The organism is Sorangium sp. So ce296 (assembly GCF_051529605.1).
Taxonomy (GTDB): Bacteria; Myxococcota_A; Polyangia; order Polyangiales; family Polyangiaceae; genus Sorangium; species Sorangium cellulosum_D.
On the sequence record NZ_CP150325.1, the window covers coordinates 11,457,230 to 11,687,915 of the forward strand.

Annotated in this window: 169 protein-coding genes (2 of these 169 cut by a window edge); 94 read left to right on the top strand and 75 right to left on the bottom strand. The window is 72.8% G+C overall.

Features of this window, described 5'->3' with window-relative positions:
- Nucleotides 1-92, top strand: partial view of a L,D-transpeptidase gene (locus tag WME98_RS42295; RefSeq protein WP_437947315.1) — the 3' portion only. 1,831 nt of this gene lie to the left of the window's left edge; the window shows 92 of its 1,923 coding nt (coding positions 1,832-1,923); its start codon lies beyond the left edge, outside the window; its stop codon occupies nucleotides 90-92.
- A gap of 22 nt (nucleotides 93-114) precedes the next feature.
- Here WME98_RS42295 and WME98_RS42300 read toward each other — a convergent pair whose 3' ends face one another.
- A complete protein-coding gene (locus WME98_RS42300) occupies nucleotides 115-834 on the bottom strand; it encodes a hypothetical protein (protein ID WP_437947316.1) in 720 nt (239 codons plus the stop codon).
- Here WME98_RS42300 and WME98_RS42305 point away from each other — a divergent pair.
- The 3 genes from WME98_RS42305 (at nucleotide 817) to WME98_RS42315 (ending at nucleotide 6,525) form a co-directional block, all read left to right on the top strand.
- Nucleotides 817-1,677: a hypothetical protein gene (locus WME98_RS42305; protein ID WP_437947317.1), complete on the top strand. Its 861-nt coding sequence runs from the start codon at nucleotides 817-819 to the stop codon at nucleotides 1,675-1,677. The two genes, WME98_RS42300 and WME98_RS42305, sit on opposite strands and share 18 nt — an antisense overlap.
- 234 nt (nucleotides 1,678-1,911) lie before the next feature.
- Nucleotides 1,912-2,763, top strand: coding sequence for a fibro-slime domain-containing protein (locus WME98_RS42310; RefSeq protein WP_437947318.1), 852 nt, complete (start codon nucleotides 1,912-1,914; stop codon nucleotides 2,761-2,763).
- A 198-nt stretch (nucleotides 2,764-2,961) separates the two neighbouring features.
- On the top strand, nucleotides 2,962-6,525 hold the full coding sequence (locus tag WME98_RS42315; RefSeq protein WP_437947319.1) for a protein kinase domain-containing protein: 3,564 nt from the start codon (nucleotides 2,962-2,964) through the stop codon (nucleotides 6,523-6,525).
- A gap of 24 nt (nucleotides 6,526-6,549) precedes the next feature.
- On the opposite strand, the gene WME98_RS42320 is transcribed toward WME98_RS42315, so the two are convergent.
- Nucleotides 6,550-8,553: a PAS domain S-box protein gene (locus tag WME98_RS42320; protein ID WP_437947320.1), complete on the bottom strand. Its 2,004-nt coding sequence runs from the start codon at nucleotides 8,551-8,553 to the stop codon at nucleotides 6,550-6,552.
- A 470-nt stretch (nucleotides 8,554-9,023) separates the two neighbouring features.
- Between WME98_RS42320 and WME98_RS42325 the strand changes: the two genes are divergently transcribed.
- Nucleotides 9,024-9,716 carry a hypothetical protein gene (locus WME98_RS42325; RefSeq protein WP_437562573.1) on the top strand — a complete coding sequence of 231 codons (693 nt, stop codon included), beginning with the start codon at nucleotides 9,024-9,026 and terminating at the stop codon, nucleotides 9,714-9,716.
- Nucleotides 9,717-9,755: 39 nt separating this feature from the next.
- Here the strand turns inward: WME98_RS42325 and WME98_RS42330 are convergent, their stop codons facing one another.
- Nucleotides 9,756-13,298 carry a protein kinase domain-containing protein gene (locus WME98_RS42330; RefSeq protein WP_437947321.1) on the bottom strand — a complete coding sequence of 1,181 codons (3,543 nt, stop codon included), beginning with the start codon at nucleotides 13,296-13,298 and terminating at the stop codon, nucleotides 9,756-9,758.
- Between the two features lie 127 nt (nucleotides 13,299-13,425).
- On the opposite strand from WME98_RS42330, the gene WME98_RS42335 reads away from it, so the two are divergent.
- The 4 genes from WME98_RS42335 (at nucleotide 13,426) to WME98_RS42350 (ending at nucleotide 15,908) form a co-directional block, all read left to right on the top strand.
- On the top strand, nucleotides 13,426-13,677 hold the full coding sequence (locus WME98_RS42335) for a MoaD/ThiS family protein (protein WP_437947322.1): 252 nt from the start codon (nucleotides 13,426-13,428) through the stop codon (nucleotides 13,675-13,677).
- 21 nt (nucleotides 13,678-13,698) lie between these two features.
- Nucleotides 13,699-14,817, top strand: a complete 1,119-nt coding sequence (gene moaA, locus WME98_RS42340; protein WP_437947323.1) for a GTP 3',8-cyclase MoaA — start codon at nucleotides 13,699-13,701, stop codon at nucleotides 14,815-14,817.
- A gap of 75 nt (nucleotides 14,818-14,892) precedes the next feature.
- Complete coding sequence (gene moaC / locus WME98_RS42345; RefSeq protein WP_061629535.1) at nucleotides 14,893-15,408, top strand: cyclic pyranopterin monophosphate synthase MoaC; 516 nt, start codon at nucleotides 14,893-14,895, stop codon at nucleotides 15,406-15,408.
- The gene (locus WME98_RS42350; RefSeq protein WP_437947324.1) at nucleotides 15,405-15,908 is read left to right on the top strand and encodes a molybdenum cofactor biosynthesis protein MoaE; all 504 of its coding nucleotides are present in this window, start codon (nucleotides 15,405-15,407) and stop codon (nucleotides 15,906-15,908) included. The genes moaC and WME98_RS42350 overlap by 4 nt, the downstream gene beginning before the upstream one ends.
- Here the strand turns inward: WME98_RS42350 and phoU are convergent.
- The 7 genes from phoU to WME98_RS42385 form a co-directional block, all read right to left on the bottom strand.
- Nucleotides 15,905-16,630 (bottom strand): phosphate signaling complex protein PhoU, encoded by a 726-nt coding sequence (phoU, locus tag WME98_RS42355; RefSeq protein WP_437947325.1) that lies wholly within the window; start codon nucleotides 16,628-16,630, stop codon nucleotides 15,905-15,907. The two genes, WME98_RS42350 and phoU, sit on opposite strands and share 4 nt — an antisense overlap.
- Nucleotides 16,631-16,646: 16 nt before the next feature.
- Nucleotides 16,647-17,504, bottom strand: a complete 858-nt coding sequence (pstB, locus tag WME98_RS42360) for a phosphate ABC transporter ATP-binding protein PstB (protein ID WP_437947326.1) — start codon at nucleotides 17,502-17,504, stop codon at nucleotides 16,647-16,649.
- 9 nt (nucleotides 17,505-17,513) lie between these two features.
- Nucleotides 17,514-18,428, bottom strand: a complete 915-nt coding sequence (gene pstA / locus WME98_RS42365) for a phosphate ABC transporter permease PstA (protein WP_437947327.1) — start codon at nucleotides 18,426-18,428, stop codon at nucleotides 17,514-17,516.
- Nucleotides 18,425-19,408, bottom strand: a complete 984-nt coding sequence (gene pstC, locus WME98_RS42370; RefSeq protein ID WP_437947328.1) for a phosphate ABC transporter permease subunit PstC — start codon at nucleotides 19,406-19,408, stop codon at nucleotides 18,425-18,427. The genes pstA and pstC overlap by 4 nt, the downstream gene beginning before the upstream one ends.
- Before the next feature lie 68 nt (nucleotides 19,409-19,476).
- Complete coding sequence (gene pstS / locus WME98_RS42375) at nucleotides 19,477-20,595, bottom strand: phosphate ABC transporter substrate-binding protein PstS (protein ID WP_437947329.1); 1,119 nt, start codon at nucleotides 20,593-20,595, stop codon at nucleotides 19,477-19,479.
- A gap of 87 nt (nucleotides 20,596-20,682) precedes the next feature.
- Nucleotides 20,683-22,158 carry an ATP-binding protein gene (locus tag WME98_RS42380; protein WP_437947330.1) on the bottom strand — a complete coding sequence of 492 codons (1,476 nt, stop codon included), beginning with the start codon at nucleotides 22,156-22,158 and terminating at the stop codon, nucleotides 20,683-20,685.
- A gap of 8 nt (nucleotides 22,159-22,166) precedes the next feature.
- The gene (locus WME98_RS42385; RefSeq protein WP_020735531.1) at nucleotides 22,167-22,862 is read right to left on the bottom strand and encodes a response regulator; all 696 of its coding nucleotides are present in this window, start codon (nucleotides 22,860-22,862) and stop codon (nucleotides 22,167-22,169) included.
- A gap of 359 nt (nucleotides 22,863-23,221) precedes the next feature.
- Here WME98_RS42385 and ndk point away from each other — a divergent pair, with 359 nt between their 5' ends.
- From ndk to dapE, 4 genes are read left to right on the top strand one after another with little or no spacing between them, the layout of a single operon-like run.
- On the top strand, nucleotides 23,222-23,656 hold the full coding sequence (gene ndk, locus WME98_RS42390) for a nucleoside-diphosphate kinase (protein WP_061629540.1): 435 nt from the start codon (nucleotides 23,222-23,224) through the stop codon (nucleotides 23,654-23,656).
- Nucleotides 23,656-24,534, top strand: coding sequence for a hypothetical protein (locus WME98_RS42395; protein WP_437947331.1), 879 nt, complete (start codon nucleotides 23,656-23,658; stop codon nucleotides 24,532-24,534). The genes ndk and WME98_RS42395 overlap by 1 nt, the downstream gene beginning before the upstream one ends.
- 42 nt (nucleotides 24,535-24,576) lie before the next feature.
- Complete coding sequence (locus WME98_RS42400) at nucleotides 24,577-25,452, top strand: 2,3,4,5-tetrahydropyridine-2,6-dicarboxylate N-succinyltransferase (protein ID WP_061622132.1); 876 nt, start codon at nucleotides 24,577-24,579, stop codon at nucleotides 25,450-25,452.
- Nucleotides 25,449-26,552: a succinyl-diaminopimelate desuccinylase gene (gene dapE / locus WME98_RS42405; protein WP_437947332.1), complete on the top strand. Its 1,104-nt coding sequence runs from the start codon at nucleotides 25,449-25,451 to the stop codon at nucleotides 26,550-26,552. The genes WME98_RS42400 and dapE overlap by 4 nt, the downstream gene beginning before the upstream one ends.
- 107 nt (nucleotides 26,553-26,659) lie before the next feature.
- Here dapE and WME98_RS42410 read toward each other — a convergent pair whose 3' ends face one another.
- From WME98_RS42410 to WME98_RS42420, 3 genes are all read right to left on the bottom strand, one after another.
- A complete protein-coding gene (locus WME98_RS42410; RefSeq protein ID WP_437947333.1) occupies nucleotides 26,660-27,649 on the bottom strand; it encodes a sensor histidine kinase in 990 nt (329 codons plus the stop codon).
- A 204-nt stretch (nucleotides 27,650-27,853) separates the two neighbouring features.
- Nucleotides 27,854-28,297 (bottom strand): response regulator, encoded by a 444-nt coding sequence (locus WME98_RS42415; protein ID WP_061622134.1) that lies wholly within the window; start codon nucleotides 28,295-28,297, stop codon nucleotides 27,854-27,856.
- Nucleotides 28,298-28,518: 221 nt separating this feature from the next.
- Complete coding sequence (locus tag WME98_RS42420; RefSeq protein ID WP_437947334.1) at nucleotides 28,519-28,983, bottom strand: response regulator; 465 nt, start codon at nucleotides 28,981-28,983, stop codon at nucleotides 28,519-28,521.
- Nucleotides 28,984-29,302: 319 nt separating this feature from the next.
- On the opposite strand from WME98_RS42420, the gene WME98_RS42425 reads away from it, so the two are divergent.
- Together WME98_RS42425 and WME98_RS42430 are read left to right on the top strand one after the other, a co-directional pair.
- A complete protein-coding gene (locus WME98_RS42425) occupies nucleotides 29,303-30,106 on the top strand; it encodes a sensor histidine kinase (protein WP_437947335.1) in 804 nt (267 codons plus the stop codon).
- Between the two features lie 123 nt (nucleotides 30,107-30,229).
- Complete coding sequence (locus tag WME98_RS42430; protein ID WP_437947336.1) at nucleotides 30,230-34,525, top strand: hypothetical protein; 4,296 nt, start codon at nucleotides 30,230-30,232, stop codon at nucleotides 34,523-34,525.
- A gap of 114 nt (nucleotides 34,526-34,639) precedes the next feature.
- Here WME98_RS42430 and WME98_RS42435 read toward each other — a convergent pair whose 3' ends face one another.
- Together WME98_RS42435 and WME98_RS42440 are read right to left on the bottom strand one after the other, a co-directional pair.
- The gene (locus tag WME98_RS42435; RefSeq protein ID WP_437947337.1) at nucleotides 34,640-36,667 is read right to left on the bottom strand and encodes a DsbA family protein; all 2,028 of its coding nucleotides are present in this window, start codon (nucleotides 36,665-36,667) and stop codon (nucleotides 34,640-34,642) included.
- A gap of 411 nt (nucleotides 36,668-37,078) precedes the next feature.
- Entirely contained in the window at nucleotides 37,079-37,573 is a 495-nt protein-coding gene (locus tag WME98_RS42440) for a hypothetical protein (RefSeq protein WP_437947338.1), read from the bottom strand.
- Between the two features lie 279 nt (nucleotides 37,574-37,852).
- On the opposite strand from WME98_RS42440, the gene WME98_RS42445 reads away from it, so the two are divergent.
- Nucleotides 37,853-40,735, top strand: coding sequence for a serine/threonine-protein kinase (locus WME98_RS42445; protein WP_437947339.1), 2,883 nt, complete (start codon nucleotides 37,853-37,855; stop codon nucleotides 40,733-40,735).
- Nucleotides 40,736-40,801: 66 nt separating this feature from the next.
- Nucleotides 40,802-42,292 (top strand): MATE family efflux transporter, encoded by a 1,491-nt coding sequence (locus tag WME98_RS42450; RefSeq protein ID WP_437947341.1) that lies wholly within the window; start codon nucleotides 40,802-40,804, stop codon nucleotides 42,290-42,292.
- Nucleotides 42,293-42,311: 19 nt separating this feature from the next.
- Here WME98_RS42450 and WME98_RS42455 read toward each other — a convergent pair whose 3' ends face one another.
- The 5 genes from WME98_RS42455 to WME98_RS42475 all read right to left on the bottom strand — a co-directional run bounded on the left by WME98_RS42455 (nucleotide 42,312) and on the right by WME98_RS42475 (nucleotide 50,259).
- On the bottom strand, nucleotides 42,312-44,384 hold the full coding sequence (locus WME98_RS42455; RefSeq protein WP_437947342.1) for a bifunctional aldolase/short-chain dehydrogenase: 2,073 nt from the start codon (nucleotides 44,382-44,384) through the stop codon (nucleotides 42,312-42,314).
- 46 nt (nucleotides 44,385-44,430) lie between these two features.
- The gene (ahcY, locus tag WME98_RS42460; RefSeq protein WP_437947343.1) at nucleotides 44,431-45,747 is read right to left on the bottom strand and encodes an adenosylhomocysteinase; all 1,317 of its coding nucleotides are present in this window, start codon (nucleotides 45,745-45,747) and stop codon (nucleotides 44,431-44,433) included.
- Nucleotides 45,744-46,850 (bottom strand): ArsR/SmtB family transcription factor, encoded by a 1,107-nt coding sequence (locus WME98_RS42465; protein ID WP_437947345.1) that lies wholly within the window; start codon nucleotides 46,848-46,850, stop codon nucleotides 45,744-45,746. Before WME98_RS42465 ends, ahcY begins: the two co-directional genes overlap by 4 nt.
- A gap of 314 nt (nucleotides 46,851-47,164) precedes the next feature.
- Nucleotides 47,165-48,460, bottom strand: a complete 1,296-nt coding sequence (locus tag WME98_RS42470; protein ID WP_437947347.1) for a M16 family metallopeptidase — start codon at nucleotides 48,458-48,460, stop codon at nucleotides 47,165-47,167.
- Entirely contained in the window at nucleotides 48,457-50,259 is a 1,803-nt protein-coding gene (locus tag WME98_RS42475; RefSeq protein ID WP_437947349.1) for a peptidylprolyl isomerase, read from the bottom strand. Before WME98_RS42475 ends, WME98_RS42470 begins: the two co-directional genes overlap by 4 nt.
- Nucleotides 50,260-50,389: 130 nt before the next feature.
- On the opposite strand from WME98_RS42475, the gene WME98_RS42480 reads away from it, so the two are divergent.
- The 4 genes from WME98_RS42480 (at nucleotide 50,390) to WME98_RS42495 (ending at nucleotide 54,036) form a co-directional block, all read left to right on the top strand.
- The gene (locus WME98_RS42480) at nucleotides 50,390-50,899 is read left to right on the top strand and encodes a hypothetical protein (protein ID WP_061622969.1); all 510 of its coding nucleotides are present in this window, start codon (nucleotides 50,390-50,392) and stop codon (nucleotides 50,897-50,899) included.
- Between the two features lie 87 nt (nucleotides 50,900-50,986).
- Nucleotides 50,987-51,361, top strand: coding sequence for a PilZ domain-containing protein (locus WME98_RS42485; protein WP_437338223.1), 375 nt, complete (start codon nucleotides 50,987-50,989; stop codon nucleotides 51,359-51,361).
- Nucleotides 51,362-51,488: 127 nt separating this feature from the next.
- Nucleotides 51,489-51,914: a hypothetical protein gene (locus tag WME98_RS42490; RefSeq protein WP_129575431.1), complete on the top strand. Its 426-nt coding sequence runs from the start codon at nucleotides 51,489-51,491 to the stop codon at nucleotides 51,912-51,914.
- Nucleotides 51,915-51,924: 10 nt separating this feature from the next.
- Entirely contained in the window at nucleotides 51,925-54,036 is a 2,112-nt protein-coding gene (locus WME98_RS42495; RefSeq protein WP_437947352.1) for an ATP-dependent DNA helicase, read from the top strand.
- A 67-nt stretch (nucleotides 54,037-54,103) separates the two neighbouring features.
- Here the strand turns inward: WME98_RS42495 and WME98_RS42500 are convergent, their stop codons facing one another.
- The gene (locus WME98_RS42500; protein ID WP_437947354.1) at nucleotides 54,104-55,720 is read right to left on the bottom strand and encodes a hypothetical protein; all 1,617 of its coding nucleotides are present in this window, start codon (nucleotides 55,718-55,720) and stop codon (nucleotides 54,104-54,106) included.
- A gap of 202 nt (nucleotides 55,721-55,922) precedes the next feature.
- On the opposite strand from WME98_RS42500, the gene WME98_RS42505 reads away from it, so the two are divergent.
- The 5 genes from WME98_RS42505 (at nucleotide 55,923) to WME98_RS42525 (ending at nucleotide 65,207) form a co-directional block, all read left to right on the top strand.
- Nucleotides 55,923-56,513, top strand: a complete 591-nt coding sequence (locus tag WME98_RS42505; RefSeq protein WP_437947356.1) for a gluconate 2-dehydrogenase subunit 3 family protein — start codon at nucleotides 55,923-55,925, stop codon at nucleotides 56,511-56,513.
- Entirely contained in the window at nucleotides 56,510-58,156 is a 1,647-nt protein-coding gene (locus WME98_RS42510; protein ID WP_437947358.1) for a GMC family oxidoreductase, read from the top strand. The genes WME98_RS42505 and WME98_RS42510 overlap by 4 nt, the downstream gene beginning before the upstream one ends.
- A 297-nt stretch (nucleotides 58,157-58,453) precedes the next feature.
- Nucleotides 58,454-60,193, top strand: a complete 1,740-nt coding sequence (locus tag WME98_RS42515; RefSeq protein ID WP_437338229.1) for a sigma-54-dependent transcriptional regulator — start codon at nucleotides 58,454-58,456, stop codon at nucleotides 60,191-60,193.
- Between the two features lie 371 nt (nucleotides 60,194-60,564).
- Nucleotides 60,565-61,893: a zinc-ribbon domain-containing protein gene (locus WME98_RS42520; protein ID WP_437947360.1), complete on the top strand. Its 1,329-nt coding sequence runs from the start codon at nucleotides 60,565-60,567 to the stop codon at nucleotides 61,891-61,893.
- Between the two features lie 215 nt (nucleotides 61,894-62,108).
- Complete coding sequence (locus WME98_RS42525) at nucleotides 62,109-65,207, top strand: hypothetical protein (protein ID WP_437947362.1); 3,099 nt, start codon at nucleotides 62,109-62,111, stop codon at nucleotides 65,205-65,207.
- A gap of 3 nt (nucleotides 65,208-65,210) precedes the next feature.
- Here the strand turns inward: WME98_RS42525 and WME98_RS42530 are convergent, their stop codons facing one another.
- Together WME98_RS42530 and WME98_RS42535 are read right to left on the bottom strand one after the other, a co-directional pair.
- On the bottom strand, nucleotides 65,211-66,785 hold the full coding sequence (locus tag WME98_RS42530; RefSeq protein WP_437947364.1) for a hypothetical protein: 1,575 nt from the start codon (nucleotides 66,783-66,785) through the stop codon (nucleotides 65,211-65,213).
- 243 nt (nucleotides 66,786-67,028) lie between these two features.
- Nucleotides 67,029-67,706 (bottom strand): hypothetical protein, encoded by a 678-nt coding sequence (locus tag WME98_RS42535; RefSeq protein ID WP_061622480.1) that lies wholly within the window; start codon nucleotides 67,704-67,706, stop codon nucleotides 67,029-67,031.
- A gap of 677 nt (nucleotides 67,707-68,383) precedes the next feature.
- On the opposite strand from WME98_RS42535, the gene grxD reads away from it, so the two are divergent.
- Nucleotides 68,384-68,698 (top strand): Grx4 family monothiol glutaredoxin, encoded by a 315-nt coding sequence (gene grxD, locus WME98_RS42540; RefSeq protein ID WP_061622479.1) that lies wholly within the window; start codon nucleotides 68,384-68,386, stop codon nucleotides 68,696-68,698.
- A gap of 1 nt (nucleotide 68,699) precedes the next feature.
- Here grxD and WME98_RS42545 read toward each other — a convergent pair whose 3' ends face one another.
- Nucleotides 68,700-69,464, bottom strand: a complete 765-nt coding sequence (locus tag WME98_RS42545; protein WP_437947366.1) for a uracil-DNA glycosylase — start codon at nucleotides 69,462-69,464, stop codon at nucleotides 68,700-68,702.
- Nucleotides 69,461-70,732 carry an esterase/lipase family protein gene (locus WME98_RS42550; protein WP_437947367.1) on the bottom strand — a complete coding sequence of 424 codons (1,272 nt, stop codon included), beginning with the start codon at nucleotides 70,730-70,732 and terminating at the stop codon, nucleotides 69,461-69,463. The genes WME98_RS42545 and WME98_RS42550 overlap by 4 nt, the downstream gene beginning before the upstream one ends.
- Before the next feature lie 142 nt (nucleotides 70,733-70,874).
- Between WME98_RS42550 and WME98_RS42555 the strand changes: the two genes are divergently transcribed.
- On the top strand, nucleotides 70,875-72,089 hold the full coding sequence (locus WME98_RS42555; protein ID WP_437947368.1) for a hypothetical protein: 1,215 nt from the start codon (nucleotides 70,875-70,877) through the stop codon (nucleotides 72,087-72,089).
- A 4-nt stretch (nucleotides 72,090-72,093) separates the two neighbouring features.
- On the opposite strand, the gene WME98_RS42560 is transcribed toward WME98_RS42555, so the two are convergent.
- The 5 genes from WME98_RS42560 to WME98_RS42580 all read right to left on the bottom strand — a co-directional run bounded on the left by WME98_RS42560 (nucleotide 72,094) and on the right by WME98_RS42580 (nucleotide 79,407).
- Nucleotides 72,094-72,696 (bottom strand): adenine phosphoribosyltransferase, encoded by a 603-nt coding sequence (locus tag WME98_RS42560; protein ID WP_437947369.1) that lies wholly within the window; start codon nucleotides 72,694-72,696, stop codon nucleotides 72,094-72,096.
- 37 nt (nucleotides 72,697-72,733) lie between these two features.
- Complete coding sequence (gene surE, locus WME98_RS42565) at nucleotides 72,734-73,510, bottom strand: 5'/3'-nucleotidase SurE (protein WP_437947370.1); 777 nt, start codon at nucleotides 73,508-73,510, stop codon at nucleotides 72,734-72,736.
- 21 nt (nucleotides 73,511-73,531) lie between these two features.
- On the bottom strand, nucleotides 73,532-75,145 hold the full coding sequence (locus WME98_RS42570; RefSeq protein ID WP_437947371.1) for an aldehyde dehydrogenase family protein: 1,614 nt from the start codon (nucleotides 75,143-75,145) through the stop codon (nucleotides 73,532-73,534).
- A 99-nt stretch (nucleotides 75,146-75,244) separates the two neighbouring features.
- Nucleotides 75,245-77,452 carry a hypothetical protein gene (locus WME98_RS42575; RefSeq protein WP_437947372.1) on the bottom strand — a complete coding sequence of 736 codons (2,208 nt, stop codon included), beginning with the start codon at nucleotides 77,450-77,452 and terminating at the stop codon, nucleotides 75,245-75,247.
- Nucleotides 77,453-77,565: 113 nt separating this feature from the next.
- Nucleotides 77,566-79,407, bottom strand: a complete 1,842-nt coding sequence (locus WME98_RS42580) for a cytochrome-c peroxidase (RefSeq protein WP_437947373.1) — start codon at nucleotides 79,405-79,407, stop codon at nucleotides 77,566-77,568.
- Nucleotides 79,408-79,848: 441 nt separating this feature from the next.
- Here WME98_RS42580 and WME98_RS42585 point away from each other — a divergent pair, with 441 nt between their 5' ends.
- The 3 genes from WME98_RS42585 to WME98_RS42595 all read left to right on the top strand — a co-directional run bounded on the left by WME98_RS42585 (nucleotide 79,849) and on the right by WME98_RS42595 (nucleotide 87,169).
- Nucleotides 79,849-81,366: a TolC family protein gene (locus WME98_RS42585; protein ID WP_437947374.1), complete on the top strand. Its 1,518-nt coding sequence runs from the start codon at nucleotides 79,849-79,851 to the stop codon at nucleotides 81,364-81,366.
- A 164-nt stretch (nucleotides 81,367-81,530) separates the two neighbouring features.
- Nucleotides 81,531-83,747, top strand: a complete 2,217-nt coding sequence (locus WME98_RS42590; protein ID WP_437947375.1) for a sodium-translocating pyrophosphatase — start codon at nucleotides 81,531-81,533, stop codon at nucleotides 83,745-83,747.
- A gap of 92 nt (nucleotides 83,748-83,839) precedes the next feature.
- Nucleotides 83,840-87,169 (top strand): SNF2-related protein, encoded by a 3,330-nt coding sequence (locus WME98_RS42595; protein ID WP_437947376.1) that lies wholly within the window; start codon nucleotides 83,840-83,842, stop codon nucleotides 87,167-87,169.
- 111 nt (nucleotides 87,170-87,280) lie between these two features.
- Here WME98_RS42595 and WME98_RS42600 read toward each other — a convergent pair whose 3' ends face one another.
- Genes WME98_RS42600 through WME98_RS42610 form a run of 3 tightly spaced genes read right to left on the bottom strand, consistent with a single transcriptional unit; the run spans nucleotide 87,281 to nucleotide 89,121 of the window.
- A complete protein-coding gene (locus WME98_RS42600; RefSeq protein ID WP_061624314.1) occupies nucleotides 87,281-87,892 on the bottom strand; it encodes an ExbD/TolR family protein in 612 nt (203 codons plus the stop codon).
- Nucleotides 87,889-88,455, bottom strand: coding sequence for an ExbD/TolR family protein (locus WME98_RS42605; RefSeq protein WP_020735579.1), 567 nt, complete (start codon nucleotides 88,453-88,455; stop codon nucleotides 87,889-87,891). Before WME98_RS42605 ends, WME98_RS42600 begins: the two co-directional genes overlap by 4 nt.
- Before the next feature lie 3 nt (nucleotides 88,456-88,458).
- Entirely contained in the window at nucleotides 88,459-89,121 is a 663-nt protein-coding gene (locus WME98_RS42610; RefSeq protein ID WP_236644648.1) for a MotA/TolQ/ExbB proton channel family protein, read from the bottom strand.
- Nucleotides 89,122-90,138: 1,017 nt separating this feature from the next.
- On the opposite strand from WME98_RS42610, the gene WME98_RS42615 reads away from it, so the two are divergent.
- The 4 genes from WME98_RS42615 (at nucleotide 90,139) to WME98_RS42630 (ending at nucleotide 93,341) form a co-directional block, all read left to right on the top strand.
- Nucleotides 90,139-90,759, top strand: a complete 621-nt coding sequence (locus WME98_RS42615) for a MotA/TolQ/ExbB proton channel family protein (RefSeq protein WP_231864858.1) — start codon at nucleotides 90,139-90,141, stop codon at nucleotides 90,757-90,759.
- A gap of 220 nt (nucleotides 90,760-90,979) precedes the next feature.
- Entirely contained in the window at nucleotides 90,980-91,549 is a 570-nt protein-coding gene (locus WME98_RS42620; protein WP_020735581.1) for a biopolymer transporter ExbD, read from the top strand.
- Between the two features lie 15 nt (nucleotides 91,550-91,564).
- A complete protein-coding gene (locus WME98_RS42625) occupies nucleotides 91,565-92,146 on the top strand; it encodes an ExbD/TolR family protein (RefSeq protein WP_020735583.1) in 582 nt (193 codons plus the stop codon).
- Nucleotides 92,147-92,408: 262 nt separating this feature from the next.
- Nucleotides 92,409-93,341 carry a hypothetical protein gene (locus tag WME98_RS42630; protein ID WP_437947377.1) on the top strand — a complete coding sequence of 311 codons (933 nt, stop codon included), beginning with the start codon at nucleotides 92,409-92,411 and terminating at the stop codon, nucleotides 93,339-93,341.
- Between the two features lie 152 nt (nucleotides 93,342-93,493).
- Here the strand turns inward: WME98_RS42630 and WME98_RS42635 are convergent, their stop codons facing one another.
- The 3 genes from WME98_RS42635 to WME98_RS42645 are packed head-to-tail and all read right to left on the bottom strand — an operon-like array spanning nucleotide 93,494 to nucleotide 96,872.
- Nucleotides 93,494-94,774, bottom strand: coding sequence for a DUF4147 domain-containing protein (locus WME98_RS42635; RefSeq protein ID WP_437947378.1), 1,281 nt, complete (start codon nucleotides 94,772-94,774; stop codon nucleotides 93,494-93,496).
- On the bottom strand, nucleotides 94,771-95,541 hold the full coding sequence (locus WME98_RS42640; protein WP_437947379.1) for a hypothetical protein: 771 nt from the start codon (nucleotides 95,539-95,541) through the stop codon (nucleotides 94,771-94,773). The genes WME98_RS42635 and WME98_RS42640 overlap by 4 nt, the downstream gene beginning before the upstream one ends.
- Nucleotides 95,541-96,872, bottom strand: coding sequence for an HD domain-containing protein (locus WME98_RS42645; RefSeq protein ID WP_437947380.1), 1,332 nt, complete (start codon nucleotides 96,870-96,872; stop codon nucleotides 95,541-95,543). The genes WME98_RS42640 and WME98_RS42645 overlap by 1 nt, the downstream gene beginning before the upstream one ends.
- Nucleotides 96,873-97,769: 897 nt before the next feature.
- Here WME98_RS42645 and WME98_RS42650 point away from each other — a divergent pair.
- Both WME98_RS42650 and WME98_RS42655 read left to right on the top strand, forming a co-directional pair.
- Nucleotides 97,770-99,887 (top strand): hypothetical protein, encoded by a 2,118-nt coding sequence (locus WME98_RS42650; RefSeq protein ID WP_061627911.1) that lies wholly within the window; start codon nucleotides 97,770-97,772, stop codon nucleotides 99,885-99,887.
- A 284-nt stretch (nucleotides 99,888-100,171) separates the two neighbouring features.
- Nucleotides 100,172-101,899, top strand: a complete 1,728-nt coding sequence (locus tag WME98_RS42655) for a serine/threonine protein kinase (RefSeq protein ID WP_437947381.1) — start codon at nucleotides 100,172-100,174, stop codon at nucleotides 101,897-101,899.
- A 27-nt stretch (nucleotides 101,900-101,926) separates the two neighbouring features.
- Here the strand turns inward: WME98_RS42655 and mutH are convergent, their stop codons facing one another.
- Together mutH and WME98_RS42665 are read right to left on the bottom strand one after the other, a co-directional pair.
- The gene (gene mutH, locus WME98_RS42660) at nucleotides 101,927-102,610 is read right to left on the bottom strand and encodes a DNA mismatch repair endonuclease MutH (RefSeq protein ID WP_437947382.1); all 684 of its coding nucleotides are present in this window, start codon (nucleotides 102,608-102,610) and stop codon (nucleotides 101,927-101,929) included.
- A 219-nt stretch (nucleotides 102,611-102,829) separates the two neighbouring features.
- On the bottom strand, nucleotides 102,830-106,384 hold the full coding sequence (locus WME98_RS42665) for a protein kinase domain-containing protein (RefSeq protein ID WP_437947383.1): 3,555 nt from the start codon (nucleotides 106,382-106,384) through the stop codon (nucleotides 102,830-102,832).
- Between the two features lie 522 nt (nucleotides 106,385-106,906).
- On the opposite strand from WME98_RS42665, the gene WME98_RS42670 reads away from it, so the two are divergent.
- The gene (locus WME98_RS42670; protein ID WP_437947384.1) at nucleotides 106,907-108,094 is read left to right on the top strand and encodes an aminotransferase class V-fold PLP-dependent enzyme; all 1,188 of its coding nucleotides are present in this window, start codon (nucleotides 106,907-106,909) and stop codon (nucleotides 108,092-108,094) included.
- A 95-nt stretch (nucleotides 108,095-108,189) separates the two neighbouring features.
- On the top strand, nucleotides 108,190-110,181 hold the full coding sequence (locus WME98_RS42675) for an FTR1 family protein (protein WP_437947385.1): 1,992 nt from the start codon (nucleotides 108,190-108,192) through the stop codon (nucleotides 110,179-110,181).
- A gap of 36 nt (nucleotides 110,182-110,217) precedes the next feature.
- On the opposite strand, the gene WME98_RS42680 is transcribed toward WME98_RS42675, so the two are convergent.
- Nucleotides 110,218-111,162, bottom strand: a complete 945-nt coding sequence (locus WME98_RS42680) for a metallophosphoesterase (RefSeq protein ID WP_437947386.1) — start codon at nucleotides 111,160-111,162, stop codon at nucleotides 110,218-110,220.
- 92 nt (nucleotides 111,163-111,254) lie between these two features.
- Between WME98_RS42680 and WME98_RS42685 the strand changes: the two genes are divergently transcribed.
- The 9 genes from WME98_RS42685 to WME98_RS42725 all read left to right on the top strand — a co-directional run bounded on the left by WME98_RS42685 (nucleotide 111,255) and on the right by WME98_RS42725 (nucleotide 122,607).
- The gene (locus WME98_RS42685) at nucleotides 111,255-113,003 is read left to right on the top strand and encodes a phosphoenolpyruvate carboxykinase (GTP) (protein WP_437947387.1); all 1,749 of its coding nucleotides are present in this window, start codon (nucleotides 111,255-111,257) and stop codon (nucleotides 113,001-113,003) included.
- 178 nt (nucleotides 113,004-113,181) lie between these two features.
- Complete coding sequence (locus WME98_RS42690) at nucleotides 113,182-113,739, top strand: GbsR/MarR family transcriptional regulator (RefSeq protein ID WP_020735596.1); 558 nt, start codon at nucleotides 113,182-113,184, stop codon at nucleotides 113,737-113,739.
- A gap of 154 nt (nucleotides 113,740-113,893) precedes the next feature.
- Complete coding sequence (locus WME98_RS42695) at nucleotides 113,894-114,904, top strand: polyprenyl synthetase family protein (RefSeq protein ID WP_437947388.1); 1,011 nt, start codon at nucleotides 113,894-113,896, stop codon at nucleotides 114,902-114,904.
- Nucleotides 114,905-114,984: 80 nt separating this feature from the next.
- Nucleotides 114,985-116,256 carry a hydroxymethylglutaryl-CoA reductase, degradative gene (locus tag WME98_RS42700; protein ID WP_437947389.1) on the top strand — a complete coding sequence of 424 codons (1,272 nt, stop codon included), beginning with the start codon at nucleotides 114,985-114,987 and terminating at the stop codon, nucleotides 116,254-116,256.
- Nucleotides 116,253-116,984 carry a bifunctional demethylmenaquinone methyltransferase/2-methoxy-6-polyprenyl-1,4-benzoquinol methylase UbiE gene (ubiE, locus tag WME98_RS42705; protein WP_437947390.1) on the top strand — a complete coding sequence of 244 codons (732 nt, stop codon included), beginning with the start codon at nucleotides 116,253-116,255 and terminating at the stop codon, nucleotides 116,982-116,984. Before WME98_RS42700 ends, ubiE begins: the two co-directional genes overlap by 4 nt.
- Nucleotides 116,985-117,017: 33 nt before the next feature.
- Nucleotides 117,018-118,862, top strand: a complete 1,845-nt coding sequence (menD, locus tag WME98_RS42710; RefSeq protein ID WP_437947391.1) for a 2-succinyl-5-enolpyruvyl-6-hydroxy-3-cyclohexene-1-carboxylic-acid synthase — start codon at nucleotides 117,018-117,020, stop codon at nucleotides 118,860-118,862.
- A gap of 186 nt (nucleotides 118,863-119,048) precedes the next feature.
- Nucleotides 119,049-119,990: a 1,4-dihydroxy-2-naphthoate polyprenyltransferase gene (locus tag WME98_RS42715; protein WP_437338261.1), complete on the top strand. Its 942-nt coding sequence runs from the start codon at nucleotides 119,049-119,051 to the stop codon at nucleotides 119,988-119,990.
- A 59-nt stretch (nucleotides 119,991-120,049) separates the two neighbouring features.
- Nucleotides 120,050-121,060, top strand: a complete 1,011-nt coding sequence (locus WME98_RS42720; protein ID WP_437947392.1) for a mandelate racemase/muconate lactonizing enzyme family protein — start codon at nucleotides 120,050-120,052, stop codon at nucleotides 121,058-121,060.
- A complete protein-coding gene (locus tag WME98_RS42725; protein WP_437947393.1) occupies nucleotides 121,048-122,607 on the top strand; it encodes an AMP-binding protein in 1,560 nt (519 codons plus the stop codon). The genes WME98_RS42720 and WME98_RS42725 overlap by 13 nt, the downstream gene beginning before the upstream one ends.
- Before the next feature lie 37 nt (nucleotides 122,608-122,644).
- Here the strand turns inward: WME98_RS42725 and WME98_RS42730 are convergent, their stop codons facing one another.
- A complete protein-coding gene (locus WME98_RS42730; RefSeq protein ID WP_437947394.1) occupies nucleotides 122,645-123,082 on the bottom strand; it encodes an acyl-CoA thioesterase in 438 nt (145 codons plus the stop codon).
- Between the two features lie 166 nt (nucleotides 123,083-123,248).
- Between WME98_RS42730 and WME98_RS42735 the strand changes: the two genes are divergently transcribed.
- On the top strand, nucleotides 123,249-124,310 hold the full coding sequence (locus tag WME98_RS42735; protein WP_437947395.1) for a hypothetical protein: 1,062 nt from the start codon (nucleotides 123,249-123,251) through the stop codon (nucleotides 124,308-124,310).
- Nucleotides 124,311-124,524: 214 nt separating this feature from the next.
- Nucleotides 124,525-125,343: a lysophospholipid acyltransferase family protein gene (locus tag WME98_RS42740; protein ID WP_437947396.1), complete on the top strand. Its 819-nt coding sequence runs from the start codon at nucleotides 124,525-124,527 to the stop codon at nucleotides 125,341-125,343.
- 9 nt (nucleotides 125,344-125,352) lie between these two features.
- On the opposite strand, the gene WME98_RS42745 is transcribed toward WME98_RS42740, so the two are convergent.
- Complete coding sequence (locus WME98_RS42745; protein ID WP_437947397.1) at nucleotides 125,353-126,567, bottom strand: lipin/Ned1/Smp2 family protein; 1,215 nt, start codon at nucleotides 126,565-126,567, stop codon at nucleotides 125,353-125,355.
- A 153-nt stretch (nucleotides 126,568-126,720) separates the two neighbouring features.
- Between WME98_RS42745 and WME98_RS42750 the strand changes: the two genes are divergently transcribed.
- The 3 genes from WME98_RS42750 to WME98_RS42760 all read left to right on the top strand — a co-directional run bounded on the left by WME98_RS42750 (nucleotide 126,721) and on the right by WME98_RS42760 (nucleotide 131,153).
- Nucleotides 126,721-127,377, top strand: coding sequence for a hypothetical protein (locus tag WME98_RS42750; RefSeq protein ID WP_061623338.1), 657 nt, complete (start codon nucleotides 126,721-126,723; stop codon nucleotides 127,375-127,377).
- Between the two features lie 44 nt (nucleotides 127,378-127,421).
- Nucleotides 127,422-129,587 (top strand): serine/threonine protein kinase, encoded by a 2,166-nt coding sequence (locus WME98_RS42755; RefSeq protein WP_437947398.1) that lies wholly within the window; start codon nucleotides 127,422-127,424, stop codon nucleotides 129,585-129,587.
- 75 nt (nucleotides 129,588-129,662) lie between these two features.
- Nucleotides 129,663-131,153, top strand: coding sequence for a tetratricopeptide repeat protein (locus WME98_RS42760; RefSeq protein WP_437947399.1), 1,491 nt, complete (start codon nucleotides 129,663-129,665; stop codon nucleotides 131,151-131,153).
- 21 nt (nucleotides 131,154-131,174) lie between these two features.
- Here WME98_RS42760 and WME98_RS42765 read toward each other — a convergent pair whose 3' ends face one another.
- The 3 genes from WME98_RS42765 to WME98_RS42775 form a co-directional block, all read right to left on the bottom strand.
- A complete protein-coding gene (locus WME98_RS42765) occupies nucleotides 131,175-131,888 on the bottom strand; it encodes a hypothetical protein (RefSeq protein WP_437947400.1) in 714 nt (237 codons plus the stop codon).
- Nucleotides 131,889-132,028: 140 nt separating this feature from the next.
- On the bottom strand, nucleotides 132,029-133,363 hold the full coding sequence (locus WME98_RS42770; protein WP_437954082.1) for an NAD(P)/FAD-dependent oxidoreductase: 1,335 nt from the start codon (nucleotides 133,361-133,363) through the stop codon (nucleotides 132,029-132,031).
- A gap of 236 nt (nucleotides 133,364-133,599) precedes the next feature.
- Nucleotides 133,600-134,109 (bottom strand): DUF2505 domain-containing protein, encoded by a 510-nt coding sequence (locus WME98_RS42775; protein WP_061628829.1) that lies wholly within the window; start codon nucleotides 134,107-134,109, stop codon nucleotides 133,600-133,602.
- A 331-nt stretch (nucleotides 134,110-134,440) separates the two neighbouring features.
- On the opposite strand from WME98_RS42775, the gene WME98_RS42780 reads away from it, so the two are divergent.
- The gene (locus WME98_RS42780; protein ID WP_437338271.1) at nucleotides 134,441-134,932 is read left to right on the top strand and encodes a response regulator; all 492 of its coding nucleotides are present in this window, start codon (nucleotides 134,441-134,443) and stop codon (nucleotides 134,930-134,932) included.
- An 83-nt stretch (nucleotides 134,933-135,015) separates the two neighbouring features.
- On the opposite strand, the gene WME98_RS42785 is transcribed toward WME98_RS42780, so the two are convergent.
- From WME98_RS42785 to WME98_RS42795, 3 genes are all read right to left on the bottom strand, one after another.
- Nucleotides 135,016-137,247 carry a protein kinase domain-containing protein gene (locus tag WME98_RS42785; RefSeq protein ID WP_437947401.1) on the bottom strand — a complete coding sequence of 744 codons (2,232 nt, stop codon included), beginning with the start codon at nucleotides 137,245-137,247 and terminating at the stop codon, nucleotides 135,016-135,018.
- A gap of 85 nt (nucleotides 137,248-137,332) precedes the next feature.
- Nucleotides 137,333-138,748: a pyridoxal phosphate-dependent aminotransferase gene (locus tag WME98_RS42790; RefSeq protein ID WP_437338273.1), complete on the bottom strand. Its 1,416-nt coding sequence runs from the start codon at nucleotides 138,746-138,748 to the stop codon at nucleotides 137,333-137,335.
- Nucleotides 138,749-138,828: 80 nt separating this feature from the next.
- On the bottom strand, nucleotides 138,829-140,649 hold the full coding sequence (locus WME98_RS42795) for a hypothetical protein (RefSeq protein WP_437947402.1): 1,821 nt from the start codon (nucleotides 140,647-140,649) through the stop codon (nucleotides 138,829-138,831).
- A 610-nt stretch (nucleotides 140,650-141,259) separates the two neighbouring features.
- Here WME98_RS42795 and WME98_RS42800 point away from each other — a divergent pair.
- The 3 genes from WME98_RS42800 (at nucleotide 141,260) to WME98_RS42810 (ending at nucleotide 144,260) form a co-directional block, all read left to right on the top strand.
- Nucleotides 141,260-141,760: a hypothetical protein gene (locus WME98_RS42800; protein ID WP_061626733.1), complete on the top strand. Its 501-nt coding sequence runs from the start codon at nucleotides 141,260-141,262 to the stop codon at nucleotides 141,758-141,760.
- Between the two features lie 966 nt (nucleotides 141,761-142,726).
- Nucleotides 142,727-143,290, top strand: a complete 564-nt coding sequence (locus WME98_RS42805) for a hypothetical protein (RefSeq protein WP_437947403.1) — start codon at nucleotides 142,727-142,729, stop codon at nucleotides 143,288-143,290.
- Between the two features lie 55 nt (nucleotides 143,291-143,345).
- On the top strand, nucleotides 143,346-144,260 hold the full coding sequence (locus WME98_RS42810) for an isoaspartyl peptidase/L-asparaginase (RefSeq protein ID WP_437954083.1): 915 nt from the start codon (nucleotides 143,346-143,348) through the stop codon (nucleotides 144,258-144,260).
- Between the two features lie 204 nt (nucleotides 144,261-144,464).
- Here the strand turns inward: WME98_RS42810 and WME98_RS42815 are convergent, their stop codons facing one another.
- From WME98_RS42815 to WME98_RS42825, 3 genes are read right to left on the bottom strand one after another with little or no spacing between them, the layout of a single operon-like run.
- Nucleotides 144,465-146,975 (bottom strand): Kelch repeat-containing protein, encoded by a 2,511-nt coding sequence (locus WME98_RS42815; RefSeq protein WP_437947404.1) that lies wholly within the window; start codon nucleotides 146,973-146,975, stop codon nucleotides 144,465-144,467.
- Nucleotides 146,915-147,622 (bottom strand): hypothetical protein, encoded by a 708-nt coding sequence (locus WME98_RS42820; protein ID WP_437947405.1) that lies wholly within the window; start codon nucleotides 147,620-147,622, stop codon nucleotides 146,915-146,917. Before WME98_RS42820 ends, WME98_RS42815 begins: the two co-directional genes overlap by 61 nt.
- A gap of 47 nt (nucleotides 147,623-147,669) precedes the next feature.
- The gene (locus WME98_RS42825) at nucleotides 147,670-149,499 is read right to left on the bottom strand and encodes a PEGA domain-containing protein (RefSeq protein WP_437947406.1); all 1,830 of its coding nucleotides are present in this window, start codon (nucleotides 149,497-149,499) and stop codon (nucleotides 147,670-147,672) included.
- 234 nt (nucleotides 149,500-149,733) lie between these two features.
- Between WME98_RS42825 and aroA the strand changes: the two genes are divergently transcribed.
- Nucleotides 149,734-151,017, top strand: a complete 1,284-nt coding sequence (gene aroA / locus WME98_RS42830) for a 3-phosphoshikimate 1-carboxyvinyltransferase (RefSeq protein WP_437947407.1) — start codon at nucleotides 149,734-149,736, stop codon at nucleotides 151,015-151,017.
- A 59-nt stretch (nucleotides 151,018-151,076) separates the two neighbouring features.
- On the opposite strand, the gene WME98_RS42835 is transcribed toward aroA, so the two are convergent.
- On the bottom strand, nucleotides 151,077-152,489 hold the full coding sequence (locus tag WME98_RS42835) for a hypothetical protein (RefSeq protein WP_437947408.1): 1,413 nt from the start codon (nucleotides 152,487-152,489) through the stop codon (nucleotides 151,077-151,079).
- Complete coding sequence (locus tag WME98_RS42840) at nucleotides 152,483-153,202, bottom strand: hypothetical protein (protein ID WP_437947409.1); 720 nt, start codon at nucleotides 153,200-153,202, stop codon at nucleotides 152,483-152,485. Before WME98_RS42840 ends, WME98_RS42835 begins: the two co-directional genes overlap by 7 nt.
- A gap of 810 nt (nucleotides 153,203-154,012) precedes the next feature.
- On the opposite strand from WME98_RS42840, the gene WME98_RS42845 reads away from it, so the two are divergent.
- Together WME98_RS42845 and WME98_RS42850 are read left to right on the top strand one after the other, a co-directional pair.
- Nucleotides 154,013-154,768 carry a hypothetical protein gene (locus WME98_RS42845; protein WP_437947410.1) on the top strand — a complete coding sequence of 252 codons (756 nt, stop codon included), beginning with the start codon at nucleotides 154,013-154,015 and terminating at the stop codon, nucleotides 154,766-154,768.
- A 1,049-nt stretch (nucleotides 154,769-155,817) separates the two neighbouring features.
- Nucleotides 155,818-156,168, top strand: a complete 351-nt coding sequence (locus WME98_RS42850) for a BP74-related protein (RefSeq protein WP_437947411.1) — start codon at nucleotides 155,818-155,820, stop codon at nucleotides 156,166-156,168.
- Nucleotides 156,169-156,222: 54 nt separating this feature from the next.
- On the opposite strand, the gene WME98_RS42855 is transcribed toward WME98_RS42850, so the two are convergent.
- Nucleotides 156,223-157,224: an LLM class flavin-dependent oxidoreductase gene (locus tag WME98_RS42855; RefSeq protein WP_437947412.1), complete on the bottom strand. Its 1,002-nt coding sequence runs from the start codon at nucleotides 157,222-157,224 to the stop codon at nucleotides 156,223-156,225.
- 143 nt (nucleotides 157,225-157,367) lie between these two features.
- Here WME98_RS42855 and WME98_RS42860 point away from each other — a divergent pair, with 143 nt between their 5' ends.
- Nucleotides 157,368-157,616: a GrpB family protein gene (locus tag WME98_RS42860; RefSeq protein WP_437947413.1), complete on the top strand. Its 249-nt coding sequence runs from the start codon at nucleotides 157,368-157,370 to the stop codon at nucleotides 157,614-157,616.
- Between the two features lie 90 nt (nucleotides 157,617-157,706).
- Here WME98_RS42860 and WME98_RS42865 read toward each other — a convergent pair whose 3' ends face one another.
- Nucleotides 157,707-158,648 (bottom strand): hypothetical protein, encoded by a 942-nt coding sequence (locus WME98_RS42865; protein WP_437947414.1) that lies wholly within the window; start codon nucleotides 158,646-158,648, stop codon nucleotides 157,707-157,709.
- Nucleotides 158,649-158,685: 37 nt separating this feature from the next.
- Nucleotides 158,686-159,345, bottom strand: a complete 660-nt coding sequence (locus WME98_RS42870; RefSeq protein ID WP_437947415.1) for an alpha/beta hydrolase — start codon at nucleotides 159,343-159,345, stop codon at nucleotides 158,686-158,688.
- Nucleotides 159,346-160,036: 691 nt separating this feature from the next.
- On the opposite strand from WME98_RS42870, the gene WME98_RS42875 reads away from it, so the two are divergent.
- From WME98_RS42875 to WME98_RS42885, 3 genes are all read left to right on the top strand, one after another.
- A complete protein-coding gene (locus WME98_RS42875) occupies nucleotides 160,037-161,698 on the top strand; it encodes an FAD-binding protein (protein WP_437947416.1) in 1,662 nt (553 codons plus the stop codon).
- On the top strand, nucleotides 161,695-162,030 hold the full coding sequence (locus WME98_RS42880; RefSeq protein WP_437320568.1) for a 4Fe-4S binding protein: 336 nt from the start codon (nucleotides 161,695-161,697) through the stop codon (nucleotides 162,028-162,030). The genes WME98_RS42875 and WME98_RS42880 overlap by 4 nt, the downstream gene beginning before the upstream one ends.
- 246 nt (nucleotides 162,031-162,276) lie before the next feature.
- Complete coding sequence (locus tag WME98_RS42885; protein ID WP_437947417.1) at nucleotides 162,277-164,316, top strand: rhamnogalacturonan lyase; 2,040 nt, start codon at nucleotides 162,277-162,279, stop codon at nucleotides 164,314-164,316.
- 11 nt (nucleotides 164,317-164,327) lie between these two features.
- On the opposite strand, the gene WME98_RS42890 is transcribed toward WME98_RS42885, so the two are convergent.
- Entirely contained in the window at nucleotides 164,328-165,404 is a 1,077-nt protein-coding gene (locus WME98_RS42890; RefSeq protein WP_437947418.1) for an AraC family transcriptional regulator ligand-binding domain-containing protein, read from the bottom strand.
- Between the two features lie 309 nt (nucleotides 165,405-165,713).
- On the opposite strand from WME98_RS42890, the gene WME98_RS42895 reads away from it, so the two are divergent.
- Nucleotides 165,714-168,680, top strand: coding sequence for a LamG-like jellyroll fold domain-containing protein (locus WME98_RS42895; protein ID WP_437947419.1), 2,967 nt, complete (start codon nucleotides 165,714-165,716; stop codon nucleotides 168,678-168,680).
- A 45-nt stretch (nucleotides 168,681-168,725) separates the two neighbouring features.
- Here the strand turns inward: WME98_RS42895 and WME98_RS42900 are convergent, their stop codons facing one another.
- Entirely contained in the window at nucleotides 168,726-169,889 is a 1,164-nt protein-coding gene (locus WME98_RS42900) for a hypothetical protein (protein ID WP_437947420.1), read from the bottom strand.
- A gap of 531 nt (nucleotides 169,890-170,420) precedes the next feature.
- Between WME98_RS42900 and WME98_RS42905 the strand changes: the two genes are divergently transcribed.
- The 3 genes from WME98_RS42905 (at nucleotide 170,421) to WME98_RS42915 (ending at nucleotide 173,133) form a co-directional block, all read left to right on the top strand.
- Nucleotides 170,421-171,236 (top strand): class I SAM-dependent methyltransferase, encoded by an 816-nt coding sequence (locus tag WME98_RS42905; RefSeq protein ID WP_437947421.1) that lies wholly within the window; start codon nucleotides 170,421-170,423, stop codon nucleotides 171,234-171,236.
- Nucleotides 171,237-171,320: 84 nt separating this feature from the next.
- The gene (locus WME98_RS42910) at nucleotides 171,321-172,298 is read left to right on the top strand and encodes a TauD/TfdA dioxygenase family protein (RefSeq protein ID WP_437947422.1); all 978 of its coding nucleotides are present in this window, start codon (nucleotides 171,321-171,323) and stop codon (nucleotides 172,296-172,298) included.
- A gap of 259 nt (nucleotides 172,299-172,557) precedes the next feature.
- Nucleotides 172,558-173,133, top strand: coding sequence for a c-type cytochrome (locus WME98_RS42915; RefSeq protein ID WP_437947423.1), 576 nt, complete (start codon nucleotides 172,558-172,560; stop codon nucleotides 173,131-173,133).
- A 153-nt stretch (nucleotides 173,134-173,286) separates the two neighbouring features.
- Here the strand turns inward: WME98_RS42915 and WME98_RS42920 are convergent, their stop codons facing one another.
- On the bottom strand, nucleotides 173,287-173,577 hold the full coding sequence (locus WME98_RS42920) for a hypothetical protein (RefSeq protein ID WP_437947424.1): 291 nt from the start codon (nucleotides 173,575-173,577) through the stop codon (nucleotides 173,287-173,289).
- A gap of 298 nt (nucleotides 173,578-173,875) precedes the next feature.
- Here WME98_RS42920 and WME98_RS42925 point away from each other — a divergent pair, with 298 nt between their 5' ends.
- A complete protein-coding gene (locus WME98_RS42925) occupies nucleotides 173,876-174,286 on the top strand; it encodes a VOC family protein (protein ID WP_437947425.1) in 411 nt (136 codons plus the stop codon).
- 514 nt (nucleotides 174,287-174,800) lie between these two features.
- Here WME98_RS42925 and WME98_RS42930 read toward each other — a convergent pair.
- The 3 genes from WME98_RS42930 to WME98_RS42940 all read right to left on the bottom strand — a co-directional run bounded on the left by WME98_RS42930 (nucleotide 174,801) and on the right by WME98_RS42940 (nucleotide 179,289).
- Nucleotides 174,801-175,475 (bottom strand): O-methyltransferase, encoded by a 675-nt coding sequence (locus WME98_RS42930; RefSeq protein WP_437947426.1) that lies wholly within the window; start codon nucleotides 175,473-175,475, stop codon nucleotides 174,801-174,803.
- 199 nt (nucleotides 175,476-175,674) lie between these two features.
- The gene (locus WME98_RS42935) at nucleotides 175,675-177,768 is read right to left on the bottom strand and encodes an alpha-amylase family glycosyl hydrolase (protein ID WP_437947427.1); all 2,094 of its coding nucleotides are present in this window, start codon (nucleotides 177,766-177,768) and stop codon (nucleotides 175,675-175,677) included.
- Between the two features lie 186 nt (nucleotides 177,769-177,954).
- On the bottom strand, nucleotides 177,955-179,289 hold the full coding sequence (locus WME98_RS42940; RefSeq protein WP_437947428.1) for a cytochrome P450: 1,335 nt from the start codon (nucleotides 179,287-179,289) through the stop codon (nucleotides 177,955-177,957).
- A 244-nt stretch (nucleotides 179,290-179,533) separates the two neighbouring features.
- On the opposite strand from WME98_RS42940, the gene WME98_RS42945 reads away from it, so the two are divergent.
- The 3 genes from WME98_RS42945 (at nucleotide 179,534) to WME98_RS42955 (ending at nucleotide 181,703) form a co-directional block, all read left to right on the top strand.
- A complete protein-coding gene (locus WME98_RS42945) occupies nucleotides 179,534-180,016 on the top strand; it encodes a hypothetical protein (protein ID WP_437947429.1) in 483 nt (160 codons plus the stop codon).
- A 33-nt stretch (nucleotides 180,017-180,049) separates the two neighbouring features.
- Nucleotides 180,050-181,075, top strand: a complete 1,026-nt coding sequence (locus WME98_RS42950; RefSeq protein ID WP_437947430.1) for an SMP-30/gluconolactonase/LRE family protein — start codon at nucleotides 180,050-180,052, stop codon at nucleotides 181,073-181,075.
- Nucleotides 181,076-181,148: 73 nt separating this feature from the next.
- Nucleotides 181,149-181,703 (top strand): GNAT family N-acetyltransferase, encoded by a 555-nt coding sequence (locus WME98_RS42955; protein ID WP_437947431.1) that lies wholly within the window; start codon nucleotides 181,149-181,151, stop codon nucleotides 181,701-181,703.
- Between the two features lie 391 nt (nucleotides 181,704-182,094).
- On the opposite strand, the gene WME98_RS42960 is transcribed toward WME98_RS42955, so the two are convergent.
- The 4 genes from WME98_RS42960 to WME98_RS42975 form a co-directional block, all read right to left on the bottom strand.
- Nucleotides 182,095-182,556: a Tsi3 family protein gene (locus WME98_RS42960; RefSeq protein WP_437947432.1), complete on the bottom strand. Its 462-nt coding sequence runs from the start codon at nucleotides 182,554-182,556 to the stop codon at nucleotides 182,095-182,097.
- On the bottom strand, nucleotides 182,556-184,457 hold the full coding sequence (locus tag WME98_RS42965; protein ID WP_437947433.1) for an eCIS core domain-containing protein: 1,902 nt from the start codon (nucleotides 184,455-184,457) through the stop codon (nucleotides 182,556-182,558). The genes WME98_RS42960 and WME98_RS42965 overlap by 1 nt, the downstream gene beginning before the upstream one ends.
- Nucleotides 184,458-184,627: 170 nt before the next feature.
- Nucleotides 184,628-185,647: an AraC family transcriptional regulator gene (locus tag WME98_RS42970; RefSeq protein ID WP_437947434.1), complete on the bottom strand. Its 1,020-nt coding sequence runs from the start codon at nucleotides 185,645-185,647 to the stop codon at nucleotides 184,628-184,630.
- 30 nt (nucleotides 185,648-185,677) lie between these two features.
- A complete protein-coding gene (locus WME98_RS42975; RefSeq protein WP_437947435.1) occupies nucleotides 185,678-186,490 on the bottom strand; it encodes a nitrilase-related carbon-nitrogen hydrolase in 813 nt (270 codons plus the stop codon).
- 102 nt (nucleotides 186,491-186,592) lie between these two features.
- Here WME98_RS42975 and WME98_RS42980 point away from each other — a divergent pair, with 102 nt between their 5' ends.
- The 3 genes from WME98_RS42980 (at nucleotide 186,593) to WME98_RS42990 (ending at nucleotide 189,796) form a co-directional block, all read left to right on the top strand.
- A complete protein-coding gene (locus WME98_RS42980) occupies nucleotides 186,593-187,837 on the top strand; it encodes a hypothetical protein (RefSeq protein ID WP_437947436.1) in 1,245 nt (414 codons plus the stop codon).
- Between the two features lie 181 nt (nucleotides 187,838-188,018).
- Nucleotides 188,019-188,582: a VOC family protein gene (locus tag WME98_RS42985; RefSeq protein WP_437947437.1), complete on the top strand. Its 564-nt coding sequence runs from the start codon at nucleotides 188,019-188,021 to the stop codon at nucleotides 188,580-188,582.
- Nucleotides 188,582-189,796, top strand: coding sequence for an alpha/beta hydrolase (locus WME98_RS42990; protein ID WP_437947438.1), 1,215 nt, complete (start codon nucleotides 188,582-188,584; stop codon nucleotides 189,794-189,796). The genes WME98_RS42985 and WME98_RS42990 overlap by 1 nt, the downstream gene beginning before the upstream one ends.
- 282 nt (nucleotides 189,797-190,078) lie before the next feature.
- Here the strand turns inward: WME98_RS42990 and WME98_RS42995 are convergent, their stop codons facing one another.
- The gene (locus WME98_RS42995) at nucleotides 190,079-190,684 is read right to left on the bottom strand and encodes a polysaccharide biosynthesis/export family protein (protein ID WP_061625393.1); all 606 of its coding nucleotides are present in this window, start codon (nucleotides 190,682-190,684) and stop codon (nucleotides 190,079-190,081) included.
- 247 nt (nucleotides 190,685-190,931) lie between these two features.
- Here WME98_RS42995 and WME98_RS43000 point away from each other — a divergent pair, with 247 nt between their 5' ends.
- From WME98_RS43000 to rpsD, 8 genes are all read left to right on the top strand, one after another.
- Nucleotides 190,932-192,425, top strand: coding sequence for an O-antigen ligase family protein (locus WME98_RS43000; RefSeq protein ID WP_437947439.1), 1,494 nt, complete (start codon nucleotides 190,932-190,934; stop codon nucleotides 192,423-192,425).
- Between the two features lie 29 nt (nucleotides 192,426-192,454).
- On the top strand, nucleotides 192,455-193,384 hold the full coding sequence (locus tag WME98_RS43005; RefSeq protein WP_437947440.1) for a Uma2 family endonuclease: 930 nt from the start codon (nucleotides 192,455-192,457) through the stop codon (nucleotides 193,382-193,384).
- Between the two features lie 342 nt (nucleotides 193,385-193,726).
- Nucleotides 193,727-194,374 carry a glutathione S-transferase family protein gene (locus WME98_RS43010; RefSeq protein ID WP_437947441.1) on the top strand — a complete coding sequence of 216 codons (648 nt, stop codon included), beginning with the start codon at nucleotides 193,727-193,729 and terminating at the stop codon, nucleotides 194,372-194,374.
- Between the two features lie 262 nt (nucleotides 194,375-194,636).
- Nucleotides 194,637-195,770, top strand: a complete 1,134-nt coding sequence (locus WME98_RS43015) for a UTP--glucose-1-phosphate uridylyltransferase (protein ID WP_061625397.1) — start codon at nucleotides 194,637-194,639, stop codon at nucleotides 195,768-195,770.
- 238 nt (nucleotides 195,771-196,008) lie between these two features.
- Nucleotides 196,009-197,142 (top strand): ferritin-like domain-containing protein, encoded by a 1,134-nt coding sequence (locus tag WME98_RS43020; RefSeq protein ID WP_437947442.1) that lies wholly within the window; start codon nucleotides 196,009-196,011, stop codon nucleotides 197,140-197,142.
- A gap of 626 nt (nucleotides 197,143-197,768) precedes the next feature.
- Nucleotides 197,769-198,452 (top strand): hypothetical protein, encoded by a 684-nt coding sequence (locus WME98_RS43025; RefSeq protein WP_437947443.1) that lies wholly within the window; start codon nucleotides 197,769-197,771, stop codon nucleotides 198,450-198,452.
- Nucleotides 198,453-198,599: 147 nt separating this feature from the next.
- Nucleotides 198,600-199,394, top strand: a complete 795-nt coding sequence (locus WME98_RS43030; RefSeq protein ID WP_437947444.1) for a class I SAM-dependent methyltransferase — start codon at nucleotides 198,600-198,602, stop codon at nucleotides 199,392-199,394.
- A gap of 131 nt (nucleotides 199,395-199,525) precedes the next feature.
- Nucleotides 199,526-200,137 carry a 30S ribosomal protein S4 gene (gene rpsD, locus WME98_RS43035; protein ID WP_437338314.1) on the top strand — a complete coding sequence of 204 codons (612 nt, stop codon included), beginning with the start codon at nucleotides 199,526-199,528 and terminating at the stop codon, nucleotides 200,135-200,137.
- Nucleotides 200,138-200,202: 65 nt separating this feature from the next.
- Here rpsD and WME98_RS43040 read toward each other — a convergent pair whose 3' ends face one another.
- The 3 genes from WME98_RS43040 to WME98_RS43050 form a co-directional block, all read right to left on the bottom strand.
- Entirely contained in the window at nucleotides 200,203-203,601 is a 3,399-nt protein-coding gene (locus WME98_RS43040) for an alpha/beta fold hydrolase (protein ID WP_437947445.1), read from the bottom strand.
- 99 nt (nucleotides 203,602-203,700) lie between these two features.
- Nucleotides 203,701-205,767 (bottom strand): alkaline phosphatase family protein, encoded by a 2,067-nt coding sequence (locus tag WME98_RS43045; RefSeq protein WP_437954085.1) that lies wholly within the window; start codon nucleotides 205,765-205,767, stop codon nucleotides 203,701-203,703.
- A gap of 462 nt (nucleotides 205,768-206,229) precedes the next feature.
- The gene (locus WME98_RS43050; protein WP_437947446.1) at nucleotides 206,230-206,862 is read right to left on the bottom strand and encodes a PadR family transcriptional regulator; all 633 of its coding nucleotides are present in this window, start codon (nucleotides 206,860-206,862) and stop codon (nucleotides 206,230-206,232) included.
- 400 nt (nucleotides 206,863-207,262) lie between these two features.
- Here WME98_RS43050 and WME98_RS43055 point away from each other — a divergent pair, with 400 nt between their 5' ends.
- A complete protein-coding gene (locus tag WME98_RS43055) occupies nucleotides 207,263-209,944 on the top strand; it encodes an exopolysaccharide transport family protein (RefSeq protein ID WP_437947447.1) in 2,682 nt (893 codons plus the stop codon).
- A gap of 86 nt (nucleotides 209,945-210,030) precedes the next feature.
- On the opposite strand, the gene WME98_RS43060 is transcribed toward WME98_RS43055, so the two are convergent.
- The 3 genes from WME98_RS43060 to WME98_RS43070 all read right to left on the bottom strand — a co-directional run bounded on the left by WME98_RS43060 (nucleotide 210,031) and on the right by WME98_RS43070 (nucleotide 212,621).
- The gene (locus WME98_RS43060) at nucleotides 210,031-210,501 is read right to left on the bottom strand and encodes a hypothetical protein (protein WP_061628228.1); all 471 of its coding nucleotides are present in this window, start codon (nucleotides 210,499-210,501) and stop codon (nucleotides 210,031-210,033) included.
- Between the two features lie 183 nt (nucleotides 210,502-210,684).
- Nucleotides 210,685-211,113 (bottom strand): VOC family protein, encoded by a 429-nt coding sequence (locus WME98_RS43065; protein ID WP_437947448.1) that lies wholly within the window; start codon nucleotides 211,111-211,113, stop codon nucleotides 210,685-210,687.
- Nucleotides 211,114-211,235: 122 nt separating this feature from the next.
- Nucleotides 211,236-212,621: an aldehyde dehydrogenase family protein gene (locus tag WME98_RS43070; RefSeq protein ID WP_437338318.1), complete on the bottom strand. Its 1,386-nt coding sequence runs from the start codon at nucleotides 212,619-212,621 to the stop codon at nucleotides 211,236-211,238.
- 58 nt (nucleotides 212,622-212,679) lie between these two features.
- On the opposite strand from WME98_RS43070, the gene WME98_RS43075 reads away from it, so the two are divergent.
- Nucleotides 212,680-213,471, top strand: coding sequence for a Stp1/IreP family PP2C-type Ser/Thr phosphatase (locus tag WME98_RS43075; protein ID WP_020735664.1), 792 nt, complete (start codon nucleotides 212,680-212,682; stop codon nucleotides 213,469-213,471).
- 127 nt (nucleotides 213,472-213,598) lie between these two features.
- The gene (locus tag WME98_RS43080; protein WP_437947449.1) at nucleotides 213,599-213,859 is read left to right on the top strand and encodes a hypothetical protein; all 261 of its coding nucleotides are present in this window, start codon (nucleotides 213,599-213,601) and stop codon (nucleotides 213,857-213,859) included.
- A 117-nt stretch (nucleotides 213,860-213,976) separates the two neighbouring features.
- Here WME98_RS43080 and WME98_RS43085 read toward each other — a convergent pair whose 3' ends face one another.
- Nucleotides 213,977-215,053, bottom strand: coding sequence for an MJ1255/VC2487 family glycosyltransferase (locus tag WME98_RS43085; RefSeq protein WP_061628223.1), 1,077 nt, complete (start codon nucleotides 215,051-215,053; stop codon nucleotides 213,977-213,979).
- A 108-nt stretch (nucleotides 215,054-215,161) separates the two neighbouring features.
- On the opposite strand from WME98_RS43085, the gene WME98_RS43090 reads away from it, so the two are divergent.
- From WME98_RS43090 to WME98_RS43125, 8 genes are all read left to right on the top strand, one after another.
- Complete coding sequence (locus WME98_RS43090) at nucleotides 215,162-216,175, top strand: hypothetical protein (protein ID WP_437947450.1); 1,014 nt, start codon at nucleotides 215,162-215,164, stop codon at nucleotides 216,173-216,175.
- 767 nt (nucleotides 216,176-216,942) lie between these two features.
- On the top strand, nucleotides 216,943-219,387 hold the full coding sequence (locus WME98_RS43095; RefSeq protein ID WP_437947451.1) for a right-handed parallel beta-helix repeat-containing protein: 2,445 nt from the start codon (nucleotides 216,943-216,945) through the stop codon (nucleotides 219,385-219,387).
- Between the two features lie 742 nt (nucleotides 219,388-220,129).
- Nucleotides 220,130-220,582, top strand: a complete 453-nt coding sequence (locus WME98_RS43100) for a DUF1566 domain-containing protein (protein WP_437947452.1) — start codon at nucleotides 220,130-220,132, stop codon at nucleotides 220,580-220,582.
- Nucleotides 220,583-220,676: 94 nt separating this feature from the next.
- Nucleotides 220,677-222,134 (top strand): YkgJ family cysteine cluster protein, encoded by a 1,458-nt coding sequence (locus tag WME98_RS43105; protein WP_437947453.1) that lies wholly within the window; start codon nucleotides 220,677-220,679, stop codon nucleotides 222,132-222,134.
- A 51-nt stretch (nucleotides 222,135-222,185) separates the two neighbouring features.
- A complete protein-coding gene (locus WME98_RS43110) occupies nucleotides 222,186-223,217 on the top strand; it encodes a DUF2169 family type VI secretion system accessory protein (RefSeq protein WP_437338324.1) in 1,032 nt (343 codons plus the stop codon).
- Entirely contained in the window at nucleotides 223,214-224,269 is a 1,056-nt protein-coding gene (locus WME98_RS43115; RefSeq protein ID WP_437947454.1) for a beta-ketoacyl synthase N-terminal-like domain-containing protein, read from the top strand. The genes WME98_RS43110 and WME98_RS43115 overlap by 4 nt, the downstream gene beginning before the upstream one ends.
- A gap of 458 nt (nucleotides 224,270-224,727) precedes the next feature.
- The gene (locus tag WME98_RS43120; protein ID WP_437947455.1) at nucleotides 224,728-228,435 is read left to right on the top strand and encodes an RHS repeat-associated core domain-containing protein; all 3,708 of its coding nucleotides are present in this window, start codon (nucleotides 224,728-224,730) and stop codon (nucleotides 228,433-228,435) included.
- Nucleotides 228,436-228,450: 15 nt separating this feature from the next.
- Nucleotides 228,451-229,344 (top strand): hypothetical protein, encoded by an 894-nt coding sequence (locus WME98_RS43125; RefSeq protein ID WP_437947456.1) that lies wholly within the window; start codon nucleotides 228,451-228,453, stop codon nucleotides 229,342-229,344.
- Between the two features lie 71 nt (nucleotides 229,345-229,415).
- Here WME98_RS43125 and WME98_RS43130 read toward each other — a convergent pair whose 3' ends face one another.
- Together WME98_RS43130 and WME98_RS43135 are read right to left on the bottom strand one after the other, a co-directional pair.
- Nucleotides 229,416-229,736, bottom strand: a complete 321-nt coding sequence (locus tag WME98_RS43130) for a hypothetical protein (RefSeq protein ID WP_437947457.1) — start codon at nucleotides 229,734-229,736, stop codon at nucleotides 229,416-229,418.
- 64 nt (nucleotides 229,737-229,800) lie between these two features.
- Nucleotides 229,801-230,686, bottom strand: partial view of a S8 family serine peptidase gene (locus WME98_RS43135; RefSeq protein WP_437947458.1) — the end only. Its footprint extends 1,079 nt past the window's final position; the window shows 886 of its 1,965 coding nt (coding positions 1,080-1,965); its start codon lies off the right edge, out of view; its stop codon occupies nucleotides 229,801-229,803.

The window sequence follows — 230,686 nt, forward strand, 5'->3', positions numbered from 1 at the left end:
TGTGGACCGACCCCCCGGTGCCCCCCGGCTGGCACGCCATCAACACCGGCGAGGAGCTGGGCGAGGGGACGACGATCATCGTGCATGAGTGAGAGAGGAGGGGAGAGGGGGACTTCAGTGGGGGCAGGGGGGAGCCGTGCGGAGGAGGTCGTCGAGCGCGTCGTCGGCAGCGCCGGCGAGGCCGTCGAGCAGCGTGGCGAGGTGGGCGTGCTGCTCCGGCGTGAACGGGGGCATGCCGAAGCGAGAGCGCACGCGCGAGAGCATGAACGCTAGGCCGGCGCCGTCCTGGTAGCCGGCGACCCAGGGGCCGCGGGCGAGCTCGTCGCAGATGCGGCAAAGACGCGCCTCGAAGGCGGGGCGATCGGCGAGGGCAGCGGCGGAGGGGGCGCGCCGCTCGAAATGGTGGATCGAGGCGGCGGCCGCGGTCGGGGGGCCGTCGATGGCGGCGAGGCCGGCGCGCAGGTCGTCGAGGAGAGGGGCGAGGCCGATCCGGCGCACGAGCGCGCCGTCGAGGCACATCTCCCAGAGCACGTGGGCGAACAGCGCGAGCCGCGGCGCGCCGAGCGCGGCGCCGCGCAGCGCCCCGGCGAGGCGGCGCTCCCCCTCCACGAAGACGGGGGCGGCGTGGAACCAGCGGTCGACGGCGACGTGGTGATCGATGCCGGCCAGCACCTCGGCGAGGCGGGGCGGCGGGGCGGCGGGGCGCTCGGGCGCGCGGGCGGGCTTCACGCGCCGGTCGGCCATGCGCCAGAGGTCGGGGAGCATCGCGCCGGCACCGGCGGCGACCGAGCCGAGGTCGCGCGCGGCGAGGTGGCGATGAAGCAGGAAGTTCATGCGTTCAGGATGGCGCCGCGGCCCCCGTCGGTCGACGGTGAACCGATGCCGCGCGCCCTGCCTCGTCTGTCGCTCTTCGAGTGGAACGATTCGTCGTGGTCTCCCGGTCCGCTGCGCGAGCTCATCATCGAGTCGCTGAGCCGGACGATCCGATGGGGCGGCATGCTGCGCGGCCTGATCGCGCCGTTCCGGCGCTTCCTCGCCGCCTCGGGCGCGACCGAGGTCATCGAGCTCGGCGCGGGCGCGGCCGGGCCGTCGGAGGTGCTCATCGACGAGCTCCTCAGCGCGGGCGCGGCGCCGCCGCGCTTCGTGCTCACCGACCTCCTGCCGCAGCCGGAGGCGTGGGCGGCGGCGGCCGCGCGGCACCCGTCGTACGTCGCCTTCGATCCCTCGCCGGTGGACGCGACGCGCATCCCGCGGGCGCTCGCCGAGGGCCGCGCGCGGCTGATGATCAACGCGTTCCACCACTTCTCTCCCGAGCTCGCGCGGGCGATCCTGGCGGACGCGGTGCGCGGGTCGTCCGGCATCTTCCTGTCCGAGGGCTTCGAGCGGAACCCGCTCGGTTTCTTGCCGATGGTCCCGGTCGGCGTCGCCGCGCTCGCCGCGAACCCGCTGCTCGCGCGCCGCTCCCGGGCCGCGAAGGCGTGGCTCACGTGGGCGACACCGATCGCCGCCGCGGCCAGCGTGTGGGACGGCCTGGTGAGCACGCTCCGCGTCTACACCGAGGCCGAGCTGCGCGAGATGGTCGCCCCGCTCGGGGACGCGTTCGCGTGGGAGTACGGCACCTACGACTTCCCGCTGTGGGGCAAGGGGTACTACTTCTTCGGCGTTCCTGCGCGATGAGCAGGCGCCGAGGGCGCTCGGCGATCCAGCGCAGGAGCCTCCGACGAGCAGCTCACCAGGGATCGACGAGGCAGCTGTATTTTTGCGGCCGGGAACGCCGGTCATTTTGTTGAATAAAAATTTGACCCGTTCCACCCACCCCCGCGCACAGGGGCGGAAGCTGGCGACGCGGTGTCTCCGACGTCGTTCCATGCGGATTCGATGGCTTCCGGCGGCTGGGAAAAGGGGCAAGACATGATGGCTTATCGGCGGATGGTGGTGGCAGTATCGGCGTGCGTGGCCCTCGTGGCGGCGACCGCGTGTGGAGGGGGGATCGGCGACGCTGGTGACGCTGCCTCGGGCGGCGACGGGACGGCGAGCGGCGGCGACGGGACGGCGAGCGGCGGCGACATCGGGCAGGACCCCTTCGGCGACATCGGGGGTAGCGCGAGCTCGGGCGGTGACCCGAGCGCGGGCGGCGACGCCTGCGGCAGCGAGCTCATCGCGATCGTGCGCGACTTCAAGGATACGCACCCGGATTTCGAGGCCCGGCCCGGGGAGGACCGGGGCATCGTGGAGGCTCAGCTCGGCGCGGACGGCAAGCCGGTCTATGCGGGCGGCAGCCAGGGCACGTTGACCACGACCGGCAAGGAGGCCTTCGATCAGTGGTTCCGCGACGTGCCCGACGTGAACACCGCCATCCAGATATCCATCTCGCTCGTGGACAACGGGAACGGCACGTCCACGTACGACGATGCCGACTTCTTCCCGATCGACGACATGGGGTTTGGCAACGAGGACCGGCGCCACAACTATCACTTCACGCTCGAGCTCCACACCACGTTCGAATACAAGGGTGGCGAGGTGTTCACCTTCTCGGGCGACGACGATCTCTTCACCTTCATCAACGGCCGTCTCGCGATCGATCTGGGCGGTATTCACAAGCCGGAGAGCGCGACGATCGACCTCGACGCGCGCGCGCAGGACCTCGGCATCACGCCGGGCAACACGTACGCGCTCGACTTCTTCTTCGCCGAGCGCCGCACGACCGAGTCGAACTTCCGCATCGACACGTCCATCGGTTGCTTTACCCCGGTCATCAACTGAGCTCGGTCGTCCACTGACCCGGCGCGACCTCAGCCCACAGCGCCCTTCATTTCCCACCGTCCGCGTTCCTCGGCTCACCGCCCCGCCCGCGCCGTATCCCGCCCAGCGGCTCGCGCCGACCGCCCCCCGGTTCCCCCCTGGAGCGGCCGCTGTTGCCACCTTGCTCGTGGTTCGCCGCAGCAGGTAGCCTAGGCAACGATGCAGGCCAGCGACCCGTTCGGCTGGGTGGGGTCGATCATCGACGGTCAGTTCGCTGTCGAGGCGCTGGCGGGCGAGGGAGCGTTCGGCGTCGTCTACCGGGCCCGGCACCTCGGCTTCGACGCGCCGGTCGCCGTCAAATGCCTCAAGATCCCGACGGGCCTGGGCCCTGATCAGCAGGACGCCTTCCTCGCCAAGTTCCGCGAAGAGGCGCGCCTGCTCCACCAGCTCTCGCGCCGCACCATGGGCATCGTCCAGGCGCTCGACATCGGCGCTGCGGCCGCGCCGAACGGCCCCTGGACGCCGTACATCGTCATGGAGTGGCTGGAGGGCGAGACGCTGGAGCAGGACCTCCGGCGCCGCCGCGCCGAGAACGCGCCGCCGAGGAGCCTCACCGACGCGATCAAGCTCCTCGCGCCGGTCGCCTCCGCGCTCGCCGTCGCCCACGACGAGAATGTGTCCCACCGCGACGTCAAGCCGGCCAACCTGTTCCTGCTCGGCGACCGCATGAAGGTCCTCGACTTCGGCCTCGCCAAGGTCTTCTCCGAGACGCCGACGTTCGCCGAGGCGCTCGTCCAGACGGGGCGGACGTTCCGCGCCTTCACGCCGCAGTACGGCGCGCCGGAGCAGTTCAGCCCGCGGTTCGGCGCCACCGGGCCCTGGACCGACGTCTACGCGATGGCCCTCATCCTCATCGAGGTCGCCAGCGGCCAGCCCGCCCTCTCCGGCGGCGACGTCATCCAGCTCTTCGTCGCCTCGAGCGACGAGTCGATCCGGCCGAGCTTCCGCGCGCGCGGCGTGAGCGCGAGCCCCGACGTCGAGGCGGTCCTCGGCCGCGCGCTCGCGATCCACCCCTCGCAGCGGTTCCGCAACCTCGGCGAGATGTGGTCCGCCCTCGAGGCCGCCCAGCGCTCCAGCGTCGTCGTGGTGGCGCGCGACACCCTGCGCGCGCCCGCGTTCGGCGCCGACGCCGCCGACCCCGTCGACGACGACGGGCTGCTCGACTTCGCCGCCCTCCACCTGCCGCCGCTGCCGCCGCCGCCCGCGCTCTCGGTCCCGCCGCCGTCGCTGCCGCCGCCGTCGCGGCCGCAGCGGCGGCCCCCGGAGAGCAGCGGGGGCCGCGGGAGCGTGGGCCCCGAGCGGAGCGCGCCGAGGGGCCGCGCCGTCGTCCCGTTCGAGGGCGGCGAGCACCGGATCTGCACCGTCCTGTTCGCCGATCTCTCGGAGGCGACCGCGCTCTCGTCCAGGCTCGACCCCGAGGACGTCAAGGACGTCGTCGATCGCTGCTACCAGGCGCTCGCGGAGCACGTCGAGCAGATGCATGGGATCGTCGAGCGGCCCATCGGCGGGCGCGTCATGGCCGTCTTCGGCGTGCCCCGCGCGACCGACTGCGACGCGGAGCGCGCCATCGTCGCGGCGCTCGCCGCGCAGGCCGCGATCCCGCGCCTCTCGCTGCCGCGCGCGGCGCGGACGGTCCGCCTCTCGGTGCGGATCGGGATCTCGACGGGGCGGGTGTTCGTCGGCGCCGGGAGCTCGGCGCGCCAGGATCTCGCCGTGATCGGCGACGCGGTGGACGGCGCCGCGCGCCTGCAGCAGCTCGCGCCGCGCGGCGCGATCGTGATCGGCCGCGACACCCACCGCCTCGTCCTCGGGCGCTTCCGCGTCGAGCCCGTCGAGGCGAGCGCGGCGCGCGCGGCGCCGGCGGAGCCCGCGGCGCGCGGCGCGGCGCTGCCGATCTACCGCGTGCTCGGCGAGGCCCCGCCGAGCCGCGGGCTCGCGCCGGACGATTTCCACGGGCTCGCGACGCGCCTCGTCGGGCGCGGCGCGGAGATGCAGCGCCTGCGCGATCTCGTCGAGACCGCCTTCCACGAGCGGCGGCCGCGCCTCGTCACGCTGGTCGGCGCGCCCGGCGTGGGCCGGACGCGCGTGCTCGCCGAGCTCGCCGCGGGCCTCGGCGGCGGGCCGGCGTCCGGCGCGCCCTCGTCCGGGCGCGGCGCCGCGCCCGCGCCGCCCGACGCGCCGTTCGTCCTCTCGGCGCAGTGCTCGGCGCTCGCGCGCGAGACGAGCTACGGGCTCGCCGGCGCGCTGCTCCGCCGCTGGTTCGGGATCCACGAGGCCGACCCGGCCCAGGTCATCCTGCGCAAGCTGCGCCTCGGCCTGCGCTGGCTCCGCCTGCGCGCCGCGCGCGCCCGCGCCCGCGCCGAGCGGGAGGCCGCCGGCGCGGGGACGAGGGCCGCGCTCGGGGGCGCGTCGCCCATCGTGACGCGCGCGTCGGCGGTCCCCCTGCGCGGGCCGGTCAGCTCGACCGTGAACGCGCGCAGGGCGGCCGGCGCGGTGCGGTACGAGGACGACGACGAGCTCGATCCGTCCCCGTCGCTGGCGACGTCGAGCGGCTCGAGCGACGTCGAGGACATCCTCGCCCGGCTGGCGGCCATCCTTGGCGCGCGGCCGGCGCCCGCGGGGCTGCTCGAGGCCGCGGCGCGCGGCAGCGTGCTGGCGAAGCGCCGGATCGCCGCCGCGCTCGCGCAGCTCGTCACCTTCGCGCTCGAGCGGACGCCGATCCTGATCGTGTGCGACGACCTCCAGTGGGCCGACGACGCCACGCTCGACCTCATCGAGGAGCTCGTGGCGCACGCCGAGGGGCTGCCGCTCAGCGTGGTGTGCGCCGCGCGCCCCGAGCTCTACGAGCGCCGCCCGGACTGGGGCATCGCGAAGGAGGCCTACGTCCGCGTCGACGCGCTCCCGCTCGCGCGGCGGCACGCGGAGGAGATGATCCGGGATCGGCTCCGCGGCGCGCCCGAGCTCGACCCGGAGCTCGTGCGCGCGCTCGCCGAGCGCGCCGAGGGCAACCCGCGCACCGTGGAGGAGATGCTCCAGCTCCTCGTGGACGCCGGCGCGATCGAGGCGCAGGACGGCGCGTGGCGCGTCCACGAGGGCGCGCTCGGCGCGCTGAGCCTGCCGCCCTCGGTGCACGGCGCCGTCCAGGCGCGCCTCGATCGGCTCGACGCCGACGCGCGCGGGGTCCTCGTCCAGGCGGCCGTCGTCGGCCGGACCTTCTGGGAGGGCGCGGTCGAGCGGCTCAGGAACGACGCCCCGCAGGCGCGCTCGCCCATGTCGAGCGAGCGCATCCTGGCCGAGCTCCAGGATCTCGATCCGCCGTTCTCGGTGCGGCACGGCGCCGGCGCGTCCACCGCCGAGCTGCTCGCGCGCCTGTGCGATCGCCAGCTGATCCGGCTCCGCTCCCCCGCGTCGTTCCCCGGCGAGCGCGAGTACGTGTTCACGGAGCAGGCGACGTGCGAGGTCGCGTACGAGATGCTGAGCCTCAAGGTCCGGCGGCGGATCCACCTGCTCGTCGCGGACTGGCTCGAGCACCGCGCGCCGGGCGACGACGGCGCGGCGCTGCTCGCGCACCACTACGATCGGGGCGGCGATCTGCGGGCCGCCGCGGCGGCGTACGACCGCGCCGCGGCGCACGCCGCGGCGATCGGCGAGGGCGCCGCGGCGGCGAGCCACGCGGCGCGGGCCCGCGAGCTCTGCGACGAGCTCGCGGCCGAGGAAGCCTAGGCGCGCCGCCAGCGCCGCGCGGAGCTAGCGCGCCGTGCGCCGCGGCCTCGGCGGGCGCGCGCCGGACACGCGCAGCGCGTGGCGCAGGGCGTCCTCCAGCTCCCCGAACGTCTCGAAGGTCCGCGCGTCGCTGCCGAGCTCGACGATCGCCTGCGCGACGCCGGGGGAGATGCCCGAGACGAGGCAGCGGCTGCCGAGCAGGCTCGCGGCCCGGGCCACCTGGAGCAGGTGGTCGACCGTCGGCCCGTCCACGTCCTCCACGCCGGTCAGGTCGAGCACGGCGAAGTGGGCCTGCGTGCGGACGATCTCCCCGAGCAGCTTCTCCATGATCTGCGTGGCCCGACCGCTGTCGAGCGCGCCGATGATCGGCAGGACGAGGACGCCCTCCCACGCCTGGATGATCGGCGTCGACAGCGCGCGGATCGCCTCCTGCTGCTGGCGCAGGACGCTCGCGGTCCGCTCGCGCTCGGCGTTCTCCTCGGCGAGCATCAGGTTCTTGCCTTCCAGCTCCTCGGCGTACGCCTCGAGGCGCTCGATCGACTGGCGCAGCTGGTCTTCGAGCCGCTTGCGGTCGGTGGTGTCCCGCATCGTCACGGCCACGCCGTCCCGGATCGGCACGATCTGGTGGTGCACCCAGGCGCGCGGGCGCGACGGCTGGGCGGGGGGCGCGGGCAGGAGGATCTCCTCCTCGAGCGGCGCCCCCTTCCGGATGACGCGCAGGCACTTGTCGAGCAGGACGCCGGCCTCGGCCGAGTGCTCGAGCTCCGAGAGGCGCCGGCCGAGGAGCGCTTCGCGCTGCATCGACAGCATCGCCGCGGCGCGCGCGTTGAGGCCCGTGATCACGAAGTCGGCGACCTCCTCGCCCCCGTCGCGGTGGGACGTCATCGTGAGGAACGCGTCCATGCTGGCCTCGACGGCGGCGTGGAACCGCGCCTCGCTCTCGCGGCGCTGCTCCTCGGCGCGCCGGCGCTCGGTGATGTCCTCGGTCACGATGAGCACGTTCGTGACCTCCTGGGCGCCCCGGATCGGGCTGGCGTGGTTCGCGTACCACGCTCGCTCGCCGTTCGCCCCGAGGCCGATCACCTCGTAGTGCGCCTGGCCGCCGGACTTGAGCACGGTGTCGAGCGCCAGCGTCAGGGTCGCGTGGTACTCCGGCGACGTGAAGTCGTAGATGGTCCGGCCGAGGACGCTCTCCGGATCGAGCCCCGGAAGGGTCCGATTGACGGAGACGATCCGCGCGTCCTTGTCGGCGACGATGAGGACGTGCGGGATGCCCTCGTAGAGCGCCCGCAGCTTGTCTTCGGACTCGCGGAGCGCCATCTCGGCGGTCTTGCGCCGCGTGACGTCGCGGACGACGAAGTAGACGAGCCCCTCGTCGAGCGCGAGCATCGCGTTCCACTCGAGCCACCGGTACGAGCCGTCCTTGCAGCGGAAGCGGTTCTCGTAGGTGAGCGTCTGCGCGCCGGTGGAGAACGTGTCGGTCTCCGAGAGGGTGCGCGCCTTGTCTTCGGGGTGGATGAACTCGACGTACGGCCGGGCCATCAGCTCCTGGCGGCTGAACCCGAGCGTCCGCTCCCACGAGGGGCTGAGCTCCTTGAAGCGCCCGTCGAGCGTCGCGACGCCGAGCATGTCGACGGCGAGCGCGTAGAGGCGGCGTTGCTCCTTGTCCTCCTCGCGCACCACCGCGCGCAGGATCGGCCCCGAGCCGTCGGCCAGCGCGAGCTTCGCGAGCTGCGTGTCGGCCTGGATGAAGCCCCCGTTCGGCCGCCGGTAGAGCCATCGAAACCGCTGCGGCTCGCCGCGGCTCGCCGCATCGATGCGCTGCTTCAGGCCCTCCGCGGAGGCCTGTCCGTCGGGCTGCAGGAGCGGCGAGAGCCCGGCGAGCTCGCGGCCGAGCAGGCCCTCCTCGGGCCCGGCGAGCAGGCGCACCGCGCTCGGGTTGGCGTCGATCACGCGCCCGTCCTCGAGGAGGAGGAGCGCGTCCTCGGCCGCCTCGAACGCGGCGCGGTAAAGATCACGATGGCTCATCGTCGGCGCCGCCTGGCGCTGAGAGCGCCCTCGTGCCGGGTTGTCCTCTCGAGCTCGATCGCCAATCAGCACCTCGAGCGGCCGCCTGCGCCCCCCCTCCGTCGCTGCCGCCAACGGCCCATTGTGCAGGAAGCCTCGGTGGAGATCGAGGATCATGAGCCCGCTCGCTCCGCGGGCGAAGCCCCGCGGCCGTGCTGCCCCGAACGTCGCCCGCGCCGCCGGCGCGGCGCGCTTGCCTCGGCGCAGCTCGCCCGGTTCGGCGCGGGGTGACCGTCGCATCTGGCGGCTGCGCGCGGCTGTGCGCGGCTGCGCGCGGCTGCGCTGCCCACACGCTTGTTGTCTACCTGCCACTTGCCGGCGACGACCTCTCGCGTGCCGCGCGCGTCGTGGTAGCGTTGCTCTGTGTCGGGGAGGTTTCCTTCAGCGCGGTCCGCTGGCGGGTGGTTCTCGTGCGGCGCGAGGTGGGCGCGATGATCTCCGAGGCGTGCGGGCTCTGCGCCTGGCCGGCGAGCCTCGTGGTCGACGACGTGCAGCGGCACAAGAGCGCGCTCATGGATGCGGCGCTGGAGAAGCGCGCCGAGGGCAAGGAGCCGCTCGCGCGCGTGGCGTTCCGCGGCGCGCTCTACTGGCAGCGCTGGCTCATGACGAAGGAGCCTGGGCTGCACGAGGAGGCCCGGGTCGTGTCCGGGCTCGAGTTTGCGCGCGAGGCGGGCGACTGGAAGGAGGCCGATCTGCTCCTCGCCCACGCCGACAGGTCGAGCGCGCTCGCGGATCTGCCGTTCGTCGAGCACTGGAAGCGGCTCGTCGCGGAGCACTTGCCGGAGCAGGTGAGCGACGAGCACGAGCTCGAGGAGGCGTTCCAGGAGTTCCGCCGGCATCCCAGCGAGGAGGCGGCGGAGAGCGTGCGTCGCTGCGCGACGGCGATCGCGCCGCTCGGGTCGCCGGTCCCGGTGCACACGATCCTCGCGCGGGTGGCGGTGGATCGCGGCCAGACCGACGAGGCGGAGTTCCACTTCGCGGCGCTCGTCGTCTGCCGGCCGCTCTGGATCCCGTACGTCGTGCAGCTGGCCGAGCACCAGGCAAAGCTCGACCTCCCGCGCGCCCTGCGCACGATCGAGGCCGCGCGCCGCCTCTTCGGCCCCGACTTCTGGCTGCCGCTCTAGTCACACGGCGGGGGCACGCGCCGGGGGCCGCCGCTCGCGTCAGGCGAGCGCCAGCGTCCGCATCCACCCGCTGATCCGCGTCCCCGCCGGCTTGGGCCACCCCATCCGCGCGAACCGCTCCAGGAGCTGCGGCGTGTGGTCCCCGGTCCGGCTGTCCTTGAACGACGCCCGCGCCGCGTCGAGCTCCCGCGCCGCCTCGTGGAACCGCCCCTCGTGGTACGCGAGCCACGCCAGCGTCAGGTGCCGGTGCTGCCGCGGCTCCGCCTCCGCGAGCGCCACCGCCTCGCACGCCATGAGGTGCTCGCGCGCCTGCTCCGCGTCCCCGCGGTGGAGCGCGATCTGCGCGAACAAGAGCCGCGCCTCGACCAGCCCCCACGGATCCGCCAGCGTCTCGTAGATCCTGCCGGCCGCGAGCGCGTGCTCCTCCGCGAGCTCGGGCGCGCCCGCGTCGAGCGCGACCATCGAGAGCAGCCGCTCGCACCCCGCCTCGCCGCGCGGGTTCGCGAGATCGCGGAAGCTCTGCCGCGCCGCGAGCGCGCCCGCGCGCGCCGCCTCGAAGTCGCCGAGGCGGTGATCCACGTGCGAGAGCGTCAGGTCGCACTGCGCGAGCCCGAGCCGGTAGCCGATCGCGTCGAAGTCGGTCCGCGCGGTCGTGAGCAGCGACCGCGCCGCCTCGGAGAGCGCGCCGGCCTGCTCGACCATGCTCTGGAGCAGCAGGCACTGCGCCCTCCCGAGCCGATCGCCGACCTCCAGGAACCGCGCCTCCCCCGACGCGAGCACCGCCCGCGCCCGCGCGTGCTCGCCGAGCTGGTAGTCGATCTCCCCGAGCAGCACCTCGCACTGCGCCTGCCCGTGGCGGTGGCCGATCTCGTCGAAGATCGCGTGCGCGCGCGCCACGAGCCGCCGGCCCTGCGCCTCCGCGCCGACGTCCGACGCGATGTGCCCGAGCAGGCGCAGGCAGTGCGCCTGGTTCTCCCGGTCGCCGGCGTGCTCGAAGATGCGCCGCGCGTCGTCCGCGTCGCGCCGCGCCTCGTCGAGCCGCCCCGCCAGCCGCAGCGCCTCGGCCCGGAAGCGCAGCTGCGTCCCGAGCCGCGTCCCGGTCAGCACGGGCCGCGTCTCCGCGCCCCGGAGCCCCGGGCGCGAGTCGCTCCCCCCGGGCAGCTTGCCGTCGAGCACGGCGAGATCGCGCAGCGTCGCGGCGATGTCGCGCGAGCTCTGCCAGTGCGCCGCCACGTGCGCGTGCATGAGCGCGGCCGCCTCGTCGGTGTCGCCGGCGCGCAGCAGGCTCACCACCCGGTGCCGGAGGATGCGGCGGCTCGACGCGAACGGGTGCGCGCCGAGCGCGTCGGCGGCGGCGCGGAAGACGCGGGCCGCGTCCGGCTCGAGGAACAGCTGCGAGAGGAGGTGCTCCTGGAGCAGCGCGTGCGGCCAGCGGAGCCGATCGCCCACGGCGAGGAGGATCTGGGCGCGCTGCATGGCGGCGATCGCGCGGTCCGCCGCGATGTCGAGCGACGCGAGGAGCGCGCGCAGGATCTCGCGCCGGATGTCGCCGCCGAGCGCGGCGGCGGCGCGCGCGCCGGTCCGGAGCTCCTCGGGCAGGGCCGCGAGCCGCTCCTCCCACAGGTCGGCCGTGGTCGCGGCCTGCACGGCCATCGACGCCTTCGGCACGAAGTACTTGCCCGCGCGGAGCTGGAGGTGGCCGCCGCCCGCCCACGCGTGCAAGAGCTGCAGCGCGAACAGCGGGTTGCCCTTGCTGCGGGCCGTCGCCGCCTCGGCCGCCGCGTCGTCGAGCGGCAGCGTCTCCCGGAGCAGCGCGTGCGTCTGCGCGGGGTTCAGCGGGGCCACGTCGAGCCGCTCGCCGCCGTAGGCCGCGAGCGCCCCCTCCAGCCGCTTCGCCGCGACCGGATCGCACTCGACCGCCTCGCTCCGGACCGTCGCCACGACCAGGAGGCCGAGGTTCGGCGCGTCCCGGTGCAGCGTGAGGAGCCCCTCGAACGTCGTCGAGGACGCGTAGTGCAGGTCGTCGAGCCAGAGCAGCACCGGTCGATCGCGGCCGATCCGCTCCAGGGTCTTGCGGATGATCAGCCAGCGCAGCTCCGGCCGGTCCAGGCGGAAGCGCTTCCCCGTCGGGCCGACCGCCTCGCTCCCGGGGGGCGACGGCTTGATCCACTCGGCGGTCGCCGCGACCCACGTCTTGCCGACCTCGTCCTCGGGCGGCACCTCCCAGAGGTTCATCAGCACCTTCTCGACGATCTCGCGCTCGGCCCGCTCCAGCCGGTAGTGCTGGGTCACGGCGCCGAGGACGCCGTCGAGCGGCGCCGCGATCCGCCGGTAGCGCGCGCGGAGCGGCACCATGAGCGCCCGCTCGTGCACCTCCTCGCAGAGCCACTCGGCCAGCCGGCTCTTGCCGACGCCCGCCTCGCCCGCGAGCAGGACGAACCGGTGCATCGCCTTCGGCGCGTCGACCATCTCGGCGACGACCTCCATGAGGCGCGCCCGCTCGCCGGTCCGGGCCACGAACGGGCTCGGCCGGAGCGCGAGCAGGCCGGTGGTCGTCACCGACGGCGGCGGGTCGTCGTCTGGAGGCTCGATCAGCTCGGGGGTGAGCAGCTCCTTGCGGCTCGGCGGCAGCCGGCCGGTCGTCAGCAACGCCAGCGGCAGCGGCGTGGCGGTCACGTTCACGTCGCTGCGCGGCTCGAACCGCTTCCAGACCCGCCGCGCGTCGCCCGCGAAATCGAAGCGGTGCCACGGCCGCTTCGCGAGCAGCCGCTTCGCGAACTTCGCGACGTCGCTCGGCACCTCCGGGGGCAGCGGCAGGTCCGGGATCGGCGAGCTCCGGTGCTGCTGGAGGAGCTCGTCGTTCGTGCCGTCGTAGACCTCGCCGCCCGCGAGCAGGGCGTAGAGGATGCAGCCGAGGGCGTAGAGGTCCGTCGGGGGCCCCACGTGGGGCGCCGCGAAGCGGATCTGCTCCGGCGCCATCCAGCCCGGGGTGCCCGCGCCCCAGCGCACGGTCGGCTCGCTCTCCCGCGAGCCGTCGAGCCGGTGATCGATCCGGTCCTGGATGAGCCAGGCGAGCCCGAGGTCGAGCACGTGCACGAGCGGCGGCTCCCCGCCGTGCTGGAGGTCGACGAGGACGTTGGAGGGCTTCAGGTCCCCGTGGATCACCCCGCGCGCGTGCGCGTGGGCCAGCGCGCCGAGGACCTGGTCGATGACGCTCCAGATGATCGGCCAGGGCAGCGGGTCCTCGAGCCGGGCGAGGTAGAGCCACTCGTGGAGCGACCTCCCCGGGACCGCGTCCATCACGAGGTACGGCGTCCCGTTGCTGAGCGCCCCGAAGTCGCGGGCCTTCACGAGCGCCGGGTGCGAGAGGCCGGCGAGCGCCCGGGCTTCCTCCTGGAACCACCAGGCGTCCTCGGGGCGCGCGGCCGCGCCCGGCCGGTCGAGCAGCTTCACGGCGACGCGCTCGTCGATCACGAGATCGCGGCACAGATAGACGACCCCCATGCCGCCGCGACCCAGCTCGCGGCGGACCTGGTAGCGACCGGCCAGGATCGTGCCCGGTAAGAACCCTTCTTCCGACATGACGGTGAGCGGTCCGATGATAGCCGTGCCGGCCGGGCCCGGTAGACTCGATCTCGCCCGGCTGGCCCGAGGTCGTTCGCTCCCAGTTCGTCGTGTCGCTTCCGCGGAGCGATGCTAGGTTGCGGCCATGGATGCAGAGGTTCGCGTGCTCGCTTTCGCCGGCGCGAGGGACGTTCTCGGCGCGGGAGAAGTGGCGTTGCCGCTGCCTGGCCCCTGCACCGCGGCGGAGCTCCTGGATCGGGTCTGCGCGCGCTATCCGGGGCTGATCCCCTACAAGGGCTCTATCCGGGTGGCGGTGAACGGCGTCTATGCGACGCCGAGCGATCCTGTAGGTTTCGGAGACGAGGTGGCGCTCATCCCACCGGTGGCGGGCGGCTAGGGGGCCCGCGAGGGACGCGTCATGTCTTCTTCGACCGGCCTCGATTCTGCGCGCATGGGGGGCGACGCGCCGGCCCAGCGGCGGCGGTCGCTGCCGCTCGTCGGCGGCGGGGAGGCTGGCCGCCGCGCCGCCGCGATCCCGTACCGCGACGGCGCCCGCGGCGACCCTTCCGCGCACGCCGGGCCCGCGCCGCGCAGCGTGCGCATCTCGGTCACGGATCGGTGCGACTTCGCGTGCACCTACTGCCGCCCGTCGCGCCACGACGGCTACACCGACGGCCGGCTGATGACGCCCGCCTGGCGCACCATGTTCGAGGCCCTGCGCGACGCCGGCATCCGCCGGGTCCGCCTGACCGGCGGCGAGCCGCTGCTCCACCCCGAGATCGTCTCGATCGTCGCGTCCCTCGCCGCGCTCGGCTTCGAGGATCTGGCGCTCACGACGAACGCCTCGCAGCTCGCGCGGCTCGCCGCGCCGCTGCGCGACGCCGGGCTGCACCGCCTGAACGTCTCGATCGACACCCTCGACCCCTCGCGTTTCCGCGAGATGACCCGCGGCGGCGAGCTCGCCCGGGTGCTGGAGGGCATCGACGCCGCCATCGCGGCGGGCTTCTCGTCGATCAAGCTGAACACGGTGGTCCTCCGCGGCGTGAACGACGACGAGATCGAGCGGCTCGCGCTGTGGGCCTGGGAGCGGCGGATGGTCCCGCGCTTCCTCGAGGTGATGCCGATCGCCGAGGGCGCACGGCTCGTCGGCGAGCACCTCGTCACCGCGGTCGAGATGAGGGCGCGCCTCGCCGAGCACCTCCTCCCGGAGGAGGCGATCTCGGATCCCGGCCTGGGGCCGGCGCGGTACGTCCGCGCGCGCCGCGACCCGTCGCTCCGCGTGGGGTTCATCACGGGCACGAGCGACACGTTCTGCGAGAGCTGCGATCGGCTGCGCGTCTCGTCGACGGGCGTGCTCCGGCCGTGCCTCGCCACGGACGACGGCGTCGACGCCTCGCGCGAGGCGAAGGCCGGCGATCCGGCGGCGATCCGGCGGCGCCTGGACGAGGCGTGGCGCCTCAAGCCCGACGGCAAGGTCTGGAAGGGCTGCACCGAAGAGACGGCCTCCGCGGTGTCGATCCGCGCGATCGGCGGCTGACGCCGCGGCTGGCGCGGGCCCCGGCTCACGGATCGGCTTCCGGTCCTGCGGGCTGCCGTGTCAGATTCCGGAGCGATGTCGCACACTCCTGATCGATCCGGCGAGGGCGCAGCGCTCTCGACCCACCTGTCCCCGAGCGGCGAGGCCCGCATGGTGCCTGTCGAAGGCAAGCCCGTCACGCACCGCCGCGCGGTCGCGTCGGGCGCCGTCCTGATGCGGCCCGAGACGATCGCCCGCGTCGCGCGCGCCGACGCGCCGAAGGGCGACGTGCTCGCCGCGGCGCGGATCGCCGGGATCATGGCGGCGAAGCGCACGCCGGAGCTCATCCCGCTCTGCCACGGGATCGCGCTCACCCACGTCGCGGTCGAGCTCGACGTGGACGAGCCCTCCGCGGCGATCCGGGTGACCGCGGCCGCGGAGGCGCTGGATCGCACCGGGGTCGAGATGGAGGCCATGGTCGCGGTGAGCGCCGCGTGCCTGACGATCTACGACATGCTCAAGGGGATCGATCGCGAGATGGTGATCTCGGACATCAAGCTCCTCGAGAAGAGCGGGGGTCGCTCCGGTCACTTCCAGAGGAGCGCGCCGTGAGCCGGATCCGCACCGAGCCGCTCCGCCTCGACGAGCTCATCGCCGACGTGTCCCACCCTGGCGCGGGCGGCATCGCCACGTTCCTCGGCGTGGTCCGCGACGTCAACGACGGCCGCGCGGTCACGCTGCTGGAGTACGAGGCGTACGGGACGATGGCCGAGGCCGAGCTCGAGCGGATCCTCGCGGAGATCGCCGCGGAGATCCCGGGCGTGCGCGTCGCCGCGACGCACCGGGTGGGCGCGCTCCGGATCGGCGACGTCGCCGTGGCCTGCGCCGCGAGCGCGCCGCACCGGGGCGAGGCGTTCCGCGGGTGCCGCCTGCTCATCGACCGCATCAAGGCGCGCCTGCCGATCTGGAAGCGCGAGCACGGGCCGGACGGCCCGTACTGGGTCGGCTGGGAGGACGCCCGCTGCGGCGGCGAGCACGGGCCCGAGGAGCACCACGGGCACGGCCACGGCCACGGCGGCGCGGCACCGCCAGGCGGCGCCGGCGGCGCCTAGCGCAGGCGCAGCCCGGGCGGCGGCGGGGTGGAGAGCGGGTCGTTCTCCCGCAGGCGGTTGTTGTGCCGGATGTCCGTGCCCTTGACGAGGAACACGACCGACTCGGCGATGTTCATGGCGTGATCGGCGATGCGCTCCAGGTACTTCGCGATCGACTGGATGCGCGTGGCCCTGTACACGGTGCTCGGGTCGCGGCTCATCATGAGGAGCACCTCCTGGAAGATGCGGGCGTAGTGCTCGTCGATCACGTCGTCGCGCGTGAGCAGCCGCTGCGCCCGGTCGCAGTCGCGGGCGACCAGCGCGTCGAGCGCCTCGTGCACCACCTCGATCGCCTCGTCCGAGAGGCCTTGCAGCTCCGCCGCCGGCGCGAGCGGCGGCTCCTCGTTGAGCTCCTGCACCCGCTCGCAGACGTTCACCACGAGGTCGCCGATCCGCTCGAGATCGGTGACGATCTTGAGCGCGGTCGTGACGAAGCGCAGATCCGAGGCGACGGGCTGGCGCGTCGCGAGGATCCTCATGCAAAGCTCGTCGACCTCGCACTCCAGGCGGTTGATCCGGCGATCGAGCCGTATCGTCGCCTTGGCGAGGCCCGTGTCGCGCGTCGCGAGCGCGGTCGAGCCTTTCTGGATCATCTCCTCGACCAGGCTGCCCATCAGCAGCAGCTTTTCGCGCAGCGTGCGCAGCTCGTGCTCGTAGACCTTGCTCGTGTGCGACGTCGGCATGAAATCCCCACTCCCCTCAGCCGAACTTACCGGTGACGTAGTCTTCCGTCTTGCTTTCCTTCGGATTGGTAAAAATGGTCTGGGTCCTGTCGAACTCCACCAAATCCCCCATGTAGAAGAAAGCTGTGTAGTCAGAGCACCGCGCGGCCTGTTGCATGTTGTGCGTGACGAGCACGCAAGTATACCGCTGCTTGAGCTCATCGATGAGCTCCTCGATGCGCGCGGTCGCGATGGGATCGAGCGCCGAGCACGGCTCGTCGAGCAGGATCACCTCGGGCTCGACGGCGAGGACGCGGGCGATGCAGAGCCGCTGCTGCTGGCCGCCGGAGAGCGAGAGCCCGGACTGATCGAGCTTGTCCTTCACCTCGTCCCAGAGCGCGACCTGGCGAAGGCACTTCTCCACGAGGCCGGTCGCGTCCTTGACGGAGACGCCGTTGAGCTTGTGCCCGGCGAGGACGTTCTCCCGGATCGACATCGTGGGAAAGGGGTTGGGCTTCTGGAACACCATGCCGACGCGGCGGCGCAATCGCACCGGGTCGACCGCCTTATCATAGATGTTCACGCCGTCGATCATGACGGAGCCCTTCGCCGTGGCCCCGGGCACTTGCTCGTGCATCCGGTTGAGGCAGCGCAGGAACGTCGACTTGCCACATCCGGACGGGCCGATGACCGCCGTGACCTGGCCGTCAGGGATGTCCAGCGTGATGTCGTGGATGGCGTGGAACTTGTTGAAGTAAGCGTTCAGCCGGGTGACGCTGATCTTGGCCGGCGGCGCCTCGGGCTCGGACTCCACAGAGCGGCGGTCGCCCTCCGCGTCGAGCCCGCCGCGGCGTTGTCCGGTCTGTCCATCGTGCGGTGAGTCAAACGAGCTCATCGGGTGCCTTTAACGCGCCTTGACGCTCCGGGACGTGACGATTCGGGCGAGCAGATTGAGGAAGAAGACGAGGGCGATCAGCACGAGCGCGCCGGTCCAGGCCTCCTGCTGCCACTTCGGGTAGGGGGAGGTCGCATTCCTCCAGATCTGCACCGGCAGCGAGGCGATGGGTCGGTCGACGGCGACGCTCCAGTACTGGAAGCCGAGCGCGGTGAGGAGCACCGGCGCGGTCTCGCCGGCGATGCGGGCCACGGCGAGCATCACGCCGGTGCCGATGCCCGGCGAGGCCGTCCGGAGCACGACGAGGAGGCTGGTGCGCCACTCCGGGACGCCGAGGGCCAGCGACGCCTCGCGGAGGTGCGCGGGCACGAGCTTGAGCAGCTCCTCCGTCGTGCGGGTCACCGTCGGGAGCATCACGATGGCGAGCGCGATGCCGCCGGCGAGCGCCGAGAAGCGCTTCATCGGGACCACGACGAGGGCGTAGACGAACACGCCGATGGTGATCGAGGGCACGCCGCCGAGCACGTCGGCGATGAACCGGATCGCGCTCGCGAGCTTGCCCCGGCCGATCTCGGCGAGGTAGATGCCGGCGAGGATGCCTGTCGGCAGCCCGATGCAGCAGCCGATCGCGACGAGGATGAGCGTGCCGACCACCGCGTTGCCCATGCCGCTCCGCTCGTCGCCGAGCGGCGGCTTCGGCAGCTGGGTGAAGAAGTCGAGGGAGAGCCCGCTCAGGCCCTTGCTGACCACGTAGATGAAGATCAGAAACAGCGGGACCAGGACGACGACGGCGCTCGAGACGCAGAGCCCTTCGAAGAAGTAGCTGCGGGCGCGGCGCAGGCGCTCGCCGGGCGCCGGCTCGAGCAGCGTGCGTCGAGCGGCGGCGGAGGCGCGCGCCGCGGGGGCAGGGGCGTCGTTGCTCATGCGCGTCTCTCCAGCTTGCTCTTGGTCGAGCTCACGAGCCATCGGGCGAAGAGGTTGAGGAGGAGGGCGACCCCGAAGAGGAGCAGCGCGACGTTGGCGAGCGCCGACACGTACATGTCGCTCGTCGCCTCGACGAACTCGTTGGCGATGACGCTCGCCATCGAATACCCGGGGTGGAAGATCGACGCGCTGATCTTCGGGGCGTTGCCGATCATCATGGTGACCGCCATGGTCTCGCCGAGCGCCCGGTTCAGCCCGAGGATGATCGCCCCGATGATGCCCGAGCGCGCGGACGGGAGGACCGCGTAGCGGATGGTGTCCCACGCGGAGGCGCCGAGCCCGACCGCCGCCTCGCGGTGCAGCTGCGGGACCGCCTGCATCACCTCGCGCGAGACCGAGGTGATCGTGGGGACGATCATGATCGCGAGGATGACGCCCGCGGCGAACATGCCGATGCCGAGCGGCGGGCCCTCGAAGAGCGGCAGGAAGCCGAGGTGCTCGATCAGGAACGGCTCGATGGTCTCCTGGAGCCAGGGGCGGAGCACGGCGATGCCCCAGAACCCGTAGACCACGCTCGGGATCGCCGCGAGGAGCTCGACCATGAAGCCGAGCGGCTTGCGGATCCGGTGGGGGGCGAGGTCCGAGAGGAAGATCGCGAGGCCCAGCGAGACGGGGACCGCCAGCGCGATGGCGATCAACGAGCTGACGACCGTGCCGTAGATGAACGGCAGCGCGCCGAACTCCTCGCGCGCGGGGTCCCACACGGTGCCGGTGAGGAACGCCAGGCCGAACTTGTCGATGGCCAGCCGGGACGACCGGACGAGCTCCAGCACCATCAGCGTGGGCACCGCGAGCACCGTCAGGCCGAACACCGTCAGGATGACGCGGAACGCTCGATCCGCGCCGCGCGTGCCGCGCGCCGCGTCGCCCCCGGACGCGGTCGAGGCGGCTTGTTGCATGGGGACTTCTACCGTGCTCATGGACCTATCCTGCGCGCGCGCCGGCGGCGCGCGGCGGAGCGCCGTGCGCACCGCTGACGCGCCGTCCTTCATGGTGTCGGGGTGAGCAGGGGCTTGCCGTCAGGGCCCACCAGCGTGGCGAGCTTCTTGTTGACCTTCTCGACGACCGCCGTCGGCAGCGGCGCATAGTGGAGGTCGTTGGTGAACTTCTGGCCGTCTTGCATCGCCCACTTCACGAAGTTGGCGAGCACCTTACCCTTCGCGAGATCCTTCTGCTCCTGATAGACGAGGAGGTAGGTGAAGCCGGCGATGGGGTACGCGTCCTCGCCCTCGGCGTCGACGATCGACATCCGGAGGTCGTCCGGCATCTTGGCGGCGGCGCCGGCGCCCGCGGCGGTCGTGCTCTCGAGCGACGGGGCGACGAACTTGCCGCTCTTGTTCTTGAGCGAGGCGAAGGTGAGCTTGTTCTGCATCGCGTACGCGAGCTCGATGTAGCCGATCGACGCGGGCGTGCTCGTGATGAGCGCGGAGACGCCGTCGTTGCCCTTGGCGCCGAGGCCGCCCGGCCAGTTGACGCTGGTCCCGGTCCCGGGGCCGCTCTTCCACTCCGGGCTCACCGCGCTCAGGTAGTCGACGAAGATCTTGGTGGTCCCGCTGCCGTCCGAGCGGTGAACCGTCGCGATCTCCTTGTCGGGGAGCTTCACGTCCGGGTTCTCCTGCTGGATGGCCTGGTCGTTCCACTTCTTGATCTTGCCGAGGAAGATCTGCGCGGCCGCGTCCGGCGTCAGCTTCAGCCCCGACGGCACGCCCTCGAGGTTGTAGGTCAGCACGACGGCGCCGAGGCAGGTCGGCAGGTGCAGGATGCCCGCCGCCTTGGCGAGCTGCTCCTCGGTCATCGGCGCGTCGGTGGCGCCGAAGTCGACGGTCCGCTCGGTGATCTGCCGGATCCCGCCGCCGGAGCCGATCGACTGGTAGTTGATCTTGACCTTGGTGTTGGCTTTTTGGAACTCAGAGATCCACTTGCTATAGAGCGGATACGGGAACGTCGCACCCGCGCCCGTCAAGGTGACCTCCCCATCGGCGGCGGCCGGTTGCGGCGCCGCGTTCGGCTTCGAGCCGGGCAGGGAGCCGGTCTCTTGGGGACCGTCGGAGCGACCGCATCCAGCGGCCAGGAGGAACATCGCCAGGGTGAGCAGAATTCGAGCCATGCACCGTCAGGCGTAGTCGAGCTTTGTGACAGCCGTGTGACGGCAGGGTGGAACAGCGAGTACCGGATTTTCCCGACTTCGCTGGGATCACACGGCGCGCGCGAGGCGGACGGTGAACTTGGTGCCGCGGCCGATGGCGCTCTCGACCTCGATCGAGCCGTTCATCAGCTCGACCAGGTGCTTCACGATGGCGAGGCCGAGCCCGGTGCCGCCGAGGTCGCGCGAGCGGCCGGCGTCGACGCGGTAGAACCGCTCGAAGATGCGGCCCAGGTGGTGAGGAGGGATGCCGGGGCCGTCGTCGGCGACGGCGATCGTCACCTGCTGATCGACCGAGCGCGCCTGCACCGTGACGTGAGCGCCCTCGCCCGCGTACTTGATGGCGTTGTCGAGCAGGTTCATGAGCACCTGCTCGATCGCGCGGCGGTCGCACCGCGCGGACGGGAGCGCGGCGGCGTCGACGGTCAGCGTGACCCTGCGGCGGCGCGCCGCCTCGGCGAGCAGCTGCGTCACGTGCTCGATGGCGGGGGCGACGTCGAGATCGGCGAGCGCGAGGCGGAAGTTCTTCGCCTCGATCTTGGAGAGGTCGAGCAGGTCGTCGACGAGGTGGCGGAGCCGCTTCGCGTGCCGATCGATCACGTCGACGAACTCGGCGGCCTCGTGGGGGTCCTGCAGCGCGCCGAGCTGCAGCGTCTCGGCGGCGGTGCTGATCGCGGTGACCGGCGTCCTGAGCTCATGGGACACGTTGGCGACGAAGTCGGTCCGGATCGTCTCCAGCCGGCGGAGATCCGTGACGTCGTGGAACACCGCGATGAGCCCGGGCTCCGTGGGCGCGCCGTCGTGCTCCGCGCGCGCGTCGAGCGCGTCGTGCGCCGGGGCCTTCCGGCGCGACACCCGCACGAGCAGCCTCCGCGGCAGCGTCCGCCCGAGCTCGACCTCGACGTCGACCGGCTCGTCCCGCTGGCCGGCGAGCTGGATCGCCTCGGTGAGGTGCGCGTTGCGGATCGACTCGATGACCGATCGGCCGAGCGCGTCCTCGCCGAGGGAGGCCATCGCGCGCAGCGCCCGGTTGGCGAGGAGGATCCGCCCGTCGCGATCGAGCACGAGCACGCCCTCGCTCATGCCGTCGAGGATGCCAGCGAGCAGATCGCGCTCGGTCCTGACCTCGGCGATGGAGCGGGAGAGCTCGCTCGTCAGGTGATTGAGCGCGCGCGCGAGCTGGCGGAGCTCGCCCGAGCCGCGCAGGGGCGCGCGCGTCGACAGGTCGCCCTCGGACATCGCCAGCGCGAAGCGGGTCAGCCGCCGGATGGGGCGCGTGATGAAGAAGGTGGTGGCGGCGCCGACCGAGACGGCGACGACGATCACGGCGCCCATGCCGAACAGCATGGCCCGCCGCGAGCGCGAGAGGGCCGCGTCGACGGCGGCGCGCGGGCTGTGCTCCGCGAGCAGCGCCGCCTCCATGTCGCGCGCGGCGAGGCGCTCGATCGGCACGCCCGCGACGAGGAGGACGAACACCGTCGCCGCTACGAGCTTCGCGCCGATGCCGAGCCGCCTCAACACGAGCATGAGCGCCCCTAGGCGGCCTCGGGCTCGGCGCGGAACCGGTAGCCGACGCCGCGCACGGTCTCGATGTAGTCGCCGGCGGCCCCGAGCTTCTCGCGGACGCGCTTCACGTGGGTGTCGACGTTGCGCGCGGTGACGTCGACGTGCGAGCCCCACACCTCGTCGAGCAAGAGGTCGCGCGAGAGCACGCGCCCGCGGCGATCGTAGAGCATCATGAGCAGGCGGAACTCGAGCGCCGTCAGCGCGATCTCGTTCTCCTGCACCCACGCCCTGTGCGCGGCCCGGTCGACCCGGAGGATGCCGAAATCGAACTTCTCCGGGGCCGACGTGGGGCTCTCGGAGCGCTTGAGGATCGCCCGCGCGCGCAGGATGAGCTCTCGCACGCTGAACGGCTTGACGACGTAGTCGTCGGCCCCGAGCTCGAAGCCGACGATCCGATCGATCTCTTCCCCCTTGGCCGTGACCATGATGACGGGGACCGCGGAGGTCTGCGGGTTCTGCTTCAGGCGGCGGCAGATCTCCGTGCCCGACATGTCCGGGAGCATGAGGTCGAGCAGGACGAGATCGAACCGCTCCTCCTTGACCGCGCGGAGCGCTGTCTCTCCGCTCCCGGCGGAGACCACATCGAAGCCAGCTTGACGGAAGTTGTACGTAAGGACGCGCTGGAGGTCGCGTTCGTCCTCGACGATGAGCACGTGGCTCGGCATGGACGGTGGGTGTAGCAGCGCATTGTGACAGCTTCATGGCGATCGCGCGTGCCGCGCGTCGTCACCACGAGCACACGAGGCGGAGCGCCTGCGAGCGGGCGGTGGAGCGCGAGGCCGACGGGAGCGCGGCGACGCGCGCGCGACGGCGCTCGGGGGCGCGTCGGGCGGCGGACGGCACGATCGGAGGCGGCCCTGGGCGCCGCCGGGAGACCGGCCGGGAGCGCGAGGCGCAGGCGGGCGGGAACGGCGGGAGCGCGGAGGCGCGGAGCAGGGGACGCGCAGCGAGGCCGGTCGCCGACCTTGAGGACGGAATGCGTGGCGCTTGCAACGCTCGGCGTTTTCGCCTAACTGGGCCGCCCATGGCCCTCGAGCGAACCCTCTCAATCATCAAGCCCGACGCAATGGAAAAGAACAAGGCAGGCGCGATCATCGCTCGCCTGGAGCAGGAGGGCTTCACGATCAAAGCGATGAAGCGCATCCACCTCAGCCGCGCGGAGGCGGAAGGCTTCTACGCCGAGCACCGGGGGCGCGGCTTCTTCGACGAGCTCGTGACGTTCATGTCGCGCAGCCCCATCCTGGTGATGGCCCTCGAGCGCGAGGACGCGGTCGCGAAGTACCGCGAGGTCATCGGCGCGACCGACCCGGCGAAGGCGGCGGAGGGGACGATCCGCAAGCTGCACGGGGCGAGCGTGGGCGAGAACGCGGTCCACGGCTCCGACAAGACGGCGACCGCCGCGCGCGAGATCGCCTACTTCTTCGCAGGCTACGAGGTCGCTCCGAGCGCGACCAACTGATGCTCGGCGAGCGGCTCGCCGCTGCGCTCGGCGCGGCGCGGGACGGCGCTGCAGGCATCGAGAGCTTCGCCCACCTGCTCGGCTCGCGCCGCGTCGGGCCGCGCGGGGTCGCCCTCGCGCTGCCTGAGGTGTGCGAGGGGTGCGCGGCGCTGGTCGCCGCCCTCGACAGCCTCTCCGCGGCGGTCCGCGACGGCTTCGTGGCGACCGACGACCCCGCGGCGGCCGACGCCGCGTGCGCGGTGCTCGAGCACGCGGGCGTCGACGTCGCGCGCCTCACGGACGAGCTGTCGCGCGCCGCCGCGGGCGCCCCGGCGGCGCGCGGCCCCGGGCGCGGCCGCGGGGAGCGCGCCGGCGCCGAGCGCGGCATCGACGCCCGGCAGCGCCTCGCGCTCGAGGCGTCGGTGCGCAGGACGGCCCGGACGCTGAGCGGCGCGCTGCGCCTGTCCGAGCTCGTGATCGCGACCCTCGAGCTGCGCCCCACGCCGCTCGATCTCATCGACGTGCTCCGCAACTGGAGCGCCACCGCGGTCGAGGGGCGGCCCGTGGTCGGCATCTCGGTCGCCTCCTCGGACAGCCGCGCCAACGAGGTGGAGGGCGACGTGCGCGCCGTGAGCGGGCTCATGGAGCTCGCCGTCGGCATGGTCAACGCCGCGGGCGTGGCGAGCCCCCACCTCGCCGTGTCCCGCCTGCCGGACGGGCGCTCGACGGTGCGCATCGCAGAGCGCGGCCCGCGCGAGGGGGCGCCGGCGGTCGCCCTCGACGTGGTGCTGCGCGACGGCGGCGAGCGGGCCGCCGCCGTGGCCCGCGTCGTCGCGCGCCGCGCGGGCGTCGACCTCGTCGAGGGGCCCGGCGGCCGCGTCGTCACCATGACGTTCTGACGCCGCTGCCGGTGCTGTCGCGGCCGTGCTAAAGGCGCCGCCATGGCCACCGACGAATCCCTGAAGTCCCTTGTTGAGGCGGCGTTCCGCGACCGCGAGCTCCTGCGCTCGCCCGCGCACGAGGCCGCGGTCCTCCGCACGATCGAGCAGCTCGATCAAGGCCTGCTCCGCGTCGCGGAGCCCGACAAGACCCCGCAGGCGGGCGGCGAAGGCGCGGCGCCTTCCGGCGAGGGCGCCGCGCACCGGTGGGTGACGCACGCGTGGATCAAGGAGGCGATCCTGCTCTACTTCGCGCTCCGCGGCATGAGCGTGATGGAGGTCGGCCCCTTCGAGTTCCACGACAAGATCCCGCTCAAGCGCGGGCTCGACAAGGCGGGCGTCCGCGTCGTCCCGCCGGGGACGGTGCGCTACGGCGCGTTCCTCGAGCAGGGCGCGATCGTCATGCCTGGCTACGTGAACATCGGCGCGTGGGTCGGCGCGGGGTCGATGGTCGACACGTGGGCGACCGTCGGCAGCTGCGCGCAGATCGGGCGAGGCGTGCACCTCGCAGGGGGCGTCGGCATCGGCGGGGTGCTCGAGCCGCCGGGGGCGCGGCCGGTGATCATCGAGGACGGCGTCTTCGTCGGCTCGCGCGTGATCGTGGTGGAGGGCGTCGTCGTCGAGGAGGAGGCGGTGCTCGGCGCCGGCGTGGTGCTCACCGCGTCGACGGCGATCCTCGACGTCACGGGGCCGGAGGTCGTCGAGCACCGCGGCCGGGTGCCGGCGCGCAGCGTGGTCATCCCGGGCACGCGGCCGAAGCGCTTCCCCGCGGGGGAGTTCTCGATCCCGTGCGCGCTGATCATCGGCAAGCGGAGCGAGGCGACCGACCGCAAGGTGTCGCTCAACGCGGCGCTGCGCGACTTCGCGGTGCCGGTGTGAGCGCGCGGCCCGATCGGGGCGCGGCGCCCGAGGCCGCGCTCGCGGACACGCTGCTCTGGCTGTGCTCGGTCCCGTCGCCCATCGGGGAGGAGCAGGAGCTGTGCTCCGCGGTGGCCGAGCGGCTCGGTCGGGCGCAGCTCGCCGCGCCGGTGCGCCGTCACGGCGACTCGCTGGTCGCGCAGGTGACGCAGGGCACGGGCGGCCCGAAGATCGCGCTGGCCGGGCACCTCGACGTGGTGCGCACCTCGCACGACGGGCCGCCGCGCATCGAGGGGGATCGCCTCTACGGCCCCGGCGCGAGCGACATGAAGTCGGGCCTCGCGCTGATGCTCGACCTCGCCGAGGGCACGCGGGAGGACGTCGCGGGGGTCGATCTGACGCTCGTGTTCTACGCCCGGGAGGAGGGCCCGTACCTCGAGAACGAGCTCGCGCTGGTCATCGAGCGCGAGCCGGGCCTCCGCGCGCTCGATCTCGCGGTGTGCCTCGAGCCGAGCGACAACAAGCTGAGCCTCGGCGCGAGCGGCTCGCTGCACGCGGGGCTGACGTTCCGCGGGCGGACGGCGCACAGCGCGCGGCCGTGGCAGGGGGAGAACGCCATCTACAAGGCGGGCCCGCTCCTGGTCGAGCTCGCCGCCCTCGCGCCGCGCGAGGTCGAGATCGACGGGTTCGTCTACCGGGCCGTGACGACGGCGACGATGGCGCAGGGCGGGCGCGGGCGGAACGTCGTGCCCGACGAGTTCACGATGAACCTGAACCACCGCTTCCCGCCGGGGACCTCGATCCAGGAGGCGCAGCGGACCATCGAGGCGCTCGTGGCCGGCCGCGCCGAGATCGAGTGGCGCGACCTCAGCCCGTCGGCGCTGCCGCACGCGTCGCACCCGCTCGTCGTGGCGCTGCGCGAGGCCGGCGTCGCCGCGGTCGAGCCGAAGCAGGCGTGGACCGACGTGGCCCGCTTCGCAGAGCTCGGCGTGCCCGCGGTGAACTTCGGCCCCGGCGAGAACGCCCAGGCGCACCAGCGCAACGAGTGGGCGTCGCTGCGCAAGCTGTCGGAGGGCCGCGCGATCCTCCGCCGCTGGCTCTCCGGGCTCGGGCCGGCCTGACGGGGGCGCGGCTGCTGCGCGCGCACCGCGGGCATGGCCGCGTGGGCGCGCGCCGCTCTCGAAGGTCGTCGTCAGGCGCGCGCTCTTCCGCGCGCGCGGGCTCTCGGTCAGGGCGCTGCGCGCACCGAGAGCCCGGCGGCCGGGATGGTGAAGAAGAACGTGCTGCCCTGGCCGGGCGAGCTCTCGACCCAGATCGTGCCGCCATGGGCCTCCACGATGCCCTTGGTGACGAACGCCGCGAGCCCCATCCCCTGTCCGAGGGGCCGGCGAGCGGGCGCGTGCCGGGCGAAGAGCAGCGGCTGCTGGTCCGGCGCGATGCCGGGGCCGGTGTCGGAGATCGAGAACCGCGCGTCGTTGCCCGAGGGCTCCGCGCGCACGGTGATGCGTCCGCCCTTGGGCGTGAAGCGCATCGCGTTGCCGAGCAGGTTCGCGATGACCTGGACGATGCGCTCCCGGTCGCACGCGATGGGCGGCACGTCGTGCGGCAGCTCCTTCGCGATCTCGAGCGGCTTCAGCGCGACGGTCGGGGCGACGAGCTCGATCGCCCGGTCGAGGATCGGCTCGACCTCGTGCGCGCCCTTGCCGACCTTCAGCGAGCCGCTCTCGATGCTCATGGCGTCGACAAGGTCCTGCGCGAGCTGGTTGATGTCGTCCGCCGCGCGGGTGATCGCCTCGAGCTGCCGCCGCCCCGGGCCTTCTTGAGGGATCGAGCGCATCAGCATGCGGGCGCTGACCACGATCACGCTCAGCGAGTTCCTGAGATCGTGAGAGATGGTGGACACCGTCTCGCGGAGCATGCGCTCGGCCGTCTCGGCGCGGCGCTCCAGCCGCTGGCACTGCTCCTCGAGCCGCTCGCGCTCGGCCGCGTCGCCCCGCGGGGCGTGCCGGTCCGAGTCCGCCTTCGATCGCCTGGGCGCCCTGGCGCGCAGGGTCGCCGGCCCCGCGGAGCGAGGCCCGGCCGCTGCAACCGACGCCGATCCCCTCTTGGGCGAGCGCAGGGGCACCGCCGTGGCGCGCCCGCGGAGCGGGCGGCCGGACGCTCCATCCGCGCCGTCCGTCGCGTCTTTTCCGGCTTTTTTCCTCGTCACCCCCGCCATCCTCGCTCCCTCTTGCCTCTCAAGCGATCAGTTAGCCAGAAAGACTGTGCTCGGGATAGTCAGGTGGTGCCTCAGTCAAGTCATGGCAGCGCGGGAGCGCATGTGCGCTGTTCCTCTCCCGGATCGCGCGCGCCTCGCGGATCGCGCCGGCGCCGTGCGCCGCGCCGGTTTCGTGGGGTGGCTGGAGAGCAGATTCGCGACGCGTCAGGTCGTTCTTTCCGGCTGCGGCGACGGGCCCCGCGTGTCGCCTTCGACGCGCGACAGGAGGCGGCGAATCTCGAGCACGAGCGTGTCCGGCAGGCACGGCTTCGTGAGGAACGCGTCGCACCCCGCGTCCTTCGCCTCGCGCGAGTGGCCCGCGAGCGTGTGGCCGGTGAGGGCGACGATGGGGATCCGCTTCGTGCGCGGGTCGCTCTTGAGGTGGCGCGTCGCCTCCCACCCGTCGATCTCGGGGAGCGACAGGTCCATCAGGATGAGGTCCGGGATCAGCTCGAAGGCGCGATCGAGCGCCTCCCGACCGGTCGCCGCCTCGGCCACGCGGAACCCGGAGAAAGACAGGTATTCCGCGAACATCTCCCGGTTGTCCTGGAAGTCGTCCACGACCAGGACGAGCGGCGAGAACGCGTTGTCGTCACACTTCACTTCCATCCCAGTGAACCTTTCCATTCGTCGGCGCGCCGCCCGACGGTCGCGAACGAACGCGACAGCGTGCGGCCGGTCTCTCACGCAGGCGATGTAGGGGGGCGATCCGCTCGGGTCACGCGATGTTTGTATACCTTATTGCCGGCCAGATGCCGGGCATTTCCCCTCCCGCGCAGGGGTCGCCCTGCACCTGGCCTGATGGGATCTAAGGTTGTTCCTTACGTGCCCTAGGTAGGCCCGTAGGGCCGGCGGACGCCGATGATCTCGTGGAGCAAACGAGCGGCGCTATCCCAGTCGACTGGCTTGACGAGCACGCCGTCGAAGGCCGAGGCGTTGAGGGCGGCGCGGGCCTCGAGATCGCGGCGGCCGGTGCACGCGAAGATGGCGACGTGCTGGGTCGCCGGGTCGGCGCGCAGCGCCTCGGCGACGACGAACCCGTCGATGCCTGGCATCCTCAGGTCGCACAGGATCACATCCGGCACGTCCTGTGTGGCGAGGAACACGCCGCGCAGCCCACCCGCCGCCCGCTCGACCAGGAAGCCGTGCGCGGCGAGCGCCGCCTCCGCCATGACGAGGAAATCGGGATCATCGTCCACGATGAGGACCCGGCGGCGTCGCTCGACCACGAGGGTATCCTCGTCGCCCTCCTCGCCGTGTTGCTCGGCGGACTCTCTGCGCTCTGCCTCGGACATGCTCCCCCGCTCGCGGCTCGGCTGACGGCGCTCCCCAGGTGCTCGGGCTTCGATGTGGGGCATCCGGGCGACGACCTCCCCGCCGGCGTTCCTGGAAGGTCCCCCTGCGCTGGTGGAGGCGAAGCCTGAGCCCCGGGTACACCTTGTGCCCAGGTCGCTTATCCGCAACCATCAACTGTCCAGCGCAGATGGGGGCTCTGCGCGGTTCGCCCTCAGCGCCTGGCGACGGCTGTTTCGGGGCGGTCCCGACGACAGTTGGCTTGCTCGTCTGATGCTCGGGGTCCGCGCTGCTGCATATTCGGAGCAGGCGTCTATGTGCATGGATGACGAGTTTTTCGCGCGGGTGGGCCACGATCTACGCGGCGAGCTGGCGACCATGCTGGCGGGGGTGCACTACCTGCTGCGTTACCAGAAGGACCTCGGACCGGCGCCGCGCGACATGCTGGAGCGCGTGCGCGGCGCCGGCGAGCGGCTGAAGCGGCTGCTCGACGAGTTCGACAACTCCATCTGGCTCCGCGCGGACGCGAGCCGACCGATGTCGATCGCCCGCTGCAACGCGGCCGAGCTCGTCCGGCGCGCCGCGGTGCAGCTCGAGGCGATGGCCGCCGCGCGCGGCGTGCAGATCTCGTTCGAGGCCGGGCCCGATGGGGCCGCGACCGTGGAGGGCGATCCGGAGCTCCTCCGGGTGGCGCTGGAATACGTGCTCGGCTTCGCCATCCTGCGATCGCGCGATCGGCCGGTGCAGGTCCGCGTCTCGATCGCCGACGGCGCGCCGGTGGTGACCGTCGTCGACGAGGCGGGCCCCGTCCCGCCGGAGCCGCTCGCCCGGCTGCTCGAGCCGTTCGGCGAGCGGGCGGCGATCCCCGCCGACCCGGTCGCGCCGCGCCGCCGCGAGCGGCTCGGCCTCGGCCTCGCGATCGCGCACGGCATCCTCGGCGCGCACGGGGGCGGGCTGACCGTGGAGCCCTCGTCCGAGCGCGCGGACGGCGGCGCGCCGGCATCGGCCGCGGACCTCTCCGCGACCGGGCTGCGCTTCACCTGCTTCCTCGGCGGCGTTGGGCGGGATCCTCCTACCAGGTTGCCGGAGACGGAAGGTCGCTGCGACGCGGCGAGCGGCCGGTGACGGAGGAGACCCTCCGAGGGCTCCAACGCGGATCGTGTCCGATAGAGACTTCGTCTAGGATGAACCGGGCCGCACGTCGCGAGCGTGCTCCAACTTCCACCGCACAACGATGAATGCGCCTCGATGCCGACGCTGAGCTCTCTCCTCGTGCAGCATGGGGTTACCTCGATGCGGGTGGTCGAGGAGGCGATCGCCCGCCAAGTGCTCCACGGCGGCGACCTCGCCACGAACGTGCTGGAGCTGGGCGCGGTGAGCGAGCGCGAGCTCACCGCGTTGCTCGCGGAGAGCCTCGGGCTCCCGCCCGCCGTGGGCCGGCTCCGGCCCGCGTCGCCCGACGTGCTCCGGACCATCCCGGCTGAGCTCGCGGTCCAGCACCGCGTGTTCCCGCTCGACGTGCGCACGGGCGTCGACAGCGCGGCGGCGGGAGCCTCGCAGCCGGAGCCGACGCTGGTCATCGCGACGGCCGAGCCGCTCGCGCCGGCCGTGGCGGAGCAGCTGAGCTTCTCGCTGGGGGTCAACCTGCGGCAGCTCGCCGCGCCGCTGGTGCGCATCCGCCAGGCGCTCGCGGAGCACTACGGCGCCGCCCTCGAGCGGCGCCTGTCGCGGCTCGTGAAGCAGCTCGACGCGCGCGCCGAGCCGAGCCCGGCAGAGCCGGTCGAGCCCGCCCCCGCAGCCGTCGCTGCGCTCCCGCCGGAAGCGGCTCGGCCGCCGGCGCCAGCCGCCGGCGCGGGCGCGGCCCCGCCGGCAGGAGCCGACCCGGTCGCGCCTGCGCCGGTCGACGCGCCTCCGCTCGCGGCGGCAGGGGCGGCTCCGGCCGCAGAGCCCGACGCGGCGTCGCCCGCGGGAGCCGACGCCGTCGCGCCTGCGGACGTCGATGCGGCGGCGCCTGCCGATGTCGACGCCGACGCGACGTTGCCCGAGGGCATCCATCCGCGCGAGGAGACGGCGGAAGCGCGGCAGAAGAAGCGGTCGAGCATCGACGACGCCCCGACGGTCGAGGCGCCGTCCTCGATCGCTCGCGAGGAGGCGGCGGAAGCGCAAAGGCGATCGAGCATCGACGATGCCCCCACGGTCGAGGCGCTGACCTCGATCCATGACGAGGACACCGTCATCGCGGAGGTCTCGCTCAACGAGGCCGTCCCGACGCCGAGGAAGCCGCCGCTCCACGAGCTGGACGACGAGCCGACCGTCGTCGCCGAGTACCCGATCGATCTGCCCTCGTTCCGCTACCTCGAGGCGCACACGCCTGGGGCAGAGGCGCTGGCCTCGCGCCTCTCCAAGGTCGCTCCGCGGCGCGGCCAAGCGGGCCCTGAGGCGCCGGCGAAGCCCGACGCCGGCGCGGCGGATCCGGGCGAGGAGACCGCGCGTCCCGGCCACCTGGCCGCGCCGCAGCGAGAGCCCGCGACGGAGCCGGCAGAGCCGACGCCGCGCTCCGAGCAGCTCGCGCCGCGCCTCGCGGCGTTCGCGGCAGCGGAGGACGTGCCCGCGGCTCCTGCGGTGGAGGCGAGGGCGCCGGCCGTGGAAGCGCCGGCGCCGCCCTCGAAGCCGCCGACGCCGCCCTTGAAGCCGATGGCGCCGCCCGGGAGGCCGGTGGCGCCGCCGGCGCCGTCCGGCGCGCGGTCGCGGGCGCCGGGCACGCACCTGTTGACCGGCTGGTTGAAGCGGGCGTCGGCCGCGCACCGCGCTCAGCAGGATACGGTGCCGCAGGCTGCCGCGTCGCACCCGCGCCTGCCCGGCGGCTCTGCGCCAGCGGCGCCCGTCCCCGCGGCCTCCGCGCCCGTGGGGCCCGCTGCGACGACGCCGGCGGAGGTGACGCCCGTGGCGCCCGCGCTCGCTGCGCTCGCACCGGCGGCGCCTGCTCCTGCGGCCTCCCCGCCCGTGGCGCTCGCGCCTGCGGCGCCCGCGCCCGCGATCTCGGCGGCGAAGGGCTCGATGCGCGAGGCGGGCCGGTCGGCGCCGACGGCGCAGCGGCGCAAGGGCCCGTTCACGCTGGCCATGGCCGAGCAGGAGCTCGCCTCGGTCGACTCGAGCGAGGCGGTGCTCGCGGTCCTCTTCGACTTCGCGCAGCAGTACTTCGAGTACACGGTCCTGTTCACGGTTCACGGCGAGCGCGCGGAAGGCCGCAACGCCGCGGGCCCTGGCGCCGAGCGCGAGCGCGTCACGAAGATCGCCGTGCCGTTCGAGCGTCCCACCGCCCTCGCCAGGGCGCGCGCGCTGCGCGCGCCGCTCGTCGCCGCGCTCGCCGGCAGCGCCCCGGACGCGGAGCTCCAGCGCGAGCTCGGCAGGAAGGTCCACGCGGCCGCGGTGGCGGTCGTCCCGATCGTCGTGCGCGGCCGCGTCGTGGCGCTCGTCTACGGTGACGACGGCGCCGCCTCGGTCGAGCTCTCCAGCATCGGCGATCTCATCGCGCTCGCCGGCGTCGCAACGACGGTGCTGGAGCGGCTCATCCTGCGAAAGAAGATGAACCGGAGCGGCGGCGGAGCCCAGGATACCGCGGCGCCTCCGCAGCGGTCGTCCACGCCGCCGCACGAGGCCGCGGCGTCTCCGCAGCGGTCGTCCGCGCCGCCGCACGAGGCCGCGGCGTCTCCGCAGCGGTCGTCCGCGCCGCCGCACGAGGCCGCCGCGCCTGCGCGGACGCCATCCGCGCCGCCGCACGAGGCCGACGCGCCGCACGACGACGAGCAGGCCAAGGAGGGCCCGCTCTCCATGCGCACCCGCGCTGCGCTGCTGGAGCTGAGCAGCATGGTCCGCGCGGAGGCGCACGGGCCGACCGACGACGCACCCTCGCCGCCCGCCGCGCACGAGCCCCTCGGCGCGGGCGAGCCACAGCGAGCCGACGGCGCGGACGTCGAGCCGAACGGCCCGCGACCCCAGGGCGGCTGGTCCACGGAGGACGGGGGATCCGGGATCGATGCCGTCGCGCGGGCGTTCGGGCTCCGCGGCACGGGCGTGGAGGCCGAGCCCGTGCGTCCGGACGAAGGCGTCGCGCACGCGATGGCGTTCAGCTCGACCATCCCGCCGGCCCCGATGCCGCGCGCGTCGAGCCTCGGAACCGATCCGCAGATCCGGCTCGGCCTCGAGGCGGGCGCGGACGTCGTGTCGGGCACGGCCGTGACGGCGCCGATGATGCCCGCGGTCACCCAGCCGCTCATGCAGGCGGTGCCGGCGCCGGCTTCGCCGGTCATCACGGCGCCGCCTTCGCCGCCGGCCATCGACGAGATCCCCGACCTCGAGATCCCCGCGGCGCCGACCCACGCGCGGCCCGAGGACTTCGATCTCGGCGAGCCCGAAGAGGCGCGGACGAAGCGGTACTCCCGGCCGCCGTGGATGCTCGACAGCTCGATCAAGCCAGGCGCCGAGGAGCAGCGAGATCACGCGCCGGCGCCGTCGTCGGTCGCCGCGCGCCCCCACTGGCGCCGCACGCCCGTCGCCGTCGAGGCCGCCGCGGTGTACCCGAGGCCCCCGTCCGAGCGGCGCGCCGCGGTCTCGACCTCTCCGGCCAGCGAGCTGCGCGCGGAGTACAGCTCGCTCGTGCAGCACGTCCTCGCGGGCGGCGAGGCGGGCCCGCGGGCGTTCGCCGAGCTCGTGCGCAACGGAGAGACGGCGATCTCGATCGTCGCGGCGCGCTTCCCCGGTCCGCTCCGGGTCGATCGCCAGCGCTTCCGCGAGCAGCTCGCCGGCCCGGACGGCGCCGCGAACGTCGCCGCCGCGCCGCCTGCCTCCCAGTGCGGGCCGCTGCTCGAGCTCATCGTCGCGATCCGGCGCCCGGCGCTCCCCTTCATGACCGTGCGGAGCGCCTCGCCCGACCCCGAGGTGCGCTTCTGGGCCACGCACGTGCTCGGCGAGCTGCCGTACCCGGAAGCCGCCAACGCGCTGCTCCCGCGGCTCTTCGACGACAACATCGCCGTCCGGCGCATCGCGGTCCGATCGGCCGCCTTGTTGATCGCGGCGCCGCCCGCGGGCGGCCCGATCCTGCAGGGGCTCGATCACATCGCGCGCGACCGCGAGGAGTCGCCCGCGCGGCGGCTGAGCGCCATCGACACCATGTCCGAGATCCGCTCCGGCTCCAGCGTGCCGGCGCTCATCAGCGCGCTCTCCGATCCGCACGACGCGATCGTCGAGGCGGCGGTCCGCGCGCTGACCGCCATCACGCGGGAGGATCTCGGCCGCGACGCGCGCAAGTGGATGGCGTGGTGGTCGAGGAACGGCGAGCGCCATCGGATCGAGTGGATCATCGACGCGCTCACGCACGAGAAGCCCGCCATCCGCCGCGCCGCCATCGACGAGCTGAAGGGCATCACCCGGGAGTACTTCGGCTACTACGAGGACCTGCCGCGACAGGAGCGGGAGGCCGCCCAGGAGCGCTACCGCGCGTGGTGGATCTCCGAGGGGCGCTCGCGGTTCCGCACCACGGGCTGACGCCTCGCCGGGCCCGCGCAGGGCAGGGAGGCGGGCGGCTCATCCGGTCGTCGGGAGCCGCCCCTCGGGCAGGTGGGTCAGGTTCGGCGGGAGATCAGACCGCGCTCGGGCGGTTCACTTGGGGGCGGCGGCGGGCTGCACGGCGGGCGCCGGCCTCTTCACGACGTCGACCTTGGCCGCGGCAGGCGCGGTCTCGCCGGCCTCCTTCAGGGCCTTGTCGATCAGCTTCTTGAACTTCGAGAACGGCTGCGCGCCGCTGATGAAGTAGCCGTTCACGACGAACGCCGGCGTCCCGCTGATGCCCGCCTTGTCCGCCACGGAGTTCTCGGAGTCCACGAACGCCTTGTGGGTGTTCGCGTCGAGGGCCTTCTTGAACTTCGTCATGTCGAGGCCCTGCTCCTCGGCGTACTTCTCGAGCGAGGCGCGCGAGAAGGCGTCCGGCTGACCCTGGTTCTTGAAGAGCACCTCGTGGTACGCCCAGAACCCGGCGTTGCCCTTCTGCGCGTAGGCCTCCTGCGCGGCCTCGGACGCGAGCGGCGCGTTCTTGTGCATCGGCAGCGGGCGGTGGCGCCACACGATCTTCAGCTTGTCGCCGTAGGTCTTCGAGATCTGCGCGACCGTGTCCTCGACGCGCTTGCAGAACGGGCACTCGAAGTCCGAGAAGACCTGCATCACGACCTTCGCGCGCTCGCCGCCCTTCCACGGGCTGTTCGGCGGCGGCGCGGCGATCTCCTTGCGCTCGGGCGGCGGCGGCTCCTTGCCGTCCTTGATGATCTCGGCGTAGAGGTCCTTGGCGGCGACGCCCTTCGCGAGGAGCCCCTCGGCCTTCTTGATCTCCTCGTCGATGATCGTCTTGAACTTGTCGATCGGCTGCGCGCCGACGAGCCGGCGGCCGTTGATGAAGAAGTGCGGGGTCCCGGACGCCTGCAGGTCGTCCGCGAGCTCCTGATCGGCGGCGATGCCCGCGCCGTGCTTCTTGGTGGCGATCGCGGCCTTCACCTTCTCGACGTCGAGCCCGAGCTCCTTGGCGTAGCCGAGCAGGTCCTCGTCGTTGAGCTTCTGCTGGTTCTTCCAGAGCAGCTCATACGCGTCCCAGAAGCCCTTCTCGCCCTTCTGAGCGCGGGCCTCCATGGCGAGCTCGGCCGCGGGCTCCGCGCGCTGATGGAACGGGAGCGGGTTGTTCTTCCAGACGAACCGGACCTTGTCCCCGTAGGTCTTGAGGATCTCGTCGATCGTCGGGACGACCTTGCTGCAGAAGGGGCACTGGAAGTCGGACCACTCGACGATGGTGACCAGCGCGGTGGCCGGGCCCTTCGCGGGCGCGTCGCCGACGGGCACCTTCCAGACCGTCTTGTCGTCCTCCTGCGGGCGCTCGCGCTCCTTCTGGGGCGGCGCCTTCGCCTTGTTCTCCGCGGCGAGCTTGGCGTACACCTTGTCGGGCTTCGTCCCCGCGGCGATCGCGGCCTGCGCGGCCTTGAGCTGCTCGTCGATCACGGCGGTGAACTTGTCGACCGGCTGCGCGCCGCTCAGGAACACGCCGTTGATGATCGAGGCGGGCGTGCCGGTGACGCCGGACGACTTGCCGACCGCCATGTCGGCGTCGATCTTGGCCATGTACTCCTGCCGATCGTACGCCGCCTTGAACTTCGCCTTGTCGACGCCGGCCTCGCCGGCCCACTTCTCGAAGTTGTCGGGCGTGAGGCTCTTCTGGTTCTGGAAGGCGAGCTCGTGGAACTTCCAGAACGCCTTCGAGCCGCCGAGGCGGAACACGGTCTCGGCCGCGAGCGCCGCCGGACGCGCGTTCTTGTGGAACGGCAGCGGGTTGTTCTTCCAGACGATGCGCAGCTTCTCGGGACCGTACTTGTCCTTGAGCTGGTTGATCGTGGTCTCGACCCGGCTGCAGAACGGACACTCGAAGTCGCTGAAGACGACCATCGTCACCGGCGCCGTCCGCGCGCCCCACACCGGGTCCTTCGACGACACGGGCACCGCCGCGTCCTCGTCGCTCCACGGCTGGCCGTCGTCGACGGCCGCGGAGATCTCATGCCCGCGCGAGCCGGCGCTCCGATCGATACTCCACATCAGCCCCATCCCTGCGATGAAGCAGAGAAGAAAGCCGACGATGGCTGTTCCCTTGTTCATGATGTTTCCTCTCTCAACGGTGGTGGAGCGCCGCCAGGCGGGCCCCTCCTTCAACGCGGGCGCGACACCAGGTGCGCGCTCGCGACAAGATCGCCAATCGTGAGCTCCCAGGGCGGCGAGCCACCCTGGGCCGAAGGAGCCGCCGCCGCGCGGCGCGGCAGCAGCCCCCGGCGGAGCGCCGGGACCGCTCTGGACCGGTCACGCCGGCGCCAGCGCCCGGCCTCCGTCGCGCGAGGCGCGCCGCCCTCGAGAGGGCGAGCCTGCGCGACGTGGGCCCGGACGAGCGCCTAGCGGGCTCGGATCAGACCGGCAAACGCTCCGGATCTCGCGGCAAGACCGGCGCGAATCGCCCGCAGCGGGCTCGAGAGACCACGCGGCGCGATCGGGGGCGGCCTGGCCGGCGAGCTCGCCTCATCGAGGCGGGTGGTAGACGCCCTGCGCCACGCCGGCGCGCGGCCCGCCGGAGCTCGCGAGGAACGAGAAGGCCTCCACGGGCGCGCACGGGGCAGGCAGGACGAGCTCCGGAACGAGCACCGCCTGCTGCGGCGGGCTGGAGAGCTCGCTCACAGGGCTGGGGTGACCCGAGTTCGGCCCGACCCTCGGCCAGAGCTCGCCCCTGTCGCATCCAGGGGCCGCGTCGATCCGGTCGTCGGTCATCGGCAGCGTGCGCGGCGGCGCGACCGAGGAAGCGCCGCGCGGATCGCAGATGGGCGCGGCCCTCGTCTCGCCCGTCTCGTCATCGACGCTCGTCAGGACGGTGCACGACGGCTCGTCCGGCGGCGCGACGATCGTCATCCGGTCCTCTTCGCAGACCGGAACGATCGCGGCGCGCGCTCGCAGCGGCAGGACCAGCGCCAACGCGAACGTCAGCAAGGTCATCAGGCGCTGGGCGGCGTGTCGCGACATCCCTGCCAAGGAGTAGCCGAGGCCCGAGAGGAGAGCAATGGCCCGGGCTCCAGGAGAATGCGGTGGTTCCTGGGCCCTCCTGGACGGATCCCGCCGCCGCTCAGCACGATCGCCCGGGGCCGCGACTTGTCGACAGGGTGTGGATAACCCTGTGGATAACCTGGAGAGCCCCTGTGTCGAAATGGTGTGGCCCGGCGGCGGCGCCGCGGGAGCGCGGCCCGTTTCGACGCTCCGGCGCGAAGTTGGCCCACCTTGTCCTACATCCGATAGGTTCGGTTCATGGCGAACTCCTCCGCGACCGTGCCCCGCCCGGTTCTTCCGCCCTCGCATGAGCCCAACAAGAGCGGCTTCGCTGCGGACGATGTTCCCCGGCCGCTCGGCCGCTACGTGCTCCTGCGGCGCATCGCTCGGGGAGGCATGGGCGAGGTGTTCCTCGCCTCCACGACCGGCCTCGAGGGGGCCGAGCGCCCCGTGGTCGTGAAGATCATCCGCCGCGAGCACGCGTCGGATCCGAGCTACATCGCCCGCTTCCTGGACGAGGCGCGGGTGCAGGCGCAGCTCCAGCATTCCGGCGTCGCGCAGGTCATCGAGGCGGACGTCGACCCGGCGACCGGGGAGCCGTACGCGGTCGTCGAGCACGTCGAGGGCCGGAGCCTCGGCGAGGTCCGGGCGCGCGCGGTGCAGCTCGGGCACCGCTTCGACTGGGCGGAGGCGGTCGCGATCGCGACGATGATCGCCGAGGCGCTCGCCCACGTGCACGAGCGCAAGGACCCGTCGGGCGCCGCGCTCGGCATCGTCCACCGCGACCTGTCGCCCCAGAACGTGATGCTCGGCTTCTCCGGCGACGTGAAGATCATCGACTTCGGGACCGCCCGCGGACAGAACCGGCGCTGCCACACGGTCGCGGGCGTCGTGTTCGCGAAGCCGGGCTACGTCGCGCCGGAGGTCGCGAACGGCGACCCGGGCGACGCGCGGGTCGACCTCTACGCGCTCGGGATCATGCTCTGGGAGCTGTGCGCGGGGCGCCGCTTCCTCCAGGGCGACGCGCAGACGCACATGGCCGCGGTCGCGCGCAACCAGAACGATCCGCCGCCGATCGCCCTCTCGCTGGGGGCGCCGCCGTCGCTCGACGCCGCGATCGCGCGGCTCACGGCCTTCGACCGGGATGCCCGGTACCCGTCGAGCCGCGCCGCCGCGCGCGGCCTCGCCGCGCTCCTCGGCGCGGCGGCCGCGCTGCCGGGCGGCGAGCGCGGCGTGCGCGCGCGGGCCGCGCACCTGATGCAGCGGCTCTTCCCGGGCGAGCCGGGGCGCTCGCGCGGCGAGTTCGCGGCCCTCGTCGCCGCCGCGAAGGCGCACCGCGCCGCGGCCGTCACGCCGGTGAGCCCCCGCGCCGAGGCGATGGCCTCGGCCGAGCGCGGCGACGAGGGCATGCTGCCCGGCACGCGCTACCGGCTGCTGCGCGAGATCGGCACCGGCGCGAGCAGCACCGTCTACGAGGCGGAGCACGTCGACCTCGGGCGCCGCGTGGCGCTCAAGGTCGTCTCCGCCGAGCACTCCGCGGCGGACGCGGTCGCGAACCGCTTCCGCCGCGAGGCGCGCGTCCTCTCGCGCCTCTCCCACGAGCACCTCGTGAAGGTCCACGACTTCGGCATGGCCGCGGATGGCCGCCTGTTCTGCGGCATGGACCTGCTCGAGGGCGAGACGCTCGACGCCGTGCTCGCCCGCGGGGCCGCGATCGACTGGCGGGACGCGCTCACCATGGCGATCAAGGTGCTGAGCGCGCTCGAGCTCGCGCACGCCGAGGGCCTCGTGCACCGGGACATCAAGCCCGAGAACCTGTTCTTGACGCGCCCGAGCGGCGCCGAGGCCTCGCCCTCCATCGCCGAGGCCGGCCTGAAGCTGCTCGATTTCGGGCTCGCGAAGTGCCTGGCCGACGACCGCGGCGAGGGCGACGGCGTCGCGGACGCGACCGGCGCGGGGGAGGGGCCGGCCCGGGCCGCGGTCGCGATCGTGGGGACGCCCGAGTACATGGCGCCCGAGCAGGCGGCGTCGGGGCGCATCGACGGGCGCGCGGATCTCTACGCGCTCGGCTGCGTCCTCTACGAGATGCTCACGGGGCGCCTGCCGTTCGTCGAGCCGAGCCTCGTCGCGCTGCTCGACGCGAAGATCAAGGGCAGCCCCGAGCGCCTCCGCGAGCGCGCCCCGGCGCGGCAGATCCCGCCGTTCGTCGACGAGCTGGTGATGCGCGCGCTGGCCCGCCATCCGAGCGTCCGCTTCCAGAGCGCCGTCGAGATGCGTCAGGCCATCCTGAGGGCGCTCGGCGCGCCCGGGCGCGCGCGCGCCCGGCGCCGCGCGGTCGGGTTCGCGGCCGTGGCCGCCGTGATGGCGCTCGCGGGCGCGGTCGTCGTGGGCAAGGGGCGCGAGATCGCGGCGCGCGTCCCCGCCGCCGCAGCGCTGCTCGACGTCGGGCGCGAGGCGGCCCCGCCGCCGGGGGAGGCGGCTCAGGCCGCTGCGCCCGGCGTCGAGGCCGTCGACGCGCCGTCCGCCGGCGCGCCGTCCGGGGCCGCGGAGGCGCCGTCCGGGGCCGCGGAGGCGCCTTCCACCGGCGCGGCGGCGCCGCCCAGCGTCGCAGCCGCGCAGGCCCTCGCGGCCGCCGCGCCGGCGCAGGCCGCCGGCGCGCCCGCGGTCGCCGCCGCTGCGGCCGGTCCCGCTGCGGCCGGCGCGCCGGCGCCGGGCGCGGGGCAGGGGACCGATGCCCCGCGAGCCCTCGCCGCCCTGCCCGCCGCGTCCGATGCGGCCGCGCCCCGCGCCGGGGCCGCGCCGCCCGCGCCGCCCGCCGTCGCGAAGGCCGACGCCGCGAAGCCGCCCGCGAGGAGCGAGGCCGCCCCGCGCAGCCAGGCGGTGGCGGCGCGCGGCGCGGCGCCGAAGGCCGACAAGCCCGCGGCGCGCGGCCCGGCGGATCGCGCCTCGCGCGAGGTCGCGAAGCGCGAGACGAAGGCGCGCGAGCGATCGTCCTCGTCCTCGGCCCGCGAGCCGGCGGCGTCGACGCCCGCCCGCGGCGACGCCGACACGGCAGAGAAAGAGGGCAACGGGCACGAGGATCACACCGAGGCGAAGCGGCGCCGTCACAAGCGGCGGTCCCGGGTCGCCAAGGCTGAGTAAGCTGCGCCGCACGCGGCGCATTTCTCTCGCGCGCACGCTGCCGCGTTGTATACCGCGCAGCCTGCGATGGCTCAGATTTCCCTGTCCGCGCCGGGCTCGAACGCCGTTACCTCGGGCCCACCCCATCGCGCCATCCTGCGGCTCGCGCTGCCGACCGTGGCGGCGATGCTCACCCAGAGCATCGTCAACGAGGTCGACATCGTCTTCTTCGCGCACCTGCCGTGCCCCGAGTCGTCGAACGCGCAAGCGGCGCTCCTGCCGTCGCTGATCGTGCTCTGGCTGTTCGGCGGCTCGCTCAGCGCGATCTCGGTCGGCACGCAGGCGTTCACCGCGCGCCGCTTCGCCGAGCGGCGCCCCGAGGACGCGGGCGCGGTCCTCGCGAACGCCCTGTTCTTCGCGCTCGTCGCCGGCGTCGCGTTCTCCGCGCTCGGGTACCTGACGATGCCGTACATCCTGTCGGTCATCATCAAGGTGCCGGACGCGCGGCAGGCGGCGCTCGACTACCTCGGCTGGCGCCTGCTCGGGGTGACGTCGATGGCGGCGACGTTCGCCCTGAAGGCGTTCTTCGACGGGATCGGCAAGACGCACATCCACCTCGTCTCGGCCGTCGCGATGAACGCGCTGAACATCGTGCTCTGCCTCCTGCTCATCTTCGGCAACGCCTCGCTCGGCATCCCGAAGTACGGCATCGCCGGGGCGGGCATGGCGGGCTTCATCTCGACCTACGTCGGCCTCGCGATCATGCTCGCGTACGCGCTCCTGCCGCAGTACCGGAGCGTCTACCGGCCGTTCGTCTCGAGCAAGCTCTCGGCCCCGCTCACCTGGTCCATCCTCAAGCTGTCGATCCCGAGCGCCGTCGCCACCGTCGCCATCATGACCGGCTTCGGCCTGTTCTACGCGATCGCCAGCAAGCTCGATCAGGTCGCGCCGGCGGGCGTGGTCTCGCCGCTCTGCCCGGGCGGCCGCGCGGAGCCGGTCTACGGCGCGGCCACCACGGTGATCGTCGGCATCCTGAAGCTCACGTTCACCGCCTGCCTGGCCTTCGGCACGTCGACGGCGACCCTGGTGGCGCAGTCGCTCGGCGAGCGGGACGGCGACAAGGCCGCGCGCTTCGGCTGGGTGAGCGTCCGCCTGGGGCTCGCGATCTTCGGGGTCGTGGGCCTGCTCGAGGCGATCTTCGCCCCGCAGATCCTCGCGTTCGCCAGCAGCAGCGAGCTCGTCCAGGCCGCGGCGCTCCGGCCGCTCCAGGTGATGGGCATCGCCACGCCGCTCGTCGCGGTCGGCATGATCCTGACGCAGGCGCTCTTCGGCGCGGGCAACACGGTGTTCGTGATGGTGGTGGAGCTCATCCTCCACTTCACCTGCCTCGTCCCGCTCGCGTGGCTGCTCGGCATCACGCTCGGCTTCGGCCTGATGGGCATCTGGGCGGCCGGCGTCATCTACGTCGTCCTCCTCGCCGCGACGATGGTGTGGAAGTTCCGCTCCGGGGACTGGAAGAAGATCCGGCTCGACCCCCAGCGCCCGCTCGGCGCGGGCGGCGGCCCGGGCGCCCCGTAACCAGGGGGCTGACCCGCGCTCAGCGGGGGAACGCCGCGGAGTTCCCGCCGTCGACGGTCACGACGCAGCCCGTCGTGGCCTCGGCGGTGGCGAGGTACAGGAAGGCCTGCGCCACGTCGGCCGCGGTGGTCTCGCGCCGGAGCAGGTTGTCGCGGAAGTAGTCGTCGACCGAGACGTTGCGGGCGCGGGCGCGCGCCTCCAGCAGGCCCGCGCCGAACAGCGCGGTCCGGATGCGGTCGGCGTTGACGGCGTTGGCCCGGACGCCGTGGCGGCCGAGATCGACGGCGTACTGGCGCATGAGCGAGACGAGCGCCGCCTTGGCGACGGCGTACGGGCCGAAGTCGGCCCCCTGGTTGAACGCGCTCTTCGACGCGTTGAACAGGAGCGCGCCGCCCGAGTCCTGGGCGAGGAGCACCCGCGCCGCCGCGCGGGCGACGTTCTGGTGGCCGAGCAGGTTCAGCTCGAGCGATGCGCAAAGCGCCTCGTGCCCCTCCGACGTGTGGATCGGCCCGGAGAACGCGCGGCCGGCGTTCGACACGACGACATCGACGCCGCCGAAGTGCGCCGCGGCCTGCGCGAACGCCCGGTTTACGCTCGCCTCGCTGCGCACGTCGCAGGCGACCTTCAGGCAGCGGCCGCGGTGGCGCGCCCCGAGCTCGGCGGCGGCCTTCTCGAGCGGCTCCTCGTCGCGATCGGCCAGCGCCACGTGCGCCCCGGCCGCGAGGAACGCCGCCGCGGTCGCGTGGCCGATCCCCGAGGCGGCGCCCGTCACGAGCGCGATCCGCCGATCGAGCGGGCCCCGCTGCGCCGCCCCGAGCTTCAGCTTCGCCTGCTCGAGGCTCCAGTACTCCATGTCGAAGAGATCGAGCTCCGGGACCGGCTGGTACCCGCCGAGCGCCTCGGCGGCCTCGATCACCGAGACGGTGTGCTCGTAGACGTCCGCGACGATCTCCGCCTCGGCGTGCGATCCGCCGACGCACAGCGCGCCCACCCCGGGGAAGAGCAGCACCCGCGGGAACGGATCGAGCTCGTCGCGGACGACGCCTCGCGCCGCGCAGGAGCGGCGGAAGTACTCGTGGTACTCGGCCACGTACTTCGCGATGCCCTGCTCGACGGCCGCGCGGAGGCGCGCCGTGTCGGTCACGTCGCAGCCGCTCACGACGAGCGGCCGCGCCTTGGTGCGAATGACGTGGTCCGGGGTCGCGCAGCCGATCTGCGAGACCCGGGCGACGTCGTCGCGCTCGCAGAACGCGATGAGCTGCAGGCCCGTGCGGAGCGTGGAGACCCAGGGGCGGCCCGAGGCGCGGGCGAGCGCGCCGCGCACCACCGGCCCGATGGCGGCCCGGATGTCCGGGTCCGGCGCCGCGACCGTGGGGTGCGAGACGATCGCGCTGCGCTGGGCGATGTAGCGCTCGGCGCGCGTCACGGCGTCGATCATGCGCGTGTAGCTCTCCTCGGCCGCCTCGCCCCACGTGAAGACGCCGTGCTTGTCGAGGATCATCAAAGGCGGGAGCCCGCCCTGCGCGAGGCGCCCCCGGACGAGCTCGGCGACGCGGCGGGCGAGCGCGAACCCGGGCATGACGTACGGCACGAACAGCGCCTCATCCCCGTAGATCGCCCGCACGATCTCGGCCGAGCCGGGCTGATCGATGACCGAGAGCACGGCGTCCGCGTGCGTGTGATCGACGAACTTCGCGGGGATGATCGCGTGCAGCAGCGCCTCGACCGAGGGCGTCGGGCTCGACGGATCCAGCATCTGGCCGCGCAGGAGCGCGACCATCTGCTCATCGGTCATCGCCTCGAGCTCGCAGGCGCGCTTGAGCGGCGCGAGGCGGCACGCCGGGAAGCCGCGCGGCTCGATCGTCGCGAGATCCCACCCGCTGCCCTTGATGAAGAGCACGTCGACGCGATCGCCGAGCAGGTCGACGGCCGTGCTCTTGACGCTCGTGTTCCCGCCGCCGTGGAGCACGAGCGACGGATCGGCGCCGAGCAGGCGCGAGGTGTAGACGCGGAGGGCGAGATCCTCGCCGCAGGACGCGGCGTAGGTGTCGAGGTAGCGCTGGGCTTCGTCCTTGCTGTGGCGAGGATCCATCGACCGGCCGCCTACCCCAGCGGCGGAGGCGCCGGAAGCCCGCCGATCAGTAGCGGTAGTTCTCGGCCTTGAAGGGGCCCTCGGCGGGGACGCCCAGGTATTTCGCCTGCTCCTGCGTGAGCTGCGTCAGCTCGACCCCGAGCTTCGGCAGGTGCAGCGCGGCGACCTTCTCGTCGAGCCGCTTCGGCAGGAGGTGGACGCCGACCGTATACTTCTCCGTCCACAGGGCGATCTGCGCGAGGACCTGGTTGGAGAACGAGGTCGACATCACGAACGACGGGTGGCCCGTGGCGCACCCGAGGTTCACGAGCCGGCCGCGCGCGAGGACGATGAGCCGCTTGCCGTCCGGGAAGATGAAGTGGTCGACCTGCGGCTTGATGTTCTCCTCCTTGATCTCGGGGTTCTTCTCGAGCCACGAGATCTGGATCTCCGAGTCGAAGTGGCCGATGTTGCAGAGGATCGCCTCGTCCTTCATCGCGAGCATGTGCTCGGCGCGCACGACGTCGGCGCAGCCGGTCGCCGTGACGAAGATGTCGCCGATCGGGGCGACGGTCTCGAGGCGCTTCACCTCGTAGCCCTCCATCGCGGCCTGCAGCGCGCAGATCGGGTCGATCTCGGTGATGATGACGCGCGCCCCGAGGCCGCGCAGCGACTGCGCGCACCCCTTGCCGACGTCGCCGTAGCCGCAGACGACGGCGACCTTGCCGGCGAACATCACGTCCGTGGCCCGCTTGATCCCGTCGCCCAGCGACTCGCGGCAACCGTAGAGGTTGTCGAACTTGCTCTTCGTCACCGAGTCGTTGACGTTGATCGCGGGCACCTTCAGCTTGCCGGCGCGGTGCATCTCGTAGAGCCGGTGCACGCCCGTCGTCGTCTCCTCCGAGAGCCCGCGGATCGGGTCGTTGCCGGTGAAGAGCTCCGGGTGCTTCTCGTGGGCGATGATCGTGAGATCGCCCCCGTCATCGAGGATCATGTTGGGGCCCTTGCCGCCCTTGAAGGCGTAGAGCTGCTGCTCGATGCACCAGTCGTACTCCTCGAGGGTCTCGCCCTTCCAGGCGAAGACCGGGATGCCGGCCGCCGCGATCGCCGCCGCCGCGTGGTCCTGCGTCGAGTAGATGTTGCAGCTCGTCCAGGTGACCTCGGCGCCGAGGGCGATCAGCGTCTCGATCAGCACCGCGGTCTGGATCGTCATGTGGAGGCAGCCGGCGACGCGCGCGCCCTTGAGCGGCTGCGAGGGGCCGTACTCGGCCCGGAGCGCCATGAGGCCCGGCATCTCCTTCTCGGCGATGCGGATCTCCTTGCGACCCCAGTCTGCAAGCGTGATGTCGGCGACCTTGTAGGAGAGCTTCTTCTCAGCAGTCATGGTGTCCCTTTGCCTTTTCCGGTGAATGCGCTCGAGCGCGCGTCGCGCCAGCCGACGAGCAGCTGCCAAATGAGGTGTCGATCCGGACCTTCGCCCTGCCAGGCGGACGGCAGCCGCCGGATCTCGACGCCGGAGAGCCCGGCCTCCTCGGCCAGGCGCCGGAGGTCGTCCGGCGAGAAGCCGAGCCAGATGTCCGCCTCCTGCTCTCGCAGGGCCTGATCGTGGTGCGCCTCGTAATCGAGCACGCACACCGCGCCGCCGCGGGCGTGCGCGCCGTCCTCGCCGCGGCCGGGCGCGGCCGGCCGCGCGAGCTCGACGAGGGCGCGCATCGCCCTCGCCGGCTGGGGCGCGTGGTGCAGCACGCGGGCCGCGAAGACCACGTCCGCGCCGCCGGCGAAGGCCTCGCCCGCCTCCGCCGGATCGACGCCGAGCGCGCGGGCCACGGCGCGGCGCACCTCGGGCCCGTCGAGCTCGCCGCACACGAGCTCGACGTTCTCGAGGCTGCGCCGCCGCAGGCGCTCGCCCGCGAGCTGCAGCTGGGCGCTCGCGCGGTCGAGCGCGACGACGCGGTCGAAGACGGGGGACAGCACCTCGAGCAGCGCCCCGTCGCCGGTGCCCGCGTCGATCGCCAGGCGGCGATGGGGGAGGAGCGGCGCGAGCGCGGCGAGGTAGGCGGCGAGCTCGGACGGCGGCCCCGACCGCGACGGGCGCCCGCCGCGCGCGAAGAACTCGCGCGTCTCGGCGTCGCGCGCGGCGAGCACCTCCTCGACGCGCGCGAGCGTCCCGTCGGCCGCGCACGCGCGCTGCCCCGCGCGCACGGCGTCGTCGACGACGGGGTCGCTCGTGGCGCGCGGGTCGAGGCGGAGCAGCGTCCACGTCCCCTGACGGCGGGCCAGCAGGATCCCCGCCTCGCGGAGCGCGGCCGCGTGGCGCGAGATCTTCGGCTGGCCCTCGCGGAGCAGCTCGGCCAGCTCGCCGACCGCCAGCTCCTCCGCCGCGGCCAGGCCGAGGAGCCGCAGCCGCACCGGATCCGAGAGGAGCCGGTACAGCTCGCAGCGCGCGACCGCCTCCATCGGCTGGGCAGGGAGCTCTGTCGCCGTCACCACGGATCCTGTATATGCGTCGATGCGCATAGATGCAAATACTATGTTCGCGGGCGTGAGCGCGCCCGCGGCGACGCAGGCCGCCGCAGCGGCGCGCGGCGCGCGGCCGCGCAGACGCGGGCGGCGGCGCTGGCCTGGCTCCGCGAGCAGCCGTCAGCGGGACCACACAGGAGAGCTCTTCCATGGGGCATGCTCGTCCACCGAGCTCGCCCGTTTGCTCTCTGATTTCCAGCTTTCTCGGCAGGTCGCCGTCGCCGCTGGCGGGCTCGCGTGCCGACGGGCTCGTGTGCCGAAGGGCTCGCGCTCTGGCGAGATCAGCCGAACGAACGGACGGCCTTCTCCAGCTTCGCCTCTTCCGCGGAGCGGAGCAGGCCCACGGCCACCACGGTGAGGCGCTCCGGCCGGAACAGCGCGCGCGCGGCGTCGCGCACGTCCTCGACCGTGACGCGGGCGAGCTCCTCGTGCCGCGCCTCCGGGGTGCGGGTGATGTCGGCGAGCGCGGCGAGCCCGTGGAAGCCGGCGGTCGCCTCGGCGTCATCGAGCATCGCCTCCACCGACCAGAGGTGGCGGTCGCGCGCCTTGGCGAGCTCGTCCTCGCGCGGGCCGACCTCGGAGAGCTCGCGGAGCAGCGCGAAGATCTCCCGGACCACCACGGTCGCGCGGTCGTGCTGCACGCCCGCGGCGATGTCGACGACCCCGTCGTCCTCGTAGGCCTCGAACATCCCCGACACGTCGTAGCAGAGGCCGAGCCGGTCGCAGATCCGCTCGTAGAGCCGCGTCGACATGCCGTCGTCGAGGACGCGGAGCAGCATCTCCACGGCGGGCTCGCGCGGATCGCGCTCGCTCACGCCCCGGAACGCCACCCGCAGCTCGGTCTGGCTCGACTGGTTCTCGATGAAGCGGAACCTCGGCTTCTTCTGGCCGTTCGGCGGCGGCGAGGCCGGCACCAGCTCGCCGCGCGGCATGGCGCCGAAGTGCCGCTCGACGGCCCGCGCGCACGCGTCGGGATCGATCCGCCCCGCGAGGCAGAGCACCGCGTTCGCCGTCGTGTAGTGCCGGGCGTGGTGGGCGCGCAGCATCGGCTCGTCGAAGCGGTCGAGCGCGTCGATGCCGCCGGTGATGGTGAACCCGAGCGGGTGCCGCTCGTACATGAGGGCGCGCGCGTTGTTGTCCGCGTCGATGTCGCGCCCCTCGTCGTCGAGGTCCTCGAGGATCTCCTCGCGCACGATGCCGCGCTCGACCTCGATCGCGGTGAAGCGGGGCGAGGTGGCGACCTCGCCGAGCAGGGCGAGCACCGGCTCCAGGTTCGCCGGCGGCACCGAGATGCTCATCACGCCGTGGTCGACGTGGGTCGCCGCGTAGAGCGTCCCGCCGAGCCGCTCGAAGGCGAGCGCCTGCGCGTGCGCCGACGGCAGCGTCGGCGTCCCCCGGAACACCATGTGCTCCAGGAAATGGGAGATCCCGTTGGTCTGCGGCGTCTCGAACCTCGACCCGACGCGCAGGTAGAGCGAGGCGACCGCCCGGTGCACGTGCGGCTGCGGGACGAGGACGACCTTGAGGCCGTTCGAGAGGACGATGTCGCGCGCGTCACGCGGCGGGAGCGGCGTCATTCCCCCTCGTCCTCGATCGGGAGCGCCGGCTCGCCGGCGCCGTCGTCGGCCGGCTTGGACTCCTTGAGGAGGTTCTGGTCGTACTTCACCTCGCTGCCGATCGTCGACTTCAGCCGGCGGATGTACCCGACGAGCGCGTCGTTCTGCTTCGCGGCGCGCATCGCGGCGGTGTAGAACTCGCGATCCTTGTCCCACTGCTCCTGGCTCGCGGACGTCTTCTCCTTGAGCTGGATCACGGCGTAGCCGTTCTCGAGCGCCACGACGTCCTTGGGCAGGTCGCCCGGCTTGTCGAGCTGGAAGGCGATGCGCGCGGCCTCGGTGCTGTCCCTCGCGTCCGTGATCGGCGAGCCCGACACGTTGAACGGCAGGCTCGTCTCGACCGTGGGCCGGTTCGGGTGGTTCGCCATCGTGTAGGGCGGCCGCGCCTCGCCAGGCTCGGCCTGGCCGCCTTCCTTCGCCGCCTCGTCCTTGCTCCCGTCCTGCTTCGCGGCGGCGGGCTGCTCGCCCGCCTTCGCCCCGGCGCCGGCCTTGTCCTTCGCGGGCGCGAGCTGGGCCAGGTGCGCGGCGAGCGCGTCGTCCAGCGACTTCCCGCCCGCGGCGGCGGCGAGCACCTGCTTCGCGGCCTCGGCCGCGAGCCGCTCCGACTCGTGGGCCGTGTAGAGGTCGCGCGCCGTCTCCAGCCGGCCGATCTTCTCGGCGTCGGCGTCCTTCGCGATCTGCTCGAGCTTGATCACGTGGAAGCCGTCCTCGGTCTCGATGATGTCCGACACCTCGCCCGCCTTCATCGCGAAGAGCTTGTCCTCGACGGGCTTGCTGAGCCGGCCCTTGGTCACGCAGCCGAGCTCGCCGCCGCGCGCCGCGCTCGGATCGTCGCTCGCGCCGCGCGCCACGTCGGCGAAGCTCTCGCCCTTCTTGAGGCGCTGCACCGCCGCCTCGATCCGCGCCTTCGCGGCCGCCTTGCCCGCCTCCGGCCCCTGCTCGGCCTCCGCGGGCTTCACCTCGACCATCAGGTCCCGCGCGACGCGGCACTCGGGCAGATATTGCGCCTTGCGCCCCTCCCACGCCTTGTCGAGCTCTTCCTTGTTGGCGTCCGCCCAGGCCTGGACCGCCTTCTCCGACCTGTCGACGACGAGGTCGCCGTAGAAGCGCCGGTCGAAGCGCACGTAGCTGAGCGTCCGCGTCGACTTCTCGCGCGAGAACTGCTCGAACGCCTCGTTCTCGCCGACCCGGACGCGCGCGCGGATGAGATCGCGCATCCGCGCGGCGACGAGCTCCTTCCGCTGGTAGTCGCGGAAATCGGTCGGGCTCATCTTCGTGATCGCCCGGATCTGCTTCTCGTACTGCTTGCTGTCGAACTTCTTGGTCTGGCGGTTGCGGACGTCCAGGTAGCGAATGAGGTCTTCCCGGAGATTGAGGGCATAACCGACCTGACGGATCTTGTCGGCCGGCAGCGAGACACGCACCCTGCCGGCCACGAGCTCGGACGTCAGCTCGTCGTCCGAAACGGTGATCCCGAGGCGCTTCGCGTCCTCGTTGAGCAGCCACCGCTCGTAGAGCCCCTCCGCCGTGAGCCGCCGGTAGCCCATCGCCCGGAGGCGGTTTTCGTCGACGCTGCGCATCGCGAGCAGGTTCTTCGAGGCGTTGAACTCGACCGAGGAGATGCAGCTGCCTCGGACCTCGACGGCGCAGGTGCTCGCGGTCGACTGCACGGGGCCCGTGTTCGGGCGGAACTGGACGATGAAGACGACGGCGATCGCGATGACGATGGCGGCGCCGAAGATTTGGCTCAGTCTGTTCACGAAGGGCTCGCTCCCGGGGCGTGCGCCGCTCGCTCCTCGAGCGGCCTCCCGCCTTGGCCAGGCGCGGCATAGCACGACGTCGACGGCGTGTCTTTGACGGCGGTCGAGAGCGGGGCTAGGGGCTCAGGCCATGGCAAGCTCGAAGTCACACCTCCCTGATTGCGGCCTCTACCTGACGACAAAGCCGCTCCCCGGAAACGAAGACAAGGTGCCTGCCGGCATCCTCGTCTCCTTCCACAACCACTCGGACAACGGTCTGCCGACGGTCACGACGCCCGATCACAACGTGCACAACCGCTGGCACTTCCACGGCCCCGCGGTCCCGTTCCGCGGAACGACGTGGGCGGACACGCTGCAGCGCCTCCCCGCCGAGGGGTTCTACACGCTGCGCAAGGAGCTCTCGTTCGACGGCGGCAGCTGGCCGAAGGGCACGCTGGTGCAGCTCGGTTACACGCAGGCGGGCATGCCTATCCTCTTCATCGCCCGCGTGCGCTCGCGGCTCCAGGAGAACGACCTCTTCTTCTCCGACAAGGGCGTGGGCATCAAGCGCGACCAGCTGTCCCTGCTCGAGCCCGTCTCCGTCTTCGAGGAGCCGAGCGACGGATCCGGCCACAAGCCCGACCACGCCGACGCTCACTGAGCGAGCCCGCCCTCACGTCCACGCTGAATGTCAGCCTCCGCCGACTTTTCTGTCCTCGGGCACGGCGTGTGCTTGTAATTTTCTTCTGTGATTCGACGCAGAACCCTCACCCCCCCGTCGCTCCAGATTCCTCCTGAGCTCCTGGCCAACCGCCGCAGGAGCGCCCGCCGCGAGCTGAGCGAGCGGGTCCGCCTCGAGACCGGCGATCGCGCCGTCTCCGGCTGGACGCTCAACGCGAGCGTCGGCGGGCTCCGGGTGGTGATAGAAAATTCACTCGACCCCGGTACGGAGCTAACGGTCTGGCTCGACGGCAGGTCCCCGCGCCCCGGCCGGATCATGTGGGTGCAGGACGAGCCGGACGGCTCCATCGTCGGGGTGTGCTTCCTGGATGGCCCCGACGGCGCCGAGGGCGGCGGCGGGCTGGACGCCGGGGCGTCGCGGTCGTCACGGTCGCGCTCGTGAGCGGCACGAACGCGCCGGCGCGCCAAAGCGCCACACCCTGGTGAACGCTGTCAGCTTGACGAGGCACCCGCAATTTTGCGATGGATGTTCCTGCTGACAGCTGGGGGTTGCCGGAAACCAGCGGAAGATGCCGACACCCGCGGAGATAAAGAAGGCCCTGCTCCAAGCCGGATTCGAGGTTTACCGTACCCGGGGCGACGCCGTGCAGGTCGCGGAGCGGGTGCGGGAGAACCTGCTCATGGATTCGGGCATCGTCGTGGGCGCCGAGCCGCTGCGAGTCGGGTTCGTCGTGCGCGCCCAGCGCAACGATTTCCCGGGCGCGACGGACGAGCACCTCTTCGAGCGGGCGCGCGGCATGGCCGAGCCCGCCGTGGCGCGCGGCTACACCGAGGGCGAGGCCGCCCTCCGCCACGTCCGCGACCCCGGCGACGCCGAGCGGACGCTCGACACCTGGTGCGAGGTCCTGTTCGAGAAGCCCGTGGCGTCGCTCGAGCTCGCCGTCAGCGAGGTGGGGTTCGCCCTCTCGCTGGAGAAGACTGCCCTGCCGCGGTAAGCGGTAGACGATGCCCTTCGACCGAGCCGCGAGCCTGCTCGGGCCCTCCGGGCCGTTCGCGCGCGGGCTCCCCGGGTACGAGGACCGGGAGGGGCAGCTCGCGATGGCGAGCGCCGTGGAGCGGGCGATCGCCGAGGACCGCATCCTCCTCTGCGAGGCCGGCACCGGGACCGGCAAGACGCTCGCCTACCTCGTCCCCGCGATCCTGAGCGGCCGCAAGGTCGTGGTCTCGACCGCGACGAAGGCGCTCGAGGACCAGATCTACACGAAGGACCTGCCGCTCGTCGCCGAGCACCTCCGGCTGGATCCGCGCGCGGCGCTGGTGAAGGGGCTCGGCAACTACCTCTGCCTGCGCCGCTTCAACGAGCTCCGCCACAGCCCCGGCGCGGGCGCCGGGGCGGCGGGGCGCTCGCTGCCGCTCATCGAGGCGTGGGCGCAGGAGACCGAGATGGGCGACGTCGCCGAGCTCGCGTACCTCGCCGAGGGGGATCCTGTGTGGCGGGAGGTGGCGTCGTCCAGCGAGACGCGGCTGGGCGCGTCGTGCGACTACTACGAGGACTGCTTCGTCACGCGAATGAAGCGCGACAGCGAGGCGGCGCGCCTCCTCATCGTCAACCACCACCTCTTCTTCGCGGACCTCGCGCTGAAGATCGCCGGGGCGCGCCGCGGCTTCGGCGGCGCGGGCGCGCTCCCGCCGTACGATGCGGTCATCTTCGACGAGGCGCACCAGCTCGAGGACATCGCGACGAGCTTCTTCGGCGTCCGGGTCTCGCGGGCGCGTGTCGACTCGATGCTGCGCGACGCGGACCGCGCCTTCATCGCGTCGGGCCTCGCCGACCGCATCCTCGGCCGGGGCGAGGGGACGGCGATCACGGCCGTCGTGCGCGAGTCCGCGGACGCCCTCTTCGATCGGCTCGCGGCGCTCGGCGGCCCCGCGGCGGGCGGCGGGGATCGCGGCGACGCCCGCGTGCCGCTCCCCAGGGACGCCTGGTCCGGCGAGCTGCTCGAGGCCTACCACCGGCTCGACAACCACCTCGAGGCGCTCGCCGGGTACGCGAGCGCGAACGCGATCGCCGAGGCGGTGCAGCTCGTCGGCAACCGCGCGGCCCAGCTGCGGGAGGACGCCGCGCGGATCGTCGACCCCGCGACGAACCAGGTCACGTGGGTCGAGGTGCGCGGCCGCGGCGTCTCCTTCGGCGCGTCGCCGGTCGATCTCGGGAACATGCTGCGCGAGCACGTCTTCGAGCGGATCGGCGCCGTCGTGCTGACGAGCGCCACGCTCACGACGGGCGGCTCCGGCGGGTCGGGGTTCCGCTTCCTCCGCTCGCGGATGGGGCTCGACGAGGACGTGCCCGTGCCGATCGACGAGCTCACGGTCCCGTCGCCCTTCGACTACCCGAACGCCGCGCTGCTCTACACGCCGCGCGATCTGCCCGAGGCGACCGACGCGGCGTTCGTCGAGCGCGCGGCCGATCGCATGGCCGAGCTCATCGGCATCACGGGCGGCGGCGCGTTCGTCCTCTGCACCTCGATCCGCGCGATGAACGCGCTCGCCGCCGCGCTCCGCGTCCGGCTCGCGCGCGCCTCGGCCGAGGCCCGGGCGGGCGGGGGCGCGCCGCGGCAGCAGGCGCCGCTGCTCGTGCAGGGGGACGCGCCCAAGGGCACGCTGCTCCGCCGCTTCCGCGCCGAGCGGCACGCCGTGCTGGTCGCGACGATGAGCTTCTGGGAGGGCGTGGACGTCCCTGGCGAGGCGCTGCGCCTCGTGATCATCGAGAAGCTCCCGTTCGCGGTGCCGACCGATCCCGTCGTCGCGGCCCGGTGCGCGGCGATCGAGCAGAGCGGCGGCAACCCGTTCATCGCCTACAGCGTCCCGCAGGCCGCGATCACCTTGAAGCAGGGGTTCGGCCGGCTGATCCGCACGCGGACCGACCGCGGCGTCGTCGCGATCCTGGATCGGCGGGTCCGCACGCGCGGCTACGGCCGCGTGCTGCTCGACAGCTTGCCCGACGCGCGCCGGACCGAGCGCATCGAGGACGTGCGCGCGTTCTGGGCCGCCGCGGCGGCAGGCGCGGGGGCGGAGCGCGCGGAAGCGGAGGAGCGCCGGCGGGGCGAGGCGCCCTGACGCGCGCCGCGGGGCGCGCGATCCCGGGAGGCGCGCGAGGCGGGGCGAGCGCGCGCCCGGTCGATCGTCAGGGGTACGACGTCTTCCCGTAGATGCACCAGGCGCCGCCCTTCTTCAGGCCGATGGCCTGGCGGAGCTTGAAGTCCTTCTTGAACCTGGGGTCGCCGTACGAGGCGCGCGAGGAGGGCACCGTCGGGCCCTTGCAGTCGGTCCCGGAGGCGATGATCAGGAAGTAGCGCGGGTTCTTGGCGAAGAGCGCGTCGGTGTAGCCGGTCCCCACCTTGTTCGTGTACCCGCCCGGGAGGCGCGAGACCTCGGGGCTGAGCAGCCCCAGCATGTCGACCACCGGGAAGCCCGTGCGGTAACCGACGTAGCCGATGTCGGCGATCGCGATGGGGCCGGGCTCCGCGTTCTGGACGAGCCAGTCGGCCGTGCGCCCGGCCGCGTCGTCCCAGAAGCCCTTGTCGTTGACGAGGATGTTCCGCTGGGCCCGCACCAGCTCTCCGGTGCGGGTCGCGAGCGTGATCGCGCCGAACGCGGCGATCGCGAGCGACGCTGCCCGCTCGCGGCGCGCGGCGATGGCGCGGACGGCGTGGTCGGCGAGCAGGAACGCGAACGGCTCCGCCGGGGCCAGGAACCGGAAGTACGGCATCCAGTCGCCGCCCACGAAGACGACGTACACGCCGAAGAGCAGCGCGATCGACGCGATCGCGAGGCCGCTCCGCCGCCGGTGGACGAGGGACGAGGCGACCGAGAAGAGCCCGAGCCAGAGGAAGGCGCCGGCGTGCTGCGCGTACTTGCGGACGTAGTCGCTGCCGCCCTGGAGCTGCTGCGCGAAGTTGCCGGTCTTCGCGGCGAGCGTGTTCGGGAGCCACGCGCCGTAGTAGCTGTGCCGCCAGAGCAGGTGCGCGGCGACGGGGAGCGCGAACGTGGCCAGGCGGAGCACGTTCCGCCGCGTGAACGCCTGCTCCGCGTGCCAGATGACGAGCAGCCCGAGGAACAGCGGCGCCTCCGGTCGGGTGAGCGCGGCGAGCGCGAACACCGCGCCGGACCAGGGGAAGGCGCGCGCCCCCCGAGGCGCGTCGCCCGAGGCGGCGGCGTCCTCTTCGCGGAAGAAGAGCTCGGTCCCGGCGAGTGTGAGCAGGAGGAAGAGCGGCGTCTCCAGCCCGAACACCGCGTAGCCGGAGAAGAGGATGCTCGTCGCGAGGAACCACGTCGCGAGGCAGGGGACGTTCGAGAACGGGCGCAGCCGCCGCGAGAGGAGGTAGGTGGGGACGAGCGCGAGGGCGGCGCAGGCGGTGCCGAGCACCTTCGACGCCGCCTCGGGCGTCGCGCCGAGCTTCACCGCCGCGGCGAGGAGCACCGTCCAGAGGAAGTTCGTGTAGCCCTCGACGCGCTCGCCCACGTTGTAGACGAGCCCATTTCCGTTCGCGAGGTTCTCCGCGTACCGGAACGAGATGTACGCGTCGTCGATCGTGAAGCTCGAGACGCGCACCGCCGCCACGAGCGTGACCAGCATCGGCACGGCCAGCCCGAGCGCGATGTGCAGCCAGTGGGGGAGGGGAGCGCCGGCGAGCCACGCCCGCAGATCGCGCGCCGGCGGCGTCGGGTGCTCCTCTTCCGGTTCCAGCGCCTCCTCGTCTTCCGTCGCCTCGTCGCCTCCCGCCGCTTCGTCCGTATCCACCGCGCTCCTGGGCTCGTCGCTCATCGGGCGCGGACGATACCGCGATTGTCACACCCGCAACCTCGGGCTGCGTAAAACAGCACGGAACGGTGTGCGAACACCCCGACGCGGTGCGAACGAAATTGCGCACTCCGGGCGTCGGATTACGCTGTCGAGGTAGCCAGGCGATGGCTTCCCGCGCTGGGAAGGAAGGAGTCGAGTGATGAGCGAGCTCGTTGCGCACCTGCCCGTGGTCTGTCTCGTCATTGCCCTTGCGGCGCTCGCCGCCGCCGCCGCCGTGGGCCTCGCGCGCAGGGCCTCGGCCTCCGGCGCCCCCGCCCGCGCGCTCTCCGTGAGGGAGCGGGCCATCGTGGCTGCCTGCGCCGACGCGCTCTTTCCCGCCGGCGGTCCGATCCCGCTCTCCGGCACCGAGGCGGGGCTGGTGGAGTACATGGAGCGCTACGTCGCGCGCACGCCGCGGCCGCTGCGGCCGTACATGCGGCTGCTCCTCCTCTTCGTCGAGCTCTCGCCCTGCGTCTTCGGGCCGCGCCGCTCCCGCTTCACGCGCCTCCCGCAGGCCGATCGCATCGCGGTGCTCGCCTCGATGTCGCAGAGCTGCATCTACCTCCGGCGGGTCACGTTCCTCTCGCTCCGGACGATGCTCTCGATGGGCTACCTCGCGAACGAGAAGGTCGCCCGCGCGATCGGCGTCGCCTGCTGTCCCACGCCGTTCGAGCGGCGCGCGGCCGCGCGCGCTCCGGGAGAGCCGGTCGCCGTGGAGCCGCCGTCGCTCGCGCCGGGGGTGACGGCGTGAAGCTCCCCGGCCTGGAGGAGCCGCCGCGCTCCGCGCACCCCGATCGCGGCGACCGGCGCTCGCTCCCGCTCTCCACTCCACGCTCGAGGGCCGAGGTGGAGCCGCTCCCGCCCGCCGAGCCGCGCCCGCAGGTGAAGGTGTTCGCCGACTACGACGGCGAGGTGAGGGCCTCGTGCGAGGTGCTCGTCGTCGGCTCGGGGCCGGGCGGGGCGGTCGTCGCGAAGGAGCTCGCCGAGGCGGGGCGCGACGTGATCCTCGTGGAGGAGGGCCCGCCGTTCGGGGTGGAGGATTTCCGGCAGGAGGCGGGCGAGTCGCTGGCGCGCACGCTGCGCGAGGGCGGGATGCGCGCCGCCCGCGGGCGCATGCTCATCCCGACCATGCAGGCCATCGCGCTCGGCGGCGGCTCGGTCGTCAACTCGGCGATCTGCGCGCGCTCGCCCGCCTGGGTGTTCGACAAGTGGGCGGCGCGGACGGGCACCGAGGCGATCACCCTGGACGCGCTGCTGCCCCACTACCAGCGCGTCGAGCGCCTGCTCGGCGTCGCGCCCACGCCGATCGAGGTGCAGGGCGAGCGCAACCTGCGCTTCAAGCGCGGCTGCGATGCGCTGGGGCTGTCGAGCGAGCCGACCCACCGCAACGTCCGCGGCTGCCGCGGCTCGGGCGAGTGCTTCACCGGGTGCCGCAACCGCGCCAAGATGTCGACCGACGTCTCGTACGTCCCGGCCGCCATCCGGGCGGGCGCGCGCGTGTTCACCAGCGTGCGCGCCGAGCACCTGCTCGTGTCGGGCCGGCGGGCCGCCGGGATGCGCGGCCGCACGATCGAGCCGTTCACGTGGCGCGAGGGCGCGCCCGTCGAGATCCGGGCGAAGCTCGTCGTGCTCGCCGCGGGCTGCATGGCCACGCCGCTGATCCTGCTCCGCAGCGGCGCCGCGAACTCGAGCGGCTACGTGGGCAACGAGCTGCAGCTCCACCCGGGGCTCGCCATCATGGCGGTGTTCCCCGATCCGATCGATCCGTGGGAGGGCGCGACCCAGGGGTATCACTCGCTCCACTTCCTCGAGCAGGGCATCAAGCTAGAGGTCCTCTGGTCGCCCCCCGCCGTGCTCGCCGCGCGGTTCCCCGGCTTCGGGCACGACTACCAGCGCCATCTCCGGACCTACAACCGGATGGCCCCCTTCGACGTGATCATCGCCGCCGAGCAGTCGCGCGGGACCGTCCGTCCAAAGCGGGGCAGCTGGGATCCCGACGTGCGGTTCGACTACGCGCCGCGCGACGTCGAGAAGATCCAGCGCGGTCTCGGCATCCTGTCCGACATCTGCTGGGCGGCGGGCGCCGCGTCGATCCTGCCCGGGCTGCACGGCGTCCCCGACGAGCTGACGTCGCCGGAAGACGCAGAGATCCTGAAGAGCAAGCGGCTCGACGGGCGCGACACGATCACCGCGGCGAACCACGCGTTCGGTACGGCGCGCATGTCGCGGAGGCCGCGGGACGGGGTCGTCGACGAGGAGGGGCGCTGCCACGATCTCGACAACGTTTACGTCGCCGACACGAGCGTCTTTCCTGGAAGTCCCGCCGTGAACCCGATGCTTACGTGCATGGCGCTGGCCGATCGCATCGCGTGCGGCATCATCGAGCGCTGGTGATGGGCGCGGCGGCGTGTCACCACAGGAGCCAGCGATCCGGGGCGTCGCATCCGTCGCGCAGAACGACATGTCAGGGACGGCATGTGAGGGGGGCCTTGCACCCGAGAAGGAGGCAACTCCCGAGTTGATGAGAGGCCCCTGCGAGCTACAAGTTTAACGGCACGTTTCATATCGCACGGGGCCGAGCCGTCCGTCCGCCGAGCTGGGAGGGAAGCTTTGGGACCGAACGCAGTTTCAGCTGCAATTCCGCGCGGACAGGCGCGCTCGCCGCATCGAGGCCACAGCCACCACGGCCGGGTGCTCCTCGTCGAGGACGAGCCCGATCAGGCGGCCATCCTCGAGGCGGTGCTGCGCCACGAGGGGCTCGACGTGGTCGTCGCATCGAGCGGCGAGCAGGCGCTCGAGATCCACCAGCGGACGCCGGCTGACGTGCTCGTCACGGACCTCAACCTGCCCGGGATGACGGGGGTCGATCTCATGCGCCGGCTCTCCCCGGGTCAGCTCGACGGCCCCGAGCCGAAGGCGCCGCCGCCGCACGTGGTGATGGTCACCGGCGCCGCGTCGATCTCGAGCGCCGTCGACGCCCTCAAGCTGGGAGCGGCCGACTACCTCCAGAAGCCGCTCGATCCTGCGCGCCTCGTGCTGCTCGTGCGCGAGCTGCTCTGGTCGCCGCCGACCGAGTTCGACGACGACGATTCCCTCCACGGGCAGCTCGTGTTCGAGGGGATGATCGGCGGCTCGCCGCGGATGCGGGAGGTCTTCACCCGCATCGAGCGCGTCGCCGCGACGATGGCGCCCGTGCTGATCGTCGGCGAGAGCGGCACGGGCAAGGAGCTCGTCGCGCGCGCCATCCACAACCGGAGCCGCCGCCGCGGCGGTCCGTTCGTCCCGGTGCACACCGGCGCGATCCCGCGCGAGCTCATCGGCAGCGAGCTCTTCGGCCACGAGAAGGGCTCGTTCACCGGCGCGTTCGCGGCCGCGGAGGGCAAGTTCGAGGCGGCCGCCGGCGGCACCGTCTTCCTCGACGAGGTGGGCACGATGGACGCTGCCGTGCAGGTCAGCCTGCTCCGCGTGCTCGAGACGTACCGGTTCACCCGGGTCGGCGGCCGCAAGGAGATCGAGGCCGACGTCCGCGTCGTCGCGGCGACGAACAAGGACCTGCTCGACCTCGTCGACGACTGCGTCTTCCGCGAGGACCTGTACTACCGGCTCAACGTGTTCACGGTGACGCTGCCCCCGCTGCGCGAGCGCAGGGAGGACATCCTGCCCATCGCCGAGCGCTTCCTGCTCAAGTTCGCCAAGCGCTACGGCACCCCGGCACGCCGCCTCTCGGACGCCGCCGTCGAGCGGCTGGCGGAGCACGACTGGCCGGGCAACGTCCGCGAGCTGCGCAACGTCATCGAGCAGACCGCGCTCTTCGCCTCGAACGAGCTGGTCTCGGCGAACGACGTCCAGCTCGGCCAGGGCAGGATCGAGCGGCGGTCTTCCCGGCGCTCGTACGACAGCCTCCCGGCGGCGAAGGCTGCGGCGCCGGTCGCCCACCCCGAGCCGGCCGAGCCGCTGTCGGTGCCGATCGTCCACGCGTCGGACATGGCGGTCCCCTCCGACCCGGCGCCGTCGCACACCGTCGTCGCGCCGCCTGCGCCGCCTTCCGTGGGCCCAGCGTCGCTCGCGCGAAGGCCGCCGGGGGAGGCGGGCGCGCACGAGGTCGAGCCGGCGCGGGACGCCGGCGAGGCGGCGGAACACCCGCTCGTGCTGCGCCTCCCCGTGGGCACGCGCCTGGCGGACGCCGAGCGCAAGCTCATCCTCCTGACCCTCGAGGCCGTGCGCGGCAACAAGCAGCGCGCGGCCCGCGTGCTCGGGATCAGCCGACGCGGTCTCTACTCGAAGCTACAGGCGTACGGGGAGCACGTCGGCAGCCACGAGGCCCAGGGGCAGAGCGAGAGCGTCGAGGCGCCGGATCCGGTCGACGATGTGCCGGTCGTGACCGACGAGCCCGGCCTCGAAGAGCTCGGCTCCGTGCGCGGCGACGCCTGAACGGCGAGCCCTCGTCCTGCCGCACGGCAGCACTCCAGCACCGCCGCACTCCAGCGCACCTCAGCGCCGCCCGGCCCGCCCGGGTTGTGAGCCCCAGCCCATCGAAGAGCGCTGCCGGAGGCGCCCCGAAGGCGGCCGGTTCCACGGGAGGAGCCGGCCTGGGGGAGCTCCTGCGATGCGCCCCGACAACGGTCCCAGCGGCGGCCCGTCCCTTTGTGCTTTACGAAGGGACGACGACCTCGGCTATCGTAAAGCGGAGCTGCGAGATCAGACGCGCGACTGGCACGTCAGAGAGCGGGCCACCGGCGCGGTATCAAGGTAAACTCTACGCGACGCCTCGCCGGCACTACACCCCTGCGGGCCAGCCCCCAATGAAGATCACCTGCCAGTCCTGTCAGTCGAAATACACCGTCTCGGACGAGAAGGTCCAAGGCAGAACCGTCAAGATCAAGTGCCGCAAATGCGGCGCGACGATCCTCGTGAACAGCTCGGGCGTGACGACCAACGGCGGCCCCGCCGACCCGGTCTCCGGCACGAGCGTTCCGAACGACGGGACCACGTACCTGGTCAACGTGGCGGACGGCGATCAGCGCTCGATGACGATAGCGGAGATCGTCGCCAGCTATCAGGCGGGGGTGATCAACGCCGAGACGTACGTCTGGGCCGACGGGATGGCCGACTGGCAGCCGCTCGGCCAGGTCGACACGATCGTCGCGGCGCTGCACGCCGGCAGCGCGCCGGCCTCCGCGGCCGCGCAGGAGCCGGCGCCCGTGCAGCCGCAGTCGGTGCCCAGCCCCGCCGCGCCAGCCGGTCCGACGTCCTCCGGGGTCGAGGCGGTCGCGGCGGCCGCTCCTCGCGCGGCGGCGGTGCGCCGCGACCCGGCGCGCCCGACGCAGGACCTCTTCGGCGGCAGCACGGGGCCCGAGGCGCACCGGCCCAGCTCCGACGACGTGGCCACGAGCGCTCCGCTCTTCAAGAGCGGCGCCGCTCCCGGCCAGCGCGACGAGAACTCGATGCTGTTCTCGCTGAGCGCCCTCACGGCGAAGGCCGCCCCGGCTCCGGCGCGGTCGAGCGCCAGCGCCTCGGAGGACTCCGGCCTCATCGACCTGAAGGCCCTCGCTGCGGGGACGGGTGTTCGCGCGCCGTCGCCGGTCGCGAGCATCGTTGCCAACGACGGCGGCCTGTTCCAGCTCAGCGCGCCCATCGTGACCACGGCGCGGGCGCCGTCCGTCGCGCCGCCGACGATCGAGGCGGCTCCCAAGAACCGGGCGCCGATCATCATCGGCGCCGGCATCGCGATCGCGGGCATCGCGATCGCGGGCGTCTTCCTGCTGATGAAGGGCGGCGGCGAGACGCCGGCGCCCACCGCTGCCGAGACCACGCCGCCCGCGGCGGCGGCCCCGGCGACGACGGCGCCCCCGGAGCCCGAGCCGGCGCCGGCGCCCACCGCGACGGCGACCGCGAGCGCCACGGCGGAGGCGGCGGCGTCCGCCGCGCCGACCGCCGCCCCGGCGGCCGCGGGCGGGCGCGCGACCGCGAGGCCGTCGCGTCCGGCCAGCGGCGGCGGCACCACGGCGGGCAAGAAGGAGCCCGCCGCGGCGTCCCCGGCGCCCGCCGCCCCGGCCCCGAAGCGCGGCGGCTGCGGGTGCGCGGCGGGCGATCTGATGTGCGCCATGCAGTGCTCCGCCAAGGGCAAGTGAACGCGCGGGGGCCGTCGAGCAGGCCCCGGCGGTGAACGGCGGCCTCGCCGCATGAGCCGTGCTCTTGCGGCGCGGCTCATGCCCACGCCGCGAGAAGCGCGTTCGCCGCGGACCGGCGGGCGCGACCACGCACGGGTGATCCGGTTCTGCCTCCGTCGAGCGGACGGCAGCAAGAACGGTGCGGCGCCCCGGGGCGCGCGCTAGCATCGTCCGTCATGACCGAGCCCGACGGGCGGCTGTACGCGCCGATTCCTCGGTGGACCCCGGGCGCTTCGCCGCTCTTCGCCGCGGCGCTGCTCCTCGGCGCGAGCGCTGCGGCGTGCGGCGGACGGGCGGCGGTGGCGCCTCCCGGAGGAGGTCCGGCGTCGCGCGACGGCGGCGGCGCTGCGCAGCCGTCGCTCACGGGGCCGGGAGGTCGAGCCGCGCAGGGGGCGCTCGTGACGATGGTCACGCCGTCGCTGCTGCTGCCGGATCTCGTCGGAGAGCGCGGCGTGGTGGCCAGCGAGGCAGGGGCCAAGCGGGTGCTCATCGATCGCATGCGCGCCGTCGCGCACGACGATGGATCGATCGAGCGCGCCGCCGATCTGCTGCCGTCGGGCCAGGTCACCGCGCTCAAGCTCCCGACGCGGCTCGGCGGCGGTTACCTGTTCTACGCGTCGAGCCGCGGCAGCGCGCAGCTCTGGCGGGCTCCCGCGTGGCTCGCCCCGCTCGATCCGCTCGTCCAGCTGCCGTCGGAGGCGAACGAGATCATCGCGGGGTTCGATCGACTGTACGCGCGGCTCTCGCACAGCCACCGGCTCTTCGCGATCGACGCGCAGACGGGCGCGGCGATGCCCCTCGGCCCGCTTCCACCGGCGAGCTCTTACGGACAGCTCGCGTTCGCCGACGGCTGGCGCGCCGTGGTCGAGGCCGATCTGCGCGGGATGCTCGTCACCTTCGACGCCGGGGCCACCTGGCGCGCGGTCGAGATCGACGCGCGGCCGACGTCGGTGGGCATCATCGGCGGCGACCCGGCGGTGATGACGGCGAACGGGTTCTACTCGGTCGACGCGCGCGGCAGCGTGACGTACCGGACCCTCGAGGCATCCGACGATGTGCAGGAGCTCCCGGCGCGCGTCCAGGGCCCGTTCGGTCGGCGCCCGCTGCGCGCCGCGGTCGAGGACGGTTGGCCCGACTCGATCGCCACCGCGGTGGTGGCCCGCGGCGGCGCCCTGGCGCGCGTCTCGCTGCGCGACGGCGCGGTCGTCGACGTCGCGACCGACGCCTACCCCGAGCGCGAGGCGACGTGCCATGCGCTCCGCACGGGCGCGTCGTTCGGCTTCGTCTGCGGCGAGCGCGAGGGCCCGACGACGCTCTACGCGTTCCAGCCGCCGCTCGGCATGCGCCGCCTGATGCGCTTCGACAAGCCCCGCTTCGTGTCCTCGAGCGGCAACGGCGCCCTGGTGATCCGCGGTTCGTGCGAGGAGGACGGCGACGTGCGTGACGGCCGCGCGTACTGCATCGTCGCCGCCGACGGAGGCACCCGCGAGATCCACGTGCGCGCGCCCGCCAGGGACGTCGGCGTCGAGCGCGTCGTCGCGCTCGCGGACGGCCGGGTCGCCGTCGTCTCGCCGCCTCGCCCCGGCGCGTCGGGGCAAGTCACGCTCCTCAAGGGGAGCGACGTCACCGCCGTCCCGTTGATCCTTCCGACCAAGCCTCGCAGCACGGCCCGCGAGCTGCAGCGCGGGATGTGGCTCGAGGGGTTCGAGGAGCGCGAGCCCGGCGTGCTCGGCGGCTGGGTCGAGGCAGGCGGCCCGATCGTTGGCGTCCGGATCGACGTGAAGAGCGGCGCCGTCAGCGCCGGGGCGCCGCGCCAGGACGCGACGGGTGCGATCCTCTCGGGGCGGTTCGCGCTCTCGCTGGGCGAGGGCGAGCGCGCCGCCGAGTCGACGGACGGCGGCATGACCTGGCGCGCGATCGAGGTGCCGGAGCGCGACGATGACACGGCGGCGTCCCGGACGCGCGCCTGCGGCCCTGTCGGCTGCGTCTTCAAGGGCTGGATCCGGGTCGGCTGGGGGAAGACGGCGCTCCCGGACGATCTCGCGGAAGCGAAGCCGCCGCCGGTGCTCCAGACGCCGCTGCGCGCGGGGAGCCCGATCGGGATGCGCTGCGAGGCGCTCGGCTCCTCGACCCCGCCGCTGCCGGACAGGCCGCCGGCCGCGCGCGCCGCGCGCGACGTCCCGACAGCGCGGGCGGCCGCGCGCCCGCAGGCCAAGGAGACGCCGGCCTCCGCGTGGGCACCGTTCCGCAACACCCCGCCGCCCGCGCTCGGCGCGGACGAGATCGGCTTCGACAACGGAGCGCCGTACGACATCGTGACGATGCGCGCCTATGCGTGGGGCAAGCGCGGCGCGGACTGGGCGCGCGCTGGGCGCTGGCTCATCCGCTTCGACGACCGCTTCGATCCGGAGGGCGGCGTGCGCTCCAGCGGCGTGAGCGCCTCACCCTGGTCGGATGAGGCGTCGGCCGCCGAGGCGCTCGGCGTCGCGACCCACGGGGCCGCGTCCTGGGGGGCGTACCTCGATCCCGGCGGGCGGGCTGCGTTGACCCACGTGTGCCGGGGCGCCGGATGCAACCTGTTCGCTGTATCCGAAGGGCTCCCGGTCCTTCCGTTGCGCGACAGCGCCGGCCGCGCGGGCAATTTCCTCCGGCCGTTTCCGAACGGCGCCGTGCGGCTCGGCGAGACCTGGTTCTTCGCGACGCCCGGCGGCTCGTACGACGCCGTGGCGCTGTGGCGCGCGGATCTCGGGATCGCGCGGCAGCTGGCGACGTACTATCGCCCGGGGCGCACGAGCTACGGCGCCGATCCGCCGCGCCTCGTCCGGCGCGCGCTGGGCGGCGGTGTCGGCCTGCTCATCTCGACGGCCCCGGACCCTGGCGTGCGCGCCGGCTCCTGGCACGTGCTCCCGATCGACCGCGACACGGGCGCGCTGGGCGAGGCGCTGCCGCTCGGCCGCAAAGATCTCGCGGACACACCGCTCGACCGCTGTCTCCCGGGTCAGGACGGCTGGCTCCTCGACACCAGCCTGGAGGGCTCACCGAGCTTCGATCTCGGCGGCAGCTACCCCTCCGTCGATGGCGCCGAGTTCCGGCTCCGCCTGGATCCCGGTAGCGCGTGCGTCGAGGCGATGTCGGTGAGGCTCCAGGGCACCTTCTCGAAGGCGCCCGAGAAGCAGCTCGACATCGCCGCGAACGCGATCCCGCTCGCGGCGACCGAGCGAGCGACGGGCCGGAGGTGGCGGCTGCGCTGCGAGCCGAAGGACGCGGGCAGGTGAGCCCTAGTTCGAGGTGACGTCGGCGGACACCGCGTTCACCTGTCCCTCGACGACCACCTCCTGGCCCGCTCCGTCGCGGATGGTTCCGAGCCAGTCTGCCGTCCAGGTGATCGGCGCCGCGGCGCTGTTCACCTGCGCCGGTCCCGAGGCGTTCACGATGATCTCGCCGATGATCCCGGCGGTCTTCGACGCCTCCACGCCCTCACGCCAGAGGAGCTTGAGCCCGCCCGCGCACAGCGTCGCCATGCAGTCGCTGTCGCAGCCGGCGTAGCCGCCGAGCCGCTCGCCCAGCGCCGAGCACTCCGCTGCGGCGGCGAGCGCCGCGGCGACGGACTCCGCCGTCGTCTCCGCTGCGGCCCCGAGCCCAGCCGCGCCGCCGACGTAACCGCTCGGGTCCCACGAGAGCGTCCCGGCGAGGCGGAGCACGTCGCCGGGATCCGCTGTCCACGACATGAGCTGCTCCGCGGGTACGCCCGCGCTGTCAGCGGTCACGCTGCCGAGCCAGCTCGTCTCGAAGAGCGCGCTTCCCGGCTCGTTCTCCAGCCCGCGCAAGTGGCCGTCGATCGCGAGCGGCGTATCGGCGAGCCCGGCGCGGGCCCATTCACCACACCGGTCGCGCAGGGAGACCGGGAGCGCGGCGAGGTGCGCCTGCGCCGCCGCGTCCCAGTCGCGCTCGAGCCGCTGCGCGGCGAACGCGGCCGCCTGCGCGGACGGCACCCCGCGCTGCATGGCGTCGAGCAGGGACGCGGTCTCCGCGCCGGCCGGCAAGAAATCGTCGATCAGCCGCTCGGTCGCTGCCTCGAGCAGCGCGTTCAGGCCATCGTTCGTCGCGAACGTCAGCTTCGCGTCGAGGCGCGTCGCCGCCAGATCGATCGGCAGGTCCTTGACCGGGACGTACACATCGCGGGCGGAGCCGGCCTGCAGCTCCCGCTCGCCCACGCAGCCCCACACGATCCGACCGCTGTGGAGCGCGACGGTGAGGCTCGGACCCACGGGGGCGCCGTCGATGAAGACCGGCTCGTCGGGACCGCCGTGCGCCACGAGCGCGCCGACCGGCGCCTGGGGCGCCGCGGTGGCGAGCTCCTCGCAGGTCGCCTCCGCGACGACGCTCGCCGTCCAGCTCTTCGCGACGCGCGTGCCCTGGTAGACCGGAATGACGCGCAGCGTGCCGAAGCCCTCGGCGCTCACCGACACGCCGAGCTCAGCGGACGGGCCGTCCTTCATGGCGGCGCGGAGCCGGAACGTGCTCCCCAGGTTCGAGGCGTGGAGCTGGACCGAGGCCCTGCCGCTGTCGTCCGCGATCGCCGTGGTGCGGTCGACCCAAGCGCCCGCAGCCTCACCGAGCAGGGTGAAGCTCACCTCGTAGGGGGCGGGCGGCTGGCCCGTGACCCACAGCGTGCGCAGCTCCCCCGGCGCGAGCTGAAGCGTGCCTGGCTCGTCGAACACCAGCGTCACCGGCCGAGAGGCATCCGGGGGAACATCGGCGCCCTCCGCGGCCCCATCGGTCAGGCGAAACGAGCAGGACGCCAGTCCGACCATGGCAACCCGGAGCGCCCAGTGCATCGAAGGCAAGTTCACCCGTGGAGTGTACCTCGCACCTCCATGGGCGAAAAGCCGAGGGCCGAGCGCAGAGCGGCTTCCCGGCGAGCCGTGGCCAGCGACGCTGACGATCGGCGATCGGCCGCAGGCGCAAGCGCGAGCGCGCACCGGGCGAGCCCGCGAGCGACGCCGCGACATCGCGGCCCCGTGAGGCGCGAGATGCGGCGCCGCGCGGGGCGGTGGGATGCGTGGAAGGCGGCGCAGGGCCGCGGAGGGAGGCGGTTACTTCACGTAGATCTGGGCGACGGCGAGGCCGCTGCCCCGGACGGTCATGACGGCCTTCGCCGGGCCGCCGACGGGGAGCGGGTTCTTGAAGCACTGGCCCTTGCCGCCGAGCGTGGCGTTCGGTCCGGTCGTGTTGTCCTGCGAGAGCACCACCGGGGGCAGCATCGGCGCGGGCTGCGCGACGATCTGCAGGTTGAGCTCCTGGACGCCGAGGCCCACGCCGATGATCGAGTAACACTTGCCCGGCTGGATGTTGAACGGCTGCTCGAGCGTCTGGCCGTCCTGGAACTGCCCGGCGAAGGCGCCGCCTTCCGGCTGCATGCCCTGGACCTCGGAGGCGGCCATCGCGGTGAGCACAGGGGTCGCGGCGCTCACGGCCGCGGGCGCGATCGGGGTCGCCTGCCCGGTGCTCGTGCCGGTCTGCGGCGTGGTGGGGGTCGTGGTGGGGGTCGTGGTGGCCGGCGGCGTGTATCCCGGCTGGGTGGTCGGCTGACCGTACTGGCCCGGCTGGGCGGGCTGACCGTACTGCCCGGGGGGGTACTGGCCGGGCGGGTAGGTAGACGCCCCGTACTGGTTCTGCATCTGCGACGGGTTGTTCGGCTCCGGGTCGCTGCCGCCGCAAGCGAGGGGCGCGAGGCCGAGCAGGGCCGCAGGGATGAGGACGTACAAGCGCATACGAGGCTCCTTCAGGGTTGTGCGGGGTGAGGCCACGACATTGGGACGCTCGCCGCACCCGCGGCGGCTCACGGCCGCTGGTCACGGTCGGTAAGACGGCTGAGGTGGGGGCGTGTTCTACAACGACTTGGCCGCGCGAGGCCAGACGCTGAGCTTTCGGCGAGCTGAAGCGTGCAGAGCGAGCGAAAAGCGGAGGTCGCTCCGGCAGCGGCCTCGGATCCGCGGAGCGCGCGGTCGACCGGCATGCGACGTCTGTGCCCACGGGAGAGGAGCGCACCGCGTCGCGCCGAGCGCCGCGGCCTGCCAGGCAGCGGTCGTCCGATCCATCGGCGGACGCGCTGAGCCCGGCCGATGTGGCCGTCCTCCCGTCGCGTCGACGTCGAGGAGGCGCCGAGCCGCCGTCGCATCCGCCCGCGGGCGCGTGGGATCCCTGCTTCCCGGATCGGACCCGTGGGGCGCGCTCGCCCAGTTGACGCGGGCGAAGGACGACACCAAAAACCCTGCCCTCAGCTGCGCGTCCGGCGCGCGGCGGTCACGTGGTCCGCCTGGCGATCCAAGGGTGATCCCGCTGCGAGCTCCGCCGGCCGGCACCGGATTCGGTCCGCCAGTCACGCGCCGCTTCCGTGGAGATTGAACAACGGGCGATCCCGCTCGCGGCGGGAAATCAGGAACGAGCCATGAGCGACATCCACCAGACGATCAAGGATACCGTCGAGAGCAACCGCGTCGTCCTCTTCATGAAGGGCACGAAGACCTTCCCGCAATGCGGATTTTCGGCGCGAGCCGTCGATATCCTGAAGAAGTGCGGCGTGGACTTCAAAGACGTCAACGTGCTGACCGACCCCTCGCTGCGCCAGGGAATCAAGGATTACTCGCAGTGGCCGACGATCCCGCAGGTCTACGTGGACGGGAAGTTCATCGGCGGCTCCGACATCCTGATGGAGATGTTCCAGTCGGGCGATCTGCAGAAGCTCCTGACGAAGCAGGGCTAGCCTAGCGCTGCAGGGCGCGAAGCCCGGCCGCCTCCAGGGCGCGGCGCAGGACCTCGTCGAACATGTCGCCGGTGAGCCGCCCGGTCTGGGTGTTCTGCTGGCTGACGTGGTAGCTGCCGAAGAGCCGCGCCTCCCCGGCGCCGCCGCGCGGGTCGGGGAGGCGCGCCTCCACGCCGTGCGCGAAGGGCGGCAGGCGCACGTCGGCCTCGGCGCGGGGTCGCGCGCGGTCGGCGGCGGACGCGCCGCGCGAGCGGGCGAGCGCGGCGACGGCGTCGTAGCCGATCTTGCCGAGCGCGAGATAGACGCGCGCGCGGTGCAGGGCGGTGAGCTCTCGCTCGATCCAGCCGCGGCACGCCGCGAGCTCGTCGGGCGTGGGCTTGTTGTCCGGCGGGGCGCAATGGCAGGGGGCGGTGATGAACACGCCCCGGAGCGAGAGCCCATCGTCGCGCGATACGCTCGTCGGCTGCGAGGCGAGCCCCGCTCGATAGAGCGCCGCGTACAGGAAGTCGCCCGATCGATCGCCCGTGAACATCCGGCCGGTGCGGTTCGCGCCGTGCGCGGCCGGCGCGAGCCCGACGATCACGAGCGGCGCCTCCGGATCGCCGAAGCCGGGCACGGGGCGGCCCCAGTAGGTCTGGTCCCGGTAAGCGCGCCGCTTCTCTCGCGCGATGTCCTCGCGCCACGCCACGAGCCGCGGGCAGCGGCGGCACTCGACGAGCTCCGCCGCGATCTCCTGGAGCGCGCGCGCCGCGCCGCCGCGGCTCACGCGGGCTCTCCGCTCGATCCGGTCGAGGCGCCGCCCTGCGCGGCGTCGAGGACGCTGCCCTGCGCCAGGTCGAGATCGCGCTCCACCACGCGCGTCTCCACGACCGGGCGCGGCGGAGGCGCGGCGCGTTCGGCCACATCGCTTTGCTCGCCGGCCACCATCCCGGTGACGATGCGGTCGAGCACCGCGTCGAAGCGCAGGCGGTTGAAGCGCGCGCCGCTCGCCAGCCAGTCGATGTGCCCGCCCTTGCCGGGGAAGTGGCCGACGATGTCCAGGTGGTCGGCCTTGCCGGCCCAGATGAGATCCCCCCAGACCTGCGAGGCGAGCGGGACCACGCCGTCGTTGGCGTCCGGCGGCGGCAGCTCGCCGAGGACGCGCGCGAGCTTCTGCTCGATCGAGCCGTCGTGCGAGCGACACGGGTAGTGCTCGTCCAGGCGGGCCGTGATGTTCGAGAGCGCGGTGAAGATGGCGGCCGACATGGCGCCCCACGGCGAGCGCAGCGCCGACACCCAGTCGCGGACGGCGTTGCGCGGCGCGTACGTCGCGACGCTCTGGTAGCGCAGGCCCGCGCGGTCCTCCAGGCCGGCGTGGAGCAGATCCATCGCCTCGGGCATGAGCTGGACGATGGCGCCCTGGTCGTCGCGCAGGAGCTTGAGCCAGGCGCGCAGCTCGCGGCTCGACGCGTCGTCGAGCACGCGGATGAAGCTCTCGACCGATCGATCGACGAGCTCGATCTCGAAGAAGCCGAGCTGCGCCCGGCCGAGCGCGGCGACGAGCGCAGAGGCGGCCGCGAGCGGCGGCGCGCCGAGCTTGAGGCCGGCCACCGTGAGCGCCGTGACGGCGTAGAGCAGGCGCTGGCCGCTCACCGTGGCGAAGAACGCGGCGAGCGGCGTGCCGAAGTGGGGCGTGTTGATCGTGGTGACGGACCGCAGCCGGCTCGTCCAGCCGAGCCGGCGGTGCGCGTTGCCGGGCAGGCGCACCGTGGGGGAGGCCACGAGGCGGGCGTCGAGGCCCCCGGTCGAGTGGCCGACGATGTGGATCGGGCCACCGTCGTCTCCGGCGCTCTCGTCCACGAGGCGGGCGAGCTTCGCGGCCCGGCGGAGGATGGATGCCGTCGGGTGCACCTCGCAGACGTGGATCTCGACGGCGCGGCCGCGATCGCGGAAGCGCTCCTCGATCGCGCGGATGAAATGCTCGAAGTACTCGAGGGAGCCCAGGGTGGCGAACCCGAACATGCCTGGCGATAGGTAGACGCGCGTCTTCTGCACGCGCGGGAATGTGCCATTTCCATCGCCCTTCCGCGGCATTTCCCGCGCCGCCCCGGCGCCCCCCGCGCCCGCGCCCGAAAGCCCCGGGCGCTCGGCAAAGTTGCGACGGCATGCCGCCAGGAAATCCGGGTACTCTGCGATCGTGGACGACTCCAGCGCGCGGGAAATCGAGGCGGCTGTCCAGGAGGCCTTGGGCCTGTTCGGAACATCGGGCGCGGTGAGCGTCCAGGGGAGGCAGATCGCGCTGCACGGTCGCGGGGCGCCGGTCGTGATCGATCTGGAGCAGCTGGTCGAGCAGTGGCCGCTCCTGCCGCAGGACCTGCGCACACGCAAGGCGTCCGACCTCGCGCGGCGGCTCGCGCAGGCGCACCGCGCGGTGAGCTCGCTGGCGCCGCCCGCGCCGATCGCGCCGGTGCGGCCGGCGCGGCACATCGTCATCCCCATCGGCGCCGTGGTGCTCGCGATCGTCGGCGTGCTCGTCGCGGTGCGCCTGCTTCGATCGCGGGAGGCGCCGGCCGCCTTGCCGGCCGCGCCGGAGACGACCGCCGGCGAGGACGCGGCGCGGAACGCGCGCACCTGCGAGGCAGCTCGCAAGCGGATCTACTCGGGGGCGTCGATGGGGCCGTTCGAGCTCGCGGGCTGGGTCGCCGAGCTCTGGCTGGCGACGCCGCGCGGCTTCGGCGCGGCGCAGGCCACCGCCGGCGCGGCGGGGCAGGAGGCCGTCTCCGCCGCGTCGGTGGGGGTGGGGGCGCTCGTCGCTCAGGGCAAGCTGACGGGGGCCGCCGACGCAGAGCTCGCGGCGATCACCGACGGGCTCGTCGAGATCGTCCCCGGCTTCGACGAGGCGGAGGCAGGGCGCTCGCCGTCGTGGCGCGCCGTCATCGCCCGGTTCTCCGGCGGATATGCGCGGGCGTACTTCGATCCCGCGCTCCGGGCGCGCTTCGTCGCGCTCGCCGATCGCATGGCCGACGCGGCGAGCGCTGAGCTCGGCGCCCTGTACGCGCGCTGCGCGCACCTGCCGTACCACGACGCGGGCGCCTGGTTCCGCGGCCGGGATCCAGCGGCCGCGGCGACGGCGCTCGTGTATGCGTCCGGCGTCTTCGCCGAGATGCCGGCGGTCGATCGAGGCGCGCTGGCCGCGCTGCACGGGGCGGGGCAGATCGACGCGCTGCGGAGCGCCGGCGCCTCGCTCGACGCCGCGGCCCTGGGCAAGCTGGTCGGGGCGCACGGCGGCGGCATCGCCAAGGGCGGGGCGGACGCCGTCGTGATCACGTTTCCCGTCGGCGGGCCGACCCGGGCGACCAGCGCGAGCCGCTTCGTCGCGCGCAAGCTGCAGGTCGGCGTGGGGCAGGACTGAACGATCACTCGCCCGCGGCGAAGCGCACGATCGAGTAGACGCGGGCCCCGTCGCCGGCCCGCTGCGCGAGGAGCGTCCGGCCGCCCAGGAAGTCCAGCTCGACGACGAAGGCGAAGCCGGCGATCTCGCCGCCCTGCTTGCGCGCGAGCTCAGCGGCGGCCGACGCCGTGCCGCCGGTCGCGAGCAGGTCGTCCACGACGAGGACCCTGGCCCCCGGGTGGATCGACCCCTTGTGCATCTCCAGCTCCGCCGTGCCGTACTCGAGCGCGTACGCCACCCGATCGGTCGCGGCCGGGAGCTTGCCGGGCTTGCGCACGGGCACGAAGCTCGCGTTCAGCCGGGCCGACAGCGCGCCGCCGAAGATGAAGCCGCGGGACTCGACGCCGACCACGACGTCGACGTGCTCCCCGATGTAGCGCTGGGCCAGGAGATCCAGCGTGATGTGGAACGCCCGCGGGTCGGCGAGGAGCGGCGTGATGTCCTTGAAGAGGATGCCGGGCTTCGGAAAATCCGGGACGTTGCGGAGGTGGGCCTTGAGGTAGCGGAGCGCGTGCTCGGAGGGCAGGGCGTCGTGGTTGAACATGGCGCCGAGCGTAGGCGAGCGCACCCGAGCCGGAAAGCGATCGAGGGCGACGCTCGCGCCGTCAGGCGGCGCGGCCGTCGTTGAGCTCCGCGGCGATCGTCCGCGCGACGCCCTCGTGCTGCGCCGCGAACAGGTCGAGGGTCAGCGGGGTGACGCTGACGGCGCCCTCGTCGTAGGCCTCCGTGTCCGAGCCGGGGACGAGGTCGTGACGCACGCCCGCGCCGCCGATCCAGAGGTACTCGTGCCCGCGCGGATCCTGGCGAAAGATCACCTCCTCGGTGTAGAGGCGCGCGCCGATGCGCGTGGCGCGCACGGGCCAGCTGCTGCCCGCGGGGATGTTGACGTTGAGCAGCGGCGCCGGCCGGCGCGCCTCCTGCCCGGCGGCCCGGTGGAGGGCGAGGGCGAGCTGCACGCCGAGCGCCGCCGCGTCCGGGCGCGACGCGCCCGCGTCGGCGGAGAGCGCGATCGAAGGGATGCCGCGGAGCGCCCCTTCGCGCGCCGCGGCCACGGTGCCCGAGTAGAAGATGTCCGAGCCCAGGTTGAGCCCGTGGTTCATGCCGGACACGACCAGATCCGGGCGGCGCGGCAGCACGCGCGCGCCGGCGTGGAGGGCCACGTAGATGCAGTCGGCGGGCGTCCCGTCGACCGCGAACACGCCGGGCGCGGCCTCCAGCAGCCGGAGGACGCGGTGCAGGCTCAGGGAGTGGCTCGTCGCGCTCTGGTTGACCGCGGGGGCGCACACCACCACGTCAGCGTGCTGGGCGAGCTCGTCGCGCACCGCGATGAGGCCCGGGGCCGAGTAGCCGTCGTCGTTGGAGAGGAGGATCAGAGGGCGCATGCGTTCGCTCGATGCTCCGGATCAGCGGCCGAGCAGGCGCCTCGCGAACGCGGCGACGAGCTCGACCAGGGCGCCGATACGGCCGAAGAAGCCGGCTCCACCTCGCGCCCGCGCCATCGCGAAGGCGACGGTCCGGAGCGATGGCGTATAAGGGTACCACCACAGCTCGCTCTTCGCTCTGCTCCGATCCTCGAGGACGAAGCGGGGCCGCGTCAGATCCGCGAGCGCGTGCGGGCTGCTCGTGACGCCGTGGCCGCTGTCGCCGGTCCCCGTCCATGGAGCGGCCGGGAGCGCGCCCGTGAAGCCGTGGTTGTTGATCGTCACCACGCCCGACCGCAGCCGCCGGGCGAGCGCGTGGGCTCGCTCGTAGCCGCGCGTCCACAGGCTGGTCGTGAGCGCGAAGCGGGACGCGTTGGTGCGCGCGATCGCCTCGTCGGCGCTCTCCACGACGATCACGGGGAGGATGGGGCCGAAGGTCTCGTCCTGGAGCAGCGGCGTGTCCTCGCGATCGAGCTTGATCACCGTCGGCGGGAAGGCGAGCGATCCCGCTTCCGGCGCGCCGCCGGCGAGGATCTCCGCCCCGCCCTCGACGGCCGCGTCGAGCTGGCGCCGCACGATCTCGGCCTGGCGCGCGGTGGTCATCGCCCCGACGTCGACGCCAGCTCGCAGCTGCCCGGTGAGCGCGACGACGCGCGCGATGAAGCGATCCGCGATCGCCTGCTCGACGTAGACGCGCTCGATCGAGGCGCAGTTCTGTCCGGCGTTCGTGAAGGCCCCCCAGACGACGCCGCGCGCGGCGCGCTCCAGGTCGCAGTCGCTCAGCACGACGGCGCTGTCCTTGCCGCCGAGCTCCAGCGACGTCGGGACGAGGCGCTCGGCGCACGCGACGGCGATCTTCTTGCCGGTGGCGACGCTGCCGGTGAAGACGACGAGATCCACGCCGGCCTCGATGAGCGCGGCGCCGACGTCGCCGCCGCCTTGCGCGACGGTGAGGACGCCGTCCGGGAGCAGCCCGTCGAACAGCGACGCCACGAGCGCGCCGGCGCGCGGCGTGACCTCGCTCGGCTTGAAGACCACGGCGTTGCCCGCGAGCAGCGCCGGCACGATGGTGCGCAGCGGGATCGCGACGGGGTAGTTCCAGGGCGTGATGAGCGCGACGACGCCGCGCGGGTCCCTCCGGATGCGCCCGGCCTTGCCGGGGTAAGCGAGCGCGTCGAGATCGACGGGGGCCTCGTCGAGGAGCTCCTCGATGGACACGGTCCAGTAGTCGACGAGATCGGCGTTCGGCAGCACCTCGGCCAGCGCGGCCTCTTCGATCGGCTTGCCGCACTCGCGGTGCAGGAGCGTCGCGATCTCTTCGGCCCGCGCGAGCAGGCGCCTCTTGACCTTCGCGACGCGCTCCGCCCGCTCCCGGATCGGGACCTCGGCCCAGGCGACCTGCGCCGCCCGCGCGCGCGCGACGATCGCCGCGACGGCGCTCGGCGCTGTCGCCGCGACGTCGTCGAGGAGCTCGCCGCCTGCAGGGCTGCGCATCGGGAACGGTCCAGCGCTCGCCGCAGCGGGCGCCGGCGAGGCCGCGGCTTCGCTCGCCGCCGCGCCTGCCTCACCGGGATGGGCAGCCGTCTTGGAGTCCATGGAGCGCCGAGCCTAGCACTGCGCTTCCGCCCCCCTGCAGGGCGAGCAGTCGCCCTCGAGGGCGCAGGGGCGGCGACGGGCCGGCGCGGGATGGGGCGGCTACGGAGCGGGATCGGCCGCCGGGGCGGCAGGCGTGGTCTCTTCGGCGGGGGCGGGGGCCGAGCCCTCGTTGTCGGGAGCGGCTTTGCGCTTGGTCGGCCGCTCCTGCGACGGGCTCGCCGCGGTGGGCTCGATCGCGACGACGGTCTGCTTGCGGCAGCCGACGATGACCGCCTGGCCTGCGGAGAGCCACGCGGGCGTCGACGCCTTGTCGGTCGTCAGCTTGCCGAGCCGCACGTAACGCGTCCCGCAGGGCACGTCGAGCGTCTCGCCCGTGTTTCCGGCCAGCGAGCCGTTCACGTACACCGACGCCTGCTGGGACGAGTTGACCAGCAGGTGCCCACGGGTCGACGGCAGATCCTCCGCGCTGCCCGAGGCCGGCGCCGAGCTCGCGGCGGGCGCCGCGGTCTCGGCGGGCGCCGCGGTCTCGGCGGGCGCCGCGGTTTGCGCCGCCGACGGCGCGGGCGCGGTCTCGGCGGGCGCGGCGGTCGGCGCCTGCGCCGTGTCCTGCGGCTGCGCGGTCACGTCCTGCGTCGCGCCCGGGGAGGTGTCGGGGGCGACGTTCGGGAGGGGCGCAGGCTCGGAGCCGAACAACCCGAGCCGATGCGCGACCGCCGCGCCGCCCACGAGGAGCACCACCGCCGCGATGACCAGGCCCACGCGGGAGCGCGGGCGCGGCGACGGGCGATCGGTGACGCTGACGCTGGCGTCCGCGGGCGGTCGCGTGGTGACGCGCTCGGACGGCTTCAGCTCCCTCTCCGCGGGGATGGGCGGGTCCTTGGTGATGACCTTCGGCAGGAGATCGCGATCGACCGGCTTCGGCCTGGGCTTGGCGTCCGCCTCCTCGCTCGCCACCTTGGGCAGCACGCCCGGCGGCGCCTCGACGGTCTCTTGATCCTGGATCGACCGCGCGAGCGCCTGGGCCTCGGACCGCGCGGAGCGCACGGCCGTCTCCTCGTCTTCGAGGCCCTCGGGGCGAGAGCGGATGACCGTGGGCTCGTCCTCGAGCATGCCGCGGATCACGGTCGGCTCGTCGTCGACCATCTCGCGGCTGAACTCGTGCTCGCCGGCGGGCTCCCCGATCGCGCGCCGCGTGGCGGCGGCGATCTGCTCCGGCGCCTTGGGGGTGACCGGCTCGCCGGCCGACGGTGAGCGGGCCGTGACCGTGTCCAGCGCGGAGGCGCCCTCCCTGCCGACGGGTGTGGTCGTGGCGTGCGTCGCGAAGGGCGCCTCGGCGCGATCGAGCAACGAGCTGCGCGCGGCCGCTTCCGGCCTGCGCTCGGCGGGGAGCTTCAGCGCGGCGCCCGGCCTTTGCGCGGGCTCCGGCTCGTCGGGGAGGAGCCCCGCGAACGAGAGCTCGCTGTCGCCCTCCGCGACCTTCGCCCTCGCCGCAGGGTCCTCGTGCGGGAAGAACGGCTTCCCCTCTGCGCGCGGGCTGGAGCCGCGCGCGGGGGGCACCGCCGGGCCGGCAGCGGCCACGTCCTTGCCCAGCGCGGCGGTCCTGGCGACCTTGGCCGCGGGCCTGGCCGCGTCCCTCGGCTTCGGCTCGGCGGGCTCCGCGGGCGGGCGATAGGTCTCCTGCGGGCCGGCGTCGCGGGCCTCGGCCCGCGGCAGATCGAGGGGAGCGCCGGGCCTCGCGGCCTGCCTTCCGGGGGAGCTGGGAGGCGGCGCGGGGATGCGCGCCGGCGTCGCGGCCGCGGGCGTGGCGGTCGCCGGCTTGCCGGCCGGCGCCTTGGCTCCGCTCGCGGCGGGCGTGGCCGCCGGCGTCTTCACCGCAGGCTGCGGCGGCGTCTTCGCGGTGGGCTGCGGCGGTGCCTTGGCGGCGGCCGCCGGCTGCCTCGCCGCGCCGGCGGTCTGCGACGCCTGCGCGGCGACCTGGCGCGCATCGCCGGCCGGGCCGTCGAGGCTGCCGACGTCGTCCAGGGCCGGCTCTGCGCCGCGCGGCGCCGACAGCCCGGCCGCGGCGACCGCGCTGGCCGCGGCTGCCGGCCGTGCTTCGTTCGCCGGCGACGTTTCCGCCGCGGTCAACCTGGCGTCGGGCAAGGCCGCGCCCGCCGTGTCGTTGGCGATGGCGCCGGGCGCCTCGCCGCGGTGCGGGACGAGCTCGGCGGAGACCGGGAGCTGCGACCGGGTTCGAGGCGCAGCGGCGTTCCGCTGCACCCGCTGGAGGAGCGCTTCGAGGGTGGCGACTTTCTCTGCGACGTTCACGCCCCGCCAGCATATCGCGGCTCGGCGCGGGTTACATCATTCGCGGTGAGGGGGGCGCGATCCGGGCGGGCTCCGCGGCGGAAATCCAGCCGGGGAGCCGGCGGGGAGGGGGGTCAGAGGGTCTCGAGGTAGGCGATCAGATCGTCGATCTGGTCCGCGTCGAGGTGGGATGTCTTGCCGTGCAGGTCGCCGCCGCCGCAGGTGGTGTCGGTGAACCGGTCGCGCAGCGTCGCGGCGCAGCCGTTGTGCATGAAGGGCGCGCGCGCGCCGATGCGGACCAGCGACGGCACCTGGAAGGGCTTGCCCGTGCCGACATCGAACGACTGGTTGTTCGTGAGCTGGGCGCCCGCGTGGCAGCGCGCGCAATCCACGGCCTTGTCGTGGAAGAGGGCTTCGCCCCGCGCCACCGCGTTCTGGTCAGGCACCAGCGACACTGGCGGCGCCGGGAGGCTGTCGATCCACCGGGCGAAGAGGTTCACCCGGCGGGGCCCCTGGTGCACGCCGCCCATGCGCCGCTCGAACACCTCGTCCATGATGGCCTCGATGCCCGACATGTCGCCGTCCCAGTGGAACGGCGCGGTGTTGAGGATCCCGCCGCTCATGAACTGGGTGCGCCGAGGACCGATCGGGTTGAAGACCCACGTGTGGCCGTCCTCGCCGCCTTCCGGATGGCACGACGCGCAGGCCATCGGGCCGGACGCGTTCCTGTGGAACATCTCGTGACCGGTGTCTCTCCGGCTCTCGCCGGGGAGCGTGATGACGCGGTTGCTGGAGATGCCAGGGGTCCCGAGCACGTGGATGGCCGCGGGCTCGCGCGTCTGCACGATCACCGCGTTGCCGGCGAACGCGACGGCGGTGGGCTCGCCGTCCACCGCCACCCGCTGCTCCGCATCGATGCAGGTCCCCTCGCCGTTGTTGAAGCCCGCCCCGTCCCCGAAGTCCATGAGCGCGTTCGCGTTCAACATCGTCGAGGTGGTGATGAGGACCTCGCTCCTGCCTGCCGCGACGACGGCGTACGACATGCCGTCGGCCGACACCGCGAGATCGACCGGGAGGGTCGCGGACGGGAAGGCAGGGGAGATCCTCGGGCGCTCGGTGGAGCCGGCGGCCCCGACCTCGGTCACCGTGCTGTGCACGATGCTCCCGTCGCACCCGCCGGAGCTGTAGCCCCCCTCGACGACCTCGACGGGCGCGACGAGGGCGCGCTGATGCACGACCGCGACGCCGCCGGACGGCAGGCCGACCGTACGCCAGGCGACGGTCGGCGCGAACTCCTGCCCAAACAGGTTGAAGTGCGGGAGCTTCTGCCGCTCCGCGACGCTGCCGTCCGCGCTGACGGTGAGCAGCTCCGTCGAGCGGAACTTGCTGACCAGGAGGCGATCCCCGTCCACGACCACGTCGCGCAGGTCGCGGTCGAGCTGCAGGTGGCGCGTCGCGGCTCCGCGGGCCGCCGGGAGCGTCATGAGCTCGCCGCCGAGGCACGCGACGTGGAGCGCGTCGGTCCTTGCGTCGTACGCGATCCCCCTCGGGGCCGCGCAGACCGCGCGCCGGCCGACGATCTTCCCGCTGTCCGCGTCGATCGTGACGACCGCGCCGCCGCGGCGGAGCGCGACGTGGAACCGCCCCGCGCCGTCCTCCACGACCCGGCCCGGCTCGTCGCCCTTTTCCAGGGCGATCTCCGCGAGCAACCGCTGTCCCTCGAGGTCCACGACCCACACCCGGTCGCGATCCGGGTCCGCGGCGACCGCCCGCGCAGCGCTCTTGCTCACGGCGAGCGTCCCGCCGCTGATGGCGGGGGGCGGCTCCGCCGCGATCGCGACGCTGCTGGGATCATCGACCTGGGGGGGCTCGTCCTCACCGAGCTCCCATGGTGCGCAGGCGGCAAACGATGATGCGGTCGCGAGGATGGCGAGCATCGGGGAGAAGCTGCGGCGCGATGCAAGCAGTCTATGCATGTGAGGCCCTCCGGTCGCCGCCAAGCAAGATGGCGGCCACTTGGTGAGATGTTCTTCCATTCGATAGTGCGCCGCAATAAGCGTTGCCTCCGGGGAAGCGACGGATTTCTGCCATCCACAGAGCGCGCGTGGACGGTACGAACCGTCGTTGGGACGCGGGGCTCCCTCCCCGGAGTCGGCCGTCATGTCCCGGCTGTCCTGGCCCATTGCGGCACGGCATGACGAACACGTCAGACCACGTCGCCAGCGCGGTCTTGGCCCGCGCCGGGCGCCTCCTCGGATTCATGCGCGCTCGCGCGGCGACACGCGCCGTGCGCCGAGCGCGCCGGCTGCCCGGTCACGTTCGCGCGAGGGCGAGGCGAGCGATCGCCGAGGCGTGACGCGCGCGATCGCCTGCGATCTTGACGGGTGCTTTCACCGCCCATAAGTGACCCACCGGTCATGAAAAGCACCGCACCCTCGTCTCGACGCAGCATCTCGCTGGCCTCGACGCTCGCCGGGCTGCTCGCCCTCGGGCTCATCGCACCGCCCGCCGCGGCGCAGCCGGCCGCTCCGCCCCCGGCCGCCCCGCAGCCCGCGCCCGCGCCTCCCGCTGCCGGTCAGCCGCAGCCCCCCCAGGCTCCCGTCGCTGCGGCGCAGCTGCCGGCGCCGAAGGCCGATCCGCTCGCCACCGCGCTCGCCCCCCAGCCGGGAGGGCTGACGCCGGACGAGTTCGCGAAGATCGCCCTGCAGACGCACGCGTCGCTTCGCGCCAAGCAGGCCGAGCTCAGGGCCGCGTCCGCGCGGGTCGACCAGGCGGCGGTGAACTTCTTTCCGCGCATCACCCTCACAGGCAGCTACATGCGCCTGTCCGAGGTGGAGCAGAACCCGCAGCTGGCGCAGTTCGGCCTGGGCGCGCAGATCCTCAACCAGTATTCGCTGTCGGCGAGCCTGGCGGTGCCCATCTCGGACTACGTGCTCCGCATCTCCCAGGGATATGCGGCGGCGTCCCACTCCGAGACCGCGAAGAAGCTCGAGGTGCAGGCCGAGGCCTTGAAGATCGCCGCCGACGCGAAGATCTCCTTCTTCAACTGGGTCGGGCTGAAGGGGCTCGTCGTCGTCCGGGACGAGGCCGTGTCCCAGGCGAAGGCGCACCTCGTGGACGCGCAGCGCACGTTCGAGGTGGGGCTGCTCTCGCGGGCGGACGTGCTCCGTCTCGAGGCGCAGGTGGCGAACGCGGAGCAGCTGCTCACCGAGGCCCAGGCGACGCTCCTCGTCGCCGACGAGCAGATCCGGATCGCGCTCGGAGCGGCGGCGCAGGGCAGGCCGCTCACGGTCGGGATCGACGTCATGACCGGCAGCGTCGCCGCGCAGCCGCCGGCCCAGCCGCTCCCCACGCTGCAGGAGGAAGCGTTCTCGAAGCGGCTGGAGATCCGCGCGCTGGACGAGACGCTGTACTCGCTCAAGAAGTCGGAGCAGCTCACGCGGGCCGGCTACTTCCCGCGCCTGGATGCGGTCGCCGACGTCACGTACGCGAACCCCAACCAGCGCATCTTCCCGGCGCGGGAGGAGTTCGACCTGACGTGGGCCGCCGGCGCCCGCGCCACGTGGGTCCTCAACGACATCGCGACGACCGCGGCGGCTTCCGCCGAGGCGAGCGCCCGGACGGCGCAGGTCGCGGAGCAAAAGGCCGTGCTGCGCGACGGGCTCCGGATGGAAGTGGCCCAGGCCTACACCGACGTGAGCAAGGCCGCGCGCAGCATCGAGACCGCGGAGCGGCAGCTCGCGGCGGCCGTGGAGGCGATGCGCGTCAAATCGGAGCTGTTCCGGGCCGGGCGCGCGACGAGCACCGACCTCGTGGACTCGGAGAGAGAGGTCACGACGGCGCGGCTGCTGCAGCTCAACGCGCGCGTCGGGGCGCTGGTCGCGAAGACCCGGCTGGACCACGCCCTCGGGCGCGACGCGAACGCCGTGAAATGACCGGACGGCGCGCGTCGTCTTCGCTTGCGCGGCCCACCCGGCCGGAGTAGGGAAGGCGTGCGCCGCTGCAGCGCGGGTTCCTGCGGCGCTTCCGCGGGCACCGCCCGCACTCTCCCTCACCGGCCGAGGTAGCGCGTCCACGGTGCGCGCCCGGTCCGCCCGTCATGACGGAGCTTGCGCTCATCCTCAGCGGCGGCCTGATCGGGCTCGCCTTTGCGGTCTACCTCGCTCGCTGGGTCGTCGCGCGCCCCGCGGTCGAGCCCGAGATGCAGCGGGTAGCCGCGATCATCCAGGGCGTCGCCGAGGCGTATTTTCGCCGCCAGAGCAGCGTGATCGCCGCGGTCTCCGCGATGCTCGGCGGCGCCATCTTCCTCGCGTACGGCCTGCTCCGGAGCGCCGGGGAGAAGAACCCGGTCCCGGCGCTGGAGCTCGGGGTGTGGCTGACGCTCTCGTTCGCGGTCGGCGCCGCCAGCGCCGTCGCCACGGGCCGGGTCGCCACCTGGATCGCGCCCCGCACCAGCGTGCGCGCGGCGAGCGGCGCCCGCCGCTCCCTCGACCTCGCCCTGCAGATCGCCCTGCGCGGGGGGGCCGTGTCGGGGCTCTTCGTCGTCGGCATGAGCCTGCTCGGCCTCGGCGGCCTGTTCGCCGCGGTCCTCGCGTTCCGCGGCGGCTTCGGGGCCGAGCCGGCCGAGGCGCTCGCGCTCGCGCCGACCATCCCCTGGGTCATCGCCGGTTATCCGCTCGGCGCCTCCTTCGCCGCCCTGATGGCGCAGCTCGGCGGCGGCACCTTCGCCAAGGCGGCCGACCTCGGGGCCGACCTCGCGGGCGCCGAGGTCGGCCTCGACGAGGACGACCTGCAGAACCCGGCCACGATCGTCGACCTGGCCGGCGATACCGTCGGAGACTGCGCCGGGCGCGCGGCCGGCGTCTTCGCCTCGACCGTCGCCGAGAACGCGGGCGCCATGGTGGTCGGCGCCATGCTCTTCCGCAACAACGCCGGGCTCCCGAGCGCCCTCGCCGTCGTGCTCTTCCCGCTGGTCAGCCGCGCGTTCGGCCTCATCGCCACGCTCTTCGGCGTCATGGTCGTCAAGACCGACGACCGCGAGGACGCCTTCAACGCCCTGCTGCGGGGGCTCTACGTCACGGCCATCCTGCACGCCGTCGGCATCGCCGGCGCCGCCAAGTGGCTGCTCGGCGCCCACTGGGTCGTCTTCTTCGCGTGCGGCGTCATCGGCATCGCCACGGGCATCGGCGTGCTGCACGTGACGCAGTACTACACCGAGCAGCGGCACCGCCCGGTGCGCGAGCTCGCCGAGGCCGCCCGCAGCGGCTCCGCGATGGCGGTGCTGCGCGGGCTCGCCATCGGCCTCGAGAGCTCGGTGCTCCCGCTCCTCGTCGTCGTCGGCGCGACCTTCGGCTCGTACCTGCTCGGCGCCCGCTCCGGGCTCGCCGGCGGGGGCCTGTTCGGGACCGCGGTCGCCACGATGGGGATGCTCGGCACCGCGGGCTACGTCCTCGCCATGGATGCGTTCGGCCCCATCGTGGACAACGCGGGCGGCATCGTCGCCGTGACGGTCGCCCGCGAGCGGCCGGACGTGCGCGGGCGGACGCTCGTGCTCGATGCGGTCGGCAACACGACCAAGGCGCTCACGAAGGCGTACACGGCGGGCGTGGCCGCGCTCGCCTCGCTGCTGCTCGTCGCCGGCTACCTCGACGAGTCCCGGCGGCGCGCGCTGACGTCGAGCGCGGCGAGCAGCGGCGAGACGGCCGCGATGGTCGTGCGCCTCGACCGCCCCGAGGTCTACCTCGGCGCGCTGGTCGGGATCCTCCTCGTCTTCTGGCTGGCCGGCCGCTGTATCCGGAATGTGCTCCAGGCCGGCCGCCGCGTCCTCGACGAGGTGAAGCGTCAGGCCCGGGCCCGGCCGCCGGGCTTCGTCGGCGACCACGAGCCGTGCGTCGAGATGGTCTCCCGGGCGGCGCTGCGCCATATGATCGCGCCGGCCCTCGTCGCGGCGGTGGCGCCCGTCGTCGTGGGACTTGCCTTGCGCTTTGCAAGGACGGAAGATAATCCTCTGGTCGCGGCGGATTCAGTCGCGGCCCTGATCATGGCCGGGACGGTCGCAGGCGTCCTCGGGTCGCTCTTCTTAGGGAATACCGGGGCGATCTGGGACAATGCGAGGCAGTACATCGCGACCGGCGCGCACGGTGGGCGCTACCTCGTCGATGAGACGGGGGCGCGGGCGGACAACCCCACCTACGGCGCCGCCGTCGTGGGCGACACGATCGGCGATCCTCTCAAGGACGCGGCCGGTCCTGCGCTCCACGTGCTCATCAAGATGCTCCCCGCCGTGATCATCGTGTTCTTGCCGTTCTTCATCTGATGACGGTTCTTCATCCAGCGGGCTCCGCCAGGGGTCCCGTCCACCCGACCCATCCCGGCGAATTGCCGCCGCATGTATCCCGAGCCCACGACGTGCCGCCTCCGATCTCCGACGCACTCTCCACCCTCAGCGATCGTGGCCTGCGAAGGCTCCTTGGCGCCCGCACCTTCCTCCGCGGGCTCGAGTACTTCCGCCGCCGCGTCGTCGAGGACATCTCCATCAACGAGACGATGGCGAGCGGCACCGTCCGCGCCGCCGACTCCGAGCCGTATCCGGTCAAGGTCGAGCTCTCACCCGATGGAATCCAGTCCCAGTGCTCCTGTCCGGCATTCCAGAAGGCCGGACAGCATTGCAAGCACGTCGCGGCGCTGCTCATCAGCATCCGCGACCAGGCCCGCGGCGCGCAGCCCCGGCGCGAGCCGCCGATCCCGGCGCTCGTCCCGCAGACCGCCCACGCCGGCGGGGACGCCCTGAAGCGCGTGCGCAGGCGCGACCGCCGCGGGCGGCTGGCGATCACGCCGCCGGTGCCCGTCCCGACCGTCGTCGGCACCCACGGGCCGCCGGGCTCCGCCGTCACCCTCACGGCGCCGGTCCTCGACGCCACGGCCAAGCAGACCGGGATCGGCGCCTGGCTTCCGCCCGAGGGGGTCACCGGCGCCCGCCGCGTGGAGTTCCGCCTCCACGTGCGCCAGGGGGCGCTGACCGTCACCGTCCTCGACGCCGAGGCGCGCGTCCCGGTGCTGCCGTCCGCGGCGCTCGCCTGGCAGGCGCTTTACCCGACGCCCGACCGCGACGCGCTCCGGCTGCTCGCCCGGTTCGAGAGCGGCAACCCGCGCCACCCGGCCGTCGACATCCGCGGCGAGGACGTGGCCGAGCTGCTCCCGCTGCTGGAAGGCCAGCGCGTGCTCCTCGAGCCCGCGCTGATGCAGCTCCGCTTCGGCGAGGACAGCCTGCGGCCGCGCTTCGATCTCGAGACCGTCGGCGGCGACACCATCATCGTGAAGGCGAGCTTCGAGCGGGGGAACGACAAGCGCCGCTTCTCGCTCCTGCAAGGCGGGTGGTTCGAGGGCTGGCCGGGCTGGCACATCGACACGCAGGAGGGGCTCGCGCGCCGCATCGACAAGCGCGTCTCCCCCGCGGCGATGCGCCGCCTGCTCCGCTCGCCGACCATCGGCGAGCCGATGAGCGAGCTGCCCCGCATCATCATGCAGGGGCTCCCCAAGATCGCCCTCGAGGTCGGCGCCGAGCTGCCCGACCTGAACCAGATCGCCGAGGTCGTCGACCTCGTGCCCACGTTCCGCATGCGCGCGGGCGGCTCGCTGATCGAGGCGCGCGTCACGCTGTTCGCCGCGTACGGCGACGCGGAGGTCGCCGTGCGCGCCGACGGCATATCGCCGCCGGTGCTCGTGCAGCCGCCCGAGGAGGGGATGAAGCGCGCCCGCTGCATCCGCGTGGACATCGCCGCGCAGCAGGAGGCGGCGAGCAAGCTGCTCGCCCTCGGGCTCAAGCCGGACGAGACCGGCCAGGGCTTCATCGCGAACGGCGATCAGGCGCTCACGTTCTGGACCGAGGGCCTCGCCGAGCTCCCCGACGACTGGGACCTCTTCGTCCCCGAGGATCTCGTCGACACGCAGGTGCGCAGCAGGCCGATCGGCGTCTTCGCCAAGGTCACCTCGGGGATGGACTGGCTGAACGTCAAGCTCAGCTTCGAGAGCGAGGGCGTCGGCGTCGATCGCGACGAGCTGCGCCGCTGCCTCGCCGAGGGCAAGCGCTACGTCCGCCTCGAGGACGGGTCGTTCGCCGCGTTCGATCCGGACGCCGTGCGCGCGATGCTCGATCGCGAGGTCGAGCTGATGATGGCGGCCGGCAGGAACGGCCGGCTGCCGCTCGCGCAGGCCGGCCGGGTGCACGAGCTGCTCCAGCACGCGAGCGGCTCGAACGTGACCGCCGCCGCGCGCGAGCTCTTCCACAAGCTCAGCAACATCGACGAGATCGGCAGCACCAAGCGGCCCCGCAACCTGAAGGCGACGCTCCGCCCCTACCAGGAGGCCGGCCTGTCATGGCTCAAGTTCATCCATGACATCGGCTCGGGCGGCGTGCTCGCCGACGACATGGGCCTCGGCAAGACGGTCCAGACGATCGCCCTCCTGCTCGCCGTCAAGCAGGAGGAGAAGCACATGCGCGCGCTGATCGTCGCCCCGACGAGCGTCGTGACGAACTGGGAGCGCGAGCTCGCCCGGTTCGCGCCGTCGCTCTCGGTCGCCCTCTGGCACGGCGCCGATCGCAAGGACCAGATCGACGAGGTCAAGGCCGCCGAGGTGGTGATCACGAGCTACGCGCTCCTCCGGCGCGACGAGGACTTCCTCGCGCAGCTCGACCTCAGCTACGCCATCCTCGACGAGGCGCAGCACATCAAGAACCCGATGAGCGCCACCGCCGCCGCCGCCAAGCGGCTCCGCGCGAAGCGCCGGCTCGCCCTGACGGGCACGCCCATCGAGAACCGGCTGTCGGAGATCTGGTCGATCTTCGACTTCGTCTCGCCGGGCCTGCTCGGCTCGCTCGACAAGTTCGAGGCCCGCTTCTCGCGGCCGATCGAGGCGGGCGACTACAAGACCGCGCAGCGGCTCCGCGCCGCGATCCACCCGTTCATCCTGCGCCGCACGAAGCAGGAGGTGGCGAAGGATCTGCCGGAGAAGATCGAGATGGATCAGATCTGCGATCTCACCGGCGAGCAGCGGGCGCTGTACCTGCAGGTCGCGCGCGAGGTGCGGGCGCAGGTCCTCGGCGAGGTCGAGCGCGTCGGCCTCGCGAAGAGCCAGCTGCAGATCCTCGCCGGCCTCACCCGCCTGCGGCAGGCGGCCTGCGATCCGCGGCTGCTCGGGTTGCCGCGCGAGTTCGGCGACGACGACTCGGGCAAGCTCGTCGCGGTCCGCGAGCTCATCGCGAACGCGGTCGAGGGCGGGCACAAGGTCCTCGTCTTCAGCCAGTTCGTGATGATGCTGAAGCTCATCGAGAAGGCGATGAAGGAGGACGGCGTCGCCTACGAGTACCTCGACGGCTCCACGAAGGATCGGCCGGAGCGCGTCGAGCGCTTCCAGAACGACCCGAGCGTGCCGGTCTTCCTCATCAGCCTCAAGGCGGGCGGCACCGGCCTGAACCTCACCGCGGCGGACACGGTGATCCACTTCGATCCGTGGTGGAACCCGGCCGTCGAGCAGCAGGCCACCGACCGCGCCCACCGCATCGGGCAGACGAAGGTGGTCACCGCCTACCGGCTCATCGCCGCGGGCACGATCGAGGAGAAGATCCTGCTGCTCAAGGACAAGAAGCGCCAGCTCGTCGCCTCCGTCCTCAGCGAGGACGCGGGCGGCGCCAAGAAGCTCACCAAGGCCGACCTGGAAGAGCTGTTCGCGGTGGACTGACCGGTCCGCGGCGCGCTCCGAGGGGAGCGCGCCGCTCGCGAGCGCGCGTCGCGAGGGCGCGAGGGCAAGCTGATCGGCGGCGGCGGGCTTACCGGAAGGGCAGGGGGCGGCTTACTGCTTGTTGCCGCTCAGGACCATCAGGTGGTACTTGCCGAACTCGCTCTGCCCGAGGGTGAACATGACCTCGATCAGCAGGCGGTAGGGCGTGGTGGCGTCAGCCACGATGATCGCCTCGGACGACGAAGGATCGAGCCCCTTCGCGGCGCGGATGGCCTTGTCCGTCTCGCGCGCGTGGGACAGGGCGTTCGCGAGCGGCACGATATAGAGATCGTTCGGTCCGCTGCGCTTGTACTTCGCGTCGACGCCGGACTGGGCGAGCTGCTCGCGGTTGGGCAAGAGGACGATCGGGGTCGGATCCTCGCCGACCAGGATCTGCGACTTCGAGACGATGACCACCACGCCCTCCTGGGAGGGCTCGGACTGCATCACCGACTTCGGCAGGGTGAGGTCCTTCGACTGCGGGATGGATGCCGCCGACGACCCCACGCTCTTCAGCAAGAAGACGAGGATGATCGTCATCAGGTCGAGCATCGCCGTGATGTTCAGGAAGTCGATCTCCGGCTCCCGCCGGTTCCTGCGGATCGCCTTCCGGAGGGCCGCCTTGTAGCGGACGATGCTCGCCTTCGGCCGCGGCGGGGGCGGGGGGGGCTGCTCGGCGCTCATCGGGCGACTCCGAAGTGGACCTCCGGGAACAGCTCCTCCCCCGCGTCGCTCCTCAGCGCGTCCATCACGTCGATGATCGTCTTGTAGTCGATGCCCGGGTTCGCCGTGATCGTCACCTGCGTCTCCTCTTTGAACTCGGGGCGGGCGTTCTTGAGGCGCTTCGCGCACGCCGTGAGGGCGGGAAAGTCATAGCTGTCGTTCGTCGTCTTCGGCACGGTGACCCCGCTGCCCACGTCCTGGCAGCCGGTCGCGATGTTGCCGCTCGACGTCTTCAGCGAGATCCCCTGGCTGGTGATGAACGCGGACAGGTTCAACGCCTTGCTGGAGAGCTCGCTGCGCACCTTGCCCCCGCCGATGGAGGGCGGTGTCGTGTCGATCGACGACACGAATGTCACCGAGACGCTGGCGAGCACGAAGATGAGGATGTTCGTGATGATGTCGAGGTACGGAACGACGTTGAGCTCGCCGGCCTCCTCCCCGGCTTCGGGCTCCTTGGGCTGCGAGAGGCGCCGGATCTTCGATCGCTGCGCCGAGCTGAGCGGGACGTCTTGCGGGTCCGCCATGGGCTAGTAGCCAGGCTTGCTGCTGATCGTGAGCAGGTTGAAGACGCGCTCCGTGGTCGCCTCCAGATCGTGCTGGATGTTCTTGGAGCGGGTGTGGAGGATGACGTGCGCGATCATGCACACGACGGCGATGGCGAGGCCGAACGCCGTGTTGTACATGGCCTCCGCGATGCCGTTCGAGAGCATCCGCTGCTTGTCGGCCTGCGAGAGGCCCTGGGCGGCGATGGAGGCGAAGGTGTTGATCAGGCCGGAGACCGTCCCGATGAGGCCGATCAGCGTCGCGATGTTCGCGAGCGACCAGAGGGCGCCGATGCGCTTCTCCACGGCGGGCTTGAGCTCGGACAGCTTCTCGCTGAGGGCGGCGTCGATCTCGTCCGCGCCCTTGTTCGCGTGGGTCAGGCCGGCCTTCACGAGCTGCAGGATCGGGTAATCGCTGGCGTCGCAGAGCTTGATGGCGCGATCGATGTTGCCCGCCGCCACCAGCTTCTTGACCTGCGCGAAGAACTCCTTGGAGTTCACGCGGTAGCGTCCCAGCTGGAACGCGGTCCGCTCGATGATGATCGTCACCACGACCGCCGAGACGACCAGGTTCGCGATCAGGAAGGTCGGATTGTGCTTGATGGCCTCCCACATCCCGCCTTCGCCACCACCCTCGGCCGCCAACATCAGCAGATGACGCATCCTCGAAGTCCCTTTCTCAGCGTCGTCAGAAGCCCGACAATCTCTAGGCGCGGCGACTATAACTGCCGCCCGATCCCGTGCGCAAGCTCGGCGATGCGGCCGCGCCGGGCGGCGAGAGGCCGGGATCGCCGCAAATCCCCGGAGAACCAGCGGCGCCTCTCGCAGCGAGCGCGCCGGCCGCGGCGCGGCGGCGTGGGCCGATCGAGGCCGGAGGGGTACGGAGCTCCCTGACTCGTCCCCGTCGCCGGCGCCCGGCCAGGCGGCCGTGCTCTACCGGTCCAGCGCTCGCTCGCTCGCTGCGTCACTGCGCATCCTCTCGGGGTAATGCCGCTCGCACTGCCGCGGTGCGCTGCCGCGCCGTCGGCCGTCGGACCGCGCGCCGCGCGCCGCGTCTCCCCAGGCTTCGCGGGATCCGCTGCGGGCCGGCGCGCCGCGCGCCCCGGCGAATGGTGACATAACCCTGCGATTGTTGTAAAGTTTTGCCCGCATCAGAGCGCTCACGTGTGGCCAAATCTCTCTTGACGGCGCCGGGTCTCAATCGCGAAGATGCGCGAGTCCCCCGGGTGCATCGGCGTAGCTTGGCCGGATGGCGGCACGCTCTGCGGTGAACGGGGAGCCGCGCCCAGAGCCACCACGGGCCCCTGGCGTGACGACGCGAAGTCAGTCTTGGACGACAGGTGAGAGAGCTGGGACGGCGCCGGGCGCCGGGACCAGAAGAGACGATCAGGACTCTTGCAGAGGTCAGCGCCGCTCGGCTAGCGTCCCGTGGGCATCTCGCCAGAGAGCGACAGGAGCAAGCCGTCCACGGCCAGCGCCGCCAAGCAAAATAGGCCTCTCATCCGTTCTTACGTGTGAGTGAAAGACTGCCGCCCCTCGGCAACACGAGTCTGACATAGGGAACCGATCGAGTTGCGCGAAACCTCATCCCGGGGACGCGAGGCGAACTGGAGGACAGAAGCAATGCACGGAGCGTATGAAGCTTTCAAAGAGGGTGGGTGGGGCATGTGGCCCATCCTGTTCTGGTCGATCCTGACGATCGGCATCATCGTCGAGCGCGCCCTCTACCTGTTCGGCTCGTCCATCAACAAGGACGTCTTCCTCGCGACGATGCAGAAGTGCATCCTCGCGGGCGATGTCGCCAAGGCTGTGAAGATGTGTTCCGCGGCGAACGCCCCGCTGGCCCGCATCGTCCAGGCCGGTCTCGTCAAGGTGAACCGTCCGGACGAGGAGGTCCAGGCGGCGATGGACGAGGCGGCTCTTCGTGAGCTGCCGAAGATCAGCGCGCGCACCTCGTACCTCGCGCTGCTCGCGAACCTCGCGATGCTCTCCGGCCTGCTCGGGACCGTGACGGGTCTCATCAAGTCCTTCGGCTCCGTCGCCGGCGAGTCGGTCGACCCGAGCCAGAAGGCCCGCGTGCTCGCCCTCGGCATCTCCGAGGCCATGAACTGCACCGCCTTCGGCCTTGGCGTGGCGATCATCGGCCTCATCGGCTTCGCCGTGCTGAACGGCAAGACGCAGCACATTGAGGACGACATCAACGAGGCGTCGGTGCAGATCCTCAACCTCGTCGTCGCGAACCGCCAGAAGGTGAATGTCGCAGCGGTCGGTCAGGCGGCTGCCTGATGGTCCCCGGCGGGCCCAGGTCGTCGAGCGCGTCCCGCGCGCTTCCGCCTGGGCCCGCTCTCGCGCCTCGAAGCCCCGTGCGGCTCGCGCCGGCGGGGCCCCGGGAACTTCAGAAGAGCGACGAAGTCAGACCCAGCATGGTGGCCCTCCGCGAGCTGCGAGCAGGGTGTTCCCGCAACAACTTGGATAAGTGAGCTCCGGCTCACGTTGGGAAGGCAATATGGGCGGCGTAGACGTCGGCGACGGTGGCGGCAAGAAGCGGTCGACGAACAGCGATATCAACATGATCCCGTTCATCGACCTGCTGATGGTCACGATTGCATTCCTGTTGATCACGGCGGTCTGGGTCACCAACTCACGGATGAACGCGGACGCCCAGGTCCCTGGCCCGCCCGATCCGAACAAGGAGCTCACCCCGCAGACGCCGGAGAAGGTGCTGAACCTGCACATCGGCGAGAGCGAGTTCGGGCTCGTGTGGAAGCAGGGCGCGACGGTGGTGAACGAGGTCAAGGTGAACAAGGCGCCGGTCGAGCTCGGCGACCCGAGCTCCAAGATCATCCGCTACCCGGAGCTGGCGAAGCGGATCGAGGAGGAGTGGAAGACGCACGGCGGCCACCGGGATCCGAGCGACAAGAAGCTCGACCAGGCGATCCTCCACACCGACAACCGCACGCCCTTCAAGGAGATCGTCGCGGTGCTCGACGCGCTCTACGCGCCGAAGCGCGAGATGAGGCTGCCGGAGGGGAACAAGCAGGTCCCCGTGTTCAACATGACGTTCTCGGTCCGCTGAGGCAGGAGCGCGCACATGGATAGGTTCAATCCGAAGCACCACAAGAACCCCCACGCTCACGTGATCCACCAGCCGGGCCGCCGGCTGATGAAGGGCGTGCCGCTGCGGTTCGTGTGGAACAAGGTGTCGGGGCACGGCGCACGCAGCCCGAACGCGGGGCTCAACCTCGTGAGCTTCATCGACTTCCTCGTCGTGACCGTGATCTTCCTCCTGATGTCCTTCTCGGCGTCGGGCGAGATCGCCGTCGACAAGAACGTCAAGCTCCCGAAGGCGGAGAACGTCGAAGACGTCATCGACGCGCCGATGGTGGCGGTGAACGGCAACCAGATCCTCGTCGACGGCGCCCTGGCCGGTTCGACGCGCGCGATCGAGGAGCTCGGGCGCCTCCAGAAGATCGACGAGCTCTTCAACCTGCTCAAGAACAAGCGCGAGCTGTGGAAACAGGTGCAGCCGAACAAGCCGTTCCCGGGCGTGTGCATCCTCCAGGTCGATCAGAACGTGCCCGCGCTGGTCGTGAAGAGCGTGTTCCAGACCGCGGCGTTCGCCGGTTACCCGAACGTCAGCTTCATGGTCAGCAAGCTCCCGAAGTCGCAGTGATCCTCGCTTCTTGACCTATCGAGCACAGAAGGAAGGGGCGCGCTGGGCGATGCCCGGCGGCCCCGGTCACCATCGGACGTGGTGGCAACAGCGGCGCGCTCGGCGCGGCGTTCCCCTCCGCGCAGCCCGTGTGGAGGAGGCCGCCGCGCGCGCGTGATCGCACCGGTGCCTCCAGCGTGGAGCCTCTCGTATGTCGTCTGAACAGCCGCCCCGCGAACGCGGCTTGCCTTCGGTCTACAGGGCGCGGGAAGCGCGCTCGAAGATGCGCTGGCCCCGGGGGAAGTTCTGGGGTTACACGGCGCTCGTCCTCGCGGTCTCGGCGATCCTCCACTGGAAGTGGTCCCAGGGGCAGATCGAGAGCGCACGACAGAAGCTGATGGCGCGCCAGCGCGCGGTCGCCGTGGAGCTCGGCCCGCGCTGGTTCCCGATGCGCGAGCGCGTGGAGGGCTGGACGCTCGATCTGGCGCGGAGCGCGGGCGCCGAGCTCGTGGATCGGGAGGCGCTCAAGGCGTGGAATTTCCGCGAGCTCGCGGGCATTTACCTGCGCCTCCGCGTGGACGAGGCGGCGAGCGTCGACGCCGTCCGCAAGAACGCGCAGCAGTCGCTGCGCGACGCGTTCACCGCGTGCCTCCTGCGGGTGCCGAACCCGAACCCGCTGGCGGGCGCGGAGTGCAAGCGCACGCGGGACTGCCCTGCGGGCGAGTACTGCAACGAGGCCGAGCGCTGCTCGCGGCCCGCACAGCCGTTCAACCTGCGCGTCGCCTACCGGACGATGCACGTCCTCTCCGACGAGTGGGTGCGCGACGCGCAGGACGCGTCGAGCGAGCTGCGCCTGCGGCTCCTGGAGTCGAGCTTCGAGGACACGATACGCGACGACGTGCCGCTCGCGGCGGAGCTGCTGACGCGGGCGCAGTACTACCTCGTCGTCCTCGACGAGCCGGCCGAGGGCGCGACGAGCACCGAGGCGTTGCTCGGGGTGCCGCACATGGCGCGGGTCGGGGTGTGGCGGCTGTCGGACGGCAAGCCCATCCTGCGGGTGCGCCGCGAGGCGAGCGGCCATCTCATCGGCGGAACGCCGTCGGTCGAGGGGAGCGTGCTCGAGGCGCGGCAGCGGCAGGCGAACAGCTGCGCGCTCGCCCTCGCCGTGCGCGAGGCGATGGGCGACACGACCGCGGCCGCCGCCGAGCCGCAGTGAGGCCGCGCCGGGCAGCGCGGTGAGCGGCGCGCGGTGAGCGGAGCGCACCGCGCCGGGCAACGCGGCGAGCGGCGCGGGGGGGCCGCGCGCAGCCGCGTCGGCGCGCAGCCGCGTCGGCGCGCGCACGTGTCGCGGGCCTGGCGCGCCGACGATCAGCTCGCGCGCGCGACGATGTGCAGGTCCGTGAGGTTGTGGCCCGTCGGGCCGGTCTCGACGCGCGTACCGAGGGCGCGGTGCGCGGCGGCGTCGTCGAAGCCCGCGAGCGCCGCGTCGATCGCGCGGTCGTCCATCGCGGCGGCCGCAGGCCGGGCGACGACCGCGCCCGCCGCGCCGGAGCTGCCGTCGGCGCCGTCGGACGCCGCGCAGAGGAGCGCGACGCCCGGCGGCAGATCGCGCAAGGCCGCGAGCGCGATCCACCCCGCGCGGCCGCCGGCGCCGCGCCGGGTCGGCAGCGCGAGCGTCGGCTCGCACGGGATCACGACCGCTTCGCCCGGGGCGAGCGCGCGCGCGAGCGCGAGGCGGCGCTCGACGATCGCGCGCGCGTCGCCGTCCTCGGCCGGGGCGGCGACCGCGCGCAGCCCCGCGCTGTCGGCGAGGGCGGCCGCCACGCGCTCGGCGAGCTTGTCCGGATCGGCGAGCACGCGCGCCTCGACGAGGCCCGCGTCCGCTGGCTTCAGCGACTCGCTCAGCGCGGGCGCGAGCCGCGCGAGCCGAGGGGCCCGGCGGTGGAGCGCGGCGAACGCGTCCTCCACGCGCGTCGGGTCCGGGACGGTGGGGCCCGAGCTGATGTCGTGCGGGAGCCCGCCCACGACGTCGCTCATGAGCAGGGTCAGCACGCGCGCTGGCGCCGCCGCAGCGGCGAGCCGCCCACCCTTGATCCGCGAGAGGTGCCGACGAACGAGGTTGACCTCCTGGATCGGGGCGCCCCCTTCCAGGAGCGCCGCCACGAGGGCCTGCTTGTCCGCGAGGGACACGCCCTCGGGCGGCGCCGCGAGCAGCGCCGAGGCGCCGCCGGAGATGAGCGCCAGCAGGAGATCGTCGGGCCCGAGCGCGGTCGCCGCGGCGAGCGCTGCCTCGGCCGCCTCCACGCTGCGCGCGTCGGGGATCGGGTGCGCCGCGCGCATCAGGCGCAGCGGGCGCAGCGCGGCCTCCTCGGGGTCGACCTGCGCGACATGCGGATCGCGCGCTGGGGTGGCCGGGTCCGCGACGGTGACCGCGAGCCCCCCGGCGATGCCGTCTCCCCAGCTGCGCAGCGCGCCCCGGGCCATCCCGAGCGCCGCCTTGCCGGCCGCGATCACGACCACGCGGCCGTGGGGCGCGCCGGCCTCGGCGTCGAGCGCGCGCTCGACGAGCCCCGCGGGATCGAGCTCCGCCAGCCCGGCGCGGAACGCCGACACGAGCGCCGCGCGCAGCGCGTCGAGCGCGGCGCTCAACGGCCCCCCGCGCCGGCCTCGCTTCGCCTCGCCGCCACCTGGGCGGGGGCGCGGTCGCCGGCATCGACGATGTGCGCGGAGACGACGTGGTGCCAGCTCAGCGCGATCGACACGAGCGCCCGCTGCTCGTCGCGCGGGCTCGCGTCGCCCGCGAGCGCCGGTCCGCCCCAGCGGAGCGCGCCCCGCACGCCGAGGAACGGGCCCGTGGCGCGGCCCAGGAGCGGCACGTCGAGCGACAGCGAGAGCTCGAGCCCGGGCTCCGACGCGAGCCCGCCGCCGGGCGGGGCCTCCCAGAACGAGCCCACGCCGAGCGCGACCGAGTCGATGAGCAGGTCGAGCCACGGCGCGCCGAGCTCGAGGTCGCTCGCGTACCGGCCGAGGAACAGCGGTTGAATGAAGACGCCGCCCGCGATCGAGCGCGCGACGGTCGCTCCCTGCGCGCCGAGCGCGTCGGTGTAGTGCGCGTACAGGCCTGCGGTCGAGAGGTAGGCGGCGGCGCCGTGCGCGCAGAGCGCCGGGCCCCCGCTCGCGAACGAGGCGCCCGCGCCCACGCGCAGATCGAGGTCTCCGTCGAGGCGGCCGTACGCGCCGTCGCCGTCCGCGCGCGCCGCGCCGCCGCCGTCCGCGCGCGCCGCGGACGCCCCCGCGAGCGCCGCGAGCGCCGCGGCGCCGGCGAGCGCCCTGGCGGCGGCGCGGCGCTCGCGCGCCGGGCGGAGCGCCCGCGCGGGCTCGACCGATCCCCGTGCTGCCTTGTTCGTGGTGGCCATCAGCGTACCAGCGCCTCCCGCACGGTATCTCGCAGCTCGGGCGCGAAGAGGATCCGGATGCGCGTCATCGTCTCGTTGCGCAGCCGTTCGAGCAAGAAGGACACCTCGGCGGGGCGCCGCGGGCGTCCTCTCGGGTAAACGACCAGGAGCGACTCGTCCTCGGCGTAGGGCGTGTCCTCGGCGACGTCGACGCCGACGTACACCTCCGGGTCGAGCCCGGCGCCCTGCGCGATCTCGCGCACGGTCGCGAGCGCCGCCGCGCGCCGCTCGTCGCGTCCGGCGGGCGTCTCGCCGGGCTCCGGGAACAGCTCGACCGACTTGAAGAGCGAGCGCGCGCGCAGGCGGCGGGCGAGATCGGACAGCACGGGGTCGGACGCGTTCTCCCACGCGTGGATGGCCCCGAGCAGGACCTGATCGTCGAGCTCCAGGTATTGCTCCAGCGTGGGCATCTCGCCGACGGCCATCGCCGCGACGGCGGCGGGGACCTCGGGGATCCGGTCGCCGGCGGCGAGGCGGGCCACGACGCGCCGGAGGATGGCGCCGATCATCCACTCCGCGCTCCGCGTGGTCTTGTGGAAGTAGACCTGCTGGAACATGAAGTAGCGGGCGAGGAGGAACGACTCGATGGCGCGCATCCCCTTCGTCCCGTCGATGGCGAGCGCGGGCGCGGGCGGGGCAGAAGCGGCGCCGCCGCCGGGCATCTCCACCTGGACGTCGCTGAACCTGAGGCTGCGCAGCAGCCACGGCAGATCGTACTCGCCGTACCTCACGCCCGTCGCGTGCGCGTCGCGCAGCAGGTAGTCGCAGCGATCGACGTCGAAGGTCCCGCTCACCGCCTTGGCGAGGTACGGCAGCTCGTGTCGACCGCCGATGAGGTCGGCCACCCGCTGGGGCAGGTATGGATCCTGGCGCACGAGCACCTGGTGCACGTCCGAGGCCGGGTCGAGCAGGATGCGCTCGGTCCAGCGCTCATGGTGGAGCGCGCCCGGCATGGCTTCCTCGAACAGGTGCGAGAGCGGGCCATGGCCGAGATCGTGCAAGAACGCTGCGGCGATCGCGTCGCGCGCGCGATCGCTGGTCACCCTCTGCCAGAACGGGAGGTCGCGATCGATCTGGCGGAACCTCGCGATCAGGAGGCGCATCACGTGAGCGGCCCCGAGCGCGTGCGAGAAGCGGGTGTGCTCGGCGCCCGGGTACGCCAGCGAGGTCAGCCCGAGCTGCCGGATCCGCCGCAGCCGCTGCACCTCGCGGGCGCCGAGCAGGCGCGGGACGATCGCCGCCTCGCCGCTCTCGAACTCGATCAGGCCGTGGACCGGGTCACGAAGGATCACGATGGTTCTCCACGCGACCCCATGGGCGCGAAGGGCGGCGGGTCACTCAGGAGCCGCCTGATGGCGCCCAGCTGCGGGCGTGTGCGCGGAGAGGAGGCCGCGCCGCTCCGGGCGTGCGGCGTGGAGCACAGCATGATGCGCATCGGACAGGGGCGGGAAATCAAGGAGGTACGCGACGTTCCCACGCGAGCCTACGGGAAGGCAAGCGCGGCTCGTCGGGGAGCGTTCCTCGCGGGCGATGGGGCGACCCGGTCGGCTCCCCCGGCGACCGAGGCGCGCGCGACGCCGCGGCGTCGCGCGCGCGGCGCGCGACGGAATCCTCGCGGCGGGGGGCAGTCACGCCGGCGCGGAATGTCGCGGTCGACGTCGAGCGTAACGTAGAGACGTGTCGCGCCGTGCATCGCGCGCCGCGGCGCGCGAACGCAACCGGCGCATGCGCGTGCGTGCGAGGTCGTGCGATTGCGTGCGGCTCCGCCGTACGACACAAGACCTCGAGACGGCTCAGGCGGAGAGCGAAGCGGCGGTGAGCATCAGGAATCCTGAGCCGGAATCCGGCGATGGTGTTGCACGACGCCGCGAACGAGCGAACGAGAACCGAACGAGGCGCGAGCGAGAACTGAACGAGGCGCGAGCGAGAACCGAGCGAGAACGCCGCCGAGGCCCGCGACGAAATTGTGAACGGAGAAAATTGTGAACGGAGGAGGAAAGTGCTCGATTTCTTGAAGCTGGACGAGCATCCTGGTGTACGTTAGGAGGCTGGCTATTCCGCTGGTTAACGTGGGTCATCGGAACTTCGGGAGATAGGTCGAACGCATGACCACGACCAACGGACGACAGTCGGGGCGGGGGAATCCTGCAGATGAGGAGCTAGGTCGGGTGACACGCGAATCGGGAGGCATGGCGAGCAGTGATGAGGCTGAGCTCGACGAGTCGCCGAGGCGGCTCGACGCGATCCTCCGCGCCCTCCCGGAGTCAGAGCTCAAGGGCCTCATCACGCGCATGGGGATCCGCATCGACGCGGCGAAGCGGATCGACGCGCCCTCTCAGGCGGCTCGAGCGCTCGTCGGCCTCCCCGACGTACGCGATCCGTCGCGGCTCCCGACCGCCAGCCGTGAGCTGCTCCACCGCATCGCGGAGGCGGGCGGCGTGCTCGTCGTCCCCTCGCTCCCGGCCGGGCTCGAGCCGCTCATCGCGCGCGGCGTGGTCTACGCGCGCAAGACCGACGAAGGCATCGAGCTCGTGCTCCCCGCGGCGTTCCTGGTCCAGCTGAAGAGCTGGGAGAGCGAGGACCCGCGGGCGATCCGGGCGCTTCTCGCGCAGGCGCCGTTCGAGACGATGAGCGCGATCGCGACGCACTACCTCGGCCGTCCGGCCACGCCGCCCATCGCGCTGTCCCTCGAGGTCGCCTGGGAGACGCTGAGCGATCCGGACCGGCTCCGCGAGGAGATCGATCGCCTCGCGCCGGTCGAGCGCCGCCTGCTCGAGGCGATCGAGTCCGTCGGCGGCGAGGTCGACACGCAGGAGCTGCTCGATCTGGAGCGGGAGCCGATGCGCCTCCGCAGCGCGAGCGGGGTGACGGCGAGCCGGCGCGGCGCTGGCTTCGCGCTCGAACGCCGCGCCTTCCTGATCCCGATCCACCCGAACCGCCACGTCGTGCCGACCGAGGTCGCCGCCATCGTGGGCGCGGATCGCCGCCGGATGCGCGAGAAGCGGCGGGAGCAGATCCGGTCGTTCGTCCTCGAGGAGGACCACGCCCCGCGGCGCGCCCGCTTCGCGTCGGATCCGGGGATGCTCGCCCTGGCGCTCGCCTACTGCGTGCGCGAGCCGGGGAGCGACGTGCGCCCCGGCGTCGGCACGCCGCGGTCGCTGCTCGTCCGGCTGGGGCAGCGCTTTGGGCGGGACGTCGAGAGCGTCGCGCTCGTCGCCGCGCTGTCGCGGGCGGTCGGGCTCTGGGACGCCTCGGCCGCGTCGCCGGCCACGCCGCCTGGCTCGCTCCAGGTGCAGGAGCTGACGCCGCTCCTGTTCACGACGTGGCGCCGCGGCGGCGCGTGGGATGAGGCGCGGGCCGAGCGGGAGGTGCTCCGGGTCGCGTCCGACAACCGCGACGCGAGCCCCATCGGCGCGCTCCGCGAGATGGTGCTCGACGCGCTGCACGACCTCGGCGAGGGCCGCTGGGTGCCGTGGCAGTCGCTGCAGGGCTACCTCGCGGCCGACGAGCGGATCGCCGGGGTCGAGCGGCTCGTCCGCCGCTGGGCCGAGCGCGCCTCGGTCGAGGCGCCGGAGGTCCCCGAGATCACGCGGCGGATCGCGCTGGAGTCCCTGCCGGCGCTCGGGATCATCGACCTCGGCGGGGCCGAGGACGTGGCCAGCGCGGATCTGGCGCTCCGGCTCACGCCGCGCGGGCGGGCGCTGCTCGCGGGCTCGGCGCCGAGCTCGGACAACGGCAAGAGCAAGTTCGTGGAGGCGCACGCGCTGCGCGTCGGCGCGAGCGCCAAGGTCTCGGCCGTGCTCGGGCTCTCGGCCTTCGCCGAGATCGGGCGCGTCGGCGATCAGGTCGATCTCCTGCTCACCCCGCCGTCGATCGCGCGCGCGCTGTCCGTGGGGCTCGACAGCGACGCCTTGCGCTCGCGCATCGAGGCGGTCGCGCCGCTGCCGGACACCATCTCGCGCATGCTCATCCAGGCGAGCGTGGTCATCGGCAAGGCGAGCTTCGTCGGCGCCTCCGGCTTCCTCTGGATCGAGGATCCCGAGATCCGCGAGCTGCTCCGCACGCGGAGGCCAGCGGCCGAGATGTTCGTCGATCCGTCGCCCCCCTCGGGCTTGCTGATCGAGGCGGGGGTCGATCTGGAGCGCCTCATCCGGCGCTGCCGCGCGCTCGGCGTCGAGATCGAGGCCGATCTCGGCAACCTGAAGGCCACGCGGCAGACGCCGGCGCACGGCACCGAGGGGCCGCACCGGACCTCCTCGACGGCGAACATGCGCCGCTCCCGGACCCCGCCGGCGCGCACCCGCTGAGCTCGCTGTCAACCTCCATCGATCTGGCGCGACCGCGGGTCGATGCCGGTCGGGAGGCAGCGGCAGGGAGCGTCGGCGCCCGCTCGCCGCGGGCGCTGCGCCGGAGGGGTGTCGGGGCGCCGCGCCCGCGGTGCGTCATGAGCGCAGGCAGGACCTGAGCCGCGCTCGCTTCCACCCCTTCCGCGCGCTCATCCCACGTCGGAGGCATTTTTTCGCAACGCTTTGCATTCCTGCGGCGTGAGGGGAATCGCTTCGGAGAAGCGCGACGTGTATACCTTAGCTCGATGGCGCGCTCCTCTGGTGAGCCGGACTCGACCGAAGGGGAGGACTCCGTCGGCCCGGAGACGGCTGCGTTTCCGCTCGGCGCGGGGGAACCCAAGGCCGACAACGTCTACACGATCGCGCCTGGCACCGTGATTGCGCGCAAGTACCGCGTCGAGCGGACGATCGGCCGCGGGGGCATGGGGCTCGTGGTCGAGGCGCTGCACCTCGACCTCGATACGCGCGTCGCGATCAAGTTCCTGCTCCCGGAGTTCATGTCGTACACCGAGGCGGCGGAGCGGTTCATGCGCGAGGCGCGCACGGTCGCCAAGCTGCAGACGCACCACGTCGTGCGCGTGCTCGACGTCGCCGCGCTGGACAGCGGCGAGCCGTACATGGTGATGGAGCTCCTCGACGGCGTGGACCTCGCCGGCCACGCGCACGAGGCGGGCACGCTCGCGATCGGCGAGTGCATCGATCACATCGTCCAGGCGTGCGAGGCGCTCGCGGAGGCGCACTCGCTCGGGATCGTCCACCGCGATCTGAAGCCGGCGAACCTGTTCCTCACGAAGCGCCCCGACGGCGCCCCGCTCATCAAGGTGCTCGACTTCGGCGTCTCGAAGATCCTCACCGGCGACACGGGCAACGTCTCCCTCACGCAGACGACCACGATCCTCGGGTCGGCGCTGTACATGTCACCCGAACAAATGCGCTCGTCGAAGAGCGTCGATCCGCGCACCGACATCTACGCGCTCGGCGTGTGCCTCTTCGAGATCATCGGCGGCAGGCCGCCCTACGTCGCCGACAGCTTCCCCGAGCTGTGCGCGAAGATCTACACGTCGCCGCCCGAGGCGCTCCAGGACCTCCGCCCCGAGGTGCCGGAGGGCCTCGTCGAGGTGATCGAGAAGTCGATCGCGCGCGAGCCGGAAGATCGCTACCAGACGATCGCGGAGTTCGTGCAGGCGCTCGCGCCGTACGCCGCGCCGGGCACGCGCACGACCATCGCCGGGATCCTGCGCCAGCACGCCCTGGAGCTCGATCTGCCTCCGCCGGCCTCGCGCGCGGCGATGTCGCGGACCATGTCGCGCGCGTCGCGCACGAGCAGCGGCGGCCCGTCGGTGACCGACAAGGCGGCGCGCACCGCCGGCTCTGCGCCCCCGGCCGAGGACGAGGCCCCGCGCCGCGGGCGCACGCTGCTCTACGTGGCGGTCGGGGCCGTCGCTGTGGTCGTGGGCGCGTGGGGCGCGCTCTATTTCCAGCGCAACCAGCTCGGCATCCGAGCGGGAGACCCGGCCGCCTCCGCGTCTGCGCCGGGCGACACGGCGGCGCCCGCCGATCTGGCGCCGCCGTCGCCCCAGCCGACGGACACCGCCGCCGCGATCCCGAAGGTCGTCCCCGTGGGCGATCCGGAGGCCGCCGACGCGGGCGCGAGCGCGGCGAGCGCGAGCGACGCGGGCGCAGCGGACGCGGGCGCCCCCGACGCGGGCGGCAGCGCGACCGAGGCCGCGGCGGACGCCGGGGCCGGGCCGTCCGCGGCGGGCACGGCGGCGGCGAGCGCTGCGCCGGGCAAATCGCAGCGCGGGAACGCCGGCGGGCGAGGGCGCCCGCGCACGACGGGGGCGACCGACGCGGCGCCGGCCAGCAATCCCGAGCCGGCGCGCCCCGTATCGACCGTGAACAACGATCTCTCGATGGAGACGTGCTTCGCGACGATGCCGGACGGCACCAAGAAGGTCATCCCCTGCAAGTGACGCGCGCCCGCGCGCCGATCACGCTGGTCACGCCGGCATTGCGGCCGGATCCCTCAGGATGGCGCCGGTGAAGCCCGGGCGCAGGTAGAAGCCGCGCGGCAGCGCCGCGATCAGCTCGCCGTCGCGCCCGAACGCGAGCGTCCTCGCGCGCCCGCTCGCGGCCTTCGGTCGCACCTGGAGCCAGCGCCCCGCGCGCGCGGTGAGCCCCTCGACGGCGCCGATGCCGATGAGCCCCATCAGATCCTCGAAGTCCGCGCGCAGCACGCGCTCCTGCGCCTCCGTCGGGCGCCAGAGCCGCGGGGCGCCCAGCCGTCGCTCCTCGCTCGGCACGCCCGGCGCGGCGACGATCGGCACCCAGAGCACGTGGGCCAGCTTCGCGCGGGCGCGCGACGTCTCCCACTCCGCGCGATCGGCGTCCGAGAGCGAGATCGAGCAGACGAACGTCGACTCCTGCGGCGCCCCGGCCCCGTCCACGGGGATCGTCTTCAGCTCGATGCCGAGGTGGGGGAAATCGGGCCTCGACGTCGAGCCGGCGGTCGCGCCGAGCGCGCGCTCGACGAGCGCGCCGGCGGCCCCCTTCGTGCGCACGCCGCCGCGGGGCACCGCGCGCCCGAGCGCGCGCGCCAGGTCCGCGAGCGTCACGCCGGCGAGCGCGGACGCCCGGCACCGGAGCTCGGCTTCGTCGCGAGGCGGTTCCAGCGGGGGGATCAACGACGCCGCCCTTAGAGCATTGCGCGGCGCGACTCCAGCGATCCGACGCGCTCGAGATAGGTTGGCCGCCGGGGTGCGCCGGAACGTCGATGAGAATCGAGCAGCGCTGACCCGGGGGCCATGGCGGCCTTGATACGCGGCCCCCCCGAACGCGCCGCCAAGAGAGAGCCTACCGCCGAAATCCCCCCTTGCGCCCACAGGATTCGGAGGAAAAAGATGTCAGGAATCTCCTGTATGATTTTTCCGGGATCCTCCGGCGCTGTGCCGCGGAGCCCGCACCTCGTCGAGCGGCCACCTCATGTCGGCGAGCTGGCCCGTGATGCGGAGGAGCATCTCGCGCAGGGACGACGCGGGCGCGCGGTCCTGCGGGTTGTGTCGTAGACATGCGTACATGAACGCCGCGATGTCGGCGGTCCTCGGGTCGTCGGCGAGGCGCTTGACCGGCGCGGGGAGCCCGTCGTGCGTGATGTGCGCCGTGATGAGGGCGACCTCGGTGGGCGCGTCGAACAGCGTCTTGCCGGTGAGGATCTCGTAGGCGAGGCAGCCGAAGCTGTAGATGTCGGCCGTGAGCGGGGTCGCGGTGGCCCCGGGCGGAACGACGCCCCAGATCTCGGGGGCGCCGTAGCAGCCGGTGGCGCAGCCGGGCCGGATGTGACGGCCGGCCAGCCCGAAGTCGACGAGCACGGGCTCCCGCCCCCCGCGCAAGATCACGTTGGTCGGCTTGATGTCGAGGTGCCCGACGCCGACCGCGTGCATGGCCTCCAGCCCGGCGAGGATGCCGTCGAGCAGCGCCACCGCGCTCCGCGAGGTGAGGCCCCGCGCGTCGAGCAGCTTGTCGCAGCGGATGCCCTCGATGAGCTCCATCACGAGGATCGGCTTCGGGCGGGCGCCCGCGTCGAACGTGACGAAGCGGGCGAGGTTCGGGTGATCGGGCAGCGAGAGGAGCGCGCCCGCCTCCTCCCGGAACAGGCGGAGGAAGTCGGCCTCCGAGACGCTCCGGGCCGCCGTGTGATCGTACTCGGGCACCTTCAGGGCGAAGCGCTCGGCCGACGGATCGTGCCGCTCCTCGGTGCGGGTGACGACGAACACCGTGCCCAGCGAGCCGCCGCCGAGCTGGCGGTGCACGTAGAAGCCGCCGAGCGTGCGGCGGCTCGGCAGCCACGCGGGCAGCGGCTGCTCGGACCGGGCGACCCCGCCCGGCGCGCTCGGCCGCCGCACCGGGAGCTGCATGACGCGCGGCACGACGAGGGCGACCACGTCGGCGAGCGCTGCCGGGATGCTCGCGCGCGCGGCCGAGACGAGCGCCTCGACGGGCGCGGCGACGCTCGGCTCCGCGTCCGCTTCCTCCTGCAGCGCGACCTCGATCGCGAGGCGCAGCGGCTCGGCCGCGCCGGAGGGCGGGGAGGGCGGGTGATCGCCGCAGCGGCGGCGGGCGCCGGCGGTCAGCTGCCCGAGGCGCGTCAGGGCGTCCTCCAGGGCGCTGAGCGGCGAGGCGTCCGCGTCGCCGTCGGCCGCCGCGGTGAGCGCGCTGAGCGCGCGGGCCGCGTTCACCGCACCGAGCGCGCGCGCGAGGCGGGCGAGCGCGCCGCGCACGATCTCGGTGCGCTGCGACGCGCCCGCCGGCAGCGCGGTGACGAGCGCGTCGAGGGCGGCGATGCGCTCGAGCGCCCCGCGCGCGCGCTCGGCCTCGGCGAGCTCCGCGTCGAGCGCCCCCTTCCGCGTCGACCGGAGCGACACCGCGGCGTCCTCGCCGTCCGGCGCGCGCGCGCCGCCCTCGCGCCCGCCGCGCGCGAACCGCGCGTAGGCGCGCAGGAGCTGGGCGACGTCCGGGTGCATGCTCGCCTGGCCGAGCACGTCGAGGTCGTCGGGGTCGCCGCCGCGCATCGCGGCGTGCAGGAAGATGTCGGCCGCGTCGGCCGCCCCCTCGCGCACGAGCGCGTCGAGGCCGCGGGCGACGGACGCGGCGATGGCGCGGCGGAGCGACGATCCGCGGTCGGCGCGCAGCCGGTCGAGCAGCACGCCGATGGCGCCGGTCCAGCGGGAGAGCACGCGCGCCTTGAGCTCCGGCTCGCCGCCGAAATCGGTGCTCTCGCCGTCGATCAGGTGGATGAGCGCGCGGAGGTTGCGCTGGTGCACGGTCACGTGCAGCGGCGGCGAGGCGCTCGCGCCGGACCGCGCGGCGGACCCCTCGGCGCGGAGCAGCCACCGCGCGAGCCGCTCGTCGAGGTCGTCCAGCGAGGCGACGCCGGTCGAGTCCTCGCTCGGCCGGCGGTTCAGGAGCAGGAGGCCCTTCAGCAGGCCGGAGCCGAGCAGCTCGGCGTCGAGCTCGCGCACGAGCCCCACCGCGGCCCTGCGCGCCGCGGCGCTCTGCGCGTCGTCGAGCTCGCAGAGCTCGATCTCCTCGAGCGCGCCCACGACCTCGGCCGCCAGGGCGTACGCCTCGAGCGCGCGGCCGTGCGCCTCGCGCGGCCCGGTCTCGACGAACGCCGCGACGGCGCCGTCGAGCGCGCCGCGCAGCAGCGCGACCCCGGCGCCGTCCATCGAGAGATCGCGGTGGACGACGCGCGCGAGCGCCGCGAGGCCGTCGTCGCGGGCGTGCGCGCTGGGCGGCGCCTCGATCGCGTCCTCGAGCGCGCGGGCGCACCGCGCCGCCGCGCGGGCGCCGAACGGCTCCCCGCGGCTCGTCACGCCGCGCAGGTCGCGCCGGAGCTCGACGATCGCCTCGGCCGTCGCCATCGGGGCCGCGCGCGCGATCTCGTCGAGCAGCGCGTCGGCGGCCTCGGGCTCCGCGTCGGCCCCGACGGGGAGCCCCCACACCATCGCCGTGGCGATGCCCGGGTCGTGCGCGAGCAGCGGGCTCCGGAGCAGCTCGACGGCACGGCCGAGCGCGCCGTCCGGATCCACGGCGACGCTCGCGGCGAGCGACGCGGCGCCGCGCCGCCACTCGGTGGGGGAGAGATCGTGGGCGAGCAGGCCGCGCACCTCCTCGGCGAAGTCGGGCAGCACCCCCGCGAGCAGGCCGCGCGCCGCGGCGACGTGGCGCCACACGAGCGGCTCGCGATCGGCGAGGAGCGTCTGCCACGCGAGCGCGATCCCGTCGGCGCTGCGGTCGAGATCGCGCCGGCGCCCGTCGCTCACGTTGCGGAAGAGCCGGAGCGGGAGGTCGTCGCCCTGCATGGCCCGGCGGGTCGCCTCGCGGGCGGCGCGCTCGATGAGGCGCGCGGCGAGGCGCCGCTCGGGCAGGGAGCCGGTCGAGGGCGCCGCGATCCAGTCGCGCGACAGCTCGCGCCGAGAGGCGAGCAGGAGCGCGAGCGGATCGACTGGGATGTCCGTGCCCGCGGGGAGCCAGAGCGAGAGCATCACGCGGGCGCGGATGCCCGCCCCGGAGAGGCCGCGGGCCGAGCCGGCCGCCATGCGCGTGGCGAGGGCGACGAACGTCGCCGCGTTGCCGGCGTAGAGCTGGTTGAGCACGCGCCGGCCGAGCTCCCGCCGCTCGGGCCCGAGCGGGAGCGCGCCGGCGATCTCGTAGAGCGCCACGCTCGCGGCGGCCGGCGCGAGCCAGCTCAGATCGTCGAGCAGCCCGTCGGCCATGGCGGTCTGTACGCTCCGGAGCAGGCCATCCGGGCTGAGGGAGTCGAGCGGCGTCGAGCCGTCGAGCGCGTCGACGAGGGCGAGCGAGGCGATCGTCTGCCGGAAGAGCGCGCGCCGGACGTTCGGGTCGTCGTGGGACGTGAGATCGACGAGCCCTTCGAGGTATTCCGCGCGCGGTCGCATCGACAGGTGGCGCAGTCTAGCGCGACGGCGCGCCGGCCCCCCTCCCACGCCGCCGCAATCCTCGCGCGTCATCGAACCTCCCACCTCGATCCGGAGCGCGCGCGCTCCGCCGGGCTCCGATTGAGCCACCTCCCCCTACGATGATCGGACCGGCCTGGGGCGCGCCCTCGCCGCGCTTTCCGCTGCGCCGCGCGGGGTGACCACGTTGCTGCGCCGCGCGGGGTGACCACGTTGCGGACGAGGCCGGCGCGCCGGCGCCGTCGTCGCGCGACGCGCGGGCGGCCCGGGCTCTCTCGGGCCCGGCCGCCTGGGTCGTTGGCGGGCGCGACGGCGCGCTCGGCTCGCGCCGCGCGCTCGCCGAGGACGCAACGGGCGCGCTCGGCGCCGCCCGCGCGCGGGACGATGCGGATCGAGCCGGTGGAAGTGAACCTCGAAGTGGGTTAAGCGGGACCGCGCGCGGAGCCCGCGCCCTGCGCGTCCGTCGTGCGGGGGCCGCACCGAAGAGCTGGAATGCAGGGAGACGTGGAACAGCAGGGCTTCTCGTTCGATCTCGGCGCGCTCCGCGCGGCGTACTCGCGCTTCCTCGCGCCCGCCCAGGGCGAGGCGCCGCGCATCCTGCTCACGGGCCACTCCCATCAGGCGTGGCCCGATGTGGCGCGCGACGCGCTCGCCGCGTGCTTCGATGACGCCGCGCGGCTCGTCGACGACAAGTGGGACGACGCGGTGTTCCCGAAGCGCGCGGCGGTCGGGGCGGCGATCCTGGAGCGGATGGGCTTCGATCGGGGCGACGACATCGCCTTCGGCCAGAACACGCACGAGCTCGTCTACCGGCTGATCTCGTCGCTCCCTCGGCGCGATCGTCCGCGGATCGTCACCACCGACGGCGAGTTCCACTCGCTCCGGCGCCAGCTCGCGCGCCTCGGCGAGGACGGCGTCGAGGTCGCGTGGGTGAGCGTCGAGCCGCGCCGCTCGCTCGCCGATCGGCTGCTCGACGCGCTCGTGCCGGGCACCGCGATGCTCGCGATCTCGGCCGTGCTCTTCGAGAGCGCCACGGTGGTGCCGCGGCTCGACGAGATCGTCGCGCGCGCGGCCGAGATCGGCGCCGTGCCGCTCGTGGACGCCTACCACGCCTTCAACGTCGTCCCGATCGCGTGGGGGAGCGCGGCGCCTCACGTCTTCGCGGTCGCGGGCGGCTACAAGTACGCGGCGATGGGCGAGGGGCTCTGCTGGATGCGCGCCCCGCGCGGCTGCGCGCTGCGCCCGGCCTTCACCGGCTGGTTCGCCGACTTCGGCGCGCTCGCGGGCGGCGGCGGCGTCGGGTACGCGCCGGGGGGCGCGCGCTTCGCGGGCTCCACGTTCGACCCGTGCGCGCTGTACCGCGCCGCCGCCGTGCTCGAGCACTGGGATCGCTTCGGCCTCACCGTCCCGCGGCTGCGCGCGATCTCGCTGCGGCAGACCGGGCGCATCCTCGGCCACCTCGACGCCGCGGGCCGCGGCGGCGACGTCGTCTCGCCGCGCGAGCCCGAGCGGCGCGGCGGCTTCGTCGCGGTCCGCGCCGCGCGGGCGGGCGACGTCGTGCAGCGCCTCCGCGCGCGCGGCGTGCTCGTCGACGCGCGCCGCGACGTGGTCCGCATCGGCCCGGCGCCGTACCTCACCGACGCCGAAATCGACGCCGGCATCGCCGCCCTCGCCGAGGAGCTCGACCGCTAGCGCCGCCACCGACGGACGCTCGTTCCATCTCGATCCAATCGACCCCGCCTTCGCCTGCCTTGATCCCGGCGTACAGGCCACGGTATTTTCTGAATATGACTATCAAGTTCACGCGCGGCCGGTGGACGCTCGCCATCCTGTGCCTGGCTGCCGTGCTGCTGGGGGCGCCGCTCGCCCGCGCGGATCAGGGCGATCCGCCGGAGGTCGAGGCGCAGCGGCTCGTGCACATCCTCGGCTACATCGGCGCCGACTACGGCGGCTCCGTCGCGAACGGGGTCGTCACGGTGCCCGACGAGTACGCCGAGCAGCTGTCCCTCGCCGCGGACGGCGCGAAGATCGCGGCGCGCATCCAGCCGTCGATCCCGGCCGGGCGCGAGTTCGATCTCGCGGCGCGCATCGCGAAGCTCCGCGAGCTGCTCGATCGGAAGGCGCCGCCCGCGGACGTCGTCGCCCTGGTCGCGGGGCTGCGCGCCGAGCTCGTCGGCGCCTTCCAGATCGAGGAGGCGCCGCGCGCCGCGCCGAACGCGGCGCGGGGCAAGAGCCTCTACCAGGAGCACTGCGCGACGTGCCACGGCGAGACCGGGCGCGCGGACACCGCCCGCGCGGCCACGTTCACGCCGCGCCCCGTGAACTTCCACGACCCCGAGCGCGGCGAGGCGATCGCCCCGTACCGCGTCGTGAGCACGGTCCGGTTCGGCGTCGACGGGACGGCGATGGTCCCGTTCAACTTCCTCTCCGACGCCGACCGCTGGGATCTCGCCTTCTTCGTCACCGGCCTGCGCCACGCGGGCGTCGCGCCGGCGCCGGCGGGCGTCGCGCCGGCCTTCACGCTCGCCGAGCTCTCGGCGCGCACGGACGCCGATCTGCGCGAGGAGCTCCGCAGCGCCGGCGTCCCGGCCGACGCCGAGGCCGCGGTGCTCGCGGATCTGCGGCTCCGCGCGCCGTACGAGGATCGCGCCGCCCGCTCCCCGCTGGGCCTCGTGCGCGTGAAGATCGAGCGCGCGCGGCAGGCGATCGCGCGGGGCGACCGCGACGCGGCCCGCGGGCACCTCATCGACGCGTACCTCGAGGGGATCGAGCCGATCGAGGCCCCGGTCCGCGCCGCCGACGCCTCGCTCGCCGCGGCGCTCGAGGCCCGCAGCATGGAGCTCCGCGGCCAGCTCGAGCGGGGCGCGTCCCCCGCCGAGCTGGGCGCCGCGATGGACGCGCTGCTGCGCGACGTCGGCCGCGCCGAGTCGCTCCTGTCGCCCGCGTCGGCGCCGAAGAGCTTCGCCTCCACGGCCCTCTCGAGCGCGGGCATCATCCTGCGCGAGGGGGTCGAGGCCGCGCTCCTCATCGCCGCGCTCCTCGGCCTCGCCGCCCAGGCGGGGCTCGCGGACAAGCGGCGCTTCGTGCACCTCGGCTGGATCACCGCGATCGGGCTCGGGATCCTCACGTGGATCGCCTCGGCCCGCCTCGTCGCGATCTCCGGGGCGCAGCGCGAGCTCATCGAGGGGGCGACCGCGCTCCTCGCGACGGCGGTGCTCTTTTACGTGAGCTACTCGCTCCTCGCGAAGCGCGAGGTCGCCCGCTGGATGAAGTTCCTGAAGCAGCAGATCTCGCCGCGGCGCGCGGCGCTCTCGCTCTTCGGCGTCGCGCTGCTCGCCGCGTACCGCGAGGCGTTCGAGACGGTGCTCTTCTACCAGGCCCTGCTCGCCTCGAACGCGTCCGCGAGCGCGGCCGTCGCGGGCGCCGTGGTGGGCGCGGTGGTGCTCGTCGTGCTGGTCGCGGCGTACACGCGCGCCGGCAGGTTCGCGCCCCCGCAGGTCTTCTTCCGCGTCTCCAGCTACCTCCTCTACGCGCTCGCGGTCATCTTCGCCGGGCAGGGCGTGGCCGCGCTCCAGATGGCCGGCAAGGTGCCTGTCCACCCGCTGCCCTTCGGCAGCGTGCCCGCCCTCGGCATCTTCCCGACCGTCGAGACGCTGGGCGCGCAGCTCGTGCTGCTGATCCTCGCGGTCGTCGGCATCCTCGCCGACCGCCGCCACGCGAACGCCACGCCGAAGCCGCCCGCGCCGCCTGCGCAGATCGCCCCCGGCCCCGCCGCCTGACCGTCGCCTGCCGCCGCGGCGTCCTCGCCGCGGCGCTCAGGGCTCGCTGTGGACGCGCGGCGCCTCGGGGTACAGCGACCGGAGCCCGCGCCACGCGACGTCGGTCGCGCTCTCCGCGGGCTCGGCGAGATCCCACTCCAGGTAGAGCTTGTCGCCGTCGTAGCAGCCGAAGCTCGTCGACAGGCAGAGCATCGGCTCCCGCTCGATCGCGTACCCGGAGCGCGCCACGTCGTGCCCGAAGACCGCCACGCGAGCGTCCGGGTCGAGCGCGCGCAGAAAGGCGTGGGCGCGCTCGCTCGAGGTGCTCCGCGCCCAGAGCAGCGCGCCGAGCGTCCCCTGCAGGCTCATCTCCGACAGCGGCACGTCGAGGAAGCCGTCGAGCGGGAGCCGGTCCAGGTCCTCCCGGCTCTGGATGCGGGCGTGCGGCGCGGCGTGGAGCATGACCAGCCGGGCCTCGCGCGCGACGGCGACGAACGGCCATCCGCGGAACCAGCTCCGCATCGCCAGCGTGTCCTCCGGACCGAGGAGCTCCTCGAGCCGCTGGGCCTCGTCTGGAAAGAACTTTGCCACCACCGGACCCCCCACGTGCGCGTGCTCGTGGTTGCCGAGCAGGTAATGGACCTTGCCCGGGTGCCGGTCCGCGAGGTTTCGCGCCTTTTTCAACAAGGTCACGGAATCGCCTCGGTAGAATGAACCCAGGTAGTCGGGCCATTCACCCTCGTCGAGCTCGGGCCCGTGGACCAGGTCGCCCGTAATGACGAGCACCGCGCCGTCAGGGCCGGCCGCCGCCTGCTCGAAGATCTCGGCGATCCGCTCGAAATCCGCGACATTGCCCTGAAAGTCGGTGGCGACGATCAGTCTGCCCCGCTCAGGGAGGTCGACGACACGCTGCACGTCTCCAGCATAGCCGAACGTCCCTGCCTTCGCCTCGCGCGAACTGACCCCGCGCGGCGGCGCCGCGCCGGCCGGTTGCTGATTCACTTGCAATCCGCCAGATCGTCCAGATTCATTGCAATACTCCAGCAGCACTGTCCCTTGGCGGGGCATCTCGCTCGGGCTAGGCTCCGAGCTGTATGCAAAACCGGAATCTTTCAGCGTGGGTGGACGAGGTCGCGCGCCAGACGCGGCCCGATCGCGTCGTCGTGTGCGACGGCTCCGAGGCGGAGAACCGGGCGCTGATCCAGGGGATGCTGGGCGACGGCACGCTCATCGCGCTCAACGAGGAGAGGTACCCCAACTGCTATCTTCACCGGAGCGACCCGACCGACGTCGCCCGGACTGAGCACCTCACGTTCATCTGCACGCGCGATAGAGAGGATACGGGCCCGACGAACAACTGGATGTCGCCGGAGGAGGCCTCGCAGCGGGTCGGGCGGCTGTTCGACGGGGCGATGAAGGGGCGGACGATGTTCGTCGTTCCGTACCTGATGGGCCCCGTGGGGTCGCCGTCGGCGAAGGTTGGAGTCGAGATCACCGACAGTCCGTACGTCGTCGCCAACATGAGGATCATGACCCGGATGGGCCGGGTCGCGCTCGAGGCGCTCGGAGGCTCCGAGGACTACTGCCGGGGGCTGCACTCGCTCGGCGACCTGAGCCCGGAGCGGCGGTTCGTGTGCCACTTCCCCGCGGAGCGGCTCATCTGGAGCATCGGCTCCGGGTACGGCGGCAATGCGCTGCTCGGGAAGAAGTGCTTCGCGCTGCGCATCGCGAGCACGATGGCGCGCGACGAGGGCTGGTTCGCGGAGCACATGCTCATCCTCGGCCTGGAGGACCCGGAGGGCCGGGTGACGTACATCTGCGCGGCGTTCCCGAGCGCGTGCGGGAAGACGAACCTCGCCATGCTCGTGCCGCCGGCGTCGCAGAAGGGCTGGAAGGTGTGGACGGTCGGCGACGACATCGCCTGGCTCCGGATCGGCCCGGACGGCCGGCTGTGGGCGATCAACCCCGAGGCCGGCTTCTTCGGCGTGGCGCCCGGCACGAGCTCGAGGACGAACCCGAACGCCCTGGCGACGCTGGCCCAGAACTCGATCTTCACGAACGTGGCGCTCACGCCGGAGGGGACGCCGTGGTGGGAGGGCTTCGACGGCCCGGCGCCGCCGGTGCTCACCGACTGGAGGGGCCGTCGGTGGACGCCGGACAGCAAGGAGCCGGCGGCGCACCCGAACAGCCGGTTCACGTCGCCGGCCCGCCAGTGCCCGTCCATCTCGCCGGCGTTCGACGCCGCGGCGGGCGTGCCGATCTCGGCCATCGTCTTCGGCGGCCGGCGCGCGCGGCTCGCGCCGCTCGTCTGCGAGGCGCGCGACTGGACGCACGGGGTCTACCTGGGCGCGACGATGGCCTCGGAGACGACCGCCGCGGCCACGGGCCAGGTCGGGGTCGTCCGCCGCGACCCGATGGCGATGCGCCCGTTCTGCGGATACAACATGGGCGATTACTTCCGGCACTGGGTCGAGCTCGGCCACGGGCGCCCGGGGTTCCCGAAGATCTTCCACGTGAACTGGTTCCGCCAGGGCGCGTCGGGCAAGTTCCTCTGGCCCGGCTTCGGGGAGAACCTCCGCGTCCTCCGCTGGATCCACGGGCGCGTGAACGGGAAAGCGCAGGGGCGCGAGACGCCGATCGGGATCATGCCGGCCGACGGCGAGCTCGATACGAGCGGCCTCGACCTGAACCCGGAGGCGATGCGCGAGCTCTTCGCCATCGACCGCGACGCGTGGCTGGAGGAGGCGCGCGATCGCGAGGCGTTCCTGGAGTCGTTCGGCGCGCGCGTCCCCGAGGCGCTGCTCCGGCAGAACCGGGATCTCGTGGCCCGGATGCAGGCGTGAGCTAGCGCCGTCCCCGAGCGATTCACCCATCCCCCACGCGCATCGCGAGGTCTGGAGCGGCGTCGAGCACGCCGCTGCACGGCCGGGCTCGTCCGTTCTGTGCTGAGGACGGTCGGGAATGTCTTGACGCGGCCCCAGGTTGGCCCACACAGTTCCTTCAAATAATTTTGAAAGTTTCATGAGCCCTCCCAACGACATCCAGCGCCAGGCGGAGCTGCTCGCGGCGGAAGCGATCGGCGACGTCATCGAGCACTGGGGCTTCCGCCGCGTGCTCGGGCGGATCTGGACCGTCCTGTTCATCGCCGGCGGCGCCCTGTCCGCCGCCGAGATCGGCGAACGGCTGCAGGTTTCATCCGGTGCGATGAGTATGTCGCTGACAGAATTGCAAAGGTGGGGTGTAGTACGAAGGGTATGGAAACCGGGAGAGCGGAAGGAGTTCTTCGAGGCCGAGACGGACTTCTGGAAGATGATTTCCAAAGTGTTCGCCGAGCGCGAGCGGCTCCTCGCCGACTCCGTGAGGGAACGCCTCGAGCGCGCCTCGGCGTTGCTCGAGAGCCTGCCTCCCACCGACGCCACCCGGTTCAGCCTCGACCGGGTGGAGCGGCTCCTCTCGTTCGTGATCGTCGCGCAGACGGCGCTCGACGGGTTCATCAAGAGCAGGACCGTCGATTTTTCGCGGTTCGGGGACCTGGTCCGGTTCCCCATCCGGGCCGTTCGGTCCCGGCGAGGCGCCTAGCGGACGCGTGATTTCGGAGAGCTCGGACGCCACGTTGCCCCGCGCGGTGCGGGGAGCGCGGGCGCTCGTGCTTCCAGGTGGAGATGGGATGACTGCGACAACAACGTTTACTGGGACGGTCCAGCGGAGCGATGTCGTCTCGAGCCTCGGAGGCATGTGCGCTGCGCGAGGGCTCGACACGCTCGCCGCGCGCCTCGCGGAGCTCAGGCGCCTGCTCGACGGGGACCTCGCGGACGTGGAGCGCGAGCTCGCGAAGGTCGGGCTGGACGGCGAGACGCCGGCGCACCGGAGCGCGCGGCACCTGCTCGGGCTGAGCGGCAAGCGGCTGCGGCCGATCTGCGTCGCGCTGTCCGCCCACATCGGCGGCGGCTTCAACGAGGCGGCGCGGACCTTCGCGGTGGCGGTCGAGCTCGTCCACAGCGCGACGCTGCTGCACGACGACGTCGTCGATCTCGGCGACCGCCGGCGCGGCGCCGACGCGGCGCGCGTCATCTACGGCAACGCCGCCTCGATCTTCGGCGGCGACTACCTCCTGCTCGACGCGCTCTGCAAGGTCCAGGCGGTGGGCATGCCCGACGTGCTCGAGCGGGTGCTCCAGGTGGTCAAGGAGATGGTCGTCGCCGAGGCGCTCCAGCTCGCGTCGCGCGGCCGCGTGCGCACGAGCACGAGCGAGTACTTCCAGATCGTCGACGGCAAGACGGCCTCGCTGTTCCGCTGGGCGATGTTCGCCGGCGCGCGCGCGGGCGGCGTGAGCGAGCCGCTCTGCAAGGCCCTCGAGGGCTTCGGCACGAGCCTCGGGGTCGCGTTCCAGCTCGTCGACGACGTGCTCGACTTCGCGGGCGACCCGGAGACGACCGGCAAGGCGCTGCTCACGGACCTGCGCGAGGGCAAGATGACGTACCCGCTGCTGCTCGCGATGGAGCGCGACCGCGAGCTCACGCCCGCCCTCGAGGCGCACTGCGCGTCGGAGGAGGCGGCGGCCCCGCCGGAGCTCAGCCGGCGCATCGCGCAGATCATGGTCGAGAAGCGGGTCGTGGACGACTGTCTGGAGCTCGCGTCCCGGCTCTGCGGGGACGCTGTGCGGAGCATCGAGCCGCTCCCGGAGAGCCCGGCGAAGGCGGCGCTGGAGGGGGTCGCGATGTCGACGCCCCGGCGGAGGCGGTGAGCGGCGATGGCGGATTTTCCGATGCAAGGCGGAGGGCGCGCGCCGCTCCCGCGAGCGCGCGCGGCGCGCGGAGGCAGCCGATGAGCCAGAACGTTTCCAGCCGGATCAGCGGGTTCTACAAGCGGTGCCTGGAGGACAGGCTCCGCGCGATCCAGGCGCTCGGGCTGCTCGACGAGGACGCGCTCGCGCACCTCGCGAGCGGGGGCGGGCTGCCGACGGCGGTGGCCGACCGGATGTGCGAGAACGTCATCGCGACGCACGCGCTCCCGCTGGGCCTCGCGCTGAACTTCCGCGTGAACCAGCGGGACGTGCTGGTGCCGATGGCGGTGGAGGAGCCGAGCGTCATCGCCGCGGCGTCGAACGCGGCGCGCATGGTCCGCCTGTCGGGCGGCTTCTCCGGCGAGGCGGACCCGCCGATCATGACCGCGCAGGTCCAGCTCGACGACGTGCCCGATGCGGAGGCGGCCGCGGGCCGGCTCGAGGCGGCGCGCGCGAGCCTGCTCGCCGCCGGCGACGCGGCGATCCCGAGGATGGTGGCGCGCGGCGGCGGCTGCCGCGACCTCGAGGTGCGCGTCCTGTCGGCGGAGCTCGGCGTGCTCGTCGTGCACTTCTACGTCGAGGTCGGCGACGCGATGGGCGCCAACCTGGTCGACACCGTGGCCGAGGCGGTGGCGCCGCTCGTGCAGCGCATCGCGGGCGGGACGATCGGCCTCCGGATCCTGTCGAACCTGACGGTCCGCCGCCTCGTGCGGGTGACGGCCACCGTCGCCGACGACGCGCTCGGCGGCGCGGACGTGGCGACCGGCATCGCGCGGGCGAGCCGCTTCGCGGAGCTCGATCCGTACCGGGCGGCGACCCACAACAAGGGCTTCATGAACGGGCTCGACGCGGCCGCGGTCGCGCTCGGGCAGGACTTCCGGGCGATCGAGGCGGGCGCGCACGCGTACGCGTCGATGAGCGGCCGGTACCGGCCGCTCAGCACGTGGGAGCGCGTCCCGGGCGGGCTCGTGGGCCGCGCGGAGCTGCCGCTCGCCGTCGGGACGGTGGGCGGCTCGACCGAGGTGCACGCCGGCGTGCGCGCCGCGCTGCAGCTCGTGGGCGCGAAGAGCGCGCGCGAGCTCGCGGTGGTGCTGGCCTCCGTCGGGCTCGCCTCGAACCTGGCGGCCCTGCGCGCGCTCGCGAGCGAGGGCATCCAGCGGGGCCACATGCGGCTCCACGAGCGGAAGCGCGCGCTCGCCGTCACGGCGCCGGGGGGCAGCGAGGCGGCCGCGCCGCCCGGCGACGGCAAGCGGTTCGCGCCCGACCGGGCCGAGGCGCCGCGCGCGGTGCAGCAGGCGGAGGGCGGGACATGAGCCACACGGATCAGGGCGAGGCGCCGCGCGGCGGGCGCCGGTTCGGCACCGGCGAGATGTTCGACGGGATCGCCGAGCGGTACGACCTCTTGAACCGGATCATCTCGCTGGGGCTCGATCAGGGCTGGCGGCGGCGCGCGGTGCGCTCGCTCGAGCTCGCGCCCGGCGCGACGGTGCTCGACCTGGCGACCGGCACCGGCGATCTCGCGATCGAGATCGCGCGGGCGCACGACGTGAAGGTCGTCGGGGTCGACCCGTCGCAGGGGATGCTCGGCGTGGGCCGCCGGAAGGTGGAGGCCGCGGGGCTCGCCGGGCGGGTCGAGCTCGAGGTCGGCGACGCGGAGCAGCTGCGGTTCGGCGACGCGAGCGTGGACGCCATCTCGATGGCGTTCGGGATCCGCAACGTCCCGGACCGCGCCCGGGCGCTCCGCGAGATGGCGCGCGTCACGCGGCCGGGCGGGCGCATCGCGATCCTGGAGCTCAGCGAGCCGCGCGGGGGGATCATGAGCAAGCTCGCGCGCTTCCACATCCACACGGTCGTGCCGTACGTCGGCGGCGCGATCTCGGGGCGGGACGAGTACCGGTACCTGCAGGACTCGATCGCGAGGTTCCCTCCGCCGGACGAGTTCGCGGAGCTGATGCGGGGCGCGGGGCTGCGCGTGCTGCGCGTGGAGCCGCTGACGATGGGCGTCGTGTGCCTGTTCGTCGCGACGCCCGAGGGGGCCTGAGGTGCGCGCGCGCGCGGGCCTCCGGAGGCGGTGATGAGCGGCTCGAACCTCCACTCGGCCTGGGCGCAGCTGTTCGTCCGCGCGCTCTCGCAGGCCGGGGTGCGCGACGTGGTCCTCTGCCCGGGATCGCGCTCCACGCCGCTCGCGATCGCGGCGATGGAGAGCGAGGAGGTGCGCTGCCACAGCGTCGTCGACGAGCGCGCCGCGGCGTTCTTCGCGCTGGGGCAGGCGCGCGTGACCGGCCGGCCCAGCGCCTTCGTCTGCACCTCGGGCACCGCCGGCGCCCACGCGCTGCCGGCGATCATCGAGGCGCACCACAGCTTCACGCCGCTCCTCGCGATCACGGCCGACCGCCCGTGGGAGCTCGCCGACGCGGCGGCCTCGCAGACCATCGATCAGATGAAGCTCTTCGGGGACCACGTGCGCCACTTCGCCGAGCTCGGGCTGCCGGATCCGTCGCCGCTCGCGCTGCGCGCGGTGGCGCGCATCGCGGCGCAGGCGGCCCTGCGCGCGCTCGCGCCGACACCCGGCCCGGTCCACATCAACGCGCGCTTCCGCAAGCCGCTCGAGCCGGTCGACGTGGCCGGGCCCGAGCCGTGGCAGGCCGAGTGGGAGGCGCTGATGCGCCGCGCCGGGCCGCGGGTCGTGCCGGCGCGCGCCGGGGTCGACGCGCGCGCGATCGAGGAGATCGCGGCGCGGTGCGCGCGCGCCGAGCGGGGGCTCATCGTGTGCGGGCCCGCCTCGATCCGCGAGGACGACGCCCGCGCGCGCCGCGCGGTGCTCGCGCTGTCGCGGGCGACCGGGTTCCCGGTGCTCGCCGAGGGCACGAGCCAGATCTACTTCGGCGGCCTCGCCGAGGGGGTCGTGATGCCCGCCTCGTTCGACGCGTTCCTCCGCGCGCCCGAGTTCCGCGCGGCGAACGCGCCCGACCTCATCCTGGAGCTCGGCGCCCCGCCGACGTCGGCCGGGTACGCGACCTACATCGCCGAGCACGCCGGCTGCCGCCGGTTCGTGGTGGCCGCGCACGGCTGGAACGATCCGACGAGCGCCGCGGCCGCCCTCGTCATGGCCGAGCCCGCGGACGTGTGCGAGGCGCTCGCGGCGCGCCTCGGCGGGGCTGCGGTGGACCTCGGGCGCGGGCGGCGGGGCTGGGCCGCGACGTTCGCGCGCGCCGGCGAGGCCGCGGCGGCGCAGGCGGCGCGCGCGTGCGCCGGGGACGAGCTCACGGAGGGCGCGGTCGCGCGGGCGGTGGCGAGCGCGTGCCCGGAGGGATCGCTGCTCGCGATCGGCAACAGCATGCCGGTGCGCGATCTCGACACGTACTGCCCGCCGTCGGCGCGCCCGCTGCGCGTCCTGCACCAGCGCGGGGCGAGCGGGATCGACGGCCTCGTGTCGGGGGCGGCCGGCGCCCGCGCGGTCGCGGCCGCGCCGGTCACGCTGCTGCTCGGCGATCTCAGCTTGCTGCACGACCTGACCGGGCTGCTCCTCGCCGCGCGGGCGGCGGGCGACGGCGGCGCGCCCCTCGTCATCGTGGTGGTCCAGAACGACGGCGGCCGCATCTTCGAGCACCTCCCCGTCGCCAGGCGCGGCGCCGATCTGCTGGATCGGGGCTTCACCATGCCGCAGCACCTCGACTTCGCGCCCGCGGCGGCGATGTTCGGGCTCGCGTACGAGCGCGCCGGCACCGCGAGCGGGCTCGCCGATGCGCTCGCCGCCGCGTACCAGCGGCCCGGCGCGACGCTGATCGAGGCGGTGGTGCCGCCTCACGACGGCGCCGCCCGCGTCGCGCGGCTCTGGTCCGACGTCCGCCGCGAGGTCGCCGCGCTGAGCAGCGCGCCGGCGGCGGAAGGGGCGGCGGCCGATCTCGAGCCTTCATGAGCGGCGCGCGCGCCGAGAACCCCGAGCTTGCCGAGAGGGATCCACGGTCATGAGCCAGAGCAACGCGAACAGAAGCCCCGCACCCGAGCCGCCCGCGCGCGAGGCGCCCGGCGAGGACAGCGCGCCGCGCTCGCGCCGTCGCGCCCCCGCGGGGGCGCGCGGCGCCCGCGAGCAGGGGAGGGGATCGTGAGCGCGGCGGCGGCCTCGCAGGCGGCCGGCGCGGCGGCCGCGGGCGGCGTGCGCCCCGGGTCGTTCCGGGCTTGGCTCCTCGCGTGCCGGCCGGCGACCCTCACCGCGGCGCTCGCGCCGGTGATGGTCGGGACGGCGGTCGCCTACGCGCTCGGCGGCATGCGGATCGGCCCGGCGCTCTCGGCGCTCGCGGGCGCGATGCTGATCCAGATCGCCACGAACTTCGCGAACGACGTCTTCGATCACGAGAAGGGCGCCGACACGCACGAGCGGCTCGGCCCCACCCGCGCGGTGCAGGCCGGGCTGCTCACGCCGCGGCAGGTGCGCGTCGGGCTGCTCGTCACGATCGCGCTCGCGCTGCCGTTCGGGGTGCACCTCGCGCTCGTGGGCGGGTGGCCCATCGTCGCGATCGGCGTCGCCTCGATCCTCTCCGGGATCGCGTACACCGGCGGCCCGTACCCGCTCGGCTACCACGGCCTCGGCGACGTCTTCGTGTTCGTGTTCTTCGGTCTCGTCGCCGTCTGCGGGACGGCGTTCGTCCAGCTCGGCTCGGTGCCGCCGCTGGCGTGGGCGGCCGCTGTGCCGGTCGGCGCCATCGCCACCGCCGTGCTCGTCGTCAACAACGTCCGCGATCGCGACACGGACGTCGTCGCCGGCAAGCGCACGCTCGCCGTCCGCTTCGGCCGCGGGGCGGGCGTCCTCGAGTACGCGATGCTCCTCGCGGTCGCCTACGCGGTGCCCGTCGCCCTCGCCGTCGGCGAGGGCCGCCGGTGGACGCTCCTCGTCTTCGCCACGTTCCCGCGCGCCGTGCGCCTGCTCCGGGTGCTGGCGACCACCGACGGCCGGCCGCTCAACGACTGCCTCGCCGGGACGGCGAAGCTGCTGCTCGCCTACGCGCTGCTCTTCTCGCTGGGCCTCGCGGCCCAGCTGCATGGGTGATGCGCGTCGCCGCCGCAAGCCTTGCGCCACGGGCCCTCGAAGGCGCGCGCAAGGGCCTCGTGCTGTCGCTCATCGACGACGAGGGGCGCGTCGGCCTGGGCGAGGCCACGCCGCTCCCCGGCTTCTCGCCCGATACGGCCGACGACGTCGAGCGCGCGCTCGCCGAGCTGCCCGGGGCGCTCGGCGCGATCGACCTGCCGGGCGAGGACGCGGCCACGGCGGCGGCGCCCGCGGTCCTGCGCGCGCTCGAGCCGCTGTCGTCGCGGCACCGCGGCCTGCCGGCGGCGCGCTTCGCCCTGGAGACGGCGCTGCTCGACCTGGTCGGCCAGCGCCTCGGGCTGCCGGCGTCGGCGTGCCTCGGCGGCCACCGGCGGCGCGCCGAGGTTCGGGTGAACGGGCTGCTCGCGACGTCGGCCGCCCTGCCGGAGATGCTGGGGAGCGCGCGCGCGCTCGTCGCGCGCGGCGTCCGCGCGATCAAGGTGAAGCTCCGCTCGCGCGGAGACGAGGGGTTCGCCCGCGATCTGGAGGCGCTGCGCGCGCTGCGGCGGGAGCACCCGTCGATCGAGCTCCGGCTCGACGCGAACGCGGCCTGGCCGCTCGAGGACGCGCCCCGCCGGCTCGCCCTCCTCGCGCCGCTCGATCCCCGCTTCGTGGAGCAGCCGGTCGCGCCGGAGCTCCTCCACCGCCTCGGCGCGCAAGCGGTCCCGTGGGCGGCCGACGAGTCGCTCGCCCTCGAGGGCATGCCGGAGCGCCTGCTCGACGCGCAAGGCTGCGCCGCGTTCATCCTGAAGCCGGCGGTGCTCGGCCTCCTGCGCGCGCACGACCTCGGCCGGAGGGCGCAGGAGCGCGGCCTCGGCGCGGTGGTGACGCACCTCTTCGACGGGCCCGTCGCGCTCGCGGCCGCGTGCGAGCTGGCGCTCGCGCTGCCGCGGCCGCCGCTCGCGTGCGGCCTCGACGCGCACGCGGGCCTCGCGGCGTGGCCCGCGATCCGGATCCCGCAGCTCCGCGAGGGCGGGTTGGTCGTGGCCAGCGATCGGCCCGGGCTCGGCGTCGGACCATGGACGGCCTGAGCCTCCTGGAGGCCGCGCGCGATCCCGCGGTCGCCGCGCGGACGGCGCTCGTCCACGGCGGCTCCGAGGCGGACGCGCCGCGCGAGATCGACGTCCCCGGCCTCGGCGTCGGCCCCGGCGGCGTCCTCCGCTTCGGCGACCTCGCGCCCGCGGTCGCGGCCGTGTGCTCCCGGCTCGCCCGCGCCGGGATAGGTCAGGGCGCTCGCGTGGCGCTCGTCGCCCCGAACGCGATCGGGACGGTCGTGGTCCTCCACGCGCTGCTGGCGCTCGGCGCCGTCATCGTCCCGATTCACCCGCGGCTCACGGACGGCGAGGCGAGCGTCCTCGTCGACGACGCGCGCCCCGACCTCGTGCTGCGCGAGCCCGCGCTCGCCGCGCTGCTCCGCGACGCCGGGCCGGAGCTCGCCGCGCTCCGCGATCGCGCGCCGCGCGCCGCCGAGGCGGCCGGCGTCCCGCCGCCGGATCCCGCCGGCGATCTCGCGATCGTCTACACCTCGGGCACTACGGGGCGCCCCAAGGGCGCGGTGCTGCCGCGCCGCGCGTTCCTCGCCGCCGCCGCGGGGAGCGCGGCCAACCTCGGCGTGCGCGACGACGATCGCTGGCTGCTCTGCCTGCCGCTCTGCCACGTCGGCGGCCTCTCGATCGTGACGCGCTGCCTGCTCGCGCGGCGCGCCGTCATCCTCGCGCCCCGCTTCGACCCCGCGTCGGTGCTCGCCTCGATCGTCCGCGACCGCGCGACGCTGCTCTCCGTGGTGCCGACGATGCTGCTCGCGCTCCTCGAGGCCGATCGCGACAACGTCCTCGCCCGGCTGCGCGCGGTGCTGGTCGGCGGCGCGGGCGCTCCGGAGAGGACGCTCGACGAGTGCGCGCGCCGCGGGGTCCCGGCGCTCACCACCTACGGCCTCACCGAGGCGTGCTCGCAGGTCACCGTGCAGCGCCCGCGCGATCCGCGCGCCCGCGAGCCGGGCTCCGGCGCGCCGATCGACGGCGTCGAGCTGCGTGTCGAGGGCGCCGGCGGCGACGGCGTGGGCCGCATCGAGATCCGCGGCCCGGTGCTGTTCCGCGGCTATTACCGCGGCCCGGGGCGCCCGCCGGAGCTCCTGGTCGACGAGGGCGGGTGGTTCAGCACCGGCGACCTCGGCGCGCTCGACGCCGCCGGGCGGCTCCACGTCGCCGCGCGCCGGAGCGACCTCATCGTGACCGGCGGCGAGAACGTCTACCCCGCCGAGGTGGAGCAGGTCCTCGCGTCCTGTGCCGGCGTCGCGGGCGCGGTGGTGTTCGGCGTGCCGGACGAGCGGTGGGGCCACGTCGTCGCGGCGGCGATCGTCCCCGACCAGGCCGCGCCCGCCGCGCCGGGCGGCGCCGTGCTCTCGCCCGCGCTGCTCGACGACCTCGCGGCCGTCGTCGCGGCGCGGCTCGCCCCCCACAAGCGCCCGCGGCGCCTCTGCGCCGTCGCGGCGCTCCCGCTGACCGCGGCCGGCAAGCTCGATCGCCTCGGCGCGGCGGCGCAGCTCGCGGCCGCGCTCGCGCCGTTCCCGGCGCGGTAGCGGGAGAGCGCGGCGCCGGCAGCCGCGCTCGCCGCGGTCACCCGAGCGCGCGGCGCAGATCGTCCGGGAGCGGGCACGGGACGAAGCGCGCGCCGTCGATGCACACGTGCACCGTCTGCCCGACGGCGGCGATCCCGCCCGCGGTCGTCACGCGGTAGCCCACCGTGAACGAGGTGTCGCCGAGCTTCGGGGCGAGCACCTCGACCTCGATCGCGTCGCCGAACCGGAGCGGCAGCAGGTAGTCGGCCTCGGCGTGGACCAGCGGCAGCTTGATCGCGCCGCCGGCGATGAGGGCGGGCAGATCGATGCCCCGCTCCCTCAGCGCGATCATGTACGCGTCGCTGAAGTATTCGAGGACCCGCGGGTAGAAGACGATCCCGGCGGCGTCGACGTCCTGGAAACGCACGGCGCGGCGCTCCGCGGCGAGGCGGGGCGCGGTCTGCTTGAGCTCATCGACGCTGAAGGCGCGCTTCATCGCGCCGCAGGCTAGCGCAGGACGCGCCGCGCGCGTCACGAGGAGAGCGCCGCGCGCGTCACGAGGAGAGCGCCGCCCCTGCCCGCGGACAGCCGACCCGGCGCCGCGCGACGGTTCGTCCCTTTCTGCTCGCCGCCGCCCGTTTCGCGGTCCATGCTCGCCCCCGATGGCTGACCGATGTCCCGGCGGCCTCGGGGCCGGGTCCCGCAGGCTGGGCACCGCCGCCGCGAAGGATCGCCACACGAGCGCGGCGCGACGCCTCGATGCCGGGGCGCCGCGCGCCCGCGGCGCGGCTTGCGTGCTCGCTTGCCTCCTGGCCGCTGGCCTCGCGGCGGCGTGCGAGCCTGCGCCGACGTCGCCCCCGGCGCCGACGCCCTCCCAGAGCCCGCCCGTCGCTCCGCTGGCGGCGCTGCCGCGGCCCGCGGTCGCGGAGACGCAGGCGCCGACCGGCGCGGCGCACGCGTCGAACCCGCTCGGCCTCCCGGCGTCCCCGATCAAGCTCGATCCAGGCCGCCGCGTCTTCACCGTCTCGGAGCGGATGCTCGCCGGCGCCAAGCTCGGCTCGACGCTCGTGCTCTACGCGGCCACCGTGGTCGGCTTCGAGGGCGACGATCTCATCGTCGAGGGGCGGGGCGGGCCGTCGTACAAGGTCCACCCGGGCTACGTCGTCCCCGTGCCCGACGCGCCGCGCCTCCGGCCCCACGAGCCGGTGCTCACGGAGTGGAACGGGGTGATGAAGCACGGCGTCGTCACCCGCTTCGTGAAGGACAAGATCGAGGTCCGCTACACCGACATGGATCCGCGGACCCCGCTCGCGCAGCTCAAGGGCGTCCGCTTCGTCGTGCAGACCGAGGGGCTCGCGCCCGGCAACTTCGCCGCATGGAAGGACGGCGAGACGTGGCGCCACGTGCTCCTCGTGTCGCGGCTCGGCGGCCCTCCGGCGGAGTCGGGCGCCGTCCTGACGTCGCTGCCCAGCAGCTCGGCGCGGTGGTTCGCCCTCGGTTACGGCGGCGCCGCCCTGCTCGCCGACGAGTCGGCGCTGCGCCCGATCCCGGTCAAGCCGCGCCTCAAGCTCGGGGCGAGCGTCTGGGCCGAGTGGGTCGGCGCGCTGCGCCCCGCGGTGGTGCAGAGCGCCGAGGAGACGGGCCTGTACACCGTCAAGTTCGAGCGCGCCGGGCGGCCGGTCACGCTCGGGTGGGGGCTGCTCACGCCGCCGCTCCAGCCGTAACGCGCGAGGGCGACGCGCAGGCGACGGCGTCGCGCGACGCGAGCCCGGGCCGGACCAGCGAGCCTCCGCGCGCCGCCCGCCTCGTCCGGCACACCGGAGGGGAAGCGGGTCCAGAGGCGCGCTCGAAACCCCGTGCGAAGACGCCGGCGCGCGGCGCAGGTGCGCAACACCCTACGCGTTTTCGCCCGATATGGAGAGTGGTAAGCGCCGTAGGATGGATCTCAAGAGCGCCTGGCTGGCGACGCGCCACTGGGTCCCTTTCTCCCTCAGGACCATGGCCTACGGCACGGTGTCGCTGACGCTGGGCCCGCTCACGCCGCAGCGCTCGGCGAGCCTCTGGGCGATGCGCCGCTGGTGCCAGGCGAGCGCGCGCGCGCTCGACATCGAGATCCAGGCGAGCGGCCTCGAGAACGTCCCCCCCGGGGTCTTCGTCTACTGCTCGAACCACCAGAGCGTGCTCGACATCCTGGTGCTCGGCGCGGTGCTGCCGGGCGACTTCAAGTGGGCGGCCAAGCGCTCGCTCATGAAGATCCCGTTCCTCGGCTGGCACCTCAAGCTCGCGGGCCACGTGCCGGTGGATCGCACGGTCGGCTCGCGCGCCGCGGTCGAGGCGATCGCGCGGTTCGAGCAGGTGCTCCGGAACGGCAAGCCGCTGCTCGTGTTCCCGGAGGGGACGCGGAGCGAGGACGGCGTGCTCCGGCAGTTCAAGAACGGCGGCTTCTATGCCGCCGTCCGGGCCGGCGTGCCCGTGGTGCCGGTCGCCATCGACGGCACGCACCTGCTCATGAAGAAGGGGGCGATCGACACGGGCGACGGCACGATGCGGATCGTCCGCGTCCGGGTCGGCGCGCCGATCGCCGTGCGCCCGGACGGGCGCGAGGGCGCGCGGGTGAACGACCTGCGCGATCGCACCCACGCCGCGGTGAGCGAGCTCCTCCGGTCGATCGGCGGTCGCGCCGAGGCGCCGGCCGGCACCTCGGCCGCCTCGGAGCCGCCGGCGGGCGGCGCCCAGACCGAGCAGGCGCCCGGCTGACGCGCCGGATCAGTCGCAGAGGCTGGGGAGCTCGTCGATCTCGGCGAGCAGATCGCCGTAGTCGTCGATGCGCCGGCCTCCGAGGAGGTCGTCGTCGAACTGGTAGAACACGCGCCGCGTGAGGGGCGTCACGCCGGCGTTGTGGTAGGCCTCCGCGTCGGTCTCCGTGTTGCCGAACGCCCACGCGGGCACCATTTCCCTCCGCTCGAAGAGCTGCTCTAGCTCGGCCGTCTTGTACTCCGCGGCGGCGTCGCCGATCGCGCCGGTCAGGCCGAGGGTGGTGTGCACGACGCCGGGCGGGAAGCCGTAGGCCTCGAGGAAATCGCGGGTGCGCTGGACGAGCCACTCCGGTCGCGCGGTCAGGTACATCGGGCGGTAGCCCTTCTCCACGAGCCGGTGGAACGCCGCCGCGGCGTGCGGGTGCGCGTCGGGCAACTGGCCGAGCAGGAGCGAGGTGAACTCCTCCGTCTCCGTGCCGGTCAGCGTCCCGTCGACGTCGCTCACGAACATCGGGGCGCCGCGGGGGACGACCTCGATGAAGAGATCGGCGCTCGACAGGTCGCCGCGGACGACCATGTGGATCCGGTGCCTGCCCACGCCGAGCCGCTGCGCCGCTGGGATCTGGAAGTAGACGCGGCCGCCGGCGTCGCTCACGCCCTCGACCTCGGGGTGCGTCGAGTCCGCTTCCGTCGTGGTCGCCGCGCCGAGGCGCTCCCACGCGCCGCCGCAGCCGCGCAGCAGGTAGATGTCGACCCGCTCGCCCTTCAGATCCTTGTCCGTGATCCCGTAGGCGAACTTGCCGATGATCCACTGCGGGTCATCCGGGGTCAGGAAGAGATCGCGCCCGCGGTGGTTGGGGCTCCCAGCTCCGGCGATGATGTACGACGACACGTGATCCCACGCGAGCTCCTCGCCCGGATCCGGCGGCTCGGCATCGCACCGCGGGGGCAGGTCGCACAGGGCGCCCAGCGGCCCGCCGCCGCTCGATGAACCGCCGCCCCCGCCGCTCGCGAGGTGGCCGCCGCTACCCCCCTGGCCGTCGTCGCCCCCGCCGTCGTCGTCGCCCCCGCCGTCGTCGCCGCCCTGGCCGCCGTCGTCGTCGCCGCCGCCCTGGCCATCGCCGCCGCCCTCGCTGGAGGAGCCGCCCGGCGGCTCGTCGCTCGGCGTCCACCCGAGCGTCGCGTCGGCCGATCCGCAGCCGATCGCGAGCGCTGTTGTCGCCATGACAAGAAGGATCCTGGTCTGCATCGCGCCCGAGTGTGACCGAGTCGGCCCCGTTAGAACAGCGGCCTCTCCGGCCCCCGACGCACCCCGCGCCGGATCGCGCTCGCCCCTTGCGCGCGGGCCTGACTCCGGGCAATCGTAGCTGCCCCAACGATGCCCAAGCCCAACCCGAAGGTGCTGCTCCGCCACGCCGGCGACTACCTCAAGGCTCACCCCGAGGAGATCGTGAGGGCGCTGCGCGGCGCGCTCGGCCTGCGCTTCGGCGTCCCGATCGATGCGCTGCGCTATCTGGCGCGGGAGCTCAGCGGCGGGAAGCGCGCGCCCAAGGACATCGTGATCGAGGCCGCGCCCCCCGGCCTGCGCCTCGCGCTCACCGTGAAGGCCATGGGCGCGCCGATCCGGGCCTCGTTCGCCGTCTACGCCGAGGAGCTCGACGTGCGCGCGGACGCCATCCGGGTCGGCCTGCGGATCGCCGACCTCAAGCTCCACGTGATGGGGGACGAGAGCTCGCCGATCGCCGGGCTTATCAACTCGGGGGCGATCGATCTCAACAAGCCCGGCAACCTCGTCTCCTTCATCCCCAACCGGCCCGCCGCGCTGATCGAGGGCAAGGACGACAGGATCACCCTGGATCTGCTCAAGATTCCCGCCGTGGGCGGCAATCCGACGGTCGCGCGGGCGCTGCGCATCTGCGCGCCGGTGCTCGGTGTTCGTGCGCTGAAGACCAAGGATGACCACCTGGACGTGCACCTCAAGGCCACCCCCTCCGGCGTCCCCGCCGCCATCGCCGCGGCGCGCGCCGGCGTCTGAGGCCCTTTCCGGTCGGGGTTGTCGCCCGCTAGACTTCACCGTGCATGTCTCGGCTCCCCGAGCCCGCGCCGGCCGCGCTCTCGCTTCAGTTCCTTGCAGAGATCGCGTCCGGAGCGACCACCCGCGTTGATCTCTGCAGGTCGGTAGGTCCGCACCGGCCAGGGGAGCTGCTCGCCGTCAAGCGGCTGCACCCGCACTACGCCGGGGACACGGCGGTGGCCACGCGGTTCTTCGACGAGGTGCGCACCACCGCGGCGCTCAAGCACCCGAACGTCGTCGAGGTCGCCGGCTGGGGGACCGACGAACAGGGCTCGTACTTCGCCGTCGAGCTCGTGCAGGGCGTGAGCCTCGCGCGGCTCATGAAGACCGTCTTCGACACGGGCGAGGTCTTCTCCGAGCGGCTCGTCGTCTACATCGGCGCGACGCTCTGCCGCGGGCTCGGCGCGGCGCACGAGCTCCGCGCGCCGAGCGGCGAGCTGCTCAACCTCGTGCACCGCGATCTCACGCCGGGCAACGTGCTCGTCGGGTTCCAGGGCGAGGTGAAGATCGCCGACTTCGGGCTCGCCAAATCGTCGCTCCGCGTGATGACCACGGCCGTCGGGGCGCGCCGGCGCGTGACGACGTACATGGCGCCGGAGCAGGCCCGCGGGGGCTCCGCCGACAGGCGCTCCGATCTGTTCTCGCTCGGCGTCGTGCTGTTCGAGCTCTTCTCGGGCAAGCACCCGTGGCCGTCGTCGAGCGACTACGAGCTCTTGCGCAACATGACGACGCAGCCCGCGGCCGACCTGCGGGAGCTCCGGCCGAAGATCGACAAGGAGCTCGTGGCGATCGTCATGGGCTGTCTCGAGCGGGATCCGGCCTCGCGCTTCCAGAGCGCGGACGAGATCTTCGCGCGGCTCGAGGGCTGGCTGCGCAGCCACGGTTACCTCGAGGGGAACGAGGAGGCGCTCGGCCGGTTCGTGCGGCGCAACGCCATGAGGCAGATGCGCTGGTTCGAGCGCGCCGTCTCCGGCGGCTTCGCCGGGATGGCCAAGGCGCCGCGCCCCTCGCTCTCGGCCGCGACGGCGATCCCGCGCCGGCCCGCCGCCGCGCGGGACCGGGGGGCGAGCGCCCCCGACCGGCTCCGCCCGAGCGGCGGGGCGCCCGGCCGCGAGGACGATCCGACCGACGTCGAGGCGGGCGACGCCGTCACGCCGTCGCCGCTCACGGCGGTCCCCGGCTCGCGCGGCACGGACACGGCGTACGTCAGCTCGCGGCGGCGCGGGGCGCTGCCCTACGAGACGGCCGACGAGAAGACCGTCGTCGTCGGGAGCAACGGCCGCGGGCGCGGCGACCCGGCGTCCAGCAGCTCGAGCGGCGGGCGGCAGCGCGGCAGCCAGCCCTCGTACGGCTCCATCACCGCGCAGGACGCCGAGCCGCGCCCGATGTCCGGGGCGACGCCGACGTACGCCGAGCCGCCGCCCTCGATCACCGCCGCGGCCGCGTTCTCCGTGGGGCACGACGCCGGGGCTGCTCCTCTGGCCCGCGGCGCGCCCGAGGGCGCGAGGCAGCTCCACGCCGAGGTCGATCGGCTCACGACCGAGGCGATCCGGTTCCGCGAGGAGGCGCGCTTCGCCGTGGCGCAGGCCGAGCGCAAGCTGGCGCTGGCCAAGGTGGCAGCGCACGTGTCCGAGGTGGCCGCCGACGCGCTGCGCCTCTCCGCGAGCGCCGGCGCGGAGAGCGCGTCGCGCCGCCTCGACGAGGCGCTCGCGCTCGAGCGGGCGATGCACAAGGTGATGTCGGCGCCGCTCACGCTCGCGCCCGAGGCGACCGCGCTGCCGGTCGCGTGGGGCAACGAGCAGCAAGCCATCCTCGCCCAGCTCGGCCTCGAGCACCTCGGGTCCCCCGCGGCGCCGCGGCCGCCGGACCTCGGCGCGCCCCCTCCTGCGGCGCCCCTCGACGCCGTCGCGGCGCCGGCCGTCGCGGCCCCGCAGCTCGCGACCGCGGCCAGCGCGAGCGGCGGCGCTGCGGGCGCGCCGGCCGCCGCCGTCGCCGCCCCGGGCGGCGCGTCCGGCCCTGACGCGCCGCCGACCCCGCCGAGCTCCGTGGACTCGGTCGCGTTCCAGGCCAGCCTCCGGCCGATGCTCCTCGGGGTGCCGCGCGCGCTCGCCCTCGCGGTCGCCGCGGCGGCCTTCATGGCGTTCGTCCTCTTGGCCTGGCTCTACTCCTGACGCGCCTCTCGCGCGGGCGCTGCGCCGAGACGTCGCTTGATCCCGGCGGGGCACGGCGGCTACCGTCCTAGGATCATGAGCGAGCAAAGCGACTGGGTGCTGATCGGCCTGGACGAGAACACGGCGCGCCGGCAGGGGCTCCCCGCGCGCATGCCGGTGCCCCGGGGCGAGTTCGAGGGGCTCGCCGACAAAGGGCTCAGCATCGACGCCGCCCGCAAGTGGATCAAGGACTTCCTCACGAGCTCCGAGGCCGGCAAGAGCGGCGTCTGGCGCAAGCAGAACAGCGCGCTCGTCTCGCAGCTCGAGGCCTTCCTCGACAAGGCGCCGGTCTGGGAGCGCGCGCAGAAGGCCTTCGGCGAGCGCGACTACGAGAAGGCGATCTCGGCGCTCAAGCGCATCGTCACCATGGACCCCGACGACCACGCCGCGCGGCTGAACCTCGCCTCGGCGCAGGCCAACATGGGCGACCACCCCGCGGCGCTGAAGAGCTTCCAGGCGATCCGGAAGACGTTCCAGGGGGACGCCGACTACCACGTGGCGGTCGGGCAGGTGCACCTGGCGATGCAGAAGAAGGACGCCGCCCTCGACGAGATGGTGCTCGCGCTCGAGGCGAAGCCCGACTGCCAGCCGGCGCTCGACGCGATGGTGCAGCTCGGGGTCCTCGTGCCGATCTACGAGAACCCGCGCGACGCGGCCTCGCTCGTCTACGTGCGCTCCGACGCGGTGCTCGACTACCTGACCGGCCAGTGGGACGCGGCGCCGCGCGACAGCGCCTTCTACCTCGAGCAGCTCGCCTACCACGAGCGCGAGCTCCGCCACGACATCGCGCTGGCCGCCGCCGACCGCGCCGTCGCCGTCGCGGGCGAGGGCGACCGCGTCGAGCGGGCGCACCTCGCGCGGATCGCCGCCCTGCGCGCGCTCGGGCGCACCGACGAGGCGCTCGCCGCGGCCGAGGCGTTCGTGAAGACGGCGCCGTCGTCGTCGGGCGCGTGGGTCGAGCTCGCGAAATGCCTCTCCCAGGCCGGCCGCGGCGAGGAGGCGCCCGCCGCGATCGAGCGCGCGCTCGAGAGCGACCCCGGCGATCTCGCCGCGCTCTCGCTCCGGTTCTGGCCGAGCGACCCCGCCGACATCCTGAAGGTCAACGAGGCGATCCCCGCGCTCGCCGCCTTCGTCGCCGCGCACCCCGACAGCGCGGGCGCGCGCCGCTCGCTCGCCCGCGCCGAGCTCGTCGCGGGCCGGATCGACGACGCGCTCGCCGGCTTCGCCGCGGCGGTCGCGCTCGCGCCCGGGGACGACGACCTCCGCGCCGAGTACTGGAGCGAGCTCGGCAAGCAGCAGCGGTACCAGGAGATCATCGCCGACGCCGCGAAGCTCTCGGATCTCTCGAAGCGCGACTGGAAGCTGCGCTGGAACGAGGCCGAGGCCTACGCCGCCCTCGGCAAGAACATCGAGGCGCGGGCCGCGTTCTCGGCCATCAACTTCGACGAGTCGCTGCACGTCGACGTGCGCCGCCGGGCCAAGCGCGCCGTCAAGACGATGGACGAGACGCCGCCGGTCGCGCCGTGACGCCGGGGCGGCGGCGCGCGCTCAGAGCGAGCCGGAGACGCCGAGCCCGAGGGTGTCGCCGGTGACGATCGGCTTCACGGAGAGGGAGACGTCGTTGCGGACGAGCTTCTGCTGCGGCGCGGCGAGGCCGCCGATGAACATGCCGACGCCGGCGGCCTGCGCCAGCCCGTCGACCATGAGGACGAAGATCCCGCCGCCCTTCGCGTCGGCGGTGCCGATCGTGATGAACGGCCCGGCGACGGGGATGTAGAGCGGGATGTAGCTCTCCCCGGTGCCGCCGCTCGCGCGATCCGCGCTCTCTGCGACGAGCCCGACCATGGCCGAGAGGAGGTACGTGACGCCGAACGTCACGGCGCCGCCGATGACCAGGCCGCGGCGCGCCCTCTCCTCGACGTGGTAGCCCTCGGGGACGGCCTGCCCCTCCTCGTAGTTCATGATCCTCGGGCCGACCGGGTACCCGGTGGAGGTCTGGGCGTATCCGGGCGGCGGGGCGTACCCGGGAGGGGGGTACCCAGGCGGCGGGTAATAGCCGGGCTGCTGCCCGTAGGAGGCAGGTGCGCCGTACGGCGGGGGGGCGCCATAGGGCGCGGCCTGCGGCTGCGCGCCGGCAGGGTCGTCCGCCGACTGCGCGAAGGCGGCGGGTGCGCTGAGCAGGAGTGCGGCGAGGGATGCTGCGCTGGCGAGGAGGGCTCGCGAGGGGTGCGCGGAGCCGCCCTGTCCGGGATGGATGTGCATGGTCTACGACGCTAACGCAGCTCGCGCGCAAAGGTCCAGACGAGCGCAGGACGCCGCTCTTCCGCGCGCGGTCCCGGGCGGAGCGGGCCGCCGCGGCGGGCGCGTCGGGGCGGCGCCGCGGTGGGCGCGTCGGGCGGCGCCTAGGCGCGTGTGCGCGCGTGCTCCAGCGGCTGGGCCCCGAGCGCGCCGCCGTCCCTGCGCGGCTCGAGCGCAGGCGCGGGGTGATCCTCGAGGAGCCGCGGGGTCTCTCCCGTGATCAGCCGCGAGGCGCGCTCGTAGGTCAGGTACGACAGGGCCCACGAGAACAGCACCAGGAACCGGCTGCGGAAGCCGATGAGGAACACGACGTGGACGAAGAGCCACGCGAGCCACGCCAGGAACCCGGAGAGCTTCACCTTGCCGAAGTCGGCGACCGCGGCGGCCCGCCCGATCGTCGCCATCGAGCCCTTGTCGCGGTACCGGAACGGCAGCCGCGGCTGCCCCCGCACGGCGCGCGCGACGTTGCGCGCGGCGTGGCGCCCCTCCTGGATCGCCGCCGGCGCCACGCCTGGCACCGGCTTCCCGTCCTCCTGCTTCAGCGACGCGAGGTCGCCGATGACGTACACGTCCTCGTGGCCGGGCACGGTCAGGTCCGGCTCCACCAGCACGCGCCCTGCCCGGTCGAGCGGCACCCCGAGGCTCCGGGCGAGGGGCGAGGCGGCCACGCCGGCCCCCCAGAGCACGGTCTTCGCCTCGATCCGCTCGTCGCCGATCGAGACCCCGTCCTCGTCGATCCCGGTGACGAGGCAGCGCGTGCGCACCTCCACGTTGAGCGCCACGAGCTGCGCGCGCGCCTTCTCGCCGAGCTCGGGGACGTACGACGGCAGCACCTGCCCGGCGCCCTCGACGACGACGATGCGCGCGTCGCGCGGGTTGATGCGCCGGAACTCGCGCACGAGCGTGTGCCGCGCGAGCTCCGAGAGCGCCCCGGCGAGCTCCACGCCGGTCGGGCCCGCGCCGACCACCACGAACGTCATCCAGGCCTTCCGCCGCGCCGGATCGGCCTCGCGCTCGGCCGCCTCGAAGGCGAGGAGGACGCGCCGCCGTATCTCCAGCGCATCCTCGACGGTCTTCAGCCCGGGCGCGAACGGCGCCCACTCGTCGTGCCCGAAATAGGAGTGCGACGCCCCGGCGGCCACGATCAGCTTGTCGTAGCCGATCTCGCCGTCCTCGAAGATCACCCGCTTGCGCGCCGGATCGATCGCCGTCACCTCGGCGAGGAGCACGCTCGTGTTCTTCTGCTTGCGCAGCACGCGCCGGATGGGCGCGGCGATGTCGCTCGCGTTCAGGCCCGCGGTCGCGACCTGATACAGGAGGGGCTGGAACGTGTGGTGGTTCCGCCGGTCGATCACGGTCACCCGCACCGGCTCGCGCCGGAGCGTCCGCGCCGCGTAGAGACCGCCGAAGCCGGCACCGATGATGACCACGTGCACCATGCCGTGGCCCTGGTTCACGTGAGCTGCCTCAGCAAGCGGCAATACAGAAGATCGCGCGCTTTGACTCTGGACGTGCACGTCGCCTGTTCATCCAGGCGCGGGGTGGGCGAAGAGGACGGCCGCTCGCGGGGATCGCTCGCCGGCGGTGCCTGCGTTTGGGTGCCTGGCGGCGACAGCGCGCTGCGGCCGACCGGCCGGTACGTGCGCGGCTAGCTCGGCGCGTCTGGCGGGCCGAGCTACTGGACCGCTCTGCCCTGAGCGATCCACTTGTTCATGAAGACGGCGCTCTCTTCCCACCCCTGCCGCAGCTCCTTCTCAGCGCTGCTCTCGAGCAGGCCGCCGACGCCGAACACCTTCGCTTCGATGAAGATCTCGGCGATCCGACGCACCTTGTTGTCGCCGATCGCCTCGACGCGCACCACGCCCTCGTTGCGCATCTTGTCGGCCAGGGTGCTTGGCGTCAGCTTGAAGGTCCACACCTTGGTCGCCTTGTTCAGCTTGCCTTCCTCGGTATAGCGGAAGCCGGAGCCGAGCAGCTTCTCCACGGGACCGGGCAAATTCATCTTCGGCTTCCCGGCCGACCTCCGGATGATCTCCGTCTCCGTCTCGACCTGCTCCGTGATGGTGTACTCGGGAAATCCGAGCTCCTTCCGGTAAAGCTCCTCGTTGAAGGTCTTGTCCAGGAACAGCTTCCAAAAGGTGTCGACGTTGCAGTTGATCTCGTTCGTGATGGTGAACTTGCCCATGGATCGTTCCTTTGCGGTGCGGGTGAGGTCTTGCTCCGCGTTTACCGCAGCCCGTCCGTGGCGTCCACGCCTCGCCCGAAGCCACGGAGCCCAGGATCTGGGATGACCGTGTGTCCGTCTTGGCCGTCCGCACATCGCACCGGCGGCTCCGAGCGCGAGCGCGACCGAGCGCCTCAGCGCGAGCGCGACCGAGCGCTTTCATGAGGCGACGCGCGGCGGACGCGCGAATCACTCCCGCGGCGCGAGGCGTTGTGGACGCTCGCGCCGCGCGGTGCGGAGAGCGGGCCGCGGGCTTCCAACGCTTCCGTATCCGTGCAAACATCTTCATGCTGTGACGTGCATCCTCGTCATCGATGACGACACCGCGATCCGAGGCATGTTTGCCCGCGCGCTCCGCCCGCTCGGCGACGTCGAGGAGGCGAACGGCGGGGCGCCGGCGCTGCGGCGGCTCGGCGCGCGCAAATTCGATCTCGTGGTGCTCGACCTGCACATGCCGGGGGTCGACGGCTTCAGCGTGCTCGAGTCGCTCTCGGCCAAGGGAGCGCTGAACCGGGACACGCCCGTCTTCGTCGTCACCGCCGACGAGTCGCAGCAGGCGCGCATCCGCGCGCTCCGGCGGCACGCGATCTTCCTGCTCTCGAAGCCGGTGAACCTCGCAATGCTCGTGTCGCTCGCGGAGTCGTCCCTGAAGAAAGCCGCGTCCCGCGCGACGCCGGTCCCCGACAAGCCTGCGTCCCGCGCGACGCCGGTCCCCGACAAGCCTGCGTCCCGCGCGACGCCGGTCCCCGAGAGGCCGCAGGCCGACAGGGCGAAGAAGGACTGAGCGCGCCCGCCGCGGCGAGGCGCGTGGCGCCGCGCGGGCACGCGGCGCTGGCGAAGAGCTGAGCCGCGCCCGATCGGGCGGCGCTACCGTGGCGCCAGGTCGAGAGGGGGCGGCGAGGCCGGCCCAGCCGGCCGCGGCGGAGGCGGCGTGGGGCGGGGCGGGTTCGGCCGCCATGCAGGCTGCACCGGAGGCTGCTGCGCGGCCGACCCCGTGACGGGCGGCGGCACCGTCCCCGGAGCGCGCGGCGCGGGGGCGACCGGAGGCGACGGATACGGCGCCGCCGGCGCGGGCGCGGCGCCGCCGGGCCCGTACGCCGGCTGCCCGCTCGGGAGCGGCGCGGCGGCGTCGACGGAGGCCGCGGCGTCGGCGGGGGCCGCGGCGTCGGCGGGGACCGCGGCGTCGGCGGGGACCGCGGCGTCGGCGACCGCGTCGGCAGGGGCGGCGGCGTCGGCGGCCAGCTCGGCCGCCTCGGTCGGGGCCGCGGCGTCGGCGACGGCGCCGCTCACGGGCGTCACGGCCGGCGCAGGCGCCGCCGCCGTCGCCGCGTCCGGCGCCGCCGCGCCGGCAGAGGTACCGGGCGCAGCCGGCGCCGGCCCGGACGCGCTGGGGCGCGCGAAGGGCAACGTCAGCGAACCGAGCCGCAGGCCGCCGGAGCGCTGGACCAGCAGGAACGCCGCCGCGGCGAGGCCCAGGACGACCAGCGTGAGCAGCGCCACGCGGACGAACGAGCCCCCCTTCGCCGGAGCCGGGCGCGGTCGCTGCTCGGGCATCGGCGCGACCGCGCCCGCAGGCCCGGCCGCGTGCGCCGCGCCGACGTGCAGCGGGCCCACGTGCCCCGCCGGACCCGCGTGCGCCGCCGGGCGGCCCGGGGGCACCGGCGGCGAACCCAGGGGCAGCGGAGAGAGCCCCGCCGCGAACTCGAGCGGCGAGCTCGTCGCGTCCGGGTGCGACTTCCGGGTCGCGTCCGGGTTCGACTTGCGCGTCGGATCGGGGTTCGATCGGCGCGAGCTGGTCGGCCCCGACATGCGCGAGCTCGCGGGCCCGGACATGCGCGAGCTGGCCGGCCCCGACATGCGCGAGCTCGCGGGCCCGGACATGCGCGAGCTGGCCGGCCCCGACATGCGCGAGCTCGCGGGGCCGGCGGACGGCGGCGCCGCGTCGCCCGCGTCCTCCGACGCCTCCGGCCCGTCCTGCAGGATCGGCAGCATGGAGATGCGCCGGAGCATCACCTCGGTCGCGTCCTCCGGGCGCGCGGCCTGCGGCTTGTGCGGGTGGGCGCGCTCGGCGAGGATGCGGTCGAGCTCCTCGATCGCCTGGTCGATCCGCTCCTTGCGCGCCTCGGCGACCCCGGGGAGCAGATCGCGGACGAGCTGGCCGACCTGCTTGTCGCCGTAGCTCTCGCCGACGGCGAGGCTCACCTGCTCGAGATCGCGGCGCAGCTCCGCGGCCGTCTGGTACCGGTCGTTCGGGTTCTTGGCGAGCGCCCGCATGATGATGCGATCGAGCTCCGGGTGGACCTCGGGCATGATCTCGCGCGGCGGCTGCGGGTTGCGGTTGGCGATCTGCTGCATCGCCTCGAGCGGGCCCTTGCCGCGGAACGGCGTGTGGCCCGTCACGAGCAGGTAGAGCAAGACGCCCATGGAGAAGAGATCGCTCCGGCGGTCGAGCGCCCCGCCCATCACCTGCTCGGGCGAGAAGTACCCCGTCTTGCCCTTGATCGCTCCGACGCGGCTGATCTGCGCGCGCGCCCGCGTCTTCGCGACGCCGAAGTCGACGACCTTGACCATGCCGTCGAACGTCACCATCACGTTCTCCGGCGTGACGTCGCGGTGGATGAGGTTGAGCAGCTCCCCCGTGTCGTCGCGGACCTCGTGCGCCGCGTGCAGGCCGGCGCACGCGTCGATCATCACGTGGAGCACCCAGCCGAGCGGCAGGAGCGCGCGCTTCGCCTTCTGGTTCGAGAAGATCTTCGCGATCGGGGCGCCGTCGATCCACTCCATGGCGAGGTACGGCCGATCGCGGACCTCGCCGTACGCCAGGATGTGCACCACGTTCGGGTGGAGGATGCGCGACGCGGTGCACGCCTCGTCGAGGAACATCGCGCGCGCGTCGTCGTCCCCCCGCATCGCGTCCGACAGCAGCTTGACGGCGACGATCTGGACGGTGCCGTTGGGGCGCCGGAGCCGCGCGGCCCAGACGGCGGCCATGCCGCCCACGGCCGCAGGAAACAGCAGCTCGTAGGGGCCGATCGTATCGCCCGGCTGGAAGTTACCGGGGTCGTCGTCGTTCCAATCACTCCACGGATCTTTGGCCACGCGCTCCCCCACCATGTCGGAAGACGTGCAGCGCGACAAGACCTGGCGCTCGGCCCCGCCTCACCGCTCCGCTGCGCCGCCGGTGTCAGGCCCGGCGACGCTCGCCTACCATGCGCTCGAGCCGCCCGAGCGCCCGGACGAGGACGTCCTCGCTCGGGCCGAACGAAAAGCGGACGTGGTGACGGAACCGTGACGGCCGCCCCGCCCGGCGCTTGCCCGGGTTGACGTCGAAGAACTCGCCCGGCACGACGATGACCCGCTCCCCGAGCGCCGCCCGGAAGAAGCCGTGGCCGTCCGACAGCCCCGGCGGAAGGTCGGCGACCGAGCCCCAGACGTAGAACGTGCCCTCGGGCGCCGCGTCGACGGTGACGCCGATCTTGCGCAGCCCCGCCAGCATGAGCTCGCGCTTCCGCGAGAACGCGCGGTGGATGGCCGTCGTCTCGGCGCGGGTGTGCTCGATGGTGAGCAGCTCTGCCGCGGCGCGCTGCATCGGCTTCGAGCCGCCGCCGTCGAGGAAGCTGCCGGCGCTCGCCACCGCCTCGATGACCTCGCGCGGCCCCAGGGTCCAGGTGACGCGCCAGCCGGGGTAGCGCCAGTTCTTCGTCAGGCCGTCGAAGAGCACCACCGGATCGCGGTCGACCTCCTCGACGTACCGCGCGGCGCTCTCCATCGGGGCGACGTCGCCCATGCCGTAGACGTAGTGCGAGTAGAACTCGTCGAGCAGGAGCGCGCAATCGAGCTCCTTCGCGGTGCGCACCCACGCGGCGAGCTCCTCGCCGCGCACGTGCTTCCCGGTCGGGTTGCAGGGGTTCGACGCGAGGATGGCGCTCAGGCCGCGGCCGAGGATCTCGCGGCGGAGGTCGCCGACCGAGAACGAGTAGCCCCGCTCGCCCTCGAGCAGGATCGGGATCGGCGAGAACAGCCGGAAGACGTCGAGCAGCTCCTCGTACGCGGTGTAGTCGGGCAGGAAGTGGCCGAGGTTGATCTGCCCGAGCGCCGCCGCGGCGCGGGTGAGGGCGATGCGGCCGCCGCCCGACACGGCGACGTTCTCGGCCGTGTAGCGCGACGGCATGCCCCGCCGGTACGCGCGGTTGTACAGCGACGCGATCGCCTCGCGCAGCTCCCACAGGCCCGCCACCGGCGCGTACTCCTGGTCGTCGCCGGCGATCGGCACCGCCGCGCAGCGCTCGGGCGCGCCCGGGAGCGGGCCGGTCTCCGGCTGGCCTTGCCCGAGGTTGCACCAGCCGTCGGCCCCCTCGTCGGCGCCGGGCTTGGAGGGACCCGCGAACGCGGAGTCCCGACCCGGGTTAAAGCCGAGGCGCGCCGCCTCGGTCGTCACGTAGATGACGCCGGTCCGCGGGACCTTCCGGAAGGCGTGGACCGCCCGCTCCTCGACGCGCCGGGGCGGCGCGGGGACCGGCGCCCCGGGGTCGCTCGGACGGCCCTCGTCTCCGTGGAGGTCGCCAGGCTCTTCAGGATGCTCTCGCTCTACGTCCGTCATCGTTCGATTGTCGCTCGATTCCCGGCGTCTCCGGGCGTGGTTGAGGGCGATGTCGAGGGGAAAGCGCGGCGGGCGGCGCCTCAGGCCTGCTGGCCCGCCGGCTTCGCGTCGTCGGCGATCGCCGGCTCGTGGCGCCGCGCCCACGGCGCCGGCTTACCCGAGAAGAGGCAGAGCAGGTAATAGCAGAACGCGAGTGAGACGGCGGTGAGCGCCGTGTACTTGTCGTCGTTATAGTAGAACGTGATCCAGATGAACTGGCTGAGGGCGGCCAGGCCGAACAGGGGCACCTCGATCTGCCGTTTCAGCCGGGTGAGCGGCGCGCTCAGGATCATGAACGAATAGTAATAACAGGTGAGCTGCGAGAGCAGAATGACGAAGATCTGCGCCAGGCACTGGGCGACCCACAGCGAGCGGATCCGCCGGCACACGTAGACGAAGCCCGCGAAGCTGGCGGCGATGATCCCGTAGGCGACCCACCGGTATCTCGCGTAGCGCTCGTTGCGCATCCGCTTCCAGACCTCGAACGGATCGACGAGCTTCGTGTCCTTCGTGTACTTCATCCGACCGGACTCGACGCCGGTCCCGGGCTTGTGGCCGACGAGCACGCGGAGGCCCATGTGGTTCGTCAGCGGCGTCTGGTCGTGCACCTTGAGGGTGTGCTCGTAGAACTGCTTGTACGAGTCCTTGCCGGAGACCTTCATGCTCACCGGGATGAGCACGGCCGCGGCGAGGACGCCGCCGATCAGGACCTGCACGTGCGACCGGGCCATCCGTTTGTGGCGGACGAGGTAAATCCCGGCGACGGTCAGCCAGCCGATCACGGGCAGGCCCGGGAAGATGCGCAGGAGGCCGGCGTAGACCATGCTCGCGCCCGCGAGCTTGTAGTAGCGCTTGCGGATGAGGCAGGCCGAGAGGACGAGGTAGAAGAGCCAGTCCTGCCGGAGGAACGCGCCGCCGGTCCAGTAGAACGGCGCCGACGACTGGCAGCCCCAGAAGATCGCCGCGACGGCGAAGACCCGCCACCCGAAGGCCCAGTAGAGGGCGGCGAACATGCCGAGCAGGTAGAAAATATCGAAGCTGGCGAGGAACTGGAGGTAGCGGGTGCTGGCCGGCTGCAGGTCCGCCCAGAATTTGCCCATGATCGTCCAGACCGGCGGCGGGTTGTAGCCGTGGTCCTTCTGCATGTCCTCCCAGTAGCCCTTGTCGGAGGCCGTCCGGAAGAACTGCACGTCGGCCTTGAACGCCTCCCAGCGCTCCGGCGAGAAGTGCGCCTTGCAGATCTCGGGTTTTTCGAGCACCTCGCTCGCCGGCATGAGGAGGTTGTCGCCGCCGAGGTTCCGGATCTTCTTGTCCGGGTGGCGGACCTCCTTGGACATGTCGAGCTTGACGCTCCGCCCGGTGTCCTCGTTCGTGTACGTGACGAGCCCGAGCTCGTCCTGCGCGATCAGCGCGCACTTGTAGAGGCCGTCGTACCCCATCTCGGGGAAGTACTTGGCCCCCATGTAGTAATGGAACTGATCCCAGCGGTGGTAGTACTTGGGATAGCCGAAGCGGAAGCCGTTGAAGTAGGCGACGATGGCGGCGACCCCGAGCGCCACGCCGACGAACCGCTTCCAGCGCTCCGCGACCGGCCGGCGCATCCCCTCGCGCTGCGTCTCGTAGAAGACGCAGAACGCGGCGCCCATCGCGATGAGCACCTTCGCGAGGTCCACCGCGCGGGCGTGCTCGTCGACGTACCGCTGCAGGCCATAGAAGAACAGCGCGACGCCGGCGGCGACCGTGCCGTACCGCGCGAGCAAGCGAAGGCGCGGCGGGGCGAAGGAGTTGAGCGCGTACGCGGCGCCGAAGTAGGCGCAGAACGCGGCGACGATCTCGATGATTTCTTGGGACGTGAGCTTCATGGCCTGCGGTTCGGGATCGGGATCGAGGTGACGTGGGGGCGCGCCGGCGGGCCTCTGCGCCGGCCTGCCGCGGCAGCGCGCCCGGCGGCGAGCGCTGCTGCCGCCGCCCCGACCCGCCGCAGCGGGCCGGAGCCCGTCGGCCGGGGCGACGCCGTAGGTGCGGAACGCACCCCGTCCCGGACGGGCTCCACGGGGGAGGCGGGCGCCACCTTAGCCGAAATCCAAGGAGTGTGGCGTTCTCGTTGTGGGGACCGTGGACGCGGCGGAAAGCGCAGGAAACCGACGGGAAGCATGGGAAGCGCGAGACGCTTGGGAGGCGAACGGAAGCGAACGGAAGCGAACGGAAGAGCTCGGAAGCGAACGGAAGACGGCGGAAGAGATCGGAAGCGAACGGAAGACGGCGGAAGACGACGGAAGCGAACGGAAGACGGCGGAAGAGATCGGAAGCGACGGAAGGCTGCGGAAGACGACGGAAGGCAACGGGAGAGAACGGAAGTGCCGAGCACACCCGCGGGCTGCGTGTGACCTGGGCGGAGCCTTGTCGGTTCGACATGCTGCGCAATTGAGCGGGCTTCCTCCGCCGAGCGGAGCTCGTGTATCGTCTCCCTTCGTGTCGAACGACAGTTTCTCTTCCGCTTCTTCGGGGGGCTCCGAGCGCGAGGGGGCTCGTGGCCCGTACGGCTTCCTCGTCCGGGTCGACGGCGCGCCGCCGCTCTGGTGCCGGGAGGTGCGGGGCTTCCACCGCGCCGCCGTGGCCGCGGCCGACCCAGAGGCGATGCCCCCCGCGCAGCTCGTGCTCGTCGGCCTCGACGACGCCACGCGCGCGTGGCTCGCGGCGTGGGCCGAGGACAGCGAGCGCGTGCGGCGCACGATGACGATCCGCAGGCTGCTCGACGACCGGGAAGCCACCGCGGTCGTCACGCTGGCGTCCTACGGCTACGGCGTCGAGACGGCGCTCGCCGTCGAGTCGGTCGTGGTGCCGGCGGGCGAGGGGCCGGCGGCCATCCTGCGCAGCGGCGTGCACACGAAGGAAGAGATCGACGCGATGCTCGCGGTCCTCGCCACGGCGCTGCCCGAGGCCGAGGAGCCGAGCTGGTTCGTGCACGTGTAGCCGGTGCGCGCAAGGGCCGACGAGCGCCGGCGCGGCTCCCGGCGGAGCTCGCCGCGCCCGGTTCCGCCGCGGCCGTGCTCGCCGCTGTTCCGCTCCGCGGACACGCTCCGTCGGAGGTGCTCTCGGGCGCGCCGCGTATGCCGCCGAGCGCGCCTCGTGCCGTCGGGCCGCTGCGCGCGCGGCCCTGCGTGCGCGCGGGAGGGCTGGGCTGCGCTCGCGGGAGGGCTGCGCTCGCGGGACGGCTGCGCGCGTGCGGGAGGGAAGGCGGGAATGCGCGGGAATGCATGGAAGCGAGTTGCTTTCGATGTTTCGGTGCGTGAGGCCCTTGCTCGCCTGAACAGCGGTGATAGGCTGGTCCTCGGTCTCGGACGGAGCATCAGCTCCAGGATGGTCCTGCCGTGGAGCACCACGGTGCCGAGGTCGACACCAGATCGGCGGGCTCTCCGCTGATCCGCAATCGAACACCCCTGCCATGCCGGACGATCTCCTTCGATCCGGCGCGGGGTGCCGGCACGCCGGAGGAGGGATGGACACCATGCACAGTACCAGTGGCTCTTCTATACCGGAGGCTGGGAACAGCTGACCCTCGTGGAGCGTGACGCAGGGTCATCGGGGCCTTGCGAGACGCCTCCGCGCTCGGCCAGGTCCGGCGCCTAACAACCTGTTGACTGCCATCGCGACCTCCGCGAGGCCGGCAGAGAGGGAATCGAGGAAGACTTAGGTCTTCCGGGAACGATTCTCACCGGTGCTCCGGGGTCGATCGCTCGTCGCGATGGGGCAGGGGAGGCGCCGCACAGGCGGGATCAAGCGGGGTCCAGATGGCCTCCGGTAGAGGCCCACGGGACGGGTCGGGTGCAAGCGAAGCACCCGACCCGTTTTTTCTTTCCATTGTCCGCGAGTTCGCCTGCGAGCTTGCCCGCGAGCGCCTTTTTTGCCTGCGCCGCGCCCGTCTGGTACGCGGCGGCGATGCGGATGCTGCTGCTCGCGTCGCTCTTGTCGGTGATGCCTGGGCTCCCGGCGTGCGTCGAGGCCTTCGGGGACCAGGCCGCGTCTGGTCCGGGGACCGCGCTCGGCACGTTCCACGTGGTCGGGACGCAGACGGGGAACACGTGCGGGGAAGGGGCGCTCGGGGCGACGCGCCTGTGGGAGTTCGATGTCGAGCTCGCGCGCGGCGACGGCGCGCTGTTCTGGGACAACGGCGCCAGCGTCATCGAGGGCGTCCTCGGCGAGGACCAGGTGAGCTTCTCGATCGAGGGGCGCGTGGTCGTGGACATGCGCGCCGGCGACGGGCCGCCGGGGCCGCCGTGCTCCATCGAGCGGCGCGACCGGGCGCACGGGGAGCTCGGCGACGCGGGCGACGATGTCGCGCGGTTCAAGGCGAGGCTGTCCTATTCGTTCGCGCCCACGGCGGGATCGCGCTGCGAGGATCTCGTGGCCGGCGAGCTCAGCGTCGCGCCGGCGTTCGCGGCGCTGCCGTGCGGGATGGACTACGAGCTCTCCGCAAAGAGGAGCGGGCCCCCGCTCGAGTGAGCGGGGGTGGGCGTGGACCTCGGGGCGCGCGCCGCGGTAGGGTGCCGCGAGCGTGATGCACGTCATCCATCATCTGGGCGGGCGCGGGGGGCAGCGCTGCATCGTGGTCCACGGCGGCGCGGGCAACGTCGCCCCCGAGCGGCGGCCGCTGCACGCGGCGGGGTGTCTGCGCGCCGCGCGCGAGGGAGCGCGCGCGCTGGCCGAGGGCGGGAGCGCGCTCGACGCGGTCGAGCGCGCGGTGCGCGTCCTCGAGGACGATCCGCTCTTCAACGCGGGCACGGGGGCGGTCCTCAACGAGGAGGGCCATGTCGAGCTCGACGCGTCGATCATGGAGGGCCGCGGTCTGCGCGCCGGCGCGGTCTGCGCGCTGTCGGATTTCGCCGAGCCGATCGCGATCGCGCGCGCGGCGCTGGAGGACGGCCGGCACGTGCTCTACGCCGCGCACGGCGCCGCGAAGTTCGCGCGGATGAAGGGGTTCACGCCCGTGGGCGAGGCGGCGCTCATCACCGAGGCCGCGCGGGAGGCGCTCGCCGCGGCCCGGCAGGGCGCGGGCCGCGCGACCTCCTGGGCGGGGAGCACGGTCGGCGCGGTCGCGCGGGACGCGAGCGGGCTCACCGCCGCGGCGACGAGCACCGGCGGCACGGCGAACAAGCGGGTCGGGCGGGTCGGAGACTCGCCGCTCATCGGGGCCGGGACGTACGCCGACGACGAGGCCGGCGCCGTGTCGACGACCGGCTACGGCGAGGGGATGATCCGGCTGGCGACCGCGCACTCCGGCGTGGAGCGGATGCGCGCTGGCAGCGGCGCCGCCGACGCGGCGAGGGAGATCATCGCGCACCTGGCGGCGCGGCTCGACGTGACCGGGGGCGTCATCGCCGTCGACCGGAACGGGCGGTTCGGGCTGGCGCGCTCGACGGCGACGATGTCGTGGGCGGCGGCCGGGGACTGGGGGGAGGAGAGCGGTGTGTAAAGTGGAGTGACGGGCGTCCGGCTTCTCGGCTGGCGCGCAGGCGGGGCGCTGGACGCGCGCCCCGACGTAGATCCATCGAAGCGGAAGAGACAGCAGATCCTGGGCCTTCGCTGCCGCGCTGCGAAGGCGGCGGCGAAGGGCCTCCGTGCAGGATGACGCCGCGGAGCCGACGTCCGTGCTGGGGCGAAAGCCGCGGTTACGCCGTCACCTGCGGCGCCTGCGCAGCGCGGCGGAGGCGGCGGCGAGCATCAGCAGACCGAGCTCCGCAGGGGCGCGTCGCATAGGCTCCGTTGCCGCAGGCGTGGCGAGATGGCAGCCGCCCTTGTCGACGTAACCGCCGTCCGGCGGTGGCAGGACGCAGTCGCCCAGGTAGGCCTCGCAGACGAAGCCGTCGCTGCAGTCGTGGACCGACTTGCAGGGCTTGGTCTGCTGCCCGTTGACGGGCGAGCAGGAGAAGGGCTGGTAGTCGGGGTGCAGCGACGTGCAGACTCCATCCGCGGTGGCGCCCCGGTAGTCCGAGCACGCTTCGCAGAGGTAGACGTTGCAGCGCTGGTCACAGCAGACGTCGTCGGCGCACCAGCCGCTCTGGCATTCAAGGGCCGCGGAGCAGGCGCCGCCGTTCGGCACCGGGCGGAACACCTCGGCGGTGTTGAGGGACTTCCTGTACAGACCGTTGTTGCCCCGGCCGCCCAGGATGAGCACCCGCCCATTCGGCAGCAGCACGGCGGTATGAGCGTCGCGTTGCATTGACATGGATCCGATGGAAACCCACGTGCCGCGGATCGGATCGAGCACCTCGACACTGGCCAGTGGCGTTGGGTCGGCACGGCCGTCGATGTATTCAAAGCCGCCGGCGACGAGCACGTTCCCATCCGGTAGCAACGTTGTGGTGTGTGCATAGCGGGAGTTGGACATGGGCGCGAGCGATGTCCATAGGCCTGATGTGGGATCGAAGATCTCGGCGCTGTCGAGCGCGCCTCCGTTGCCCATGCCCCCGACCATCAGCACCCGTCCGTCCGGCAGCAGCGTGACGCTATGATCGAAGCGCGCGGTGTCCATGGCCGCGAGGAGCAGCCATGTGCCGGAGGCCGGGTCGAACGCCTCGACGCGGTTGAGCGTTCCATCTTGATTCAAGCCCCCGGCGACGAGCACCCGTCCGTCCGGCAGCAGCGTGGCGGTATGATCGGAGCGCTCGGTGAGCATGGGCGCGATGGACAGCCACGTGCCGGAGGCCGGGTCGAATACCTCGGCGCTAGCGTGCGTGTTGTTGTCGTCGTGGCCGCCGGCGACGAGCACCCGTCCGTCCGGCAGCAGCGTGGCGGTATGATAGGAGCGCGCGGCGAGCATGGGCGCGATGGACAGCCACGTGCCGGAGGCCGGGTCGAATACCTCGGCGCTGTCGGCCGGTGCTTCGTATTCAAGGCTGGTCTCATAGCCGCCAACGACGAGCACCCGTCCATCCTGCAGCAGCGTGGCGGTATGGCGATGGCGAGCGTTGAGCATGGACTCGGAGGATAGCCATGCGCCGGAGGTCGGGTCGAACACCTCGGCGCTAACGAGCGAGCTGTCGCCGTCGTAGCCGCCGGCGACGAGCACCCGTCCGTCCGGCAGCAGCGTGGCGGTATGGTCGTAGCGCGCGACGTGCATGGGGTCGACGGGTTGCCAGGGGCTGGACGCCAAATCGAGCATCTCGATGCTGTCGAGCGTTCCTCGAGAGCTAGATCCGCCGACGACGAGCACCCGTCCGTCCGGCAGCAGCGTAGCGGTATGGCCGTAGCGCGCGGCGAGCATGGCCTCGAAGGGTCGCCATGTGCCGGAAGCCGGGTCGAACAGCTCGGTGCTGTCGCTCACTCCTGTGCCGTCCAAGCCACCGGCGATGAGCACCCGTCCATCCGGCAACAGCGTGGCAGTGTGGCCGCCGTGGTTCGTGGACATCGGGTCGATGGGTCGCCATGTGCCGGAGGCCGGATCGAACAGCTCGGCGCTGCCGAGCAGGCTACCGCTCCCATCCTGTATCCCGCCGGCGACGAGCACCTGTCCGTCGGGTAGCAGCGTGGCCGTGTGCTCGGTGCGGGCGGTGGACATGGACGGGAGGGGTGACCACGTGCCCGAGGTTGGGTCGAACAACTCGACGTTGTCGATGCGGTCTCCCTTGGTGCCGCCGGCGACGAGCACCCGGCCGTCCCGCAGCAGCGTGGCCGTGTGCTCGGAGCGGGTGGTGTGCATGGGCGGGAGGACTCGCCATGCGCCGGCTGCTGGATCGAACAGCTCGGCGCTGTCGAGCTCGTCCACACGACGAAGGCCCCCGGCGACGAGCACCTGTCCGTCCGGCAGCAGCGTGGCGGTGTGGGTGGCGCGGGCGGTGTGCATGGGCGGGAGGGGCAGCCACGTGTCGGAGGCTGGATCGAACAGCTCGGCGCTGTGGAGCTCGTCACTGTCCCGAGTGCCGCCGACGACGAGCACCCGTCCGTCCGACAGCAGCGTGGCGGTGTGCAGGGCGTGGGCGCTGAGCATGCGGAGGGCTCGCCATGCGCCGGAGGCCGGGTCGAACACCTCGGCGGTGTCGAGCGCATGATTGCCGCCGTTGAACCCGCCGGCGACGAGCACCCGGCCATCCGGCAGCGCCGTCGCGGTGTGCCCGAAGCGGGGCGTGCTCATCTCTCTCTTGAGCTTCCACCGCGGATCCACGAGCACGGCCTCGCCCTCGGCCTCCACCCACAGCTCCAGCCGCCCGCCTCGGGCGACGAGCTGTGTCGCGACCGGCCTACCCCCGCCGCATAGGCTTCCGGCGCGGTGACATGGATCTGCGGCGCGCCGCGCGCGTCTGCGAGCTCCACCGCCTCGCCCTGCTGGCGCAGCTCCGCGCCGTCGATCTGCCAGGTGGCCACGGGCGCGTCGCGCCGCACCGCGCTCGCGTCGAGCAGCAGCCACTCCTCATAGCCATCCTGCAGGGCGGTCCAGAACGAGGCTCCGCCCCGCCGCGGGTAGGCGATCGCGTTCTCCGCGATCTCCGCCTCGCCCAGGGCGCCGAGCTCCCGCACCAGCGCCTCGGAGCCGTCCGGCAGAGGGAGGCGGAGGGCGCCGCCGCCGTGCCGCGGGAAGCGGGAACGCAGCGCGGCCTCGCCGGACAGGTCGGCGAGCGCCTCGATGGGCCGCAGATCCTCGAAGGAATCGCCCGCCAGGGTGAAGGCGAACGGGCCTTGAAGGATGGCCTCGGCTTGCTCGGGGAACTGCCGGCGCAGGGCGCGCGCGTCCGGCGGATCGGCGATCTCGCTGCAGCCGAGCATCACGCACAGCGCGGCGCTCCAAAAGAGCGCGAGCGCGCATCGGCCCAGGAGGCGGGTCGAGCCAGCAATGGACATATCGAATTCCCTCTCTTGCTGTCGATGGATCTCGTGGCGAGCGCCGCTCAGTAGAGCTCGTAGCGGACGCCGATCCCCGGCGCGACCGTGAGGAGCACGGCGCCAGCGAGCCTCTCTTTCGCAAACGTACCCCGGCCGTCAGCCCCCGCGGGCACGGCCTGGCTCGTGTCCCACGCTGGCCGCCGGAGGTCGACGAGCACAGGAAAGGCGATGCCCGCAGTCAGCTGGAGCTGCCGGCTGACCGGCAGGCCGATCCGCGCCTCGGGGGTCACGTGGAAGAAGAACGCCGGGTGCTTCTGGACGAAGGGGGCAAGCTCGTACGACGCCCCGTCGCCCGTCCGGAACGCGCCGTTCGTGCGCTCGTCCAGGAGCGCGCCGGCGATGGTCCCGGCGCCGAGGCGGAAGTGCAGCTGGACGCGCTCGCCCAGCGGCGACGCGAAGCCGAGCCATCCGCCGAGGAGCACGGCGCGCAGCGCCAGCCGATCGTCGACGGTGCCCTGGTTGGGCGGCAGGCCGACCGGGGTCACCTCCGTGTTGCGGCCGTGGACGCGCTGCGACGCCGTGAAGTAGCCGGCGGTGACGCCGAGCCCGAGGCCCATGCCGAGCTCGTAACCTGCCTGGAGCACGGCGGAGCCGCCCGTGCCGAGCGGCGCCTCGCAGCCGCGGATGCACGCGCCCGCGACCCCGCCGCCGAAGCTCGGCACGAGCACGGCGCCCGTGACCGCCTCGACGACGAACCGCGCCGGGCGCGCGGGCCGGCGCCAGAAGGGCGAGCTCGGGTCGCGATCCAGCGTCACGCTCGCGACCTCGATCTGGTCGCGCGCGAGGACCACGCGGCGCGACTCCGGCAGGAACCCGGGCGCGGCGACCTCCACCCGGTGCGCGCCCGCGCGCAGCCGCCCCTCCCAGACGCCGCGGCCCACGGTCACGCCGTCGATCGCCACCGTGGCGTTCACCGGCACCGGCTCGACGCGCAGCGACGCGGCGAGCTCCTCGGCCGAGAGCGTCAGCGGCACGGTCCTGTCGACCTCGACGGCGACCTGCACCGGCGGCGAGCCGAGGCGGCCCGCCCCGCGCAGCTCCACCGTGTGCTCGCCGGGCGCGAGCAGTCCCTCCCAGGGCGCCGTGGCCATGACGGTGCCGTCCACCACGACCGCGAGCGGCCGGCCCTCCTTCTCCATCACCCGCAGGCGCCCCATGCGCGCGAGCGGCCGGAGCCGCGCCCTCACGCGCACCAGCCGGTCGCCAGCGACCTCGATGCGCTGCTCGAACGGCTCGAACCCCTCCTTGAACACGCGCACCCAGTGGCTGCCGGAGGTGAGCCGGAGCGGCCCGGGGAGCGGCGCCTCGCCGCGATGTCGCCCGTCGATCGCGATGAGCGCGCCCGGCTCGGCCCCGTCGACCTCGAGGATGCCGACCAGCTGGCGCAGCTCGTCGAGCTGGAGCTGAGCCGCCTCCTTCGCCGCGGCCGGCAGCCGGGGGCTGAAGGTGCGCAGCAACTCCTCGAACATCTCCAGCGCCTCGTCGTGGCGCCCGAGCTGCTTCAGGCACACCGCGGCGCCGGAGGTCGCGGCCCAGCTGGCGTAGAGCTGCCGCGCGGCGAGGTACTCGGCGAGCGCCCGGGACCACTCGCGTCGGTCGTAAAACGCCCGGGCCTTCGCGAAGTGGTCGACCGCCATCTCCCGCGCCGATAGGACGGCGGGCAGCGCTGGCTCGGCCGCGGGCAGCGCTGGCTCGGCCGCGGGCAGCGCCGGCTCTGCTGGCGCGGCGGTCGCCGCGTTCGCCGCGGCGAGCAGGAGCCCCGCCGCGACGAGACAGCGGCAACGGGCGCGGAGGTGGCGTTCGGGCTGGGCCCGGCGAAGAAGAAAGAGCGGCATCGCGGCGAGCGTTCGGTTCGTGTGGCCCCGTCGAGCGAACGGCGCGGGGTGGTCGTGACGACCGGCATCTTCCTGCTGCGATGCGCCCCCGAGCAACGGCGTTCAGGGCTGCGGAGCGTCGGCAATCTGCGCGGCGCGCGGCGCGCGGCGGGGAACGAGACGGCCGTGCTCCCGCACGTAGCCAGCGCTGCCGCGAAGATCTAGTCTGCCGGCCCCATGATCCCTGCCGGTCCCTTGCCCATCCTACCGCTCTCCTCGCCGCCGGAGCTGATCTGGCGCGTCCCCGGCTCGAAGAGCATCACGAACCGCGCGCTCGTGCTGGCGGCGCTGGCCGACGGCGAGAGCACGCTCGAAGGGGTGCTCCACAGCGACGACACGCGCCACATGCGGTCCGCCCTGGAAGCGATGGGGATCGGGATCCAGGACGCCGGGCCGCAGACGCTGGTCGTGCAGGGGGGGCGGCACCGGCTGCGCGCGCCGGAGCGCGAGCTGTTCGTCGGGAACAGCGGGACCACGGTGCGCTTCCTGGCGGCGCTCGCGTGCCTCGTGCCCGGCGAGGTGGTGCTGGTCGGCGACGAGCACATGGCCAAGCGGCCGATCGCCGATCTGGTCGACGGCCTGAGGCAGCTCGGCGCGGACGTGGAGTGCGCGACCGGGTGCCCGCCGCTCCGGATCCGGGGCGGCCGGCTGAAGGGCGGCACCCTGACGATGCGCGGGGACCGCTCCAGCCAGTACTTCTCGGCGGTGATGATGGCCGGGCCCTTCGCCGAGTCCGCCATCGATCTGCGCATCGCCGGCGAGCTGGTGAGCCGCCCCTACGTCGAGATCACGCGCCGCATGGTCGCGGATTTCGGCGGCCTCATCGACGAGGCCGCGGGCGCTTTCACCATCCATCCCGCGAGCGGATACCGCCCGCGGAGGTACCCGATCGAGCCCGACGCGTCGTCCGCGAGCTACCCGTTCGCGCTCGCCGCGGCCGCGGGCGGCGCCATCACCGTGCCCAGCCTCGGCGAGGGGGCGCTGCAAGGGGATTACCGGTTCGTCGAGCTCTTGGAGCAGGCCGGCGCGCGCGTGAGCAAGCAGGCGGACGCCACCACGGTGCGCAGCGACGGGCGCCTGCGCGGCATCGACGTCGACATGCACCACATCTCGGACACCGTGATGACGCTGGCGGCAATCGCGCCGCTCTTCGAAGGGCCGACGACGATCCGGAACGTGGCGAACATCCGGATCAAGGAGACGGACCGCCTCGCCGCGACGGTCGCGGAGCTCCGCCGCCTGGGGCAGGAGGTGAGCCACGGCGACGACTGGCTCCGCATCGAGCCGCGCCCGCTGACCCCCGCCCTGGTGCACAGCTACAGCGACCACCGCATGGCGATGAGCTTCGCGATCCTGGGGCTGTGCCGGCCCGGGATCACGATCGAGAACCCGGCCTGCGTCGCGAAGACGTACCCGACGTTCTGGGAGGACGTCGAGCGGTGCCGCGCCGCGATCGGCGGCGCCGCGCCGCGGGGGTGACCGCGGGCGGCGGCGATCTGGCGGCTCGTCCTGCCGCCGCGGTCTTCGACCTCCTCGTCCTACTGGCACTCGTTCAGGTGGCACCGGCCGCTGCAGCACTGGGTGTCGAGCGTGCACGCCGTCAGGCGGTCCTGGCAGCAGCGTCCGGAGATGCAGCTCATCGGGGCGGGGCAGTCGAAGCCGCCGTCGCAGGGCCCGCCCGGCGCGACCACGCAGGAGCCGCCCTTGCATTCGAAGCCGTCGCAGCAGTCCGCCCCCTCGTCGCACGCGCCGCTGCGCGAGCAGCAGCGCCCGCTTGCCCCGCACTCGAGGCCGTAGCAGCACGGGCGCGCGGCATCGCAGGCCGCCTGCGCGCCGCCGCAGCACTGGCCGAGGTAACAGGCCCCGTCGCAGCACTCGTCGCCGAACACGCAGCTCGTCCCGATGGCCCCGCAAGCGCCGCAGCCGGTCTCCCGGTGGCACACGAGCCCCGAGCAGCAGTCGTCCTTGTCAGAGCAGTCCTTGCCCTCGGCGGCGCAGCACGCCTCGTCCGCGCAGACGCCGCCGCAGCAATCGCTGGCCACCGCGCAGACGTGCCCCGAGCGGAAGCACGCGTCCGGCTCGCACGTCCCGTTCCGGCAGGCCCAGCCGTCGCAGCAGTCCTCGGCGCGCTGGCAGGCGCCGCCCGTCTGGCGGCAACCGCAGATGCCGTCGAAGCAGCCGCCGGTGCAGCAGTCGTCGGGGCGCGCGCAGCTCTCCCCGGGCGCCTTGCAGGCGCAGCGCTCGTCGACGCAGTCGAGCGCGCCGCAGCAGTCGCCGGCCGCGCTGCACGAAAAGCCGACGTCGGCGCAGGCGCGGCAGCTGCCCTCCGCGCACTCGAGCCCGGCGCAGCAGGGCGCCTCGTCGGAGCACCCTTGCTCCCGCTCGCGGCAGGCCTGGACGCACGTGGCGGAGTTGCAGACGAGGCCGTTGCAGCAGGCCGTCCCGTCGCCGCAGCTCTCTCCCCGGGCCGCGCAGCTCGAGCTGCAGGTGCCGAACGACGAGCTCCCGTCGCTCGACGGCAAGCAGGTCAGGCCCTCGCAGCAGGCGCCGTCGTCGCTGCACGCCTCGTCGGCGCGGTTGCAGCGCGGCTCGCCGCAGCGGCCCCCCTCGCACGCGAGCCCGTCGCAGCAGTCGCCGTCGCGGGCGCACGCGGCGCCCGCCGCGCGACACCCCGGCCGGCAAGAGCCGGACTCGCAGCGCGCACCCGAGCAGCAGGCGGCGTCCGTGTGGCAGGCCATGCCGACGGGCGCGCACGCGCAGCTGCCCGCGATGCAACCGAACGAGCAGCAGTCGCCGTGCTCGCTGCAGGTGTCTCCCTGGAGCCCGCAGTCCGGGGCCGGCTCCCACCCCGCGCTGCACCCGAGGGGCCCCCAGGCCACCGCCGCGAGGCCCGCGCAGAGCAGCGCGCCGACCCACCCCAGCGCGAAGCCATCCGCGCCTCGCCTCACCATTGGTACCCTCCCATGATGGCCATCTCGTAGGCCGTATCCGAGTTTTCCTGTCCGGAGAAGAGGACCCCGAACGGCTGGCCGCGGAGCACCCAGCCCGAGGCGAAGCGGTACTCGAGGTGCCCTGACAGCCGCCCGATCACCGCGCTCGCGTGCGTCCATTCGCCGGGCCGAAACGGCATATCGGGCATCTTCACCCATGCGAACGAGGGCCCCATCCCGAGCCCGCCGCCGGCCGCGAGGCGGCCCTGATCGGTGGAGAAGATCGCGGCGTCGATCTCGGCGGTCGCGAGGAGCGCGAGCTCGTGGATCTCCAGATCTCCTTCTGGCAACAGCCCGCCGGCTGGCGCCAGCCCGCCGAGGTCCGCCAGGGATACCGAGTCGTAGGAGTACATCGACGCGAGGTAGCCGCGCAGCGCGATGACGTTCGTCAACGGCAGCTGCCAGCCGACGTCGAGGCGAACCCCGAGCACCTCGGCGCGGATCCAGGCCAGGCCTGCGAGCGCGCGCGGGCCGCTCGTGGCGGGGAGCTTCGGCGCGGACAGGATGGCCGGCGCCACCTCTGCCGGCGGCGGGCCGTTCGTGCCGCCGGGGGCGGGGACGGAGTGCGCGCCGTGCATGGGCGCCGCGGGCTGCGCGCGGGCCGCCGCCGGCCATAGCGACAGCGCCGCGAGCGCGAGCGCGCCCAGCGGAGCGGAGAAACGTGCGGAGGACACGAACATCTTCAAGGCCATTCCGAGCTGCGCGGCAACCTAGTCGAAAGAGGAATCGAATGGAATCACCTCGACTCCCGGGCGGGAGTCATCCTCGATGGCTCGCGGAGCCGCGGGCGGCGCGCGGCAGCGCGATTGTTCATCGAGGCGCCGGCGGTCCAAGGCCGCCGTGAAGCAAGATTTCGACGACTCTCACGGCGGTTCGACCGGACCTTGCTTTCGAGGGCAGGATTTTGACGACCTCACGGCGGTTCGACCGGAGCTTGTTTTCGAGCAAAGGTAGGATCCTCCGCCGGATGCCCGGTCATCGACCGCGTGATGGCCGGGGGGGCATGAGATGCCCGCCCGTCGGTGAATGGATGGTCGACCCTGGGCAAACGGATGGTCGACCCTGGGCAAACGGATGGTCGACCCTGGGCAAACGGATGGTCGACCCTGGGCAAACGGATGGTCGACCCTGGGCAAACGGATGGTCGACCCTGGGCAAACGGATGGTCGAGCCGTCGTCGAACGAATGGTCGACCGCCGTGCTTCGGTGGGGGCGAGGCGGATCCTCGAATCGGACATCATCCATCGTCGGCGGATATGTTCCGGCGTCTCGGTCGACAGGTGACCCGGCCCGGTCTGCACATCCCTGCGCAATCGCGCAACCGGTTGCCGCAACCCGTTGCGCACCCATTCTCGCGCACGCGTCCGATCGGCCTTGTCGCCAGGCGTGCGCCCATTGGCACCGTCCTTGACGACGCGCCGCGCAGACCTGCGCGCCGCGCCAGCCATGACGGCGCCGCGGCGCGCGCCCCGCAAGAGGAGCTCATGACGTCGCGCAAGAAGACCACGAAGACCACGCCGCGTCCCGTGACGCCCGCCAGCGCCCAGCCCGCGCCCGGCGGCGGGCAGGCGGAGGCCGACATCGACGACACCATCGCGAAGAACCGCGCCCTCCCCATCCTCGACCCGGCGAGCTTGCCCAAGCCGCCGGCCGGCTTCCGGCCGACGGACCCGGAGACCCGCAACCGCCGCCTGCGCAAGGTGTCGTCCGAGCTGCGCGCCGAGGTGCTCGACGCCCTGCACGAGGCCGCAGGCCTGGACCTCGTCGCGGACTTGGGGAAATACGCGCCCGATCCGCAGCGCGCGCCCGCGCTGGCCGAGCGGATCGAGCGGGTGGGGCGGCTCTCCGCCGCGGTCCAGGCGCTCGCGCTGTATGCCCGCGAGATGGAGCAGATCGCGCTGAGCGACGCGCTGGTGTTCTTGGAGGCAGAGAACAAGCAGCTCGCCAACGCGCTGGAGCACGCGCCCGAGCTCGCCGAGCGCTACACGGCGCTGCGTACGCTCTTCGAGACGCGGAGCGCGACCATCCTCGAGGGGCGGGCACGCGCCGCGAGGGGAGCGGCCGCCGTCGCGCAGGCGCCGGCCGCGCAGGCCCCGGCTGCGCAGCCGCGGTCCGCGCAGCCGCCGGCCGCGCGAGCGCCGGCCGCGCGAGCGCCGGGCGCACAGGCTCCGGCCGCGCAGGCTCAGGCCGCGCAAGCGCCGGCCGCGCAGCCGCTCCAGGAGCCTCCGCCGATGGCATGAGGTGACACGGAGGGCCGCCCCACGGCCCCGATGCCGCGTCGCCGGGGAGCTCACGAGGTGGCGAGTATCGCCTCCACCCCAGGGGAGAAGAGCTCGGCCACGCGGACCAGCGAGCCGGCCGGCGGCGCGGCGTCGTAGAGCCGCGGTCCCACCGTAAGGCCACGCTGCACGCGCTGGTTGACATAGAGCACCTTACGCGAACCGCATCCCTCCTGGAAAGTGACGCTGTATCAGCGGGCTATCCATGCATCGAGGGCGCCGCCTTCGCTCCACAGCCTGCGGGGCCGAACAGGACGGCGCCGTCGTGGGTCACCGCGATGGCCGTACCCACGGGGAAGCCGCGGCGCGCGGCAGCTCGAGCGGCGTGAAGCGCCGGCCATCCCAGGGAGCCGGGTCGGCCTGGGTGCCGATCCACATGCGCCAGCCTTCGCGAGAGTTTCCCCGGGAGACCCTTCCAGGACCCCCGTACAGCGTCGACAGGTGCTTTCCTATAGGACCTTGGTCCAATGGCGCCCGGGGCGGGAGGGATCTACAAGCGTGCCACGAAGCATCGCGGGGGGACCCTGCGGCGCCGCGGCTCATCAATCACGAGGAGAAGAGATCGTGGCCCAGAAGACTGAAAAGGTGCTCGTCTGCGCTGACGAGTGTACCCTGAGCGACACAGGCTTCAGCAAGGCCCCCGCGGCGCGCGCCTTCGCAGAACCTCGCGAACTGGTTCATGGGCGGCCGGCCGGGGAAGTCCCTCATTGATTCAGCGCGGCGCTCCTCGGCCCCTACGACCCGGAGCAGGACGCGGAGTACCCGGTCTACATCGTGGGCATCGACGCGGCCGGCAGTCTCGTCGGGCTGAAGAGCGCCGCCATCTGGACCTGAGGACAGGCGAGCACGAAACTCGCGTCCGCGGACGAGCGTGCACGAGTGTGCAAGAGACAGAGATTCCCGTTGACCGTTCCGAACCATCGATCTAACGATCGTCAGTCGCCACTGCGCGGACGACCGCTGTCGTAGATTCCCGTCGATTACCCAGGACCCAAACGAAAGGAAACGTCATGGCCCGCTTCGCATTTCTGACTCGCGGTTATAGTAATGATGGTGAGAAAGAGTTCATCTTCGAGATCACCGACCAGGCAAAGATCGACGAAGCGCGCAAGATCCTCTCTGGTGAAGAGCCGTCGAAGGTGCACGTCATGGGGAGGATCGTGAAGGCCCCCAAGGACTACAACCCGAACTGGTCGTTCCACCTCGACCCGACGACGATTACCTTCTTCGCGATCGCGATCGAGGTATGTGATGCCGACACGCAATACGTCGAGGACCACCTCGATGAAGCTTGCGGCGCCTTCCTCCCGGGCTGCCACTGGTGCCCGTGGGCGTCCAAGCTGACGCGCGAAGTGAAGTGACCGGATGACCAAGAGAGCCGAGGCGTAAACCTCGGTCGCCGCGCGGGGGTGCGCTCAGCCGTGCAGCTCCCGGAGCAGCGTGTAGGAACGCTTGCGCGCCGCCGCGTCCGGCACCGCGCACAGGACCATCAGCTCGTCGGCGCGGGTGGCCTCGAGGAGCGCGTCGAGCTGCTTGCGCACCGATGCCGGGTCCCCGACGATGTTCTGCGCGAACCACGCCTCGGCCCCGGCGCGCTCCTCCGCTGTCCACGGATACGCCTCGGCGTCCTCGATCGACGGATAGGCCTCGCGCTTGCCCTGGCGCACGCGCAGGAACGCGAGCGCGCTCGGGAGCGCGAGCCGCCGCGCCTCGGCGTCGGTCTCGGCCACGATCACCGTCGCGGCGATCATTGCATAGGGCTGGGACAGCGCGGCGGACGGCTGGAACAGCTCGCGGTAGAGCTTGAGGGCAGGTAGCGTATTGGCCTGGCTGAACAGGTGCGCGAACGCGAAGGGCAAGCCGCGCCGGCCGGCGACCTTGGCGCCGTAGGCGCTCGAGCCGAGCAGCCAGATCGGCGGCTCATTGCCGAGCGCGGGGACGGCGTGGACGCCGTGATACGCGTGATCGGCGCCGAAGTCGCCGCGGAAAAACCCGTAGAGCTCGTCCAGCATCGCGGGCAGGCCGTCGCCCGTCGTCGGGTCGTCGCGGCCCAGGGCCGAGGCCGTGAGTGGGTCGGTGCCCGGGGCGCGGCCGATGCCAAGGTCGATGCGGCCGGGGAAGAGCGCCTCCAGGGTGCCGAATTGCTCCGCGATCGCCAGCGGGGCGTGATTGGGGAGCATCACCCCGCCGGAGCCGACGCGCAGGGTCGAGGTGGCGGCGGCGACCCGCGCAATGAGCACCGCCGGCGCCGCCGAGCCGATGTTCGGCATGGCATGATGCTCGGCGAACCAGTGGCGCCGATATCCGAGCGCCTCGACGTGGCGCGCGAGCGCGATGCTCTCGGCGAAGGCGGCGCTGGCGCTGGAGCCCTGCCGCACGGGGGCCAGATCGAGCACGGAGAGCGGAATGCGGCTCATCGCGCCTCCCTCTTGCAAGTCTCCGGGCGGGAGTCAAGCGCGGCCCTGCGCGCGTATCGCGCGCGGCGCACCCCATCAGCCGCGTCTGGAGGACACCCGCGTCTCGCCATACGAGCCGGCCTCATGACCCGGCGTGGCCGGGGATGTACGGCGCAGAGCGCGCGGCGCTGCTCGCGATCTGGGACGAGCGGAGAGAGCGGCTGTTCCGCGACCACCTGCGGGCGCACCCCGAGGACGCGCCCGCCTGCGGCGCGCTGAAGCATCGGCTCGCCCGCGAGCACCGCCGCGACGGCCTGGCGTACACCAGGGCCAAGACCGAGCTCATCCAGTCGATCGTGGATCGCGCCCGCGACGCGCGCGGGCTGCCGCGGATCGACGTGTGGGAGGGCTGAGCCAGGAGCCCGGCCCGCGGAGCGCGACCGCCCCGACGCGCGCCGCGCCGTGAGCCGCCAGCCAAGGTCGCCGCCAGGCAGGCGAAGCGGCTACGTCTCCACCGGCTGCCTCGGCGGCGCCGGCTCCTTCTGAAACATCCCCGCGAGGATCCGCTCCGCCGCGTCGGCCAGGATGTCCCGCGAGAGCCGGGTCTCCTCGCCGAAGAACCGCGTGGCCACCCCGGCGTCGAGCGCGTGCGTCGCGAGGAGCGCGAACGCCTCCGCCTCGTCGAACGTCGCCTCGGCGGTCAGCACGCGCTTGCCCGGCCGGAGATCCTCCTGGTCGAAGCGGCCCTGCCAGGTCTCGCCCAGCGTGATCGAGAAGTACTGCGCGGCCACGTTCCCCGGGCGGGCCATGTGCGAGACCGCGACGACCGCCCGGAGCCGCTCGCGCTCGTCGGCGGTCATGTCCCGCTTCCAGGCCTCGACCGTGGCGTGCATCGTCTCGATCTGGTCGCGCGCCGCGTCCTCGGCGTTGAGCAGGACGTCCTGCGTCTGCGCGCGGGTGAAGGCGGACAGCGCCTCGGGCGCGACGCCGCCCGCCGCGCTCGCCTCGTCGAGGAGCGCGAGCGACGCGCCCAGGATCCGGCGCTGGCGGGCGAGCTGCTCCGAGGTGAAGCCGCGACCGTCGAGGTCGGCCGCGGCCGCGGCGATGCGCTGCCGGAGCTCGGCCAGCCGGCCGCGCGCCTCGCCGTCGAACGCGCCGCGCCGGCCCGAGAGCAGCGCGTGGACGGCGAGCGGAGCGTGCGCGACGACCTTGAGCTCGTGGTAACGCCGGGTGCGCGCGGGGCCCTCGAACCGCCGGCCGCCGCGCCGCAGGATGAGGCTGTCGTCGATCTGGGCGATGATCGGCTCGATGCTGGCGAGGACCGCCTCCCGGCGCGCGGCGTACGCGTCGAGGAAGGCCTGGTTGAGGGCGCCGAGCGGATCGGCGGGCGCCAGCGCGGCGCTCGCCTCCCGCGGCGCCCCGGCGGAGGACGCGCGCTCGACCATGGGCGCGAGCTCCATAGCACGCGCGCCCGGGCCCGCGTCAGGGGCGCGGCCGCGCGTTCGCGTCGAGCCAGTCGAGCGCCTCATCCATCACCCGCTCGGCCTCCGGCATCTCCCCGTGGCGCGCGCCGGGCATCTCCCGATAGACCGCCGGGATCTTCGCCGCCATGAGGCCGCCCGCGCCCTCCTTCATGCGGTACTTCGCGTCGTGCTCGCCGCTGATCATCACCGCCCCCCGGAGGTCCCGGAGGCGCGCCGCGTTGGCCGTCGTGGGCGCGCCGATCAGCACGAGCCGCGAGTACCGCTCCGGCCAGCGCTCCGCGAGCCGCTCCGCGATGTACGCCCCCTGCGAGTAACCGATGACCACGAGATCCTCGGCCTCGCCGCCGCACGCCGCCAGCGCGCTCCGGATGCGCCGGTCCTGCTCCTCGGGGTTGGGCGAGTACTTGCTGAACGGCCCGCCGCCGCAGGGCACATCGCCCTGGAGCCCGAGCACCCCGCCGTGCTCGCGCGCCGCCCCCTGCATGGCCTGCACATAGCCGAGCCCGTGCCCGCACATGCCGTGGAGGAACACCATCCGGGGGCACGCGCCGCCGCGCCCGGTGACCACGAACGCCGGCAGATCACCGGGCACGGCCATCTCGGTCGCCACGAGCGGCGGATCCACCGCCTCCGGCGCGGCCACCGCCGCCGGCTCCACCGGGCGCTCCTCCGCGAGCGCACGTTCCTCCTTGCCACACCCCGCCGCAAGCACGGCGAGGCTCAACCCTGCTAGAGCTACAGCGGAAATGTTCATAAATCTGGCGTGGTGCCAGGGCCGGCCGACCGCAAGCGGTCCACCGCGGAGCCGTTGACGTGTCTGTTAAAGCGGAACATTCATCCGTTTTTATTGGATGTGTCCGGCTGGCCTCCGAGGCCATGAGCGCCGCGCCTCGCGGCCGCGCCGCCGGGCTCGCCGGCAGCCCCTGGAGCCAGGGAGCGCATGGGCGTGCAGGGCAGCTGGAGCCGCCACTCGGCCGCGCGCGTCGCGTCGGCCCAGGCGCTGCGCGGGCGCGACCGGCTGCGGGCGGCCCTCTCCGCGATGGGGTTCCGGCTGCAGTAGCCCGGGCGTCGGCCATCGCGCGCTCGCGCGCTCGCGCGCTCGCGCGCGGCCACGCCGGTGCGCGAGGAGCAGCACCCGAGCAGCAGGTGCTGGTGCGCCGCCAGCAACGGGAGGGCGCTACCCGCGAGATCGCAGCGGAAAAACGGGCCATGGCATGTCGGCTGCAATCCAAAGAGAACGGCCGAGCCTCCGCGAGAGCGGTGGGCCGGGCGCTCGGCCGAGCGATGGGCCGGGCGTTCGGCAGAGCGCTCGGCAGAGCAGCGGATCTGAGCAAGGGAGTCGTCCAATCATGAGCGAGGTACGGGAGCCAGAGGGAGAGGTCGGGCGCGTCCTCGACGGGAGCGACACGCTGGCGCTGGAGGCCGACGTCCTGGTGCTGGGCGGCGGGCCCGCCGGGACGTGGGCGGCGCTCGCCGCGGCGGCGCAGGGCGCGCGCGTGGTGCTCGCGGACAAGGGCTATTGCGGCAGCAGCGGCGCCACCGCGCCGTCCGGGGTCGGCGTGTGGTACGTGCCCCCGACCCCCGAGGCGCGCGAGGCCGCCAAGGCCAGCCGGGAAGGGCTCGGCGGCTACCTCGCCGACCGGGGCTGGATGGACCGCGTGCTCGACCGGACGTGGTCCAGCGTGAACGACCTCGCGACCCGGGGATATCCGTTTCCGGTCGACGACGGCGGGCAGCCCGTCCGCCGCAGCCTGCAAGGGCCCGAGTACATGCGGCTCATGCGCAAGCAGGTGAAGCTCGCGGGCGTCCGCATCCTCGATCACAGCCCCGCGCTCGAGCTCCTGGTCGACGCGGACGGCGTGGTCGCCGGCGCGGCCGGCGTCTGCCGGCAGCTCGGGCAGCGCTGGGTGGTGAAGGCCGGGGCCGTGGTCATCGCCACCGGCGGCTGCGCGTTCCTCAGCAAGGCCCTCGGCACCAACGTGCTCACGGGCGACGGCGGCCTCATGGCCGCCGAGACGGGCGCCGAGATGTCGGGGATGGAGTTCTCGAACGCCTACGCCATCGCCCCGGCCTTCGCGTCGGTCACGAAGACCCTCTTCTACAACTGGGCGACCTTCTATTACGAGGACGGGCGCGTCATCGAGGGCGCCGGCTCGCAGCGCGGCCGCTCCGTGATCGCGGAGACCCTGCTCACGCAGCCGGTCTACGCCCAGCTCGACAAAGCCGACGAGGCGCTGGAGGCCTGGATGCGCAAGGCCCAGCCGAACTTCTTCCTGCCCTTCGACCGCGCCGGCATCGACCCGTTCCGGCAGCGGTTCCCCGTCACGCTGCGGCTCGAGGGCACCGTGCGCGGCACCGGCGGCATCCGCATCACGAGCCACAGCTGCGCCACGTCGACGCCGGGGCTCTACGCCGCCGGGGACGCCGCCACGCGAGAGCTCATCTGCGGCGGCTTTACGGGCGGCGGCAGCCACAACGCCGCGTGGGCCATCTCGTCGGGGCAGTGGGCGGGCGAGGGCGCCGCCGCGTTCGCGCGCAGCCTCGGCGCCCGCGCCGGCCAGCGGGCCGCCCGGGGGGCCGGCGGCGCGGCGCTCCCGGCGGCGGGCGGGACGCGGCAGCTCGACGCGGAGGCGGTGATCCGGTCGGTGCAGGACGAGGTGTTCCCGTACGACAAGAACCTGTTCCGCACCGAGCGGGGGCTCGCGGTCTCGCTCGACCGGCTCGACGCGCTCTGGCGCGACGTGCGGCAGGCCCGGCCGGGGGCCGAGGTGCGCGAGGTCGTGCGGGCGCGCGAGGGCGCGGCGATGGTGGCCACGGCGCGCTGGATGTTCAACGCGGCCCGCGCGCGCACCGAGACGCGCGGGATGCACAAGCACAAGGACCACCCGGGGCTCGATCCGGCGCAGCAGCGGCGGCTGATCACCGGCGGGCTCGATCGCGTGTGGGTGCGCCCCGAGTCGCCGCCGACGGCATCGGTCAGCCCGGCCCCGGCGGAGGCGCACGCGCCATGATCGAGCTCGTCAGCGATGCCCGGTGCATCGGGTGCGATCTCTGCGTCGAGGTCTGCCCCACCAACGTGTTCGATCGCGTCCCGGGCGGCGCGCCGGTGATCGCCCGGCAGCGCGACTGCCAGACGTGCTTCATGTGTGAGGCCTATTGCCCGGTGGACGCGCTCTACGTGGCGCCGGAGGCCGAGCGGCCGGTCCAGGTCGACGAGGAGCAGCTCTCGGCGTCCGGGCTCCTCGGCAGCTACCGGGCCGCGGTCGGGTGGGGGAGCCGGCGCAAGCCGGGCGCCGAGGTCGACCAGACGTTCCGCGTCCTCGAGGCCGCGCGCCGGGGCTGAGGCCCGCCTCGCCGCCGCGATCTCCTCCCGCGCCGGCCGGGTCGACGAGCCCACCGGGCATCGAACGATGTGCTCTCCTGTGGAGCATCAAAATTCCAGTACATCCACAAACTGCACGAACTTCGCGCTGAAGGTGACTGGTTCTGCGCTGGTGTCGCAACCTAGGCGAGCAACCAACTCACCATGCCGCTGACGGCCGGGGGCGAGCCGCCGACCGGAGGAGGAGCGGCAACGCGAGGTACGCCGATGAGGTCCCCTGTTTTCTTGCTCTGTTTCTCGCTCGCTTCTGGGCTCATTGCCTGCGGTTCAGGCGAAACCGGCGCTGGCGGCGACGGCGGCGGCGAACCCGGCACGGGCGGCGGCAACGCGGCCGGCACGGGCTCCGGCGGCGGCGCGACCGGCACGGCCTCCGGCGGCAACGCGACCAGCACGGGCCCCGGCGGTGGTCCTGCGTCGGGCAGCGGCGGCGCGGGCGCCGGCACCGGCACGGGCGGCGGCGGGGGCGTGCCGGCGCCGACCGGGTTCGCGCAGATGGAGGACCTCGACCGCGGCGTCGTGGCCATTCCCACGGACGGCGGGATCTACGTGGGCTTTCGCCTGTTCGGCTACGATCCCGACGACATCGCCTTCAACGTCTACCGGGACGGCACCAAGGTCAACGACGCGCCGATCGCGGACTCCACGAACTTCGTGGACCGCGGCGGCTCCCCGAGCTCGGTCTACAGCGTGCGTCCGGTCGTCGGCGGCGTCGAGCAAGGCGAGTCGAAGCCCGTGGCCGTGTGGAAGGATGGATCCCTGTCCATCCCGACGACGCCGCCGCCGGCCGGGGACGGCTACACGTACTCGAGCGGCGACGGCAGCGTGGGAGACCTGGACGGCGACGGGCGATACGAGATCGTCGTCAAGTGGGATCCGTCGAACCTCCAGGACAACTCGAAGGCTGGCCGCACCGGCAAGACCTACCTGGACGCGTACACGCTCGAAGGCAAGCGGCTGTGGCGGATCGATCTCGGCGTGAACATCCGGGCCGGGGCGCACTATTCGCCGTTCCTCGTCTACGATCTCGACGGCGACGGGAAGGCGGAGGTGGCGGTCAAGACCGCGCCGGGGACGCGCGACGGCCGGGGCGAGCCGCTCAGCCTGGGGCCCGCGGCCGCCGACGACGATTCGAAGGATTACCGCAACAACGACGGGTACATCCTCACCGGCCCGGAGTATCTCACCGTCTTCTCCGGAGAGACCGGCGCCGAGCTCGCCACGACGGAGTTCAAGGTGGGGCGCGGCGACGTGTGCAGCTGGGGCAACAACGAGTGTTACGGCAACCGGGTCGACCGCTTCGTGGGCACGATCGCGTTCCTCGACGACACCGGCCGGCCGAGCGCGGTGTTCGGCCGGGGCTACTACGCGCGCACCACGCTGTCCGCGTGGAACTACCGCGACGGCGCGCTCACGAACCTCTGGACGTTCGACTCCAGCTCGAGCCGCGAAAACGGGGCGTACGGCGGCAAGGGCGCCCATTCCATCAGCGTGGCGAACGTGGACGACGATCCGCAGCAGGAGATCATCAACGGCGGCGCGACGTTCGACAACGACGGCAAGGGCCTCTGCACGGTGGACTACTACGCTCACGGCGACGCGCTGCACGTGACGGATCACATCCCGTCGCGCCCCGGCCTCGAGGTGTTCATGCCGTACGAGGGCGGGGAGTCGCCCGCGTACGCGATGCGCGACGCCCGCACGTGCGAGGTGATCTGGAAGGGGCCGGGCAACGGCGGCGAGGAGGGCCCGGGCCGGGGCGTGGCGGCGGACATCGATCCGCGCAGCCCCGGGAGCGAGGCGTGGGTCAACAACAGCCAGCTCTTGCGCGGCTCGGACGGAGGCGCCGCCGGGAACCGCCCCTCGTCGTCCAACTTCCTCATCTGGTGGGACGCGGATCTCAGCCGGGAGCTCCTCGACAGCAACAAAGTCCAGCAGTACGACGGCGAGGGCGAGGGCTTCACGGCGAACGGGTGCGCCGCGAACAACGGCACGAAGAGCACCCCGACGCTCAGCGCCGACATCCTGGGCGACTGGCGCGAGGAGGTGATCTTCCGGTGCGGCGACTCGATTCGCATCTTCACGACGAACCAGGTCGCGAAGAACCGGATCCACACGCTGATGCACGATCCGCAGTACCGCGTGGCCATCTCGTGGCAAAACGGCGGCTACAACCAGCCGCCTCACCCGAGCTTCCACATCGGGGAGGGGATGGCCCCGGTGCCGAAGCCGGACATCCACGTCCGCTGACACGCTGAGCTTCAGCGCGGCGGCGCGGCGGGCGCGCCGTCGCGCCGGTAGTCGCCGACGGTCTGGCCCGTCCAGCGGCGGAAGGCGCGGACGAAGCTCGGCGTGTCGGCGTACCCGAGCAGGAAGGCCATCTCGCCGACGCCGAGCTCGCCCTCGGCGGCGTAGGCGCGGGCGGCCTCGGCCCGCACCTCGTCGACCACGCGCCGGAACGAGGTGCCGCGCGCGGTCAGCTCGCGCTGGAGCGTGCGCGGGCTCGACGACAGGAGCGACGCGACGCGCGGCAAGAGCGCCTCGGAGTGGGTCAGGTTCTCGCGGACGCTGCGGCGCACCCGGGCGAGGAAGTCGTCGGGGCGCTGGGCGCGCTCGTCGAGCATGCGCGCGGCGTGCTGGTCGAGCACCTCGAGCAGGGCGCCGTCGGCGGCCACCTGGGGCAGGGCCATGACCGCCTCGCTGACGACGAGCGCGTTCTCGCCGCTGTCGAAGCGGAGCTCCGCGCCGAACCAGCGCTCGAGCTCGCCGACGTCGGGCGGGCGGGGGTGGGCGAGGCGCACGAGGCGGGGCACGACGTGCCGGCCGGTGAACTCGCGCGACTGGCGCAGCATCGCGGTCAGGATGAACTCGTTGCCGTGCCGGCCCTGCGCGAGGGGCTCGCCGTCGATCCACTGGCGCAGGATGACCTCGCCGCCCCCGCGATCGAGCCGGGCGCTCAAGAGCCCGTTGTTGACGAGCGGCAGGTATTTGACGAAGCGCGCCGCGGCCTCGCCCGCGGTGGGGGCCGACGAGGCGCTCAGCTCGAAGACGCCGAGGTAGCCGCGCGGCAGCGACGTGGCGATGCGAAAGCCGAGGAACGGCTCGCGCGCGGCCTCGGCGCAGGCGTCGACGAGGTCGCGGTAGGCGGCGAGCGGCATCTCGCTCATGCGGTCCTCGAGCGCCGATGGCCCGAGGCCGAAGCGCGCGGCGAGCGCGACCGCGTCGGCGCCCGCCCCCTGCGCCCACCAGAGCGCCGGGCGCACGACGAACGAGCGATAGAGGGGCGAATCGGCGTACGGGGCGGGGCGAGCGGCGGGCCCGGGCGCACCTCGTTTCACGCCGCCATGGTCGCGCCCGCGGGGCCATGGCGTCAAATGACAACGCGGTGGCGGCTCATGCCACTGGAAGGGCGAAGGGCGCCGGGCGCACGATGGGCCTGCCCGTGGTTGCGCGTGCCAGGTCGGGCCCGAGCTGGCGCCGCGCACGGGCCGCGAAGGGTCCGCCGGGCGCGCCCTGGCCGCGCCGAGCGCGAAGGGCGTGGTCACGGCGTGCGGGCTAGGGCCGGGGCGCGTCGCGCGCGATCGGCGGGCGGCGCCGGCGTCGGGGCGGGTCTCGGTGGTCTCGGGTTCGTATCGAAGGAGGCTAAGATGGTTCGTCGAACAGTCATTCTACCCCGGGTGCTCGCGCTCTTCGCGGCCGCGGCCGCGCCCAGCACCGCCGCGGCGCAGGGCGTGTCGGCGCCCAGGCCGTTCGGGCACTGGAGCTTCGACGCCTGCGCGGGGGGCCAGGTCGTCGATCAGGGCGCGACGCCCCACCACGCCCAGCTCCACGGCACCGCCGCTTGCGGCGACGGGCGCTACGACGGGGGAGCCGTCTTCGACGGCGCCCCCGACAGCCGGGCCGAGGTTTCGAGCGCCTCGGCCTTCGCCGTGCCCAGGTTCACGGTCGCCGCCTGGGTGAAGCCCGCGGGGCCGGGCGCGATCGTGAACCGCTGGTGGAGCCCCGACGTGTGGGGCCTGTGGTTCCTCGGGGACAGGTTCATGTTCGCCGTGACGTTCCCGGGCGGGCAGTGGGGCACCACGGTCTCGGTCACCGCGCCGGCGGTGGCGGGCCGGTGGGCGCACGTCACGGGGTCGTACGACGGCAGCCGGATCGCGCTCTACGTCGACGGCGTGCTCGCCGCGTGGAAGCCCGCCAGCGGCACGCCGCAGGCGTCGAGCCGGCCCATCGTCATCGGCAACCACCCGTCGTGGGACGGCTTCGAGGGCTCGATCGACGAGGTGCTCTTCTACGACCGCGCCCTCAGCGCCGGCGAGGTCTCCGCCGTCGCAAACTCGCCCCCGCCCCCGCCGTGGGCGCTGCCCGCGGTCTACGAGGCCGAGGCGCCGTCGAACGGTCTCGAGGGGCTCTACGTCGACGACTTCAACTGCGGGTCCTGCTCGGGCGGCACCGTCGTCCGGGGCATCGGCTACGACGCGTCGCTGCGCTTCGAGGGCGTCATGGCCCCGACCGCCGGGCGCTACCTGCTCGAGGTGGACTGGCTCGGCTATGAGGGCGAAGCGCTGGTGAGCGTCAACGACCGGCCGCCGACGTTCGTGCCCTTCACCGACGGCGACTTCTACACGCCGACCACGCGGGTGCTGCGCGTCGACCTCGACGCCGGACCCAACGCCATCGCTTTCTCGAGCTCGGGCCGGCCCGCGCCCGACATCGACCGCCTTCGCCTGACCGAGGGAGCGATCGATCACGTGACCCTCGACGACGTGCCCACGACGGGCGACCCGGTGATCGGGGCCGCCGCCACCCACGAGCACGTCGCCTCCGAGCTCGCCTTCAGCGGCAAGTGGTTCTGGGGCTCGGTCGAGGGCGACGAGGCCGAGGCGATGCAGAGCTGCGACGGCTCGGGCCACACGCATGCCGGCGCCGCCGGCATCTGCGACGTCGGCTTCGCGAACCTCCTGGGCGTCGACACCTGCTGCCACGGCGGCGGGCTCGGCGACTGCTACTACAAGCGGACCGACGGCCACACGGGCGACCCCGAGCATGACTACCTCGAGTGGCCCAAATGGGACACCAACGCCCACCCCCGCTACTGGCACGGCTACCTGCGCCGCGCCCTCGAGGGCGGCCTCAAGCTCATCGTGGCCCAGGCGGTCGAGAACTACCCGCTCTGCTCGCTCGTGCGCAACGGCGTTGGCACCAACCCCTTTCGGCAGGAAGGGTTCGAGTGCGACATGGCCGACTCGCTCCAGAGCATCGTCAGGCAGATCCAGTTCTTGAAGGCGCTCGCCAGCAACCACGCTGACTTTCTCGAGATCGCCTATTCGGCGGCCGACGCCCGCCGCATCATCAGCGAGGGCAAGATGGCGATGGTGATCGGCATCGAGGCCGACTACGCGTGGGCCCCGTACGACAGCCCGGTCGACCGCCTCGAATATTACCACGACCTCGGGGCCCGCACGGCCTTCCTCGCGCACTCGCTCAACACGCGCATCGCCGGCACGGCCATCTACGTGCCCCAGTTCGCCGCGCAGCAGTCATTTCTCAACTGCTTCTTGCACAACGTGCAGTGCCAGACCGACCCGAACAACCCGTTCGCGACCGACCCCGAGCACCCCTTCGCCGTCGACCAGAGCAACCAGCTCGGCTGCTCGCCCGCGCACGCGACGAGCTACGAAGAGCTCTGCTCGCTCAAGATAGCCGAGCGCTTCCTCAACGCCGGCGCTTGGGACGGCTTCAAGGTGTACCCGGGCGGCGGCGTCATGCCCGGGGTCGACGCGACGATCACCGACGCGCCCGTCGCGGTGAGCAAGAACGTGCTCGGGCTGACCTACGAGGGCGCGCAGGTCGTGGACCGCATGATGGACAAGGGCATGCTGCTCGAGATCGGGCACATCTCCGAGCAGGCGATCGAGGACGTGTATGCGCTGTCGTCGGCGCGCTACGGCTACCCGCTCGTCGCGAGCCACGTCTACGCCAGGCGGATCAGCGCCGACGGCAGCGCCGGCTGGGAGGGCAAGCTGGGCGACGACGCCCTGCAGATGATCGCCGAGACCGAGGGCTTCGCGGGCCACTTCACGGGCGGCGACGTCGCGCTCGACTACCCGAGCTCGGGCGTCGAGAACTCCTGCGCCCGCTCGACGCGGTCGCTGGCCCAGAGCGTGGCGTACGCGGCCGACCTGGCGGGGAAGCGCGTCGCGTGGGCCGGCGACTTCCAGGGCCTCGGACAGGGGGTCGCCCCGCGGCTCGGATACACCACCGATCGCGGCGACTGGTGCAATGGCAACTCCGTCGAGCAGTGCTTGCAGCGGCCGGGCGATCTGGGTGAGTGCGCGGGTTGCCTGGCGCAACCCCTGTCGAGCATCGAGGCGTGCATTCCGTCGGTCGACCCGAACCTGACCCATTACAGCACGCAAGACGAGAAGGACTGGGCGTACTTCCACACCCGCGGCTACGCCCACCACGGCCTCATCGCGCAGCTGCACGACGATCTCGAGGCCGTGGGCCTGCGGCCGGAGTACCTGAGCGCGCTGCGCGATCAGTCGGCCGAGACGTTCATCAGGACGTGGGAAAAATCGGAGTACATCGCCGGGTTGCCGAGGCCGCTGCGCTGACCCGGGGGCGGGCGCCCGCCGCGCGCTGGCCGCGGGCGGCGGGGCCTACGGCCCGGGGGGCGGGTAGTTCGGCTCGGTCATCCCTTGAATCCACTGCGTGACCAGCTGCAGGCCGGTGTTGTCGACCTGGCGGGTCGCGATGCGCGGCATCTGCCCCTCGAAGCCGCGGAGCTCCTGGCGGGCGACAAGCAGGCTGCGCGACGGATCGCCAGGACGGATGTCGTACCAGTTGGCCGGGTCCGGGTTCTTCAGCCCCTCGTACTTCGCGTTCTCCGCCGGGCGCTTGTTCATGCCCGTCCGCACGGCGTCCGTCGCGGCCACGCTGCCCAGCTCGCTCGCCTCGAGCCGCAGGTACAGGCCCGTATCGTGGGCCGCCGACTCGGGCAGGTCGTTGTGGCAGCTCACGCCGCAGTTCGCGTGCAGGTAGCCGAGCGCCTGGCGCTCCACCTCGTCGCCGGGGATCGTCAGGGCGAGCGGGCTCGCGTCCTCGATCACGCCGAGCGCGACCAGCGACTCGCGCGTGACCCCCTCGGCGCCAGGGCCGAGCATCAGCGCGTCCCAGCCGAGGACGAAATCGGCGCGCCCGACGTGGCACTCCTTGCATTGATCCCGCGTCGGCACCATGTGACCGGTGCCGTAGAGATCGGGCACGCCGAAGTCGTTCTGCATCTGGATCGCCTGCCGCTCGTCCTCGGACCAGACATAGCTCGTGTACACCCAGCCGGCGGCCATCTTGCGCAGGAGGCGCGTCTCGGCCATGCGCAGCGCGCCGTCCGCGCCCTTCACGCGGAACTCCTTCCAGAACTGCGTCCCCTCGGGATACACGAACGCGTCCGGATTGCTCACGTCCACCCGCTGGCCCTTCGGGATCGAGACGAAGCGCCGCTTGGCGGCGCCGTCGCTCCAGAGCTCCATCGCAGGCTTGTACTCGAGCACGCCGCACGCGAGCTCGCGCTTGTCGAAGTCCCCGTAGAGGCCGGTACAGCGCAGGTCCACCGGCAGCACGCCGTCGAGCGGCGCCGCGCAGTCCACATCGGTCGGCATCGTGTATTCGACACACGCCGGCTCGTCCGAGCCGTCCGGCCCGGCGTCGACCTCCGGCATCGACACGCCCGGCCCCCCCGCCTGGCCCCCGGGCGGCGGATCGCCGCCGCCCGAGCTACACCCCATCGCCACCAGCAGCGCGCCGGCAACAGAACCTTTCCTCACGACATCATGAAGCATGCGCGCATGGTGCCACAGGAATGGAGCGCCGGGGAACGTGGATTCACCGACTCCGCGCCGCGTCGAATCGCCCCGCGCGCGTCATCCGGCCATGTGAACGTGCACGCGCCGACCGATGAAGTGCGCCCAGCAGAGCGCGTTCGATGACGCCTGATGCCGAAAGGGGGCTCCAGTGAAAAAATGAACCTTCGAGTATCCACTGCTGCTGTACGGCGCCCTTCAGGCGCGAAACGGTCCAGGGTGGATGTACGGTTGTGGTCTGTCCGCTGCGCGCTCGCGCGCTCGCGGCGCGCCCTCGCGCCACGCGCTCGCGGCGGACGAGGTGCGGCCAGAGCAGCACGAGGTGCTGGCGGCGTGCTCGCGACGCAGCACCGGGCGGGCGGGGGCCCGCGGGAGCGCGGGGAAACGCATGGCACGGCGCGTGCGACGTGCGATCGCCGCCGGGGTGGACGGTCGCGGACGAGGGCGTCGCCCTGCCGAGAGCGCCCGGCAACCTCTCTTTCCCGGAGCCTTCGCATGAGTGGACTCAGTCTCGTCTTCGATACGCCGCAGCTCGCACAGGACTACGAGGCACGCAGCGCCGAGCGGCAGTTCCGCCACGGCCAGCGGCTGATCGCCGAGCTCGGCGTTCGCGCGGGCGAGCGCGTGCTCGATATCGGGAGCGGCACCGGGCTGCTGGCGGAGCACGTCGCGGGCATCGTCGGGCCGACGGGCCAGGTGCTCGGGATCGATCCGCTGCCGCTGCGCGTGGAGATCGCCCAGCGCAAGGCGAGGGCGAACCTCGCGTTCCAGGTCGGCAACGCCTACGCGCTCGACGGGCGCCCGTCGGGCAGCTTCGATGTCGTGTACCTCAACGCCGTCTTCCACTGGCTCCCTGAGAAGACCGAGCCGCTGCGGCAGATCCACCGCCTGCTCAAGCCGGGCGGGCGCGTCGGGCTCACCACGGGCGCGAAGGACCAGCCGAACCGGCTGCAGGCCATCAAGCGGCAGGTGCTCTCGCGCGAGCCCTACGCGCGCTACCCGGAGTCGCTGGCCGGCACGCCGCACTGGGTGACCGCCGAGGAGCTCGCCGGCCTGCTCGGCGGCGCCGGCTTCTCCGTGCAGAAGATCGAGGCCCAGGAGAACGTGAACTACCAGCCGGACGCGAGCGCCGCGATCGCCTTCTCGCAGGCGAGCTCGTTCGGCAACTTCCTCGGCCACCTGCCGGAGTCGCTGCGCGTCCAGGCCGTCGAGGACATCAAGCGCGAGCTCGAGGCCTTCCGGACGCCCGAGGGGATCCGCCTCGAGGGCAAGCGGCTGTTCGCGATCGCGCACAAGCCGGCGTCGCACTGACCCGGGGGGCCGGTCCGCCGGCACCCGAGCGCGACGCCACCCCACGATGCTTTTCGGCTGACAAAACCACAAGGAAAACTCCGCATGAGCGCCACGACGAACCAGAGCAGCAATGGCAGCAACGTCCTCGAGATCGTGCCCGTCGCCGGCCGGATCGGCGCAGAGGTGCGCGGCGTGCGCCTCTCCGCCGATCTCGACGCCGCCACGGTGAGCGAGATCCGGAAGGCCTGGCTGCGTTACAAGGTGATCTTCTTCCGCAACCAGCACCACCTCGACGACGCCGCCCAGGAGAAGCTCACCGCGATCTTCGACGGCGCGCCCGTCGCGCACCCGACGGTGCCCGTCGTCCAGGGCACCTCGTACATCCATGAGCTCGACTCGCGCTATGGCGGCCGCGCGAACTCCTGGCACACCGACGTCACGTTCGTCGACGCCTACCCGAAGGCGTCGATCCTCCGGGCGCTCGTGATCCCGGCGTACGGCGGCGATACCGTCTGGGCCAACACGGTCGCGGCGTACGAGGATCTGCCGCCCGCGCTGCGCGAGCTCGCGGACAAGCTCTGGGCCGTGCACAGCAACGAGTACGACTACCAGGCGCGAAAGCCGCAAGCGTCGACGGATGACGTGCGGCGCTTTCAGGAGGTGTTCACGTCGACCGTGTACGAGACCGAGCACCCCGTGGTGCGCGTCCACCCGGAGACCGGGGAGCGCTCGCTCGTGCTCGGCCACTTCGTCAAGAGGCTCGTCGGCGTCTCGTCGTTCGACTCGGCGCACCTCTTCCAGGTGCTCCAGGACCACGTGACGCGCCTCGAGAACACGATCCGCTGGCGCTGGGCCGCCGGCGACGTGGCGATCTGGGACAACCGCGCCACCCAGCACTACGCGATCAACGACTACGGCGACCAGCTCCGCGTGGTGCGCCGGGTGACGGTCGACGGCGACGTGCCCGTCAGCATCGACGGCAAGCGCAGCGTCACCCGCAAGAAGGCGCCGCGCGCCGCCGCGGCGAGGAGCGAGAGCGCCGGCGGCACGGGCGCCTCTGTGGCGGCTGCGACGGCGTAGTGCCCAGCTCCGTGCGTCAGAGATCCCGCGAGGGATCGCTGACGCACGGAGCTCGTCGCGAGCGGCGGCGCTACCGGCCCGTCAGCTCGCCGGTCCCGAGCAACCGTACGCCCCGAGCTCCCGGCCGACGTAGATCCCGACACGCGGCTCCATGGAGACCCAGCTTTCCGGGGCGCAGCGCTGGCGTCAACGGCGGCCGCCGGGCGGGTCCTTGACGGCGGGGATCGCCTGCGCTTCATCTGCGGCGGAGGAGTGCCCCGTGGGTGAAGCAGGCAAGCGCGATGACGCTCGAGACGGAGGGCAGAACACCGCGCACGTCGTGGTGATCATGCTGATCGTGGCCTTCGGCGTGCTCGCGCTGCCGTGGATGGTGCTGCGGAAGCTGGAGGCCCGGGCCCCGGGGCGCGGCGAGGCGGCCTCCGGCGTCGCGGACGAGGATCTCGCCCAGGGGGGCAAGATCTATTACCGCTCGTGCACCGGGTGTCATCAGGCGAGGGGGGAGGGGAAGCCCGGCCGGTATCCGCCGCTCGTCGGCGCGTCGTGGCTGCTCGAGGACAAGGAGACGCCGATCCGGATCACGCTGCTCGGCGCCGCCGGGCCGATGGAGGTGAACGGCGTGCAGTACAACGACGTGATGCCCAACTTCGGCGTGAACCTGTCGGACGAGGAGATCGCGCTGGTGCTCACCTATGTCCGATCGAGCTGGGGGAACAGCGCGCCGGCGATCACGAAGGACGACGTTGCGAGGGTGCGCGCCTCGCTGGGAGACCGGATGGAGCCGTGGGCCGGCGGCGCGGCGCTCTCGGCGGCGCGGGAGACTCCGGTCCTGCGCTGAAGCGCGCAGGCCGGCGACGACGGGCGCGCCGCGGCTCGAGCGACGCGCGCCCGCGCGCCGGCGGGCTCCGCGGCGATGGTCCCGGGACGAGCCATCCGAGCTCGGATGCGGCGCGCGCGGCGCAACGTTTGCTGGCGGTGGGGCGGGGCGATCTCACGCGCGCAGCTGCCGCGCGGGCGGCACGAGGCCGAGGCGCGTGCCCAGCCAGCCGGCCAGCGCGCGCAGGAAGGGGAGCTTGGGCAGCGAGGCCACGATGGCGAGCACGTCGGCGAGCGACGGCGCGTCGCCGCCGTGGCCCGCCGCGCCGGAGGAATCGAAGAGGGTGGCGGCGCCGGTGTCGAACAGCGGCGCCTCGGCCTCGATCTCCCAGCCGACGAAGCGCTGGAGGAGCGCGTCGTGACGGGCGAGCTCCCGCTCCGCCGCCTCGTGGCGGCTGTCGAACACCCAGCGTCCAGCGAGGCGGGGACCTCTACAGGGGGCGTTGAGCAAGTGTGCTCTGCCCCGAGGAGACCGTTTCCGGTGTCGAGGAGGCAGCTGAGCTTCCCCGGGAGACCGTTTCCGGTCCCCGGCGCTGCCCGCCCGGCCCCGCGACGGTCACTCCCGCACCGGCTCCTGTAGATCCACCCCGAAGCGCTCGCGGTACCCGCGCCGCGCCGCCTCGCGCAGCTCGTCGTCACCGCGGCTCACCTGCTCCTCGATGCCCGCGTTGCGCCCCGGCGCGCCCCGTCGCTAGAGTGACCGCATGTCCGACCTGCTCGTCAACATCGATGTGCCGGCGATCGAGCCGGCCATCGCCTTCTACACCCGCGCGTTCGGCCTGCGCGTCGGGCGGCGCTTCGGCGGCGCCTTCGTCGAGCTCCTCGGCGCGGCCGCGCCCATCTATCTCCTGGAGAAGCCGGCCGGCAGCGCGCCTGCGGCCGGCGCGCCCGCGCGCGACTACCGGCGCCACTGGACGCCGGTCCATCTCGATTTCGTCGTCGACGATCTCGAGGCCGCCGCGCGTCGGGCGCAGGAGGCGGGCGCGGTCCCCGAGGCCGACGTCGAGGTGACCGCGTGGGGGCGCATGCTCCGCCTGGCCGATCCGTTCGGCCACGGCGTCTGCCTGCTTCAGTTCAGCGGCCGCGGCTACGACGAGATCGCCACGCCCGGCTGAGCGAGAGCCGGGGGATTCGACACCAGTTCTTCTCTTCGGGAATGCACGAGCGATGGTCACGATGAGCTCGGGGACGATCGCCTCCGAGCTCATCGATCCAGGCAACGCCTCTCACGATCTGCGAACTCCAGAGCTCACACGACCGGGCGGGGTGCGCCTCATCGACGCGCACGCGGCGTCGATCCTCGTCGACGCGGCGAAGGCCGCCGGGCTGCTCGGGCCCCGGGTCGTCCGCCGGCGAGCAGGCGGCGCGGCTCGCCGATCGGTACCGGCCTCGGTGGCCGCCGGGGAGCCGAGCAGCTGCCACCTTTGCACGCAGCGATCTCAGGAACGAAAGCCTCGGGGAAAACCCGATGGGTAAACGCTCGAAAGACCTACGGCGATCCCCTGGCCCGTGTCCTGCTAGAGGTGCACGGCAGAGCGCCCGTGACGGTTTCCCCCCCCACCGTCGAGCGGGCGCTCTTTTTTTGTCCTCCGGCGCGGGGAGCGCCGGCAGGCCGCCCGGCCGCTGCGATCACGGGTCGGCGGTGACGAGGGCGACGGCGAGGCCGTCGTAGCCCTTGGCGCCCACCGTCTGGATCGCCGTCGCGCTCACGCGCCGCTCGGCGGCGAGCAGCTCGTAGAGGCGGCGCACCCCCTGGACGTTGGGGTCCGCGCTCTCGGGGTCGACCACCGCCCCTCTGCGCACGACGTTGTCGACCACGATGACGCTGCCGCGGCGGGAGAGCTTCAGCGCCCAGGCGAAGTAGTCGGGGTTGCTCGGCTTGTCGGCGTCGATGAAGATGAGGTCGAACGGTCCGCGGCCCTCCGCGGCGAGCTTCGGCAGCGTGTCGAGCGCCCGCCCGAGCCGCAGCTCGACGCGGTCGGCCACCCCGGCGCGATCGAGGTTCGCGCGGGCGACCTCGGCGTGCTTCGGCTCCGACTCCAGCGTGATCAAGCGGCCGCCGGCGGGCAGCGCCCGCGCGAGCCAGATGGTGCTGTACCCCCCGAGCGTGCCGATCTCCAGGATGATCCGCGCCCCATGGATCCGCGCCAGGAGATTCAGCAGCTTGCCCTGGTTCGGCGCGACGTTGATCGGCGGTAGGCCGGCCGCGGCGCTCGCCTCGAGCGCCGCGTCCAGCGCGGCGTCGGGCGGCACGAGCAGATCGGTGATGTAGCGATCGACGGCTGACCATTGCTCCTGAGTCATGAGTGTTCCTCCTCACGTCGCGGCGACCCCGGAGCGCCGCGCCCGGGTGAGCCGAGCTTCTTGTGGTTCGATTGACAGACATCAAGGCAACGAGCGTCCCAACGAGGACACCTCGCCGCCAGCCTAAACGTTGGATGTTTGTTCGTTATAACAGATGCAGGCGGCGGGCACATCGCCCGCGCCGCTGCGCGGGCTCGATCTAGCGCGGCACGAGGACGCGGGCGTCCCAGGGCCCGAGGTCCAGCGCGACGGAGCCCGCCTGGAGGTGCGCGCCGGCGCCGCCCAGGGCGTCGCGCAGGCCGCCGCGCGCGTGGGCGGCGAACGGCTCCGGGACGGCGAGCCGCTGCTTCGCCGGGCGCTCGCTGAAATTCAGGACCACGAGCGCGAAGCGCGACGCGTCGTCGCCGTGCCTGACGTAGGCGAAGACCTCGTCGTCCTGCCCGGCGTGCACGACGACGAGCCCCGGCGACCGGAGCGCCGCGAGGGAGCGCCTGAGCCGGATCAGCTGCTCGTAGCGCCGGGTCAGCGGCCCGCGCGGAGGCCGCGAGACCGGGGCGAGGCCGCCGTAAGGCTCGTACTCGGCGCCGAGCTCGTCGAACGCGTAGAGGCACGGGATGCCCGGCAGCGTCAGCAGCGCCGCCGCGGCGACGCGCGTCAGACCCGGCCCGTGACGCGTGATGAAGCGGGCCCCGGTGTCGTTGTTGTTGATGAACCTCAGCGTGCGCTCGGGGCGCGTGGCGTGCGCCTCGGTGGCGGCCAGCGCCGCGCCCAGCCGGGCCGCGATGCCGCGCGGCGCGTCGAACACGCCGCTCCACGCCCACCGCCCGAGCTCCTCGGTCCAGTCGTACGCCGCGTCGAACCCGCTCTGCAGGTAGTACGGGTCGCGCGCCGAGGCCTCGGCGATCAGCGCGAGATCCGGGCGCACGCGCCGGAGCTCGGCGGCCCACGAGGACCAGAGCTCGCTCCGCCGCTCCTGGATGCCCCACGCGGCGTCGACGCGATAGCCGTCGACGCCGAAGCGCTTCACCCAGCGCAGCGACACCTCGAGCATCCAGCGCGCCACCTCGGCGTTGTCGTAGTTGAGGTTCGGCAGGTGCTCCCAGTCGAAGTAATGGGTGGGCTCGCCGCCGGCGCCGCGATCGTAGAACGCGAAGGTGTGGGCGCGGCTCCCCTGCCGCTCGGCTTGCTGGAAATACGGGTGCTCGATCGAGGTGTGGTTCGGCACGAGGTCGAGCAGCACGCGCAGGCCGCGCCGGTGCGCGTCGTCGACGAGCTCGCGCAGGTCCTGCTCCGCTCCGTAGTCGGGGCGCACGCTGAAGTAGTCCGTGACGGCGTACCCGAAGTCGCCCTCGGGCGCGGCGAAGATCGGAGACAGCCACAGCGCCGTGACGCCGAGCCGCTCGAGCGCGGGGAGGGCGGCACGCACGCTCCGGAGCGGGGGATCGCCGAAGAAGGGCGGCACGACGCCGTAGAGGACGGCGTCGTCGATCCATGACGGCGCGCTCGCGCCCGGGGGCGCATCGAGCGGCGGCGCGACGCGCGCGGTGTCGCTGCGGCCGCGCGCGTCGCGCACCGTGAGCTCGATCGTGGCGCGCCCGGCGGCGTCCGGCGCCGGCACCTTGATGCGGGCGCCCTGCCCGAGGCGCTCGGCGGTCCCGTCGCCGCGCGGCCGGGACCACGCGAAGGCGACGAGCTCGGCGCCCGAGCGCTCGCTCGGCTCGCTGCCCGTGGCGTCGAGGACGAGCCGGTCGCCGGCCCGCGCCGCGCGGGCGCGGGCCCGGGGCGCGTCCTCCAGCCGGACGCGGTAGGTGACGGGCGGCGTGACCAGCTCGCCCGCGCCCGTCGCGCGGCAGCGCGCGGCGATCTCGTTCTCGCCCTCGAGCAGCGGCACGTCCGCCGCGAAGCGCCGCTGCTGCTCGATCGCGGCGGGGTGGACGTCGCCGCCCACCTGGATCGCGCAGTCCTCCAGCGTCCCCGGCCCGGCGAGGGCGCCCTGGATGCGCGCGCTGAAGGCCCACACCTCGGCGTCGTCGGCGTGCAGCTCCAGCCGGGCGCCCGCGGCCCCGGACGGGCGCGGCGGCGCGGAGGTGGCGGCCGACTCGCACGCGGGCGCGGCGGAGAGCAGCGCGACGATCCCTGCGACCGCGGCGAGCGCCCGCGGGCGCCGCGCCGGGCCCGGCGCGGGCCGCCGCCGGACGCCCGCGTGCGGGTCGATCGCGATCGCGCCGGCCGGCGAGGAGGGGGCTGCACCGGGGGAGGGGGCGGCGGGCGAGCGAAGGAGGCGAGTCGACATGGGGCTGCGCGGCGAGCGGGGGAGCCCCTCTATTCCAGAACGACCTCCGGCGATCGCCGCTGGGCAGAGAGCGCGGAGGATTTATGTCGCGATCTCCCCGGTCTCCTCCGGCGCCGTCGTGCCCCGGTGATCGGGGCAACGCCTTCCGGTCCTCGGCCTCTCGCCGCGCGCCGCCGGCGCCCGGGATCAGGCGGCGGTGCGGAGGGCGGCGCGGCCGCGGGCGCGCAGGGTGAGCGGGACGCCGCCGGCGGGGCCCAGCGTGAGGTTGCGCCGCACGGGCCGCGGCGGACGCTCGTCGAGCAGGCGGAACTGCCACGCCGACAGCGCCACGCCGAGCACGATCTTCATCTCGAACATCGCGAAGGCCGCGCCGATGCAGCGGCGGTTCCCGCCGCCGAACGGCAGGTACTCGAACGGGGAGTACTTGCGCTCGAGGAAGCGCTCGGGCCTGAACTGCGACGGATCGGGGTAGAGCTCGGGCCGGTGGTGCACGAGCAGGATGCACGGCGCGACCCCCGTCCCCGGCGGGAGCGTGTGCTCGCCGATCCGGAACGGCTGCGCCGCCATGCGCGGGGCCTCGGTGACGATCGGGTGCAGGCGCAGCGCCTCCTTGCACACCGCGTCCAGGTAGGGCAGCGCGGCGAGGCGCTCCGGGTCGGGCTCCGGGCCGAGGGCGTCGATCTCGTCGCGCAGCCGCGCGAGGACGGTCGGGTGGCGGTGCGCGTGGTCGAGGGCCCACGCGAGGGCGAGCGCGGTGGTCTCGTGCCCGGCGAAGAGCAGCGTCCGGAGCTCGTCGAAGATGGCCTGGTCGCTCATGCTCGAGCCGTCGTCGTAGCGGGCCGCGACCAGGAGGCTCAGGATGTCGTCGCCCGGCGCCGCGCGCGCCCGCGCGATCTGCTCGCGGCACAGGGCGTCCAGGTGCTCGACGCGCCGGCGGAAGCGCGCGTAAGGGCCGAGGCCCCCGAGCTCGCGCTGCAGGATCGGCAGGAAGGTCAGCGCCGGGGTCAGCGCGTCGGTCATCGCGACGATCGCGCGCGCGAACGCGCTCATGCGCGACGGCTCCTCCACCCCGAAGACGGCGCGGAGGATGACGTCGAGCGAGATCGCCTGCGTGATGTCCTGGGCGACGGCGCGGGGCGCGCGCGCCGCCTCGGCGAAGCGGCGCGCGGCGACGTCCGCCATCGCCGCAGCGTAGGCGCGCATGCGGTCGCCGTGGAACGGCGGCGTCAGCAGCTTCCGCTCGCGCCGGTGGCGCTCGCCCGAGAGCATGACGAGCGAGTGCTCTCCGACGAGCGGGGCGATCGACTTGGTGGCGTACGGGACGAGCGCGTCGGGCGGCGCGGTCATCACGTCCTGCACCGACGCGGGGCTGCCGGCCATCACGACGTCGCCGTTGTACATCGGGACGTTGAAGACGTCGCCGTACGTGGCGGCGCACCGGGACAGGAGCTCGATCGGACGCGTGAGGAACTGGTAGGTCGTCAGCAGGCGGCCCTGCGGGCCTCGGGGCAATTGGCTCATGGCGCACCTCGGCAGGAGCTCGATCCCGGTGGCGCGCGGCGCCTCGCCGGGATCGATCCAACGATGAGGCCGGCGCGGCGGCGCGGCAGCGGCGTCGGGCGCCAACGTTGCGACGGATCGCGCCAGGGGGGCGCGCGGCGGCGAGAGGGGCGCGCGGCGGCGCGGGCCCGCGGCGGCGGGAGGAGCACGAGCGCGGCGGCCGGTCGTGGTTGGCGCGCGCGGCTCGGCTTGCGATCATCGGCGCATGTCCAGGTACCGCAGCGACATCGAGGTGGTGCGGCTCCGCATCCACGAGCTCGAGGAGCGGCTGCGCCGCGTGCGCGCGCAGCAGATCCGCGCCGAGGCGGCCGCGAACCTGGGTCCCGAGGCCGCGCGGCCGTTCAGCCGGGGCATGTACCACCTCGGCCGGGCGCTCAGGCGGCTGCTGCGCGGGCGGGGTCCGGCGCCCGCGCAGGAGCTCGCGGCGGCGCGGGCCCGGCTCGCCTGGCTGGAGCGGCGGGTCGCGATGGCGGAGGCGGAGCTCTCGCGCGCCGAGGCGGAGCGCACGCGCACGGAGGCGGAGCGCTCGCGCGCGAGCCTCGGGGCCGATCGGTGGGAGCCGGTGAGCGGCGCTCACCCCGGGTCGATGCCGGCGGTTGACCTCGCGCCGGCGGTGCCGCAAAGCGCGCCGTCCGGCCGCCTGGCTTACCGCCTCGGCCGGGCGATCGGGCGGCTGAGCCGGCGCTGAGCCGGCGCTGCTTCGCCACCAGGAGGTTTTCCCATGGCACGAGCCCTCGGCATGTTCACGTCCCTCGTCGCGGCGGCCGCGATGGTCTCCTGCGGCGGGGAGGCTCCGCCGCCCGCGCTGGCACCGGCGGCCTCCGCTTCCGCTGCGCCCGTCGCGACGAGCGGCGTCGAGCCCTCGCCTGCGGCTCCGGCGGCTGCCGCTGCTTCCACGGCGGCGCCTGAGCCGCCCAGGCGCGCCGCGCCGAGCCCGGTCGCGAGGTACACCGGCTTCGCCAAGCCGGAGAGCGTGCTCTACGACGCGGACAACGACCGCTACCTCGTCTCGAACATCAACGGCAATCCGGGCGACAGGGACAACAACGGCTTCATCTCCGTCCTCTCGCCCGACGGTCAGGTGACGAGCCTGAAGTGGATCGAGGGCGGCAAGAACAAGGTCAAGCTCGACGCGCCGACGGGCTCGGCGATCGCGAAGGGCGTGCTCTACGTCGCCGACCTCACGACCCTCCGGATGTTCGACCTCAAGACCGGGGCGCCGAAGGGGGAGATCGCCATCCCCGGCACGACGTTGCTGAACGACGTCGCGGCGGCGCCGGACGGCAAGGTCTACGTGTCCGACTCCGGCTTCACGATCGGCGCGACCGGCAACCTCGAGGCGACGTCGAGCGACGCCATGTACGTCATCGAGAAGGGCAAGGCCAGGGCGCTGGCGAAGACCACCGCCCTGCGCATGCCGAACGGCCTCGCGTGGAGCGACAAGGGGCTCGTGGTTTGCTCGAGCGGCGCTCCCGAGGTCTTCGTGCTCGACGAGAAGGGCGCGAAGCGGGACGTGACCACCACGGCGCCCGGCGGCCGCCTCGACGGCCTGATCTCCCTCGGAGATGCGCTCCTCGTGACCAGCCACGACGCCTCTGCGGTGCTCCGGGGGAAGCTCGGCGGGACCTTCGAGGTCGCCATCCCCGAGCAGGAGACGCCCGCGGATATCGGTTATGACACGAAGCGCGGACGCGTCCTCGTGCCCCACGTGCTGGTGGACACGGTCGACGTCTACGAGCTGAGGTGATCTGCGGACGAAAGATGCGCGCTTCGGGCCTCCCTCCGGCAGGCTGGCGTCGTCGCGGCATATCGAGGAAGAGATGAACATCTCCATCGTCGACGCATGGCGCACGCGGGAAGCGCGTGAGTTCTTCCGGAACGTTTGGCCGATGTACGTCCACGAGCTCTCCGGCTTCGATACGAGCTTCTACGCTCTGGACGAGGCCGGTCGATGGCAACCGGACATCGTCGACGATTGGGTCTCGAGCGTCACGCCGCCCGGCAACCTGCGAGCTCCGCGGTCGGCGCAGGACCCGATGCAGCCGTTCCAGCGAGCGTACGTCATTGCGAGCGACGCCCGACCGGTCGGGTTCGTATGTGTCGGCCTGCGACCGTTCAGATACATGCCGGACGACGTCGACTTCAGCATCGCCGAGCTCTTCTTGATCCACGGGAGCCGCGGAACCGGCGCGGGCCGACATGCGCTCCAGCTGCTGATCCATCGGTATCCAGGGCGGTGGCACCTCTGTGCCATCCATGACAACGCTCGGGCGATCCGATTCTGGACCAAGACGCTGCCGCTGCTTGGCGTGCGAGATCTTGAAACACGGCACGAGAGCGGCGATGTAACCTGGCGGTTCGTCGCAGAGGGGTGACGTGCGCTGGGCTGCCGAGCCCTCGATTGCCCGCGACCGCTCGTGATCGCCCGGTCTTTCTGGCGTGTCGCCCGGTGACTGGGGGCTCGTCCGGCCGTACGGATATATCGGCGCCACCGTGTCGTCCGATCATGCACCGGCTCTGGAAGCCTGTCTTGCCAGCGTCGGCCTCTCATCACCGGGATGACAAGGACGAGAGCGCGCTCTCGCCACGATCTGTGGACGCATCTCTTCCATCAACGTGCGCGAGGTGGTGTTCACCGCGCAGCTGCTGCATCTGCCCGTCGAACGCATCGACACCGGCGCCGTCGTCGGGATCACGAAGACGCCGGAGTACCTGGCGCGCAACCCGAACGCGCTGGTACCCACGCTGGAGGACGCCGGCTGCGCGTCACGGCGGCGGGCGGAGGCCTTCGAGGATCGTCCAGGCCAGCGAGAACTCCGGCTTGGCCGGCGGCTCGGCCTGGGCGATCTGCTCGACGAGCACGTGACCGCTCCCGTGGCGAGCCCACGCGCGCAGCGTGTAGCTCGATCCGCCCGAGCCGCCCTCGCTCTCCTCGATCCGGTAAAATACCTTGCGCCCGGCGACGTCCCTCGACTCGGGCCACGGTCCCTCCGTCGAGGCGGGGCTCGGGCCCGCGCGCAGGCTCAGCTCGACCGCGACCGGGACGCGCCGGGACGCGCTGTCCGGGGTGCTGACCACGAACCCCGTGGGGCGCTCGCGGACCACCAGCGCCGGTGAAATGCTCAACGAAAGCCCGTTGGGGTGGGTCACGACCACGGCGCTCTCCTTCGGCGAACACGCGATCAGCGCGAGGGCGACGGGCGCCCAGGCGAGCGTCCAGCGAGCCATCAGAACACCCCGCTCGCCCTGACGTCCAGGTAGGCCTCGTACACGAAATCACCCCATCCCGTCGAGAGGTTGTCGTCCCACGCCCGCGACGTGTACTCCGATGCGAGCGCGCGGATATTGTCATCCGGCCAGGTCGATGAGTTGTTTGCGTAGGCGCTCATGTTGATTCCGGGGAAGGCCGCCTGGGTCCCCGGCAGGCTCGTGATGGGGATCGCCGCCCCGTCGTTCGCTACCCTCCGGATGTAGCGTGCGACGGCGAAGATGTTGTACTCGTCGGACGCGAGCAAGCGCGCGATTTGATCGTGACCCAGCGCGCGGCGCGTGGTGGACGTGAGAAGATCGGCGAAGAGGTCGTGCCGCCGCGCCGTGGAGATCACGACCTGCCCGAGACCTATCGAGGTGTTCCCGCTCATAATGCTCGTCGCGCCGGTGTAGTCCTTGGCGTCCTCGTTCCTGGACTGATCTCGCTGCTCGGCCAGGATGAACGCCGCGACGAGCGCCGGCTCGAGGTTGTGCGCCGCCGCGGCCGAGCGGATGACCTGCGCCCGGGACGGGAGCGCGCCCAAATACGAGGAGGCGTGGAGCGAGCTGATCGGCTGGTTGAGCAGGAGCTCCGCCTGCTGGGTTCGCTCCACCGCGCTGAGGGATGCGAGGTAGCTCGGCAAGCTGCCTGGAATGGGGTTCGTGTACCTCGCCGTGGTCGCCGCGTGGCCGACCGCCAGGGCGGCCTGATCGCGGTACGGGATGCTCAACGCGGTCGGATTCACCCCCGTCGCCCCGACCCCGGTGAACGGCGCCGTCGGATCGCTGCTGACGAGCGACGCGTACGCGGCGCGGTTGAACGGCGCCGCGGCGGCGGTGACGCCGTGGCGCCCGAGGTTGAACTGCAGCTCCCAGTCTGGACCGAGCGCCCGGACGTGCGACTCGACGAGCGCCCGCGCAGTTGGGCTCAAACGACGGCCGAGGAGCTGGACGAGCGCGCGCCGGTTGGCCGGCTCGTCGACGCGCGAGATGAGGTCCCCCAGCACTCCATCGGCGTCGAGGTCCGTGATCGTAGCCGACAGATCCGGATCCGCCCCGAGAAGCGCGAGGACCGAGGCCTCTTCCGCGGGCGTCACCTCCCAGTCGAACGCGGAATGGGCAATGAGGGGCTTGACGCTGTCGCCGGTCGGCGTGAGCGCGAGCCCGCTCGTGCCGCGCGAGATGGCCCCGGCCGGGAGGCCAGCGCGCACGCGGAGGCCGACGCGCTCGGCCTCGACCTCCGCCGGGCTCGCGCGCGGCTCGACACCGTTTCCGGCCGAGGCCCCCTGGATCGTGTGCGTCAGCTCGTGGGCGATGAGCCCGCGCCCTCCGCGCGACGACGGGTCGTATTGGCCTCGCCCAAAGATGATGTGGCCATCGCTGGCGAACGCGCGGGCGCCGAGCGCCGCCGCCGACCGGGCGGCGCGCTCGTCGGTGTGCACACGCACGCCCGAGAAGCTCCGGCCGAAGCGCGCTTCCATGTCATCGCGAGCGACGGGGTCGAGGGGGCGCCCCGGGGAGTCGAGCACGTCGCTCACGAGCGCGAGCTCTCCAGCGGCCGCGCCGCCCGGCGCGGGAACCTCGATCCGATCCCCCGGGGACCTTTCGGTCGCCGTGCGCTGGACCGGCGGCGGCCGGACAGGGATGCGGGTGAAATCGAGCAGGAAGCCCGGTGTGACGGGAGGAACTCCGCCGGCCTCGGGAGCCGCGCGCCCTCGGGGTGACCAGGGCGCGCCGGAAGGAGCGGGGCGGCCGGGCGACGTGGCGGGCCGATCCCAGACTGAGGGCAGCGTCCGCGCCTGCGCATGGCGCTGCCGCGCGGGCCTCGGGGCAGGGGCGTGCGGCACGGAGGGCCCCGGCTTGCGGTCGAACGTGAACATGATGGGTCCCCCACGGGTGTGGTCGACGCGAGCCTATCAGCGCATGATGGACGGGGCCAGGGATAGTGGCCTATGCGACGATGCCCACGCGCTCGGCGCTCCTAAATCCCACCCTTGGGCGGCCGCTCGCCGTCTATCGGTTCTCCTGGCGGGATCTCTGACGTACGGAGCTATCGGACGCGGGTGCGCCGGTACTCGCCCGGGGTGGTGCCCGTCCAGCGGCGGAAGCTGCGGTAGAAGTGGCGCGGCTCGCCGTAGCCGAGCAGGAAGGCGATCTCCTGGAGCGCGAGATCGCGCCGGCGGAGGAGCTCGAGCGCCTTGCCCCGCCGGGCCTCGTCGAGCTGCGCCGTGAACGACGTGCCGAGATCCTTGAGGGCGCGCTGGAGCGAGCGCGTGCTCATGCCCAGCGCGCGCGCGATCCGCGCCTGGTCCACCTCGCCGCGATCGAGCCGCTCGCCGATGAGGGCGCGCACGCGCGCGTCGAGCGGCGCCGCGCCGGCGGGCGCGGCGCGCGCGGCGAGCAGCTGCTCGGCATGGCGCACGAGGTAATCGCGGACCGAGGGATCCGCGCCGACGAGGGGCGCGTCGAGCACGCGCGCGTCGTAGACGAGGCCGGTCGCGGCCGCCTCGAAGCGCACCGGGGCGCCGAGCGCCTCCTCGTAGAGCGGGATCGGGTGCCGGCGGGGGTGGCGGAACATGGCCTCGAGCGGCCGCGCGGCGCCGTCGAGGTAGAGCGCGATGAAGCGCGCGAGCCCCGCGGCCATCATCTCGATCGGCTCGGCCATCGCGACGACCCGCGGCTCGTGCTCGAGCGCGAGGTGGAAGACCTCGCCCCGCTCCTCGATGACGATGCGGAGGTGCGGGTCCATGAGCCTGAAGAAGCGGCCATAGACCGCGACCGCCTCTCGCAGGGTCTCGCTGTGGCGCGCGACGTGCCCGACGATGCCCACGATCGAGACCGGGATCCAGCGCGCGTAGGTCAGCCCGAGCGGCTCGCCGGGGAGGCGCTCGAGCATGAGCGCCCACAGCGACAGGAGCGACGCGTACGGCACGAGCTCGTCGGGCGCGGCGAGCGCCTCGGCCGAGACGCCGGCGGCGCGGAGGAGATCGTCGCGAGGGACGCCGCGCGACGAGGCGAACTCGATGAGCGCGGCCGGCAAGGATGCGAAGACGAGCTCGCCGTAGGACATGGCGCGGGCCGAGGATAGCGCACGCGCTGGCTATCCCGCGCGGGCCGGGCGCTCCCACGCGGCGTACACGTCGGGGCGGCGCTCCGAGAGGTAGCGGTTGTCCGCGCGCGACGCGCGCTGGAGCTCGGGATCGAGATCGGCGAAGAGCAGGTCCTCGCCGGCGGCGCCCGCGGCGGCCAGGACCGAGCCGTCCGGGGCCGCGATGATGCTCTGGCCGCACAGGACGGTGTCGCCTTCCTGCCCGCAGTGGTTGGCGTAGGCGATGAACACCTGGCTCTCCAGCGCGCGCGCGGGCGGCAGAGTGCGGGCCACCACGCCGAACGGCTCCGGCAGCGCGGTCGGCGCGCACACGAGATCGGCGCCGGCCAGCGCGACGCCGCGCACCGCCTCGGGAAACTCGATGTCGTAGCAGATCAAGAGGCCGATCCGGAAGCCGTGCAGGGCCGCGATGGGCAGCTCGCCGCGGCCCTGGGTGAAGACCGCGGCCTCGTCCGGGCCGTAGAGGTGCGTCTTGCGGTAGGTCGCGAGGCGCGCCCCGGCGCGATCGAAGAGGTGCGCGGCGATGAAGAGCTCCCCGTCGGGGCCGCGGTCGGGCGCGCTGGCGACCAGCGCGATGCCGCAGCTCGACGCGACGTCCGCGAGCCGCCGGGCGATGGCCTCGGGCGAGGTCTGGAGCAGCGTCCGGGGCACCAGCGCCGGGACGTAGCCCGTCGTGAACAGCTCCGGAGTGACCAAGAGGTGAGCGCCGCCCTCGGCGGCGCGCCGGGCCGCGCCGGCGATGCGCGCGACGTTGGTGTCCACCTGTCCCGGGACGGCGTTGGCCTGCAGCACGGCGATGCGCATGAGATCGACCCTTTAGCGGCGCTCCGGGGCTCCAGCGTACCCGATGGGCCCTGCGCGCGACCGAGCGACCGAGGTTGACGCGACGCGGCAGTGCCGGGTACCATGGCGCGGATGCTTGGGTTCGAGCGCTCGGCGGGGTCGAGCTCCCCTCGTGCGAGGCCGCGCGCCGCCGCCGCCGCGGTCCTCTCGCTGGTCGCCGTCTCGGCCTGCTGCGGCGCCCCCGATCGCGCGGATTCGCCCGCCCAGAGCGCGACCACGGGCGAGGCGCCGCCGTCCGCTGGCGCGGGCGACGCGGGGGGCGCCGGGGAAGGCCTGGGCGGCGCTGGCGGGGCCGGGGCGGTCGCGGGCGGCGCTGGCGAGGCCGGAGCGGGCGCTGGCGGCACCGGCGGGGCCGAGGCGAGCGGCGCGGGGGCGGGCGGGGCCCCGCTCGCCGATCTCCAGGGCTGTCATGGCGAGAAGCGGCCTCTCGTGATCTCCAGCCAGATGCCTTATGCCGTCGCGCGCGTCGGCGCCGCGGAAGGCCACTTCCTCCTCGACTTCGGCACCACGGCCAGCACCATCGACCCGCAGGGCTTCGCGGGCGGGGTGGTCCCCGAGCCCGTCGCCGGCAGCGCCGATCGGTTCGCCGACTTCGATTTCTACGGCCCCTGGGGCACCGTCCGCCTCACGGTGCAGGACCACTCGGGCATCCAGGGCACGGTGCGCCAGGCCGGCATCCTCGGCACGGACTTCCTGTCGCTCCATGCGTTCACGCTCGATTTCGAGGACGGCGCCGTCTACCGGGCCGACGCCGGGGCGCTCTGCCCCGATGAGATCCTGCGCGCCGAGGGCATGAAGCCGCTCTGGACCGCGGGATACTATTCTTCCGATCTCGCCGCGGTCCAGGCGGGCTTCCCGAACGTGCCGACCGTCCCGGCGCGCATCGGCGCGGCGCAGGCCGTCGCGCAGCTCGATACGGGGTACGACGACGCGGTGTACCGGCGATCGGTCAACATCAATCGCGCCTTCCTCGCGGCGATCGAGGCGGCGGGGATCGACCTCGAGCCGGTGCCCGAGGCCGCGATGTCGCTGAGCACCTGCGTCCCGGGGCAGGCGGAGCAGGTCTCGGCCTACCGCATCCTCCGGGGCGCGCCGTTCGAGCTGGTCAGCACCGACGGATCCGCCGCCGTCGCCGCGCAGGACGTGATGCTCTTCCTCAAGGACACGCCGCCCGAGGCCAGGCAGTGCGGCGGGATCGGGACGTGGTCCATCCCCGCAGCGCAGGTGGCCGCGTCGTTCTATGCGGACGCGAGGCGGCTCGTGTTCGACCCCGTCACGTCCCGCGTGTGGATGGGGACGCCGCGGTAGCGGCGAGCGCCCCGAGCGTACCGCGCTCGGGGCCCTCGAGATCTCGCCGTTCGGAACGAAGCAGCCTTATCGGCCGAGGGGGGCACGCGCAGCTCATCCGCGTTGCGCCGCGACGCGCGAGCGCTCGAGTGACGGGGCGATGGGATGGCATTCACCTTGAGCGAGCTCGCCCGCTCGTGGCATGATCGTCCTGCACAAGGGGGGGACGATGGGGGTGCATCATATCGCGCTGGCGGCCAGGGATCTGGTCGCCACGCACCGGTTTTATACCCAGGTGATGGGGTTCCGCCTCGTCAAGGTGATGGCGGTCCCTTACGAGGGCAGCCGTGACGGGGGCTGGGCGAGGCACGCCTTTTATCAGACGAGCGAGCCGGAGGGGCCGCTCCTGGCGTTCTGGGAAGTGCACGAAGAGGCGGTGCGGGGGCGCTTCAGGACGGATATCTCGACGGGGCTGGGGCTGCCGGCGTGGGTGAACCACCTCGCCTTCACCGCGCCGACCAGCGAGTTCTACAGCCGGATGCTCGCGCGGTGGCTCTCGCACGGTCACGAGGTCACCGAGGCGGATCACGATTTCTGCCGTTCCATCTACACGATGGATCCCAACGGCATCCTGGTCGAGTTTTGCCAGACGCTGCGGCCCTTCTCGGCGGAGGAGGTGGCCGAGGCGGAGCGCGCGCTCCTCGATCCCATGCCGCCGCTCGAGCTGCCGCGGCCCGTGATCGTCCACCGTCCGCAGGTGGCGTGATGAGCGCGCCTGTCGTGGATGCGATGCTGGGGCATGGGCGCCGCCCCGCGGCGTTCGGTTACTGGCCCTTGCCCGAGGACGAGCCGGCGGTTTCCCTGGGGCGGGAGCCGGTCGCGGCCGTGGGGAGCGACGGCGCGCTCGTGCGGGGCCTGTTTTGGACGCCGCCGGGCGGTCGGTTCAAGGTGGCGGCGGTGCTCGCGCACCCGCGGGCGGATTTCTCGGTCCATTACCTCTGCCCGCTGCTCGCGGCGCGGGGGGTGGCGGCGCTCGGGTGCGCGACGCGCTACGTGAACAACGACACCGACTGTCTCCACGAGAAGGCGGTGCTCGACGTCGAGACCGCGGTGGAGGCGGCGCGGGCGCGGGGCGCCGAGGCGGTGGTGCTGCTCGGCAACTCGGGGGGCGGCGCGCTGCTCGCGCTGGCGGAGGCCGGCGCGGCGGCCGAGGGGCGGCGGCTGGGGGACGCCATCGTCGCGCTGGCGGCGCACCCGGGGCAGGGGGTGTTCCTGGAGCAGGCGATCGACCCTTCGGTGGTGGACGAGGGAGATCCGCTGTCGGTCGATCCGTCGCTCGACATGTACGATCCGGACAACGGCTGGCGGCCGTGGCCGGAGCCGTGCAGGTACGGCCGCGCGTGGCTCGCGCGCTACCGGGCGGCGCAGCGGGCGCGGGTCGCGCGCATCGACGCCGCGGCGCGGGCGGCGGTCGAGGCGCAAGCCGACGCGGCGGCGGCGCTGGAGGGGATGGCCCCGGAGCACCCCGAGTGGGGCCGGATGCGGCGGCGGAGCGCGCATGGGCGATTCATGACCGTGTACCGCACGGTGGCGGATCCGGCGTATCTGGACCCGACCATCGAGCCGGACGACCGCGCGCTCGGGTCGATCTTCGCGTCGCCGGATCCGTTCGTCGCGAACTACGGTTATGGGGGCGTGGCGCGGACGCTCACGGCGCGAGCGTGGCTGTCCACGTGGTCGAGCCTGTCGTCGCGGGCGCGGCTCGCGGACAGCCTGCGCGCGGTCGCGATCCCGACGCTGTTCGTGCACGCGACGGCGGACACGGAGATCCGGCTGCGGCAGGCGCGGGAGAGCTTCGAGGCGAGCGCGGCGCAGGACAGGAGCTACGTGGAGCTCCAGGGGGCGACGCACTTCTTGAACGGGCACCGGCAGGCGGCGGCGGAGCTCATCGCGGCGTGGATCCGCGAGCGCTTCGGATAGGCGTGGGGCGCGGCTCGGCGGGGCGGATGTGTCGGCCTGCCTCCTCACCCGCGCTGCGCGGGCAGGGCGCCACCCGATCCGCGCCCCCGAAGAACTCGCCCGGCGGGAGCCGGATGCCAGGGCTGGGGGGCGCACACGCGGCGGCGAGCGCCGGGAGCGAGAGGAGCAACGCGGCGAGGAGCTGCAGCGCGGCGTCGGGGCGCATCCAGCCCAGGATGCCAAAATGCGCCGCGCCGATCGCCAGCCGGACGTGGCGGCCCGGAGTCGCCGCGCACCGACGCCCTACGGCACCACCACCGTATCGTTCGTCTGCAGCGGCAGATCCCCGCGGAGATCGCCTTTTTCGACGACCTCATCGAACACGAACGGAATCCTGCGCTCGCCGAGCGCGTCGCGCCGGACGATCACCACCTCGTCGGGATCGGCGAAGCGCGTGAAGCCGCCGGCGAGGGCGAGCGCCTGGAGCACGGTGATCTGCGCCCTCGGCGTGAACTCGCCCGGACGCGACACCTCGCCCATCACGTAGACGCGGTAGCTGTGGAGCTCCGCCACCTCCACGCTGACGACCGGCTTCTCGTGGTAGAACTTGGCCGCCTGCGTCGCGATCTCCTCGGCGATGCCCATGACGGTGCGCCCCGACGCCAGGATATCGCCGACGAGCGGGACCGTGATGAACCCGTCTGGCCGCACCGTGACGCGGTGGCTCAGCGCCTCGTTCTTCCAGGCGCGCACCTCCAGCACGTCGCCGGGGCCGACCGCATAGGCGCTCGTCGCGCGGCGCTCGGCCTCGAAATCGACCCGCGGGGCGCTCGCGCCGCAACCCGAGGACGCCACGAGGGCCATCAGCGCGGAGCAGAGCAGGGCAATCCGGACACAGCGGGAGCACATGCGGTTATCACCCTCCATGATGGAATCGCGCACCAGCAAGCGCCGATCCCGCGGCCGCGCCCCGCGCCTGCTCCTCGCCCGCGCACCGGCGCTTCCCGCGTGCCGGTCGAGCCCACGGTGCTAGATCCGTCGCGCGGAAGGGGGGAATGCGCGCCGCGCCTCATCGCGCTTGCGCAGGGCGCCTCACCGCGGCCATCGTGAGCTCGCGGCGCGGGCGGCCTGCGCGGCGCTCGCGGCGCGCCACACCATGGCAGCGTGGGTCGTGTGCGCGCTGTGCGCGCTCGTCATCCTCAAGCCGCAGGAGTTCATCCCCGCGCTCGAGGGAATTCCGCTCGTTCACGCGGCGTTCGGGCTCACCCTGCTGTGCGTCGCCCTCGACGTCGTATGGCGGCGGCTCAAGCCGACGCTCGCGCCTCAGGTCGTCTATGCGCTCGCGTTCCTCGCCTGGGCGGCCCTCACGACCGCGCTCAAGCGCCCGGCCGCCCTCGAGGAGCGCGGCCTGCAGCTCGCGACCGTCGCGGGCGTCTTCCTCGCCGTCGCCTTCGCCGCCGCTTCGCCGCGCGGGGTGCGCGCGCTCGCGATCACGCTCGTCGGCTGCGCCGTCGTCACCACCGCGGTCGCGATCGTGCAGGCGTTTCAGCCCTACGGCTGCATGCTCGCCGCGCCCGACGACTGGGAAGGCAAGGGCGAGCTCGAGCCGGATGGACGCCCCTGCGAGACCAACCTCGACTGCCGCAAGGATCCGCCCGTCCCCGACGGCAACTACCGGTGCGAGCGCCCCGGGCCGCTCGGCACGTCGACGATCGACGGGCGCGTCCGCTACCGCGGCTCGCTCGCCGATCCGAACGAGCTCTCCCTGATGGCCGGCATGTCGATCCCGCTCGCGATCGCGCTCGCCGAGCGGCGCGGCCGCCGGCGCGCGCCCGCGGCTCCCGGCGGCGCCGTCCTGCGCGCGCCCGCGGCTCCCTGCGGGGCGCGCCTTCGGCCTGCGCTGCCGCACCTGCTCACCGATCGGCTGCTCTCGCGCGCGGCCGCGGCGCTGCGCGCGCTCCCCGTGGTGGCCGTCATCGCGGCGATCGGCGCGATGGTCGTCCTGTCGCGCTCGCGCTCGGGGGTGATCGTGTACCTGGCGGTCCTCGGCCTCACGTTCATCCGGTGGAGCGGGACCCTCGGCGCCGTCGCCGCCTGCTTCATCGGCCCGCCCATGCTCCTGCTCGGCGGCCGCAGCGGCGACGAGGCGAGCGAGAGCTCGGAGGAGCGCGTCGAGCTGCTCCGGGAGGCGTTCGAGATGATCCGGCGCACCCGGGGCATCGGCGTCGGCGCAGGGCAGTTCGGCGACGAGTCGTCGCTCGGCCTGACCGCCCACAACTCCTACCTGCTCGCCGCGTCCGAGACGGGCCTGCTCGGGATGTGCCTGTTCGCGCTCGTCCTGTATGCGTCGATCAAAGTACCGCTCTCGATCTGGCTGGGCGACGCCGAGGTCGGCCCTGCGGCGAGGCGGTTCGCGCCGGCGATCTTCGTGAGCCTGTGCGGCGCGCTGCTCGGGATCTTCTTCCTGTCGTGGGCTTACAAGGACGTCCTTTACATGACGCTCGGCGCTTCCGCTGCGCTGTATGGAGCGGCGCGGGCCGAGGACGCCCGCATCTCGGTGCGCGTGTCCCTGAGGGAGGTCGCGCTCGTGTGCGGCGGGATGTTCGCCGTGCTCGTGCTGCTCAACGTCCTGCTCCGGTTCCTCGGGTGAGCGCGCCCCGGGGTGGTATGCTGGTCGGCATGTCGGCCCCCATCCGCAAGCCGGGCGACCCCACCGCCGCGCCGATCCCGGCCGAGGCCCCCCGGGCTCCCACCGAGGCTCAGTGGGCGGCGATGTCGCCCGCGCAGCGAGAGCAGGCCGTTCGAGCGCTCCTCGCCTCGGAGTCGCAGGAAGAGCTCGACGAGCGCGAGGCCATGGCCGAAGGGGACCCGCACCTCGACGCCAAGATGGAGGCGCGCGACACGCTCCGCGCGTGGTTCGGTCGGCGCGGGCGGCGCATCTACGTCGGCGCCGAGATCAAGGTCTACTACCCGGGCGAGAAGGGCTTCACGCCCGACGTGATCGCGGTGACCGACGTCGATCCCGGCCCGCGCCTCTGCTGGATGGTCAGCGCCGAAGGCAAGGGCATCGATCTGGCGATCGAGGTGCACTACGCCGGCGACTGGCGCAAGGACTTCGTCGACAACGTCGTGAGATATGCGGCTCTCGGGGTCCGCGAGTACTTCGTTTACGACATCCCGCGCGGGCACATCCGAGGCTACAGGTTGCCGTCCACGGGCGGGCGCCGCTACGAGAGCATCCCCTCGCGCATCGGGCGGTACCGATCGGAGGTCCTCGAGCTGGATCTCACGGTGGAGTCAGGTCGGCTACGATTCTATGCGGACACGGCCGAGCTGGTCACCGCCGGCGAGCTGGTGGGCAAGCTGGAGAGGATGATCGAGGCCGCCGAGGCCCGGATCGAGCGAGAGCAGGCGCGGGCAGAGCAGGCCTTGGAGCGGCTGTCGGCGGCGATCCTGATGATCCTCGGCGCGCGCGGCATCCCCGCGAGCGAGGAGGCGAAAGGCCGGATCCTGAGCGAGACGGACCTGAGCGTGCTGGAGCGATGGCTCCAGCGGGCGGCGACCGCGACGGCGGTGGAAGAGCTGTTCCTGGAGTCGGCGGGCCGCTGACCGCGAGAGGCGAGCACGGCGATCCATCGTGACTCACGTCCGCGACGAGCCGCGCCGCGAGGTTCCATGGAACCCGCCTCGCGGGCGGGCCTTGCGCTGCCGGGCGCCTCGGGCCGGAGGAGACATGGGGCGCGGCGCCGCGCGCAGACGGCGGCGGATCGAGGGGTGGACGAGCGCGACCGGGCGCTGGTAGCCTCGCCGGCGCTCGGATCGGACCGCTCGGCCAGAGCCAGCTCGGCTGGAGCGGCCGAGACGACCTCGCGCGGATCGGTCCCCATCCCTTGGCCTCGAATCGGCGGATCGGCAGCTCGCCGGTCAGCCCCCTGAGAGAAGAGAAGCGAGATGCCCAAGATCACGGTATGTGCATTTGGCTGGGTTCCACCCTTTGCCCGGGGGCTGGTGCGCGATCTCCGCGTGCGCTGGGCGCTGGCCGAGGCGGGCCTCGCCTACGAGGAGCGGCTGATCGGGAACGAGGAGCAGGCGTCCGCGGACTACCGCCGCATTCAGCCGTTCGGGCAGGTGCCCGCCTACGAGGAGGACGGGCTCGTGATGTTCGAGTCCGGCGCCATCGTGCTGCACATCGCCGAGCGCTCCGAGGCGTTGATGCCGTCCGATCCCGTCGGTCGTGCGCGCGCGAAGTCGTGGATGTTCGCGGCGCTGAACTCGGTCGAGCCGCATGTCCAGAACCTCGCCGAGATCGACCTGTTCCACCCGAAGGAGGAATGGGCGCAGCTGCGCCGGCCGTCGGCGGTCGAGGCCGTCAAGGCGCGGCTGACGAAGCTGTCCGATTGGCTGGGCGAGCGGGACTACCTCGAGGATCGCTTCACCGCGGGGGACCTGCTCATGACCACCGTGCTGCGCACCCTGCGCCATACGGCGCTCGTCGCGGAGATCCCGGCCCTCGAGGCGTACCGCCTGCGGTGTGAGGCGAGGCCGGCCTTCCAGAAGGCGCTCGCCGAGCACATGGCGCCCTTCGCGAAGCACGCGTAGCAGCGCGCGCCAGCGGCCGAGCGCGGACGCGGCTGACGGGCCTTCGTATTCCCCGGGGGGCGCTCGCGCGCCGTCGGCGAGCGCGAGATCGGCATCTCCGGACGCCCATCAGGGAACAACGTACGATGCATTCAGCGCGGCCCGGAGCCCGGCGGCGCACGCCGGAGCGGCGCCGCCGGAAGACCCGCTCGGCGCTCGCTGGCGCGCGAACCGCTGCACTCTGCCGTTGCCTCGCGCGGCGCATCGTGCTTTTGAAGATAGCGTGTCTTCGCTCGCCCAGCAGATCGCCGCGCTCCCCGCCCCGCTGCTCGCCCGCCTCCGGGCTCGAGGGTTCGACCCCGACCGTGTCGCCCGGTGGGCCGCGTCCATCGGCAAGGACCGGGACGCCCGCAATCGGCTCCCTGGCACGGTCGAGCCGCCCGCGCCCGGCGACGTCATGGAGCTGCCGGCCGAGGGCACGCCCGAGCACGCCCGCTGCCGCGAGGCGGGCCTGGCCGCGCTCCGGCGCGGCGAGGTCGCGCTCTGCGTCCTCGCGGGCGGGATGGCCACCCGGATGGGCGGCGTGGTCAAGGCGCTCGTGGAGGTGCTGCCCGGTCGGACCTTCCTCGATCTGCGCCTCGCCGAGAGCGATCACCTCCGGCGTGCGACGGGCGTCCCGGTGCCGCTGTGGCTGATGACCAGCGAGGCGACGAACGGCCCGATCCGCGAGGCGCTCGGCGCGCGCCTCGACGAGCAGGGCGATCTCTGCACCACGTTCGAGCAGCACGTCTCCCTGCGCCTCACCCCGGAAGGGGATCTGTTCCTCGACGAGGACGGCGAGCCGAGCGTCTATGCGACCGGTCACGGCGACCTGCCGGATGCGCTCCGGGAGAGCGGCGTCCTCGGCCGCTTCCTCGCGCGCGGCGGAAAGACCGTCTGGATCGCGAACCTCGACAACCTCGGCGCGACGGTGGATCCGGTCATCCTCGGTTGGCACCTCGGCCACGGCGGGCCCCTCACGGTCGAGGTGGTCGACAAGGGCGGCGACAAGGGGGGTGGCCCGTTGCGCTGGAACGGCCGCCCGGTGATCGCAGAGGATTTCCGGCTGCCGGTCGGCTTCGATCCGAAGGTGGTGCCGGTCTTCAACACCAACACCTTCCTTGCGAGCGCCGAGGCGCTCAGCGCGCTCGCGATGGACTGGGTCTACGTGGAGGTCGAGAAGAAGGTGGGAGATCGCAAGGCGATCCAGTTCGAGCGCATCTTGAACGAGATCACCTTCGGTCTCCCGGCCAGGTTCCTGCGTGTGCCTCGAGACGGGCTCGCGGCCCGGTTCCTTCCCGTCAAGGATACCGACGAGCTGGAGCGGCGTCGGCCGGCGATCGAGGCGATCGCGCGAGCGCGGGGGTTTCTGGGCTGAGTCGAGGGGTACCTGTGCCGGCGTGATGTGTCACGCTGTGCCGTGCGCGCCGGCGGAGGAGCCCTGAATTCGGCGAATCTTGCTGGTATGCAGGATGCTTCTCGATGGTCCAATGACCATCAAGCCCCCTGCTCCCGCTCATTTTCGAAGCGTGTTCGCGCGCCGTCTGACCCGCGCAATCCTCGCCACCGCGACGCTCGGTCTGGCGGTTGAAAGCGTCGCCTGCGCCAACGTGGTCATGGACGACCCCGCGCCGGGCGATGGCGGCGGCGGCGCGAGCGAGGATGGCGCGGGGGGGCGTGGTGGGATGGGCGGGGAGGGCGGTGGGGGCGCCGATGGCGTCACGACGGTGCAGGCCGGCGGCGTCTCGTGGGACGAGGAAGGAACGGTGTGCGTGGACCCCGGGGCCCAGGGCGGCGCGGGGGGGCAGGGGGGCGAGGGGGGCTCCGGCGGCGTGTTTGCGGGCGCCTGCGAGCCGCTCGATCCCGTCGGCGCGAACGTCCCGCTCCCGCCGCCTGGGTGCTGGTACAGCAGCATCGGTGACGGTGTCTTTCGAAATGGCGAGTGCTGCTACGAGTTCACCGCGAGCTGCGGCGGCACGGGCCGGCCTTTTCTCGTGGGCGAGCGCGCCCGCACCGCGCGGGAGCAGCGGAGAGATGCGGGCGGGTGGGGCGACGCGCCGCGCCCGGACCTCGCGGGGCTCGGGGAGGAGGCCCGCGCCGCGCTGGCCGAGGCGTGGCTCCGCGACGCCTTGCTCGAGCACGCATCGGTCGCCTCGTTCTCGCGGTTCGCGCTGGAGATGATGGCGGTCGGCGCCCCCGCCGAGATGCTCGCGGCCGCGCACGAGGCTGCGCGCGACGAGGTGCGCCACGCGGCGCTCTGCTTCGGGCTGGCGAGCGCGTACGCCGGCGCGGCGCTCGAGCCGGCGCCGTTCGCGTTCGGCGGCGTCGTCGAGGTGACGTCGGACCTGGCGGAGCTCGCGGCGCGCGCCGTGCGTGAAGGCTGCATCGGCGAGACGCTGGCGGCGGTGCAGGCCAGCGAGCAGCTCGCGCACGCGACCGACGCCGCGGTCCGGAGCGTCCTCGCGGCGATCGCGGACGACGAGGCGCGGCACGCCGAGCTCGCGTGGCGCTTCGTGGCCTGGGCGCTCCAGACCGGTGGGGAGGCGGTGCGCCGCGCGGTCGCGGCGGCCTTCGAGGCGGGTCTTGCCGCGCCATCGCCGTCCGTCGCGGCGACGGACGCCTCCGCCGACGCGCTCGCTGCGCACGGTCGCCCCGGCGACGCCGTGGTGGCCGCCTCGTGGAGGCGCGCGATCGCGGAGGTCGTGACGCCTGCGATACGCGCGCTGCTGTCGGCGCAGGCGACGGGTTGAGCCGACCGGGGTTGAGCCGACCGGGGTTGAGTTGACCCGACCCACGTTGGCCGGACCCAGGTTGGCCGGACCCAGGTTCAACCGGCCCGACCCGGGTTGAGCGACCGACCCGACCCGGGTTGGCCCGACCCGGGTTGAACGACCGACCCGGGTTGGCCCGCCATCGATCCCAACCCGGGTCCGTTCTAGTCGCGTCAGTTGCCCCCGGTTGCCTCAACCCGGGTCAGGTCGACCCGAACCAGGTTGCGGCGCAGCAGCGCCGCGATCCGACCCGGGTTGGGTCGCGCCCCAACCCGGGTTGGGTCTGGGTTGCCTCGGTTGCCTCAACCCGGGTCAGGTCGCAGCGACCCGCGGGTTGGGGCATGGCGCCAACCCCGGTCAGCTCTGGGTTGCCTCGGGTCGCCTCAACTTGGGTCAGGTCGGGGGTCGGATCGCCGCCCCGCGGAATTGCTTGACCCGCTCACCCGCTTCGGCCTATGTTTATTGAAAATGAAGATCATTATCAATCCAAGGCGCGCTCTGGCGGGGTTTGAAGACGGCCTGGTTGCCTTCTGGCGGCAGCTCTCGCTTCGCGACGCGGGGTGCCGCGCATTTCGCGGCGTGGCGGGCGGCGGGGGGAGGCGCTCGTGAAGGGCGGTCCGGCAGCGCCGTCGCCGATGGTCGGCGAGCGCGCAGCGGCTCTTCGGGGGTGGGGGAGCGACGCCCCGCCGCTCGACGCAGCGCTCGTGCGCTCGCTCGTCCCCGCGAGGGCCCCGCTCGGGCTCGCCGGTTCGTGCCCGTGGCATTGCTCGCCGCGCGTCCTCCGGCTGATCGTGGCGCTCGCGCTCTCGTGCGAGGCGATCGGCACCCTGGTGAGCGCCGCGATGGGGAGAGACGACGGCGCCGTCGCAGAGGAGCCGTCCGGCGAGGCGCTGCGCGTCCTCATCGACCGCGCGCTGACGAACGCCCGCGCGGCGCGCCGGCTCGCGAGCGCGCTCGACGCCGTACTCGCCGGCGAGGTGCGCGCCTACCGTGGGCTCTGCGTCGCCGCGCTCGCGGCCCGCTGGGCGACCGCGCGCGCTGCTGCGCCCGCGAGGGAGGCGGCGGCGCTCCTCTGGGCGAGCGCGCGAACGCCAGGCTCGCCGATGCGCTTCCTCGAAGAACGCATCGCCGACGACATCGAGCTCCGCGCGCTCCGCGCCATGGCGACGTCGATGAAGGCGGCCAGCGCGCGACGCTGGGCCAGCCCGACGCGCCTGACGCGCCGCTCGGAGGAGCGACCGGCCGAACGAGGCCTCCGAGCGGTCGCCCTTGCCGGAAGAGGGCGTTAGCAGCCTCACCGCGGTGGCGTCGTCGGCCAGGTGCTGGGCACGCCGCTGGTCAACCTGGTTGAGGCCGCAGGTGAGGCAGCAGGTCGAACCTGGTTGAGGTCGCAGAGCGCCGAGTCGCCAACTTGACAAGCAACCCACAGATCTGTCATGAAAATGAAAATGACTTTCAATGTCGACCAGGCCCCTTCGTTTGCTCGACGCGAGCTCGCGGGCGTCGCCGCGTGCGCCTACGCCTCCGACGCGTTCCCGGACCTCGGGTTCCACGACGAGGAGGCCCGCCATCTCGCGCGCTTGCTCGAGGTCGAGCGCGCCGGCTTTACCGAGCAGGAGCTCCGCCCGCTCGCGGCCCGCGCCCTGCTCGTGGACGACGTCGTGCACGACTTCTTCCGCCGTCACCCGGACGGCCTGGCCATCGGGCTCTTCACCGGCCCGTGCACGCGATTCTCACGCATCGACAACGGCCTGCTCCACTGGATCGATATCGACGTCCCCCGCGTGGTCGCCTGGAAGCGCCCGCGCGCCCCTCGCGCGCCGCGGTACGCGCTGGCCGCCGCGTCTCCTGGCTGCGATCACTGGATCGAGCAGCTCTCCGAGGCGCGCGGCTGGCCCACGTTGATCCTCGGCCTCGGCCTCTTCTCCCAGCTCGGCGCCGAGCGGATCTCCGCCTTCTTGACCCAGGCTTCCCTGCGCCTCGAGCGAGATGTGGAGCTCCTGCTCGACGCGACCCCCTGCCTCCGCCTTCGCCCCGCCGCCGCGAGGGGCGCGCGCCACGTGGAGCTCCACCGCGATGACGGGAGCGTCGAGACGTTCCCGTGGTTGCGGGTCCTCCACGACGACGACTACCCCGAGCCGCTCGGCGCCCGCGTTCGCGCCACGAACGGGCTCGCGCGCTTCCTCCGCAAATCACGCTTCCCGATCCTCCGCCACCTCCGGCGCGTGTGAGCCCTCAAGAACAGACCAGGAAACAAGACAAGGATCCCGATGAACCTTCAGGAACACGTTGACGCACCTGCGCCCGACGGCGCCGCGCTCCCCCCGCGCGACGCGCGCGCCCTCTCGCGGAGGGCCTGGCCATGAGCCGCTACACCGGACCTCGCGTCAAGGTCATGCGCGCGCTCGGGGTCGAGCTCCCCGGGCTCTCGGCGAAGAAGACCGAGCGCCGGCCTTACCCCCCCGGGCAGCACGGCCAGGCCCGCAAGAAGCTCAGCGAGTATGCGCTGCGGCTGCGCGAGAAGCAGAAGGTCCGCCTCAACTATGGTCTGACCGACACGCAGCTCCGGACGCTCATGCTCGAGGCGCGCAGGAGCAAGCTGGCCGCCGGGACCAAGCTCATCGAGCTCCTGGAGCGGCGGCTCGACAACGTCGTCTTCCGCGCCGGCTTCGCCCGCACCATCCCGGCCGCGCGACAGCTGGTGACCCACGGGCACGTGCTCATCGACGGGAGGCGCGTCGACATCCCCTCCTACCGCGTCAGCTCCGGAGAGACGGTGAGCGTGCGCGAGCGGCGCCGCGATCACCAGACCGTCGTGGAGGCGCTCGCGAGAGCGGACCTCCTGGCACCCTCGTGGCTCTCGGTCGACAAGGACGCCCGGCAGGCGCGCGTGACCAGCCTGCCGGACGAGACGAGCATCCCGTTCCCCATCCAGGTCCAGCTCATCATCGAGTACTACTCACAGCGGCTGTGACGCAGCAGCACGCCTCGCCGCGCCGGCGCGCGGCGAGGCCGCTGCCCCGGCCCGCAACGCGGGCCTCAGGTGCGGTCGAGGTGCTCGACCATGAACGGGTACACGTCGGTCGACGCGCTCTTCCCGAAGATGCAGTCGATGTGGCCGTACCCGGGGATGACGTTGCGCGAATAGAGGCCCGCGCCGTTCCTCGCCGACAGCACCTCGACGGTCTTCTCGGTGCTCGCCGGCAGGAAGCACTGGTTCTCCGCGCCGTGGATGAAGCGGATCGGGATCGCCATCCGATCGAGGTGCGGCAGATACACGTCCTTCCCCTCGGCGTCGACCACATGACCCTTGCGGGTCATAAGCGCGAGGCCCTCGAAGGCGCGCATCGTCGCCTCTCCGAAGAGCTCGTAGAGCCGATCGTGCGTGGCGTAATTGAGCTGCGCGTGCTCGTAGAGCAGCGAGTACATGAACGAGATCCGATGACACACCGCGCTGTTGCAGTGCTCGCCGTCCCCGACGGGATACAGCGCGAGCGCGCGATCGTAGAGGCGCGAGAAGAACCCCTCGTGCGACGAGGCGTTCGTCGTGAGCGACCCGACGCCGAGCGCGTCGAGCACGCTGGGCGCGTGCAGCCCCGCCTTCAGGTGCACCATGGCGGGCGTGACCACGTGCGTGGAGATCTGCGAGATCACCGCCGAGCGGACGCCCTTCAGCCCGGCGAGCATCGCCATCGTGAACGTCGTCGCGCCGTAGCAGTGGGCGACGACCTGCACGCCCGCCGCGCCCGTCGCCTCACGCACCTTCGCCACCGCGGCGGGGTAGTCGTAAAGCGCGATCTGATCGGCCGTGTACTGCGTCTTCGACGCGGGGAGCAGCACGCTCGACCGGAAGTCGAGGAGCCAGACGTCGTAGCCGTGCGCCACGAGGTGCTCGAGCAGGTTCGTCTCGATGGTGTCGGTCGAGAAGATGCGGCTCGAGACGCCGAGCCCGTGCGCGAGCATCACCGGGCCCTTCGAGCCGCCTTGATACCGCGTCAGGAGGAGGTCGACTCCATCGCCGCTCTTGAACGGGTAGAAGCGCGGGCCGGGCACCCGCAGCGGCCTGCGCTTCTGGGGCGGGGGGTTCGAGTCGGCGAACTCCAGCGGCGCCGCCACGCCGCCGTAATAATCGTAGACCACGCCCGCGAAGTAGCGCCCGAACTTCACCGTCGTCGCGAGGCGCTCCTCGGCGTTCTTCGCGTTCGTGACGTCGAGCGTCCCGAGCTGGCGGATGAAATCCTCGGGCTCGATCACCAGGATGCCCTTGCCGATCGCCGGGCCCGTCTCGTCCTCGCCCTCGTGGATGGTGATGTAGAGCGTGGTGGTGTCGTGCCACGCGTCCCAGAACGGGCGGTCTTTGATCACCTTGAACCCGTAGAAATAGAACGAGCGCCCCTCCTCCGACCGCATCCGCATCTTGTATTTCATGAGCCGCGTGTCGGCGGCGTCCGGATCTTGCACGAAGAGGTTGAACGTCCCGTGCGTCACCGTGAGCGGCCGCCCCGAGAGCGCGGGGGCGTCCACCGTGCCGAGCGTGCGCGCCTCGTGCTCGGGGCTCGCGAGCATGGCGTCGACGTCCTCCGACACGATCGTGAGGATGAACTTGAAGCTCGAATCCTCTTGCTTTCCCAGGTCGGCCGCCGTCTGGAAATCGCTGTCGACCGCCTTCGAGAAGTAGCCCTTCATCGTCTCGGTGAAGCGGATCCCCGGCTTGCGCGTCTGGGGCTCGGGCGGGATCGGACCCTTGTCCGAGTAATCGATGTGGAGCCCGCGGTCGCGGGCGAGGTGGATGGCGCAGCGCTCCGCCAGCGCCGAGATCGTGAGCAGCGGGTTGACGCCGAGCGAGACGGGGACGATCGACCCGTCGCACACGTAGAGCCCCTCGTGGACCGCGGCGCCCGCGCTCGACGCGAAGACCGTGCCCTTGTGGTTCACGACGCCCGCCTCGGCCGAGTCTGCCATCATGCAGCCGCCGAGCGGGTGCACGGTGATCAGCTTGTCGCCGACCTTCGGGGACCAGATCGGGTCCTTGACCAAGACGCCCTCGAGCGGCGCCGTCGTCTCGAAGAGGCGCGCGTTCATCTTCTCGAAGATCGGCTCGGTGCCCACCTGCGGCCAGTCGATCCGCAGCTGATCGCTCTCCAGCTTCATCGTGCCGCAGTTCGCCTCGTGCCCCATCACGAGGTAGGTCTGCGTGTGCATCGTGGCGCCGTGATACGCGCCGAGGAGGAGCGACTCGGCCTCGCGCATCCCCTGGGCGACGGCGTCTTGCGGCGCCGTGTTCGAGCCGCCGGTGCAGGAGGCCACCTTGAACATGAGCGGCAAGAGCGGCGCGAGCGCGCCGGGGATCGAGCCCTCCTCGATGATGATGTCGTCCTTGATGTCGGCCTGGTTGCGCATGTCGATCACGCCCGTGATGCACGGCCCGACCGGCGACGTCGCGGAGACCGCCCGGTGCCCGAAGCCGAGACCGTCGAGCTGAGGCGTGCAGTTGTAGCCGAACCCGAGCATGTCCCCGTTGCCGCTGAACCCCTGGCCGAGCTGGTCGGACACGGGTAATCCGAGCTCCTTCGAGCGGAGCAGGATCTCGGTCGAGCCCAGCGTCCCGGCGGAGAGGACGACGATCTTGGCGGTGACCACCAAGGTCGGCGCGTCGAACGCCTCGCGGCCGGTGTCGAGCACCTGGTAATGAACGTTCCATTTCCCGTCTTTCCGCCGCTCGACGTGGCGCACGCTCACCTCGACGAAGATGTGGGCGCCGTGGCGCTTGGCGTCGGGGAGGTAGTTCATCAACACGGTGTTCTTCGAGCCGTAATTGCAGCCGGAACAGCAGTCGCCGCAGTTGTTGCAGGCCTTCTGCGCGACGCCGGCGGCGTTGATGCCGTCCTTGAAGGTCACGTTGATGTTGGTGCGCCGGAACGGCTGCCCCATCGCCTGCGCCGAGCGCTGCAGCGCCGTCAGCTTGGGCAGCGGCGGGTAGCTCTCGGGGTACGGGTTCGGCGAGAGCATCCGCTCGGCGAGCATGTATCCGGTGTTGAGGTGCTCCATCTTCTCGCTCCGGAGCTCGGCCGGCCAGCGCGGGTCGTCGAAGACGCGCGGCTCGGCGCGGATCGAGACGTTCGCGTTGATGAGGGAGGTGCCGCCGAGGCCGCAGCCGACGAGCACGCCGATGTCCTTGTTGACGTGCAGATCGAACAGCCCCGTGCGCGAGCCCTCGTGACCCACCTCCGGCAGGTTCATCTGCATCTCGGCGACGGCCTCGAGCGCGGTGTTCGGGTACTCGCCCGGCGTCCGCTCCCGCCCGCGCTCGAGCACGCAGACCTTCATGCCGGCGCGCGCCAGCCGCGACGCCATGATCGCGCCGCCGTAGCCCGAACCCACGACGACGACGTCGTATTCACCGTCGATCTCTTCAATGTCGGACGAAAGACGATTCATGCTCTGCTCCATGGATGTTTCGGCATCCTTGACGATTCGCGGCCGCGCTGCCGCGCTGCGCGTCGATCCGCGTCCATCACCGGCGCGGCTCGCCGGTCGTCACCGGCCTGGCGTCGCGGGCGGGGAGGTGATCGGCTCGATGGTCCAATGATAAGCGCTCCTCTGGGTCTTCACGCCGTTCCCGTCCGGGGCCAGGTACGCTCCGGATCGCTTGTTCCTGAAGGCCACCGCGTCCCCGAACCGGACGGGTCGGCCCTTCTCCGCGGCCTCGAGGACCCAGGTCTGCTTCTCGTACCTGTCCTCGTCCACGGCCGGATCGTAATCGTTGAAATAGTAACAGTCCCCGGTGAGGCTCCACGCCCCCAGTGTGTTGTAGGCGCCGATCTCCAGCTCGGTCGAGACGAGGGCGACCTCGTCGCCGTCGCGCACCTTGCCCGAGCTGGCCTCCCTCGCGCTCTTCTCCAGGAAGAGCTGGACGGCCTCGCCGCCGAGGGTCGGAAAGTACTCCGCGACCTTCGGGTCCGAGAGCGAGAGCAAGCCCAGGATCGTCGATTTCCGGGAGGCGGTCGAGATGCGCTCGCCGGCGTGGCCCCGCAGGGTGAACCGATCCAGGTACTTGAACGGCTGCCCCGGCTCGCGCTTCACCTGGAGGAACCGGACGTCGCGCTCGTCGCGGCGGGGCTCCTCGAGCGTGAGGACCTCCTCGAACGTTGGCGCGCCCATCGCGCGCTCCTGGAACGCGGACAAGCGCCGCTCTTCCCCATACCACTTGAGGATCGTGGCGATGAGCGAGGTGTGATCGTAGGGCTGCTCGCGGGTCGAGCGGAACACGGTGCCTCGCCGGATGCGCGGCGACACCAGGATCGCGGGCACCCGGACGCCGTGACGATCGAAGTTGAAGCCGTGCTGGGTCGTGGGCGCGGAGCCGCCGCTCCCCCAGGGGGGCACCGCGGCGGGCGGCGGCACGTGGTCGAAGGTGCCCACGCCCTCGTCGAACGTCACGATGAGCAGCGTCTTCTCCCAGGCCGCCCTGTTCGCGATGAGGCTCATGTAGACGCTCTGCAGGAACGTCTCCCCGGCGCTCAGGTTCCCGGGCGGGTGGTAGTCGTTCCCCATCGCGGTGGCGAGGCTCTGCTCCCACGAGAGATCCGTGGACTCCTGCGAGACGGTCCAGAACGGCTCGACCAGGCTGAAGCGCGGGAGCGTTCCGGCGCGCGCCTGCTCGTGGAACCGCTCGATGCGCGCGAAGCGGCGCTCCACGCCCGGGATCGCGCGCAGGCCGGGGAACAGCCGGTACGTGTAGCAGGACGGGAGCTCGCCGGACGAGAGCTCGATCAGGTACTTCTGGTGATCGGCGTCGAGGTCCTCCGCGAACTGGACGATGTGCTCGATGATCGGCTGGAGGCGGCTCTTCCCGCCGGTGAGGGCGATCGAGATCTTCTCGGGGAGGGTGCTCGTCTGCCAGAAGATCGACCAGTCGTCGTGGCCGGCCTCATGGAGGGCGTTCCAGAGGGTGGTCGTCTCGAACTGGTCGTCGCCGAGGCGATACCCGACCTTCTCCTCGACCAGCTTGGCCCTCGGGTCCTTCTCGAGCCAGCCGTTGTCCGTCAGCCCGAGGGACGTACCGCAGAAGGCGAAGGCCCGGTTGGGGTTCGTCTGAGACGGCACCGACGAGAACCACATATCGCAGACGGCGTAGTGCTCTGCGAGCCCGTTGATCACCGGGAGCTGGTCGGGGGTGTAGCTCTCCATGACCTCTCCGGCGAGGTCCCGGAGCGCGTCCGGATCGCCGCCGGCGACGCCCGATTTCTTGAGGGCTGTCATGTAATCCTTGACGAATCCCTTCATGGTGGGGGCGTCGCCGGGCCCGATGTCGTCGTTTCCGAAGAGCTGGACGTTCACGCTCGCGAACTCCTCATTCGGCGCGACGCAGGGCACGTTCATGGCCGAGGCGCCCTTTACGGGCGCGCAGCTGAGCCCCTCCGCGACATTGGTGAACGCCGCCAGGTCGAGGCCCGCCAGGCCCTCGAACCGGCGCTCTCCCGGCGCGGGCTCCGGGATGTTCAGCGCCGGGCCCGCGCTCGGGTCTGCGTACAGCCAGCCGAGGACGCTGTCGAACGAGCGATTTTCGAGGATGACGAGCACGATGTGCTCGATGGACTTCATGCTCACGTTCCGCCTCCGCACGATGCTCGCGCTGGATCCGCCGCATCGATGGACCACCGCGCATTCCCCCGCGGCGCGCCGCCGCGCGAGGCCCCCAGCGCACTCTCCTCAGACGCCACTCGCCAGACGAGCGGTCCGCAGATCTACTCTGCGTCGACCCCCTGCGCCCCCCGTGCCCGCCGAGCGCAACAAGCACATTATGCTAACCACATCTCGATCACAAGATCGTTTGGAGGGCAAGCCAACATGGCGCGGCCTACACGACGTGCTCCTCGTGTCCGATGTGAACGGACGTGGCCTCAGGCGCGCTCGGAGGTGTGATGTGAAGGATTGAATGCGTGTGTGGTCGGTGGATGACCGATGTCACGACATCGGATCAGCGCCCGTGCCGCGAGGTCGCCTCGCGGGGCGCACGATTCCGGGCTCCGCGGCCCTCGGCGCGCCGGCGCCGCGCTGCGCGGATCACGGGCGCCGGCCGGGGCGCTTCTCCGGATCCTCGGCGAGCAGCTCCTCGATCTCGGCCGCCGCCTTGTCGAGCACCTTCACCGTGCGAGCGAGCACGGCGGGCGTGAGGCGCCCGCGGTGCATCGCGTGGCGCAGTAGCCGCATGAGCGCGCCGACGCGCTTCATGACGTCGCCGAAATCCTCGGCGAAGCGCTCCCACGAGGTCTCGGCGAAGCGCTCGTAGAACTCGTCGACGTATTCGCGGTTCGCCTGGAGGTCCTCGCGCCCCGCGTCGGTGATCTCGTAAATCTTGCGGCCGTCGGCCTCGATGACGCGCGCGTGGCCGAGCTCCTCGAGCATCTGCAGCGTCGGATAGATGACGCCCGGGCTCGGCCGGTAGGTGTCGCCGCTGCGCTGCTCGATCGCCTGGATGACCTCGTAGCCGTGGCGGGCCCGCTCGGCGAGGGCGTCGAGCACGAGGTAGCGCACGCCGCCGCGATCGGCGCGGAGCGGCGGCCCTCCGAACCAGTCCCCCCACCAGCCGGGCGGCCCGCCGCCGAACCCGCCCCGGCCCCGCCCGAACGGACCCCTCGGCCCGCGCGGGCCTGCGTGATGGTGGTGGCCATGATGATGTTCAAATCCCCAGAACATAGACGCGATCCCTCTCTTGCTCGGCGGCGGACCGCCACGACGGCGAGCACTCAGCTGCCGCGCGCGCGTGGGCGGACCACCCCCGGCCCCACGGCCCGGGCCGCTCTGCGGCGCCGGAGCCGATAGTCTAAAAGATATATCTATACGATAGCTCTCGACCTGCCCGTGTCAAGGGACCGGCGGCTGGCCGCGGTGCGCGTGGAGGCCGGCGATGTACGCGGAGCGTCCACGGCGCTCGTCCTCCTCACCGCATCTGCGCGCCCCTCGACCCGTCGCGCGGGTGCGCCTCTGGGTGACGCGCCCGCGAGCACGCGCCTTGCCGTGCGGGGGCAAAGCGCCCCGGGCGCGCCCGTTGCGCCGCGCGGCGCCGGACGGCGCTGCCCGCGGTGCGGGGAACATCATGTCCAGCCTGAGCACGGAGAGCACACCCCGCGAGCGCCTCGATCGCGCGATCAGCGTCCTCGGCCGCGTCCGGATGTACTGGCGCGGGATGGCCGCGATGATCGCCGTCGGGCTCTCCATCTCCCTCGCCCTGGCGCTCGCCACGAAGCGGGTGTGGCGGAGCGAGGCCACCATCCTCTACCGCGAGACCATCCAGACCGGCCGCGACCCCCAGAGCAGCACCGCGCGGGCGGCGCGCCTCGGGCCCAAGCTCAAGGACGCGCTGATCGCGCGCGGGACGCTCGCCGGCGTCATCGAGGCGTTCGGGCTGTACCCGGAGAAGACCGCCCGCTCGATGGTCGAGGCGGTCGAGGAGATGAAGAGCCACGTCGGCTTCCGCGCGCAGAGCAGCGATACGTACGTCATCTCGTTCACCCACGACGATCCGCGCGTCGCGCAGCAGGTCGCCGCCCGCCTCACGCAGATCCTGATCGACGACTACCGCCGCGACAGCCTCGGCGCCGCGACGATGACCCGCGATTTTTTGCGGCGCGAGCTCGCCGAGGCGAGCGCCAAGGTCGACGAGGCGAGCCGCGCGCTGGCGACGTTCCTCGCCAAGAACCCGCAGTTCCAGTGGGGTCTCAACGACTCGCCGTACGCGCCGGCGCCCCAGCCGCTCGGTTCGCCCGGCGCCCCCGCGCCCGCGGCCGCCCGCGCTTCGCCGCCGGCCCGGCCCATGGACCCGCAGCTCGCCGCGCTCGAGCGGCAGCTCGCCCGGGTGGAGGCGCTGCTCGGGGTCGCGCGCTCGCCCGCGGCGGCGCCGGGGCAGCCGTTGCCCCCGAGCGTGGTCGACGCGCAGCGGGCCCGCGACGCGGCCGCCGCGGCGCTCGTGTCGGCGGAGACGGCGCTCGCCGAGAAGCTGTCGACCGTGACCCCGATCCACCCGGACGCCATCGCCGCGAAGCGCCGCGTCGAGGCGGCCAGGAGCCAGCTCGCGGCCGCCGAGAGCGCGCTCGGGCTCGTGCGCGCGGGCCTCACCGAGGTCCCGCGCGGCGAGGCGGGCGAGCTCACGCCGGCGCGGCGCGCGGCGCTCTCGGCGGAGCGGAGCGCGCTGCTCCGGCAGATCGCGGGCCTGCGCGCGCGCGCCGGCGGCGGCAGGGCGGCGGCGGGGGGCGAGTCGCGGCGCGCGCTGGAGGCTGCGGGGGGCGAGGCGCGGCGCGCGCCGGCGGGGCCCGACGGGGACGCGGAGGAGCGGGTGATCGAGCTCGAGACCGAGTGGCACCGGCTCCGCCTCGATCTCGAGCGGGCGCGCGAGTACCTGAAGGCCGTTCAGGCCAACGAGCGCGCCGCGGACCTCTCCGCGGACGCCGCGGAGAACAAGAGCGAGACCGAGCTCGACGTCCTCGATCCGGCGTACCTGCCGAGCCGGCCGGATCGCGGTCGGGGCCGCGTGTTCTTCGCGGGGGCCGCGGTGACGTTCTTCTTCGCGCTGGGCGTCGCCGGGGCCCGGGTGCTGCTCAACGACACGCTGTACGACGGCGGCGACATCCACGCGCTCGGCGGCCCCGCCCTGCTGGCCGCGATGCCGGAGCTCCCGCCGCAGCCGCCGCTCCGCGAGCGCGCGATCGTGCCGGCGTACGGCGCGGCGCCCGCCGCCGCGCACGAGGACGGCGGCGTGCGGCCCAGCGAACCGGCGGGGCCAGCGCCAGGTCAACCCGGGTTGGCCGAGCCGGGCCAACCCGGGTTCGCCGGGCCGGGCCAACCCGGGTTCGCCGAGGGCGAGGAGGACACGCTCCCGGACGGCCTGGAGCTCGAGGGCGACGCCGGCCCGCGCTCGCCCTGGAGCGCGCCGGAGCCGGCCTCCAGCGCGGCCGAGGAGGCCTGGAGCGCTGCCGAGCCGGCCTCTGGCGCGCCCGGCGGGCCGCTCGCCTGCGTGGGCCCGCGCCACCTCGCGTACGCTGGCGGCGCCGGGTTCCGCGAGCCCGAGGTGGAGATCCTCGGCGCCGACGTCGATCCGGACGGGTGCGGGGTGTTCGAGCTGCTCCGGGGCGCGCCCGCGTCGGCGCTCGCCGCCCTCCGGGTGCTGCGGCACCGGCTCGATCAGCGGCGAGGGGGCGAGCCGCTCACGGTCGCCGTGGTGAGCCCCGGCCGGGCCGAGGGCAAGACCGCGGTCGCGGCGCGCCTCGCGATGACGCTCGCCGAGGCCGAGCGCGCGCGGGTCCTCCTCGTCGAGGGCCACCTCGCGCGCCCCCGCGTCGCGGCGACCCTCGGCCTCCGGCTGCCCGCGCACGCGAGCTTCTCGGAGCAGCTCCGCCGGCGCATGGCCGGCGAGGCCCGCCCGCTCGGCGTGATCGCCCTCAGCCCCTCGCTCTCGGTGCTCGCGGAGCCGTCGCTCGAGGCGAGCTACCCCGCGGCGCTCCACTCGATCCACTTCGAGGCCGCCATGCGCGCGCTCCGGCGCTACTACGATTACGTGGTGCTCGACGGCCCGCCGGTCCTCGGCTCGGGCGACGCCAACGTCATCGAGGACGCCTGCGACGGCGTCCTCGTGGTCGCCCGCGCCTCCGTGACGCGGGCGTCCTCGCTCGCGCGGGCCGTCGAGCAGCTCGGCGAGCGCCGCATCCTCGGCGTGGTCCTCAACGACGTCGCGGCGAGGCCGGTCGCGAGGAAGCGAATCGAGGTGGAGGAGCCGGCGACGTGACCATCAGCGCGACGCGCCGCAACGCGCTCGCCGGGGACGAAGCGGGAGAACACACCGCTTCGCAGCCGCGCGCTCGTCGCGACGCATCATATCGACGTGTTGCCGTACATCCACGCCGCGTCGAACCAGATGTCCCGGTTGCACCCCGCCGCGGCATAGTCGTTCTCCAGCGCGACCGCGAAGGAGTGCCAGCCCGCCTCGAGCCACACCGCATCGGACGTCTGGTGCGTCCAGCCGGCGCCGATCGGGCGCCGGCCGCGGGCCACGGCGTCGATGAAGAAGAGCGCGGCCGGATAGCCGTTGCAGATCGATCCGGCCAGGCGCGCGTGGAGGACGTACGAGCCCGCGCTCGCAACGTAGAAGTACTTGTAAGGTCCGCCGTTCCAGTTGAGCTGCAGGAACGCGTCGGCGTTGGCGCCCCAGCCGTATCCGACCGCGTACGGATACAAGTCATACTGGATGGTCTCGGCCTCGATGTACCAATCCGCGCGCGCGACGCTCGGGGCCGAGGCAATCGCGAGCGCGCCGGCCACCGCCGCAATCTTCCAGGTGTTCAATGCTGCTCCAGTGGTTAAGAATGGTCCAATGGGGAGCATGGATGAGACGACGGATATGATTTGATGTCAAGCGCGCTCCGCGTCGCCTCGCTTCGTGAGGCCGCCGATGCGCCACGACGTCGCAGCGCATCGCATCGCAGCGCCGCCGGCGTCGACCCGAGGGGCGCCGGGGGCTCGCGCTGCTCAGAACGTGATCTTGATGGCGTCCGCCGACCTGTTCGCCGGCCCGTGATGGACGACCTCGATGTTGTTCCCGTCGGGATCCAGCACGAAGGCCGCGTAATAGCCGGGATGGTACGGGCGCTCGCCAGGGGCGCCGTTGTCCTTGCCGCCCGCGGCGATCGCGGCGGCGTGGAAGCGCTCGACCGTCGCGCGGTCGTTCGCCTGGAACGCGAGGTGCGTCCGGCCGGTGAGCTGGCCCGCGGCGGCCTGTGAGCTCGCGCTCGAGACGAAGAGCTCGTCGGCCCAGAAGTAATCGTCGGCCTCGCCGCCGATGGGGACGCCGACCGCGTCGAAGACCGCCTGGTAGAACCTCTTGCTCGCCGCGATGTCCGCCACGACGAGCTGGATGTGATCGATGAGACGCCCGCGATAGAGCTGCTGTGTTTCCATGCTTTCACTACTCCCCATGAGCCGTGGCGCGGGGGAGGCCTGAACGGCACGGCCTCCCTTGCGCGTGTGTTGAGCCGGACGGCGCCGGCCCTCAGCCGAGCTTGAAGTTGCCCGCTCGGCGCTCAGCCGAGCTTGAAGTTGATCGCCTTCGGCCGCGTCAGGTGCAGGAACCCGAGCGTCGAGAGCGTCGCGCCCTTGCCGCTGTTCTTCGCCGCCGTCCACGGGAGCGCCGGATCCAGCGTGTCGCACTGGTTCATGTAGACCGTGCCGACCTCGAGATCGCGCGCGAGCCGCGCCGCGCGCTCGCGGTCCCGCGTCCAGACCGACGCGGTGAGCCCGAGATCGCTGTCGTTCATCAGCGCCAGCGCCTCCTCGTCCGACGAGACCGGCACCACCGGCAGCACCGGCCCGAACGACTCGATGCGCATCACGTCGAGATCCGGCGCCGTGTCGACCAGCAGCGTCGGCTGGAAGAACCGCCCGCGGCCGTCGACCTGCGTCGCCCGGCCGCCGCAGAGCGCCCGCGCGCCCCGCGACAGCGCCTGCTTCACCTGCGCCTCCAGGAACGCCGGCGCGTGCGGCTGCGCCATCGGACCCAGGTTCGTGCGCTCGTCCGTCGGATCGCCGAGGACGTACCCCTTCATCAGCTCCAGCGCCGCCTCCACGAACTTCGGATAGAGATCGCGGTGGACGTACGCGCGCTCGACCGCGCAGCAGCTCTGTCCGGCGTTGTAGCAGGCGCCGTCGACGATCCCGTCCACCGCCTTCTCGAGGTCGGCGTCGGCTGCGACATAGGCGCCGTCCTTCCCACCGAGCTCCAGCCCGGCGTCGACGGCCACCTTCTTCGACGTGGCCGCGTAGATCCGCCGTCCGCCTTCGACGGAACCTGTGAACGCCACGAAATTGACGCGCGGATCCGACGCGATGCGCTCGGAGGTCGGGTGGTCGCAGTGGAAGGCCTGGACCAGGCCGGGGGGCGCGCCGGCCTCGGCGAAGGCGGCCGCGAAGTGCTCCCCGCAGAGCGGCGAGCGCGGCGAGTGCTTGAGCAGCACGACATTGCCCGAGAGCACCGCGGGGATGACCACGTTCACGGCCGTGAGGAGCGGGTAATTCCAGGCCGGGAGGTTGAACACCACACCGAGCGGCGCCCGCACGATCCGCCGCTCCACCCCCGGGAGCTCCGGGAGGACCACGTCGGCGAGCGCGGCCTCGGCGATCGAGATCATGTGCCGAGCTCGCTTGGCCATCCCCGCGATTTCGTTGCGGGATTGGCGCAGGGGCTTGCCCATCATGCGGGTGATGTCGGCGGCGATCGACGGCGCGCTGGCCTCGAGGCGCTCGACCGCGCGCAGGCACAGGGCGGCGCGCTCGGCGAGGGATGTGCGCGAGAAGCTCCGCGCGGCGGCGGTGGCGGCGTCGAGGAGGCGGTCGACCTCGGTCGGGTCGGCGAGGGGCCGGCGGACGGCTTCTTCGAGGGTATACGGGTTGTCGATCACCAGGTCGGGCATGGCGGGGGAGATTAACCCAGTTCCCTGGGAGGCCAAGCGTCGTCTAGACTCGGGGCGAATGCGCGCCATCGCGGCAGGTCTATCGGACGTCGGCAGGGAGCGGATCCACAACGAGGACCGATACATCCTCCTCCCCGAGTTCAACGTCTACGTCGTCGCGGATGGCATGGGCGGGCACGAGGCCGGCGAGGTCGCGAGCCGCATCGCCGCGAGCGCCATCGCCGGCTACTTCCGCGAGGCGAACGGCAAGCGACGCAAGGCGTCGACCGGCGACCGGCTCCGCGCCGCCGTGACCTACGCGAACGCGCGCATCTTCGCGCACGCCGACGACTCGCGGTTCTACCGCGGGATGGGGACCACGGTCGTCGCCGCGGCGTTCTCGCCGCGGGAGCGGAAGTTCTACGTCGCGCACGCCGGCGACAGCCGCTGCTACCTGCTCCGCAACGGCGATATGGCGCAGCTGACCCGCGACCACTCGCTGATCGCGGACGCGCTCCTCGAGCGGCCCGACCTCACCGAGAGCGACCTCGCGTACCTGCCCCGCAACGTGATCACGCGCGCGCTCGGGATCGGCCCCAGCGTCGACGTCGATCTGCGCGCCGAGCGCGTCGAGGCCGGCGACGTCTTCCTCCTCTGCTCCGACGGCCTCCACGGGCTCGTCGACGACCGCGAGATCGCGCGCATCATCGAGGACAACGCCGTGCTCGCCGAGGCGTGCTGCAAGCTCATCGACTGCGCCAACGAGAACGGTGGCCGCGACAACATCACCGCCGTCCTCATCCGGATCGAGGAGACCGCCTCGGCGTCGTGGAGCCAGCGCCCGAGCGCGAAGAGCCGCAACGCGCGGTAGCATCCGGAGGCGGTCGGAGGGGCCGAGGAGGACGACGCCACGCCGCGGCCTGAAACGCAAGGGCGGGGCGGCGGGCGCGCGCTCCTCCACCGCTTGCAGTTGTGTCGTAAAATTGCGAGGTCACGGTATGCGAACCACGTGGATCGGGATGGGGCTCGTTGTGGGCGCGCTGCTCGTCTGGGGCTGTGGCGGCGGGGCGGCGCTCGGCGAGGCGTGCGAGGACGAGGGCGCGGACGGCGAGTGCGAGGACGGGGCGGTCTGCGGCAAGCCGGACGACAGCGCGGCGCTCGAATGCCTGAAGGTGTGCGTCGAGCAGGCGGACTGCCCGGCCGACCAGGAGTGCAACGGCATCTCCGGCTCGGACATCAAGGGCTGCAGGCCGAAGTAGGCGAGGCCTCGGCGGGGCGCGGCGCGCTCGGATGCGAGCGCGCCGCCTCGCCGCCGGGCGCCGCGCCGACGGCGCCCGGAGCATGCCGGCGCCGCCGCGCGCCGTGCTGCGTGACGCTCAGAGCACGCCGGCGTGCGCGCGATCGAGCAGCTCGTCCATCACCTGGAACAGCCGGCGGTTGCCGTCCTGGGAGTAGCCGGCGAGCTTCTCTTCGCAACCGGGGATGGCCTTCACGAAATCGGCGACGACCGCCGGGTCGTCGAGCGAGTCGGCGCCGCGGCCGAACCCCTCGCGCTCGAGGTAGCGGGCGTTGAGCACCTGCTCGAACTGGCGCCCGAGGGGGACGGCGAGCATCGGCTTGCGCAGGTAGACCGCCTCGCCCATCAGCGTGAACCCCCCGCCGGCGATGACGGCGCGGCACGAGGCGAGGTCGTCGATGAAGCCCTCCTCGCTGAACGGGCGGTAGCGCAGGTTCCCCTCGACCTGCTCCTCGGTGATGCTCCGGCGCATGCCGTAGATGCGGCACTCGAGCCCGGTCCTGGCGAGCGTCTCGGCGAGCGCCTCGTTCCCCTCGGCGGTCTGGTAGACGAGCAGGTGCTCCCCGGGGCGGCGGTTGGCCGCGATGATCTCGGGGCGGAGGATCGGCGGCACCAGCGTCGTCTCCTGCTTGCGGACCGGGGGGCGGAAGAACGTGGCGATGACGTAGTGCTGGCAGAACGGCAGCTTGCTCTTCACGAACGCGCGCGTGAGCTGGAAGCCCGCCTCGTGGCCGGCGACGATCTCCGCGTCGTGGGTGCAGCGGTTGATGATCTGCATGTTGTCGATCGAGAGGATCGGCAGCCGGTGGAGCTTGGCGTAGAGGTACGTCCACGACTCGAAGTCGCTGATGGTGAGCTCGGGGCGAAAGTCCTTGATGAGCTCGAAGTACGCGGCGATGTTCTTCGGGATGCCGGTCGCGCCGGAGAGCACGTTGGACCAGAGCGTCTTGCCGCGGCGCACCCGGTTCTCCTCGTAGATCATGTGGAGCCCGTGGATGCGGTTCACCCCCGCGAAGCGCTTCGACAGAAAATCGGTCGCGCGTCCCGACGCCATGATCTCGAGCTCGTGCCCCAGCTCGAGCAGGCGCTCGATCACGACGCGCGAGCGCATGGCGTGCCCCATCCCTTCGCCGACGACGCCGTAGAGGATCTTCATGGCGCGCGAGTGTAGCGGGCGCTGCCCGGGGTTCGGAAGGAAACGGCGGGGTCGGGGCGCGGGCGGCGCGCTGGCCGGCGCGCGGACGCTGCGGCGCGGGCGGCGGGCGTGACGCCGCGCCGCCGGATCTGGAGCGAGCTCCTGCCGCTCGAGGTCGTGCGTGCGCCCGGAACGCTCGCGCTCCTCCGGCGGTACGGGCTGGATCTCGCGATCGCGGTGCGGCCCCAGACGGCGGCGGGCCTGCCGGATCTCGCGGCGGCGTGCGCGGACGCGGGGGTCGGGGTCGCGGTGTGGCCGATGATCGCGGACGAGGACGGGCGCTGGGCGAGCGCCGGCAACGCGGCGGCGTTCGGCGCGTTCGTCGCGCGGCTGCTCGACGCGCTCGACGCGCGCGGCCTCGCCGCGGCGGAGGTCGCGGTCGATCTCGAGCCGCCGATCCAGGCCGTGCGCCGGGCGTTCGACGGCGGGCGCGGGGCGATCGCGCTGCTCGGCGGCGGGGTCCGGGGAGCGCGGGCGGGCGCGGCCGGCCGGGAGGCGCGGTGGCGGGACGCGCAGCGCGCGTATGGGGAGATGGCGGGCGCGATCCACGGCCGCGGGGTGGCGACCTCGGCCGCGGTCGTGCCGCTCGTCCTGGCCGACGGGCCGGCGGGCGGCTGGGAGCGGATCCTCGGGACGCCCGTGTCGGCGCCGCCGTGGGGGCGGGTCGGCGCGATGCTGTACACGTCGCTGTTCGAGGGGTACTCGCGCGGCGCGCTCGGGCGGGACGACGCGGTCGCGCTGCTCGCCTGGGGGTGCGGCGCCGCCGCGCGGCGGTTCGGTCCGAGGGCGGGCGCCTCGGTGGGCGCGGTGGGGAGGGGCGCGCTCGGCGACGAGCCGGTGTACCGCTCGGTCGCCGAGCTGCGCGAGGACGTGGCCGTCGCGGTGACGGCCGGCGTGCAGGATCTCGCGCTCTTCGATCTCGGCGGGGTGCTGGCGCGGCCGCCGGCCGAGGCGTGGCTGGAGGCGTTCGTGGCGCCGCCGGCCGAGCCGCGCCTGCCCCGGGCGACGCTGCGGGCGCGGGCCGCGGTGGCGGCCGCGGCGCTCGTGGGGCGCGCGGCCGGCCGCGCGCGCTGGAGCGAATAGTCTCGACCTGGGCACAGTGGCCCGGTGTCAGGCAGCTGTCTCCAAGCACGCCAGCAGCGGCGCCAGACGTTTCTTTCACGCGGCCGCCTCGGCCGGCCGCCGCTGCGCACCCCTCGGGATCGAGGGCATTCGCGCCGGTCGATTTCGTTTGACGCCAGCCATGTTAACGTTAACATTTCGCGCTGGGTATTCTCTCGCCTTGCCCTGGATAGGTGCGCCATGCGTACCGGGCCTCTCTCCTCATGCACGTTCACGGTGTCGGTCGGGCTCCTGGCTTCAGGTGAGGCGCATGCAGGGGAGGAAGCAGCAGTTGGGCTCCGATGGGATGCCATAGCAAGACGCGCTTGCCGCCTGGATGGAAGACGATTCGAAGATTTCAAGGGCGAATCGCCGCGCTGACCTCAGGTGACGGAAATTCCTTACGCCATCCGCCTCCCTCCTGGAAAAGGGACGCTGCAGCAACAACTCATTCATGCATCGAAGGGGCCGCCTTTACGCCACGGCCGGTGGGAGCTGGTCCAACGCGGCGCGGCTTGGTCCTCGGCAGGGATGCTGCGCCTATCGCCGCGCGGCGTCCCGGCGCACATGCTCGGTTGGCGTCTCCGCTTCGCGACGCCCGCTTCGCGACGCACCGCTCCTTCGCGAGGCCCTGGCAACTCTCGCGGCAGCATCGCCGCGGGTCGATCCCTTGCTGAATTGACGTGATCTGGAGGCAGCGCGGTGCTTCGCGTCGGCAGCTGGATCACCTTACGTTCGAGGCAATAATCATGCGTGAGAGTCTCGATTCCACCGTTCGTCACGTCAAGCTTCTGGTCGCCGCATCGCTCACGGCGTTCGCTGGGTTGGCTGCTTGTTCATCGGACGGAACGAGCCCCAACCTGGCTGGCGGTGACGGCTCGGCTGGCGGCGGCGCGACCGGCGGAGCCGACGCCACTGCAGGAGCCGGAGGAGCGGCAGAGGCCGGGGGCGGCGGCAGCGCCGGCGCGATGGCCGGTGGCGGAGCGGGCGGCGGAGCGGGCGGCGGCGGCGAGGTTCCAGACGAGACCGGGACGCGGCAAGCGGCGTACTACGTGTCGCCTTCCGGCAGCGACGACAATCCAGGCACGGCCAGCGCGCCGTTCAAGACGGTCACCAGGGCGCGCGACGTCGTCCGCACCGTCAACGCCGACATGACCGGCGACATCTACGTTTACCTCCGAGCTGGCACGTACAGCCTCACCGACGCCATCGTCTTCACGCCGCCGGACTCGGGCACGAACGGCCACCGCATCTACTACCAGGCTTACCCCGGGGAAAAGCCCGTTTTGAACGGCGCGACGCAGGTGACCGGATGGACGCCGGACACAGGCAATATCTACAAGGCCAAGCTGAACCGAACGACGAAGCTGCGCAACCTGTACGTGAACGATGCTCGTGCCCTGATGACGAGCAAGCGGGTCACGTCGCGCGGAGGGGTCGGGACGTACAGAGTGACGGCCGGGCAGCAGAGCTGGGCTTGGGCGAGCGGCAGCGGCAGCGATGGCGCCAAGTACGACCTCAACGCGGTGCCAGCCATCGCCAGCAATATGGACGATCTCGAGATCGTGAACGGCACCACCTGGAACGAGAATATCGTTTGCGTTCGCGATGTCACCACGACGCAAGACAACTTCCGCGCGCTGCTCTTTCAGCAGCCCTACGGCGCCATCGCGCAAACCCCGGGTTGGAATTCGGGCTTTAGCGTGTCTGGTACTCACACGATCTACAACGCGCGCGAGTTCTTGAGCTCGCCCGGTCAGTTCTATTTCGACAAGACGACCGGCACCCTCTACTACTACCCGCGGCAGGGCGAAGACATGGCTCAAGTCGACGTGCAGGCGCCGATCGCAGAGAAGCTGATCGACATCGCCGGCGACTCCACCGCTAGCCGCGTCAAGCACCTCACCTTCCAGGGCATCACCTTCGCCAACACCGACTACAACCTGTACAGCGTGGGCGAGTCGCGCGGCAAAGCGACGGTACAGGGCGCCACCATCTACGTCGCTTACGGCGACGGCAACTGGCACAACAGCAAGTACGAGATCACCGACACGCTGCCCGGGATGATCACGGTCAACAACGCCGACTCGATCGACTTCGTCGGGAACGTGGTGAAGCACAGCGGCAATGAAGGGATTTCCTTCATCAACGACGTCGTGAATTCCACCATCGTCGGCAACTACATCACCGACATCGCCGGCAGCGGCATCACGGTCGGCCACCCGCAGCACCTGTACGTGGGCGACACCGGCCCGCACCAAAAGTTCGGCCCGGGGGTCGAGGGCATCTGTAAAAACGACACCATCAGCAACAACCTCCTGTACGATGTGAGCTCGCTGCCTGGCTTCGGTGGCCATTCGGGCATCACCGCGTTCTTCGTCGATGGCCTGAAGATCACCTATAACCAGATCCAAAAGACGGCCTACAACGGCATCAACCTGGGTTGGGGATGGCGGAACTTCCCCGACTCGACGACCTGTAAAGATAACGCGATCAACAACAATCGATTCATCGATACATTGAGCAGGCTGCACGACAGCGGCGCGGTCTACACGCTAGGTCAGATGCCGGGCACGACAATCAACGAAAACTACGTCAAGGGCATTCCGCCTGCGACGAGCGGCCCCACGTACGGCCTGCACAACGACGAGGGCAGCGCGTACATCACGCAGAACGACAACGTGCTCGACATCGATCCCGGCGTAAAATACACGATCAACTGCGAGGATTTCGGGGCCAAGCACCACCTCACCATCCTGAGGACGTACGCCACGGTGAACAAGATGGGCGTCAACCCGCCCGATAGCAGGATCGACCCGCCGGTCGCGGTGCCGGACAACATGTGGCCGTCAGCGCAGTACGAAATTTGCCTCAGCTCCGGCGTCCAGGAAGAGCACCGGGGCATCATCCCCAGCGGCCTGCTCGCGGTTCAAGACTACGTGTTCCCGGCGAGCGCCTCGGTGGCGTCTGGCACCAAGACAATCAAGATCAGGAGCGCCGGCGCGGCGGCCAACACCGTGTGGCTCGCGCCGGCCGGCACCGGCGCGTTCACGGAGGGCGCGACGATGACGAAGGCGGCGGGGGACGCTACGTCCATCGCCGTGCCGGCCAGCGCCGGAACGTACAAGCTGCATATCGTGGATGCGCAGGGCGCAAAGCTCGGTGAATCGGCGGCGCAGCTGCGGGTGCGCTGACGTGCCGCGGTGAGCGCTGCAGCGGTGGGGGCGTGGTCTTCGGGGTCGAAGTCCGCTGCCGCCATCATCGACTGCCGCAGTCTACTCACTCAACAATCGATTCTGGCCCAGGAGATGAGGTCGTGTATGCGCATTCGTGAATTGGGTTGACGATCGTTGATGAGATGTTCGAGCGATCCAGCGTCGAGCTCAATCGCGTCTACGCATCGGGCTCCTCGATGAGCGGATCGCGCCAAGCGGCGGCAACACAGGGCTGACGCCGCCGTCTGGCCGCCACCTCATCCCGAGCCGAGCCAGGGCGGCCGCCAAGCGGACGCCGGGGTGCGGGGGCCGCGGAGCCCCAAGGAAACAAGGCAAATTTCGCCCGCGCGGAGCCGCCGCGAAGCGGTGCAGACTGTCCGGCCACCCCTGGCCGGACTTCTGGCGGCCGGGACTAGCCGTGATGTGCCTTGCCCTGGCCTCGGTAGCGCTTCCAGTGATGTCGCTTGTTCTTGTTCTTCGGCCTGCTGTTGCTGGAGCTGCCGATGGACGTCTTCTTGGTCGAGAGCGGCATGCGCGCTCCATTGCGCCTGGATGGAGCGAGCGAAAGTGGGCCTTGGCGATCGCGGCGATCCCGAGGGCGACGACCCATGAACGAGCTCGCCTGGAGCGCGCTGTCCGCAGCGGCGCAGGAGAACGGCTTCGGGGCAGAGGCCGGCCGGTCCTCGCAACCTCCAAGGCTACCGCGGCGAGCCTGCGCTGCGTGCGAGGCAACGGGGAAGGGGAGGCGCCGAGCAGCCCGGCCGTGGCGCCGCCCGACCAGTACACCGTCGTGTCGCCCGGCGAGGTGATGGACAACTACACGGGCCTCGTCTGGCAGCAGGGCTATTCGCCGACCACGATGACCTGGGCCGAGGCGGAGAGCTACTGCGCGACGCTCGATCTCGACGATCGCGCCTGGCGCCTGCCGAGCATCCGGGAGCTCGCGACCCTGGTCGACGAAGCCCAGGTGGCGCCGTCGATCAATAGACCGATGTTCCCGGACACGCAGTACGGCGCCCGCAGCAACGACTGGTACTGGGCCTCGCACACCGCCGTGAGGAACGCTCCGGCGGCGTGGGCGCTCAACTTCGACGACGGCTTCACCGGGTTCAACGCCGGCGAGAGCGGCAAGTGGAACCACTTCACGGCCGCATGGGTGAAGTGCGTGCGCTGAGGGGCCCGCGCGGTCACGGGCGGGGAGGGCGGTGCGGGGCCCGCTCGCCTCGTTTCGGTGGCGCGCGGCCGCCGGCGTCGGTTAGCGTGCCCGGGTGAGCCCGAACACGCTGCCGGCGCGCCCTCGCCTCGCCGCCCACGTGCTCGTGCGGCGCCACCTCGTCGGCGAGGAGGAGCGGATCATCCTGCACGACGTCCGCTCCGGGCAGCTGCTCCAGCTCGGCGCGCGGGAGTGGGTCCTGCTCTCCGCGGCCGACGGGACGCGCGACGTCGAGGGCATCGTGATCGCGGCCGCCCGCGAGGGCGCGCACGCGCGCGCACCCGCGGCGCACGCGTTCCTCGCGCAGCTCCACGCCGCGGGCCTGCTCGAGGCCGAGTCCGCCGGCGAGGACGCGGCGCGCGCGGAGCCGGCGGCGGGGGTGAGGCCCGCGCGCGCGCCCGAGGAGCGCGGCGGCCGCGAGCGCCCGCTGGAGGTGCTGCCCGATTTCGGCCTGCACTGCGACGGGCGCGGGAGCTGCTGCCGGATCTACGCCTCGATCCTCTTCGACCCCGAGGAGGCGGCGCGGGCGCGGGCGCTGCGGCCCGACATGCTGAGCGGCGGCGCCCGGCACGAGCGCGCCTTCACGCCCGAGCGCGGAACGTGGCCGTGCGCGGCCTCCGTGGTGGCGATGCGGGACGGCCGGTGCGCCTACCTCGAGGGCGAGGGGCGCTGCTCGCTCCACGCGATCGGCGGGCCCGAGGCGAAGCCGCTCGGGTGCCGGACCTTCCCGACCAGCTTCGTGGACGACGGCGAGTCGGTGCGGGTCTCGGTCGCCGCGGAGTGCGCCTGCGTGCTGGCCAGCGCGGGCCGCCCCGGCGGCGCCCCGCTGCTCGATCCGCGGCTGCGGGTGCGGGGCGACCTGGACGAGCGCATCGACGTGGCAGCGCTGCCGGATCGCGCGCCGATCTCGCCCGGCGCGACCGCGTCGCGGGCGGAGCTCGTCGCGTGGTCGCGGCGGCTCGCCGCGGCGGCGCCGCCGCCCGACGTGGCCGCGGGCCTCTTCGCGCTCGCCGACGCCGTCGAGGCCGAGGGGCTCACGGGCGGCGCCATCGCGCGCTTCGAGCGGCCCGAGCCGCTGGAGCCGGCGGCGCTCGGCCCGTGGCTCGCCGCGCTGCACGGGCGCGCGGCGCGGCGGGCGCGCGAGGACGCCGGCTGGAGGAGCGAGCGGGATCTCGCCCGGCGCGCCGCGCAGTGGATCGCGGCGACGACCCTCGCGCTGGCCGAGCCCGACCTGCTCGCCGCGCTGCTCGCGGCGCCCGCGCCCGCCCCGGATCGGGAGCGCTTCTACCTGCGCGCGGCGCTGCACGGCCATCGCCTGATCGGCGCGCTGCCGCTCTCGCTCGCGCTGCGCGATCGCGCGGCGCGGCTCGTCGTGGCCCGGGCGCTGCCGGTCGTCGTCGCCGCAGCGGGCGACGACGACCCCGCCTGCGCCGAGCCGGTCGCGCTCGTCGAGGCGATGCTCCGCGGCCACGGCCTCGAGGCCTACGCCGCCGAGGCGGCCGGGGCGCGGTGATCGCGCCGCCGGAGAGACACGGCCGCCGATCTTGTCGATAATGCGCCCGCGATGGACCAGCCCCCGCTCGACAACAAGACGGACTTCGCCGCGCACCCGCAGCTCCTCGTCGATCGGGACGGCGAGAAGCTGGTCGCGATCGTCAAGGCGAGCTTCGAGCTCCAGGAGGACGGCACCTTCGAGCTCTCGCCGCCCGAGCGCGCGCGCGGGGTCCGCCTCGCCGATCTGCCCTGGGAGGAGGACAAGCCGGAGAGCGTCGCCTATCCGGCGGACGTGTGCCTCTTCAAGCCGGCCACCGACGTGATCTTCGTGGCCCGGGCGTATGCGCCGAACGGCAGGCCGGCGCCGTCCTTCGACGTGCGCGTCGAGGTCGGCCCGCTCCGAAAGTCGCTCGTCGTGTTCGGCAGGCGGCTCTGGGTCGACAAGGGCGCCGGCCTCACCGCGCCTTCGCCGATCGAGCAGATCGACATGCGCTACGACCACGCGTGGGGCGGGCGGGACGACGAGGATCCCGCGGCGATCGTCGAGGAGCCGCGCAACCCCATCGGCATGGGCGTCACGGGCGCGCCGGCCTCGCTCACGCACCAGCCGGCGCCGAACATCGAGGATCCCGCGTTCCCGATCCGGACCGCGAAGACCGCGCCGCCGCCCGCGGGGATCGGGGTCGTGGGCCGGCACTGGGAGCCGCGCCGCCGGTACGCCGGGACGTACGACGCGACCTGGCGGGAGCTCCGCGCGCCGCTCCTGCCCGAGGATTTCGACCCTCGCTACAACCTCTGCGCCTCGCCCGGCCTGATCGCGGATCCGCCGCTCGCGGGCGGCGAGCCGGTGCGGACGCTCAACCTGACGCCCGAGGGGGCGCTCAGCTTCGAGCTGCCGCGGGTGCAGGTGGAGATCGAGTTCCAGGTGAAGGACCGCGCGCCGGCCGCGTTCGCGCCGCACCTCGACACGGTGCTGATCGATCTCTACGCCACCGGCCCGCAGAAGCCGGTGGCGGTCGAGATGGTCTGGCGCGCGCACGTCAAGGCGCCGCGGCGGATGAAGGACGCACGCGTCGTCGTGCGCGAGCGGGGGCGCGCGTGAGGCCCCTCGCCGTCATGGTGGCCGCGGGCGCGGTCACGCCGATCGGGCTGCGGTCGATCGACACGGCGTTCTCGCACCGCGCCGCGGCCGCGGCGATGCGCGAGGCGCCGCTCGTGGACGCGAGCGGCGAGCCGATCACGATGTGCTTCCTCCCGACGCTGGATCCGCTCGTCACGGGGGCGCAGCGCGCCGCCCTGCTCGCGGAGCGCGCGCTCGGCGAGGCGCTCGAGAAGCTCGGCCCCGCGGCGCGGGGGCTGCGGATGCAGATGACCCTGTGCCTGGACGAGCACCTCGGGCAGCGGCCGCCGGGGGGCGACGCGCCGGCGCAGCGGCTCGGCGCCGAGCTCGCGGCGCGCGTAGAGGCGCACGCGCCGGAGCTCGCGGTGAAGGTCTCGACGCGCGGGGCCGCGGCGGCGGGGTTCGCGCTGCCGGAGCTGTGCGACGCGCTCGGGCGGGGGGCGATCGACGCGGCGCTGCTCGGCGGCGTGCACACCGACTACGATCCCGCGCGCATCGCCGCGCTCGACGCCGCGGGGCGGATCTTCCGGCCGGACAACCTCGATTCGCTGATCCCGGGGGAGTGCGCGGCGTTCGTGGTGCTCATGCGCCCCGAGGTCGCGCGGCGCGCGCAGCTCCGCGACCTGGGGCAGATCGTCGGCGTGGCCACGGCGCACGAGCGGGCCCGCCCGGACAACGACGAATCGGCGTTCCAGGCCGCGGGCCTCACCGCCGCGCTCCGCTCGGCGCTGGCGCCGCTGTCCGAGCGCGGGCTGCGCGCCGGCTGGATGCTCACCGATCTGACGTTCGAGACGTTCCGCCATTTCGAGCTCCAGGCGGCCTCGGTGCGCACGCAGCACCTCTTCTGCGATCCACAGCAGGTGGAGAGCCCGGCGCAGCGGATAGGCCACCTCGGCGCTGCGGCGATTCCGCTGCACCTCGCCATCGCGTCGGAGGCGTTCGCGCGCGGGTTCGCGCCGCACCCGTGCGCGGTCTCGCTGGCCGGGAGCGACGGCGGGGAGCGCGCGGTGGTGGTGGTGGCGGCGCCGGGGTGAGGGCGAGAGCGGCGGGGCGCGGGCTGGCTGAGATGTGCCAAGGAGGGATCGGCTGCGCATCTTCACGGCTCCTTCGGCATGTCGTATTGAAATAATCTGTTTTCATTGTGTTTCGCCGGACCGTTTCGTGTGTGCACGCCGCGCGCGATCCATGTGTCCGGTGATGGCGGAGGAGACAGCCTCGATCGCAGAAGCGTGAGTCCGGGCCGACTTCCGGGCGGGTGTGATAACGTTCTCCCATGGCGCGCACGGCTCCCGTACCGAATATCCCCGCCATTCCTGGCATGAACCCTGGCGTCTTCGTCATGGGAGGTGGCGCGGGCGGGGGAGGGGGCAACGGGAAGAACGGGCAGGCTGGAGCCGGTAGGCAAGGCGCGGGCGGGAAGAACGGCGGAAAGGGGGCGAACGGGGGCGGAAAGGGCGCGGGCGCGTGTGGGCCGGGCAGCGGCGGAGGATGCATGAACCCCGTGCACGGCGGCGGCGGCGGGACGCACGCTGGCGATCCGGTCGATCCGGTGAGCGGCCGTGTGTACACCGCGCGAGAGACGGACGTACCCCTCGTGGGGCCGCTGGTCTACGCACTGCAGCGCGCGTATTCCTCGTCAGCTCACGAGCGCGATGTCGGCCTCGGCCACGGCTGGTCTCATTCGCTCGCCTGGTCTCTGGTTCGACACCGCAGGTCGCTCGAGGTCCACGCGCCGTTCGGCGACCCCGTCCGGCACCCGTTCGAGCCGGATCAGGAGACGTTGACCGTGAGCGGCGTCGGTACGTTCCGCATCGGCCCGGACTTCATCGTCCTCGCGGATGACGAGGATGTCCTCTACCGGTTCGAGGCCACGTCGAGCGAGCCGGTGAGGAGCTATCGCCTCACCGAGGTCTTCGACCGCGCCCGCAACGTCATCACGCTCGATTATGATCCGAGCGGCGCGCTCGTGTGGATCGTCGACAGCGCCGGTCGTGGGGTCGCCGTCCGTCGCGGTGCGAACGGGCGTATCGCACGCTTCGAGATCCGGACCTCGCAGGAGCGTACGCTGTCGTACCGATCTTACGAGTACGACGCGCGCGGCGATCTCGTCGCGGTCATCGACGCCGAAGGGCGGCGACTTCGGTACGCCTACGATCGGGAGCATCGGCTCACCGAGCAGCACTTCCCGTCGGGCCGGTGTGTCCACTACCGGTACGACGCGCGCGGTCGCTGCGTCGAGTCGTGGGTCGACTACGAGGGTGCTCGAGATCCAGCGCTCGCCGACGCCGTCCCCCCTGTGCTCGCCGACGGCATCACCGAGGCGAAGGGCATGCTCCACGTGCGCCTGGATTACGAGGAGGGCACCACCACCGTGATCGACTCGCGGCAGACGCGGCGCTTCGATCACAACGCGGGCGGCACCATCGATCTTGCCTCGGGCGTGTGGGTCGAGACGATGCGCTACGATGAGCAGGGGCGCATGATCGCGTATGCCGACCCGAACGGCAACGTGACGCGCTACGAGCGGGGTGAGGACGGGCGCGTCCGTACGGTCGTCGATCCAACCGGCGCCACCAATCAGTTTCGCTGCGACGCGGCAGGGTACCTCGTCGAGGCGGTCGACTCGCTCGGCCACGCCATTTCCTATGTGCGTGACGGCACGGGGAACCTCCTGGAGACGACCGATGCGCTCGGGCTGCTCCTGCGGTGCACGTACGACGCGCGCGGCCTGCGCCTCTCCGCTGAGATGCCGAACGGCGCCCTGACCCGCTTTGAACACGACGCACACGGCAACCTCGTGCGGCTCATCGAGCCGAACGGCCGGGCGAGGTCGATCGAGGTCGACGACATCGGCCGGATAGTCGGGTTCACCGACGAAGAGGGATACCGGACAGCGTACCACTACGACGCGATGGGCGTGCTCCAGTCGATCACGCTCCCGAACGGCGCGGTGACGGCCGTCGAGCACGACGCGGACGGACACATCGCCGCGTACCGCACTCCGGATGGCGCTACATGGCGAATGCACTGGGCGGGGCACCATATGGTGTATCGCCTCGACAAGCCGAATGGTGAGTCGATCCACTACCGCTACGATCGTGAGGGGCAGCTCGTCCAGATCGTGAACGAACGCGGCGAGATCCACGCGGTGAACCGCGACGTCGCGGGCCGCGTGATCGCAGAGACGTTCTTCGACGGGCGGAGGTACGATTACAAGCTCGACGCTGCGGGGCAGCTCACCGCGCACAAGAACGGCGCGGGGGAGCGGACCGAGATCGAGCGCGACGCTGCGGGTCGCGTCATCAAGCGGGCGTACGACGACGGGAGCGAGGAGTCGTTCGAGTATGACTCCGAGGGGCGGCTGATCGCCTCGGCAGCGGGCGGCGTGAGGACCACGTTTGCTTACAACGCTCGAGGCCATCTCATCAAGGAGACGTCGACCGTCGCGGGGGCAGCATTGCCGGTCGAGTACATCGTCGACGCGGTCGGCCAAGTCGTCGAGCGGCGCTCGCCGGCCGGGGGGCGCCTGCGGGTGGCTCGCGATCTCATGGGTCGAGCGACGCGCATCCACTTGCCCGACGGCGGCGTCATCGAGCGCACGCTGGACGGCCTGGGACGCGAGGTGGCGCGCACATTGCCGGAAGGCGGCTCGATCGTGTGCCGCTACGACGGCATGGGCGCCCTGCTCGAGCGCCGTGTAATCGGAGCGCACGAGGCGCGCCGTAATTCGCCGGATTGGGTCGGACGGCTACCCGAAGGGACCACGTTCGCAGAGGCGTTCGCCGTGTCGCGCGGCGGCGAGCTGCTCGAGCGCGCGACGAGCGACGGCGAGCGGGAGACGTACGCCTATGACGCCCTCGGGCGCGTCGTCCAGCGATCCACGCGCGCGGGCGTCGAGCGTTTTGCCTACGATGGCTCGGGTCACACGCACGAGGTGGGCGGCCCGTCCCGGGTCTACGGGCCCGGGGGCACACCGCTGCGGCGTGGAGGGGAGTCGTACCAGTACGACGCGGAGGCGCGGCGCGTCCGCAAGACGGACGACGCGGGCGGGGAGACGCGCTACGAGTGGAACGGCCGCGGCCTCCTCTCCGCCGTCCGCCTGCCAGACGGCACGCGCGTCGAGTACACCTACGACACGGATGGGCGCCTCGTGCTCCGGCGGCGCGGCCCGCCGGCAGGCGCGGTGACCGAGACCCGCTTCGCCTGGTGCCAGGGCCTCCTGTTTCACGAAGCGACGTTCGAGATCGCGGCGCAAGACCGGCGCCTCGTCCACGAACGGCTTTATGTGCACGACGATGTCGGCGCTCCCCTGGCGCACCGTGACACGGTCCATCGCCACGGCCAAGCCGTCCACCAGCCGTGGGTCCACTACGTGGCCGGCCCTGCGGATCTGCCGGCCCTGCTCGTCGCAGGCGACGGTGCCATCCTCTCTCGTGTGCGCAGCTCCGTTTGGGGCGCCGTAAGCTTCGAGGGGCCGGCGACGACGCCGCTGCGCTTCCTCGGGCAATACTTCGACGAAGACACCGGACTCTCGTACAACCGCCATCGCTACTACGATCCTGCGCTCGGCCTGTTCATCAACGCCGATCCCTCGGGGCTCAGCGGCGGCACGGGGGCGTTCGAGTATGCGCGGAGCCAGCCGTACCGGTATGTCGATCCGCTCGGTCTACAGCCGGTGACGACCACCGTCACGTCGAGCGACGGGACGATCACCCAGACCGGCCACAGCACCCGGCATCCGAATCACTCTTCGCCGCAGGGGAGTCATCCCGTCGTTTGGAACGCTCTACCGCGCGGGCCGTTCGCTAACCCGGAGACCGGCAGTATCCAGCACACGGGTCCGTCGGGTCGCCCGCCGCACACTTGCGGCGAGCCCCACGCGCTCACCAATTACATTCGCGCTTGGGAGCAGCAGCACAACGGCGGGCAGCCGCTCAACCCCAACAACCCGCGAGATCGTGCGCAGATCCAGCGATGTCTCGGATCGATTGGAGCCATCTCCTCGCAGCACGAGGATGGCACGCCCCGTGCTCCATGTCCGAACTGCTCGCAACTCATCGCCAATCTCCAAGCGCGATGGGGGGCACCTGCCACCTCGGCTGTGCAGCCCGGATACATGAACGCGGCGGGCACTGGTCCGATGACGAATTACAGCCCACCGAAACCCAACTACCTCGGACCGCGCAGGAGATACACCTAGAGGCCTGTCAACAACATGTCCGAACCCAGACACGATACCGGCGCGCTGAGCGCGCTTGCTCAGGAACTGCTTCGGCGGCTCGGCATTCACCGCTCCGTCGAGTGGACCGTGCCGTCTTCCGAGCTCCAGAGGGAGCTCGCGACGATACGCTGGCCCTGCTCCAGCGCGGTGCTTCGCGCTGAGATGCTCACGGGCGGGCTCTGCCGCACACCGAGCGGCGTCTTCGGCATCCATGCATCGCTGCGCTACTTGCGCGGCGAAGTTCCGTGGGAGCGCGACGACCTGCAAGAATACGGTACGCGCGCCGATCCGCGGGACCCTTCACAGACCCTCCTGCCCCTGTGGATGCTGGACGACCCTTGGGTGTGGCTTGCACAGGACGGCTGCGTCTTCTACGGGAGTCATGTTGATGGACCCGAGTATTTCACACTCGCTTTTGAGGACGTGTGCCATTACTGGGAAGTAATGGCGCTCCTGGACGGCTATGTTGTGGCGTATCATCGCCCTCACATCGTGGCTCGTCCGCGTCTGGAGTCGTCATGCTTCGTCGGTGAAGCGGTCGCGCGTGAGCTCGGGATTTCTACCTTCGCGCCCGGCACGCGTGGCAGGACGCGCGCGTGGTCAGGGCCGGGTGTGAACGTCGTGGAACTCGACGTTCCAGGCTTCAAGCAAGGCACCGACGTCGTCTCCGACAGCGCCGAGGGGATCGTGCTCGCGGCCGGGCAGGCGCTCGACGCGGGCGGTGCGGCGCGCATCACGAGCCCGGAGCCGCTGGATGCCGACCTGCTGAGAGAGCTCCCGGTCTGCAGCGGGCAAGAGCGTCCATTCTCGGCCTGCCATGTGTACAGATGGGGCAAGTTCTCATCGTACGAGGACGACCGCTACCGGCGGCGCCATCGCGGGTCGTAGTACCGGGTCGCCCGAGCTCCTCTTCGATCCCGCGGACCTGCCTGGAGGGTCGAGCGGGATCTCGCCCAGCGTCACGGGGGGCGGGGCGCGTACTCGGCGGGGCGCTCGAGAAGCTCGGCCCCTCTTTCGAGGAAGTTGTGGAGCCCGCTCCTGGACGGTTCATGCGTCACCTCGAGCTTCACGACCCTGCCGACGTTGGTGGGGACGTGAGCGCTTGGCAGCAACGCGTCTGGGATGCCGCCCAGTAGCGGGGCGCCTTGGGCCACGGCGGCCTGCGTGCTGACGAAGTGACAGTGGAGGCGGCGCCTCCGCCGCGCCGCGGCGAGGTCAGCGAGCAGGGCGACGGCGGCGGGGCGGGACGCGGTCGAGGCGTCGAGGACGCGGAGGTGCATGGCGAGGCTTCGCGGCGCTCTTTTTCCTGCTCCCCGCCGCGCGCGCCCTGCGGTCAGCGTCGCCTCAGTTCACTTCGACGTGAGACCAGGGGAAGCTGCCGACCAGACGCAGGTAGTATCCGCCGTCGCAGGTAGCGGGATAGCTCGAGGACGGAACCCACGTGTTTGAGATGTTGACTCCGTTGAGCTCGACGGTCGCCATGTTCCAGGAGTTCAGGTTCGAGCTCGCCGCGTCGAAGAACACACACGTATTGATAGGACCGTTGTTCACGTAAGGGATGGTCACGTGCGCCGCCGACCCGCAGTCCGCGGGCACGCAGGTCGAGCAGGTGCCGCAGTCCACCTCGCACGACTGGCAACTCTCGAGCGCGGAGCAAACGCCGTCGCCGCAGCTCCCGGGGTCGGCCACCAGGGGCGCCGCCGCGGCGAGATCCGGGAGCGGGCCGATCTCGCGGCTCAGCTCGGACTGCTGCGGCTTCCCGGTATTCACGAGCAGATCGCGCAACTCTTGCGGCGTGAGCGGCCCTGACGCCTGCTGCGCGACGCTCTGCACCACGGCCACCGCGCCGCTCACGACCGCAGAGGCGCTCGACGTCCCGGAGAACGTCGCGGTATAACGGTCCCGCTCGCCCAGCGTTCCGCTGTAGAGCTCACCGGCACCTCCCGTCGTGGTCACGTACTCTCCCCAGGCATGGACATCCACGCGGCCGCCGGAGTTGCTGTAACACGTCGGCCTGCGCGAGGTCGACAGGCTCGCGCCCACCATCAACGCGCCGGAGTCCCGGACGGTCCGGTCGAAGACACCTCCGTACGACGGATGATCCAGATCCACCGAGCCGTTGCCGGCCGCCTCGACCACGATGATCCCGTTGGCCGTGGCCGTCTGGATCGCATCGAACTCGGCCGAGAAGAACTCCATGGGAACGAAGTCGCACTGGCTGGAGTTGCAG

Coding starts and splice junctions, on each gene's coding strand:
- WME98_RS42305 (WP_437947317.1), top strand. CDS start 817: ATGAAGCAGGAAGTTCATGCGTTCAGGATGGCGCCGCGGCCCCCGTCG.
- WME98_RS42300 (WP_437947316.1), bottom strand. CDS start 834: ATGAACTTCCTGCTTCATCGCCACCTCGCCGCGCGCGACCTCGGCTCG.
- WME98_RS42310 (WP_437947318.1), top strand. CDS start 1,912: ATGATGGCTTATCGGCGGATGGTGGTGGCAGTATCGGCGTGCGTGGCC.
- WME98_RS42315 (WP_437947319.1), top strand. CDS start 2,962: ATGCAGGCCAGCGACCCGTTCGGCTGGGTGGGGTCGATCATCGACGGT.
- WME98_RS42320 (WP_437947320.1), bottom strand. CDS start 8,553: ATGAGCCATCGTGATCTTTACCGCGCCGCGTTCGAGGCGGCCGAGGAC.
- WME98_RS42325 (WP_437562573.1), top strand. CDS start 9,024: ATGATCTCCGAGGCGTGCGGGCTCTGCGCCTGGCCGGCGAGCCTCGTG.
- WME98_RS42330 (WP_437947321.1), bottom strand. CDS start 13,298: ATGTCGGAAGAAGGGTTCTTACCGGGCACGATCCTGGCCGGTCGCTAC.
- WME98_RS42335 (WP_437947322.1), top strand. CDS start 13,426: ATGGATGCAGAGGTTCGCGTGCTCGCTTTCGCCGGCGCGAGGGACGTT.
- moaA (WP_437947323.1), top strand. CDS start 13,699: ATGTCTTCTTCGACCGGCCTCGATTCTGCGCGCATGGGGGGCGACGCG.
- moaC (WP_061629535.1), top strand. CDS start 14,893: ATGTCGCACACTCCTGATCGATCCGGCGAGGGCGCAGCGCTCTCGACC.
- phoU (WP_437947325.1), bottom strand. CDS start 16,630: ATGCCGACGTCGCACACGAGCAAGGTCTACGAGCACGAGCTGCGCACG.
- pstB (WP_437947326.1), bottom strand. CDS start 17,504: ATGAGCTCGTTTGACTCACCGCACGATGGACAGACCGGACAACGCCGC.
- pstA (WP_437947327.1), bottom strand. CDS start 18,428: ATGAGCAACGACGCCCCTGCCCCCGCGGCGCGCGCCTCCGCCGCCGCT.
- pstC (WP_437947328.1), bottom strand. CDS start 19,408: ATGAGCACGGTAGAAGTCCCCATGCAACAAGCCGCCTCGACCGCGTCC.
- pstS (WP_437947329.1), bottom strand. CDS start 20,595: ATGGCTCGAATTCTGCTCACCCTGGCGATGTTCCTCCTGGCCGCTGGA.
- WME98_RS42380 (WP_437947330.1), bottom strand. CDS start 22,158: ATGCTCGTGTTGAGGCGGCTCGGCATCGGCGCGAAGCTCGTAGCGGCG.
- WME98_RS42385 (WP_020735531.1), bottom strand. CDS start 22,862: ATGCCGAGCCACGTGCTCATCGTCGAGGACGAACGCGACCTCCAGCGC.
- ndk (WP_061629540.1), top strand. CDS start 23,222: ATGGCCCTCGAGCGAACCCTCTCAATCATCAAGCCCGACGCAATGGAA.
- WME98_RS42395 (WP_437947331.1), top strand. CDS start 23,656: ATGCTCGGCGAGCGGCTCGCCGCTGCGCTCGGCGCGGCGCGGGACGGC.
- WME98_RS42400 (WP_061622132.1), top strand. CDS start 24,577: ATGGCCACCGACGAATCCCTGAAGTCCCTTGTTGAGGCGGCGTTCCGC.
- WME98_RS42410 (WP_437947333.1), bottom strand. CDS start 27,649: ATGGCGGGGGTGACGAGGAAAAAAGCCGGAAAAGACGCGACGGACGGC.
- WME98_RS42415 (WP_061622134.1), bottom strand. CDS start 28,297: ATGGAAGTGAAGTGTGACGACAACGCGTTCTCGCCGCTCGTCCTGGTC.
- WME98_RS42420 (WP_437947334.1), bottom strand. CDS start 28,983: ATGTCCGAGGCAGAGCGCAGAGAGTCCGCCGAGCAACACGGCGAGGAG.
- WME98_RS42425 (WP_437947335.1), top strand. CDS start 29,303: ATGGATGACGAGTTTTTCGCGCGGGTGGGCCACGATCTACGCGGCGAG.
- WME98_RS42430 (WP_437947336.1), top strand. CDS start 30,230: ATGCCGACGCTGAGCTCTCTCCTCGTGCAGCATGGGGTTACCTCGATG.
- WME98_RS42435 (WP_437947337.1), bottom strand. CDS start 36,667: ATGAACAAGGGAACAGCCATCGTCGGCTTTCTTCTCTGCTTCATCGCA.
- WME98_RS42440 (WP_437947338.1), bottom strand. CDS start 37,573: ATGTCGCGACACGCCGCCCAGCGCCTGATGACCTTGCTGACGTTCGCG.
- WME98_RS42445 (WP_437947339.1), top strand. CDS start 37,853: ATGGCGAACTCCTCCGCGACCGTGCCCCGCCCGGTTCTTCCGCCCTCG.
- WME98_RS42450 (WP_437947341.1), top strand. CDS start 40,802: ATGGCTCAGATTTCCCTGTCCGCGCCGGGCTCGAACGCCGTTACCTCG.
- WME98_RS42455 (WP_437947342.1), bottom strand. CDS start 44,384: ATGGATCCTCGCCACAGCAAGGACGAAGCCCAGCGCTACCTCGACACC.
- ahcY (WP_437947343.1), bottom strand. CDS start 45,747: ATGACTGCTGAGAAGAAGCTCTCCTACAAGGTCGCCGACATCACGCTT.
- WME98_RS42470 (WP_437947347.1), bottom strand. CDS start 48,460: ATGACGCCGCTCCCGCCGCGTGACGCGCGCGACATCGTCCTCTCGAAC.
- WME98_RS42480 (WP_061622969.1), top strand. CDS start 50,390: ATGGCAAGCTCGAAGTCACACCTCCCTGATTGCGGCCTCTACCTGACG.
- WME98_RS42490 (WP_129575431.1), top strand. CDS start 51,489: ATGCCGACACCCGCGGAGATAAAGAAGGCCCTGCTCCAAGCCGGATTC.
- WME98_RS42495 (WP_437947352.1), top strand. CDS start 51,925: ATGCCCTTCGACCGAGCCGCGAGCCTGCTCGGGCCCTCCGGGCCGTTC.
- WME98_RS42505 (WP_437947356.1), top strand. CDS start 55,923: ATGAGCGAGCTCGTTGCGCACCTGCCCGTGGTCTGTCTCGTCATTGCC.
- WME98_RS42520 (WP_437947360.1), top strand. CDS start 60,565: ATGAAGATCACCTGCCAGTCCTGTCAGTCGAAATACACCGTCTCGGAC.
- WME98_RS42525 (WP_437947362.1), top strand. CDS start 62,109: ATGACCGAGCCCGACGGGCGGCTGTACGCGCCGATTCCTCGGTGGACC.
- WME98_RS42535 (WP_061622480.1), bottom strand. CDS start 67,706: ATGCGCTTGTACGTCCTCATCCCTGCGGCCCTGCTCGGCCTCGCGCCC.
- grxD (WP_061622479.1), top strand. CDS start 68,384: ATGAGCGACATCCACCAGACGATCAAGGATACCGTCGAGAGCAACCGC.
- surE (WP_437947370.1), bottom strand. CDS start 73,510: ATGCGCCCTCTGATCCTCCTCTCCAACGACGACGGCTACTCGGCCCCG.
- WME98_RS42570 (WP_437947371.1), bottom strand. CDS start 75,145: ATGGACTCCAAGACGGCTGCCCATCCCGGTGAGGCAGGCGCGGCGGCG.
- WME98_RS42580 (WP_437947373.1), bottom strand. CDS start 79,407: ATGCATAGACTGCTTGCATCGCGCCGCAGCTTCTCCCCGATGCTCGCC.
- WME98_RS42585 (WP_437947374.1), top strand. CDS start 79,849: ATGAAAAGCACCGCACCCTCGTCTCGACGCAGCATCTCGCTGGCCTCG.
- WME98_RS42590 (WP_437947375.1), top strand. CDS start 81,531: ATGACGGAGCTTGCGCTCATCCTCAGCGGCGGCCTGATCGGGCTCGCC.
- WME98_RS42600 (WP_061624314.1), bottom strand. CDS start 87,892: ATGAGCGCCGAGCAGCCCCCCCCGCCCCCGCCGCGGCCGAAGGCGAGC.
- WME98_RS42605 (WP_020735579.1), bottom strand. CDS start 88,455: ATGGCGGACCCGCAAGACGTCCCGCTCAGCTCGGCGCAGCGATCGAAG.
- WME98_RS42610 (WP_236644648.1), bottom strand. CDS start 89,121: ATGTTGGCGGCCGAGGGTGGTGGCGAAGGCGGGATGTGGGAGGCCATC.
- WME98_RS42615 (WP_231864858.1), top strand. CDS start 90,139: ATGTGGCCCATCCTGTTCTGGTCGATCCTGACGATCGGCATCATCGTC.
- WME98_RS42620 (WP_020735581.1), top strand. CDS start 90,980: ATGGGCGGCGTAGACGTCGGCGACGGTGGCGGCAAGAAGCGGTCGACG.
- WME98_RS42625 (WP_020735583.1), top strand. CDS start 91,565: ATGGATAGGTTCAATCCGAAGCACCACAAGAACCCCCACGCTCACGTG.
- WME98_RS42630 (WP_437947377.1), top strand. CDS start 92,409: ATGCGCTGGCCCCGGGGGAAGTTCTGGGGTTACACGGCGCTCGTCCTC.
- WME98_RS42640 (WP_437947379.1), bottom strand. CDS start 95,541: ATGGCCACCACGAACAAGGCAGCACGGGGATCGGTCGAGCCCGCGCGG.
- WME98_RS42650 (WP_061627911.1), top strand. CDS start 97,770: ATGGCGAGCAGTGATGAGGCTGAGCTCGACGAGTCGCCGAGGCGGCTC.
- WME98_RS42655 (WP_437947381.1), top strand. CDS start 100,172: ATGGCGCGCTCCTCTGGTGAGCCGGACTCGACCGAAGGGGAGGACTCC.
- WME98_RS42665 (WP_437947383.1), bottom strand. CDS start 106,384: ATGCGACCGCGCGCGGAATACCTCGAAGGGCTCGTCGATCTCACGTCC.
- WME98_RS42675 (WP_437947385.1), top strand. CDS start 108,190: ATGACTATCAAGTTCACGCGCGGCCGGTGGACGCTCGCCATCCTGTGC.
- WME98_RS42685 (WP_437947387.1), top strand. CDS start 111,255: ATGCAAAACCGGAATCTTTCAGCGTGGGTGGACGAGGTCGCGCGCCAG.
- WME98_RS42690 (WP_020735596.1), top strand. CDS start 113,182: ATGAGCCCTCCCAACGACATCCAGCGCCAGGCGGAGCTGCTCGCGGCG.
- WME98_RS42695 (WP_437947388.1), top strand. CDS start 113,894: ATGTGCGCTGCGCGAGGGCTCGACACGCTCGCCGCGCGCCTCGCGGAG.
- WME98_RS42700 (WP_437947389.1), top strand. CDS start 114,985: ATGAGCCAGAACGTTTCCAGCCGGATCAGCGGGTTCTACAAGCGGTGC.
- ubiE (WP_437947390.1), top strand. CDS start 116,253: ATGAGCCACACGGATCAGGGCGAGGCGCCGCGCGGCGGGCGCCGGTTC.
- menD (WP_437947391.1), top strand. CDS start 117,018: ATGAGCGGCTCGAACCTCCACTCGGCCTGGGCGCAGCTGTTCGTCCGC.
- WME98_RS42725 (WP_437947393.1), top strand. CDS start 121,048: ATGGACGGCCTGAGCCTCCTGGAGGCCGCGCGCGATCCCGCGGTCGCC.
- WME98_RS42730 (WP_437947394.1), bottom strand. CDS start 123,082: ATGAAGCGCGCCTTCAGCGTCGATGAGCTCAAGCAGACCGCGCCCCGC.
- WME98_RS42735 (WP_437947395.1), top strand. CDS start 123,249: ATGGCTGACCGATGTCCCGGCGGCCTCGGGGCCGGGTCCCGCAGGCTG.
- WME98_RS42740 (WP_437947396.1), top strand. CDS start 124,525: ATGGATCTCAAGAGCGCCTGGCTGGCGACGCGCCACTGGGTCCCTTTC.
- WME98_RS42745 (WP_437947397.1), bottom strand. CDS start 126,567: ATGGCGACAACAGCGCTCGCGATCGGCTGCGGATCGGCCGACGCGACG.
- WME98_RS42750 (WP_061623338.1), top strand. CDS start 126,721: ATGCCCAAGCCCAACCCGAAGGTGCTGCTCCGCCACGCCGGCGACTAC.
- WME98_RS42755 (WP_437947398.1), top strand. CDS start 127,422: ATGTCTCGGCTCCCCGAGCCCGCGCCGGCCGCGCTCTCGCTTCAGTTC.
- WME98_RS42760 (WP_437947399.1), top strand. CDS start 129,663: ATGAGCGAGCAAAGCGACTGGGTGCTGATCGGCCTGGACGAGAACACG.
- WME98_RS42765 (WP_437947400.1), bottom strand. CDS start 131,888: ATGCACATCCATCCCGGACAGGGCGGCTCCGCGCACCCCTCGCGAGCC.
- WME98_RS42770 (WP_437954082.1), bottom strand. CDS start 133,363: ATGGTGCACGTGGTCATCATCGGTGCCGGCTTCGGCGGTCTCTACGCG.
- WME98_RS42775 (WP_061628829.1), bottom strand. CDS start 134,109: ATGGGCAAGTTCACCATCACGAACGAGATCAACTGCAACGTCGACACC.
- WME98_RS42790 (WP_437338273.1), bottom strand. CDS start 138,748: ATGACGGACGTAGAGCGAGAGCATCCTGAAGAGCCTGGCGACCTCCAC.
- WME98_RS42795 (WP_437947402.1), bottom strand. CDS start 140,649: ATGAAGCTCACGTCCCAAGAAATCATCGAGATCGTCGCCGCGTTCTGC.
- WME98_RS42805 (WP_437947403.1), top strand. CDS start 142,727: ATGCGGATGCTGCTGCTCGCGTCGCTCTTGTCGGTGATGCCTGGGCTC.
- WME98_RS42810 (WP_437954083.1), top strand. CDS start 143,346: ATGCACGTCATCCATCATCTGGGCGGGCGCGGGGGGCAGCGCTGCATC.
- WME98_RS42820 (WP_437947405.1), bottom strand. CDS start 147,622: ATGTCCATTGCTGGCTCGACCCGCCTCCTGGGCCGATGCGCGCTCGCG.
- WME98_RS42825 (WP_437947406.1), bottom strand. CDS start 149,499: ATGCCGCTCTTTCTTCTTCGCCGGGCCCAGCCCGAACGCCACCTCCGC.
- WME98_RS42835 (WP_437947408.1), bottom strand. CDS start 152,489: ATGGTGAGGCGAGGCGCGGATGGCTTCGCGCTGGGGTGGGTCGGCGCG.
- WME98_RS42845 (WP_437947410.1), top strand. CDS start 154,013: ATGACGTCGCGCAAGAAGACCACGAAGACCACGCCGCGTCCCGTGACG.
- WME98_RS42850 (WP_437947411.1), top strand. CDS start 155,818: ATGGCCCGCTTCGCATTTCTGACTCGCGGTTATAGTAATGATGGTGAG.
- WME98_RS42855 (WP_437947412.1), bottom strand. CDS start 157,224: ATGAGCCGCATTCCGCTCTCCGTGCTCGATCTGGCCCCCGTGCGGCAG.
- WME98_RS42860 (WP_437947413.1), top strand. CDS start 157,368: ATGTACGGCGCAGAGCGCGCGGCGCTGCTCGCGATCTGGGACGAGCGG.
- WME98_RS42865 (WP_437947414.1), bottom strand. CDS start 158,648: ATGGTCGAGCGCGCGTCCTCCGCCGGGGCGCCGCGGGAGGCGAGCGCC.
- WME98_RS42875 (WP_437947416.1), top strand. CDS start 160,037: ATGAGCGAGGTACGGGAGCCAGAGGGAGAGGTCGGGCGCGTCCTCGAC.
- WME98_RS42880 (WP_437320568.1), top strand. CDS start 161,695: ATGATCGAGCTCGTCAGCGATGCCCGGTGCATCGGGTGCGATCTCTGC.
- WME98_RS42885 (WP_437947417.1), top strand. CDS start 162,277: ATGAGGTCCCCTGTTTTCTTGCTCTGTTTCTCGCTCGCTTCTGGGCTC.
- WME98_RS42895 (WP_437947419.1), top strand. CDS start 165,714: ATGGTTCGTCGAACAGTCATTCTACCCCGGGTGCTCGCGCTCTTCGCG.
- WME98_RS42905 (WP_437947421.1), top strand. CDS start 170,421: ATGAGTGGACTCAGTCTCGTCTTCGATACGCCGCAGCTCGCACAGGAC.
- WME98_RS42910 (WP_437947422.1), top strand. CDS start 171,321: ATGAGCGCCACGACGAACCAGAGCAGCAATGGCAGCAACGTCCTCGAG.
- WME98_RS42925 (WP_437947425.1), top strand. CDS start 173,876: ATGTCCGACCTGCTCGTCAACATCGATGTGCCGGCGATCGAGCCGGCC.
- WME98_RS42930 (WP_437947426.1), bottom strand. CDS start 175,475: ATGACTCAGGAGCAATGGTCAGCCGTCGATCGCTACATCACCGATCTG.
- WME98_RS42935 (WP_437947427.1), bottom strand. CDS start 177,768: ATGTCGACTCGCCTCCTTCGCTCGCCCGCCGCCCCCTCCCCCGGTGCA.
- WME98_RS42940 (WP_437947428.1), bottom strand. CDS start 179,289: ATGAGCCAATTGCCCCGAGGCCCGCAGGGCCGCCTGCTGACGACCTAC.
- WME98_RS42945 (WP_437947429.1), top strand. CDS start 179,534: ATGTCCAGGTACCGCAGCGACATCGAGGTGGTGCGGCTCCGCATCCAC.
- WME98_RS42950 (WP_437947430.1), top strand. CDS start 180,050: ATGGCACGAGCCCTCGGCATGTTCACGTCCCTCGTCGCGGCGGCCGCG.
- WME98_RS42955 (WP_437947431.1), top strand. CDS start 181,149: ATGAACATCTCCATCGTCGACGCATGGCGCACGCGGGAAGCGCGTGAG.
- WME98_RS42960 (WP_437947432.1), bottom strand. CDS start 182,556: ATGGCTCGCTGGACGCTCGCCTGGGCGCCCGTCGCCCTCGCGCTGATC.
- WME98_RS42965 (WP_437947433.1), bottom strand. CDS start 184,457: ATGTTCACGTTCGACCGCAAGCCGGGGCCCTCCGTGCCGCACGCCCCT.
- WME98_RS42970 (WP_437947434.1), bottom strand. CDS start 185,647: ATGTCCTACGGCGAGCTCGTCTTCGCATCCTTGCCGGCCGCGCTCATC.
- WME98_RS42975 (WP_437947435.1), bottom strand. CDS start 186,490: ATGCGCATCGCCGTGCTGCAGGCCAACGCCGTCCCGGGACAGGTGGAC.
- WME98_RS42980 (WP_437947436.1), top strand. CDS start 186,593: ATGGCGCGGATGCTTGGGTTCGAGCGCTCGGCGGGGTCGAGCTCCCCT.
- WME98_RS42985 (WP_437947437.1), top strand. CDS start 188,019: ATGATCGTCCTGCACAAGGGGGGGACGATGGGGGTGCATCATATCGCG.
- WME98_RS42990 (WP_437947438.1), top strand. CDS start 188,582: ATGAGCGCGCCTGTCGTGGATGCGATGCTGGGGCATGGGCGCCGCCCC.
- WME98_RS42995 (WP_061625393.1), bottom strand. CDS start 190,684: ATGTGCTCCCGCTGTGTCCGGATTGCCCTGCTCTGCTCCGCGCTGATG.
- WME98_RS43000 (WP_437947439.1), top strand. CDS start 190,932: ATGGCAGCGTGGGTCGTGTGCGCGCTGTGCGCGCTCGTCATCCTCAAG.
- WME98_RS43005 (WP_437947440.1), top strand. CDS start 192,455: ATGTCGGCCCCCATCCGCAAGCCGGGCGACCCCACCGCCGCGCCGATC.
- WME98_RS43010 (WP_437947441.1), top strand. CDS start 193,727: ATGCCCAAGATCACGGTATGTGCATTTGGCTGGGTTCCACCCTTTGCC.
- WME98_RS43020 (WP_437947442.1), top strand. CDS start 196,009: ATGGACGACCCCGCGCCGGGCGATGGCGGCGGCGGCGCGAGCGAGGAT.
- WME98_RS43030 (WP_437947444.1), top strand. CDS start 198,600: ATGAAAATGAAAATGACTTTCAATGTCGACCAGGCCCCTTCGTTTGCT.
- rpsD (WP_437338314.1), top strand. CDS start 199,526: ATGAGCCGCTACACCGGACCTCGCGTCAAGGTCATGCGCGCGCTCGGG.
- WME98_RS43040 (WP_437947445.1), bottom strand. CDS start 203,601: ATGAATCGTCTTTCGTCCGACATTGAAGAGATCGACGGTGAATACGAC.
- WME98_RS43045 (WP_437954085.1), bottom strand. CDS start 205,767: ATGAAGTCCATCGAGCACATCGTGCTCGTCATCCTCGAAAATCGCTCG.
- WME98_RS43050 (WP_437947446.1), bottom strand. CDS start 206,862: ATGTTCTGGGGATTTGAACATCATCATGGCCACCACCATCACGCAGGC.
- WME98_RS43055 (WP_437947447.1), top strand. CDS start 207,263: ATGTCCAGCCTGAGCACGGAGAGCACACCCCGCGAGCGCCTCGATCGC.
- WME98_RS43065 (WP_437947448.1), bottom strand. CDS start 211,113: ATGGAAACACAGCAGCTCTATCGCGGGCGTCTCATCGATCACATCCAG.
- WME98_RS43070 (WP_437338318.1), bottom strand. CDS start 212,621: ATGCCCGACCTGGTGATCGACAACCCGTATACCCTCGAAGAAGCCGTC.
- WME98_RS43075 (WP_020735664.1), top strand. CDS start 212,680: ATGCGCGCCATCGCGGCAGGTCTATCGGACGTCGGCAGGGAGCGGATC.
- WME98_RS43080 (WP_437947449.1), top strand. CDS start 213,599: ATGCGAACCACGTGGATCGGGATGGGGCTCGTTGTGGGCGCGCTGCTC.
- WME98_RS43085 (WP_061628223.1), bottom strand. CDS start 215,053: ATGAAGATCCTCTACGGCGTCGTCGGCGAAGGGATGGGGCACGCCATG.
- WME98_RS43095 (WP_437947451.1), top strand. CDS start 216,943: ATGCGTGAGAGTCTCGATTCCACCGTTCGTCACGTCAAGCTTCTGGTC.
- WME98_RS43110 (WP_437338324.1), top strand. CDS start 222,186: ATGGACCAGCCCCCGCTCGACAACAAGACGGACTTCGCCGCGCACCCG.
- WME98_RS43120 (WP_437947455.1), top strand. CDS start 224,728: ATGAACCCCGTGCACGGCGGCGGCGGCGGGACGCACGCTGGCGATCCG.
- WME98_RS43125 (WP_437947456.1), top strand. CDS start 228,451: ATGTCCGAACCCAGACACGATACCGGCGCGCTGAGCGCGCTTGCTCAG.
- WME98_RS43130 (WP_437947457.1), bottom strand. CDS start 229,736: ATGCACCTCCGCGTCCTCGACGCCTCGACCGCGTCCCGCCCCGCCGCC.